This window comes from Salinibacter altiplanensis, assembly GCF_002894645.1.
Taxonomy (GTDB): domain Bacteria; phylum Bacteroidota; class Rhodothermia; order Rhodothermales; family Salinibacteraceae; genus Salinibacter; species Salinibacter altiplanensis.
In genome coordinates this window covers 88,901-319,586 of sequence record NZ_NCQY01000002.1, presented here as the reverse complement: position 1 = coordinate 319,586, position 230,686 = coordinate 88,901, and the positions used below count along the sequence as shown (strand labels likewise).

Annotated in this window: 190 protein-coding genes and 3 tRNA genes (1 of these 193 only partly in view); 69 read left to right on the top strand and 124 right to left on the bottom strand. The window is 64.0% G+C overall.

Annotated elements, in window-relative coordinates; translation table 11 throughout:
* On the bottom strand, nucleotides 1-1,390 hold the 5' portion of the coding sequence (locus tag B7R93_RS01455) for an acyl-CoA dehydrogenase family protein (RefSeq protein WP_103019061.1). 722 nt of this gene lie to the left of the window's left edge; only the first 1,390 of its 2,112 coding nucleotides appear in the window; its start codon is at nucleotides 1,388-1,390; its stop codon lies beyond the left edge, outside the window.
* 323 nt (nucleotides 1,391-1,713) lie between these two features.
* On the opposite strand from B7R93_RS01455, the gene pyrF reads away from it, so the two are divergent.
* Nucleotides 1,714-2,535 (top strand): orotidine-5'-phosphate decarboxylase, encoded by an 822-nt coding sequence (pyrF, locus tag B7R93_RS01450; protein WP_103019060.1) that lies wholly within the window; start codon nucleotides 1,714-1,716, stop codon nucleotides 2,533-2,535.
* A 7-nt stretch (nucleotides 2,536-2,542) separates the two neighbouring features.
* Here pyrF and B7R93_RS01445 read toward each other — a convergent pair whose 3' ends face one another.
* Complete coding sequence (locus B7R93_RS01445) at nucleotides 2,543-2,929, bottom strand: hypothetical protein (RefSeq protein ID WP_103019059.1); 387 nt, start codon at nucleotides 2,927-2,929, stop codon at nucleotides 2,543-2,545.
* A gap of 395 nt (nucleotides 2,930-3,324) precedes the next feature.
* Here B7R93_RS01445 and B7R93_RS01440 point away from each other — a divergent pair, with 395 nt between their 5' ends.
* A complete protein-coding gene (locus B7R93_RS01440; RefSeq protein WP_103019058.1) occupies nucleotides 3,325-3,597 on the top strand; it encodes a hypothetical protein in 273 nt (90 codons plus the stop codon).
* 115 nt (nucleotides 3,598-3,712) lie between these two features.
* Here the strand turns inward: B7R93_RS01440 and B7R93_RS01435 are convergent, their stop codons facing one another.
* From B7R93_RS01435 to B7R93_RS01400, 8 genes are all read right to left on the bottom strand, one after another.
* Nucleotides 3,713-4,984 carry an MFS transporter gene (locus B7R93_RS01435; RefSeq protein ID WP_103019057.1) on the bottom strand — a complete coding sequence of 424 codons (1,272 nt, stop codon included), beginning with the start codon at nucleotides 4,982-4,984 and terminating at the stop codon, nucleotides 3,713-3,715.
* A 36-nt stretch (nucleotides 4,985-5,020) separates the two neighbouring features.
* Nucleotides 5,021-6,337 (bottom strand): glutamate-1-semialdehyde 2,1-aminomutase, encoded by a 1,317-nt coding sequence (gene hemL, locus B7R93_RS01430; protein WP_103019056.1) that lies wholly within the window; start codon nucleotides 6,335-6,337, stop codon nucleotides 5,021-5,023.
* An 81-nt stretch (nucleotides 6,338-6,418) separates the two neighbouring features.
* A complete protein-coding gene (locus B7R93_RS01425; protein ID WP_157942146.1) occupies nucleotides 6,419-6,991 on the bottom strand; it encodes a class I SAM-dependent methyltransferase in 573 nt (190 codons plus the stop codon).
* A 54-nt stretch (nucleotides 6,992-7,045) separates the two neighbouring features.
* Nucleotides 7,046-8,389: a ferrochelatase gene (gene hemH / locus B7R93_RS01420; protein WP_103019054.1), complete on the bottom strand. Its 1,344-nt coding sequence runs from the start codon at nucleotides 8,387-8,389 to the stop codon at nucleotides 7,046-7,048.
* Nucleotides 8,390-8,518: 129 nt separating this feature from the next.
* On the bottom strand, nucleotides 8,519-9,502 hold the full coding sequence (gene hemF, locus B7R93_RS01415) for an oxygen-dependent coproporphyrinogen oxidase (RefSeq protein ID WP_103019053.1): 984 nt from the start codon (nucleotides 9,500-9,502) through the stop codon (nucleotides 8,519-8,521).
* Nucleotides 9,503-9,598: 96 nt separating this feature from the next.
* Nucleotides 9,599-10,306: an RluA family pseudouridine synthase gene (locus B7R93_RS01410; RefSeq protein ID WP_232797899.1), complete on the bottom strand. Its 708-nt coding sequence runs from the start codon at nucleotides 10,304-10,306 to the stop codon at nucleotides 9,599-9,601.
* A 43-nt stretch (nucleotides 10,307-10,349) separates the two neighbouring features.
* A complete protein-coding gene (locus tag B7R93_RS01405) occupies nucleotides 10,350-11,378 on the bottom strand; it encodes an NAD(P)H-dependent amine dehydrogenase family protein (protein WP_103019052.1) in 1,029 nt (342 codons plus the stop codon).
* A 78-nt stretch (nucleotides 11,379-11,456) separates the two neighbouring features.
* Nucleotides 11,457-12,437 (bottom strand): aspartate kinase, encoded by a 981-nt coding sequence (locus tag B7R93_RS01400; protein ID WP_232797898.1) that lies wholly within the window; start codon nucleotides 12,435-12,437, stop codon nucleotides 11,457-11,459.
* A 184-nt stretch (nucleotides 12,438-12,621) separates the two neighbouring features.
* On the opposite strand from B7R93_RS01400, the gene B7R93_RS01395 reads away from it, so the two are divergent.
* Together B7R93_RS01395 and B7R93_RS01390 are read left to right on the top strand one after the other, a co-directional pair.
* Nucleotides 12,622-13,620: a nucleoside recognition domain-containing protein gene (locus B7R93_RS01395; protein WP_103019051.1), complete on the top strand. Its 999-nt coding sequence runs from the start codon at nucleotides 12,622-12,624 to the stop codon at nucleotides 13,618-13,620.
* Between the two features lie 57 nt (nucleotides 13,621-13,677).
* Nucleotides 13,678-14,223, top strand: a complete 546-nt coding sequence (locus B7R93_RS01390; RefSeq protein WP_103019050.1) for a spore maturation protein — start codon at nucleotides 13,678-13,680, stop codon at nucleotides 14,221-14,223.
* 48 nt (nucleotides 14,224-14,271) lie between these two features.
* Here B7R93_RS01390 and dacB read toward each other — a convergent pair whose 3' ends face one another.
* The 3 genes from dacB to B7R93_RS01375 form a co-directional block, all read right to left on the bottom strand.
* On the bottom strand, nucleotides 14,272-15,822 hold the full coding sequence (dacB, locus tag B7R93_RS01385; RefSeq protein ID WP_232797897.1) for a D-alanyl-D-alanine carboxypeptidase/D-alanyl-D-alanine endopeptidase: 1,551 nt from the start codon (nucleotides 15,820-15,822) through the stop codon (nucleotides 14,272-14,274).
* A gap of 46 nt (nucleotides 15,823-15,868) precedes the next feature.
* Complete coding sequence (locus B7R93_RS01380; protein ID WP_232797896.1) at nucleotides 15,869-17,377, bottom strand: M20 family peptidase; 1,509 nt, start codon at nucleotides 17,375-17,377, stop codon at nucleotides 15,869-15,871.
* A gap of 141 nt (nucleotides 17,378-17,518) precedes the next feature.
* Nucleotides 17,519-18,025 (bottom strand): hypothetical protein, encoded by a 507-nt coding sequence (locus B7R93_RS01375; RefSeq protein ID WP_232797895.1) that lies wholly within the window; start codon nucleotides 18,023-18,025, stop codon nucleotides 17,519-17,521.
* Nucleotides 18,026-18,265: 240 nt separating this feature from the next.
* On the opposite strand from B7R93_RS01375, the gene B7R93_RS01370 reads away from it, so the two are divergent.
* Nucleotides 18,266-18,499, top strand: coding sequence for a hypothetical protein (locus tag B7R93_RS01370; RefSeq protein WP_103019047.1), 234 nt, complete (start codon nucleotides 18,266-18,268; stop codon nucleotides 18,497-18,499).
* Nucleotides 18,500-18,618: 119 nt separating this feature from the next.
* On the top strand, nucleotides 18,619-19,107 hold the full coding sequence (locus B7R93_RS01365; protein WP_103019046.1) for a hypothetical protein: 489 nt from the start codon (nucleotides 18,619-18,621) through the stop codon (nucleotides 19,105-19,107).
* A gap of 17 nt (nucleotides 19,108-19,124) precedes the next feature.
* Here the strand turns inward: B7R93_RS01365 and B7R93_RS01360 are convergent, their stop codons facing one another.
* The 23 genes from B7R93_RS01360 to B7R93_RS01250 all read right to left on the bottom strand — a co-directional run bounded on the left by B7R93_RS01360 (nucleotide 19,125) and on the right by B7R93_RS01250 (nucleotide 48,354).
* Nucleotides 19,125-19,346, bottom strand: a complete 222-nt coding sequence (locus B7R93_RS01360) for a hypothetical protein (protein WP_103019045.1) — start codon at nucleotides 19,344-19,346, stop codon at nucleotides 19,125-19,127.
* A gap of 17 nt (nucleotides 19,347-19,363) precedes the next feature.
* Nucleotides 19,364-20,752: a deoxyribodipyrimidine photo-lyase gene (locus tag B7R93_RS01355; RefSeq protein ID WP_103019044.1), complete on the bottom strand. Its 1,389-nt coding sequence runs from the start codon at nucleotides 20,750-20,752 to the stop codon at nucleotides 19,364-19,366.
* 111 nt (nucleotides 20,753-20,863) lie between these two features.
* Nucleotides 20,864-22,216: a dicarboxylate/amino acid:cation symporter gene (locus B7R93_RS01350; RefSeq protein WP_103019043.1), complete on the bottom strand. Its 1,353-nt coding sequence runs from the start codon at nucleotides 22,214-22,216 to the stop codon at nucleotides 20,864-20,866.
* Between the two features lie 156 nt (nucleotides 22,217-22,372).
* Nucleotides 22,373-22,624 (bottom strand): DUF92 domain-containing protein, encoded by a 252-nt coding sequence (locus B7R93_RS01345; RefSeq protein ID WP_158666464.1) that lies wholly within the window; start codon nucleotides 22,622-22,624, stop codon nucleotides 22,373-22,375.
* Between the two features lie 447 nt (nucleotides 22,625-23,071).
* The gene (rpoC, locus tag B7R93_RS01340; protein ID WP_103019041.1) at nucleotides 23,072-27,418 is read right to left on the bottom strand and encodes a DNA-directed RNA polymerase subunit beta'; all 4,347 of its coding nucleotides are present in this window, start codon (nucleotides 27,416-27,418) and stop codon (nucleotides 23,072-23,074) included.
* Between the two features lie 111 nt (nucleotides 27,419-27,529).
* Nucleotides 27,530-31,393 carry a DNA-directed RNA polymerase subunit beta gene (rpoB, locus tag B7R93_RS01335; RefSeq protein WP_232797893.1) on the bottom strand — a complete coding sequence of 1,288 codons (3,864 nt, stop codon included), beginning with the start codon at nucleotides 31,391-31,393 and terminating at the stop codon, nucleotides 27,530-27,532.
* A gap of 578 nt (nucleotides 31,394-31,971) precedes the next feature.
* The gene (gene rplL, locus B7R93_RS01330) at nucleotides 31,972-32,355 is read right to left on the bottom strand and encodes a 50S ribosomal protein L7/L12 (RefSeq protein WP_103019040.1); all 384 of its coding nucleotides are present in this window, start codon (nucleotides 32,353-32,355) and stop codon (nucleotides 31,972-31,974) included.
* Nucleotides 32,356-32,491: 136 nt separating this feature from the next.
* On the bottom strand, nucleotides 32,492-33,025 hold the full coding sequence (gene rplJ / locus B7R93_RS01325) for a 50S ribosomal protein L10 (RefSeq protein ID WP_103019039.1): 534 nt from the start codon (nucleotides 33,023-33,025) through the stop codon (nucleotides 32,492-32,494).
* Between the two features lie 51 nt (nucleotides 33,026-33,076).
* Nucleotides 33,077-33,790, bottom strand: a complete 714-nt coding sequence (gene rplA / locus B7R93_RS01320) for a 50S ribosomal protein L1 (RefSeq protein WP_103019038.1) — start codon at nucleotides 33,788-33,790, stop codon at nucleotides 33,077-33,079.
* Between the two features lie 120 nt (nucleotides 33,791-33,910).
* Nucleotides 33,911-34,351 (bottom strand): 50S ribosomal protein L11, encoded by a 441-nt coding sequence (rplK, locus tag B7R93_RS01315; protein WP_103019037.1) that lies wholly within the window; start codon nucleotides 34,349-34,351, stop codon nucleotides 33,911-33,913.
* 117 nt (nucleotides 34,352-34,468) lie between these two features.
* The gene (nusG, locus tag B7R93_RS01310) at nucleotides 34,469-35,026 is read right to left on the bottom strand and encodes a transcription termination/antitermination protein NusG (protein WP_103019036.1); all 558 of its coding nucleotides are present in this window, start codon (nucleotides 35,024-35,026) and stop codon (nucleotides 34,469-34,471) included.
* Nucleotides 35,027-35,076: 50 nt separating this feature from the next.
* Complete coding sequence (secE, locus tag B7R93_RS01305; protein WP_103019035.1) at nucleotides 35,077-35,262, bottom strand: preprotein translocase subunit SecE; 186 nt, start codon at nucleotides 35,260-35,262, stop codon at nucleotides 35,077-35,079.
* 111 nt (nucleotides 35,263-35,373) lie between these two features.
* A tRNA-Trp gene (locus tag B7R93_RS01300) sits at nucleotides 35,374-35,449 on the bottom strand.
* 83 nt (nucleotides 35,450-35,532) lie between these two features.
* On the bottom strand, nucleotides 35,533-36,723 hold the full coding sequence (gene tuf, locus B7R93_RS01295) for an elongation factor Tu (RefSeq protein WP_103019034.1): 1,191 nt from the start codon (nucleotides 36,721-36,723) through the stop codon (nucleotides 35,533-35,535).
* An 88-nt stretch (nucleotides 36,724-36,811) separates the two neighbouring features.
* On the bottom strand, nucleotides 36,812-38,932 hold the full coding sequence (fusA, locus tag B7R93_RS01290; protein ID WP_103019033.1) for an elongation factor G: 2,121 nt from the start codon (nucleotides 38,930-38,932) through the stop codon (nucleotides 36,812-36,814).
* A gap of 73 nt (nucleotides 38,933-39,005) precedes the next feature.
* Entirely contained in the window at nucleotides 39,006-39,479 is a 474-nt protein-coding gene (gene rpsG, locus B7R93_RS01285; protein WP_103019032.1) for a 30S ribosomal protein S7, read from the bottom strand.
* 47 nt (nucleotides 39,480-39,526) lie between these two features.
* Nucleotides 39,527-39,901, bottom strand: coding sequence for a 30S ribosomal protein S12 (gene rpsL, locus B7R93_RS01280; RefSeq protein WP_103019201.1), 375 nt, complete (start codon nucleotides 39,899-39,901; stop codon nucleotides 39,527-39,529).
* Between the two features lie 401 nt (nucleotides 39,902-40,302).
* On the bottom strand, nucleotides 40,303-43,167 hold the full coding sequence (gene porW, locus B7R93_RS01275) for a type IX secretion system periplasmic lipoprotein PorW/SprE (RefSeq protein WP_103019031.1): 2,865 nt from the start codon (nucleotides 43,165-43,167) through the stop codon (nucleotides 40,303-40,305).
* A gap of 108 nt (nucleotides 43,168-43,275) precedes the next feature.
* On the bottom strand, nucleotides 43,276-44,706 hold the full coding sequence (gene pyk, locus B7R93_RS01270; protein ID WP_103019030.1) for a pyruvate kinase: 1,431 nt from the start codon (nucleotides 44,704-44,706) through the stop codon (nucleotides 43,276-43,278).
* 148 nt (nucleotides 44,707-44,854) lie between these two features.
* The gene (locus B7R93_RS01265; protein ID WP_103019029.1) at nucleotides 44,855-46,033 is read right to left on the bottom strand and encodes a site-2 protease family protein; all 1,179 of its coding nucleotides are present in this window, start codon (nucleotides 46,031-46,033) and stop codon (nucleotides 44,855-44,857) included.
* 393 nt (nucleotides 46,034-46,426) lie between these two features.
* A complete protein-coding gene (locus B7R93_RS01260) occupies nucleotides 46,427-47,356 on the bottom strand; it encodes a DUF3108 domain-containing protein (RefSeq protein WP_103019028.1) in 930 nt (309 codons plus the stop codon).
* A gap of 69 nt (nucleotides 47,357-47,425) precedes the next feature.
* Nucleotides 47,426-47,851 (bottom strand): hypothetical protein, encoded by a 426-nt coding sequence (locus B7R93_RS01255; protein WP_232797892.1) that lies wholly within the window; start codon nucleotides 47,849-47,851, stop codon nucleotides 47,426-47,428.
* A 299-nt stretch (nucleotides 47,852-48,150) separates the two neighbouring features.
* The gene (locus B7R93_RS01250; protein ID WP_103019027.1) at nucleotides 48,151-48,354 is read right to left on the bottom strand and encodes a hypothetical protein; all 204 of its coding nucleotides are present in this window, start codon (nucleotides 48,352-48,354) and stop codon (nucleotides 48,151-48,153) included.
* Nucleotides 48,355-48,583: 229 nt separating this feature from the next.
* Here B7R93_RS01250 and B7R93_RS01245 point away from each other — a divergent pair, with 229 nt between their 5' ends.
* Complete coding sequence (locus B7R93_RS01245) at nucleotides 48,584-50,113, top strand: SDR family oxidoreductase (RefSeq protein ID WP_103019026.1); 1,530 nt, start codon at nucleotides 48,584-48,586, stop codon at nucleotides 50,111-50,113.
* 34 nt (nucleotides 50,114-50,147) lie between these two features.
* Here the strand turns inward: B7R93_RS01245 and B7R93_RS01240 are convergent, their stop codons facing one another.
* A complete protein-coding gene (locus tag B7R93_RS01240) occupies nucleotides 50,148-50,642 on the bottom strand; it encodes a TspO/MBR family protein (protein ID WP_103019025.1) in 495 nt (164 codons plus the stop codon).
* A gap of 269 nt (nucleotides 50,643-50,911) precedes the next feature.
* Here B7R93_RS01240 and B7R93_RS01235 point away from each other — a divergent pair, with 269 nt between their 5' ends.
* The 4 genes from B7R93_RS01235 (at nucleotide 50,912) to B7R93_RS15625 (ending at nucleotide 53,471) form a co-directional block, all read left to right on the top strand.
* A complete protein-coding gene (locus B7R93_RS01235) occupies nucleotides 50,912-52,255 on the top strand; it encodes an APC family permease (RefSeq protein WP_103019024.1) in 1,344 nt (447 codons plus the stop codon).
* Between the two features lie 61 nt (nucleotides 52,256-52,316).
* On the top strand, nucleotides 52,317-52,937 hold the full coding sequence (locus B7R93_RS01230; RefSeq protein ID WP_103019023.1) for an SAM-dependent methyltransferase: 621 nt from the start codon (nucleotides 52,317-52,319) through the stop codon (nucleotides 52,935-52,937).
* A 43-nt stretch (nucleotides 52,938-52,980) separates the two neighbouring features.
* A complete protein-coding gene (locus tag B7R93_RS15420) occupies nucleotides 52,981-53,130 on the top strand; it encodes a hypothetical protein (RefSeq protein ID WP_198598552.1) in 150 nt (49 codons plus the stop codon).
* 152 nt (nucleotides 53,131-53,282) lie between these two features.
* A complete protein-coding gene (locus B7R93_RS15625; protein ID WP_232797891.1) occupies nucleotides 53,283-53,471 on the top strand; it encodes a hypothetical protein in 189 nt (62 codons plus the stop codon).
* 137 nt (nucleotides 53,472-53,608) lie between these two features.
* Here the strand turns inward: B7R93_RS15625 and hisI are convergent, their stop codons facing one another.
* Nucleotides 53,609-53,998 (bottom strand): phosphoribosyl-AMP cyclohydrolase, encoded by a 390-nt coding sequence (gene hisI, locus B7R93_RS01220; protein WP_103019022.1) that lies wholly within the window; start codon nucleotides 53,996-53,998, stop codon nucleotides 53,609-53,611.
* Between the two features lie 100 nt (nucleotides 53,999-54,098).
* On the opposite strand from hisI, the gene yidD reads away from it, so the two are divergent.
* From yidD to B7R93_RS01190, 6 genes are all read left to right on the top strand, one after another.
* Nucleotides 54,099-54,416: a membrane protein insertion efficiency factor YidD gene (gene yidD / locus B7R93_RS01215; protein WP_103019021.1), complete on the top strand. Its 318-nt coding sequence runs from the start codon at nucleotides 54,099-54,101 to the stop codon at nucleotides 54,414-54,416.
* Between the two features lie 162 nt (nucleotides 54,417-54,578).
* Nucleotides 54,579-55,259: a hypothetical protein gene (locus B7R93_RS01210; protein ID WP_232797890.1), complete on the top strand. Its 681-nt coding sequence runs from the start codon at nucleotides 54,579-54,581 to the stop codon at nucleotides 55,257-55,259.
* Complete coding sequence (locus B7R93_RS01205) at nucleotides 55,252-55,608, top strand: transcriptional regulator (RefSeq protein ID WP_103019020.1); 357 nt, start codon at nucleotides 55,252-55,254, stop codon at nucleotides 55,606-55,608. Before B7R93_RS01210 ends, B7R93_RS01205 begins: the two co-directional genes overlap by 8 nt.
* A gap of 166 nt (nucleotides 55,609-55,774) precedes the next feature.
* On the top strand, nucleotides 55,775-57,325 hold the full coding sequence (cysS, locus tag B7R93_RS01200) for a cysteine--tRNA ligase (RefSeq protein ID WP_232797889.1): 1,551 nt from the start codon (nucleotides 55,775-55,777) through the stop codon (nucleotides 57,323-57,325).
* A 118-nt stretch (nucleotides 57,326-57,443) separates the two neighbouring features.
* Nucleotides 57,444-58,469, top strand: coding sequence for a porphobilinogen synthase (gene hemB, locus B7R93_RS01195; protein ID WP_103019018.1), 1,026 nt, complete (start codon nucleotides 57,444-57,446; stop codon nucleotides 58,467-58,469).
* Nucleotides 58,470-58,563: 94 nt separating this feature from the next.
* Nucleotides 58,564-59,082 (top strand): HhH-GDP family DNA glycosylase, encoded by a 519-nt coding sequence (locus B7R93_RS01190; RefSeq protein ID WP_103019017.1) that lies wholly within the window; start codon nucleotides 58,564-58,566, stop codon nucleotides 59,080-59,082.
* A gap of 325 nt (nucleotides 59,083-59,407) precedes the next feature.
* Here B7R93_RS01190 and B7R93_RS01185 read toward each other — a convergent pair whose 3' ends face one another.
* Nucleotides 59,408-60,964: a S8 family serine peptidase gene (locus tag B7R93_RS01185; RefSeq protein ID WP_232797888.1), complete on the bottom strand. Its 1,557-nt coding sequence runs from the start codon at nucleotides 60,962-60,964 to the stop codon at nucleotides 59,408-59,410.
* A gap of 63 nt (nucleotides 60,965-61,027) precedes the next feature.
* Nucleotides 61,028-61,405 carry a hypothetical protein gene (locus B7R93_RS01180; protein ID WP_103019016.1) on the bottom strand — a complete coding sequence of 126 codons (378 nt, stop codon included), beginning with the start codon at nucleotides 61,403-61,405 and terminating at the stop codon, nucleotides 61,028-61,030.
* Between the two features lie 824 nt (nucleotides 61,406-62,229).
* On the opposite strand from B7R93_RS01180, the gene B7R93_RS01175 reads away from it, so the two are divergent.
* The gene (locus B7R93_RS01175; RefSeq protein WP_232797887.1) at nucleotides 62,230-62,709 is read left to right on the top strand and encodes a hypothetical protein; all 480 of its coding nucleotides are present in this window, start codon (nucleotides 62,230-62,232) and stop codon (nucleotides 62,707-62,709) included.
* Between the two features lie 187 nt (nucleotides 62,710-62,896).
* On the opposite strand, the gene B7R93_RS01170 is transcribed toward B7R93_RS01175, so the two are convergent.
* The 7 genes from B7R93_RS01170 to B7R93_RS01140 all read right to left on the bottom strand — a co-directional run bounded on the left by B7R93_RS01170 (nucleotide 62,897) and on the right by B7R93_RS01140 (nucleotide 70,458).
* Complete coding sequence (locus B7R93_RS01170) at nucleotides 62,897-63,883, bottom strand: hypothetical protein (protein WP_232797886.1); 987 nt, start codon at nucleotides 63,881-63,883, stop codon at nucleotides 62,897-62,899.
* A 145-nt stretch (nucleotides 63,884-64,028) separates the two neighbouring features.
* Nucleotides 64,029-64,712, bottom strand: a complete 684-nt coding sequence (locus B7R93_RS01165; RefSeq protein ID WP_103019198.1) for a cell division ATP-binding protein FtsE — start codon at nucleotides 64,710-64,712, stop codon at nucleotides 64,029-64,031.
* Between the two features lie 166 nt (nucleotides 64,713-64,878).
* Nucleotides 64,879-65,949, bottom strand: a complete 1,071-nt coding sequence (pdxA, locus tag B7R93_RS01160; RefSeq protein WP_232797885.1) for a 4-hydroxythreonine-4-phosphate dehydrogenase PdxA — start codon at nucleotides 65,947-65,949, stop codon at nucleotides 64,879-64,881.
* 215 nt (nucleotides 65,950-66,164) lie between these two features.
* Nucleotides 66,165-67,238 carry a DHH family phosphoesterase gene (locus B7R93_RS01155; RefSeq protein ID WP_103019015.1) on the bottom strand — a complete coding sequence of 358 codons (1,074 nt, stop codon included), beginning with the start codon at nucleotides 67,236-67,238 and terminating at the stop codon, nucleotides 66,165-66,167.
* A gap of 206 nt (nucleotides 67,239-67,444) precedes the next feature.
* Complete coding sequence (locus tag B7R93_RS01150) at nucleotides 67,445-68,434, bottom strand: sulfotransferase family protein (protein WP_103019014.1); 990 nt, start codon at nucleotides 68,432-68,434, stop codon at nucleotides 67,445-67,447.
* Nucleotides 68,427-69,527 carry a glycosyltransferase family 4 protein gene (locus tag B7R93_RS01145; protein ID WP_103019013.1) on the bottom strand — a complete coding sequence of 367 codons (1,101 nt, stop codon included), beginning with the start codon at nucleotides 69,525-69,527 and terminating at the stop codon, nucleotides 68,427-68,429. Before B7R93_RS01145 ends, B7R93_RS01150 begins: the two co-directional genes overlap by 8 nt.
* Nucleotides 69,517-70,458, bottom strand: a complete 942-nt coding sequence (locus B7R93_RS01140) for a sulfotransferase family protein (RefSeq protein ID WP_103019012.1) — start codon at nucleotides 70,456-70,458, stop codon at nucleotides 69,517-69,519. Before B7R93_RS01140 ends, B7R93_RS01145 begins: the two co-directional genes overlap by 11 nt.
* Nucleotides 70,459-70,945: 487 nt before the next feature.
* On the opposite strand from B7R93_RS01140, the gene B7R93_RS01135 reads away from it, so the two are divergent.
* From B7R93_RS01135 to B7R93_RS01125, 3 genes are all read left to right on the top strand, one after another.
* Complete coding sequence (locus B7R93_RS01135; RefSeq protein ID WP_103019011.1) at nucleotides 70,946-72,502, top strand: flippase; 1,557 nt, start codon at nucleotides 70,946-70,948, stop codon at nucleotides 72,500-72,502.
* A gap of 68 nt (nucleotides 72,503-72,570) precedes the next feature.
* Nucleotides 72,571-73,368 (top strand): sulfotransferase family protein, encoded by a 798-nt coding sequence (locus tag B7R93_RS01130; protein WP_103019010.1) that lies wholly within the window; start codon nucleotides 72,571-72,573, stop codon nucleotides 73,366-73,368.
* A 760-nt stretch (nucleotides 73,369-74,128) separates the two neighbouring features.
* Complete coding sequence (locus B7R93_RS01125; protein ID WP_103019009.1) at nucleotides 74,129-75,058, top strand: sulfotransferase family protein; 930 nt, start codon at nucleotides 74,129-74,131, stop codon at nucleotides 75,056-75,058.
* Between the two features lie 22 nt (nucleotides 75,059-75,080).
* On the opposite strand, the gene B7R93_RS01120 is transcribed toward B7R93_RS01125, so the two are convergent.
* The gene (locus B7R93_RS01120) at nucleotides 75,081-77,621 is read right to left on the bottom strand and encodes a DUF2339 domain-containing protein (RefSeq protein ID WP_198598551.1); all 2,541 of its coding nucleotides are present in this window, start codon (nucleotides 77,619-77,621) and stop codon (nucleotides 75,081-75,083) included.
* 230 nt (nucleotides 77,622-77,851) lie between these two features.
* Here B7R93_RS01120 and B7R93_RS01115 point away from each other — a divergent pair, with 230 nt between their 5' ends.
* Together B7R93_RS01115 and B7R93_RS01110 are read left to right on the top strand one after the other, a co-directional pair.
* A complete protein-coding gene (locus B7R93_RS01115) occupies nucleotides 77,852-78,745 on the top strand; it encodes a class I SAM-dependent methyltransferase (protein ID WP_103019008.1) in 894 nt (297 codons plus the stop codon).
* A gap of 48 nt (nucleotides 78,746-78,793) precedes the next feature.
* Complete coding sequence (locus B7R93_RS01110) at nucleotides 78,794-79,666, top strand: sulfotransferase family protein (RefSeq protein WP_103019007.1); 873 nt, start codon at nucleotides 78,794-78,796, stop codon at nucleotides 79,664-79,666.
* A gap of 46 nt (nucleotides 79,667-79,712) precedes the next feature.
* Here the strand turns inward: B7R93_RS01110 and B7R93_RS01105 are convergent, their stop codons facing one another.
* The 11 genes from B7R93_RS01105 to B7R93_RS01050 all read right to left on the bottom strand — a co-directional run bounded on the left by B7R93_RS01105 (nucleotide 79,713) and on the right by B7R93_RS01050 (nucleotide 99,938).
* The gene (locus B7R93_RS01105) at nucleotides 79,713-80,561 is read right to left on the bottom strand and encodes a sulfotransferase domain-containing protein (RefSeq protein ID WP_103019006.1); all 849 of its coding nucleotides are present in this window, start codon (nucleotides 80,559-80,561) and stop codon (nucleotides 79,713-79,715) included.
* Nucleotides 80,562-80,741: 180 nt separating this feature from the next.
* On the bottom strand, nucleotides 80,742-81,386 hold the full coding sequence (locus B7R93_RS01100; RefSeq protein WP_103019005.1) for an SDR family oxidoreductase: 645 nt from the start codon (nucleotides 81,384-81,386) through the stop codon (nucleotides 80,742-80,744).
* Nucleotides 81,387-81,741: 355 nt separating this feature from the next.
* On the bottom strand, nucleotides 81,742-82,104 hold the full coding sequence (locus B7R93_RS01090; protein ID WP_103019003.1) for a hypothetical protein: 363 nt from the start codon (nucleotides 82,102-82,104) through the stop codon (nucleotides 81,742-81,744).
* 286 nt (nucleotides 82,105-82,390) lie between these two features.
* A complete protein-coding gene (locus B7R93_RS01085; protein WP_158666532.1) occupies nucleotides 82,391-83,500 on the bottom strand; it encodes a hypothetical protein in 1,110 nt (369 codons plus the stop codon).
* A gap of 1,429 nt (nucleotides 83,501-84,929) precedes the next feature.
* Nucleotides 84,930-90,743 (bottom strand): S8 family serine peptidase, encoded by a 5,814-nt coding sequence (locus B7R93_RS01080; protein ID WP_198598550.1) that lies wholly within the window; start codon nucleotides 90,741-90,743, stop codon nucleotides 84,930-84,932.
* Nucleotides 90,744-90,849: 106 nt separating this feature from the next.
* On the bottom strand, nucleotides 90,850-91,236 hold the full coding sequence (locus B7R93_RS01075) for a hypothetical protein (RefSeq protein WP_103019000.1): 387 nt from the start codon (nucleotides 91,234-91,236) through the stop codon (nucleotides 90,850-90,852).
* A gap of 261 nt (nucleotides 91,237-91,497) precedes the next feature.
* Entirely contained in the window at nucleotides 91,498-93,792 is a 2,295-nt protein-coding gene (locus B7R93_RS01070; protein ID WP_103018999.1) for a VCBS repeat-containing protein, read from the bottom strand.
* 249 nt (nucleotides 93,793-94,041) lie between these two features.
* On the bottom strand, nucleotides 94,042-94,935 hold the full coding sequence (locus tag B7R93_RS01065; RefSeq protein WP_103018998.1) for a hypothetical protein: 894 nt from the start codon (nucleotides 94,933-94,935) through the stop codon (nucleotides 94,042-94,044).
* A 299-nt stretch (nucleotides 94,936-95,234) separates the two neighbouring features.
* Complete coding sequence (locus B7R93_RS15110) at nucleotides 95,235-95,768, bottom strand: hypothetical protein (RefSeq protein WP_103028902.1); 534 nt, start codon at nucleotides 95,766-95,768, stop codon at nucleotides 95,235-95,237.
* 1,176 nt (nucleotides 95,769-96,944) lie between these two features.
* The gene (locus tag B7R93_RS01055; RefSeq protein WP_103018996.1) at nucleotides 96,945-97,298 is read right to left on the bottom strand and encodes a TRL-like family protein; all 354 of its coding nucleotides are present in this window, start codon (nucleotides 97,296-97,298) and stop codon (nucleotides 96,945-96,947) included.
* 222 nt (nucleotides 97,299-97,520) lie between these two features.
* Nucleotides 97,521-99,938: a hybrid sensor histidine kinase/response regulator transcription factor gene (locus B7R93_RS01050; protein ID WP_232797884.1), complete on the bottom strand. Its 2,418-nt coding sequence runs from the start codon at nucleotides 99,936-99,938 to the stop codon at nucleotides 97,521-97,523.
* Between the two features lie 776 nt (nucleotides 99,939-100,714).
* On the opposite strand from B7R93_RS01050, the gene B7R93_RS01045 reads away from it, so the two are divergent.
* Nucleotides 100,715-102,355, top strand: coding sequence for a hypothetical protein (locus tag B7R93_RS01045; protein ID WP_198598549.1), 1,641 nt, complete (start codon nucleotides 100,715-100,717; stop codon nucleotides 102,353-102,355).
* A 19-nt stretch (nucleotides 102,356-102,374) separates the two neighbouring features.
* Here the strand turns inward: B7R93_RS01045 and B7R93_RS01040 are convergent, their stop codons facing one another.
* The 7 genes from B7R93_RS01040 to B7R93_RS01010 form a co-directional block, all read right to left on the bottom strand.
* A complete protein-coding gene (locus tag B7R93_RS01040) occupies nucleotides 102,375-103,721 on the bottom strand; it encodes a TRAP transporter large permease (protein WP_103018994.1) in 1,347 nt (448 codons plus the stop codon).
* A gap of 206 nt (nucleotides 103,722-103,927) precedes the next feature.
* Entirely contained in the window at nucleotides 103,928-104,491 is a 564-nt protein-coding gene (locus B7R93_RS01035; RefSeq protein WP_103018993.1) for a TRAP transporter small permease subunit, read from the bottom strand.
* Nucleotides 104,492-104,675: 184 nt separating this feature from the next.
* Nucleotides 104,676-105,536 carry a sulfurtransferase gene (locus B7R93_RS01030; RefSeq protein WP_103018992.1) on the bottom strand — a complete coding sequence of 287 codons (861 nt, stop codon included), beginning with the start codon at nucleotides 105,534-105,536 and terminating at the stop codon, nucleotides 104,676-104,678.
* Between the two features lie 548 nt (nucleotides 105,537-106,084).
* On the bottom strand, nucleotides 106,085-107,455 hold the full coding sequence (locus B7R93_RS01025; RefSeq protein WP_103018991.1) for an AAA family ATPase: 1,371 nt from the start codon (nucleotides 107,453-107,455) through the stop codon (nucleotides 106,085-106,087).
* A gap of 82 nt (nucleotides 107,456-107,537) precedes the next feature.
* The gene (locus B7R93_RS01020) at nucleotides 107,538-107,888 is read right to left on the bottom strand and encodes a cupin domain-containing protein (protein ID WP_232797883.1); all 351 of its coding nucleotides are present in this window, start codon (nucleotides 107,886-107,888) and stop codon (nucleotides 107,538-107,540) included.
* A 217-nt stretch (nucleotides 107,889-108,105) separates the two neighbouring features.
* On the bottom strand, nucleotides 108,106-108,735 hold the full coding sequence (locus B7R93_RS01015; RefSeq protein ID WP_103018990.1) for an outer membrane beta-barrel protein: 630 nt from the start codon (nucleotides 108,733-108,735) through the stop codon (nucleotides 108,106-108,108).
* A 104-nt stretch (nucleotides 108,736-108,839) separates the two neighbouring features.
* Complete coding sequence (locus tag B7R93_RS01010; protein ID WP_157942143.1) at nucleotides 108,840-109,619, bottom strand: hypothetical protein; 780 nt, start codon at nucleotides 109,617-109,619, stop codon at nucleotides 108,840-108,842.
* 356 nt (nucleotides 109,620-109,975) lie between these two features.
* Between B7R93_RS01010 and argS the strand changes: the two genes are divergently transcribed.
* The gene (gene argS / locus B7R93_RS01005; protein ID WP_103018988.1) at nucleotides 109,976-111,664 is read left to right on the top strand and encodes an arginine--tRNA ligase; all 1,689 of its coding nucleotides are present in this window, start codon (nucleotides 109,976-109,978) and stop codon (nucleotides 111,662-111,664) included.
* Between the two features lie 57 nt (nucleotides 111,665-111,721).
* Here argS and B7R93_RS01000 read toward each other — a convergent pair whose 3' ends face one another.
* Complete coding sequence (locus tag B7R93_RS01000) at nucleotides 111,722-111,967, bottom strand: hypothetical protein (protein ID WP_232797881.1); 246 nt, start codon at nucleotides 111,965-111,967, stop codon at nucleotides 111,722-111,724.
* Nucleotides 111,968-112,239: 272 nt separating this feature from the next.
* On the opposite strand from B7R93_RS01000, the gene lgt reads away from it, so the two are divergent.
* Nucleotides 112,240-113,067: a prolipoprotein diacylglyceryl transferase gene (gene lgt, locus B7R93_RS00995; protein ID WP_103018986.1), complete on the top strand. Its 828-nt coding sequence runs from the start codon at nucleotides 112,240-112,242 to the stop codon at nucleotides 113,065-113,067.
* Nucleotides 113,068-113,652: 585 nt separating this feature from the next.
* On the opposite strand, the gene B7R93_RS00985 is transcribed toward lgt, so the two are convergent.
* The gene (locus tag B7R93_RS00985; RefSeq protein WP_103018984.1) at nucleotides 113,653-113,919 is read right to left on the bottom strand and encodes a hypothetical protein; all 267 of its coding nucleotides are present in this window, start codon (nucleotides 113,917-113,919) and stop codon (nucleotides 113,653-113,655) included.
* A 97-nt stretch (nucleotides 113,920-114,016) separates the two neighbouring features.
* On the opposite strand from B7R93_RS00985, the gene B7R93_RS00980 reads away from it, so the two are divergent.
* The gene (locus B7R93_RS00980) at nucleotides 114,017-115,201 is read left to right on the top strand and encodes a DUF819 family protein (protein ID WP_232797879.1); all 1,185 of its coding nucleotides are present in this window, start codon (nucleotides 114,017-114,019) and stop codon (nucleotides 115,199-115,201) included.
* Nucleotides 115,202-115,957: 756 nt separating this feature from the next.
* Nucleotides 115,958-119,458 carry a DNA polymerase III subunit alpha gene (dnaE, locus tag B7R93_RS00970; protein WP_103018982.1) on the top strand — a complete coding sequence of 1,167 codons (3,501 nt, stop codon included), beginning with the start codon at nucleotides 115,958-115,960 and terminating at the stop codon, nucleotides 119,456-119,458.
* 134 nt (nucleotides 119,459-119,592) lie between these two features.
* Here dnaE and B7R93_RS00965 read toward each other — a convergent pair whose 3' ends face one another.
* The 3 genes from B7R93_RS00965 to B7R93_RS00955 form a co-directional block, all read right to left on the bottom strand.
* A complete protein-coding gene (locus tag B7R93_RS00965) occupies nucleotides 119,593-119,904 on the bottom strand; it encodes a hypothetical protein (RefSeq protein WP_232797878.1) in 312 nt (103 codons plus the stop codon).
* Between the two features lie 123 nt (nucleotides 119,905-120,027).
* A complete protein-coding gene (locus B7R93_RS00960) occupies nucleotides 120,028-121,698 on the bottom strand; it encodes a hypothetical protein (protein WP_103018980.1) in 1,671 nt (556 codons plus the stop codon).
* A 5-nt stretch (nucleotides 121,699-121,703) separates the two neighbouring features.
* Complete coding sequence (locus tag B7R93_RS00955; protein ID WP_103019195.1) at nucleotides 121,704-123,101, bottom strand: BamA/TamA family outer membrane protein; 1,398 nt, start codon at nucleotides 123,099-123,101, stop codon at nucleotides 121,704-121,706.
* A gap of 350 nt (nucleotides 123,102-123,451) precedes the next feature.
* On the opposite strand from B7R93_RS00955, the gene B7R93_RS00950 reads away from it, so the two are divergent.
* The 5 genes from B7R93_RS00950 (at nucleotide 123,452) to B7R93_RS00930 (ending at nucleotide 128,114) form a co-directional block, all read left to right on the top strand.
* Nucleotides 123,452-124,192: a type 1 glutamine amidotransferase gene (locus tag B7R93_RS00950; RefSeq protein WP_103018979.1), complete on the top strand. Its 741-nt coding sequence runs from the start codon at nucleotides 123,452-123,454 to the stop codon at nucleotides 124,190-124,192.
* A gap of 19 nt (nucleotides 124,193-124,211) precedes the next feature.
* Nucleotides 124,212-124,676, top strand: a complete 465-nt coding sequence (locus B7R93_RS00945; protein ID WP_103018978.1) for an SWIM zinc finger family protein — start codon at nucleotides 124,212-124,214, stop codon at nucleotides 124,674-124,676.
* A 424-nt stretch (nucleotides 124,677-125,100) separates the two neighbouring features.
* Nucleotides 125,101-125,430 (top strand): Smr/MutS family protein, encoded by a 330-nt coding sequence (locus B7R93_RS00940; protein WP_103018977.1) that lies wholly within the window; start codon nucleotides 125,101-125,103, stop codon nucleotides 125,428-125,430.
* 101 nt (nucleotides 125,431-125,531) lie between these two features.
* On the top strand, nucleotides 125,532-126,230 hold the full coding sequence (locus tag B7R93_RS00935) for a gamma-glutamyl-gamma-aminobutyrate hydrolase family protein (protein ID WP_103018976.1): 699 nt from the start codon (nucleotides 125,532-125,534) through the stop codon (nucleotides 126,228-126,230).
* A gap of 45 nt (nucleotides 126,231-126,275) precedes the next feature.
* The gene (locus tag B7R93_RS00930; RefSeq protein WP_103018975.1) at nucleotides 126,276-128,114 is read left to right on the top strand and encodes a hypothetical protein; all 1,839 of its coding nucleotides are present in this window, start codon (nucleotides 126,276-126,278) and stop codon (nucleotides 128,112-128,114) included.
* Nucleotides 128,115-128,152: 38 nt separating this feature from the next.
* Here the strand turns inward: B7R93_RS00930 and dnaG are convergent, their stop codons facing one another.
* Both dnaG and B7R93_RS15105 read right to left on the bottom strand, forming a co-directional pair.
* Nucleotides 128,153-130,114 (bottom strand): DNA primase, encoded by a 1,962-nt coding sequence (gene dnaG / locus B7R93_RS00925; protein WP_103018974.1) that lies wholly within the window; start codon nucleotides 130,112-130,114, stop codon nucleotides 128,153-128,155.
* A 68-nt stretch (nucleotides 130,115-130,182) separates the two neighbouring features.
* Complete coding sequence (locus B7R93_RS15105; RefSeq protein WP_157942142.1) at nucleotides 130,183-130,341, bottom strand: hypothetical protein; 159 nt, start codon at nucleotides 130,339-130,341, stop codon at nucleotides 130,183-130,185.
* Between the two features lie 184 nt (nucleotides 130,342-130,525).
* On the opposite strand from B7R93_RS15105, the gene B7R93_RS00920 reads away from it, so the two are divergent.
* Nucleotides 130,526-131,368 (top strand): 2,3,4,5-tetrahydropyridine-2,6-dicarboxylate N-succinyltransferase, encoded by an 843-nt coding sequence (locus B7R93_RS00920; RefSeq protein WP_103018973.1) that lies wholly within the window; start codon nucleotides 130,526-130,528, stop codon nucleotides 131,366-131,368.
* Nucleotides 131,369-131,505: 137 nt separating this feature from the next.
* On the opposite strand, the gene B7R93_RS00915 is transcribed toward B7R93_RS00920, so the two are convergent.
* Nucleotides 131,506-131,706, bottom strand: a complete 201-nt coding sequence (locus B7R93_RS00915) for a hypothetical protein (RefSeq protein ID WP_103018972.1) — start codon at nucleotides 131,704-131,706, stop codon at nucleotides 131,506-131,508.
* A gap of 1,045 nt (nucleotides 131,707-132,751) precedes the next feature.
* The gene (locus B7R93_RS00905; RefSeq protein WP_103018970.1) at nucleotides 132,752-132,961 is read right to left on the bottom strand and encodes a cold-shock protein; all 210 of its coding nucleotides are present in this window, start codon (nucleotides 132,959-132,961) and stop codon (nucleotides 132,752-132,754) included.
* 268 nt (nucleotides 132,962-133,229) lie between these two features.
* Between B7R93_RS00905 and B7R93_RS00900 the strand changes: the two genes are divergently transcribed.
* A complete protein-coding gene (locus B7R93_RS00900; RefSeq protein WP_103018969.1) occupies nucleotides 133,230-134,432 on the top strand; it encodes a TolB-like translocation protein in 1,203 nt (400 codons plus the stop codon).
* Between the two features lie 16 nt (nucleotides 134,433-134,448).
* On the opposite strand, the gene B7R93_RS00895 is transcribed toward B7R93_RS00900, so the two are convergent.
* The 7 genes from B7R93_RS00895 to carA form a co-directional block, all read right to left on the bottom strand.
* Nucleotides 134,449-134,787: an ATP-dependent Clp protease adaptor ClpS gene (locus tag B7R93_RS00895; RefSeq protein WP_103018968.1), complete on the bottom strand. Its 339-nt coding sequence runs from the start codon at nucleotides 134,785-134,787 to the stop codon at nucleotides 134,449-134,451.
* An 83-nt stretch (nucleotides 134,788-134,870) separates the two neighbouring features.
* Nucleotides 134,871-135,149, bottom strand: a complete 279-nt coding sequence (gene purS, locus B7R93_RS00890) for a phosphoribosylformylglycinamidine synthase subunit PurS (RefSeq protein ID WP_103018967.1) — start codon at nucleotides 135,147-135,149, stop codon at nucleotides 134,871-134,873.
* A gap of 55 nt (nucleotides 135,150-135,204) precedes the next feature.
* Nucleotides 135,205-136,080 (bottom strand): CDP-diacylglycerol--serine O-phosphatidyltransferase, encoded by an 876-nt coding sequence (gene pssA / locus B7R93_RS00885; protein ID WP_103018966.1) that lies wholly within the window; start codon nucleotides 136,078-136,080, stop codon nucleotides 135,205-135,207.
* 16 nt (nucleotides 136,081-136,096) lie between these two features.
* Nucleotides 136,097-136,834 (bottom strand): phosphatidylserine decarboxylase family protein, encoded by a 738-nt coding sequence (locus B7R93_RS00880; protein WP_198598548.1) that lies wholly within the window; start codon nucleotides 136,832-136,834, stop codon nucleotides 136,097-136,099.
* Between the two features lie 130 nt (nucleotides 136,835-136,964).
* Nucleotides 136,965-137,444, bottom strand: a complete 480-nt coding sequence (locus tag B7R93_RS00875; protein WP_103018964.1) for a hypothetical protein — start codon at nucleotides 137,442-137,444, stop codon at nucleotides 136,965-136,967.
* A gap of 602 nt (nucleotides 137,445-138,046) precedes the next feature.
* Nucleotides 138,047-140,875 carry a carbamoyl-phosphate synthase large subunit gene (gene carB / locus B7R93_RS00870; protein WP_103018963.1) on the bottom strand — a complete coding sequence of 943 codons (2,829 nt, stop codon included), beginning with the start codon at nucleotides 140,873-140,875 and terminating at the stop codon, nucleotides 138,047-138,049.
* 119 nt (nucleotides 140,876-140,994) lie between these two features.
* A complete protein-coding gene (gene carA / locus B7R93_RS00865; protein WP_103018962.1) occupies nucleotides 140,995-142,155 on the bottom strand; it encodes a glutamine-hydrolyzing carbamoyl-phosphate synthase small subunit in 1,161 nt (386 codons plus the stop codon).
* A gap of 361 nt (nucleotides 142,156-142,516) precedes the next feature.
* Here carA and B7R93_RS00860 point away from each other — a divergent pair, with 361 nt between their 5' ends.
* Nucleotides 142,517-143,200, top strand: coding sequence for an energy transducer TonB (locus B7R93_RS00860; protein ID WP_232797877.1), 684 nt, complete (start codon nucleotides 142,517-142,519; stop codon nucleotides 143,198-143,200).
* A gap of 13 nt (nucleotides 143,201-143,213) precedes the next feature.
* Here the strand turns inward: B7R93_RS00860 and B7R93_RS00855 are convergent, their stop codons facing one another.
* From B7R93_RS00855 to folK, 3 genes are all read right to left on the bottom strand, one after another.
* Nucleotides 143,214-143,483: a hypothetical protein gene (locus B7R93_RS00855; RefSeq protein ID WP_103018961.1), complete on the bottom strand. Its 270-nt coding sequence runs from the start codon at nucleotides 143,481-143,483 to the stop codon at nucleotides 143,214-143,216.
* Nucleotides 143,484-143,528: 45 nt separating this feature from the next.
* Nucleotides 143,529-144,182, bottom strand: a complete 654-nt coding sequence (locus B7R93_RS00850) for a deoxynucleoside kinase (RefSeq protein ID WP_103018960.1) — start codon at nucleotides 144,180-144,182, stop codon at nucleotides 143,529-143,531.
* A gap of 87 nt (nucleotides 144,183-144,269) precedes the next feature.
* Nucleotides 144,270-144,818, bottom strand: a complete 549-nt coding sequence (gene folK / locus B7R93_RS00845) for a 2-amino-4-hydroxy-6-hydroxymethyldihydropteridine diphosphokinase (RefSeq protein WP_103018959.1) — start codon at nucleotides 144,816-144,818, stop codon at nucleotides 144,270-144,272.
* Nucleotides 144,819-145,421: 603 nt separating this feature from the next.
* Here folK and B7R93_RS00840 point away from each other — a divergent pair.
* From B7R93_RS00840 to B7R93_RS00830, 3 genes are all read left to right on the top strand, one after another.
* Entirely contained in the window at nucleotides 145,422-146,261 is an 840-nt protein-coding gene (locus B7R93_RS00840; protein ID WP_103019194.1) for a ParA family protein, read from the top strand.
* A gap of 24 nt (nucleotides 146,262-146,285) precedes the next feature.
* Nucleotides 146,286-146,756 carry a hypothetical protein gene (locus B7R93_RS00835; protein WP_103018958.1) on the top strand — a complete coding sequence of 157 codons (471 nt, stop codon included), beginning with the start codon at nucleotides 146,286-146,288 and terminating at the stop codon, nucleotides 146,754-146,756.
* Nucleotides 146,757-146,846: 90 nt separating this feature from the next.
* Nucleotides 146,847-147,596, top strand: a complete 750-nt coding sequence (locus B7R93_RS00830; RefSeq protein ID WP_103018957.1) for a 3'-5' exonuclease — start codon at nucleotides 146,847-146,849, stop codon at nucleotides 147,594-147,596.
* 47 nt (nucleotides 147,597-147,643) lie between these two features.
* Here B7R93_RS00830 and B7R93_RS00825 read toward each other — a convergent pair whose 3' ends face one another.
* Together B7R93_RS00825 and B7R93_RS00820 are read right to left on the bottom strand one after the other, a co-directional pair.
* Nucleotides 147,644-147,856 carry a hypothetical protein gene (locus tag B7R93_RS00825; protein ID WP_103018956.1) on the bottom strand — a complete coding sequence of 71 codons (213 nt, stop codon included), beginning with the start codon at nucleotides 147,854-147,856 and terminating at the stop codon, nucleotides 147,644-147,646.
* A gap of 31 nt (nucleotides 147,857-147,887) precedes the next feature.
* Nucleotides 147,888-147,960 (bottom strand) — tRNA-Arg (locus B7R93_RS00820).
* A gap of 112 nt (nucleotides 147,961-148,072) precedes the next feature.
* Here B7R93_RS00820 and B7R93_RS00815 point away from each other — a divergent pair.
* Nucleotides 148,073-149,071 carry an alpha/beta hydrolase gene (locus B7R93_RS00815; RefSeq protein ID WP_103018955.1) on the top strand — a complete coding sequence of 333 codons (999 nt, stop codon included), beginning with the start codon at nucleotides 148,073-148,075 and terminating at the stop codon, nucleotides 149,069-149,071.
* Between the two features lie 252 nt (nucleotides 149,072-149,323).
* Here B7R93_RS00815 and B7R93_RS00810 read toward each other — a convergent pair whose 3' ends face one another.
* Nucleotides 149,324-150,127, bottom strand: a complete 804-nt coding sequence (locus B7R93_RS00810; RefSeq protein WP_103018954.1) for an SDR family oxidoreductase — start codon at nucleotides 150,125-150,127, stop codon at nucleotides 149,324-149,326.
* Between the two features lie 75 nt (nucleotides 150,128-150,202).
* Nucleotides 150,203-150,979, bottom strand: coding sequence for an alpha/beta fold hydrolase (locus tag B7R93_RS00805; RefSeq protein WP_103018953.1), 777 nt, complete (start codon nucleotides 150,977-150,979; stop codon nucleotides 150,203-150,205).
* 121 nt (nucleotides 150,980-151,100) lie between these two features.
* On the opposite strand from B7R93_RS00805, the gene B7R93_RS00800 reads away from it, so the two are divergent.
* The 3 genes from B7R93_RS00800 to B7R93_RS00790 all read left to right on the top strand — a co-directional run bounded on the left by B7R93_RS00800 (nucleotide 151,101) and on the right by B7R93_RS00790 (nucleotide 155,261).
* Nucleotides 151,101-151,757: an acyloxyacyl hydrolase gene (locus B7R93_RS00800; protein ID WP_157942141.1), complete on the top strand. Its 657-nt coding sequence runs from the start codon at nucleotides 151,101-151,103 to the stop codon at nucleotides 151,755-151,757.
* Nucleotides 151,758-151,818: 61 nt separating this feature from the next.
* A complete protein-coding gene (locus B7R93_RS00795) occupies nucleotides 151,819-154,398 on the top strand; it encodes a S9 family peptidase (RefSeq protein ID WP_232797875.1) in 2,580 nt (859 codons plus the stop codon).
* A gap of 65 nt (nucleotides 154,399-154,463) precedes the next feature.
* Entirely contained in the window at nucleotides 154,464-155,261 is a 798-nt protein-coding gene (locus tag B7R93_RS00790) for a CPBP family intramembrane glutamic endopeptidase (protein ID WP_103018950.1), read from the top strand.
* Nucleotides 155,262-155,283: 22 nt separating this feature from the next.
* On the opposite strand, the gene B7R93_RS00785 is transcribed toward B7R93_RS00790, so the two are convergent.
* The 10 genes from B7R93_RS00785 to leuS form a co-directional block, all read right to left on the bottom strand.
* Nucleotides 155,284-156,351, bottom strand: a complete 1,068-nt coding sequence (locus B7R93_RS00785) for a PorV/PorQ family protein (protein ID WP_232797873.1) — start codon at nucleotides 156,349-156,351, stop codon at nucleotides 155,284-155,286.
* Nucleotides 156,352-156,388: 37 nt separating this feature from the next.
* Entirely contained in the window at nucleotides 156,389-158,005 is a 1,617-nt protein-coding gene (locus B7R93_RS00780) for a FlgD immunoglobulin-like domain containing protein (RefSeq protein WP_232797872.1), read from the bottom strand.
* Nucleotides 158,002-158,541 carry a hypothetical protein gene (locus B7R93_RS00775; protein WP_103018949.1) on the bottom strand — a complete coding sequence of 180 codons (540 nt, stop codon included), beginning with the start codon at nucleotides 158,539-158,541 and terminating at the stop codon, nucleotides 158,002-158,004. Before B7R93_RS00775 ends, B7R93_RS00780 begins: the two co-directional genes overlap by 4 nt.
* Nucleotides 158,542-158,625: 84 nt before the next feature.
* Nucleotides 158,626-159,867, bottom strand: coding sequence for a site-2 protease family protein (locus tag B7R93_RS00770; protein WP_103018948.1), 1,242 nt, complete (start codon nucleotides 159,865-159,867; stop codon nucleotides 158,626-158,628).
* 63 nt (nucleotides 159,868-159,930) lie between these two features.
* Nucleotides 159,931-161,145 carry a pyridoxal phosphate-dependent aminotransferase gene (locus tag B7R93_RS00765; RefSeq protein WP_103018947.1) on the bottom strand — a complete coding sequence of 405 codons (1,215 nt, stop codon included), beginning with the start codon at nucleotides 161,143-161,145 and terminating at the stop codon, nucleotides 159,931-159,933.
* Nucleotides 161,146-161,276: 131 nt separating this feature from the next.
* On the bottom strand, nucleotides 161,277-162,644 hold the full coding sequence (gene accC / locus B7R93_RS00760) for an acetyl-CoA carboxylase biotin carboxylase subunit (protein ID WP_103018946.1): 1,368 nt from the start codon (nucleotides 162,642-162,644) through the stop codon (nucleotides 161,277-161,279).
* 261 nt (nucleotides 162,645-162,905) lie between these two features.
* Entirely contained in the window at nucleotides 162,906-163,520 is a 615-nt protein-coding gene (gene accB / locus B7R93_RS00755; protein WP_103018945.1) for an acetyl-CoA carboxylase biotin carboxyl carrier protein, read from the bottom strand.
* A 47-nt stretch (nucleotides 163,521-163,567) separates the two neighbouring features.
* Entirely contained in the window at nucleotides 163,568-164,146 is a 579-nt protein-coding gene (gene efp, locus B7R93_RS00750; RefSeq protein WP_103018944.1) for an elongation factor P, read from the bottom strand.
* A 171-nt stretch (nucleotides 164,147-164,317) separates the two neighbouring features.
* Nucleotides 164,318-165,076 carry a bacillithiol biosynthesis deacetylase BshB1 gene (bshB1, locus tag B7R93_RS00745; protein WP_103018943.1) on the bottom strand — a complete coding sequence of 253 codons (759 nt, stop codon included), beginning with the start codon at nucleotides 165,074-165,076 and terminating at the stop codon, nucleotides 164,318-164,320.
* Nucleotides 165,077-165,258: 182 nt separating this feature from the next.
* Nucleotides 165,259-167,850 (bottom strand): leucine--tRNA ligase, encoded by a 2,592-nt coding sequence (leuS, locus tag B7R93_RS00740; protein WP_103018942.1) that lies wholly within the window; start codon nucleotides 167,848-167,850, stop codon nucleotides 165,259-165,261.
* A gap of 188 nt (nucleotides 167,851-168,038) precedes the next feature.
* Here leuS and B7R93_RS00735 point away from each other — a divergent pair, with 188 nt between their 5' ends.
* Nucleotides 168,039-168,473, top strand: a complete 435-nt coding sequence (locus B7R93_RS00735; RefSeq protein WP_103018941.1) for a CoA-binding protein — start codon at nucleotides 168,039-168,041, stop codon at nucleotides 168,471-168,473.
* Between the two features lie 608 nt (nucleotides 168,474-169,081).
* Here the strand turns inward: B7R93_RS00735 and B7R93_RS15990 are convergent.
* On the bottom strand, nucleotides 169,082-169,207 hold the full coding sequence (locus tag B7R93_RS15990; RefSeq protein WP_262507543.1) for a hypothetical protein: 126 nt from the start codon (nucleotides 169,205-169,207) through the stop codon (nucleotides 169,082-169,084).
* Here B7R93_RS15990 and B7R93_RS16185 point away from each other — a divergent pair.
* The 3 genes from B7R93_RS16185 (at nucleotide 169,163) to B7R93_RS00725 (ending at nucleotide 170,062) form a co-directional block, all read left to right on the top strand.
* Nucleotides 169,163-169,312, top strand: a complete 150-nt coding sequence (locus B7R93_RS16185; RefSeq protein ID WP_232797920.1) for a DUF542 domain-containing protein — start codon at nucleotides 169,163-169,165, stop codon at nucleotides 169,310-169,312. The genes B7R93_RS15990 and B7R93_RS16185 overlap by 45 nt on opposite strands.
* A gap of 21 nt (nucleotides 169,313-169,333) precedes the next feature.
* Entirely contained in the window at nucleotides 169,334-169,702 is a 369-nt protein-coding gene (locus tag B7R93_RS15615) for a hemerythrin domain-containing protein (RefSeq protein WP_232797871.1), read from the top strand.
* A 141-nt stretch (nucleotides 169,703-169,843) separates the two neighbouring features.
* Nucleotides 169,844-170,062: an FAD-dependent oxidoreductase gene (locus B7R93_RS00725; RefSeq protein ID WP_157942154.1), complete on the top strand. Its 219-nt coding sequence runs from the start codon at nucleotides 169,844-169,846 to the stop codon at nucleotides 170,060-170,062.
* Between the two features lie 697 nt (nucleotides 170,063-170,759).
* Here the strand turns inward: B7R93_RS00725 and B7R93_RS00720 are convergent.
* The 3 genes from B7R93_RS00720 to B7R93_RS00710 all read right to left on the bottom strand — a co-directional run bounded on the left by B7R93_RS00720 (nucleotide 170,760) and on the right by B7R93_RS00710 (nucleotide 174,011).
* Nucleotides 170,760-171,605 (bottom strand): phosphosulfolactate synthase, encoded by an 846-nt coding sequence (locus B7R93_RS00720; RefSeq protein WP_103018939.1) that lies wholly within the window; start codon nucleotides 171,603-171,605, stop codon nucleotides 170,760-170,762.
* Nucleotides 171,606-171,677: 72 nt separating this feature from the next.
* Nucleotides 171,678-173,048 (bottom strand): MmgE/PrpD family protein, encoded by a 1,371-nt coding sequence (locus B7R93_RS00715; protein ID WP_103018938.1) that lies wholly within the window; start codon nucleotides 173,046-173,048, stop codon nucleotides 171,678-171,680.
* 555 nt (nucleotides 173,049-173,603) lie between these two features.
* Entirely contained in the window at nucleotides 173,604-174,011 is a 408-nt protein-coding gene (locus B7R93_RS00710; RefSeq protein WP_103018937.1) for a hypothetical protein, read from the bottom strand.
* A 1,186-nt stretch (nucleotides 174,012-175,197) separates the two neighbouring features.
* On the opposite strand from B7R93_RS00710, the gene B7R93_RS00705 reads away from it, so the two are divergent.
* The 9 genes from B7R93_RS00705 to B7R93_RS00665 all read left to right on the top strand — a co-directional run bounded on the left by B7R93_RS00705 (nucleotide 175,198) and on the right by B7R93_RS00665 (nucleotide 189,558).
* Complete coding sequence (locus B7R93_RS00705) at nucleotides 175,198-176,502, top strand: rhodanese-like domain-containing protein (RefSeq protein WP_103018936.1); 1,305 nt, start codon at nucleotides 175,198-175,200, stop codon at nucleotides 176,500-176,502.
* Between the two features lie 87 nt (nucleotides 176,503-176,589).
* Nucleotides 176,590-177,315: a hypothetical protein gene (locus B7R93_RS00700; protein ID WP_232797870.1), complete on the top strand. Its 726-nt coding sequence runs from the start codon at nucleotides 176,590-176,592 to the stop codon at nucleotides 177,313-177,315.
* A gap of 130 nt (nucleotides 177,316-177,445) precedes the next feature.
* The gene (locus B7R93_RS00695) at nucleotides 177,446-178,801 is read left to right on the top strand and encodes an ABC1 kinase family protein (RefSeq protein WP_103018935.1); all 1,356 of its coding nucleotides are present in this window, start codon (nucleotides 177,446-177,448) and stop codon (nucleotides 178,799-178,801) included.
* A gap of 232 nt (nucleotides 178,802-179,033) precedes the next feature.
* The gene (locus B7R93_RS00690; RefSeq protein ID WP_103018934.1) at nucleotides 179,034-179,753 is read left to right on the top strand and encodes a TetR/AcrR family transcriptional regulator; all 720 of its coding nucleotides are present in this window, start codon (nucleotides 179,034-179,036) and stop codon (nucleotides 179,751-179,753) included.
* A gap of 13 nt (nucleotides 179,754-179,766) precedes the next feature.
* Nucleotides 179,767-181,398 carry a TolC family protein gene (locus B7R93_RS00685; RefSeq protein WP_232797869.1) on the top strand — a complete coding sequence of 544 codons (1,632 nt, stop codon included), beginning with the start codon at nucleotides 179,767-179,769 and terminating at the stop codon, nucleotides 181,396-181,398.
* A gap of 51 nt (nucleotides 181,399-181,449) precedes the next feature.
* Nucleotides 181,450-182,649 carry an efflux RND transporter periplasmic adaptor subunit gene (locus tag B7R93_RS00680; RefSeq protein ID WP_157942140.1) on the top strand — a complete coding sequence of 400 codons (1,200 nt, stop codon included), beginning with the start codon at nucleotides 181,450-181,452 and terminating at the stop codon, nucleotides 182,647-182,649.
* Nucleotides 182,650-182,703: 54 nt separating this feature from the next.
* A complete protein-coding gene (locus B7R93_RS00675; protein WP_103018931.1) occupies nucleotides 182,704-186,654 on the top strand; it encodes an efflux RND transporter permease subunit in 3,951 nt (1,316 codons plus the stop codon).
* Nucleotides 186,655-186,865: 211 nt separating this feature from the next.
* Nucleotides 186,866-188,053, top strand: coding sequence for a CNNM domain-containing protein (locus B7R93_RS00670; RefSeq protein WP_103018930.1), 1,188 nt, complete (start codon nucleotides 186,866-186,868; stop codon nucleotides 188,051-188,053).
* Between the two features lie 29 nt (nucleotides 188,054-188,082).
* Complete coding sequence (locus tag B7R93_RS00665) at nucleotides 188,083-189,558, top strand: UDP-N-acetylmuramate--L-alanine ligase (protein ID WP_103018929.1); 1,476 nt, start codon at nucleotides 188,083-188,085, stop codon at nucleotides 189,556-189,558.
* Nucleotides 189,559-189,562: 4 nt separating this feature from the next.
* Here B7R93_RS00665 and B7R93_RS00660 read toward each other — a convergent pair whose 3' ends face one another.
* Complete coding sequence (locus tag B7R93_RS00660; protein ID WP_103018928.1) at nucleotides 189,563-190,630, bottom strand: cobalamin-independent methionine synthase II family protein; 1,068 nt, start codon at nucleotides 190,628-190,630, stop codon at nucleotides 189,563-189,565.
* 134 nt (nucleotides 190,631-190,764) lie between these two features.
* On the opposite strand from B7R93_RS00660, the gene B7R93_RS00655 reads away from it, so the two are divergent.
* Nucleotides 190,765-191,571 carry a helical backbone metal receptor gene (locus tag B7R93_RS00655; protein WP_103018927.1) on the top strand — a complete coding sequence of 269 codons (807 nt, stop codon included), beginning with the start codon at nucleotides 190,765-190,767 and terminating at the stop codon, nucleotides 191,569-191,571.
* Between the two features lie 82 nt (nucleotides 191,572-191,653).
* The gene (locus B7R93_RS00650) at nucleotides 191,654-192,865 is read left to right on the top strand and encodes a dipeptidase (RefSeq protein ID WP_232797868.1); all 1,212 of its coding nucleotides are present in this window, start codon (nucleotides 191,654-191,656) and stop codon (nucleotides 192,863-192,865) included.
* 42 nt (nucleotides 192,866-192,907) lie between these two features.
* On the opposite strand, the gene B7R93_RS00645 is transcribed toward B7R93_RS00650, so the two are convergent.
* From B7R93_RS00645 to B7R93_RS00575, 15 genes are all read right to left on the bottom strand, one after another.
* Nucleotides 192,908-194,104: a PepSY-associated TM helix domain-containing protein gene (locus B7R93_RS00645; protein WP_103018925.1), complete on the bottom strand. Its 1,197-nt coding sequence runs from the start codon at nucleotides 194,102-194,104 to the stop codon at nucleotides 192,908-192,910.
* A 48-nt stretch (nucleotides 194,105-194,152) separates the two neighbouring features.
* Nucleotides 194,153-196,510: a TonB-dependent receptor gene (locus B7R93_RS15985; RefSeq protein ID WP_103018924.1), complete on the bottom strand. Its 2,358-nt coding sequence runs from the start codon at nucleotides 196,508-196,510 to the stop codon at nucleotides 194,153-194,155.
* Between the two features lie 133 nt (nucleotides 196,511-196,643).
* Nucleotides 196,644-197,909 carry an ATP-dependent DNA helicase gene (locus B7R93_RS00635; RefSeq protein WP_103018923.1) on the bottom strand — a complete coding sequence of 422 codons (1,266 nt, stop codon included), beginning with the start codon at nucleotides 197,907-197,909 and terminating at the stop codon, nucleotides 196,644-196,646.
* Nucleotides 197,910-197,972: 63 nt separating this feature from the next.
* The gene (locus B7R93_RS00630) at nucleotides 197,973-199,433 is read right to left on the bottom strand and encodes an NAD(P)H-binding protein (RefSeq protein ID WP_232797867.1); all 1,461 of its coding nucleotides are present in this window, start codon (nucleotides 199,431-199,433) and stop codon (nucleotides 197,973-197,975) included.
* Between the two features lie 106 nt (nucleotides 199,434-199,539).
* Nucleotides 199,540-199,629 (bottom strand) — tRNA-Ser (locus B7R93_RS00625).
* A 99-nt stretch (nucleotides 199,630-199,728) separates the two neighbouring features.
* Nucleotides 199,729-200,652 carry an ATP synthase F1 subunit gamma gene (atpG, locus tag B7R93_RS00620; RefSeq protein ID WP_103018921.1) on the bottom strand — a complete coding sequence of 308 codons (924 nt, stop codon included), beginning with the start codon at nucleotides 200,650-200,652 and terminating at the stop codon, nucleotides 199,729-199,731.
* A gap of 58 nt (nucleotides 200,653-200,710) precedes the next feature.
* Entirely contained in the window at nucleotides 200,711-202,366 is a 1,656-nt protein-coding gene (atpA, locus tag B7R93_RS00615) for a F0F1 ATP synthase subunit alpha (RefSeq protein WP_103018920.1), read from the bottom strand.
* 59 nt (nucleotides 202,367-202,425) lie between these two features.
* On the bottom strand, nucleotides 202,426-202,998 hold the full coding sequence (gene atpH, locus B7R93_RS00610) for an ATP synthase F1 subunit delta (RefSeq protein ID WP_103018919.1): 573 nt from the start codon (nucleotides 202,996-202,998) through the stop codon (nucleotides 202,426-202,428).
* 57 nt (nucleotides 202,999-203,055) lie between these two features.
* Complete coding sequence (atpF, locus tag B7R93_RS00605) at nucleotides 203,056-203,565, bottom strand: F0F1 ATP synthase subunit B (protein WP_103018918.1); 510 nt, start codon at nucleotides 203,563-203,565, stop codon at nucleotides 203,056-203,058.
* Between the two features lie 242 nt (nucleotides 203,566-203,807).
* Nucleotides 203,808-204,038, bottom strand: coding sequence for an ATP synthase F0 subunit C (gene atpE, locus B7R93_RS00600; protein ID WP_011403674.1), 231 nt, complete (start codon nucleotides 204,036-204,038; stop codon nucleotides 203,808-203,810).
* 101 nt (nucleotides 204,039-204,139) lie between these two features.
* A complete protein-coding gene (gene atpB, locus B7R93_RS00595) occupies nucleotides 204,140-205,396 on the bottom strand; it encodes a F0F1 ATP synthase subunit A (protein ID WP_103018917.1) in 1,257 nt (418 codons plus the stop codon).
* Nucleotides 205,397-205,453: 57 nt separating this feature from the next.
* On the bottom strand, nucleotides 205,454-205,690 hold the full coding sequence (locus B7R93_RS15600; protein WP_232797866.1) for a hypothetical protein: 237 nt from the start codon (nucleotides 205,688-205,690) through the stop codon (nucleotides 205,454-205,456).
* 268 nt (nucleotides 205,691-205,958) lie between these two features.
* Nucleotides 205,959-206,189 (bottom strand): hypothetical protein, encoded by a 231-nt coding sequence (locus tag B7R93_RS00585; protein WP_103018915.1) that lies wholly within the window; start codon nucleotides 206,187-206,189, stop codon nucleotides 205,959-205,961.
* A gap of 66 nt (nucleotides 206,190-206,255) precedes the next feature.
* Complete coding sequence (locus tag B7R93_RS00580) at nucleotides 206,256-206,714, bottom strand: bactofilin family protein (protein WP_232797865.1); 459 nt, start codon at nucleotides 206,712-206,714, stop codon at nucleotides 206,256-206,258.
* A gap of 94 nt (nucleotides 206,715-206,808) precedes the next feature.
* A complete protein-coding gene (locus tag B7R93_RS00575) occupies nucleotides 206,809-207,708 on the bottom strand; it encodes a M23 family metallopeptidase (RefSeq protein ID WP_103018913.1) in 900 nt (299 codons plus the stop codon).
* Nucleotides 207,709-208,017: 309 nt separating this feature from the next.
* On the opposite strand from B7R93_RS00575, the gene rpsT reads away from it, so the two are divergent.
* Together rpsT and B7R93_RS00565 are read left to right on the top strand one after the other, a co-directional pair.
* Nucleotides 208,018-208,272, top strand: coding sequence for a 30S ribosomal protein S20 (gene rpsT, locus B7R93_RS00570; RefSeq protein ID WP_103018912.1), 255 nt, complete (start codon nucleotides 208,018-208,020; stop codon nucleotides 208,270-208,272).
* Nucleotides 208,273-208,613: 341 nt separating this feature from the next.
* Nucleotides 208,614-209,585, top strand: a complete 972-nt coding sequence (locus tag B7R93_RS00565; RefSeq protein ID WP_103018911.1) for a PKD domain-containing protein — start codon at nucleotides 208,614-208,616, stop codon at nucleotides 209,583-209,585.
* Nucleotides 209,586-209,875: 290 nt separating this feature from the next.
* Here the strand turns inward: B7R93_RS00565 and lysS are convergent, their stop codons facing one another.
* The 3 genes from lysS to B7R93_RS00550 all read right to left on the bottom strand — a co-directional run bounded on the left by lysS (nucleotide 209,876) and on the right by B7R93_RS00550 (nucleotide 213,290).
* Nucleotides 209,876-211,420, bottom strand: coding sequence for a lysine--tRNA ligase (gene lysS, locus B7R93_RS00560; protein WP_103018910.1), 1,545 nt, complete (start codon nucleotides 211,418-211,420; stop codon nucleotides 209,876-209,878).
* A gap of 160 nt (nucleotides 211,421-211,580) precedes the next feature.
* Nucleotides 211,581-212,186 (bottom strand): hypothetical protein, encoded by a 606-nt coding sequence (locus B7R93_RS00555; RefSeq protein ID WP_232797864.1) that lies wholly within the window; start codon nucleotides 212,184-212,186, stop codon nucleotides 211,581-211,583.
* 171 nt (nucleotides 212,187-212,357) lie between these two features.
* Nucleotides 212,358-213,290: a Rossmann-like and DUF2520 domain-containing protein gene (locus B7R93_RS00550; RefSeq protein ID WP_103018909.1), complete on the bottom strand. Its 933-nt coding sequence runs from the start codon at nucleotides 213,288-213,290 to the stop codon at nucleotides 212,358-212,360.
* A gap of 292 nt (nucleotides 213,291-213,582) precedes the next feature.
* Between B7R93_RS00550 and B7R93_RS00545 the strand changes: the two genes are divergently transcribed.
* The 5 genes from B7R93_RS00545 to purF all read left to right on the top strand — a co-directional run bounded on the left by B7R93_RS00545 (nucleotide 213,583) and on the right by purF (nucleotide 220,214).
* A complete protein-coding gene (locus B7R93_RS00545) occupies nucleotides 213,583-214,806 on the top strand; it encodes an alanine dehydrogenase (RefSeq protein WP_103018908.1) in 1,224 nt (407 codons plus the stop codon).
* A gap of 29 nt (nucleotides 214,807-214,835) precedes the next feature.
* A complete protein-coding gene (locus B7R93_RS00540) occupies nucleotides 214,836-215,084 on the top strand; it encodes a hypothetical protein (RefSeq protein WP_103018907.1) in 249 nt (82 codons plus the stop codon).
* A 184-nt stretch (nucleotides 215,085-215,268) separates the two neighbouring features.
* The gene (locus B7R93_RS00535; RefSeq protein WP_103018906.1) at nucleotides 215,269-216,651 is read left to right on the top strand and encodes a sodium-dependent transporter; all 1,383 of its coding nucleotides are present in this window, start codon (nucleotides 215,269-215,271) and stop codon (nucleotides 216,649-216,651) included.
* A gap of 146 nt (nucleotides 216,652-216,797) precedes the next feature.
* The gene (locus B7R93_RS00530) at nucleotides 216,798-218,168 is read left to right on the top strand and encodes a sodium-dependent transporter (protein WP_103018905.1); all 1,371 of its coding nucleotides are present in this window, start codon (nucleotides 216,798-216,800) and stop codon (nucleotides 218,166-218,168) included.
* 516 nt (nucleotides 218,169-218,684) lie between these two features.
* Complete coding sequence (purF, locus tag B7R93_RS00525) at nucleotides 218,685-220,214, top strand: amidophosphoribosyltransferase (protein WP_103018904.1); 1,530 nt, start codon at nucleotides 218,685-218,687, stop codon at nucleotides 220,212-220,214.
* A gap of 194 nt (nucleotides 220,215-220,408) precedes the next feature.
* Here the strand turns inward: purF and ggt are convergent, their stop codons facing one another.
* Entirely contained in the window at nucleotides 220,409-222,214 is a 1,806-nt protein-coding gene (gene ggt / locus B7R93_RS00520) for a gamma-glutamyltransferase (protein WP_103018903.1), read from the bottom strand.
* A gap of 463 nt (nucleotides 222,215-222,677) precedes the next feature.
* Here ggt and B7R93_RS00515 point away from each other — a divergent pair, with 463 nt between their 5' ends.
* Nucleotides 222,678-223,823: a serine hydrolase domain-containing protein gene (locus tag B7R93_RS00515; protein ID WP_103018902.1), complete on the top strand. Its 1,146-nt coding sequence runs from the start codon at nucleotides 222,678-222,680 to the stop codon at nucleotides 223,821-223,823.
* 33 nt (nucleotides 223,824-223,856) lie between these two features.
* On the opposite strand, the gene B7R93_RS00510 is transcribed toward B7R93_RS00515, so the two are convergent.
* On the bottom strand, nucleotides 223,857-226,853 hold the full coding sequence (locus tag B7R93_RS00510; protein WP_103018901.1) for a DUF748 domain-containing protein: 2,997 nt from the start codon (nucleotides 226,851-226,853) through the stop codon (nucleotides 223,857-223,859).
* A 1,036-nt stretch (nucleotides 226,854-227,889) separates the two neighbouring features.
* Between B7R93_RS00510 and B7R93_RS00505 the strand changes: the two genes are divergently transcribed.
* The 3 genes from B7R93_RS00505 to B7R93_RS15595 all read left to right on the top strand — a co-directional run.
* Nucleotides 227,890-229,062, top strand: coding sequence for a hypothetical protein (locus B7R93_RS00505; protein ID WP_103018900.1), 1,173 nt, complete (start codon nucleotides 227,890-227,892; stop codon nucleotides 229,060-229,062).
* Between the two features lie 146 nt (nucleotides 229,063-229,208).
* A complete protein-coding gene (locus B7R93_RS00500; protein WP_103018899.1) occupies nucleotides 229,209-229,628 on the top strand; it encodes a type 2 periplasmic-binding domain-containing protein in 420 nt (139 codons plus the stop codon).
* Between the two features lie 51 nt (nucleotides 229,629-229,679).
* Nucleotides 229,680-230,686: HAMP domain-containing protein (locus B7R93_RS15595; RefSeq protein ID WP_232797863.1), on the top strand; the 1,007-nt coding region annotated here is incomplete at its 3' end.

Below are 230,686 nucleotides of genomic sequence, written 5' to 3'. Positions count from 1 at the left end.
TGTCCCCGATCGACTCGTCCGAGTCCCACAGCAGGGCCTCTTGGATCGACACCATCTTCTCGGCGAGCTGCTTGCCGCCGTAGGCGAAGATGAAAGACTGCATGACCTCGTTGGAGCCTTCCACAATGCTGTGGATGCGGTTGTCGCGCCAGGCCCGCTCCAGTTCGTGCTCGGTCATGTAGCCCTCTCCCCCCATAACCTGCATCGCTTCGTCAATCACCTCCCAGCCGAGCTCGGAACAGAACACCTTGGTGATGGCCGTCTCCACCATGATGTCGGTCTCTCCCCGGTCCAGAAGCCCAGTCATCATGTAGAGCATGGCGTCCATCGCGTAGGTGACCGCCGACATGCGAGCAATCTTCTGCTTCACAAGCTCAAAATCCGCCAGGGGCCGCTCGAACTGATGGCGCGTCTGGGCCCACTTGATTCCCTGATCCCGAGCCGCCTTGGCGGCGCCGGTGACGCCTGCACTAAGCGTGCACCGCCCGTAGTTGAGGCACGAGAGGGCCACCTTCAGGCCCGAGCCCTCTTCGTGAAGGACATTCTCCTCCGACACGCGCACGTCGTTGAATCGGAATCGGGCCTGCCACGTCCCACGGATGCCGGTCTTCGCGCGGTTCTTTTCAAAAACCTCGACCCCGTCCATGTCCGGCGTTACGATGAGCGCATTTACCCCTTGCTGTTCCAGTTCGCCGGTCTCGGGATTGGGCACCATGTTCTTGCACATGACGGTGCACACCCCGCTCATGGCCCCCGAGGTGGACCACTTCTTCTCTCCATTCAGGATGTACTCGCCGTCTTCGGTTTTCACGGAAAAGGACTCTTGCGCCGCGGCGTCGGACCCCACATTCGGCTCCGATAGGCAGAAGGCACTCAGCTCCTCCCGGGCGACGAGCGGGAGATACTTCTCCTTTTGCTCTTCTGTGCCGAACATCACGATTGCCTTGCAGCCGATCGACTGGTGCGCCGACACCATCACGGCCGTGGACGCGCAGTAGCGTCCGATCATCTCCAGTGCCCGGTTGTAGCTCGTAACCCCGAGCCCAAGGCCCCCATACTCTTCCGGAATGATCATTCCCATCACGCCCATGTCGAACAGCCGGTCGACCACCCACTCGGGGATGTACTGCTCCCGGTCAATTTCCACCCGCGGGTGCTCGTTCTCCAGATATTCTTCGAGCTCTTCGAGAAGGGCGTCACACCGCTCTCGCTCGTCGTCCCCTTCTTCCGGGTAAGGAAACAGCAGGTCGTCGCGGAGGCGTCCCCAGAAGGCATTCTTAATGAACCCCATGTCTTCCGGCTCAGGGCCCATCATCGTCTCGATGTTCTGGATCATTTTCTGATCCTCATCGGAGACCCCTTTGATGTCGCTGAGTCCTTGGTCTGCCATGGCGGGTCGGAGTGGTTTGTGTACGGGACGTGAGGGGGACCGGCGTTCAAGAAGTCATACATCCAACAGAAGTTGGAGATGATCTTTCCCCAAGACTCGGGCTTCCTGCGGGTTTTTTGAAAGGGCTTCCACCAAAAGCCAACCTTAATAACAGTTTGCTTGCATTCAGTTCCTTTCGCGGCTCTTTTCCCGACCGAACTCCTCAGGACCGTTCCGACTGCACGGGTCGCCCCGCAAGTGAAGTGTGCGTACGGGGAGTTGCGTGCGCTCGGCCGAACCGCTACGTTGGAACGGCGCTCTCTTCCGATCAGTTTTGTCCGATCATGTCGACTTCCTTCTCCACCCGCCTTCGCCGTCTCCAGTCCCAGAAGGACACGGCGGTCTGCGTGGGACTCGACCCCGACCCCGCGCGGTTTCCGCCGGCTCTCCAGGACGGCCGACTCCGTACGGACGCCGTGCGCGCCTTCTGCACAACCATTGTGGAGGCGACCGCCCCGTACGCGTGTGCCTTCAAGCCCAACTTTGCCTTCTTCGAAGCCCTTGGGCCGGCGGGCCTGACTGTCCTGGACCAGGTCGTGGCGACAATCCCCGACGACTGTTTGGTGCTGGGGGACGCCAAGCGCGGTGACATCGGTCATTCGGCCCGCTTCTACGCTGCGTCGATCTACGAAGAGCTCGGGCTCGACGCCTGCACAGTCTCCCCCTACCTGGGCCGGGACAGTGCAACGCCTTTCCTCGAGCACGAGAACACCTGCACGTTCGTGCTCGCTCGCACCTCGAACGACGGGGCCGAAGACCTGCAGGAGGCCTGCACGTGCAACGGTCTTCCCCTCTATCGGCACGTGGCACAGCGGGTGAAGGACTGGGGCACAGGCGCCGCCGGAGAGGCCGGCCTCGTGGTCGGCGCAACGGCCCCGGCGGCCCTGCACGACCTCCGGTCGCTGTGTCCATCCCTCCCATTTTTGATTCCGGGCGTCGGAGCACAGGGCGGCCGCCCGTCCGCCGTGATGGAGGCCGCGGCCACCGAGGAGGGGCCTGTGCTGGTCAACTCCAGCCGCAGCATCCTCTACGCCTCCGAGGGCCCCGACTACGCCGCCGCCGCCGCAGAGGCGGCACGGACGCTCCGGGACGCCCTCAACGGATAGGCGCCCACTACTCGAGGTGCTCCGTCGCCGCCTGTGTGAGGAGCATGCCCTCCGCCCCCGTCAGATCCAGGGGAAACGGCTGGTCCGCCCCCTCCACATCCGTCCCAGGAATTCCGCAGCGCGCGTTCGAGGCATCCACGCCGTGGTTCGTTTGGAGGAGCAGTGCGGTGGTGGCGGGGTCAGCGGCGCCCGCCGCCTCAACCGTAGACATGAACCGCTCCTGAGCGGTCCGCCAGTCGGCAAGCGCTCGTCCCACGGGCTCCAGCGCCGCCGAATCGGCCCGTGCGTCATCCGCGGGGGCGGCGTCGTTCAGGGCGTCTACGAGTGCCGACCGTGCGTCATCGCACGCCTGCACGGCCGCTGTTAGGTCGTCGAGAGACTCGTCGGGAAGCATCTGCGAAAAGGGTTGAGGAACGAGACGGTTGGACTCTCCTGTCGGTCGTGGCTCCAGCCTTGGGCGGAAGGAAGGATCCGAAACGAGGAATGCATGTCTTTGCCAACCGATCCACAGCCAAAACAGGTTCCTGGCCCCCAGTTTCTTCGTTCCCGGAAACGGGGGCGGCCAGGGCCAGGGGGGATTTGCAGACCCTTACTGCCGCTCGGAGTCCCAAGACAAAAATTGAAACAGGGTCTTAAAATGTGAACTCCACCGATGACGGCGAACTGGCCTTGACAAGTTCTTCCGCAGAGCCGCTCGCCCCCATCAAGAAGAGAAACGTTTCACCGGACAATCAATTTACTCTGAAAACAAAAGGCTAGCCGTGCCGACCACCAACCCCGTCAGCCCTCATGCGTGGAGTTAGCTTCAAGCCGCAGGACGCCGAAGATTTTTCGACCGGCGAGATCAAATCGTACGGTGGCATCTACGCCGCTACGGCCGAAGACTTCGCCGGGGCCTTCGAGATGGAGTCGGAGGACTTCATCGAGGTGGTTCGGTCGTCGGGCATAGAGCCCCTCACCGAGGTGGGCGAGGACAAAGCCCCTGGAAAGTACAGTCTCTCGTTCCAACGGGACGAGTTTGAGAAGCTAAAAGACCTTCTTCTGGAACGGAAGGGCGAGTGATTGCTCCCCGAACCGTGCCCGGCTGTCCCCGCTTCGAGCGTGCCCCCCCGCTCGGGGCGGGCTTCTTTGTTGGGACGATTTGTCGGGACGTGCCCGGGCCGGAACGCCCGCCTGCCTACGCCGCGGACGGGGTCCGGTCGGCCTCGTCGACCTGTGTGCCCACCAGTGCGGCAGCGCCCGCCGCGAGCAGGCTGCCAATCCCAAACGGCACGACGAATCCAAACGAGACAAAGAACCCGGCCATCAGTTGGCCGGAGGAGATCCCGAGCCCAAATGCCACGGTCAGAACGGCCAGCTGTGCGCCCGACTGTCCCTGTTCGGTGTGGTCCCCCGCCAGGGCCAGCGCCGGGGCAAACACCAGTGCCCCAGCCCCGCCCTGCAGCATTCGCACCACGACCATCTGCCAGGGCAGGCCGACCATTCCTTGTAGGAGGGTAGTCGGGACGAGTCCCATCAGCCCGATTACGATGAAGCGCTTGCGGCCCACCCGATCGCTGGCCCGGCCCACCACCGGCTGCAGGGCTGCGAGGGCTGCGATGAGCGCCACGAACTCGACCGCGAAGAGGAACGGGCCCTGTCCCAAGCGGGCATTTACCTCCGGCTCGATGGCAGACAGCAGCGCCATGCAGCTTGCCATGATGAGCGTTGCGATCCCCAGCGCGAATATGGTATCGAGCCGCCATCCCGTTCCCGACCGATCCCAGACGCGAAGAGCCAGCCGGCGTTCTGTGGGGGCCGTGCCCTCCGGGTCCTGCACGAGTGCCGCTACGAGCCCCGTGCCCAAAAACGCGGTGGCCGCGGCAACCCCGAACGTCGCCTCAAACCCCGTCACCTCCGTTCCGCCCGGCAGTACAAACGGCCCCATCTCGAGCAGCACACTCGCCAGAAGAGGCCCGGCCCCGAAACCGATCAGGCGGAAAGAGTTGTACACGCCCATGTTGCCCCCTCGGCTGCCCGGATCGCTCAGTTCATTGACGATGGCCAAGCTCGCCGTGATGGTGAAGGCCGCTGCGAGGCCCTGGATCACCCGAAGTGCGAAGAGGTGCCAGTAGACCGTCGCCGCCGCGAACGACAGGTTAATCCCTCCGAGGACCACGAGCCCCCCGATGACGAACACCTTCCGGCGTCCCACCCGATCAGACAGGCGCCCCGCCAGGGGCTGTGCGGTGCTGCTTGCGATGCCAAATAGCGCCAGAACAACCCCCGTAACCATCGAGGCAGGCAGGCCAAAGATGCACCCCCCCACCGCCTCGCTGGCTACGTAAAGCGGGAGCACAATGATGAGGAACGAGTTGCCGACGGCGTCTGCCATCCGCGCGAGGGCCAGCGCGAGCACGCGCCGGTCGACCCCGAAAAGCTGCCCCCTAGAAGGTGTACGGTCGTCCATGTTCGATTCGAAAGCACAAAGGGAACGGGCCGCCTGCTACGAGTGGACTCGCTTCAGGGCACGACGCTGGGTCTGCAGGGTCGTCTCGAGCTCCTCTTCGCCGTGGCAGGTGCCGTAGAACATTGCTTCAAACTGAGACGGGGGGAGGTAGATGCCCTCCTCCAGCATGGCGTGGAAGTAGGCGGCGTAGGCCTCCGTGTCCGCAGTCTGGGCCGTGTCCTGGTCCACGACCTCCGTGTCCGTGAAAAAGAGGCTGCCCATCGCCCCCACCTGGTGCGTCGTATAGTCCACCCCCAGCGCGTCGAGGTTGTGCTCCGTGCCCTCCTGCAGCGCCTCCGCGTAGTTCTCCAGCTGGTCATAGATGCGGTCCTTCTCCGCGGCAATCTTGGAGAGGATGGCGTGCCCTGCCCGCATCGCGAGCGGGTTGCCGCTGAGGGTGCCGGCCTGGTAGACCGGCCCCGTGGGCGCAACGTAGTCCATGATCTCCTCCTTCCCACCGTACGCCCCCACCGGCAGCCCCCCGCCGATAATTTTGCCCAGGCAGGTCAGGTCCGGAATCACGCCGAAGCGCTCCTGGGCCCCGCCCGGCGCCACCCGAAAGCCCGTCATCACCTCGTCAAAGACGAGCACGATGTCGTGGGCATCACACAGCTTCCGCAGCCCCTCCAGGAAGCCGGGCTCCGGCGGAATGCAGCCCATGTTGCCAGCAATCGGCTCCACGATGATGCAGGCAACCTCTCCCTGATTGGCGTCCACGAGCCGCTGGACGTGGTCCAGATCGTTGTACTGGGCCAGGAGCGTGTCTTTTGCGTTGCCGTCGGTCACGCCGGGCGAGTCGGGCTTTCCGAGGGTCATGGCCCCGCTCCCGGCGGAGATGAGGAAGAAGTCGCCGTGGCCGTGGTAGTTGCCCTCAAACTTGATGATCTTGTCGCGGTCCGTGTACCCTCGGGCCAGCCGGGCAGCGCTCATGGTCGCCTCGGTGCCCGAGTTCACCATCCGCACCTTCTCCACGGACGGAACGAGGTCGCACACCAGGTCGGCCACGTCGATCTCGATCTCTGTAGGGGCGCCGAAGGAGGTAGACGCTTCGGCCTGGTCTTTCACGGCCTCGACCACGTCCGGGTGGGCATGCCCAAAGATCATCGGGCCCCAGGAGCCGACGTAGTCGAGATACTCATTCGCGTCGGCATCCTCCAGGTACGCGCCCTTGGCTTGTTCGATGAAAAGCGGGGTCCCCCCTACGCTGTCAAAGGCACGGGCGGGAGAGTTTACGCCGCCCGGGATGGAGTGCTGGGCACGCTCGTAAAACCGCCGGCTGTTCCGCAGGTCAACATCGGAGGGGGCAACTTCCATGGGATCAGTGGCGCGATCGGTCAGGCAGTGACGAGCAGGGGGAAGCCTTTGCGGGCTCAAGGCACGGCGTCTCGGGGGCCGTCATTCGGGCGTCGGCCGTTTCACATGTCGGTAAAGGGCATGGACCCGAGCCTCTCCGTTCTCTTCGACGCGCGAGGGCGACTGGGACTCCACCAGTGCTATATTCAAAGCATCGGTGTCGAGGTCCGCCGGTGCGAAACGAGTTACAGTGTCGTCGTGGGGCGCCTTGCCAGGGGCGTCCGTGGTCGCCGGAACGGTGAGGTACACCCACCCACCGGGCGCCAGCAGGCTCTGGCTCTTGTTGAGGAGAGTTGCAAGGTCGGCCGGCGAATCGACCAGGGCCTCCGTCCGGTCGGCAATGACCCAGTCAAAGGTCGCCTCCAGTTCGTCGAGCCCCTGTAGGGAGAGTTGCTGGACACACGTCTCCGCGGTCTCCTCGTCGACCAGATCGCGGACGACGGCCTGCGTATCCTCAACCGCTTCCGGCCGGGGGTCGCAGGCGTGGACGGGAAACCCGAGGCGCAGCAGGGCTCCGGTGTGGTCTCCCGCCCCGCATCCCAGGTCCAGGACGGGACTGGAGACGGGAACGGCCGCCAGGGTACGCAATAGCTGATCGGACAGAGAAAGACTCATCGTCGGCGATGAGGTAAATGCAGAAAGCATGCGGGACCGCCCCGAAGACACTCCCTACGAGTCTTCCTTCGGCCGCGATTCCGCGGCGGGGCTCGAGCGGTCGTCGGGGGGCGACGCGGGTCGATCGGTGGACGGCTCCGGCTGGGTCGAACGGTCCGGACCCGTCCATCGGCGCGCGCCCCCCTGCCGTCCACAGGACGGACAGGCCGCGTCGTGGGTCACTTTATGCCGGGGAAGCTGCTGGAGGGGCCGGAGCGGATAGGCCCCGGAGTGTCCGTCGCCCTCGTGGCGGAGCTGGTTGACATCGACGGGCAGGTCCAGCTGAGACACAGTGGCCTCCCCAAGGGCCTCGATCAACAGTGGATGGGTATTCAGCCCGGCCGTCACCTCGAAATGATCAATTCCGCCTGCCTCCGCCATCTCGCGCACCCGCACATCAAGGTCGTAGCGGACGTTGACGTGATCGGTGACGAAGGTAATCGGGACGACCAGGACCGCGCGATGCCCCCGATCCGCGAGCGCAGTGATGGCATCCGAGGGAGAGGGAGTGGGCCAGTGACTCGGCCCAATTACGCTTTGGAAGGCCGTCCGGAAGGGACGGTGCTGTTCCCGGTGCCGCATCACCTGCTCCACGGTCGAGTGCACGTGGCAGCAGTAGGGGGGCTCGGGCCGCCTCTGGGCACTGAAGACCGCATTATGCGCGCTAAAAACGAGTGCAACGTCGTCCCGCTCATGCCGCGGGAAGCGTTGCAGGGCTTCGTCGATTCGCTCCGAGAGCGCCTGTACAAACTTCGGATTGGCAGCGTACTCGGGCACGACGGTCGTCGGCCAGGGCGGACGCTCTTCCTCCGCCTCCAAGGCCTTCCAGTATGCGAGGGCCGACCCTGTCGTGGCAGCCGAGTACTGCGGATACGACGGCACCAGGATGACCTTGTCAATCTCATCCTCCTCCATGTCGGCCGCAACCGTCTCCGGAAACGGGCGTCCGTAGCGCATCGCCGGGTACGTGCGAAAGTCCACGCCGGTCGCCCCCCCGTAGCGGGCGTGGAGGTGACGCTGAAGCACTGCGGCCTGCTCCTGGGCCAGCCGGGGCACGGGGGAGTCGCCACCGATGAGCTCGTAGCGTTTGCGCAAAGACCCGGCTCGGACGTAGGCCATCGATGCCGACAGCCACTGACGCATCCGTCCCCCGACCGGTACGTCGAGAAGCAGTGGGTCCATCAGCAGGCGGTACAGAAACGGCTCAACCTCGTCCAGGGCCGATGGCCCACCCAGGTTGAACAACACTACGCCAACTCGATCTCCCTCCTCAATCGGAAGAGGGGTCTGAGAAACACAATCCTCGGGACGCGTCCACTGACCGGGCTCGTGGGCATGAAGAATGTCGAGGGGAGTCATACGGACCGAGCGTACACTCAGAAGCCGAATTTGAACGCGTGACACCAGCGGTAGATTGAGCGCTAGCCCTTCCGTGCCGTTCCTAAACCGCGTTGAAATTCGCCCTAAAACGCCTTCTCAGCAGGGCCTTCACGTGGTGCTGTCTGGGGCCTCGGCCTCCGTCACAGACAGCCAATCCCGGGCCGCAAAGTACCACTGCGCGTCCGCCTCCGGCGTGCCTGGCTCCGGCGTGTGGTCGTACGGCCACTGCACCTGTGGCGGCATGCTCATGAGAATGCTCTCCGTGCGGCCGTCGGACTCCAGCCCAAATTTGGTGCCTCGATCGTACACCAGGTTAAACTCCACATACCGCCCCCGACGGATGCGCTGATGCGCTTTCTCCCGCGTCCCGTAGGACTCGTTCCGGCGGCGCTTCACGATTGGGAGGTACGACTCGAGAAAGGCCCGGCCGGCCTCCCGCGTGAAGAAAAACAGCCCCTCCGGGTCCTCGCGAAGGTAGTCGTAGAAGATGCCGCCCACACCGCGCGCCTCGTCTCGGTGATCCAGGTAAAAATAGTCGTCGCATTTGTCCTTAAAGGCGGCGTAGTCGGCCACCTCGTGACGGTCGCACACGTCCTTCCAGACCCGATGAAAGTGCTGAGTGTCGTCGAGTCGAGGGTAGTACGGGGTAAGGTCGGCCCCGCCGCCAAACCACTGGTCCACCGGGTCCATGAGGTCGTCGCCCAGGGCGAAATAGCGGAAATTGGCGTGGACGGTAGGGACGTACGGGGAGCGGGGATGCACCACCAGAGAGAGGCCCGTCGCGTAGAACGGCGCCTCCTCGACGCCGAACTCTTGGGCCATCCGGTCCGGCAGCGCGCCGTGGACCGCAGAGGTATTTACGCCTCCCTTTTCAAACACATCGCCCCCCTCAATCACCGCCGTGATGCCGCCTCCCCCTTCCTCCCGCGACCAACGATCCACCTCGAATGAGGTCCCCGGGTCGAGGTCGTCGAGCGCCCGCGTAATCCGAAGCTGCAGGGCCTCCACGAACCGCTTCATGCGGTGCGCCATTGGAAGGTCATCGCGCGGGTCCTCACGAAGGGTTTCGAGACGGTCAAAATCATCGCCCATGGTCGCAGACTGCAGTTCGTTCGAGAGATTTGAGAGCGCCTGAACGTGACTCGCCGGGGCCCCGATACCTTTCCTGCCCCCATCTTCCCGTGGATTTTAGGACGGCTGCTCGCGGTCGAGCATCCGGTGGATGGCCGCGTCCATCGCGTCGGTAAGCACATCCGACCAGCACGCTGGGAGCGGCGCCCGGATGGTCTTGCGACGCGGGCGAGCGGGGTGGTCGGCCCGCAGGAGAACGTGGTGGAGCGCGATGGCACGGTCCGTGAGGGACGCCGATGCGCCGTACCGGTCGTCCCCCACCACCGGGTGTCCCCGGCTCGCGGCCTGAAGGCGAATCTGATGCGAGCGCCCCGTCTGGAGCGTCACCTGCAGGAGCGTTCGGGCACTGTTCGACTCGAGCACCTGCCAGTCGAGCTCGGCCCGCTTGCCCTCAGGATGGTCGGCGTCGACGAGGCGGGCCCGTCGATCGGACTTTGCGATGTAGTCCACCCACGATCCGATTCCGTTGAGCGTGCCCTCCACGACCACGACGTACCGCTTTTCGACCACCCGCTCCCGAAACTGACGGGACAGGTGCCGGGCCGCCTCCGACGATCGCGCCAGTGCCATGACGCCCGACGCGGGCCGGTCGAGCCGGTGCACCAGCCCAAGAAACGGCGCCTCCCCCGTCCCATCGGACAGCATCTCTTTGCCCCGTGACACAACGTCCGGGGCCCCGGAGTGGTCGGGCTGGGAGAGCAGTCCGGGCGGCTTATTGACGACGAGGAGGCACTCATCGCGATACAGAATGGTCACGAGACCCATCGCGTGTCTAACATTAAAAACTCGTAGGCGTCCCTTTCCCTTCTCAGGCACTCGCCGCGGGGCTCGTCGCAAACGCGCGAGGGACGGGCAGGTCGGTCATGGTGTGCAGCCCGGGCGCAGCATCGGCGACCAGCGGGGCCGTGTTTGCCAGCATGCCTACGGTGGCGGTGTCTCCAAAGATGCCCCCACGGAACTGTAGGTCGATGGGCGGCTCTCCGTCCACCGTCACGGCGTCGTAGGACGGATCGGCCCCGACGAACATCTTGAGGTCAAGGGTCAGCCGCGACTCGCCACCGACCTGCCCCACGGCGGTATGGTGAATGCCTGCCACCTCGCCGGCCGCCACCTGCCGAACCCCTGTGTCAACCGGCGCGTCGGCATGGACCGGCTCAAGCATCTCTTCAACACCATCCAGCGACCATCCGAGCCCGTCCGCCACCATCCGCAGGGACTCGCGAAGACCGATGTGCCCGAAGGTTCCCCCGGCCTTTTTCGTCTCGAACGCCCGGGGCGACAATCCGGCCCCCACCTTCGCCTGCAGTGGCGCGCGCCGCTTGCCCGCGTCAACGACCCGCTCCGCCCGCACGGCCCAGACGTCGGTACACCCCGCCGTCGCCATGAGGGGCACCGTGTCCATGGCGTACCCGGGATTCACTCCCGTGCCAACGAGCGAAACTCCGTGCTCTCGGGCAACGTGATCGAGCTGATCGGCCACGTCGGACGACTGGTGATACGGAAAGGAGAGTTCTTCGGTGGAGGACACGACGTGGGCCCCGGCCCGGGCGCACTGCATCAGTTGCTCCGTCACGCCCTCCAGGAAGGAGGTGGTCGTGTGAAGCACAACGTCGGGCGAACCATTGGCCAACGCTGCTTCGGCGTCGTCCGACACGTGAACGCCGGTGGGCGAGAGATCTCCATCGATCAGCTCGGTGACCTCCCGTCCCACCTTGTCCGGATCGATGTCCACGGCTCCAACCAGGGTGAACGGCTCTTTCTTGAGAACAGTCCGGGCAACCTCCTGCCCGATGGGCCCGAGGCCGTACTGTAGGACACGAAGGGAATCAGAGGACACGAAACGAAACGGGGTTGGGCGGGAGAAACGAACTGTACGCCGGCGCCGACGCCACAGCCGGGGCGGGACGTTGGCTCCTCACGGCGCCGGCCAGAGCGCGTCGGCGGTGCCATCGGCCGGCACGATCGGGGTTCCCGGACGGTCCGGCGCGACGATGGACCGCACCTGCATCGGAATGCCGGCGTCGGCAAGTGGGCGCAGCGTTTTGGGGTGCATGCCTAGCCCCCCCGACGCACTGCGATCGACCGCTTCTTCCATGGACAAGTGGTCGATCCGCTCGGCGTCTTCGTGGGCGTCCGGATCCTCGGTGTAGATTCCGTCCACGTCGGTGAACCGGGTAAGCCCCTGCGCCCGGAGAATCTGTGCAAAGAGGGCAGCCGAGTAGTCGCTGCCCTCAAAGCCGAGCGTCGTCGTGGCGCCGGCCTCTGTGGCCCCGATAAACCCCGCGACGACGGGCACGGCCGTGGGGGCCAGCGCCCGGTACCAGGAGCGCACCCGCTCGGTCGTGGGCGTCCGCTGCACATGGGCCGCGCCGAACGTATCGTCGGTGACGACGAGCTCTGTCGCGTCGCACCGCGGGGCACACAGTCCGGCGTCGCGCAGGGCCAGGGTCACCAGGGGCACCGAGAGCTGCTCGCCGACGGCCAGGACCGCGTCCCGAGCCGCCGGGGCTTCCTTCTCCGGCCCGATGCGCCCGAAGGTGCGTCGGAGGGCTGCCAACCGCTCGTCGAGGATCGCCTCGTACGCGGACTGGCAGTCTGTACTCAGCACCGCCCTGGCCTGCTCGGCGTGACGGGCCCGGAGTGTGTCCGCCAGATCCTCTGCGACCGTCGGCCCGTCGGTCCGTGACGACGCCGCCTCCAGGGCACTCGCCAGTTGGCGCGACACGCCCGAAAGGGCCGACACGATGGCGACGACGCGCCCCTCGGCGGCCGCCTCCCGGATCAGTCGCACGACAGTCCGGAATCGGTCCGGCGTCCCCACCGAGGTCCCCCCAAATTTGAACACCACGAGGGGCGACTTCAGGGAACTGGACCGCGGGGAGGAGGGGACAGACACGAGTTTGCAGTGGGCTCCACACAACGAAGCGTCGCGCTCTGCAACCACCGATTTTCGGGCAGTGTTCCTCCCGTCGCCCACGGCGCTCTCCCCCGACGAACTACGTCTCCGCGATTTCTCTTCCGACCGGCAGTCCGTATGATGAGGAGCGATTCGCGCCTGTGCTCGACGACGCCCAATGCCCATGCTCAACTACATCTGGAGTGGGCTCATTATCGGGAGCCTGCTGTTCGCCCTGACCATAGACACCCAGGAGCTGGCCGAGAATCGGTTTCGGAACGACGCCCCCCTCCCCGTCACCCTCGAGTTTCCCGACGGGTACACGCCAGACGCGCGCCGACAGCCGGTCGAGATCCGAATCGACTCGTCGACCTACCAAGACTTGTACGATGTCGACCCGGTTCCGGACCCGGTCTACGCCGGCACCCTCGTGCAGACCCAGGAGGGCCAAAAGGTGGAATTCGACCCGGACGCCGCTCTTCCCGAGCCGCTCGCCACCGTTCAGTCGTTTCACGCGACGGATGACAATCCAGCCCTCCGCGGCACCCTCCAGAACACGTCTCAGGCGTCCGTCGGCGCGGGCCGGATCGAAACGGCCCTTCAGTTTGAGCCGGTGCGCTTCCGCAAGCTGAACGACATCGCACAGGCGGCCCTCAACTTTGCCGAAACGGCCGCCTCGCTTGCCCTCAGCCTCATCGGCGTCCTCGGGCTCATGCTGGGGCTCGTGAAAATCGGCGAGGAGGCGGGCCTCATCGAATCCCTGACCGGCCTCGTACAGCCGATTCTGAGCCCCCTCTTTCCCAACGTTCCAGACGACCACCCGGCCCTCGCCAACATCAGCCTCAACCTCTTGGCAAATGTGTTCGGCCTGGGCAACGCCGCCACCCCCCTCGGCATCAAGGCCATGGAGGACCTTCAGGAGTTGAACCCGTCGGACGAGAAGGCGAGCGACGACATGGTGATGCTCCTGGCGCTCAACACGTCGAGCGTACAGCTCGTCCCCCCCTCGCTCCTGGTCGCCATCATGGGCCTGCAGATCAACCAGCTCTTCTTCTCCATCACGCTGGCAACCCTCTGCTCAACCATCGCCGGCATCCTCGGCACCCTGGCCCTCCACCGGCTGCCCTACTTCCGGGCCACGGCCCCACACCGCACCGCCGACGCTGAGGACCCGGACGAGTAATTCTCGACTCGCCCTTCTGCCCCTGTATACCGCCCCATACCGCCCCCTTCTACCGCCATGCTTGAAACCATTCGCTCCGTCGTTAGCGCGCTCTCGGCCTTCGTGCTGCCGGCCCTCCTCGTCGGCTTTCCGCTCTACGGCCTCCTCAAGGGCGTGCGGGTCTACGAGGTCTTCGTGGAAGGCGCGAAGGAGGGCTTCGACGTGGCCGTCACCATCATTCCCTACCTGATCGCCATTCTCTTCGCCATCGGGATGTTCCGGGCCTCCGGCGCCATGGACTACCTCGTGAACGTGCTCGATCCGGTGCTGGGCGTCATCGGGGTGCCCGCCGAGGTCCTTCCCATGGGCCTCGTGCGCCCCCTCACGGGCTCCGGCTCCGCGGGCCTCGTGGCCGACATGATTAACCAGTACGGCGAGGATTCCCTCGTGGTGAAAATGGCCGCAACCATGTTCGGCTCCACGGAGACCACCTTCTACGTCATTGCGGTCTACTTTGGCGCCGTCAACATCCGCGACACCCGACACGCCGTGCCGGCCGGCCTCTTCGCCGACTTCGTCGGCTTTCTCGCGTCGGTGTACATGGTGCAGCTGCTCTTCGGGTAGTGTGGCGCCTCGCGGTCGGCAGTCCGGAAGAGACGGCCGGGGGGTGGCTCATAGGGACAGTTCGGCCAGCGCGTTCACGATCGCGTCCTGCGCGGCCCGCACCTCGTCCGTATCGGCCAGGTGGTGATTGCAAAACACCACAAAGGCGAGCGGTGTGCCGCGGGGCGTGTTCACGTACCCACTAAGGGCACTGGCCCCGGTGAGCGTGCCCGTCTTGGCCCGCGCCTCGCCGGCCGCAGCGCCCCCCCGGAACCGGTACTCGAGGGTCCCCTCGCGTCCCCCCATCGGCAACGAGTCGTAAAACGCCGTACTGCGGTCGGGCGGCGCCTCGCCCCACATGTGCGTCAGCAGGCGGCTCATGGCACGGGGGCGGACGTAGTTCTTGCGCGAGAGGCCCGAGCCGTCCACGACCCGCACCCGACTGGTGTCGATCCCCACCTCCGACAGCTCCGTGCGGACGGCCAGGGCGCCAAGCGCCGCCGAGCCCTCCGTGAGATCGTCGGCCGTGGTGTCCGGCGGCCCCACCACGGCGAGCGTGCGGAGCAGCTGCTCGGCGTAAAGGTTTTGGCTCTCGTGGTTCATCGTCTGCACAATATCCCGCAGCGGGGGCGACCGGTACGTCCCAACCCGCCGTACCGAGTCGGCCTCGTAGCGCGGCTTGAGGGGCGTCTCGTCCACGTCTCGCCCTCGTCCCGCTACCGAGATGCCCTCTCGGAGCAGCACGGACCGGAGCGTGTGGGTGAAATACTTCGTCGGCTCGGTGATGGTAAGGGGCTCCTCCTGGACCTCGTTCGGGTGGATCCGGGAGTGAACCGTGAAGGCATTTTCCGAAAAGGGGCGGTCGTACTCCTCGTCGGACGTGGTGTCGCGCGGCACGGTTCGGCTTTGATTGCGGACCCGAACGAAATCGGTCTCGAAAGGCGACCAGGTGACACGACCGGGCGCCCCCACCTGGCGGCCCCGCACCTCCAGGTCAATCGAGTTGCCGTTGAAGACAAGTCCGTTGATCTCCGCGGCGTACGAGGAGGGCACGTCGTTCCAGCTCCACCCGTTCCCGAGCGGCACGTCGCTGAACGGGTCGTCGTCCCCGAGAATATCGCCCTCGATGTGCGTGATGCCGGCTGCCTTCAGCGAATCCGCCCAGTCCCGAAAAGCCGACGTGGGATCGTCTCGTTGCTCGTATCCCCCCACGGTGGGGTCCCCACTCCCCCGCACAATTAGGTTGCCGCGCAGGACGCCATTCTGCACCGGCCCGTCCACGTACAGCCTCGTTTCGTAGCGGTACGAGGGGCCCAGCCGGCGGAGGGCCGCGGCCGCGGTCAAGAGCTTGGCGTTGGACGCAGGCGTGAACAGATGCTCCGGGTTGTGCTGAAACAGCCGCTCATCCGTTTCCAAATTGATCACCTCAATGCCCCAGAGCGCCCCCGTGTACGGGGCAGCGTCGATCGTGTCGGTGACGACAGACTGGATGTATTCCTGGGGCGTCTCGGTCGCGGGCGACGACTGGGCCTGAACCGTCGCCGCTCCTCCCACCACGAGCATCAACAGTGCGAGAACGAGCCCCAGTCCTCCCCCACTTCGAGAAACGGATCGTGACATGGACGTGGTGTTGGTACGGTGGGTGACACAAGCCGTGAGAGTGCCGTCAGCCGTTCGGCCCAGCCTCGGCCCCCGATGCCGTCGGAAGACGATCGGCGTTGCGGAGGAGCTGGGTATAAAACTGGACGACAGTCCGGTAATCGTCGACCGCGATGCGTTCGTTGGGCCCGTGGATGCGGCTCCGGTCATCGGGGCCGAGCTGGTACGGCACGAACCGGTACACGGCGTCGCTGTGGTCGGCGTAGTAGCCGCTGTCCGTGCGCCCGGGCAGGAGGTACGGGGCCACCACGACCGAGTCGGCCGTGACCTGCCCGATGGTGCGCTGCATCATCCGGAACGCCGGCGTCTCGATCTTGGAGACCGACGGGGGGGAGGTCGACCGGATCGGCTCGGCCTGAACGGACAGTCCGTCGAGGACCGCTCGGACGTGCGCGATGACCTCATCGACCGACTGGCCCGGCAGGATCCGAAAATTGACGACGGCGCGGGCCTGCGTCGGGATCACGTTGTCCTTCACGCCGGCATCGAGCCGTGTCGGGACGGTCGTCGTCCGGATCGTGGCCCGGGTCGCCGGGCGGCGGTTCAGCACGGCCCGGAGGACCGGGGCCGTGAGCCACCGGTTTGCCAGGAGCGTGCGCATCGGAAGCGTCAGTTCCGGCGCGAGGTACTCGAACATAGCGTCCGCCACGCCCGTGAGGCGGGACGGCAACGGGTTGGCGCGCAGCCGAGTCATCGCCTCATTGAGAACCTCAATGCTGGTTCGAAACGGCGGCACAGACGAGTGTCCCCCAGGCCCATCGGCCGTGAGGGACAGACTCAAAAATCCTTTTCCCGCCACTCCCACGGCGGCGAGCGGGTCCGTCAGGCCCGGAAGGGCCCCCCGCGCGATCGCTCCTCCTTCGTCGACCACCAGCGCCGGCGAGACGCCCTTGGCAGTGATCCGTTCGGCCAGGGCACGTCCGCCCCGCCGCCCCCCCACCTCTTCGTCGTGTCCCAGCGCCACATGCACCGTTCGCCGCGGCGTCACGTCCCGGTTCAGCAAGGCCTCCATGGCCTCCAGAATCCCAAGGGCACTTGCCTTGTCGTCGAGGGCGCCGCGTCCCCACACGTGTCCGTCCGAAATTCGTCCCTCGAACGGCAGGTGCGTCCAGGCCGAAGAATCTTCGATCGGCACCACGTCGACGTGGGCCATGAGCACGATGGGCGCAAGGGAGGGGACGCGCCCCCTCCAGGTGTAGAGGCGGCTCAGCCCGTTGACGTGGGTCGTGTCGAGGGCCGAATGGACGGCCGGAAAAGACCGCGCCGCGTACTCATAGAACTGTCGGAACGCCGCCGAGTCGAGTTCAGCAGGATCCCGCTCGGTAATCGTGCGAATCGTCAGGGCCTCAGCAAGCCGCCGCGGAGCCCCTGGCGAAACCGTCGGCTCCACCGGCTCCGTCTGCACTTGGCGCGACTCTACCTGCCCGGTCCGAACCGCCACAATGGCAAGTACACCGCCCAGCACCAGTCCGGTGCCGATCAAGAGACGCCGTCCGGAAAGCCAATCGGGAAGCATGGAGGACACATTGGGACGACCGAGCTGGGAGTCCGGCGTCCGCCACGCTCCATCCCGATGAAGGTTCCGAGCAGGAGCATCTCTCCGTGCCTCCGCAGCACGATCGTCCGTTCGTCTTCCTCTTCCTCCGTATGTCCATCACTAGTTCAGGCACAGCGATCCGAACCGGGTGGCGTGGACGGGCATGAAGGGCGCCGGGGGCGGTGCTGGGCCCTCGGCCTCGTCTTCCGGGGCGGGATCGGGCGGCAGGTCCTCTCCACTTGGCCCAAAGAACGTCAGCGCCTCGGCAAGCTCTTTTCCGTCCTCCCCAAACAGGGTCGCTCGGACGTGGTAGCGAGGCGGCTCCGCCAGAACCACTTCTGCGCTGGCCCGAACCGAACCTCGATAGTCGGGCTGGTTGACACTCAGGTTGAACTGCTCCAGTGCAAGCTGCCCCTCCTTCTCCACCGAGCCCGCCGCGAGGGACGCGACATCGGCCAGGAGGTGCTGGTGGGGCACGCGGGTCACCACGGGGCGGTCCGCTCCCTCTTCGATCACGCCCACCACTTCGGCGTATCCGTAGGAGATGTCCACAGGCCCGGTGGCCTGCTCCGCCGAGGCGGCCGTGTAGAGGTGCTTCAAACGCTGGTAGTGCTGCTGGGCAACCATGCTAGGAAGGGGCTTGTAGAAACAAACGGGGCGAAAATATTCAAACATCTTCGGCGGTCGGGCAACGTCCCGGCGCACGCAATGGTATTTCCCTCCAAAAGAAGTGCCAGGCAGAACATCCTGCCCGATTGGCAGAAGCCCGGCGAAGAGCCTGCAAACCCACTCGCCATCCGTCCGTCGCCCACGGGCGGTCTTCTGAAAGCCTGTCATCTTTCCCCAGCCTTTCCCGTTTCTCTCAGTATGCCTCTGACGTTAGACCAGCAGCGTGCCGTGGCCAATCACCTCAAGGCGCGTGCACAGCCGCCGCAATGTCCCGTCTGTGGGGCCGCCAACATGACCGTGCAGGAGGAAATTACGCTTCTCCCCACAGATGAAAATGATTCCTCGACGGAGCCCCGGATCAATGTCGTCTGTAAATACTGCGGATACGTGCTGCATTTCTCCCCGTCTGCACTCGGACTTTCGCTCCAGTAGGGGGCCGATGGCGAACTTCACGGGTGCGTAACGGAGCGCGGTGCTTCCTACCCAAGAGTGTGCAGAGTCATCCTCCGCACAGGTTTTCGCGCTCTCGCTTACAGTCCATTCTCCATCCCATGAAGTGGCTCAAGTCCATTCTTATCGGCGTGCTTGGAAGCCTCGTCATGTTCCTGCTCATGATGCTCGGCATTCACGGCACGGGCGTTGCTCCCTTCAATCTTCCGCCCTCCGCCGCCTTTTTGGAGCAACTCGGCCTGAACGTAGGGCCCCTCCCTCTTCTCACCCACTTCGGCTACGGAGCCACCTGGTCCTTCGTCCTGGTGGGCCTGTACGGATCTGCCACCAACGTTCGGCGAGGCCTTTCTCTGGCCGCGGGCTTGTGGCTCTTCATGATGCTCGTCTACTCGCCACTCATCGGATGGGGCGTCTTCGGGGTCGGTGGCGCGGGCCACGACCTCGCCCCGAGCAATCCGCTGCACCTCGGCTCAACGGCCAAGTACGTCGCCGCCACTCTCGTGCTCCACCTCGTCTACGGGGCTATCATTGGCGGCCTCAATCCAGCCTGGATCCAGTTTGAGACATCGTCGGCACGGACCCAGGCATAGAAGCGGAACGGGGCGTTTCAGTTTGCCGAGTCTCCATCCTGAAGCTCCAGGTGAAGCGCAAGAGCCATGACTGTACTGGTCACGCCCAGGAAGGCAGGGATCACCCCGAGGACCAGGTACCAATCGCCCGTCAAGCCGCGGTCGGGCCCCACCCAAAGAGAAATGATCGCCCACGCGTAGAAGAACACCGCGCTGGCGTACGTGATGGGAAAGAGGGTTTCCTTCGTGTCGTTGGTCATGTCGGTTGCTCCAATGGCTACGCAGAGTGCGCGACCGTGGCCAAGCGGTCTACCTTTTCGACGTACGCGTCCGGATCCGCCTTCCGATTCAGCCCCCCCTGGCTCATGTACCGCACCTTTCCGTACACGGGCCGTTCCTTCCAGCCACGGTCGTGAAGCCCAAACACCCACGCCACGTTGGCAAAGGAATTCGGGTCGCGCCCGTCGAGAAAGTACGTGTTGTTGAGGTGGAGCGTGCGGTCGTAGGCCGTTTTCGGATTCGGGGACCACTCCAGAATTTTCTTTCCCCAGTACATGCGCATGTAGTTGTGCATGTAGCCCGTCTCCCGCATCTCCTTCATCGCTGCGTTCCAGTAGGGGTCGTGCGTGGTGCCTTCCTCTAGCTCATCCAGGCTGTAGACGTGCTCGCGCTCATCATCGGCGTGCTCGGCCAGGCTTTCACGGGCCCACTCCGGCAGACACGTATACGAGTCGTAGGTATCGGGACGAAAGTGGACATGGTTCATCGTCAGCTCGCGCCGAACCACGAGCTCTTCGATGTAGGACTCAACGTCCGACGTCGGCCCCTCGGCCCGGCGCACCTGCTGGGCCAGCCACACGGGCGAAATTTGCCCGTAGTGAAGATACTTGCTCATGTGAGAGACCGCGTGGGAGTGAATCTGATTGCGATTCTCGTCGTACCCGTCGAGATGCTCCGCGAGAAAGTCATCGAGAATCGCTTCGGCCTCGGAGGCGCCCCCCGGATACAGGTCAGAAACCGGTGCGACGCTCTGGTCGAGCTCCAGCGGGTCGGTAAGGCCTTCAATGTCGTCAAGAGAGAGGCCGGATTCGACCTCCAGGTCGAGCGAGGGGATCTCCACGGACACAGGATCTGGCAGCTGCAGGCACCGCTCCAGGTGCTCATGGATCTTCGGCCGGATGGTTCGTGCGGCGTACTCGGCCTTGTCGGTAACCGTCTCTACCGGCACGACCACATCCCCTTCCACCTGCTCCACCCGGCAGGGCGCCTCCTCCGCCACACGGGCGCGCCATTGCTTCTGGTGCCGAAGGTACCCACGGTCGGTAACGAGGACCGCGGCTTCTCCGGCGTACTGCAGCGCCACGTCGTCCGGCGCCCCGTGGCGCGCCACCATCTTCAGTCCCCGCTCGGCGAGGCGCTGTTGCGTCTCACGAAGGCCCTCCAGCATAAAGGTATGATGTCGGAGGGTCGCCTCCGAGTGGGCATCCGTGATGCCAACCACAACCAGCAGAGGAAGTCCTGTCTCTCGGGCATGGTGAAGGGCGCGCTCCAACGCCGGGTTGTGCTGGGCCCGCTGCGACTGTTCCATCCAGTACAGGACGTAGCGCCCCTCCTCCTGCACTTCCTGCTCGTTCAATGGCTGGACGCGGTCGGGAAGAATGCTCATGTACAGGAGGGGTGGTGACCAAGACTGTTCGCACGGCTAAAACGGAACGGACAACGGCCGTTTCCCAGATGCTCGCCCCGAGGCCCCGAACGTGACCCGATTGTTTCGTCCCTACCGGGCCGGCTCTTCGCGGACGCTGCCCTGTACGTCGGTCGTCGCAACACTGACGCCGTCTGTGGGGAAGTTGAGTTGGTTCTCCGTGGCCGCCACGACGGATGCGACCATCGTGTCGCCCGTCACGTTGTTCGTCGTTCGCAGCATGTCGAGCGGACGGTCCACACCAAGAATGAGTGCGAGGCCGGCACTTGGCACCCCAATCGATTCCAGAATGACGACGAGCATCACAATGCCCGCACTCGGCACCGCCGCGGTTCCGATGGAGGCCAGCACCGCGATTAAAACGATGTTGAGCTGTTGGGTAAAGGCCAGGCTGATGCCGAGCACCTGCGCGATAAAGACCGCCGAGACGGCTTGGTAGAGGGCCGTTCCGTCCATGTTGACCGTGGCGCCGAGGGGCAACACGAAGGACGACACCTGCTCTGAGACCCCAAGATTTTTCTCCGAGACCTCCATCGTGACCGGCAGTGTGGCCCCGCTCGACGAGGTGGAGAAGGCAACCAGTTGCGCCGGGGCGATGGCCCGGAAGTAGTCCGGAACCGAGATGGAGGTAAAGAGCCTCATGAAAATGGGATAGACCACGAACACCATAATGGCGAGCCCGATCACGACCGTCACACAATAAAACCCCAGGGCGCCGAGGAGACTGGCAAGGTCCGTGGGACTGCCGGCGGCGATGGAGGTGATCGCATCGGCGAGGAGCCCAAACACGCCCACTGGTGCCGTGAGCATGATGACCTCCACCGCCTTAATAATTGCCTCAAACAAGCTGTCGAAAACCGTCAACAACGGCTCTGCCTTCTTGCCGGGAAGCAGAAGCAGCACCCCCCCCAGAAAGATGGCCACAAAGACGACCTGGAGCATATTTCCGTTGTCCGAGGCCGACTCGAAGAAGTTGGACGGGACCATGTCGACGAGCGGCTGCAAAGGGCCGCGTCCTTCTGCCTGCTCGGCGACCTCCATGCTCTCCTCAATGTCCCCCTGATAGGTCTGCTCCAGCTGCGTGCGCATTTCCTGCGGCACCGTCCGGCCGGGCTGCAGGGTGTTGACCAGGACCAGGCCAATCACGAGCGCAAGGGTCGTGGTCAACACGTAGATCCCCAACGTCTTTCCGCCAATCCGCGACAGCTGTTCAAGGTCGCCGAGCGAGGCCACCCCTACAATCAGCGACGACAGGATGAGCGGCACCGCAATGAGCTGGAGGAGGTTCAGGAAGATGGTTCCAAACGGCGCGACCCAGTTGCTGGTGAACTGTCCCCATCCGGCAGACGCGGCGATGACCCCGTAGATGAGGCCCAGCACAAGCCCGATGATAATTTGCCAGTGAAGCTTCTTGTACCAGGGCATAGGCACTCTCTATTTGACGCGGAGGAGACAACGGGGACTGCACTGCTTTTGCCACCCCTAAAGTAAAGGCTCATCTCTTTCCTCTACAACCCCGGGGAACCGGGTAGGGTCGGAAGTGGGGGGCCAACCTCGGAACGTTTCTTGACCGCAGAACGACTACGCCAACAGGAGGAAGCCCGTGAGGGCAGCCCCGCCGCCCACCGTCGTGCCCACGACATTGACGGCATTGTTTGTCACGCACGCCCAGCCCCGTACGGAAGAGATCCCTCGGGTCGAGGGCGTATCCCTCCAGTCACTCGTGTCGGTTTGGTAGTGGAACTGCACATAGGCCCCGGTGGGGCTGTCGGCAACCATGCCCAGCAGGTACGCCCCTAAAACACAAACACCCGATCCGGTGAAATCGACCACGTCGTCCCCGAAGCCAGCAGCACGGACGGTTGAAGCACCGCCGTGCCCCGGCTCTGCGAACGAGCTGCGTGCATCCCTCCCACCAGTGCTACGAGCAGGCGGTTGCACTCACACCCCCGTGACGACAGCAGCGAGCGCATAGGCCGGCAGGAGTCGCCCAAACAGAACAGGGATGCCGACCACGAACAGACGCCCCCATGTGAACGATGCGACGTGTGGTCGGCGCTGCCATGCCCCACGCCCGAAGTCTTTCTCCAAGCCCAACGAGGGCCGCGAGTGCCACCAACGTCCCCAGGGTCGTCAGGCCTTCTGTCACGAGAAGGGAAAGGCCAAGCATGCGAACGACCCGGGCTCTGTTTGACGACGATGCCCCCCAACAACAAAACCGCCCCGGCACGCCTGGAAGCGCCGCCGGGGCGGAAAGGAGTTCAGCTATGTCGGCGTGGGTTAGCTTTCAGAGCCGGACGCCTCAATCTGCTCGACGTCCTCCTCACTCGGCGCGCCGTCGCCCGCAGCTCCGTCGCCGCCGGGACTCTCTCCGTCGCCGCCGATCGCTGCCTGCAGCTCTTCGAGTTCGGACTTCGACCCCACGACCAGGTCACGGTACTCGTGCTGGCCCGTGCCTGCGGGGATGGAGTGGCCCGCAACAACGTTTTCCTTCAGTCCCTCCAGGGGATCTGTCCGGGAGCGAATGGAGGAGTTTGTGAGCACCTTCGTCGTCTCCTGGAACGAAGCCGCAGAGATCATTGAGTCGGTGGCGAGGGACGCCTTCGTGATGCCCAAGAGGACCGGCTCCCCGACCGCGGGACGGGCCTCACGGACCTCAATCTCAGGCTTGTCCTCGCGCTTCAGCTCTGAGTTGAGCTCGCGCAGACGCCGGCGGCCGATGACCTCCCCGATCTCAAGGTCCGCGTCGCTCGGGTCCTTGACGACAAACTTGTCGTAGAGGTCATCGTTGATGCTCGCCATCTTCTGACGATCCACCTGGTCTTCCTCCAGGAAGTTGGTGTCGCCCGGCTCGGTGATCTTCACTCGCTTCATCATCTGCCGGATCACGACCTCGAAGTGCTTGTCGTCGATGTCAACCCCCTGCAGGCGATAGACCTCTTGCACCTCGTTGAGGAGGTGCTCCTGCACGGCACGGGGCCCCTTGATCGACAGGATGTCGTGTGGAGCAATCTGACCATCACAGAGCCGGTCGCCCGCCTCCACGTAGTCGCCCTCGTGGACCAACATGTGCTTGGAAAGGGAGACCATGTAGCTCTTCTCCATGTCTCCGTCCCGGCTGGTGACAATGACCTCCTGCGAGCCTCGCTTCTGATCGCCGAAGCTAATGATGCCGTCAATCTCACTGACCACGGCCGGCTCGTCCGGCGTGCGGGCTTCGAAGACCTCCTCCACACGCGGCAGACCACCGGTGATGTCACTGGTTTGGGCTGCCTGGCGCGGCATCTTCGCGAGGGTCTGACCCGCCTGTACCTCCTCTCCCTCGTCGATCTGGATGCGAGCGTCAACGGGCATGTTGTACTCCCGCTGCTCTCCATCCTCGGTCTCCACGATGACTGCGGGCGTGAGGGTCCGCTCGCGGCTTTCGACGATGACCTTCTCCTTGTGTCCGGTCTGCTCGTCGGTCTCTTCGCGGTAGGTGGTGTCCTCGATGATGTCCTCAAACCGCACCGTGCCGTTGGCCTCCGTGAGGATGAGGCTGTTGTAGGGATCCCAGCTCGCCAGCACGTCTCCGTCCTCAACGTCCATGCCTTCCTCGACCAGGAGCTCGGCGCCGTACGGCACGACGTAACTGGTCAGCTCGCGCCGATCGCCATCCGGGTCCATGACCCGGACCTCGCCCTGCCGGGAAAGAACAACCTCCTTCGGCCCGTCGGTGTCCTCGTACGTGGCCGTACGGAGGTTTTCGAACTCGAGCGTGCCGGAGAACTTCGCCTGGATGGTCGACTCCCCAACCTCGCGTGTCGCGGTACCACCGGTGTGAAAGGTACGGAGCGTGAGCTGCGTACCCGGCTCTCCAATCGACTGGGCGGCCACCACGCCAACCGACTCGCCAACCTCGACCATGCGGCCGGTGGCGAGGTTCTGGCCGTAGCACAGCGTACAGACGCCCCGCTCGGCTTCACAGGTGAGCACCGACCGGATCTCGATCTCTTCGATGGAGGTCTGCGCAATGTCGTCCGCAATTTCTTCGGTAATGAGCTCGTTCGCCTCCACGACGAGCTCGTCGGTGTGGGGGTCGTACACGTCCCGGACCGACACCCGGCCCGTAATCCGATCGGAGAGCGGCGCGACGACCTCTTCGTTGTCCTTCAGTGCCCCAACGTTGATGCCGCGCAGGGTGCCGCAATCGTGCTCGGTGACCGTCACGCTCTGCGACACATCGACAAGGCGCCGCGTAAGGTACCCGGCATCGGCGGTCTTCAGCGCCGTGTCGGCCAGGCCCTTCCGCGACCCGTGGGTACTGATGAAGTACTCCTGCACCGTCAGGCCCTCCTTGAAGTTGGAGAGGATCGGGTTCTCGAGAATCTCGCCCCCACCGCCTCCTTCCCCGATGTTCTTCTGGGGCTTGGCCATCAGGCCACGCATGCCGCCGAGCTGACGGATCTGCTCCTGCGAGCCTCGGGCTCCGGAGTCGGCCATCGTGAAGATCGGGTTGAAGCCCTCCTTGTGTTCCTTCAAGGCATCGAAGAGAACCTCCGAAACCTGGTTGTTCGTCTTCGTCCAGACGTCGATGACCTGATTGTAGCGCTCGTTGTCGGTGATGAAGCCCATCGAGTAGTTCTGCTCCGCTTCCTCCACCGTCTCGTTGGCCTCCTTGATGAGCTCCTCCTTCTCGTCCGGAACGATGATGTCCGAGAGGGAAAAGGTCATGCCCGAGGTCGTGGAGCGACGGAAGCCCATGTCCTTGATCGCGTCGAGGAAGTCCGCCGTCTCCTCAAAGCCGGTCTGCTTCAGCACGCGGGCGATCACCGGCCGCACGTTCTTTGTGCTCAGGACCTCGTTGACGAAGTCGAGCTCATCGGGCAGCGTTTCGTTGAAGACGACACGGCCCACTGTCGTGTCGATCATCTCGGCGGACCCTTCGGGGTCGCGGAGCTGAATCTTGGCGTGAAGCGCCACCTGATCCTGATCGAAGGCCTGCCGCACCTCCTGGACGTTGGCAAAGCGCATGCCCTCCCCCTTCTGGTTCGACTTTGCCTTCGTGATGTAGTAGAGGCCCAGGATCATGTCTTGGCTCGGCACGGCGAGCGGGCCGCCGTCCGCCGGACTCCGGACGTTGTGGCTCGACAGCATCAGAACCATGCTCTCGAGGCACGCCTCGTGCGAGAGGGGGACGTGGACGGCCATCTGGTCACCGTCAAAGTCGGCGTTGTACGCCGGACAGACAAGTGGGTGAATCTCGATCGCCTTGTTCTCGGTGAGAACGGGCTGGAAGGCCTGAATGCCGAGCCGGTGAAGCGTGGGGGCACGGTTGAGTAAGACCGGCCGTCCCTGAATCACCTTCTCCAGAATGTCCCAAACGTCCTCGGTCTTCTTGTCGACGTACTTCTTTGCGCTCTTGACCGTCTTGACGATGCCACGCTCGATGAGGCGGCGAATCACGAACGGCTTAAAGAGCTCGACGGCCATCTCCTTCGGCAGTCCGCACTGGTGCAGCTCCAGGTGCGGCCCAGAGACGATCACCGAGCGGCCCGAGTAGTCGACGCGCTTCCCGAGTAGGTTTTGGCGAAAGCGCCCCTGCTTGCCCTTCAGCATGTCCGAAAGGCTCTTGAGGGGCCGGTTCGACGAACCGCGTACCGAGTTGGACTTGCGGCTGTTGTCGAAGAGCGAGTCGACCGCCTCCTGCAGCATCCGCTTTTCGTTCCGCAGAATAACCTCCGGCGCCTTAATGTCGATGAGGCGCTTGAGGCGGTTGTTGCGGATAATGACCCGGCGGTAGAGGTCGTTCAGGTCGCTGGTGGCAAATCGCCCACCGTCCAGGGGAACGAGCGGACGCAGCTCCGGAGGAATCACCGGAATCACGCGCATCACCATCCACTCCGGCTTGTTGATGCCGTCCTCATTGGCGTGACGGAAGGCTTCCACCACGTCGAGCCGCTTCAGCGCCTTCGATTTGCGCTGCTGGCTCGTTTCGGTCCGCACCTGATAGCGGAGCTCTTGGGCGAGCTTGTCAAGCTCAAGACGTTCGAGCATTGTCTCGACCGCTTCCCCACCGATCTTGGCAATAAACTTCTCCTGGTTGTCGTCCTGGAGGCGGTTGTTGTCGTCCCGGATCTGGTAGAGGATCTCGTAGTACTCCTCCTCTGTCAGAAGCTGGTTCTCTTCAACCCCGAGCCGCTTGGCCGTGCCCGGCTGAATAACAATGTAGTTCTCGTAGTAGATGACCTTCTCCAGGTCCTTCGACTTCAGGCCAAGCAGGTGCCCAATCTTGTTGGGCAGGGTCTTGAAGTACCAGATGTGGACCACCGGGACGCTCAGGGAGATATGGCCCATGCGCTCTCGGCGGACGGCTTTCCGGGTCACCTCCACGCCACACCGGTCACAAATGATGCCCTTGTACCGAATGCGCTTGTACTTTCCACAGTGGCATTCGTAGTCCTTGACCGGCCCGAAGATTTTCTCACAGAAAAGCCCCCCCATCTCGGGCTTGAAGGATCGGTAGTTGATCGTCTCGGGCTTCATCACCTCGCCGTAGGACCGTTCCAGAATGTCTTCCGGAGAGGCCAGGCTGATGGTAATGCTGTCAAAGTCAGTTTCGATCTCCTTGGAATTACCGTACGGCATGTGCGGTTTGTAAATCTGGAATGGATCGTGCGGAGTGGGAGGGTGGGAGCGAACGAAGTGACGAACACGGCCCGCAGACCGAGTCGCCGGTTCGCACTTCGCACTCCGCAATTAGTCGAGCGTTACCTCGAGGCCAAGTCCCTGGAGCTCCCGGACGAGCACGTTGAAGCTCTCGGGGACGCCGGGCGAGGGCAGATTCTCTCCCTTTACGATCGACTCGTAGGCCTCGGAGCGGCCTTCGACGTCGTCGGACTTGAAGGTGAGCATCTCCTGCAGGGTGTTGGAGGCCCCGTAGGCGTAGAGGGCCCAGACCTCCATCTCCCCAAGGCGCTGTCCACCGAACTGAGCCTTTCCGCCCAGCGGCTGCTGCGTAATCAGGCTGTACGGACCGATGGACCGGGCGTGCATCTTGTCCTCGACGAGGTGCTCCAGCTTCATCATGTAGATCTGGCCCACCGTCGTTTTCTCGTCGAACGGCTCGCCGGTGCGTCCGTCGTAGAGCTGCACCTTTCCGTCACGGGGGAGGCCGGCCTTCTCCAACTCGTCGCCCACGTCCTCAAGCGAGGCGCCGTCGAAGATTGGGGTGGCGTATTTCACCCCAAGCTTGTCGCCCGCCCAGCCGAGGAGGGTTTCGTAAATCTGTCCCAGGTTCATTCGGGACGGCACCCCAAGTGGGTTGAGAACCAGGTCCACGGGCGTGCCGTCGTCGAGGAACGGCATGTCCTCCACCGGCGCGATCTTCGCGATCACGCCCTTGTTGCCGTGGCGGCCGGCCATCTTGTCGCCCACCTCAATCTTCTTCTTCCGGGCCACGTAGACCTTCGCCATTTGTACAACACCGGAGGGAAGTTCGTCCCCCATCTCCACCTGGTGCTTCTGGCGCTTGGTCGTGCCCTCGATGTCGCGACGGCGCGACTTGTAGTTGCGGAGGAGGGTACTGATCTGGTCGTTCAGCTCCTCATCGTCGGTATACTGGGCACGGGTGCTCAGGTCGGACGGGTCGACCTCCTCAAAGGCGTCCTCGTCGAAGCCTGCGCCCTCGGTGAGGATCACGTCGCCCTCACGGTCTTCGAGCCCGGCACTCGTCTCATCCTCGACCAGGGCGAAGAATTTCCCCCAGAGGCGCTCGTTGAGGTCTTCAAGCTTTCGCTCGTGGTCGTTCTCGATGTTCTCAAGGCGCTTCTCCTCCATCTTCTTGGAGGCCGGATCAAGCTCGCGGCGGCTGAAGAGCCTCGTGTCGATCACAACGCCTCCCTCCATGCCTGGCTTGGCATTCAGGGACGCATCCTTCACGTCGCCCGCCTTGTCGCCAAAGATGGCACGGAGGAGCTTCTCTTCCGGCGTCGGATCGGTCTCGCCCTTCGGCGTAATTTTGCCGACGATAATGTCCCCCGGGGTAATCTCGGCCCCCACGCGGACAATCCCTCGCTCGTCAAGGTCCTTCGTCGCCTCTTCGCTGACGTTCGGGATTTCGCGGGTCAGCTCCTCTTCGCCACGCTTCGTATCGCGTACCTCGTGCTCAAACTCCTCGATGTGAACCGAAGTGTATACGTCGTCGGCCACCAGGCGCTCGCTGATGACGATGGCATCCTCGTAGTTGTATCCGTGCCAGGGCATGAAGGCACAAAGCACGTTCTTGCCGAGGGCCAGCTCCCCCTTTTCCATCGCGAAGCCGTCGGTAAGCACTTCCCCCTCTTCGACCCGGTCGCCCTCCTGGACGATGGGCTTCTGGTTCATGCATGTGCCCTGGTTCGTCCGGCGGAACTTGGTCAGCTCGTACTCTTGAACCGGTTCGCCAAAGGCGAGGTCAGTTTCGTCCTGCTCCTTGTCGTAGCGCACCACGAGGCGCTCGGCGTCTACGTACTCGACGACGCCCTCGCCCTCGGCCACTACACAGGAGCGGGAGTCCTTCGCAACACGGCCCTCGAGGCCGGTCCCCACGATCGGGGAGTCGCTCCGTAGCAGCGGCACGCCCTGGCGCTGCATGTTGGCCCCCATGAGCGCCCGGTTCGCGTCGTCGTGGGAGAGAAAGGGCACCAGGCTGGCCGACGGCGAGATAATTTGGTTCGGGGCCACGTCCATGTAGTCGACCTTCTCCGGCTCCACGATGGGAAAGTCCCCCTGGTCCCGGCAGCGCACCTCATCACGCTCGAAGACTCCGTCGTCATTGATCGGCGCGTTGGCCTGGGCCACCGTGGCCTGGTCTTCCTCTTCGGCCGAAAGGTATTCGACCCGCTCGGTCACCTGGCCGTCTTCTACCACACGGTAGGGGGTTTCGAGGAAACCGAAGTCGTTGATCGTAGAGTGGACGCAAAGGGACAGCATCAGGCCAATGTTCGGGCCCTCGGGCGTCTCGATGGGACAGAGCCGCCCGTAGTGCGTGTGGTGGACATCCCGGACCTCAAACCCGGCCCGCTCTCGGGTGAGTCCGCCCGGCCCCAGCGCCGACATCCGGCGCTTGTGCGTCATCTCCGCCAGTGCGTTGGTCTGATCCATGAACTGGCTGAGCTGGTTGGTCCCGAAGAACGTGTTGATCACGCTCTCAATGGTCCGGGCGTTCACCAGGTCCTTCGGCGTAAACTTGTCGGCATCCCGAAGATTCATACGCTCCTTGATGGTGCGCGCCATGCGCGCCAGGCCCAGGGAAAACTGCGACCCGAGCTGCTCGCCGACAGACTTCACGCGGCGGTTGCTGAGGTGGTCAATGTCGTCGGCCGTGCTCTCCCCGTTCTGGAGCCGAATGAGCTCGCGGACGATGCCGACCACATCCTCCTTCGTGAGCACCTTCTCATCAGTATCCACATCAACGCCCAACCGGGCGTTCATGCGGTGACGCCCCACGTCGCCCAGGTCGTACCGGTCCTCATTGAAGAAGAGCCGTTCAAGGGCCTCACGGGCAGAATCGAGATCGGGGGCCTCGCTCCCCCGGAGCTTCTCGTAGATGATCTCAAGGGCCTCCTCTTCCGTGTGGGAGGCATCCTTCTGGAGAGTCTCCACGAGCGTGCTTTTGTCAAGCGCCTCATCGTCTACGTCTTCTCGCACGAGGTAGAGGCGACTCACGTCGTACTCGTCGAGGTCCTCCCAGTCGTCCTCCTCCAGCTCATGCTCGGCGGGAAGCAGCACCTCACGCTCCATCTCTTCGTTGACCACCTCACCGGTGTCCTCGTCGACGATCTCGATCGTCTTCTCGATCGTGACACTCGTCGCAAGCTCACGGCCGAGATACTCCTCAAACTCTTCGCCGTCATCAATGTCCACCGCATCGGCGAGATCAAACATCCTCACGATCTCTTCGTCACTGGAGAAGCCCAGTGCGCGGAGCAGTGTGGTGACGGGCACCTTTTTCTTTCGGTCGACGTACGACCAGAGCACGTCACGGACATCTGTGGAAAACTCCATCCACGAGCCACGGAACGGGATGACGCGGGCGCTGAAGAGCTCAGTGCCGTTGGAGTGAATCTCCTTGTCGAAAAAGGCACCCGGGCTGCGGTGGAGCTGGGAGACGATTACCCGTTCGGCCCCGTTCACGATGAAGGTCCCGCGATCGGTCATGAACGGAAGCGTCCCAAGGTAGACCTCTTGCTCGATCGCTTCGATCACCTCTTCTCCCCCCTCCTCCTCTCTGCTCGTCAGCCGGAGTGTAGCCTTCAGGGGAATCGAGTACGTGAGGCCCTGCGCAATGCACTCTTCAACCGTGTGCTTCGGGGCGTCAAGCTCGTATTCGACGAACTCAAGAGTGTACCGGTCCCGGTTGTCTTCGATCGGAAAGTGCTCATTAAAGACGGCCTGGAGACCCACGTTTTCTCGATCGGCAGGCGGCACGTCGTCCTGCACGAAGTCGTGGAATGTCTTCAGCTGAACGTCTAGGAAGTCCGGGTAATCACACACCGCCGGAATGTCCGCGAAGCTCTCGCGCGGGTCCGGTTCCGCAATATGACCGGGCGTGGTGATGTCTCCGTTTAAAAAGGTCGGCATAGACTGTAGGAATCGCTCGCGTGAGTATACTGCGTTCGCACAACACCTGGCACGCCGGACGGCACGGGCGTGGATGCTGTGCGCGGGGCTTCGGGGTATAGAGGGGAGGTCGCGTCCAACCTCAGGTGGCCAAAACCACCAGACCGCCGATGAAGGCCTCGCTAGCGTCTCTCCCGAGACGTTGGAGAAGCGCAGTTTCCTTCCGCGCTGAAACCAACAGGCTCATGTGCAAGAAACCACCGGTCCGGGATAGGGGTGGAGAGAGCGACCGCCGGAATTACGGCCTCCGGCATGAGATACAGCCTCCTGCTGAGCAGGAGACCCTGTTGAAGGAGGCTTTGTCTATTAGACCCAGGGTCAACAGGATAATGCCAACGGTCGTCAGTACATAGTTGTTTCGGAAGCACCTCCTCAACGGTCTGGAGAACGGGCTCCCCTGAGAAACCAAAGGCCAATCCCGGATACGTTCGGGACAGGCCCCGAATCGTTCAGGATCGGCCTTCATGGGCGAGGGCTTCTCGCCAGTGAGACGAGGCTAATCTTTGCCCCGTCCCGGCACATCCGTGTGGAAGGGTTGCCTACTGGAGCTCAACCTCGCCCCCGGCATCTTCAACCTGTGCCTTCAGGTCGTCGGCCTCTTCACGAGAGACGCCCTCGCTGACCGGATTGGGCGCTTCGTCCACGAGCGACTTGGCTTCCTTCAGGCCCATGCCCGTGATGGAGCGCACCTCCTTGATAACCTGAATCTTGTTGCCCCCAATGCCGGTGAGCACAACATCGAACTCCGTTTGCTCGTCCTCCTCGGCTTCTCCGTCGGCGCCGCCTCCGCCGTCGGCCGCCACGGCAACGCCCGCCGAGGCCGGTTGAATGTCATACTCCTCCTCAAGATGATTCGCAAGCTCATTGGCTTCCTGGATGGTAAGCCCGACGAGCTGTTCCGCAAGTTCCTCGATGTCAGCCATAGGTTCGGTAGTGGGTTTGTCCTGCGGCGGTCTGGGCACCGACCACAACCGGCGCTGCGCCGCGAATTAAGGTGAATGTGGATGGTCGGGGGGCCGGCAGTCCAAGCCCCGTCGCGGGGTCGGGATGCCACCTCCGCTACTCTTCCTCTTCTTCGGCAAGGGACTGGAGAAGACCAGACAGTCGCTGGCCCGGGCCCTGGAGGCCTCCCACCAGGTTTTGCGCCGGTGCCTGCAGTCGTCCGATAATTTCTCCGATGAGTTCCTCGCGCGACTTGAGCTCCGCAAGGGTGTCGAGGGCCTCCGGATCGTCGTACAGGTCGCCCTCAATCCAGGCAACCTTCAGCTCCGGGCGATCCAACTCTTCCTCTTCCAAGAAGTCTTGGAGCACCCGAGCGGGCTTGGCCGGATCCTCGCTAAAGGCAATGGCCGTAGGCCCCGAAAAAAACTCGTCGAGGGCGTCTTTGCCCTCAACACGATCGAGGGCAAGGCGAGCGAGGGTGTTCTTCGTAACCTGATAGTCGACGCCTGCCTCGCGGAAGCGCCCCCGGAGGTCGTTGGACTGGGCGACAGTGAGGCCCTCAAAGTTGGTCAGGTAGATGATCGGGAACTCGTTGAGCTTCTCCCCAATCTGTTCAATAATTTCGGCTTTCTCGGCTCGGTTCTTCGACATGGGATGGGCAGGTTGATCGGTATGCAGCGACGACGGCCAGGGACAGTTGGGCTACCGGGCTTCACTGAGTACAGAGCTCCGCTCCACGCGCACCGGCGGTCCCATCGTGGCCGACAGCGTGATCGAGCGCAAGTAGAGCCCGCCCGCTGAGGCCGGCCGGAGACGGATGACCTCGCGGAGAAGTGCCTGAGCATTTTCGTACAGCTCATCGGGGGAAAAGGACGCCTTCCCGATGGGTGTGTGCAGGTTTCCGCTCTGATCGACACGGAACTCAATCTTCCCGGCCTTGATCTCTTCGACCACGTCGGCCACATCCATCGTGACGGTTCCGCTTTTCGGGTTCGGCATGAGACCGCGCGGGCCAAGAATGCGGCCGAGCTGCCCCACCTGCCCCATGACGTCCGGCGTGGCAACTGCCACATCGAAGTCGAGCCAGTTTTCCTCCTCAATGCGCTCAATATATTCGTCAAGTCCCACATGGTCGGCCCCGGCCTCTTCTGCCTCCTCCTGCTTGCCTTCGCTGGCCAGGACGAGAACCGTGACTTCACGGCCAGTCCCATTGGGAAGGGTAATAGACCCGCGGACCATCTGGTCGGCGTGCTGCGGGTCCACCCCTAGTCGAAGATCAAGATCAATCGACTCGTCAAAGTTAGCGGTGGCGGTTCCTTTCGCCAGCTCCGCGGCTTTTTCGAGCCTCACAGGCTCATTCTGGTCCTCCACGAGCTCACTGGCGTCTTGGTATCGCTTGCCTTCAATATTTGCCATAACGGGTGCGGTTGTGTGGTGCAGACGTCTTCTCGATCGGTGCCGAGACGACTCCCACGTGAAGTACGAATGCGACGAGAGTACAGGGGTGGGAACTTGAGCCTCTAAAAACGAGGGGGACTACTCGTGGGCCGGCTTGCCCTCAACAGTGATGCCCATGGACCGGGCCGTACCGGCCACCATGCTGGCCCCCTTTTCCACAGTGTGTGCATTCAGGTCCTGGAGCTTCTGATCGGCAATGTCGAGGCAATCGTCCCAGGTGACCGTCCCGGCATCGTCTCGGAGCGGGTCGCCCGCCGCGGTCTCAATGTCGGCCTTCTGCTTCAGGAGAATGGACGCCGGAGGGCTCTTGACGATGAAGTCAAAGGAGCGATCGGCGTAAATCGTAATCTCAACCGGAAGGAGCGTCCCCATCCGGTCTTCCGTGCGGGAGTTGAATGCCTTGCAAAACTCCATGATATTTACGCCGTGCTGCCCGAGGGCTGGCCCAATGGGCGGAGCAGGGTTGGCTTGTCCACCCTTGATTTGGAGCTTAATCGTTTGTTCGACTGGTGCTGCCATGTGCGTATGGGCGGTGCAGGCGTTGCCCGATGCGAGTCGGGACAACTTCCGCCGGTTTGTTCAGGAAAAACGAGAACGTGCGACGGCCCCAGTGGCACCGTCGCGAGGGATGAACTCTTACTCTTCGTGCTCAACCTGCAGGTAGTCAAGCTCAACAGGGGTCTTCCGCCCGAAGATCGACACCATCACCTTCACCTTCATCTGGTCGGGATAGACGTCTTCCACAATGCCATTAAAGCTGTCGAAGGGACCGTCGACCACCTTAACCGGATCGCCCACCTTGAACGGCATCTCGGGCTGTTCTCCCATCTCCTCCGCCCGATCCATCTTCCCAAGAATGCGCTTGATCTCTTCTTCTCGGAGCTGGGTAGGCTCGTCCCCTGTCCCTGTCCTCAAGAATCCAATAACAGAGGGGAGATCCTCCGCGAGATCTTGGAGGCTGGACGTAAGTGTGCAGTTGAGAAGGATGTACCCGGGAAAAAACGTTTTCTCCTTCGTCTTCTTTTCCCCCCCCTTCATTTCGAACACCGTCTCCGTGGGAATCAGAACCTCTTCGACCTGGTCCTCAAGCCCAAGTCGATCAATCTCACTTTCGAGGTACCGACGCACCTTCTTCTCATGGTTCGAGAACGTGCGGAGCACGTACCATGTGTCTGTGTCTGTATCTTCAGCCATAACAGATATCAAATGCCTACAGCAGTCGATGCGCGGCCCACTGTGCCAAACTACGCCCGATAGAGAACCTCCAGGGTCCTCTGGATAACTTGATCGGCCAGAAAGATGAAGCCGGAGACAATCAGCGTGGCAACAATTGTGATCAGTGTGCTGCTGATCAGTTCATCGCGGCCGGGCCAGTTCACCTTCTCCATTTCCGCGACGACGTTTTTCAGGTACTCACGTATCCAGGTCATGGGCAAAGAGTCAGATGATCAGACCGTAGCCTGCGGAAGCACTCGCTGGTCGGGGTAGCTCATCAACACAAAAGGAGCCAGTCCAAACGGGCAAAGGCGTAGCCCGCAGTATGGCACGGACGGGAGGACTTGAACCCCCAACCGGCGGATTTGGAGTCCGCTGCTCTCCCAGTTGAGCTACGTCCGCAAGTGCGGCACGGGGCAACAGATTCAGGCAGGTCGTTTCGAACCCACCGGAGACGGCCCAGAAGCCCCGACGCCGGATAAATCCTAGTCCAGGATATCGGTCACCACCCCGGCCCCCACCGTGTGTCCTCCCTCCCGGATCGCAAACCGAAGGCCCTCCTCCAGGGCCACCGGCTCGATCAAGCTCCCCTCAAACGTCGCGTTGTCCCCCGGCATCACCATCTCTACCCCCTCCTTCAGCTCAATACTCCCCGTCACATCGGTCGTCCGAAAGTAAAACTGCGGCTGGTACCCGTCGAAAAACGGCGTGTGGCGCCCTCCCTCCTCCTTGCTAAGCACGTACACCTCACACTCAAACTCCCGGTGCGGCGTCACCGTCCCCGGCTCGGACAGCACCATCCCTCGCTTGACCTCCTCCTTCTCTATCCCCCGAAGCAGTATCCCGGCGTTGTCCCCTGCCTCCCCCTCCTCCAACCTCTTGTTGAACATCTCTATGCCGGTCACCACCGAGTCCATCTTCTCCTCCTGCATCCCGACAATCTCAATCTCGTCCTGCAGCTCCACCCGGCCCCGCTCAATCCGACCAGTCACCACCGTCCCCCGACCCGTGATCGAAAAAATATCCTCCACCGGCATCAAAAACGGCTTCTGCACGTCCCGCTCCGGCGTCGGGATGTACTCGTCAACCGCCGCCATCAGCTCCATCACGTTCTCCTCGTGCTCCTCGTCGCTCTCGAGGGCCCGAAGCGCGCTTCCCCGCACCACCGGCACCTCGTCGCCGGGAAACTCGTACTCGGTCAGCAGCTCCCGCACCTCCATCTCCACCAGCTCCAACAGCTCCGCGTCGTCGACCAGATCGGTCTTGTTCATGAACACCACCAGGTACGGCACCCCCACCTGACGCGCCAGCAAAATGTGCTCCCGCGTCTGCGGCATCGGCCCGTCGTCGCTCCCGACCACCAAAATCGCCCCGTCCATCTGCGCCGCCCCCGTCACCATGTTCTTCACGTAGTCCGCGTGCCCCGGACAGTCGACGTGGGCGTAGTGCCGGTTCTCCGTCTCGTACTCGACGTGGCTCGTCGCAATCGTAATGCCGCGCTCCCGCTCCTCCGGCGCGTTGTCGATCGCCTCAAAGGTCTGCTCCGCCGCCCCGCCAACGCGCTCGGCCAGTACCTTCGTGATCGCCGCCGTAAGCGTCGTCTTCCCGTGGTCAACGTGCCCGATCGTTCCTACGTTTACATGCGGCTTCTCCCGCGCAAACTCTTCCTTGGCCATGGTGGTGTGTGGTCGGTGTGTGCGTGTGGATTCGAGTGTAGCAGAAAAGAATGCAGACGCGGACCCGGCGTCCCGCGGCGCGGGCGGACTAGGCCGCCGCACCCATGGTCTGCTCGTCCATGATGTCGGAGGCAATTTCGTCAGGAACCGGCTCGTAGCTTCCAAACTGCATTGTGTAAATGGCCCGCCCCTGAGACAGCGAGCGGAGGTCCGTCGAGTACCCGAACATCTCCGAGAGCGGCACCTTCGCGTTGATCACCTGCGCGTCGTTGCGCTGGCCCATCTGGCCAATCTGACCGCGGCGGCCATTGAGGTCTCCGATGATGTCCCCCATGTAATCGTCGGGGGTGATCACCTCCACCTCCATCACCGGCTCCATAAGGACCGGGTTGGCGTGACGGGCAGCTTCGCGGAAGCCAAGCCGACCGGCAATCTCGAACGCGTTCTGGTCGGAGTCGACCTCGTGGTGATCCCCGTCGTAAAGACGCACCCAAACCCCTTCGATCGGATACCCAGCGAGCGGCCCATCTTCCAGGGCGCTCTCGATGCCACGCTCAACGGACGGAATAAACTCTTTCGGAATAACCCCGCCCTTGATTTCATTCTTGAAAACAAGACCCGCCTCTTCCTCCTCTTCTTCCGGAATCGGACCCACGTCCATGTAGACCTCCGCGAACTGCCCGCGGCCCCCGGTCTGCTTCTTCAGGACATAATGCTCATTGATCGTCTCAGTGAGCGCCTCGCGGTATGCCACCTGGGGCTGTCCCACGTTGGCCTCCACCTTGAACTCTTGCTTGAGCCGATCAATGATGATCTCAAGGTGCAACTCCCCCATCCCCGCAATAATGGTCTGCCCGGTCTCCTCGTCGGTGCGGACATTGAACGTCGGGTCTTCCTCGGCGAGCTTTGTAAGACCGTTGGTCAGCTTGTCCCGGTCCGCCTTCGTCTTCGGCTCCACCGCAATCCGGATCACCGGCTCCGGAAAGTCCATGGACTCAAGCACGACCGGGTCGTCCGCGTCACAGATTGTGTCCCCGGTCTTCAGGTTTTTCGGGCCCACCACGGCAGCGATGTCGCCGGCACGGATCATGTCCACATCCTCTCGGCTGTCGGCATGCATGAACATCATGCGCCCGATGCGCTCGTCCTCGTCCCGAGTGGGACTGTAGACGCGGGAGCCAGACTCCAGCGTGCCGCTGTAAACGCGGACGAACGTCAGCTTTCCTACATACGGGTCCGTCGTAATCTTGAACGCGACCGCACTGAAGGGCTCATCTTCCTTCGAACGACGAGTGATCTCCTCCTCCTTGTCTTGCGGATGGTGCCCCGTGATGGCCGGGACATCGTTTGGGCTCGGAAGGTAGTTCGTGACGCCGTCGAGCACACGCTGTACACCGGTGTTCTGGAGGGCAGACCCGCAGAACATTGGCGTCATGTCGCGATTGAGAGTGGCCTTTCGGATCACCGCGTCCAGCTCATCCGGCTCCACCTCCTGGTCTTCATCAAGGTACTTCATGAGCAGCTCGTCGTCGTACTCCGCGACGCTCTCCAGAAGATTGATGCGCCAGTGCTCCGCCTCCGACTTCAGGTCATCCGGAATGTCGACGACATCCCACTGCATGCCCTGGGACTCATCGTCGTAGATGACGGCCTTGCCTTCGATGAGGTCGATGATCCCCCGAAACATGTCCCCCGAGCCAATGGGATACTGCACCGGCACCGGGTTGGCACTGAGGCGGTCTTCCATCATTTCCAGCACGTTCTCGAAGTCCGCGCCGGTCCGGTCCATCTTGTTCACGAACCCGATCCGCGGCACATCATACTTTTCGGCCTGGCGCCAAACCGTCTCCGACTGCGGCTCCACACCCCCAACGGCGCAGAACAGGGCGATTGCACCGTCGAGCACGCGGAGAGAGCGTTCCACCTCCACCGTAAAGTCCACGTGGCCCGGCGTGTCAATGATGTTCACCCGGTGGTCATCCCAGTAGCAGGTGGTTGCCGCCGAGGTAATGGTGATCCCCCGCTCCTTCTCCTGCTCCATGAAGTCCATGGTCGCTGCCCCGTCGTGCACCTCTCCCATGCGGTGCAGGCGACCGGTGTAGAAAAGAACCCGCTCCGTAAGGGTGGTCTTCCCGGCATCGATGTGCGCCATGATGCCGATATTTCGGGTCTTTTCCAGCGGGAAGCTCTCGTTTTTCTGCGTAGCCATGGGTATAAATCTCAAAGTGAGGTACTTGAACGCTCAGCACAGACCGGGAGACGGCCCCGTCCGTCCAGAAAGTCTAGAACTGGAAGTGAGCAAAGGCCTTGTTGGACTCGGCCATGCGGTGCGTATCGTCTTTCTTCTTCACAGCACCGCCTTCACCGCGAGCAGCATCAACCAGCTCGCTCGCGAGACGATTCACCATGCTCTTCTCATTCCGGGCCCGGGCATACTGGATGATCCAGCGAAAGGCCAGCGTGATGCGCCGCTCGGGACGCACCTCAGCGGGCACCTGATAGGTCGCCCCTCCCACGCGGCGGCTCCGCACCTCCACGAGAGGCGCGGCGTTATTGACCGCTTTCTTAAACACTTCCAGCCCTTCCTCTTCTCCCGTACGCTCCTCGATTACGTCAAACGTATCGTACACGATGCGGCGGGCAAGGCTCTTCTTGCCGTCTCGCATGATCGCGTTGACGAACCGGGAGACCATGTCATCCCGGTACACGGGATCCGGCTGGGTTGTGCGCTGCTCGGGGGCCTCATTTCGTGACATAGGAAAAACTGGCTGTCGTCAAGAACAGGGTTCAGTGGAGCGGCGCGCTAGTCACGCGGCTTCTTCGTGCCGTACTTCGAGCGGCCCTGCCGACGCTCCTCTACGCCAGCCGTATCGAGGGCCCCTCGCACGACGTGATACTTCACACCCGGAAGGTCCTTCACACGCCCCCCGCGAACGAGCACGATGGAGTGCTCCTGAAGGTTGTGCCCCTCCCCCGGTATGTACGCGGTGACCTCATTCCCGTTGGTCAGCCGCACACGCGTCACCTTCCGAAGAGCCGAGTTCGGCTTCTTCGGGGTGGTTGTGTACACTCTCATGCACACCCCACGGCGCTGCGGACTTCCCTCCAACGCAGGGGCATCGCTTGTTTCCTCTTCAGACTTTCGCCCTTTTCGGATCAACTGCTGGGTCGTCGGCACGTCGGTGTCGGTCGTTTGTCGGGACGATGTCGAAGGGACGTCGTTGTCTGCACGTACCCGTGTGCTTTCTGGCACATACACTCACCGAATACTGGTCGCTCTCCGGCCAGGGTCCCAAATGGGGAGCAAAGAAGAAATGAAAACAGTTTCTCCCGGCCGTTGCCACTGCCAAGGGCATCAGCCTCACCCCGCACACCGATACAATGTTCTGTATCGGTTGACCAGTCTTTCCTGTGAGCCCGGCGCTAAGAAAAAGGCAAGCAGACGTACTGCTTGCCTCGATGGTCTGGCCGCGCCGGGCACTCTTTCTTCTTTGCAGGAGGTATCTACAGGCACATATTTACCAGGGTTTCCCTGATCGGCGACACTTCGTCGGATTCAGACGAACTTCCATCTCTTCCCTACAGCGGTACGGATGGATCGCGTCGCTGGAAGGAAGGAGTCCCCTCCCGCTCGGATCGGGTCGTGTCGGTGGCCCCTCGCCGCGGACGTGCGAGAGAATCTGCGTCCCGATTCCGGGGCCGAGAGCGATTGTCCCTCGCCAGGCTGTCCACCTTCGGGACGACGGTCTGCGCATCGTTGCTCCGTCTGCGGGGGGGCGATGTCTCCCTCCCGGACGCCCCCTTCGTGCTGTCTCTCTGAACAGCGCGCTGCTCTCGCAGCTGGGCAAGAAGGGCGCGGGCCCGTTTCCCCTCGGGCGTTTCGGGATAGCGGTCCGTGAGGTGGACCAGGAGGGTCGCAAGGGGACCGACCGGTGCGTCCTGTGCCTGGAGCGCGGCCTGGACCGACTCCGTTCTTGTCTCTTCTCCAGTCGCATCCGGGGGGGCAGGAGCCGACGTCACAGCACTGTCCGATGGCGAGCCCGAGAGTCGCCGACGCGTCGCGGCGGTCGAGTCAGTCAGTCGACGCGGGGGCCCCTCGGGGCCGTCCGCGTCCGCTGTGTCGAGGGCCGACGGAGGGGCACCAGAACCCGGCGGCTGGCGTGGAGAGGCCGCCGGGTTCCGAGACGCCTCCGTGGTATCACGCAACGGATCGGGATCGGCGACCCGCGCCAAGGAATCCACGTGGCGTTCAAACCGGACCCGCCCGTGACCGCTGGAATCGTGCTGGGCAGTTCGGTAGTACACCACTCCGGCGGCCAACAGGGCGCGGGGCGCCACACGGGTTTCACGGTGCGCATCGGCCGCCGTCAAGAATGCCTTCAGGGCAACCTTGTACGCTCCATCGCGCCACGCCTCGTAGGCCCGACCGTACGCCGAGTCCGCCGGGCTTGTCCTCCGCTCGGGGCCCTCATCGGCTACTCGCAATCCAAGCTGCTCTCGGGCGCGCCTCGCAGTGGGCGTCTCAGGATGCGTTTCAATGAGGCGCCGGTACGCGTCATTTCCGGCGGCCGTATCGCCCTGGGCCTGATGCGCCTGGGCCAATCCGTAGAGAGCTTGGGGGGCGACCGAGTGCTCTGGCGTCTCCCTCAACACCCGACGGAACCAGGTCTGTGCCGAGTCCGGACGGCCCGCAGCCCGGAAAAGCGCGTTGGCCAACTCGTACCGCGCAACAGCCCGTCGGTCTTCCATCTCGCCCCGACTCGCCGAGTCTCGCGGCACGGCAGAAACGTCCACGATCCCAGCCGCTACGGACGGGTCCGCGGACGATTCCGGAGCCACGTTCTCTTCGGTCTGGTCAGCACTCGGGCGGGCATTCTGTTGTCCCCGGATGGCCTCCGCGCGACGCCAGTCGTCCATGAGGGGGCGATCTCCCCACGTCTGCTCAAACTGACGGCGTCCCTGCTGCACAAGGGCGGGGTCGCGGTGAAACAGAAACCCAGCGTCGGTCCCTTGCGTCTGCACGGCGGACTGTTCGGACGACGGCGCAGGGGCTTCCTGCACTCCGGTGCGCCTCTCGTCCCGGAACTGCGGTTGCTGGCGCGTGCGCTGAGCCTGCGCCTCCTGCGCCTCCAACCGGCGCTGGCGCACCTCCTCCACGACGGACTGAAACTCGGCGGGCCCCATGCGGCCGAGGCGCAGGAGGGAATCCATCCGGGCCACCGATTGGGACCGCTCCGCCAGTCGGCGAAACCGATTCGCCTGGGCAGCCGCGTCCGATGGCGCTCGCGGAAGCGCCTGGGCCTCTTCTCCCTCGCCCGTGCTCCGGCCCCGCCCGGAGGAGAGGGTCGTCGCCGCCGTGTCGAAATGGGCGGCGGCCCGAGTGAAGTCCTCGTACGTATCTCGGTAGAGCGTCCCCAGCTCGTAATGAATTTGCCCTTTTCCAGCTCCCCGTGGCGCCTCATCTCCCCACAAAGCCTCTCTCAGCACCCGTTTCGCCCGGTCGGGTCGTCCCTGCACCCGAATCAGGCGGGCGCGAGCCCGAGCGATGTCCGCCCGCATCTCGCGTGTGTTGTCGTCCCGTTCCAAATCACTGAGCCGCCTCAGGGCCTGTTTGGGAGCGCCACTCATCCCCTCCATTTCGATTTCTCCCAACGCCGCGGCGAACGCCAAGGGGTACGGAGGATCGTACTCCAGTGCCTGTCGGTAGGCCGCCCGGGCCCTCTCGGGACGTTCGAGCGTCTCGCGCACCTGCCCCAGCAGAAACGCCGCCCGTGCCCCGGTGTCGCCAGGCAGGTCTCCTTCCAGTCCCCGGGCGAGGGCCTGCTCTGCCTCTGTCCATCGTTCCTGCCGTACGAAGAGCTCCCCCCGCACCACTCGCATTCGGGCCGTCCAGCTGCCGTGGTCTTGCGCCCGGTCCAGTCCCGCCCGAAGGGCCTCAGCGGCCTCCGAGTACCGGTCGGCCGCCACCAGTGTCTGCGTGAGTCGGAAGCGGGCCTCGCCTTCCCGCTCGGCATCGAGGGCGGTCACCTCCCGAAATTTCTGGGCGGCCCCCACGTAGTTCTGTTGGTGATATCGAGCCCGCCCGATCAGGAGCAGCGCGTCGTCGACCCACTCCGAGTTGGGATGCTCTCGCAGAACGTCCGCGCTCTTCTGAATTGCGTTCTCGAAAGACGACTGGCCGGCGTCGCCCTGTGGCGCCGGGAATACGGAGAGGTAATGGGCCCGATCAATGTCTTCCTCGGACTCATTCACCGATTCGAGCCCGTTCTCAAAGGCTTGGTTGGCGTTGTAAAAGGCATTGTAGTAGGCCGTAAGGTCGTCGTACTGGCGCCCGACAAATGAGCCTCGCCCGCAGCTCATCATCAGTCCGGTACCGACGAGAAGAAGAGCAAGGCCGCACACCATACGGACTGGTGCCCGCCCCGGAAGAGAGAAGCGACCCATGTCGACACGTCAGTCGCGTCGGAAAGGAGGAAGAGTCTGTGCCGATCCTACAATGGAAGCGGGGCGCTATGAGATCCTCTTGCGACGGCTCAGCGCACCGGACGCTCTCTACTGTACAGAATTGACGTGGATGGTATTGGTGCGCCCGCGGGCCGGCAGCGGCATCCCCACGGTCAACACCACCTTGCCGCCCGGCTTCACCAGGTCGTACTCATGAAGAACGCTGTGGACGCGCGCAATGCCCTGATCGGTGTCTTGCTGAAAGGGAATGTAAAAGGCCTCGGTGCCCCAGAGGCTTCCAAGCTGGGCAACCACCCGCTTGTTGTCGGTGAAGGCATAAATGGGCATGCTGGGCCGGTGTCGGGCGATGGATCGGGCGGTCGAGCCCGAGTTGGTCAGGCAACAGATGGCCTCCGCCCCCACCTGCTCAGCAAGACGACACGCCGTAAAACTGACGCTGTCCGTCACGCTCGCTCCCTGCTCAAAGTGATCGGGAATCATGGTGAGGGCCTGGTGCTGCTCCTGCCAGTAGGACTCGGCCTGGCGAATGATCTGGTGCATCGCCTCCACGACCCGAACCGGGTGCTCGCCCACTGCCGTCTCCGCGGAGAGCATCACCGCGTCGCTGCCGTCGAGCACCGCGTTGGCCACATCGCTCGCCTCGGCGCGGGTCGGGCGCGGATCCTCCACCATGCTCTCGAGCATCTGGGTGGCCGTAATGACAGGCTTGGCCGCCTCCATGCTCTTGCGGATAAGGCGCTTTTGCGTGCCGGGCACCTCCTCCATCGGCATCTCAATGCCCAGGTCGCCGCGCGCCACCATGATGCCGTCCACGATTTCCAGGATCTCGTCGATGTTGCGGACGGCCTGGGGCTTCTCGATCTTGGCAATGACGCTGGTGTTCTTCCCGGTCTCCTCGATGCGGTGAACCAGGGCCTCCACGTCGGAGCGCTCCTGCACGAACGACAGGGCCACGACGTCGACCTCCAGTTCGAGGCCAAGCTCAAGGTCTTTCAGGTCTTTCTCCGTCATCGGGGGGGTGGCAGCCTGCAGGTCGGGCAGGTTGACGCCCTTCCGGGATCGCAACGGGCCGCCCTCCACAACCGTCGCCCGAAGCTGCGAGGCTCCGGTCTCGAGGACTCGCAGTTCAAGCAGGCCGTCGTCGATTAGGATGCGCTCGTCTTCCCGCGCGTCTCGGGCAAGGGCGTCGTAGTCGATGAAGATGTGATCGCTCGTGCTCTCCCGCGGCGTGTCGGTGGACACCACCACCTCATCGCCCTCCACCAGCATTGCCGACTCGTTTTGTACCGGCCCGACCCGAATTTTGGGCCCCTGCAGGTCCTGCAACACCGTTATTCCCGTCCCTTCCGCCTCGGCCACCTCCCGGACCGTCTCCACGCGCTGCCGATGCTCTTCGTGGGTGCCGTGTGAGAAGTTCATGCGGGCAACGTCCATCCCTGCCGCCACCAGGCGGCGAAGGGTGTCCGGGTCCGTGGTTGCCGGTCCCAGCGTGCATACGATTTTTGTTCGGCGGTCCATGCTTCGAAGAGGATTGGGAAACAGCTCGTGCAATGAGGGCTTCAGGTCCCTCGACGGTGACTTCGAGATATAATTGGCTTCAAGTTTAGAAGAGGCCACACGGAAATGCACGGCGAGCGCCGGAGCCGCCCCATTTCCCCGGAAGTCTTCACGGGACGGGGGACGTGCCGGGCGAGGACGCCGCTCCATTCGGGCGCTCCCGCAGCGGGACGTCGGAGGGCCGGTCGGGCGACACCTGCAAGTGGGGCCGTGTCTTCAGGGCATTCGATACCAGGAGAAGCTCTCTGACGGTCTCAAGGGTCAGCAGACCGACGAGCTGTTCGTCTTCCACGACGGGCACAGTCGAGCAGCCCCGCGCCTTCATCTGCCTGAATGCCTCGTCGAGCGGGGCGCTCGGGGCCGTGGTGAAGCAGCCTCTGTCAGCCACCTCTCCGGCCGGGGTGTCGCGGCTGTGCTCGGACAGGGCCTGGAGGAGCTGCTCGCGGCCCAGCAGGCCCACGACGGCCTCCTCCTTCAGTACCGGAAAGGCGTGGTCGGTGCCCGCCAGGAGGGCGTCCACCGCATCGTCGAGGGTGTGGTCAACGGTCAGGGTCGCGAATTGCGTCACCATCGCTTCCCGGACCGGCGTGTCTTCGGTGAAGACGCGGTGGAGGGCCTGCTTCGACTCGTGCTGGGCCCCGACGTACACGAACAGGGCGACAAACAGCAGAACAGGATTCCATGTCGTACCCCCAACCAGCCCAAAGAGGACCGCCATGCCCTTCCCCACAGCTGCGGCCGTCCGGGTGGCCCGGGGGTAATTCCAGCGGAGCGCGAGGAGCGCCCGCAACACGCGCCCCCCATCCATCGGGAAGGCAGGGAGCATGTTGAAGATTGCCAGGACGGCGTTGACCCACATCAGGGACGCTAGGGGAGAGCTGCTCGGAGCCCCCACCGCCGTCGGGGCCATGGTGCCCCCGGTCACCAGCAGCGGAACCGCGAGCCCGATGGCAATCGCGACGTTCACGGCTGGCCCCCCGACGGCAATCCAAAACTCTTTCATCGGCTCGGACGGAATGCGCTCCAGCCGCGCCAGTCCGCCAACCGGATAGAGAGTGATGCTTCGCGTAGGAATCCCGAAGCGGCGAGCGGTCAACGCGTGCCCCAGCTCGTGGAGAACCACGCACGCAAACACACCAAGGGTGAGCCCCACCCCCCAGAGGACCGCGCCCAGGCTCTGTCCCTGAACGTAGTAGTAGGCACCGACGGCGGCAAAAAGCAGCAGAAAAGTCCAGTGCAGGAAAATCCCTATCCCCGCCACGGACCCGACGCGGAGTGATCGCTTCATGCGGCTGGATCAGTTGCTCTCGGAACTCGGATCGCACGAACGGCCCCGCGTCGGCCCCTGGTTCCGTTGGCCCCGTCCGCGCAGGTGTAGTGTCGCGCAGCCCTCAACGGGACGCCCAACGCGTGGAAATCGTTGTACCGAGCCGGATGGAAGGGCGAGGCAGATTCTCCAACTCCCACGAGCGAAGAGGGTGGGATGGGACACTCCGAGCGGTGGCTTCGGGCTGTACACGCCTCCTTGCTCGACCGGGAGCACGCCGACGAACACATTCTGCGCTGTCCCCCCGGCACACCGCTGCGACACTCGCTCAGGGAGGAACTGCCAACCCGTCAATTCTCGCTCTTGCGATTCGTCCCGGCCTTCAACGCAGACCTCGGGGGCAAAGCCATCTGCTCAGGGACGTTCTTCGATGCGGTCCAGTTGGGGCCACAGGTTTTCTTTCCAGTACGGGGTGCGAAGGTGCTCGACGAGTGCCATCCTGTATCGCCCGTCCCCCGCCTCCATGCGGATGAGGCGACGCTCCGGCCCCGTGCCGCGCCAGTAGATCTCGGTCGTGTCGCTCTCCTCCCCGATCGGAGACGGCACCGGGGCCTCATAGCGGACGACGATGCGGTCGGCATCGTAGGTGCCCGCCTCGGTCTCCACGGTCTCGCTCCCGGTCCGGACTGCCCGGACCGACACGTGTTCACTGCTGTCCGCAACGGGCACAGAAAAAGACCGCGTGTCGGTGGTCTCGAAGTCGAGCCCCCGAATTAATAAGGGAAGCTGGGCGGACGGATACGCATTCGGGCGTCGGGCAAAGGAGGAACGACGGTTGCCGTAATCGTCACTCCGTGTGCGTACCTCCACGGGCCCGTCGGGCGGAAAGGCCAGCTCGCGGTACTGGTTCGAGCACCAGTCGAAGCTCGTGAACGACTGCTTGAAGGGCCGAAGGTCTTCCTGCCGTGCATTGACGACCCAGTTGCGCTTGTACTGATACGATCCGCTCTTGAGCTCGTAGAACAGGGCGTACTTGAACGACGACACCCCTGTGCCGTCCGTCATCTTCGTCATCTCGGCCGGGCTGAACCGGTGCTTAACGAGGTACGTCCCCACCACGAACTGCTGCTGGTGTGCGCGACCGTACTGATCCTGGGTGCGCTCGACTCGGTAGAACGCAACCTCCGCCTGGCCATCGTTCCAGACCTCTCCCGTGAGGTACGCGGCGTCCGTGATCGGGAGCGACTCGGTCTCGGAGGAGGTGGACGAGCGAGTGCACCCGGCGAGAAGACCAGCCGAGAGGGCCAGGCCCATCGCAGCGACTACAGAGAGACGGCACGGCATGGGCTGGGGGCAGGCGGGTCGACGATCAACACGGATTCAGTTGTGTTTGTCGAGGCCGTCCGGGGGCCGTTACGGTTCTCTCCGCCGGAAGAACCACCATCCCAGTCCGACGAGCAGCCCCCCTATCACCACGGCCGCGAGCACGGGCCGGCGTCGGAGGGCCGCCCGCAGTGGGCGTACGGGCTGCAGCTCAACGCCGTCCAGGTTCAGGAAGCGTCCCACGGCCCCCGGCTGTGCGTCGGCGCCGAGGCGGGCCACCGGATCGCCCCGAAGTCGCACTTCCACGGTCAGCCCCGAGATGTGAAGGGCCTCGTGGACGCGACCGGTCGTTCGGGCCCGCTGCCCAGAGGCGAACGGCCCCGAGGCCAGGAGACGACGCCCGGCTCGGAGGCTTGGGAGATCAACGACAATCCGGTCGCCCGTGCCCCGAATGTCGATGTCTTCTCCATCGACGGCAAGCTGGAGATCGGCGAGAACTTCGAGGGGAAGTGCCATATCGGACACGGAGATTGGGCGGCCCCTGGTCCGGATGGGCCAGATCGATTGCCAGACGAGGGACGGGCCGGAGGTGAAGAAGATAGGAGACGCCTTGTGCACACGGCACCGTGGGCTCAGTGCCCGTTCAGGGGCTCAGTGCACTCGTGGAGTCAGGGCACCTCGAACCGCCCAGAACGGAATTCGGAGCGCGGTGGCCTGGGCACGTGAAGCCGGCGCTGGCGGGGGCTCATGGCAGCAACAGAGGCGTAGCCCCCCGCCGCACCGACCTGAGAGAAGACATACGCTGAAGGACTGATTTACGATTCGTTGTCTTTCGTCCGAATCTTTAGGGTCCCGTCCATATTCCAGTGTGCATGTCGGGCATCGTCCCCGACCTTGCTGGGCACATGGAGGTCGAAGTCATCAAACTCGTAGGTAATTTCGGCGCCGCGGCCGGTGAGCTTGTCGTATAGACCGATGGCAAGTTCCGGCCACGTTTTGGTGTCATCTACTTCAGCCATAGCTGAATGTGATTTTGTTTCGGGATGTGATAAGCGATTAACCCCAACACTCGTACGTTTTTGAGGTTCACCCACATGGAAGTCCGGAGGGGATCTCTGGTTTCCCCCTCAGGGTGAAACGTTTTCGTAATGGGCAGCTCGTTGCCACGACCTCTCGCGAGCTCGCAATCTATTTCTTTCCGGGTCCGTACGAGCTACCGTTCGGTGGACACCACATTTCCCTTCTTCTATGTCTCCTTCCTCCTCAACCATATTGGTCACTGGCGCCACCGGCTACGTGGGCGGCCGCCTCGTTCCCTGTCTGCTCCGCGAAGGATATTCGGTCCGGTGCTTCGTGCGAAGTGCCAAGCGCCTCAAAGCGCAGCCCTGGAGCGACGACGTCGAGGTGGCGGTGGGCGATGCCCTGGAGGGCGACACGGTGCCGCCCGCCATGCAGGACGTGGATGCCGTCTATTACCTCATCCACTCCCTCGGGGCCGGGGAGGACGCATTTGAGGACCGGGACCGGCGCGCCGCCACCAACGTCCGGCGCGCCGCCGAAGGGGCCGGCGTGCAGCGGATCGTCTACCTGGGCGGCATGCGGCCGAAGGGAGAGCGGCAGTCCAAACACCTCCAGAGTCGCATCGAAACGGGCAAGGTGCTGCGGGACGGATCCGTGCCCGTTACGGAATTTCGGGCCGCCCAGATTGTCGGATCCGGAAGCCTGTCGTTCGAGCTGGTCCGGTACCTGACCGAACGGGTGCCCCTCATGATCTGCCCCCGGTGGGTCTACACCCCAACGCAGCCGATCGCCATCCGGAACGTCCTCCAGTACCTGGTCTCGGCGCTCCAGCAGCCGGACAGTGCCGGAGAAATCGTCGAGATTGGGGGGTCCGACGTCTTTACCTACGCCGAGATGTTCGAGATCTACGCCGCCGTCCGAGGGCTCACCCGGTGGGTGGTGAACGTGCCGTTTCTCACCCCTCGGCTCTCGTCGCACTGGATCGGGTTCGTCACCCCCGTCTCGAACAGCATCGCTCGTCCACTCATCGAGGGACTCGACAACGAAGTGGTCGTTGAGGACCCCGAGAAGGCGCACTCCCTCTTCCCGGACATCGAGCCCATCTCGTTCGAGGCGGCGTTGCGGCTTGCCCTGCGGCGGGCGGAAACGGGAACCATCCCGACCGTCTGGAACAGCGCCGTCTCCTCGGTGCCCAACGAGGCCCCCTCGACGCAGCTGGAGATCAGCGAGGGCCTGTACCGGGAGGAGCGCGCCGTGGACGTGGACGCTCGGCCCGCCCTCGTCTTCGATACCCTCGAACAGCTGGGAGGCGACACGGGCTGGCTCTACGGGGACGCCCTGTGGCGCCTGCGCGGGTGGATCGACCAACTGGTCGGCGGCGTCGGGTTTCGCTACGGACGGCGGGACCCGGACACCCTTCGCGTCGGCGACACGGTCGACTTTTGGCGCGTGGAGGCCCGCGAGGAGAATCAGCTGCTGCGCCTGCGGGCGGAGACACGGCTCCCGGGGCGCGCCTGGCTCCAGTTCAAGGTCTCTCCCCACACCGAAGATGACGGCCGCAGTCGCATCACGCAGACGATCTTCTTCGAACCCAAGGGACTGACCGGGACGCTGTACTGGTCGCTCGCCCGGTGGGTGCACCGCCCTCTGTTTGCGGGCCAGCTTCGTGCCCTCGCCGACTGGGCCGAGGACCGCGCCGACGACGAGGACGGTTCCTTCGAGGCCTCGACGGCAACGAGCGTGCCCACCTCCGCGTAGGCGTCGTGGCCGCGCCTCGCCAGTTCATTCCTTATCAGTTCATCCCCCAGATCGCCGCGTTGAGCGCGAGGGCGTACGTCACCCACGCAAGATACGGCACGAGCAACCATCCGGCGGTGGGCCGCACACGGAAGAAGCGGTCCATCGTCCAGGCCAGAAGTCCCCACAGCCCGAAAATGACGACGAGTCCAAGGGTGGGCGACCGGGCGCCGAAGAACGCAAACGACCACCCGGCATTGGCGGCAAGTTGAAGGCCAAACGCCGTGAGGGCCGTCTGAACCGGGCGTCGATCCGGGCCGCAGCGCCACACCAGGAACGCGGCGACCCCCATGAGGGCATACAGGGTGGTCCAGGCCGGGGCGAACACCCAGTTGGGCGGGGTAAAGCTCGGTTTGGCGAGGGTTGGGTACCAGGTGGTGACGGAGGTCTGGGTGATCCAGGCGGCCAAAAGCCCCACGCCCTCACAGAACAGAATCGCTCCGAGGGCCTGTCCGAGCAGCGCAAGTACTTGGTGCCGATCGTTGAACATTGCTCGACTCCACTGGCGCGAAAGACAACTGGCACACAAGATAGAGCCTCCGGCGAACTTTTTCACGGCCGGCCCTCCATTCCCGGACGCCCGGTGGGGTAGCCGTCGCACAGCGAACGTCCCTCGACTGCATCCGTAGGGGTCGCAGATTTTGCTTCGACACTCCTCTGGCCTGGGTGGGCGCCCGTTTTCCACCGACCTGCGTCGATGACCCGACGGTGGTCTCCCGAGGCGCACCGGCTTTCTCGGTTCCCGATCGAGATTCCCGCATGGACGACTCTCCCCAAACGCAACTGGCGTCCAGCCTTTCAACCGTTGATGTCGTCGCCCTCACGGTCGGGGTCGTGATCGGGGCCAGTGTCTTTGAGACCCCTGCCCTCGTGGCTGGAAATACCGGCAGTGGCTGGATCATGCTGCTTGCCTGGGTGCTGGGGGGCGGCGTGTCGATCGTAGGGGCTCTCTGTTACGCCGAACTGACCACGGCCTACCCCCACGCCGGCGGCGACTATTTTTACTTTCAGCGGGCCTTCGGGGACTGGCTGTCATTTCTGTTTGCGTGGGCCCGTCTGGTGGTGATTCAGACCGGCTCCATCGCCCTGCTGGCCTTCGTGTTCGGCGACTACGCCACCGAACTGTGGTCCCTGGGCGCATACTCGCCCTCCATCTACGCTGCCCTGGCCGTCGTCGGCCTTACGCTGCTCAACGTGAGAGGCGTGCGGCAGGGTAAACACGTGCAGCGGGGCCTCACCGTCGCCACGATCATTGGCCTGCTCGTCATCATCGGGGCAGGCCTTTTCCTCGTTCCGGCGTCGGCCGTGTCCTCCGCAGGCCCGGGAGCGTCGGGGGGCGGAACTGGCAGCTTCGGGATGGCCATGGTCTTCGTGCTTTTGACCTACGGGGGGTGGAACGAGGCGGCCTACCTCTCGGCCGAGGTCCGCAACCTTCGCCACAACATGACGCGGGGGCTGTTTGCAAGCCTCGGCCTCATTGCCGGGCTCTACCTGCTCGTGAACTGGGCCTACCTCCAGGGACTCGGGCTCGCCGGCATGGCCGACTCGCAGGTCGTCGCGGCCGACCTGATGCGGGCCGCCTTCGGGACCCCAGGGGCCCAGCTCATCAGCCTGCTGGTCGTGGCGGCCGCCCTTAGCTCCACGAACGCGACCATCTTCACTGGGGCGCGGACCAGCTTCGCGCTCGGGCGGGACTTTCGCCTCTTCCGCTTCTTAGGCCACTGGGACGAGGACGCCGAGACCCCCGCCACGGCCCTCCTCGCCCAGGGCGGCATCGCGCTCATGCTGGTGGGCGTGGGCGCCGCCACCCGGCAGGGCTTCGAGGCGATGGTGGATTACACCGCCCCCGTGTTCTGGCTGTTTTTCGGGCTGGCCGGCGCGGCCCTCTTCGTTCTGCGCCGGACCGAGCCCGAGGTATCTCGTCCCTTCCAGGTTCCCTTGTATCCCGTGACCCCACTTCTCTTCTGTGCAGCCTGCGTGTACATGCTCTGGTCCAGTGTGGTCTACGCCGGCACCGGTGCCCTGCTGGGCATCGGGGTGCTGCTGGCCGGCGTTCCGCTGCTGACCCTACGGGAATCTCACTCCTTAGACGCCTCCCCCTGACGCTTTCTCAATGCCGACTCGTCTCAACGCCGGATCGTCTCTCCCTGATCAACACCCCCCCATGCCCCTTCTCCGGTCGCTTCCGCCTCTCCTACTCGCACTCGGCCTTCTGCTGGCCAGTGGGCCACGGTCCGGACACGCCCAGCAGGAGGACACCACCGAGAGCACGACACTGCCGGAACTGACGCCGCCCGAACAAGAGTCGGACGTGCCCTACGTGCCGACCCCAGAGCCCGTCGTCGACCGCATGTTGGAGCTGGCCAACGTAGACGAGACGGACATCGTGTACGACCTCGGGAGCGGGGACGGACGCATCGTCATCCGCGCGGCCCGCACGTACGGGGCGCGCGGCGTCGGCATTGAGATCGACCCCGCCCGCGTCGAAGAAGCCCGCAAGAATGCCCAGAAGGCTGGTGTGTCGGATCTCGTTGAGTTCCGGCAGGGCGACCTGTTTGCATCCAACATCAGCGACGCGACGGTGGTGACCTTGTATCTGCTGCCGTCGGTCAACCAGAAGCTCCGTCCCATCTTGTTCGAGCAGCTGTCCCCCGGCACGCCGGTGGTGTCTCATGACTTTGACATGGGCCAATGGTCGCCGGACCGGACGGTGGACCTGAAGGGCGATACCGTGTACCGCTGGACCATTCCGGAAGAGATTCCTGAGGACCTGCAGGACCGGTAGCCCCTGTTCGCTCTTGCTTGCACACCCAGGGATTGATCGTCGCATGACCCTGCTCGGCCTTCCGTTCGGCACGGCCACGGCCCTTGCGGTCGTGGGGGCCCTCTCTCTTCCTGCCTACGCTCTGTACCGCGTGGATACGGACCGAGCCAGCGAGCACGGGACAGTTTTCGGCCGTCGCCCGTCCGCGTCGTAGTCGCCCATGTCGATCGGCCTCTCACCGACAGTCGGGCTGCATCTCTTCGTCCTCGTGGGCATCGGGGGCTATTTCTTTCTCCGAAGCGAGACCCAACGGCTCGCAGATTACATGCTCGCCGGCCGCGGTGTGGGCACCCGGCCACTGTGAGCATGATGGCCCTGCTCGGGGTCGCCCTGGCCTACTCGCGGCCCAGGACGATCTTCGACATCATCGACTTTGCCTTCGTCGGGCTCGGGGCGACGCTCGGGCTGCCCCTCACTTTTCTGGTCCTATGGCTTTCTGGTCCTATGGCCCCGCACGACGGGACCCGGCGTGTTTGCGGGTGGCCGCGGGGCTGATGAGCGCCACCGGCAACTTGTACCTTTCGCCCGCCATGTTTCCCGTCCTGGTGTGGCCTGTGGCCCTGGTGGTCTTCCCAGGCACATGTTACGCCTCCCTCCCAGTCGTCCCCCACGCCGACATCGACGTCGTAGTCCTACTCGTACACCGCGTCCGGGTCGAATACCTTCTCACCATCGACCGTCCAGCCGTCGCCGTCACCCCGGCGGTGAAAGCACGACCGGAAGCCGGTGTGGCACGCCCCGCCATCCTGCTGTACCTTGAAGAGCAGCGTGTCGCCGTCGCAGTCGAGCCGAACCTCCTCTACGTCCTGGGCGTGGCCACTCGTCTGTCCCTTCACCCATCGCTCTTGTCGCGAGCGGCTCCAGTAGACCATCCGGCCTGTATCTAGGGTCTCCTGCAGCGTGTCGGCCGTCATGTACGCCATCATGAGCACCTGGTCGGTCTCGGCATCCTGGGCGATGGCGGGGACGAGGCCGTCGTCGTCGAACGCGACGGCGTCAAGGAGAGCATTCGGACTGGGCATGGGGCGTTGATCTTAGGAAGAATAGGGCAAGCTGCACCGTCGAACTTCTTCTCCATGCGTGCTGTTCTGTAGACCCTGTCAATCACTGTTCGCCCTCCCGATGCACCGCGTTCTCTCGTTTCTACTTCGGGTCCCGCGTCTTCTCCTCATCGGACTGGTGCAGGCGTACCAGCTCCTGCTGTCTCCCCACCTAGGCCGCACGTGCCGGTTCCATCCCACCTGCTCCACCTACGCGATCCAGGCGTTTCGGGAATACGGCGTGCTCAAGGGCTTGGTGCTCACCATTCATCGGCTGCTTCGATGCCACCCGTGGGGCGGGCACGGCTACGACCCGCCCCGGTGGTTTGGAGAAGAGCATTTTGGAGAAGAGCATCCGGCCTCGGACTATCGACCGCAGGCCACAGAAGAACGGCGATGAAGCTGCTTGCCCTCCTGTCGGGTCGACTCCCTCGGGTAGACGTGTTGGGTTTGTGGCACAAACAGGTTTGCCTGGAACATCGACCCACCCGAGCGAATTTGTCTTCGACGGATGTTTGTAGCGCAAACAAGTCGTCTTCTTCAACAGGTCTCTCTTCGTCCGATGTCTTCTGCGGAAGCACGCGCGTCGGACCCGCCTCGCTCTCCAGACCAGGTCTGGTTCTTCACTCAATACTATCATCAACTGAAGGGGCTCTGCTACGCGCCTGCAGGGGGATTGCTTCTTCTCGGCGTGCTCGGGGGTCTGCTCGTGCGTCCCCAGATGCTGATTTATGGGGCGCCCCTCGGGGCGTTTGCCCTCCTCGTTCTCACGTCTCCGTGGGTGTGGTACATGCACCGACGCTACGAGAGCACATACGGGCGGGTCCGAAACCGAGAGGGACCCGGGAGTCCCCTCGGAACCCCGAATGTATTCTCGGCATGGACCTTCGTCCCCCTCTTGACAGGGGCCTTCTGCTGGATTGCACTCATTACGTTTTACATTCCGCAGCACACTCCCCTCGGCGACAACCATTTCCTCGTGTTCTTCCCAGGGTGGTTGCTGATTGTTGCGAGCCTGCCGGCACCACTTCCTCATCTTCGCTGGACGTACGCGACGACGGGCGCTCTTCTCTTCCTAGCCCCCCTTCTCCCTCTGATCACGACCAACATGGTCCTGGTGCAGGCCGTGAACTACGGGCTCCTGGGAGCCGTCCTCCTCGGCGTTGGTCTTTACAATCATCGCCTCCTCGTCAGCACCCTCGGCCCGATACACGACACGAGGGAGGTGAGCGCCGATGAGTGATTCGGACTCCGACGTGCCTTTTGAGCATCTCGCCGAACTGGATAAGCTGATCCACGAGCCCGCGCGGCTGTCAATCCTCACGGCCCTCTCGTCGTGCGGACAGGCCGACTTCACATTCCTACAGCGCCTGACGGGCCTCACGCGGGGCAACCTCTCGAGCCACCTGTCGCGGCTCGAAGAGGCGAGCCTGGTGGACGTGGACAAGTCATTTGAGGACAAGACGCCCGTGACAACCGTGTCGCTGAGCGAGAACGGCCGTCGCACGATCGCCCGCTACTGGGACGACCTACAGGCCCTCCGCGACGAGGCCGATCGGTGGGACGCCGACGACGTGGAGTCGACGGGATAATTGCAATGACTCTGTCCCGCCCATTCCCTTCCCAGCCTCACGATTTTCCACTCGTCTCTTCTTCGGTCCACGTGGAAGTCATGGCACAATCCACGGGGCACGAGGTACAGCCGAGCGGGTCCTTCAGTCACAACCTCTTCTCATCCCGCCGCCCGTCCACCCGCACATGCCATCGCCCACATTCCGCCTTTACAACACGCTGACGCACGAGACCGAGCCGGTCGAGCCGATCGAGGAGGAGCACCTCCGCTTCTACAGCTGTGGGCCGACGGTGTACATGTACGCCCACATCGGCAACTTCCGGTCGTTTCTCACGGCCGACCTCATCCGGCGCACGGCCGAGGCGATCGGGTGGGACGTGACCAACGTGAGCAACATCACGGACGTGGGGCACCTCACGCAGGACGACCTCGTGGACCCGGGGGGCGAGGACAAGATGCAACGGGCCCTGGAGCGGGAGGGGGAGCGGTTCGCCAACATCTACGACCTCGCCCGCCACTACACGGAGGCGTTCCTGGAGGACTGGGGGGCCCTCAACCTGCGCGAGCCGGAGGTGCGGCCCCGTGCTACGGAGCACGTCACGGACCAACTGGAGGCTGTCATTGAGCTCGTCGAGACGGGCCACGCCTATACGACGGAGCAGGGCGTCTATTTCTCCGTCGAGAGCGTCGACGACTACGGCCACCTCAGCGGCAACACGGAGGCGCAACAGCTGGAGGCCACGGACCGCGACGTGGTGGAGGACCCCGAGAAGCACGATCCGCGCGACTTCGCGCTCTGGAAGCACGACCCCGATCACCTTATGCACTGGCACAGCCCCTGGGGCTGGGGCTACCCCGGATGGCACATCGAGTGCTCGGTGATGGGCATGCAGTACCTCGGCGACCGATTTGACCTCCACACTGGGGGGGAAGACTTGATTTTTCCCCACCACGAGTGTGAGATCGCGCAGAATCAGTCCCTCGCCGGGCACCCCGTCGTCAACTACTGGGTACACACCCGCTTCTTGCAGGTGGAGGGCGAGAAGATGTCGAAGTCGACGGGCAACTTCTACACCGTCCGTGACCTCATCGCGCCGGGCCCGAATGACAAGCACGTGCCGGACTCGGTTCGGGAACAGGGGGGCATCGATCCGCTTGCCCTCCGCTACACCCTGATGCAGGGCCAGTACCGGAAGCCGTTCAACTTCACGCTCGATGCCCTCCACACCGCCGCCCGCCACGTCCGCCGGTATCAGGACGCGGCCGAACGGGTCGAAGAGGCGTTGGAGGCCGACGCCGCCGGCCCCGACCACCTGGGCGACCGTCTCGGGGCCATTCACGAGCGGACCCTGGAGGCCATGTGCGACGACCTCAACACCCCCGCCGCCACGGCCGCCGCCCTGGAGGGTGTGAAGGCCATCGAACAGACGGACCGCCTTAGTGGGGACGCGGCCCGGAGCGCCCGCAACTGGCTCGACCGCACGAACGCCCTGCTCGGCATCGTCGAGTCCGAGCACGACGCAGAGCCGGCCACCGACGATGGCTCCCAGGACGGCCTATCGGCCGGCCACCTGTCCAGCTCCATCAACACGCTTCTGGAGGACCGAGAGGCCGCCCGCACCGAGGGCGAGTACGCCCGCGCCGACGCCATCCGCGACACGCTGGAGGCCCTAGGCATCGAGGTGATGGACACCCCCGACGGCACCGAGTGGCGGCGGACGATAGAAGTGGGCTGAATGAGTGATGCCCCGTGATGGGTGAAGAAGGCAATGTTCACTGATGTTACGCATCACGGGGCACGCATCACGGCCCCCCTTCGTAGTTCTTGCGTTGCACATTACTCTTGATTCGCTCATGGCCGTCTCGTCTGACTACGACATTTCCTCCCGTCCCCGCCGACTGCGCAGGACCGCGAACATCCGCCGCATGGCCCGGGAGACACGGCTGTCGACGGACCACTTGATTGCTCCGCAGTTCGTGATGGACGGCGAGAACAATCGAGAGGAAGTCCCGTCGATGCCGGACACGTACCGCCACACGGTCGACCGGCTCGTCGACCATGCGGAGACACTAGATGCCCTCGGGATTCCAGCCATTGCCCTCTTCCCCGCCATTCCCGACGGCCTGAAGACCCCGGACGCCGGGCACGCCCTCGACCCCGATCATCTCTATCCGAACGCCATTCGGGCCCTCAAGAAGGCCGTGCCGGAGCTGATGGTGATTACCGACACCGCCCTCGACCCCTACAACAGCGACGGCCACGACGGGATCGTGCGAGACGGCATCATCGACAACGACGCGACCATTCAGGTGATGTGTCAGATGGCGGTGCTCCACGCCGAGGCCGGGGCCGACGTCATTGCTCCGTCCGACATGATGGATGGGCGCGTGGGCGCCCTCCGCGACGCGCTCGACTCCGCCGGGCACACCGATGTTGCCCTCCTGTCCTACACCGCCAAGTACTCGTCGAACTACTACGGCCCGTTCCGCGACGCGCTCGACTCCGCCCCCGAAGACGCGGCGAACGCGCCGGCCAAGGACATCCCCGAGAACAAGGACACCTACCAGATGGACCCGGCAAACGGCGAGGAGGCCGTCCGCGAGCTCATGCTCGACCTCGACGAAGGGGCCGACATGGTGATGGTCAAGCCGGCCCTTCCCTACCTCGACGTCATCCACCGCGTCCAGCAGCACAGCGATGTGCCGGTCGCTGCCTACAACGTGAGCGGCGAGTACGCCATGATCAAGGCCGCCGCCCAGAATGGCTGGCTCGACGAAAAGGCCTGTGCCTTGGAGGCACTCACCGGCATCCGCCGCGCCGGGGCCGATGTCATCCTTACCTACTTCGCAGAGGACGCGGCCCGCTGGCTGGAGCAGTGACGAGTTTCAGGGGATGCGTTTCGAATTCGTCGCCTCCCTAGGTACGTTCAACCTGCACCCTCATCCCCCATCCACAAAAATCCGCACTTTCAAGATGGCAGTTGAGATCACCCACATCGACTACAGCGACCTCGCCGGCGGCCTCGTCCGCATGATGGACCGGTTTAAGGAAGAGGGCACCCTGACCGGCGAGATCGAGGACGACGACCGGCTCCGAGACGACCCGAACGCCGCCCTCCTCGGCCTGCTCTACGACCAGCGCGTCCGGGCCGAGTCGGCCTTTACCGGCCCGCTTCGCCTCAAGGACCGCCTCGGGCACCTCGACATGGAAAAGATCGCCGCGATGGACTTCGAGCCGTTCCAGGAGCACTTCGCCGAGTCCCCCGCCGTCCACCGCTTCGTCAACAAGATGGCGGAGAACACCCAGACTGTGGCCGCCCACATTGCGGACGAGTATGACGGCCGCGCGGCGAACATGTGGAACGACGGCGCCGACCTGGACACCATCGAAAAGCGCCTCCAGGACCTGCCCGGCTTCGGCCCGGCCAAGGCCTCGAAGATCAAATACGTCCTCCACTACTTCGGGCACCGCGACTTCTCGAACGCGGCGTAGGGCTCCGGCCTGGAGACCGGTCCGCACAATCTGCAGGAAACGATGCGGGCCGCCTACTCCCAGGCCCCGTCCCCGTGGCAAGCGCCCCGTTTCGGAACGGGCTCCCGTCCGGGTACGACGGGCACGGGCACGCAGATGCTGGCCACCACGCTCAGACACACCGGAGGGGATCCCTAGCACAGGGACAGCCAACCAGCTCTCATCGGCGCTCTGTGCGATACAGGATCCCCTCTTGGCCAGTGCACACGCACTGCGAGTCGCTCTCAAGCCCAGCATGCCCCTCCAAGCGCAGTAGCGGCCGGCAGCCCGCCCCCGAAGTGGGCCGTTACGACCGCGAACGAAGCGTCTGCATCATGTCTTCTACAAACTCCCCGTCAATCTCCGGGACGGCGTCTTCCTCGATCAACTGTTCCCGCTTCTCGGGCGTGGCCTCGAAGAAGCGGGCCATCGTGTCGCCCATGGACACGACCCAGGCCCATTTGGCGTCCACCATTCCCGCACCGGTCGCCGCGTCGTCCCCCGGACCCGCCGAATCGCCCATTGCACTCTGGCCCTTCGTCACGTCCTTGGCGGCCTGGTTGACAAGCTTTTTCTTCACCTCAGATGGGCTCAGAGAGCTGTTCTTCTCCAACATCAGGGCCACAACGCCCGCCACCTGTGGGGCCGCCGCCGATGTCCCACTGAAGAGGCCCCAGCTGTCATCCCCGGTCCCGGTCGACGAGGTGTCGAGCCGGCTTCCGGGCGGAACGGGAAGCATCAGGAGCGGCGCAGGAAGAGACGATGAGTCATTGCCCACCATTCCGCAGAGGTCCGGGACCTGCCGCCCGGAGTACAGGCTGCTGTCGAAGCTGGCCGCGTAGCTGGAAGCTTCGAGGTCCAGGTCGGGGTAGCTCACGTGTACCCCCCCGACGGCAATAACATCGGGGTGGCTGGCCGGGAAGCCGTATCCGTTCGGCCCATTCCCCGCGGAGAAGCACACGACAATGCCGTTGTTCACGGCGTTGGCAATCGCAGCCTCCATCGCCTTCAGCGTGTTGTACAGGGAGCGACTGCGGTTGCGAATGTCCCTCCAGGACGTGCCGGGTTGGTCCACCGACCAGCCCCAGCTGTTGGTGATGATGTCTGGATTCTGATTCCGGGCCTTGTTGAATGCTCCAACCGCGTCGTTTCCCATTTTTACCGGAATTAGCTGGGCATCAGGGGCGGCCGAGAAGATGTTGGCCGCTTCTCCGGTGCCGTGTCCATAGCTGTCCTGGGACGGGTTTCTGGCACCGGGGCCAAGGATTGTCGAGCGCGTGCGGTAGCCACGCCGTTCGTAAAACTCGTGTTCGTAAAACCCCGTGTCCGGCATGGCCACCTTTATCTTCGAACCGGTAATCGCGTTGCGGTGCACACGGGTGGCCCGGAGGATCGTGGCGACCTCGTCGGGGACTGTGAAGTAGTGGTACGCATCCGAGTGAGGCTCCGCAATGGGAGAAATGGGGCTCTCGGCATGGAATTCAGGAGGGACAACTGGTGTGGCCCCTTCCGCCCAGTCCCCCAGCGCTCCGGCCATTTCTTGTTCGTCCTCTTCCACGTCGAAGTACTCTGCCTCCGCGCCATCAAACACTTCTTTCGTCTTGCCCTTCAGAGCCACCCCAAACACGTCTTGGCACAGGTCGGCCGAGCCCCCGACCGAGATGGTGGCTGGATTCACGTCGAGGACGCGGAACCCCAGCTCTCGGAGCTCACGCTCGGCCTCCTCAGTAACCCCCGGATCCGAATTGTACTCGTCGACATTCCCTCCGGTAATGGGCTCCTCGGTGTCGAATAGGGAGACTCCGCCCTTGGATTTGGTCGAGATAATGGTGACGATTTCTGGGTTTTCCTCAGCGTCAGACATGGTTTCTCTGGTCTATTATGAGGGAGTTCATGAAGGATAAACGTCGAGTGGCCATCGAACGAACTAGTGAAACTCGGGGGAAACCGGAAACGCAACATCGTCCACGAGGGACGACAGCTCTTCAGGAATCTGGACCGGCGCTGTCGCCTCGTACACCTGTCCTCGGCTTGTGTCCGCATCGGTAGACCCCGGGCGCGCTTTCAGCGTGGTGTCGAACACTTCCTCGAACCGTTCCTTGTCCCCCGAAATCGAGAGCCCCACCTCGCTGGCCTGAACCACCTCGAACCCAAGATCACGGAGGGCCTCTTTCGCGCGTTCGATTACGTGGCTCTCGACTCGATGCGAGTCTACGGTTTCCGACGTAATGGGCTCATCCGGATCTAACACCGAAGACCCATCCGCAGAACGGAGAATCACTTGGGCAACCACGTCGTCGGACATGCTCGAGTCTATCATCTTGCCAATTGTTTGCAGCGATGATAAGTGTATGAGGAGATGGGACGCACCTCACGGGGACGAGTGACGTATACGGGCCCTCCCACTCTGGAGAACACGGCTCCCTTCCCACCCGCGGACGTGTGAAACGAACGTCTTTATGGATTCCTGCGTTGCACGGACGTTAAAGCCCAAGCGTCGGCCAATCGCCTGCACAAGAAGTTCCGCCGGGGAACCCCGTCTCGGGAAGACAAGAACGGCGGAAAGAGGGAGTCTCCCCCATCGCATCTCCGGGCCCTGGAAGACTGCGGCATCCGTCAGGAGCCGCCGTCTCGGCTAGGAGCTTACCGTCTTTACTGGGTCGTCAGAACAAGCGATGCCTAAACAGCAACATGCACGTTTTAAATCTAGACGGCGGGGGGACTGCCGTCAACACTTTTATGTTCTGTCACACTTAGTTCACTAAATATTAAAATTTTCAGCGAATATATACACGTCCCTCGGAAAAACACTACCCCGGGTTTCCCCACTGAGTCGCACTCTCCCATGCACTTACAGCGGGTTCTGTGCTCTCCCCTCCAGTGATTGGAAGTTGGGGCTCTGCTGATCGTGCTCCGGATCGCTCTTTCTCTGTGGAATAGTCCTTGTTACGGATTTACCCCCGTCCTGGGGCGAAAGAGAAGGAGACTCCTCTCCCCCCGGCATTGAGGCCTTCTTGAGCCCCGATCCAGGCGAGAGTTCGTGCGCCTCCACGGACGGGATCTCAGACCGGTCGAGGTCCCCTGAAACGCAAGTGTGCCCTCCGATCAACGAAACAGACATGCACCTACATGAAAACCTTCAGTACTCCAACGGCGCGGGATTGGCTCCGCGGCTGGACGTTGACGTACATTCCGAACCAGGATGAGGCGGAGCGTTTGGCCACGCAACTTCACACCCACCTAGAAGTGAACGGGCTCGATGGCCTCCGTTTGTCCGATGGGGTTCGCTCGGAACTGGAGAACGTAATGGGGACCGCACAGGACGAGAATGCCCGCTCTCCAGCGACGGTCGTAGAAACGATTTTGTCCGATCACCTGCCCCCCGAGATCGCCGAGGCAGCCGCGGCCCCGCTCGCGTTTCACAACTTGAATCAGGGCAAACGGACCCTTGAGGTCGACGTCGAACAGGCGATGCCGCCTGCACTGGCGGCGACCATTGAGAAGATTATTCGTGCCAAGATCACCGAAGACGGTGCGGCCCGGATTCAAACCATGTACGAAGAGGTAGGGCCCGAGGGACTCCGACGGTGGCTTCTGAGTTCAAACTGACGGTCGTTTCAGGGCCCTGGTCTACGCCGCCTCCACTCTTCCCCTCAACGGGGCTGCTGCGTTCGAAAAATCGGGCGTCTCTCCCACGCCCCCCATGTCCGACACTCCGATCGCACGGGGTCGACGACCGGGTTCCCAGGACGTTGCCGGCCACCATGGCATCTCAGAAGAGGCGGAGGACCCGTTCCTATCCCCCCGGCGTGGACTGGGCCTCGGTGGAGTCCTCCGCGGCGGACCGGTCGTCGGCCTCAGCCGGCTCCGTCGGTGCCTCCTCAAATTTCTTCCGCTCGCGGTTGCGCTGCGTCGAGGCCTGCGCCGCCGGCGCTACGTAGTAGTACGCCGCTGCGACCCCCAGATTAAAGAGGGCCGCGCCCACGCCCAGTGCAGCCCCCAGGTATCGCGGCCCCGACAGGGCAAGGCGAATCATCACCGTCGCCGCGGCGAACCCGGAGTTCCGAAAGACCACGTGATACGTCACACTGTGGCGAAGCGACATCAGAACCACAAGAATGTCGCTGAAGATGAGCACCGTGTAGAAGGTGTTGAAGAAGGGAATGCCTTCTTCGCCGACAAGCGGCCCCAGCACAGCGTACGCGGCAAGGCCGGACAGGACGAGAAGCAGACCGTTCGCCACCAGCTTTTTCTGTCGGACGAAGAACTGCTGTTCCCCTTCCGACTCGGTAATGGGCTGGTGCAGTTGCAGTTTGTAGAACAGACCGAGGATGACAAAGATGAGCAGGGCCGCCGTGGCGTCTACCACGAGGTGCTGCACCGCCTCCCGCCCCGTCTCCATTCCCCACTGGATGGGCTCTTCTTCAAACTCCACGAGCTCCTTGAAGGAGCGACGGAGCAGGATGAGCGAAAACACTTCAAACTGCTTGCCTGCCGTGTCGGCCACACTCGTGGCGAGGCCCACAACCAGCCCGACAAGCTCCACCACGAGGAAAAGCGTGAAGGCAACGTCGATGGCCTTGAAGTGATTGGTCGAGACGGCCCTCCCCATCGGCTCGGGCAGCCAGCCCATCCGGCTGAGCTCAATCGCGACAAGGGCCCCCAAAAAGCCCCCAACGAGCCCCCCCGCCACCATACGACGAGCCTCCTCGCCCTCCCACCATTCTTCGAAGACATCGAAGACACGGCCACTGAAGCGAAGGATCGCAAGAGCAGCACTCATGGGGACGCACGAAACACCGTGAGGGCAAAGATCGGATGGAGCACGCCACACGCACGCCGGAACAGGCGGTTTTCGGGGGGCGAACGCCCTTTCAATACAGTCACATGCACAGCTCCCTACGACCGAGGGGGGTCTTGAGATCGAGCTAGAGCGTCTCCGGGGCAATCTCCACCACCTGCCGGTTCATCATCGCGAGGGTGCGGGCCGAATACGACTTGACGAGGCGGTGGTCGTGGGTCGCCACGAAGAGCGTCATTCCCTGCTTGTGCAGCTCCAGCAGCAATTCATGAATCTCGTCGGCCACGGACGGGTCCAGGTTGCCCGTAGGCTCATCGGCCAGGAGCACCCACGGGTCGTTGGCAATTGCCCGCGCGACGACAACGCGCTGCTGCTCGCCCCCCGACAGTTCGTGGGGGTAGCTGCGGTGCTTGTGGCTAAGGCCCACGCGCCCTAGCACCTTGGTAACCCGGCTCTTCACCTCCGAGGCAGATGTACCGGTGGCGTGCAGGGCAAAGGCCACATTCTCGTACGCCGTCCGGTCTGGAAGGAGCTGAAAGTCCTGAAAGACGACCCCAATCGAGCGCCGGAGATGCGGAATGTCGTCCCGCCCAATCTCGTCGGATCGGTAGTCTCCAATTTGAACGACCCCCGAGTCGGGAAGCAGATCCATGTACAGCAGGCGCAGAATCGTGCTCTTGCCACTGCCCGTGGGCCCCACCAGATACGTCTTCTGCGACTGGTCGATGTGGAAGGAGACGTCGTCCAACACCGAACGCTGGGTGCCGTTCGGCAGGGAGAACGAAATGGAGACGTCGCGAAAGTCGATCACGGACAGAAAGATCAAGCCGGGCAGAGAGGCCTACATGATCGCGGTCCGGACAGGAAGGATCAACCCTTTTCGTCCCGTCCGGGACAGAAGCGTTCTCCAACAGAGATGCGCCGGACACGCGACCGCCGCGAGTCACCCACAAGCTGACCCCGTACGGGCCAGAGACCTACGTGGCGGGCCGGGCCTGCTGGTGGCGGTGACGGGCGATGGCCACGGCCAGCTCCATTGAGCTTCGCATGCTGCCCGGCAGGGCCATGCCTTTGCCCGCAATGCCGAAGGCCGTCCCGTGGTCCGGCGACGTGCGCACGATGGGCAGCCCCGCCGTGTAGTTGACGCCGTGGTCGAACGCGAGGGCCTTGAAGGGCACGAGCCCCTGGTCGTGGTACATTGCCAAAGCGGCGTCGTGATCGGCATCGAGTTGGGTCCCGAAGAACCCGTCCGCCGCAATCGGCCCCTCCACCCGAAAGCCTTCCTGCTGCGCGGCCCGCAGGGCCGGCGCAATGACCTCCTCTTCTTCTTCGCCGAAGGCGCCGGCCTCTCCTGCGTGTGGATTCAGTCCAAACACCACAATCTTGGGCTGCTCGATCGCGAAATCATCACGCAGGGATGCATCGAGGACACGCAGCTTTTCGAGAATGGCCTCCTTCGTCACCGCCGACGGGACCTTCGACAGCGCAACGTGACTCGTCACGAGCCCCACCCGTAGTCCCCCGGCCACCATCATCATCGTCGGTTGCACGCTGCCCGTCTTCTCCGCGAGGAATTCGGTGTGGCCCGGCACGTCGTACCCCGCTTGCTGAACCGCGTCCTTCGAGATCGGCGCAGTGACCATCGCGTCGACGGTCCCGGCCCGACACGCCTCCACGGCCCGTTCGACCGCCCGCATCGCCAGCCCGCCCCCCTCCGCCGTGATGGATCCAAACAGAACGGGCGGCTCCGGATCCTCGGCCACATCGAGCACCGCCACGTCGCCATGCGGCACCTCCTCCGGCACCTCGTCCACAACATGGATGTCGAGGTCCGAGAAGCCAAGCACGTCGGCGTGCACCCGCAGCACGTGGGCCGACCCGATGAGAACCGGGGTCATGGACGGCATCAGGCTGGGATCATGCAGGCTCTTCAGCACCACCTCGGGCCCGATCCCATTCGGGTCGCCCAGGGTAATGGCCAGGCGGGTGGGCGCGCCGTCCGGCGCCGGCGGTTCAGGTCGCTGGAAGGTGGGTCGCTGAATTTGCATGAAGGCGTCGAATCGATTCGGAAAAGCACATTGAAGACGGCGACAGCCCAGGTCGACTGGGCCAGGGACGCCGCACCGCGCCCGAACACCAGCCGGTCGGGCGCCTCCGCACAGAGGCTTCTCGGCATCGAGGCGGGGGGCGTCGCCCGCGGGCACCGTCGCCCCTGGAGAAACAGAGGATCCACGGGATTCAACGAGCCAGATGCTCCGGCACGTCAGGCGGAATCGGAGGGGCCGTCAAGGAGGGTTTCCAGGTAGGAATGGTCTTCCGGGGACAGGTCGTCGCCCGGGGCATGGCGCGCGTCGAAGGCAATGTAGTCCGACGCCGCGTCAACGACGGCCTCGATGGTCTTCTCGAAGGTTGGGCGTTTGACGTACGCCCCGGCCGCGTTCCGATGGCCCCCGCCGCCGAAGTGACGAGCCCACTGGTCAACGCGCACGTCCGCTTCCGAGCGGAAGCTGATCTTGGATCCATCGTCGGTTTCCGAAAAGAGCAGCGCGGTCTTCACGCCCTCGATCGACAGGACGTAGTTCACGAAGCCCTGCTTGTCGTCCCAGCTCGCCCCCGTGTCTTCCACCATCCGCTGCGTGACCACGGAGTAGCCGAGCTGTCCGTTGTAGCGGAGCCGAATGCGGTTCAGCATGCGCCCGAGGAGGCGAAGCCCAGGCATCGACTTGCGGTCGTAGATGGTTTCGTGGATCGGTGCGGGCCCGATCCCCCCCCGCTCCAGAATGTCCGCCACGCTCCGGTGCAGCTCCGGGGTCACGCTGCTGTAGCGGAAGGAGCCGGTGTCCGTCATGATGGCCGTGTAGAGGGCCGTGGCAATCGTCTCGTCAATCAAGCCTGGAGAGAGCCCCTCGATGATCTCATAGACCAGTGCGCCGGTGGCGGCGGCCTCCTCCCGGACGAACTGGACGTCGAACCAGTGCTCGGGCTCCAGGTGATGGTCGACCAAGACCGTCGTCGCGGCGGCGTTTCGGACGAGCGAGCCCACCTTGCCGAGGCGCTCTTCGTCGTTGGTGTCGAGCACAAAGGCAACCTCCGCCTCCGCCAGGGCCTCATGCTGCTCCAGCGAGCCGTTGAAGACGGCAATGTCCCCGGCCCCGGGCATCCAGTCGAGGTTGTAGTCCACCTCATCGGCGTTGACCATCGCGACCGACTTCCCCATTTCCTCTAGGAACCGCCCGAGGGCCAATTGCGACCCGACGGCGTCCCCGTCCGGGCCGAGATGGGTCGTGATGAAAAACCGATCGTGCTCTCGGATCAGCGCAAGTACGTCGTCGAGCATGCGGCGCCTCCAGGGCTCCCGTGGTCGAGATGGCGTGAATAGCTTGTTCTTAACGGAAGGCCTCCGTGTAGGGTTCGGGGCAATCGTAGGGATTTTCGTTTCCGCCCCACCTCTTTGCCGCGTCCCACCTCGTCTTCGTTCCGGCAGGGAGGGGTAGCGCGGTGACGGAGAGTTCTCGCCTCATCGAACCGCTTTGGGCACTCCTCTCACTCTTCTGTCCACCGCGGCGCCGCACTGCGGCTGAAAGCCCGTCCCGAACGGAGTTTGTGGAAGGTGCGACGTGCCCGCTGCAGCGCCGCCGTGCCGAGGCGCTGCAGGACCTTTCCGATGAGGGCAGGCCGCCACCTGATATGGGATCGGGGGTATCTGTGGACGGAGAGCCATCGGCCCACGATAAGTTCTACAATTCCCCGCTCCGCCTCCGGCATTTGCGAGCGCCACTTCTCCCGGTTGGACGAATCGATCTGCCGGGCACTTTTTCGCTTCCAGGGTTCCCGGTCGGGGTCGAAGTGATGGGAGGCTTGCTGTGGGGGGCGCAGCATCGCTTCCTGGAACGGCATTTCTAGAAAGGCGCATACGTCGCGGAGACAGGCCTCGGGGTCGACGATCAGGTCTTCGTACCGCAGCGCGAAAAATCGCCCCTCATAGTCGGTCCGATAGCGGTCCACGAGGGCCGCGTAGGTACGCCATGTCCACGCCTGTTCCGGGATTGTGCGCCGGCTCCACGGCAGGTTCCGCAGTGAGAGAACCACGTCCCGCGGATCGCGAATGATGGTGACGAAGACGGCGTTGGGGAATTGGCGGGCCATCGCGGGGACCTTCGCGAGGTGGTCCGGGGTTTTTTCCCCCCAGGCTGGGGCCCCTGAACGGGCAGCGTATGTGTCGAGCAGCGCACGAAAAACATCTCCGTGCGTGGGGGCCTGCAGGGCACGGAGCCGACCGCGAATGGTGGCCCACTCGTCATCGGAGAGCGCCATGTCGTGCACGCCGGGCTGCTGGTCGAGCCGGGCGAGCATTCGCTCAACGTCGGCCCAGTCCTCAATCGCCCCCCCTCTCCAGCACCGCGTGAAGTAGTGCGTCTCCGGGGCAACCACGAGGGCAGGATGCGCATCGAGCAGGCTGCTGAGGAGCGTGGTGCCGGAGCGCGGCATGCCAACCACAAACACCGGATGTCGGGGAATGCACGACTCAATCATGGGCTGTGAGCGCGCGGCGATAGAGCGCAACGGTCTGCCGGGCCAGACGGGACCAGTCAAGGTCCTCCACCGGCGCCCGGCCTGCTCGGTCGGTCGTCCGGGCCCACCTCATGCCCTCAGCCAGCACCGGCGGGGTAAGCTCGCCCGTGTAGGTACGCATCCACCCGGGGCCCACTCGCTCTTGCAACTCCGTCATGGCGCCGCGGTCGGGCACAAGGACCGGCCGGTCGAACGACAGGGCAAGCAGGGCCGATCCCGAGTGCATGATGGTCTCGTAGGGAAGCACCACGAGGTCGGCGGTCGCGATGAGAGCCGGCATGGTCTCTTCTTCGATGAACCGGAGGTCTGTGCAGACCCGGGGGTCCCTCTCGGCAGCCCCCCGGATGCGTTCGGCCAAATCATCAGAGACGGGGTTTCCGGCGACCACGAGGCGCGCCTCCGGGGACTCCCACTGTCGGAATGTCTGGATGAGTGGAACGACATTCTTGTACGGGCGGATGCGCCCCACGAACAGCGCGACGGGGGCTTCTGGATCAAGATTGAACCGACGGCGGGCCTCCGCTTTGGGCACGGGCGCCGGATAGGCCGTGCGGTAGTGGCCGTGCGGGACAACCGCGCTTGGCACCGACCGGAGCACGGGAAACCGCTCGCAGGCCTCGTCGCGGGCCGTCTCGCTCAGGCTGATGATCCCGTCCACCATCGGGAGAAAGAGCAGCCAGAACAGCCGCTCCAACCGCGGATGGTAGGACTCGTGCGGGCCCAGATCGTGGACCGTCCACACCAGCTTCGTGCCGCAGAGCCGCGCCCATGCGAAGAGCAGCAGCTCCGCCATGACGTAGAAGTAGGCCGCCGTCGGCGACGGATAACTCAGGAAGTCCTCCGGCCAGTGCACGTGCCATACGTCGTAGCGTTGTCGGAGGGGCTCGAACCTCGCAAACCCGTCCACCTCCACGTTCGCCTCCGCCTCCATTCCCTCGTACAGGAGCCGGGTGTACGGATTCCCGTTCTCGCTCGAAAATCCCGGCCAGCCGAGCACGTTCAGCGGTCGGCCAGGATCGGGGCCGGGACATTCCGCCGGTCGATCATCCGTCATTGGCGATTCGATTTTCGTCTGTGGTCAACCAATCGGAGAAGGAACGATCGAGCAGTGTTTCCAGCCGGTGCACATCGCCGGCGTATGCCTCTGCCAGGCGGGCCCGGGCCGCACGCGGCAGCGGCGGCTTCCGCAGGTTTGCGTTTCGCACCCTCATCAGGATCCGGTCGCGGAGGGCCTCTGGAAGCACCAGGCGTGCCCACCGCCGGAGGACATGATCCGGCGTTCCAATGAACCGGTGCAACCAGTCGAAGGTGGGAACCCCCGTGGCACGGCGGCGAACCCCAGTGTCGGGCGTGAAGGACGGGTCCACCCCGAGCGCCCGGTACACGGTTTGGGCAAAGCCTGCTGGGTCCGCCGTCAGCTCTTCGAAGCGGTAGACGTGCAGTTGCTCCCGATCGAAGTACTCCAGGTACCGCGCCAGTTGCCGGCCGTAGAGCCCCATGCGCCGGTAGTGCCACGACCACTCCCATCCCGCGTCCACCCGCTCGTCTTCGGCGTCGAGGGCCGCCTCGAAGTCGTCCAGCGGCTCGCGGCCGCTCTGGATCAGCTGCAGGTAGTGCGAGTGAGCCCGCACGACGGGATTTCGAAGGATCGCGATCAGCGAGGCCTCGGGGCACTGCTCGTGCAAGAGACGCGGCGCATCCTTGTCGTAGAGGTACACGGGAGAGGCCTCTCCCACAATGGCCTCACTCGTTGCCTCTGAAAACAGTGATTCATACTCGGGGGTCGTGTAGACAACCCCAGACTCCCGGTTTGCCTCTTCGTCCCCTGGCCCAGCCATCACGGGGGGATTCTCCGCGTAGGCAAAATAACAGGGCTCCTTTACCGGACTCATGAACACATCCGGGTGCTGGCGCAGATAGTCGTAGAGCGAGGTCGTCCCGGACTTGGCCGCCCCAATGACGAATGTATTCGGCATCGTCGCCATCGGTACAGTTCAGAGTTGAAAAGGTCGAGTAGGCGGCTCGGCGCGCGGGTCGCCCCTCCGCCCCTCCTCAATGCGTAGAGGCACCGGGCGGATCAACGGGGAATCAGTCCCGCACGACGGCGACCGGCCGGGAACGTGGCGGCGGCGCTGGAGCCCCCGACCCGGCAGTCGGTGTCGGCCTTTTTGTGCCCGTTTGTGCCCAGAAAAGAGTGCCTCAACAGGCAACTTGGGCAGGGATCAGATGATCCCTGCATGGCCTACACTGAGAACGCCCCTAAGCCCTGACCCTGGCCGACCGGGCAGACGGGGCCGGCATCGTGTCCTGCGTCAACACCGTGCCCCGCGTCAATCCTCAACCAAAACCGGGCCCGTTCCTCGATGCCGTCAGGGTTTCCTGATTTCTTGCGAGGGTCTACTGTCCACTCGACAGCGACAAAATCGGGCGCCTGCTCCGATCCGTTAATGCTTTTGTGTTTCCCATCCCCGCATGAACCATTCGTCGACGCACGACGCCTCGTCCCCCGACGCCAGTTCGGATGAGGGGGGCGGGACGCCTGACTACACCCGTCGCATTTTGAAGGGAGGGGGCTCGGTCTTTTCCGGATCCCTCATCGCGAAGGCCGTCGGGTTTGCCCTACAGGTTGTTCTCGGCCGGGGATTCGGCAAGGGGCTTTACGGCATTTACAGCTATGGGCTTTCTCTTCTTCGGATCGTCCGGGAATTGAGTACAATCGGGCTTCAAAACGGCGTGGTCCGGTTCGGCGCCGAGCACAGCGAGAACGAGGATACGGCTGCACTGAAGGGAACGTTCTTGGCCGTTGGGGGACTCGGGACGGGAGCCGGAGTTCTCATGGGCGCGGCGCTCTACCTGGCGGCCCCGTGGCTGACCGAGGTTGCGCTCAGCAATACGAACGATCCGCTGGTCTTCCAGCTTTTTGCGGTCGGACTCCCCTTCTACGTCCTCACCTACCTCGGCTCCCGCATGGCTCGTGCCCTCGGCAAAATGCGGGTGGACGTGCTTCTCGACTCGATTCTTCAACCGGCCCTCTTCCTGCTGCTCACGGGCATCATTCTGCTGTTCGGATGGGGGTTCACGGCGGCCCTGTACGCCTTCGTGGCCTCCACCGCACTGGCCGCCGGGGCATCGGTGTACGCGGTTTACCGGCTGTTTCCACCGCTTTTCTCATCCCTGGCCCCAACGGTCGACCTTCGACGCCTCTTGCGCTTTTCCCTGCCCATCGTCGGAGTGAGTCTCGCCAGCATGGGCCTCGCCCGGGCCGACCGGATCATGCTCGGGCCCCTCGCCGGCGAAGAGGCCGTGGGCCTCTACACCGCCGCCTCCAAAATGTCGGTCCAGCTCCGGTTTGTCCTGTTTGCGCTCACGGCTGCGTTTTCCCCGGTCATCTCTGAGCTGTACCACAGCGACCGGACTGACGAGTTGGCTCGGCTCTACGCCGACACGGTCCGGTGGATCGCCCTGGGCACGCTTCCGCTGGCCGTGGTTCTGATTGTGTTCGCTCCGGACATCATGGCGATTTTCGGGCCCGAGTTCCGAGAGGGGGCCATTCTGCTTCGGGTGCTGGCAGGGGCCTACATCGTGGTCGCTGGGTCCGGATCCGTGGGCCACATGCTACAGATGTCCGACCATCAGGATTTCACTTTTTGGGTGAACGCCAGCATGGCCGTGTTGAACGTGGGCCTCAACTGGATTCTTATTCAGTGGTATGGCGTTGTGGGTGCGGCCATTGCGACGGGCACGACACATATTCTAGGAAATCTCTTCCAGTTGTGGGGGCTCTACCATTTTACTCACATCCAGCCATTCCGGTGGAACCTGTGGAAACCCCTCGTGGCGGCGGGCGCGTCGGGGGGCACAGCGTGGATGCTCTTCGTCCAGCTCGCCTCCTCAGGCCGTTGGCTGATTGGCATCCCGGCGGCCCTACTCGTCTATGGCAGTGTCCTGCTCGCCCTGGGTCTGTCTCCCCGCGACCAGGCCATTGCGGACAACCTGTGGTCGGAACTGCGAGCACGACTGGACACGTAGATCAATGGCACCACGGGCCCGAGCGCTCGTCGGTGCGCTGCACAACCTTTCCCGAGCGTTCTCTCTCTATGCCGGTTCTCGATGAGGCGACGACCTTCCTGCGGCAACAGTATCTGTTTGTCCGCCAGCAATTCCGACACCTTCAGGCCGGACTGAACTATCTCTCCGGCCGACCACTCCCCGACACACGGTTCGTCTTGTTCGGACGAGGACGCTCGGGAACCACAGCACTCGTGAGCATGCTTGACGACGTGCCGGGACTGCGGTGCGAAGGAGAAGTGCTCCACGACTACGTTCCGTTTCCCCGCCGGCACGTCCTGGGCCGCGCCGCACGGTGCTCGGCGGAGGCGTACGGGTGCAAAATTCTTAGCTACCAGATCGAAGACGTACAGCACCCGCCGGGACGGCATGAGGATTTTCTGCACACCCTTCACCACGACCACGGCTTCCACATCCTGTATCTCCGTCGCACGCACCTGCTGCGCCACGCGCTCTCGAACATTTGGGCCCGGCAGGACACTTTCCATCGAAAAAAGTCGGCGCCGGACACTGAGCCAACAGCCCCACGCGTCGCTCCCGAGCATGTCATCGAGTGGATGGAGAGGGCCGAGGCCCTTCGCGAGTACGAGGCAACGCTTCTGAAGGGCGTACCGCATCTCTCCTTGACCTACGAAGAGCACATCCGCCACGACAAAGCTCATCAGCCGACCGTTGATATGATTTGTGACTTTCTAAACATCGACTCCGTCCCGGTGGAAAGCAGCTACCGCAAGACGGCCCCCTCCGCGCTGCGAGAGCGAGTGGCCAACTACGAGGCGCTTGCCCGCCGGCTTCGGGGCACCCCGTACGCTGAATACCTCGACTGAACAGACAGGGGATGATCTAGGACGGTTCTCCTGCGATTGACGCAAAACGTTGAGGCCCTGCACACGAACACGATATCTTTCCGAGGTACTGGACGAACCCGGGAGAAGCACCAACGAGCGGCAGGTCCTCTCGCCGCGCCAGTCCCTGCACGAAATGGGGCTCGGCTGCTGAGTGGCCGATGCCTCCGACCCTGCACGCAAGCTCGTTCCCCCAGCACATTGGAACACCTCAACGGATCAGATTGCGGCCCCACTGGCCCACAGTCAGGTTGATGGAGTGCCGGCGCCTCTTACGCGTCGAGGCGTGGATCCGAACGGCTTCTCAGGGGGCGTCGTTTGCACTCGTGGGCTCATCAGCAAAAAGGACGAGGGTGCTCTCCAGTGGCGAGGATGGACAGACGAATACGCACAGCCGTCTCTGATCTCTGCAAACGTCAGCCGGCAAGTGTCTCTCCTCCTCATGTTCAGTCCGGGCCGTCCGGGACCACAGCCTCACTCCCCAACGTTCGGCGCTAGGCCAGAATCCCCAGCCGTCACTTCTCCATCGAATACCAGTGGAGCGTCGTACAGAACTTCACGAACGACGTCGGAGCTGGTCAGCCGGCGGACAACCCGCTATGGATAAAACGGCAGATCGAGGGCTTCGGGGCCGCCGTGCGCACATGGCCCGCGTGCGCCAATTCGGCGTCGCCCCCACTCCCGGTTTTCTAGGGGCGTCTCCACTGTTCGGCGTTCTCCCGCAATTTCACCGCGTCATTCTATGAATCGCCCGATCTTTATTGTCGGATGCCCCCGCTCCGGGACGGGCATATTTCACCAGCTGGTCCGACTCCACCCCCAGGTGGCCTGGATCACCCCCTTTACCAACGCAGTGTGCGGCAAGCCCTGGTTTCGACGCATTTCTCCCCCGGCTGCATGGCCCGTCGAATGGGTCTTGCACCGCCTTCCCAATGCGGCCTTGCCGCCTCTGTTGCGCGGTCCGTACGACGGCTCTCTCGGGTTGTCCTCCGTCTTTGAAACCCACGAAGGGCACGCCATCTGGGACCAAGCCCTCCCGCCGGCGGAGGACCACCGGGCCACCGCGGAGGACGTGACCGAGGACGTTCGCACCTACCTCCGGGACGTCGTGCAGTGGCACCGCAGGTATCACGATCGCCCCCGGCTCGTGTGGAAAACCCCCAAAAATGCCTTTCGGCTCCGGTTCCTTCGTGCCCTGTTCCCGCAGGCCCGCATCGTTCACCTAATTCGGGACGGCCGGGCCGTGGCGGCCTCCATTTTGAAACGGCGCCGGGCGAGCGGTAGGCTCCACCAGTGGTGGGGCGTGCGCCCCCCCGGCTGGCAGTCCGTCCAGTCAGCGCCTCCCATCGAACAGGCCGCGTGGACCTGGCAGCAGTGCATCGGACAAATTCGGACCGACATCGCTCGTTTTCCTGATGAGCACTGCTTAGAGGTTCACTACGAGTCCTTTCTCGACGCCCCGGGCCGAGTGCTCCGCCGCGTGTTTTCCATCGCCGCCCTGTCCCCAGAGGGCTTCTTCACGGAGCAAAACCGGCGACACCTAACGAAGGTGCGCCCGCCTCAAACAACGTGGCGGACGCGGCTCCGAGCGGAACAAATCGAGCATCTCGAAGAGGCGATTGCTCCAACACTTCGGGAGTGCGGCTATGACGATCTCGCAACACCGAGATAGCCATCCGGTCCCTCCGCTCTCCTCACGCCACCTCTTCGTCTTCGGGGCCCGCGCCCCTCTGCCGACGCACCCGAATGCCCGCCAGCATCAGAACCGCCCCGTAGACAAGGATCGTGCTCGTCCACGCAATCCAGGTGCCGTACCGGTCCGCCTTGGGCTCGAAGCGCATCTCGAGGGTATGTTCTCCCGCCGGCACGTGCACACCGCGGAGCAGATAATCAGTGCGGTGGATCGGGATCGGCTCCCCGTCCAGGTACGCGTTCCAGCCGGCCGGGTAGTACACCTCGCTCGCCACGAAGAAGCGGGGCGCGTCCGTATTCACAGTCCACCGGATCTCTTCCGGCTCGTAGTGCTCCATGGTGACCTCGGCCGTGCTGCCGCTGTCGATGGGCGTGACCGGCTGGTCGAGGGGGGCAGGGAGGAGGGCAGTCTGACGAGGTTCGAAGGATGCAGACCGAAGTCGCGACCACATCTGTGTTGGGTCCTCAACGACCTCCGTCGTCCCCACGAGGAAGCCGCGCGGAACAGCGTCCGTGTTCTCGAGCACCAGTACACCCGACTCCTGACTACGGTAGGCCACCTCGGTGCCCGGCAACTGCTGACGGGCGGCGACATAGCGGGTGTTCAGAAGATCGAGCGCGTTTTCGTTCGGGGGGCCCGAGCCGGTCACCTGCAGAATGTGGTCGAGGTAGTCCTGGTAGCGCTGTAGCTTCGCCCCGTGGTATCCCCCTACGTTCTCGTAGTGGTAGGAGGGGCGGGCTTTGCTCGTCGGGTCGCCCTCCGCCAGCGAAAGCACGCGAAAGCGGCCCAGCCCCCCAGCCTTCTTCTGCCGCTCCTTGATGAACTGGTCAAACGAGTACGTGGGAATGGACTGCTCCACGTCTTGGGCCGAGTAGCGCTCATCCCCCATGTAGCGCGTGTCGACGCCCCACAGGTCAACGCCCACGATGGCCACGACCGCGAGGCCTGCTCCCCACGCCGGAAGGGTCTTCCGGCGGTACAACACGAGCACCCCGGCGGCCAGAACGAGAAAGAGCATCGTCCGCTGCGCATCAGTCGTGAAGGCACCACGCCGCTGCTGCTTCTGCTTCTGCATCTGCTGTCGCACCGCCTGCTGCACCCGCGGGTTTTTTGGGGAGACGTTCGGGTTCTGGCGCAGCAGCGCCTGCCGGATGCGCTGCTGCTCGTTGGGCTTCTCAAAGTCGAGGACCGTGTTGGGGGCCAGCCACATCAGAGCCACAATTCCGAACACGGCCCCGAATGCGATGAGAAGGGGGCGCTGCCGAGGATCGGGGGACTGCGTCCGTCGCCCTTGTCGCTCCTTTCGTCGCAGCGCGTAGTCCAGGCCAATGCCGGCCAGGAGGACAAGAGCAAGGGCGGTGACGCTCAGCCACATTTCCGGCCCCCGGAAGGCATCGAAAAACGGGACGTACTGAAACATCGGCCAGTTGAGCCACGCCGCGTACTTGCCCAGTGCAAAAAGAGCCGTGCCGAGCACGCCGAGGCCGAGGCCCCAGACCAACCAGGTGCGCACCCGCCACACCGCCAGGCCGGCCAGGGCCATGATGACACCGCCCACGTAGTGCGGCCCCTCCGTGAAGGTTTTGGGCCCCCAGTACGTTTGTCCCCCGCCGCCGAACGCATCCGCGACAATGAAGGTGAACAGTTCCCCCGGCCCGTGACTCCACCGCATGGCCGCCGTCCAGCCCATGCCCCCACCACCTGCTCCGCCGCCGTTTACGGCCGCCGCGGCCCCCCGCACCGAGTACTGTTTGTACTGATACCGGGCCAGGTACGGCTCCGCGGCCATGGCGAGGCTCAGCACCGTCCCCAGGGCGAGCCAGCCGGTGGATGTGGCCAACTCCGGCACGCGATCCTCTCGCCAGGCCCCAATGGCCTCCACGATCCACCACAGCAGGAGAAGCATTCCCGTGTAGAACACAATCTGCGGATGATTGGCCCGCAGCTGGAGTGCCAGTGCCCCTGCGAACAAGAGCCCTCCCAGCAGGGAGGAATTCCGCAGGGTGTAGGCAAAGGCCAGCACAACGTACGGCGCGTAGGCCAGTGCGACGAACTTGGTCCCGTGTCCCACCCCGATGATGATGGGGATGTACGTCGTAAACCCGAAGGCAAGCCCCGATACGAGTCCCGAGAAATGATCCCGCGTCAGGTAGAAGACAAGCAGGTAGACGCCCGCCATGAGCACGAACAAGAGCGACACCGGCCAGGCGGCACCACGGACCAGGTTCACCACGTCGTCGAGCTGCAGGACGGAGATCTTTTCGTTGACGTAGGGCATCCCACCGAATACATTCGGGGCCCAGCGGGCCCACTCGCCCGTCTTCTGGTGATGCTCCACCGTCACCTGCGCGTTGGCGCGGAAGGTGACGGTGTCGGTCCCCTGGATGGTTTTTCCCTCGAAGACGGCGGGGGCGTAAAAGGCGAGGGCCACCACCAACAGGATCCCGAGGCAGCCCGCGTGGCGTGTCGTCGGTGAGAGCCGCGTCCAGAACGTGTCGGCCTGTGCGGTGCGCGGAGTGGGCGTCTGGGCGGAGGAAGCCATGTGGAGGGGGCGCTGACGCAGTCGAGACGAGACCGCGGGCCGGAGGGCCCGCTTAATTTGACAAGCCGTCTCAAAACGGTCGGTCTATTTCGCTGTTCCAGAGACGCCGGACACATGAAAGGAAATGTAGAGGGTCTGGGGCCTCTCTTCGTCCCGGAACCTGATCGGCCTCAGTCTGCTAGTGTCCCAGCCTGCAGCCTTTCCCTCTACACCCGTCTTCCGCAGCCCCAGTGGACAACCTCGACCACTGTCCTCTCTGTCACGGTACTCCCCATCGGCCCTTCGAGACGTGCCGGGACCACACCGTTTCGAGAGAAACATTCACCATTGTCGAGTGCGATCGCTGCGGCTTTCGCTTCACCAACCCGCGCCCCTCCGCGGACGAACTCGGGCGATACTACCAGAGTGAGGACTACACTCCTCACCAGGATACCGGCCAGAACCTGATCGACACGCTGTACCGGTGGGTGCGCCACTACACCCTCTGGTCAAAACGTCGGCTCATCGCCTCTCTCGTCGATCGCCCGCCCGGTCGCCTGCTCGACTTCGGGTGCGGAACGGGGGAGTTTTTGGCCCACTGCCGCTCGCACGGGTGGGAGGCCTGCGGGCTCGAGCCCGACGCAGGGGCGCAGGAGGTAGCGTCCGCAACGCACGGACTGACGGTAGAGCCCCCCGAGCACATCCGCGACCTGCCGTCCAACCACTTCGACGTGATCACGCTCTGGCACGTGCTGGAGCACGTTCCAAAACTGTCCGACACGATCAGGCAGCTGAGGCGAGTTCTCGCCTCCACCGGTACCCTGATCGTGGCCGTTCCCAACTGCGCGTCCCTTGACGCCCAGTACTACGGCGCAGACTGGGCCGGGTACGACGTGCCCCGCCACTTGTCCCATTTCCGCCCGCGGGATCTCCGCCGTCTGTTCGACCAACACGGCCTGACGGTGGACGAGGTACGTCCGATGCGACTCGACGCCTTCTACGTGTCGCTGCTCAGCGAACGGTACCGGGACGGATGGCTCCTCCGGGCCCCAATCGTGGCAGCGCTCTCCGTCCTTTGGAACGCCGCGCACGGACACCAATCCTCCGCACAGTTGTACCTGATCCAGAACGGTTCGTCCCACTGAGCCCGGTTTCCCGGGCCCTCTCCGCCGCACGCCTCAGATTTTACGTCCATGAACCAGGTCAACCTTTTTGTCATCGGCGTGAACAAGGCCGGGACGAGCTGGCTCTACTACCTGCTCGACCACCACCCCGATGTGTTCATGGCGGACGCGAAGGAGCTGTATTACTTCGGCAGCGACGGGCCCGACGAAGAGCGGCCCCGAACCCGTGACGCCTACCACCGCCACTTCCCCTTCGACCAGAGCTACCAGTACTTCGGCGACGCTACAGTGATATACTACAAAAGCGCGGCGACGGCCGACGAGATCCGGGCCTACAACCCGGACGCCAAGCTGCTGGCAATCGTCCGCGATCCGATCCAACGCCTGCTGTCTCAGTTTCAATACAACAAGCAGCTCGGCCTCATCGACGAGGCGACCTCTCTATCGGAGGCGCTCCCTGATCGCAGGTACCTGGTCCGCACCAGTCACTACGAGGAGACCCTTCCGGCGTACACCGATCGGTTCGGCACAGATCAGTTCAGGGTCGTGAGCCTGGAGGCGGGACGAGCCAAGCCGGGGGCATTCTGGGGCGACCTGCTGGACTTCCTCGATCTGCCGAACGTCCCTCGCCCAAAAGCGGGCAATCAGCCCGAGAACCCGACGGGCAGCCCGGCCTTTCGCGCCGTGTACCGCTCCACGGTTCGGCCCCTGCGCCGCCACTTTCCGCAGGCCTATCGCTGGCTGTTGGGAACCCCCATGGCCCGACACGCCAAACTGGCGCTCCTTCGTCTTCTCGGGACGGCCGGTGCGAAAACGGAGGTCTTGGCGCCCGAGGTGAAGGAGCAGCTCCAGGAGGAGTTTGCCCCGACCTACGCCTATTTGCGCGACCTTGGATTTGAGGTCTACACCAGACCCCAACCCGGAGCAGGGGCCGACAGGTAGCCCCATCTGCCCCACACCCCATCCGGGGGGAGACGGAGTCCCCCCGCTACCAGTCGCTGCTCTCCTCGTAGCCTAGCCGGACAACCGCGTCGCCGGCCATCTCCTTGAAGCGGGCCTTCAGTTCGTCGTCGAAGTGCGCCTCCCACTGACTCGTCCGCCCCGACCGGAGGTGCGACTCTTCTTCGACCTCACCAAAATCGCGACCGGAAAGATTCTGGAAGCTGTAGTATCGAGCGGCCTCCAGCCCCACCTCTACAGCCTCGTCGTGGAAGCCGTAGTGCTCGAACAACGCCTCGAAATGGGACGCCTCGTCGGCAATGACCTCCTCGTACGTTAGCTCCAAAAACGCCGGGTCATCGTAATTCCACCGGAGCATGTCCTGAAGGTCTTCCTCGCAGAACCGCTCCATCTCAAGCATCATCCCTTGTTTCTTCCCCACGCTATTGAGGGCCTCCCGGAAGCTCTTTCCATCGTACGTTTCACGGGGGCGGTGTGCCCACTCCTCCTCCGTCCACAGGTGATAGTGGTACCCGGACACGACCATGTCTCGGGGATCGCGAATCATGTGGGACCCGCGGTACGGCGAGAGGGCCGCCCGGTCGATGCGACTGTGATCTTGCAAGAACACCTCTGTGGACGATGTCAGGGCGTCCTGGCTCGCCCCTTGAAAGTGAAGGCCGTACTGCCGGGCCACCGTTGACAGCACCCGGGTGAACCACACGGTGCCGCTTCGGTGGTGACAGCAGTGCACGAGCAGGGCCGGTCCATCTTCCCCAAATGGACTTTCAGTTGCCAGCCGGTTGAACTCGACGACCCCTCTGTTCAGCAATGCAAGCGTGCGGTCCGGCACTGTGCTCTTGGCCACACTTCGTAGAGCGTCGTACACCTTGTCCATCGTGCAAAGACGATTCGGGATGACAATACCAATGACTGTCCCTCTCCAAGGAAAGGTTTGAGCATGAACGGCCCCTTTGTGACGCCCCAGCCGGCCCCATCGGGGAGACCTCTTCCTTTCCCCCGCTGCGAAGGGGTTTGCCTGCGCGACAGGAGACCTTTCGCGACTTCTCCGTCCGGCTCACGAGGCTTCTTGCATTGCCTCCTCGATCGGGGTGTCGCCGCCGTACAGCGTGACGGCGTGGCCGACCGTGTCCTTGTTTTCGAGACACGCGACGACAGCCTGGGCCACATCGTCTCGGGGGATGGGGGGACCTGTTTCGGGATCGGTGCCAAAGTGGGCAGCGACCCGTCCCGTTCCCTCTTCGTCCGTGAGACGGGTGGGACGGAGGATGGTCTCTTCGAGCGGCGACCGCTGGAGGCTCCGGTCGGCGACGTGCTTCGCCACGATGTACGGCTTGATCGGGCCCTGGCGCGACTCCGGATCGCCCGCTCCCCGTGAGCTGACCATCACGAACCGGTCGATGCCGCACTCCGCACAGGCCGTCACCGCCCGCTCCGCCCCCCACAGGTCCACCAAGATCGTCTTGTCCCATCCCGTGGATCCGCCGGCCCCCGCAGTGAAGACGACCGCGTCTGCCTCCTCCAAAGCCGGGGCCACCTCCTCCTCGAGGTCGCCGAGCCGCGGCTCGCCGCCACGTTCACGAATCGCGTCGAACTGCTCGTCGGAGCGGACGACGCCGATGGGATCGTGCCCTGCCTGGTCGAGACGCGGGAGGAGACGACGACCAATGCCCCCGTTCGCGCCAATGACTGCGACATTCATGTGTGGATTTGGAACCAGTTTGTGAAAAAGATGAAGCGCGGTCGTTCGCCATCTGGGGCCTCCCCCCACGATCTGCCGACGGGCCTGGGCCCTACGACGAAGGAGACAGCGAGAAGATCCGGGACGTCGCTCCCCTCGGCCCCGCCCCGACCGGTGGTCGCACCCTGCCGGTGGTAATGAAGGCCCTCAAGAAGCGCCACTCGGAGCCAAGCCGACATTCCTTCGGCCCTCTCATCCACAAAAACCAGCACGTGGTAGAAATTTGGGAAGACCGTCCCAGCTTTCTTTTGGGCCTGGAGCCAGGATGCCCTGCGGGTCTGCTCCCGAAGAGGATGCGACCGCGACGTGCCCAGGGCTAGAAGTGAACGCTAAGAATGAGGAGCGCCGTCTCGTCGATTTCGATCGAGAACACACGGGAAGAGGCGCGGCTGGAGCTGCCTCCCTGGGTGTGTGCATACGTCGCGACGAGGCGGGGCTCCAAGGCGAGGGACACATGACGCCCGATGAAGAAGAGTGCCCCGAACAGCGGAGACACGCCGCCGCGGTACGACTCTCGCCCATTTGCAAACCGCCTGTATCCGATGAGTACGTCCCCGCCCCCGTAAAACCGCCACTGTCCTTCACGCTGGAAGACCCACGCAGCCCCTCCGCGAAGCCCAACGTCAACTTCCACATCCTCGCCCACGACCTGACGGTACCGGAGTGCCGCTCGGCCCATTCGTCGGGGGGTTGTCCAGTAGCGTCCGTAAATCTGATACTGGTGAGTAGGACGTCCCTCCTCTAGAAGTTTGAAGAGAGAGGGCGCCGAGACACCAATCTGGCGGGACTGGTGCCGGGCTGAATCCGCCGACGGTTCTTGCCCTTTCGCCACGGAGGCCGTTGCCCACCCTGTAAGTAGCAGGCATATTCCAAAACAAGAGGTTCTTAGTTTCCGGCATACGAAGGAGATCCGTAGGGGTGAACCGGATGCATAGATGACCATGGAATGCAATTGCGCCCAGGCATCAGTCAAGAACAATGTCATCGAGAACGGTCCCGAAGTCATCCCGCCCAAGGTACTCAGACCAGATCGCCTCCATCTCACTAACGAAGTCTTCGAAGAACATCGAAGCCGGATCGACGGACCCGTCTGAGTAGACGACCTCAAAGCGTTCCGATCCGTCGTCGTACTGCAACGTAGCGAGTTCTTGCCCCTGGAACTGCACAGTCGCGTCAATGCGATTATTGACCTGTTCTTCTGTCGGATCGTCGAAAGCAGCTATCTCTCCGGCCTCCACCGTGTACGGGACCGTCAGGTCGGGGCCGATCCGGAGTTCGCCCGAAAGCTCTTCTACGTCGGTACTCTCCAGCTCGTCGTAGTTGTCTGTCGCCAACTGTGCCCCCACCGAAAATCCCGCGACAAGCTGGTCCCTGTTTTCAAGATCGAAGGAGAAATCATAGTCCGTACTTGAGTTCTCACTCAAGTTGAACGTATGAGTATGAGGCGCTGTAAAGATCTCAAGTGAAAACGACTGTGGAATGGGGACTTCGAATCCTTCTTCCGTAGCGTAGTCGACACCATTCAAATCTACGGAGAAGACCTCGGATTCATCCACCGAGATTGCCCCCGCTCCTGACGTGGGCAGATACACCGTTTCCCCATTCACCGTCAGCGGCGTGTCTGAATACCGGCTCAGTTCAAGCATTGTGTTATTGCCCGCCGCTCCCTCAGTCGCGGGAAATTCCAGGACTATGCTGTTTGAGGATCCCTCCCGTACCCACTCCTCGGTGTCAGCACTCCAGACGTATACGCCGGTGCTTGCGTCGAACTGAAATCGTTCGTCGGAAGTCTTAATCACCGCGTCGAGTCTCTCAATCAGCGGTTCGGCCCAGTCCTCCGACGTTGCTTCTCCATTCTCTAGCCCCAAAAAGCCTTTCAGGGAATTGGAAAACTCGCCGCCCTCCAAAGTCCCCGCACTCTCGCTGAGGCCTTCCACAGCGGAGCTGATCCGGGTTTCGGCCTCCTCCGGAGGGAGTGCTTCGTCCATTCCTTCGCCCTGGTCACAGCCCGAAAGAGGAAGCCCAAGGCCAACAACACAGAGGAAAAGGAGCAGTCGTCGTCTGAGTGTGTACATGACTGAGCGCGATAATTTGTATCATCAACAACTAGCGAGAGAGGGCATTCTCCAGTGCACTACAAACTCCAGTGCACTACAAAGGCACTACAAAGTGAGTGGCCGACAACGCGGTCCTTCAGAAAAATATTTCGGATTCACCTACGCCAGGTACGCGACATTGAGAAACTCCAGCGTGCCTGAGTCTTCTCGCCTGCCGACCACGAGGTACTGCCAGCCGCCAGTGGCAGAAAAGAGTGAACGCAAATGGCTCGTGTTGTACTCCCCACGGCAGTGGATTACTGCTGAAAAGCCAAGCCTACCTTGGAAAAAGAAACAACAAAAGACACCGTACCACCACTGCCCCACTGAGCACCCCTGCAGCATTCCACCTGACATCGTTCTCTACTGGTTGCTGAGCGCCGTCCGACAGTAAAAGATGCACACCCTGTATCCTAGTTCATGCCTGTGGGGCTTGTGCGGGAAATCTTTTGCCAGGTTGAACTTGAGGACCGGCCGCCGAGGTGTCCAACGAGCCATTCCGCCGGCGGTCGGGCAAGTGTCACAGGGCGATTGTCTTCACCGATCTGATGAGGCCCCGGTGTCCCGAGTCCCGAAATCGGCTTCGTAGGGCCCCCTGTAGCGAGTCCTCAGGTCAAGCCTGCAGCGCAAGTTAGGGGGACGTCGAGATCGACGCTTCTCGCTCGACCTCGACGGCAGACAGGTCGTCCTCAATCCGCTCCGACCAGAAGATCAAATGCCACCAAGCGCCGCGCCGTCCCCTCAAGGGGCGTCGACAATCAGTCATGCGGCATGGGACCAACCACTGCGGGGCGTGGATGCTCTGGCCGCCGTCTAAGAATTCCTAGCTCGACACTCTTCAGTAGGTCAGCAGTCCTCAGACAGTGCGTCCCACTTTCTGATCATCTACTGCGGCCGTTCTGGGGATTCTGGGAATGGCATTTGAATCTCTGCTTCAGGAGTAGGATCGCTTTCCCCAGCGTCATTCTCTGCGGTCACGCGATAGAAGTAGGCCGTCGCATTTTCAGCATTCTCATCTAGAAAGGACGTCCCCTGAACCGAAGATCCCTCAGTGACGCGCCTAGCGCTTGAGAGATCTTCCTCTGGAATGGATGCCTCAGAACGATACACGTTATACTCGCTCGCATCTGAACGTGACTGCCAGGATACGTCGACTCCGCTCTGACTGGCAGAAAGTTCTAGGCTAGAAGGAGCTGGAGGGGGATCGCTGTCTCCTCCCCCAAAGAGCCCGCACCCCGAGACCGCGGCGAAGAGCAGGACGGAGGCAGAGATGGTTGACAGCGAGAGGCCCCGGTGTACATTCAAAAACATGGCGTCACACGGTTCAAAGTTTGAGAGATCAAGAACGATACAGGGGAGTGGATTGCGCACGGTTTCGGGCCTGGGACAACGGGAGCCCCCCTGAGGCCTATCGAACCACGGTCATCTTCTTCACCCGTGTGGCCTGCTCTGCTTCGAGGCGCACGAAGTACACTCCACTGGCAACCGTCTGTCCGCTCCACTGAACACGATGGACACCAGCCCGCTCTGATCCATCTGACAGCACGGTAACTCGCCGCCCCATGATGTCATACACCTCAAGGCGGTGATGCTGCTGCTCCGGCAGTGCGTAGGTAATGGTGGTCCGTTGTGAGAAAGGATTTGGGTAGTTCCCCTCCAGCCTCACCTCGTTCGGGGTCACTGCCTCCTTCTCGGCATCAACAAACTGGGCATCCCCAACCAGCAAGCGCAGGGGAGCCACCTCCGTGGCCGGGGTCAACCGGATACTTCTCTCACTCCGGAGGTCATAGGACCGTCCCGTGGAGGGGTTCAGGAGCACAACCTCCTGGTCCTGGAAGGCATCAAGCCCAGAGGCCTTGACCTCAACCGGCTCGTCAGGGGCAGCAGAGAGGCGCAGGTCGAAGGCGTGACCGCCCGGATCTGCAGTCCCGTCCTCAGGGGCCGACCGATACTCATGCGCTAACAGTTCTCGACGAGACGCATCTGCGCCCTCTGCGTTCTCCTCGACCGCAAACCGCAGGGAGGCCGCTTCGAAGCGGGCCGGCGGGGCATACTGATCATGTTGATCGAGTGCATCCTCGGCCGAAGTGCGGAGCCCCGCCTTCGCGGTGGACGTTTTCCGTCCGTCCTGGAAGGTCTCAAGCACTAGTGCGGGCCCCTCTTGCTGAGAGGAGGCGCTTGAGCTAGAGGGAGTGCTCGGATACGGTATCACGAGGTCGTCGAGTCCCTGGTCATTGAGGAAGTAGAATGCGTCCCCCTCGACCGCCGGCGTGAATACAGCGGTATCGCTGTAGCGTCCATCGAACGCCCACAGCGCATTGATCGTCCCTCCATTCACGTCTTCTACCGCACTCCAGTCCACAGCACGATCCAACGGATTGGAAATGATATTCCACCCTTCGTGCAGGGGGATCGTCGTCTGGAAGTCTCCCTCGTCACTGCCGATACTGAGGGTCGGATTCGTGCCCGAAACGTTCACCTCGTCCTTGCTGAGCACCCAGTAGCCCCCCCCGGGCTCGAAGGCAAAGTTGGACGGTTGCCCGTCGGCATACGAGATCAGATTGTCCCCATCGTCCCGGTAGGCCTGCCAGGTCTCCTCATTGGCCCCCCCCACGGTGGACTCGAGTTCCGTCTTTTGGTCCCCGGGCAGCGCCATGAGGCGATAGCTCGTAGACTGTGAGGGATCTCCGAAAGACCGTGAGACCGCAGACTCAACTTGATCGGGATAGGTTTCAAACTGGGTCGTATCCGAGAACGGACCTTCCTGGTCACGAATCGGGCGGACACGCCAGTGGTAGGTCGTCCCTGAGCTCAGCCCCGCCAGCGTCGCAGTAGTGTCCGTGACCGTCATCGTATCGGTCTCCGCCTCGGGGAAGCTTGCGTCCGGGGCCCACTGCACCTCATACTCGAACGCTCGGAAGACGCTGTTGAAGGCAATGTCTACGTCATTGGGCAGACCAAGCGTCCGGTTGCTCGGGGCCGGGGCCACGATGCGTCCCTCAGAGAGCTCGACCAACGGATCGTCGGCGATCCCTTCTGAATTCGTGATGCCAACGTCATCTTCGGCCTCGATGTAATACTCGATTCCAGCCGTCGTAATCTCGTCGCCTGGCACCGTGGCTTCGTACGTCGTGCCACTGGTGTTCGTCATCGAAAGCTGCGAGTACGCCAGGTCGCCCTGCGTCCGGTAGAACAGCGTGACTTGGTCGACCTGCCCATCGTCGTCGGCCTCCGCCGTTATCACCCGGTCCCGTCCCGGCGTCGTCCCGTCAATCAGGTCGTGAGAGACCGTCGGCGGATCCTGGTCGACGGCCGTCTTGAGTGGATCGTTCGCCGCATTCGACCCCGGAAGGGTGACCCGGTCTCCGTCACCGTCGGTGGCTTGGATGTAAAAATCCATTCCGGGACGTTCCACGTCAGACGCCGGGATTGCTCCCTCAAACGTCCTACCAGTCGTCTCCGACATTGACACCGACGAGTAGGAGTCGCCGGACCCGGCCGTTCGGTAGAAGAGTTCAGCGGCCACGTTCTGCTTCGCAAATGCGCTCCCCCCTCCACCGCCGCCAAAGGTTCGAACGGTTGTCTGAATCTCAATGTCTTGATCCGACGGCTGCTGCGTGGACGCCACCTGCCTGACCTGGGTCGAAGGGGTGATAAATGGTCGGCTGGCAATGTCAAAGGTATCCGTGGCGGTGTCGGTAACGCCACTTGTACTGGCCTGCACCTCCACCTCCCGCTTTGTTTTTGACGTGGACGCCCCGTCAAAGTCCGACGGCGACAAGCAGGTGATCACGTATGTGCTCGACGTTTGGCCGGTAATTGCGTCGGCCACAGTTGTCGCAAACGGATCGAAGATGTCGAAGATCTGCCCGCCCGTTGCGTCGGTGAGGGGCTGAAAATCCCCATCCAGGTCCGACGTCGTTGCGGCATACAGGGTCGCTCCCTCATTGATGACCGCCTGGCGCGCGTCGTCAACGTCAGCGAGGCCCGTCCGTTGTGCAGGCGTCTCGTCGGTTGCGACAACGAATACCTTCTCCGCCCCACTCCGGAACGTAAAATTACTCACGGATTGCTCGGTGGCAAAGTACCCGGGCTCGGTTCCTCCCCCCGTCACATTGCGGGGAAGAATCGTGGTCTTGAAGAACTGATCATCCGTCGTTAGATTCCCCTGGTTCTCAAAAATGGGACCGCCGCGCGTCTGTCCCAAGTCTCCGGTCGCACCTTGCCCGTAGCGCGTAAGGCCCAGGGCTGAGTTCACACCTCGCGCCCGGAGTTCGTCGACGAAGTCCTCAATGTTTTGCACGACATCGTCCTGCTCGAACCCCATGCTCCCACTGTTGTCGACGATGAAGACAATATCCGCCAGGCGTCGGTTGAGGCCCTGCCCGGGAGGGGTAATCGCACAACTTTGCTGACTGGACGCCCCGATGGAGATGTTCGCCCCGTCTTCGGCGAGGGCAAAGTCATTGGCTGTCAGGTTCTTGACCGGTTCGCCGTTGTTCTCCACGCTCACAGTCGTGACGGTCTGCACGGGCGTCGGCAGCCTCGGATAGTCGAGCAGTTTGAAGTCCAGCGAGGAAATGTCTACGGCCAGGTCGGTGGGCTGAGTCGAACTCACGAAGCCCCGCACGGCCAGATCTTTTCCACTTAACGGACCCCACGAACCCTGCGTCGCCCCCGACTTTGGCGCCACCACTTCGTCCGGGTCGTCCGCCGCTTGGTGCCGCAAGCGGTTCGAGGAGCCGCCGGTCATAATCGAGGATCGCCCGTCCACCGACTGTGTCTCAGCGTAGACCTCAAGGGTCCCGGACGGATCATCGGGGTAGATGACCAGGTGGTAGTCCGTGTTCTCTGCGACGGATGCCCCCGTACCGGACAGCGGGATGTAATTCCAGGCGTGCTCCGCCAGGGTCGACGGCACGACCTTCACCGTGTTTCCCTGCTTCGTCCCCGGACGTCCGTTGCCATCATCGTCCCACACCTCCACATTCAGCGAATCAGTAAGCTGATTGGCATTCCCACGTCCGAGATGCACAAGAGCGCCGGTCATTGACCCGCCAATGCTCGGCGTAATCCGAACGGCCAGCTTCTCGGCGTTGCTTCCCCCGAGGATTTCACTACTCCGGCTGCTGGTAGGAGCATTTTCGTCGTAGGCCAGCAACTCTCGCTCCGGCACCTTGCTCCCTGTGAGTTCAGCCATGGCCCGAAACACGTCCAGCTTGCCGTGGCCCCACGTATTGTTCGGGGTCGCCCCAGTGAAATCATCCCTCGTCGCCTGGTTGGTGAAGAGACTCTTGATTTGAGCACCAGACAAGGACCCGTCTTCCTGAAAAAGAAGGGCGGCCGCCCCCGCGGTCGCCGGCGAAGCCATGCTCGTTCCATTCTTTAACACGTGCTCTCCGCCGGGAAGCGTGAGTTGAGACGCCGCAGATTGATCATCGGAAGACAGCGCCGAAGCGGTCGCTCGGCCGGGCGCCGCAACTTCAGGCTTCAGAGTTCCGTCTCGGCGAGGCCCCACGCTGCTGAAGACGGCAATGTTGTCGGTGCGATCGAAGTTGTTGTTCCACAGAAGGTTGTTTCCATTTATGTCGCGCCAGCGCCACCGGTGTGTCCAGGCCCCCACGGTGAGCGCACTCGTCGCCGTCCCGGGCGTCCCGATGGTGTACCGCCCGTCGCCTCCCTGGACGTAGTCGGCCGCAAACTCCTGCGGAGACGCTGACACTTCATTTCCCTCCACAAGGACTGGCGACTGGGCAGCGTTGGTTCCAAGATTTCGGTCGTAGAACCAGGCGTGAAACCCGTTCCCATTCCCGGAATTGTCAGCAATCGAGACCGTCCAGGTGCCCTGTACGGGGGGCGTGCTGGCATCTTGATCGAACACCCGGACTTGAACCCGTCGATCCCCGTTTAGGCCACTCACCTGATTGCTGATCGAAATTGCGCCGTCGGGGGTGTCCGCAACAGACGAACTATCCGAGGGAACCGTGTGACTTGCCCCATTCGGACCCGCCACCGTAACTTCGAGGCTATCGGCCGTATCGAACCAGATGTCAAACTGAGCGTCGTCGTTGCCCGATCCGGACTGAGGCGTGAAGCTGCCGACCTCAAAGTTGAACGACGTACTGGCACCTGCCTGCACGCTCTGCCGAAGGTGCATGCCACTGTTCCCATCATTCCCGGCCGAGACGACGGGTAGCTGTCCACTTCCGGCAAACGCATCCACCGCCCGTGCCACGTTACTCGTTCCATCGTGTGGGCCTGCAGGGCTTCCGAGGCTCATGTTCACGACGACCGGCTTCCCCTGATCGTCGGCCACCTCCCCGCAGTAATTCATTCCGTCGATGACATTGTTGAAAGAAAACCTTTCATTCCCCGCCTTCACGACGATCAGGTCAGCCCCCGGTGCCATGCCCTTGTATTTCTCATCGGGGTGTGCATTTCCGGTCGACACAGCAGTTCCCGCCACGTGCGTCCCGTGTCCGGTCGTATCTTCACTTCGCACATCGGGGGCGCTCGCACCTATGGAGCTTTCAATGTCGCTCTTGCTATACTCGACGCCATAGCTGAACCCGGAAAAGTCTCCCCCCCGGTTCGAGGGATCCTGCTCGCCTGACTGAGGGCTCAGGGTCTGATCCCAAATGTACTCAATCTTGCTGTTCGCAAGGCTGCTCCCGGTTCGAAAGTCTTCGTGTTCCCAGTCAACACCACTGTCAATGACGCAAACCATTGTTCCACTTCCTGTGTAGCTGGTGCCATTGAGGAACCCATCCCGCAGTGTCTCAGCCCCCGTTTCGCCCCCCGTTATGTCATTGGTGGGCTGCAACTGAGTCCCGGCATCTACCCACCGCACCGCATCCAGTCTCGCCAGTGTCAGCAGGTCGGAGGACGACACCTGGGCCGTGACGAAGTCGGGCTGGACCGAGTTAATGGAGACCCCAGCTGCACGCACTGCCTGCACATCACTGGTGTAGATGGCTGCCCCATACCGCGTCTGGCCGCGCTTCGCGCGCCCCTGGTTCCTCAAGGGCTCTGGAGTTACGCCCGCGGCCGTCAGGCCAGCGTCGGGATTCTCTTTCGCAATGACCGACCGGAAGCGCGTGTCCAGCCGTGACTTTTCCGCGTCCGTTAGCGCCTGCCCCACCGCCGATGTCGCTGAAAGGAGCAATCCGGCGAAGAGAACGGAAAACGCATATGCTTGCAGTCGACGTGACCCGAAAGACATGGTAGAGTTGAAAATAACTGAGGCAGAGAACGAAAATAGGAGACACTGGAATTGACGTCCCATCTCTTTCAGCCCCTCGGGCTTTCGGCTCTCCGGATCTCAAATGCTACTGATGCGCTTCTGCCTGTCCCGAAGACTCAATCATGCGCACGGACTCCTGCTGGGCCGCCCTGCGGATCTCTTCCACTGTCCAGCGTGCCGTCGCAACTGTTCCAGAAACGCTGTTGATGGAGAAGCCCGCTTTCACAAGCGATTCCGGGTCATCAGACCGCACAAGCACACTGTGCACCGCCGATCCGTCGTCGCGTGCAGGTCCCTGATGCCCTGGGTTCGCCCCATCCAGGACAATCCGTTGCAATTGAGCATCAAGTTTTTGCTTCTGCTCAGCCGTAAGCTCCGCCTCTCCGGAACACCCGAGGAGGACCAAGCTGCAGAATGCAAGACAGAAAGCAGTAGAACCAGCATGAAATAGACGAGTCGTGTCGAAAGGCATCAGTCCGAAGTATCTTCGGTCTTCCCGAGAAGAGCTGAACTGTGGTGTGCAATAACCAACCCACTGTTTCTATGCATTAATTCCTTTCGTCCCGGGCTGGCCGCTGAACGCCTTCTCCATCCCAAATGTAAATATCGCGTTAATCGACACGAGAAAATCACGCAGCAGCAAGGGGGCCCCGAATATTTTGGCCAGAATGCTTCTATGTTCGATAGGAGACGGTTTGCCCACTTCCGTCCAGAAACTCTTTCAGGAAAGCAGTCACCGCTTGTTTTCGGCCTGCCACTTCCCCCCTGTCCAGTACCGTAGGTGCCCCTGGTAGGACTCGAAGTAGTCCGCGTCGGGAACCTCACCGATCGTGCCCCGCTGGGCAAGGGTGTCGGCGAGGCGATCGTACTGGGATGATGTGCCCACCGACTCGGGACGGAGGGATCGATCGAAGCAAACAAGGATGTATGCTTCCCCTCTCTGTTCGGAACTTCCAACGTATCCCTCCCGGACCTGGACCTCGATCCGCCCCCCCTCCCGAACCCGAATCCTCCGCACCATTGAAATTCCATTGCCCTGCGCGGCTCCCACCTTCGTTCGGGGGAACCGGAGGTAGGCCCGCTCGGTGGCACGATCGTGACTAGACACAGCGTACTCCGGCGTAACCGGACCATGGCCCTCGACACGGTCCGGGTCAAGCACCGCGAGGGCGGCCTGGTCGTAGGCATTCGTGTGCCCGCCGATCAAAAGCTCTTCGGGTCCGTCCCCGTCTAGGTCGACCGGGACCGGTCCAACCTTGAAGTGACCAGGGTGCAGGTACCGCCCCATCTCCTCGCCCGTCCGTGCGTCGAGCTGAAGGAACAGAGAGGGAAAGTAGGGCTGATGCGCAGTTGTAACGTACACCTCCGGCCGGTCGTCCCCTGTGAAGTCCCCGATGGTCATGCCGGAGGCCGTGTATTGCCCAGCCCGCACGGCCGGCTTGTTCGGAAACGGTGCCGCAAGGCTGTCCAGCGAAAAGTGCCAGAGCGGCTCATTGGCTCCCACTTCCTTGCAGGCCACAAAATCCCGATCATCGGACTGGGGCGTGTTCTGGCCCCAGCAAATTTCCTTTCGACCGTCGCCGGTGACGTCGTGAAAGGCAAACGCACGGTACCGGCGGGTCGGATCGTTGGCTCGCCGGACCACCTTGGCCCCGACCGAAATCCGCTCAATTGCCGACCCACCGGCGTTTTTGACGATCATCTGCTCGCCCTCGAAGTCGGCCGTTGCGGGCGTTTTGTCGAGGGGCCCATACAGGAGGACCCCGAGTGTCAGCACGAGAACGGCGATCACGGCTCCGGCAAACACCGGTCCGCGCCGTGCCCGGAGGCACCGCGCCGCATGACGCAGCCAACCGGTTTCGATCCGCGTCGTCAGTCGTCGGTGGTTCATAACGTTCCGGAGCTCCGAGACCCCAACGACGTCTAGGGCCCCGTGGGGATGGCGGTCTCGGAGGCGATCCAGAATCCGACGGGCCTGCGCCTCCTGCGCCGCCGGTACCGCCAAGGTCTCCTGCGGGGAGAAGAAGGCCGTCCGTACCTTGATGGATAGTCCTTGCTCGCTGACGGGGCGGACGGCCTCTCCCTCGCGATTCGGTGATTTCTGCCGGGGAGGGCCGGGCCCACTGCCCGAAGAAACAGCCCCAGTGAACGCCGCGTCCGGCCGTAGGACCAGTCGTTGCCGGTGCCCAGCCTCCTCCAGGGCAGACGTGTAGAAGAGCGAGGCGATCGGAAGGCCGGCCGACCGTCCCTCCCGTCGGAGGCAGGCCCAATCGAAGGCGAGGCGTCCCTCCAGGTATCGTCCGCGAAGGGTGGGATGCTCACGGTCGATCCATGCGCGGGCCGCAGCCAGCGGTTCCTCAACCACGCTCTTTGAATTGGCATGGAGCGCGCCTCCTGTCCACAGACGGTCTTCGTCTGCAGACACCGAGGCGTCCCCACCCGGCGACGTGGCGACAGCCCCTCGAAGGTCAACAAGCACGCGCCGCAGGGCGCCGACCTCGTGCGAACATGGATCGGACCTTTCACGAGTCCCCCGAGCCCAGGCAGGAAGCCGCTCGACGACCGGCACCCAGGCCCCATGCCCCCTCTCTTCCTCCGGGGGCGTTAGCGCCCAGTGATCCAGAAGCCACTCCAGTTCGAGCTCCAGACCCTCCCTCTTTTCCTCTTGCCGCATCTTCTGGAGACGCCGCTGGGGAGACACCCGCCCGGACGACTCCCCTCCGTTCTTGGGGCCTCGTGCGGCGCGGACGCTTTCGGAGAGATCATCAGGGACTCCATCGCACTTCACGAGCTGCCGGAGGGCTTTCTTCATCGACCCGGCGTAAGCGTACAGCAGGGCCGCCCGCCGGCGAAGTGCTACTTCGGTTCGCCGCAAGGGGGGAAGCCCCGCAAGCGCTCCTCCTGCCGTTCGCGCCTCAGCGAGTTGGTCCGCAAGCTGAACCGGGGGCCCCAGTGGCAGACCGACCGGGTCGAGGGCCTCAGTTAGTGCCGAGAGCGGCTCCATCAGCGACAGGAGATAGGACTCCATCTCGGGCCCTTTGGGATCCAGACGGGCCAGAAACAACTGCGCTTCCACAACAGCCCATCGGCCGGATACCGGGCCATCGATCATCTCGCGGAGACGACGGAAATGGGCCTCTCGGCCCGTCGGCTCGGGCGGTCTCACGGGGCTAGGAAGGCGTTCAAATGCACAGGCACAAGGCTCGTCTCTTCCGCGCCCTATCTTTCAGTCTTCGGTCCGCGCGGAGATATCCCCGAGACCGGCTGGGCGCCACGTTCATTCGTAGAGCCGGAGCACCAGACGCTTCCCAGACGGGATCGGGGCCGGCTCCGGCGCCCCCGATCGAAGGGACACGAGAAACGAGTCCGCCCCTGGACTCGACACCCCAAGCAAGACGGGCTCATCGGTCTCTGCAGGTCCGAGACTGAGACTGAGCCGGGCTCCGTGGTGCCGACAGATCAGCCGGGCGCCTGCTCCATGACGGGGCGCATCCTCCGACTCAGAATTCTCTTCCGGCGGAGGACCCGACGCCGGAAGCATCGCCGTTCCCTTCGGCCGAACCTCCGCCGAGGCGACGGGACGACGCACCACAGCGGAGATCCCTGTCCATTTCTCAAGGCTGCTCCGCCTCAGGTTCTCCACCTCGGGGCCGATTCGAAGCTCAAACGACGCCCGTCCCTCTTCATCGGTCAAGATGTCGCGGCCAAGTTCGGGGAACGACACCACTGCGTACGCCTCCCCGCGCTGCGTCTTGTCCCCCGATGCAGACAGTACGTAGAGTCGACCGTGTCCGGTCTGCCGGTCCCCAACCACACGAACGAGCACCCCTTCGCCGTCGGACGAAAGGGAGGCAAGGTCTACAAATCGGTTTCCCGCACTGTCCGCCACTGCCGGACTTCTGGGCGGCGGAGCATCGGCGGCGAGCACTGTGGGACGGGCCTGCAGGCCAGAATTGTGGGACGAAACGGGAATCACCGTAGCCGTCTCATTCTCCGGTGCCTCGGCAACCTCTTCCTGAAAGAGGGCATCCACGAACGCATCCACACGAGGGTCGGTCGGACGCTCTTCGCCAAACCGATCGTAGAAGTCCCGAAGAAACTCGGCGTACAGGGCCGCTCCCCGATCTTCATTCACCAACTGCTTTGCCCGCTGCCGTTCGTCTTCCACCATATCCTCTGGCCGGCGAACAAAGCACTCGATACGTCGCTCATCATCAGAGGTCACGGTCGCACCGGTCCGATTCGAGGGACATTGGGACTCCTCAGGGGCATGATCCGCTGCTCTCAGAAGGTCTGCTTATCCAGTAGCAGAGTGGTACTACATGTTTCCTTCCGACTGGAATCACTTGCTGAAAACGTCTCCAATCTCCTTGAGGATCCCCTTCTTCCAGGATCCACCTACACCCGCGACCTCCAAAAGCACCCCCCAAAGAACTCCTCACGTGCGGGTCTCCGCAAGCAGAAACGTCTTCACACGACTTCTTTGAGGCGTTCGATCAAGGCCTCACGAGCCTGCCGCTCCAGGTATTCAAACCGGGCGCGATGCTCCATCCGGTACTCGTCCTTCGTGAGCGGAAGGTGCTCCGAGAGTGCCTCAAAATGGGTCATCTCTGGATCTCCGGGCGGAACGAAGCGGGCCTCGAGCCGGTCGCAGAGCGCCTGGAAATAGGCGGCATAGGCCTGTTCCGTAAGCTTGTTCTGCCTCACGTAGGTGGCCCGCTTTTCGGACCGCAGCGCCTTCAGAGTGCGATCGATGTATCGCTTCGTCTCATCGGGACGCAAGAGGGGACGCTCCGGGCTCACATTCATCCCGGGATGTTCTGTCACTGCCTGCACGCGAACGCGGGCCGCCCGCATGGCCTGGGCAAGACGGGTCAGCGGGTAGGCAGCCTCGTAGTCGAAATGACCCCTAAGTGCATCAAGGGCCGCGTCCAGGAGGTCTTCCGTTGAGTGGGCCGCCGCGACTGCACTCGTCAGGTGGGCTTCCAGAGTCTGTAGCGGCATCGGACGCCCTGTGCGAGCGGCCGTTCCGGACGCCCTACCCACTGCCTCTGTCTCCGTAGGTCCCTCCACAATTTCGACCCACTGGACCGATCCTCTACGATGTAAGCGAACATCCTCTCGCTGGCCGATCGCTCGTTTTAGGGCCCGGATTTGGTTAGAAAGCGATCGATCCGCAGTTCGGTATGCCTCAAACAGCCAGTCGGTGACAGCACTCTGAACAAGGCGTCGGAGGTCCTCCATCAGCTGCTTCTCCGGACAGTCCGAAGAGACCTGTCCCTCGAAATAGCGTCGCAGCTCAGGAAATCGGCCTTGGTCATCCCGCTCAAACAGGCCAGCAACCGCGTCCATCGCCAAATCCCCCACATCCTCCCCCAGCACATCTTCGCGGAGGGACTTCGTTCTTTTTTGCTGGCAAAGGGTAGCACGAGCAATCCGATGACACTTCTGCACAATGTGTTGGGTGGCCCGGCGCGTCGGGGCCTCTCCAGTCACAATCTGCAGAGCACTTCGAAGCGTGTGCTGGTCTCGTGCCAAAGGAGTGGGAATGCCCATAACTTTGTAGCTTTACGTTGTCTATTTATTTTTCGTCGATGCATTTTTTCGTCCTATCCTTCATACCATATTTTATTCTTATAAATTTTAGTTTTGTGTGTTTTTTGTACTCTCTCGTACTTATATCTATATTTCATTTTATTTGTGTTATTTGCGTCATACACCTTGATTTCCAAAGTGTTATGTTTGTTTTCATCGGTTAAGCCGTATTCGAGGTGGCGTCCTCTTCTAGACCGGTCTCCTGCCCAGCTCCACAACAGAAACTTCACCAGTACGAGGTCCCCCCTTCCCGCTCTACAATCGGCGATTCTGGTGTGGCCTGCGACCGAAAGTGCTGGGGACGAAGTGACCGAGTGCTTCGGCAGAAAATCTCTTCGGGGGCGGCAAAAAGCGGAACCCTCCGGCAGTCCGCGTCGAGAAGGCGTCCACTTTGTTCAGAAAGATCCTCCGCCGGCGCTCAGGAGGACCTGCAATGAGAGTTCTGTCGTGTGGCGTGGTCTGCCACAGTCATTGGGGCTCTCTCAATCGTCCGAAAATGTACTGCTGTGTGTCCCACGGACCAGCTCATCCCACCAGTTCAGATCATGTGCTTCCCTCATCTAGAAGGGCCCCACCTCGAAAACGTCACCGGCCGTACACGACGGTCGTGTGCTTCACGTACAGGCCCAGAATGCTCCTCGTCTTGAAGTCTACGTGGTGGATGTCTGAGATTTCGGCATCCCTCGCGGCGGCCTGGATGCTGGCATCCCCCTGTGCGACGAGGCCAAGGTACCCCTCCGCGGTAGAGGTGCCCTTCTTGAGTTCACCGGCCTGGACAGACATTTCGAAGCTCTGGGTCGACTGGGGCCCCTGTACATCCGTGAGAATCGTTCCGCGGGGGACCCCCCGTACGCCAGTGATTGCCGCACATCCGCTCGTCAACAGAAAGAGCGCAAGCATCAGAGGAGCGAGAAAGAACGTGTCTTTTTTGGCCTTCATGGTTCTGAAAGCGAATCGGTTATGGGGATTGACCAAACCTTCGCGTACAGGATGTCTTCTCTCCCTCCTTAGATACGCGTCAGTCTGCCCCGACTCATTCGTCACGACGGATTTCCGAGGGGTTTTGAAGCCCCTGCGCGGACACCACGTGATTCCCGACTCACGTCACCACAGTGCCTCCCAACAGAACCAGAGACAAGGGGCAGAACAGGCCGGCTGTTTCTACTCGGGGTACTTCGACGGAGAAGCGTCAAACTGATCGCGGAAGAGCCGAGAGAAGTGATCCGGACTCTCGTATCCGACGGCATCGGCCACCTGATAGACCCGCAGGTGCGCGTCCTCTCGTAGCAACTGGGCCGCTCGCTTCAGGCGGAGGTGTCGGACAAATTCAGCGGGGGTCTGCCCCGTGGCCTCTTTCAGTCGGCGACGCAACGTGCTGCGGCTCACCGACATTTCGCTCGCAAATTGCTCGACGGTGAATCCGGACTCGTCGATGTGCGCCTCCACCACGGCCCGCGCCTCCTCGTAGAACGCTTCTTGCTCCGGCGTCACGGAAATGTCGGTGGGGCGCATCACCACCTCCTGGCCGTACTGCCCGCGCAGGGCCTCTCGACGGTCAAGGACCGACCGGATGCGAGCACGGAGCGTTTCCATTGAGAACGGCTTCTCGACGTATGCGTCGGCTCCGGCGTCGAGGCCTTCCACCTCGGCGTCCTCCCCGGCCTTGGCCGTGAGCAGCAGGACCGGCACGTCGCACAGCGCATCGTCGCTCTTGACGCGGCGGCACAGCTCCACACCGTCCATCCCGGGCATCATCACATCGCTGAGGACAAGATCGGGGGACGCCGCCTGAACCCAGTCGAGGGCCTCCGCGCCGTCTTGGGCCTCCAGGACGTGGTAGACGTCAGAGAGTTGGCCTCGAAGGTACGTGCCTGTCTCCGCGTTGTCCTCCACGACGAGAAGGGTCGGGGACGATTCTGCAGGCGCGGCGCCGTTGCTCGCGGCGTCGCGTCTGGTCTCGGGACGTGCGCGCCCCCACTCCAACTCGCCGTTCTCGTCCGGTGTCACCGAGGCGTCTGCTCGGGCTTCCACACTGTCCTCGTCCCTCACCCGGTCCACCGGCTCGGCCTCGGGGGCCTGGACCGGAAGGCGAACGCTGAAGGTGCTTCCCATCCCCAGTTCACTCTCGACCTCAATCGAGCCCCCATGCAACTCTGCCAGCTTGTTGGCCAGCGACAGGCCCAGGCCGGATCCGTCTGCCTGATGGTCATGGGCTTCCGTCCCCCGGCAGAACCGATCAAAGAGGTCGGGGATCTCGTCTTCGGGGATGCCGGGGCCGGTGTCGGAGACACGAAGCACAGCGGTCTGCTCCGACGGGTGCTTTACATGAAGCAGGACCTTTCCACCTCCAGGGGTGTATTTGAGGGCATTTTCGAGCAGATTGCCCAGCACAGAGCGCAGCTTTTCGGAATCGAACACACTGGGTACCTGCTCCGGGTCGGTGCGAAAGCGAAGCTGAACGTCGTTTCGCTCAGCCATCGGCTCAAACGAACGCGTCGTTTCGCGAGCGAACGCCACCAGATCCCCTGGGCTCGGATCGAGGGAGAGACGACCAGTCTCGGCACACGAAAGCTTCAGCACCTGATCCACCAGATCCTCCAACCGATTGGCGTTGCGGAGAGCCGCGGTCAGCAGTTCTTGCCTCTCATCGGGAGGCGTCTCGTCCCCATCGGCCAGTACGGTGCGGAGGGGCATGCTAATCATCGTCAGGGGGGTTCGCAGCTCATGGGAAAGATCCTCAAACAGTCGCCGGCGCGCCTCGTCTAGTTCTTTGAGGCGCCGGGCCTGCTTCTCCGTCCGTTCCTTCTCCTTCCGGAGCGCCGCGGTACGCCGCTGGATCTTCTGCTCAAGCTCCTTCTCACGGACATGCTTCACCCGAAGCCGGTGAAGCCCCAGTCCGCCCACGATGATCAGGCCCACAAGTCCCACATAAAACCACGTCGTCTGATAAAACGGCTGCGCAGCCACAGTGAAAAACGTCGGGGACGAGGTCCCGCCCCCCGGTGGAGGTGTGTGCACCGTAATCGCATTTTGGCCCGGGCCCTCAACCCTACCCGGTGGCACGGTGGCCTCCAGCCCAATGGTGATCGCGTTGGGTTTCGGGCTGGACTTGATGGGGGTGGTGGGAAGGTCGTTCCCGTTCCACCGCACCGTCGAGGAGGGGGTCATTGTAGCCCCCTGGACGGTTACCTTGAATGAGGTCCCGTCCTGAGTCCGCCGAAGGGGCCGCACGACATCGATTTTCGGCGGCGGCGCTTCCACCCTGAATGTGTCAACGTTCGAAGAGACGCCGTCCGGGTGGAGGACCTGCACCGTCCACGTGCTGGCCGCAGTCCCAAAAACAGCTCGCACCCGCACGGTCTGGGCATCGACGTACGTCAACCGGTCCTCTGCTTCGATTACCGTATCCACCACGTCTTCCGCGTGGAGCCGCACGGCAAAGTCTTCGTCGAACCCACCGCCCTGTATGGTCAGCTCCCTCCAGTCGATACTACCAACAATCGGATCGGGCTGGACCGCGGAAATGCGTGGTCCAGTTTTCTGCGCGTGGAGGGCCCTGGCGAGGATCGCAGCGGCCAAGAAGACCAACCCCACGATCATCGTCCGGCAGGAATAGGCTGCTCCAAATCGACCCATGATGTTTTTCAATAGCTCACTTCAAAAAAGCCGTAAGAGGCACTTAGGACCACCTGGTCCTGAACAATCGTCTTGCACATAGCGCCTTGTGTCCCGTGGTACTCCAACAGCGGGAGACGCAGGAACTGAAGATGCCTGCCGTGGAAATGGGAATCTGCGAAGACAAGGCTCTCAGACGCGGCAGCCCTCCGTCAACCCTTCTCTGAACGGCTTTCAATTATCTTCTTCAAACAGGCCAGCACGAGCATCCACCGCCACGCCTTCAGCACCGCCTTTCCGGTGTATCCCCATTGCCATGGGACATTGCCAGGCGCGCATCATGCTTCTGTTGCGGACGTGGAGTCGTCCCAGAACCGGACACGCCCCCCAGAGTGGAAGCGGGCAAGTGAAGGAACGGCCAGATTGCCCTGAGAACCATGGACAAGCCCACGACGCGAACGTACGTTAGAAGACGGCAAATTTGCGTGCACAAAAAGAGAGTTGGGGGAGCAAGATTTGGATTCATCGTTCCAGAAACCCTCGTAGAATGGAGTCATTGGCAGAGCCAATGTCCCGGATCAACCAAGGTGTACTACCCTCCCTCCCATCGGAAATTCGTGGGCCCGTTGTCTTTCACTCTCTAGCATAGGAACCCGGTCAACCGGTCCCGTTCTGCCGCTTCACACATGAATTTTCTCGTCCCCACATCCTCTTCCGTTTTTTCTTTTTCTCTCCTCTTGATGGGCGTGCTCCTTGGCCTCGTCCCCTCGTCGTCGGCACCTGCCCCTCCGCCGCCATCCGCGCTCTCTTCGTCGTCGTCCTCCGCCGCGCCCACACTCGGCATCGTCTGGACGCCGCCGTCTCCACCGGACTCGGCCCTCTCCGCCCTGGACCGCATCGCAGCCACCGGGGCCACGGCCGTCCGGCTCACACGCCTCCCCCCCGACACGATCGCGGGCCGGGCCGATTCGCTGGGCCTGCGTCTGTACGTCGACCTGCCGATCCGTCACGCCTCGGCCGCCTCCCTGGCGGACACACTCTCTCGGGTCGGTCCCACGCTGACCCGGCTTCTCGCTCTCGCCGATCGACATCCTTCGATTACCCACGTCGGCCTTGCTCAGGGCGTCGATACGACAGTCCCCCAGACCTGTGAGCACCTGCGTCGCTGGGCGAGTCGTGTCCACGGCCGGTCTCCGTCGCTCCAGACCTACTACGTAACTCCATTCGCTTCCACCGCCGATCGATGCCAAGACGCCGTGGATCGGCCCCTGCTCGACCTCCGGGGCCGTCCGCGTCCCGCAGAGCAGTGGCGGGCGTGGCCTGCCCACACGAATGGAGTCGGCATTGGAGCTTTGGGGACGTGGACGCGTCCGTCCGCCTCGTCTGGACTGCAGGTGCCCCACTCTGCGGAGCGCCAGGCCCGGTATTTAGAGACCAGCTTGTCTCGGCTCCTCAACTCCTCCCGCACGGCGCCCCCTGTCGTTTTCGTCGCCCGGTGGCAGGACGCGGCGACGCCTCCCCTGTCCGCGCGGCACTACGGACTGCACGACGCGGCCGGAATCCCCCGTCCCGCGGCGCGGGTCGTTCAGGGCATCTACGCAGATGCCCAGCGCACCTTCGCGTTTCCCGACGGTTCCCCCCCGGCGAGCTCGTACGGCCTCGTCCTCGTGGGCTGGGGGCTCGTGGCCGCACTCGGGCTTTTGTACGCCAGAAGCCTCTTTGTGCGAGAGACCGTGGTCCGGTATTTTGCGGCGCCGGGGTTTTACCGGGATGCCCTTCGCAACGGACGCGACGCCTCCTTCGGCGCCAACGGCCTGCTGCTGGGCCTCGTGGGAGGAAGCCTCGGCCTCACGGCCACCCGTATGGCCCAACTGGCAGCGGCCGCGCCCGTCACCGAACATGTGCTCGCTGCCCTGCCTCCCGTCGTGCGAACCGCGCTGGCACCGGGCATCAGATACCCGGTGCTGGCCGGCCTCGTTGTGGGCGGGGGCGCGATCGTCGGGCTCCTACTCTGGATGGGGATCTTGGTAGCAACGGCTCGACTCGGGATGCGCTTTTCGGGGGCGCAGGGGCTCATGCTCATTGCGTGGCCGTGCTGGCCCGTCCTGCTGGTCCCCCCCATCGCCCTCGCCGCGGGCCCGGGCGCTCCGCTGTCACCGTCGCTCTTTTCCCTCATGCTGCTTGGGGGCGGTGCCCTTGCCCTCCTCTCTGTTTCCTTCCGCGTGCTCTTCGATCACTGGCGAGTGTGTGATCCCCCCGCGTGGACCCTCCTGCCCCTCGTGGCTCTGAGCCCGCTCGTGCTCGTGGGCACGTCTCTCCTGGGGGCGGCGCAGTACGGAGTGCCCTTCCTCTTCCTCTGGCGCCTGGCCGTCTACGCCTAGCGGCCCGGTCGGGCCGTGCTCACAGCGCCCAGGTCACCATCTCGGGAAACAGCATCAGCGCCACCAGCCCGAGCACCTGAATTACGATAAAGGGCACCGCGCCTCGGTAGATCTGCGTGGTATTTACCTCATCGGGCGCCACGCCGCGGAGGTAGAAGAGCGCGAACCCGAAGGGCGGCGTCAGGAACGAGGTCTGCAGATTCATCCCCACCATCACGCCGAACCACACGAGCGCGGCGTCCGCCGTGGCCCCAAACTCCGGCGGCAACAGCCGAGCGGCCGGGGCCTGCAGCAACGGAATGATGATGAACGCGATCTCGAAGAAGTCGATGAAGAACCCGAGCAGGAAGATGACCAGGTTGGCCACCACCAGAAAGCCGATGACCCCACCCGGCAGGTTCGTCAAGAGCCCCTCCACCCAGAAGTCCCCGCCCAGTCCCCGAAACACGAGCGAGAAGGCCGTGGAGCCCACCAGCAGGAACATGACCATGGAGGTCAGCCGCAGGGTCTCGTCCATCGTCTCGTGGAGGGCCGTCATCGACAGGCGCCCGTTGGCCGCGGCAAGCGCCATCGCCCCCACGGCCCCGAGCGCCCCGGCCTCGGTGGGGGTCGCCACCCCGGCGAAGATGCTGCCCAGGACGAGCAGGATGAGCACCAGGGGCGGCAGCATCACCAGAAGCACGCGCTTCAGCAGGCGCATCGGCGCGATGTCGCGCGTTTCTTCAGGGAGGGCGGGTGCCACATCGGGCCAGAGGAGCGCCACCCCGCCTGCGTACAGGGCGTAGAGGCTCGCCAGGGCGACGCCCGGCACCAGCGCGCCGATGAAAAGGTCCCCCACGCTGATGCCGAGTTGGTCGGCCAGCACGATGAGCACAATGCTCGGCGGAATGATCTGTCCGAGGGTCCCCGCCGCCGTGATGACGCCGGACGACAGCTCCTCGGAGTAGCCGTAGCGCAGCATCACCGGCATCGAGATAAGGCCCATCGCCACGACCGACGCCCCCACGACGCCCGTGGCCGCGGCCAGCAAGGCCCCCACGAACACGACCGCGATCGCGAGCCCCCCTCGCATCCCCCCAAACAGCTGCCCGATCGTCGTGAGCAGGTCCGCCGCCAGGCGCGATTTCTCCAGCATGGTGCCCATGAAGATGAAGAAGGGCACCGCGAGGAGGATAAAGTTCGACATCACCCCAAAGATGCGGGACGGCATCGCCTGGAGGAGGCCCCAGCTGAGCAGGCCCGCCTGCTCGCCGATGAACATGAACACGAGGGCCGTCCCGCCGAGGGAAAACGCGACGGGGTACCCGGAAAAGATCAACAGGAGGGCCCCCGCAAACATCAGCGGGGCGAGGAGATCGGCACCCATGGGCAGTGGTCGTCTGCGTCTCGAAAATTTACGTGAGTATGTCGTGTGAGGCGTGGTTCGTGACGCGTGAACCCGGACCTGTATTTCGAGTACTCACAACTCTTCACACATCACTGCATCACTCATCACGCATCCCCTCGGAGACCGCCGTTGACACCCGGAAATGGCATCGGGGAGGGGCCCTTGCGAGGACTGAGGGGATCCCGTCACCCCATTCGGGGCCGGGACTCGCGGTCCGTCGGATCGGTGACCTCGTGGCCCCGAAGCACGGCCACCTTCCGGATGATGAGGGCCCCTCCCTGCGCCATCACCAACAGGAGGGCCAGCGGAATGACGGTTTTGATGGGGTAGCGGGGCAGGCCGCCGGGGTCGGGCGACCCCTCGAGGATCACCCACGAGTTGCTCACAAACGGGATCGACATCCACAACACCAGCCCGCAGAACGGCAGGAGAAAGCACACCGTGCCCAGGATGTCGATCCACGCCCGTCCCCGACGCGAGAGCCGGTTGTACAGCACGTCGACCCGCACGTGGTCGTCGTACTCCAGCGTGTAGGCCGCCCCCAGTAGGAACACGAGGCTGAAGAGGTACCACTGCATCTCAATCCAGAGGTTGGAGCTCAGCCCCAGGCCCGTGTACTTGTCGAGGTAGCGGGCCAGGGCGTTGAACGCCCCCACCCCCACCATCGCCAGGGTCAGCCAGTAGAGCAGGCGGCCGAGCCGGTCGTTTAGGCGGTCGATGCGGCGGGCCCACCGAAGCCAGCGGTCCATGTGCCGGGGGCATTGGTCGTTCGCGGAGTGCGTGGGTCACAGCAAGGGTACCGGTTGACGCCCGCATCCTCAAACGAAGGCCCCCACGTCCACCGTCCCAATGCAAAAAGGCCGCCCCCTCTCCCGACGGCTGTCGGGAGCGGAGCGGCCCTTGGGACCGTTCTCAAGGATATGGAGCGGGGCCCTACGCCGCCACGGGATCGGCCCCCGTCTCGATGGGAACCCCCACGAGGTTGCCCCACTCGGTCCACGAGCCGTCGTAGTTTCGAACGCGCGGGTGGCCGAGGAGCTGCGAGAGCACGAACCAGCTGTGGCTCGACCGCTCGCCGATGCGGCAGTAGGCAATGGTCTCCTTCTCCGGCGTGATGCCCCGCTTCTCGTAGATTTCTTTCAGCTCTTCGGCGCTCTTGAAGGTGCCGTCCTCATTCACGGCCTCGCTCCAGCTGATGTTGTGGGCGCCGGGGATGTGACCGCCGCGCTGCGCGCCCTCGTTCAGGCCCTCGGGTCCCAGCTTCTCGCCACTAAACTCTTCCGGGGAGCGCACATCGACCAGCTCCACGTCGTCGCGGTCGAGCGTCTGCTGCACGTAGCCGGAAAAGGCACGGATCGAGTTGTCGGGGGCCGAAGCAGACCAGTTGCCCGCCTCGTGGTCCGGCGCCTCGGTACTCAGAGGGTAGTCCTCGGCGAGCCACTTCTTGCGGCCGCCGTCCAGGACTTTCGTGTCCTCGTGGCCGTAGTACGTAAGCTGCCAGAAGGCCCAGGCAGCAAACCAGTTGTCGTTGTCGCCATAGAGGACGATCGTCGTGTCGTCGTCGATGCCCGAGTCGCGCAGGAGATCCTGGAAATTCTCTTTCGAGGCCAGATCGCGCGTCTGCGTGTCGGCCAGTTGTGTTTCCCAGTTCCAGCCAACGGCGCCGGGCACGTGGCCCTCCTCGTAGGCGGAGGTGTCCACGTCCACCTCGACAAACCGCACATCGGGATTGTCGAGGCGATCGGCGGCCCAGTCGGTGGAGACAAGTACGTCGGGATTTGCGTAGGTACTCATGGTTGAGGGGTGTGTTGGGGTGTTGAACGAAAACGAGGGGGGGCGGACGTCGGACTGAGCACGAGGGCGACGGAAATACACGGACCCCATCGTCCTTGGAAGCCCAACTGTAGGAGAGAGCAACGGATACCCTCTCTGCTCAAGTGGGACGCAAGAGCGTTGCGTTCTCGCCAGTTCAATCCCACAGTTCAGTCCATACGAGACGCAGTCTGGTCTCGCCAGGGAGAGAGTGCCCGGTGCGAGACGCCCGCATCAGGGCCGGAAAAAAGACTCCGGGGGACTGGCGTTATCCGCGACAGGACGCAATCATGCTACGCAAACACGAACAGAGACACACCGGCGCAGTGAGGGTCCGGACAGAGGACGAGAGGTGAGAACTGCGCACGTCGGCGTGACGCATGTGCATGAACGCGGATGATTCGAAAGACGGCCAGCATCGCCACGTGGGACGATCACTGGCTAATCCTGAATAGCACAATTCAAATCTGCACGACGGGTTCCAGCATCTCGGATCCACTCCCGGCCTCCCCGCCGGATCCACGAAGACGTTACGCTTCGTCGTCGGCGTATTGGTGTGCCCGTTTCACCACGTCCTCGTCGAAGTCGCGCTCCCGCCACTGCGCCAGCCGGTCGGCGACCTGTTCCTCGTATCCCTCTGTGCTCGGATCGTAGAAGTAGGTGCCCTGCATCTCGTTGGGGAGATACTGCTGCGGCGTGTAGTGCTCGCGGTACGCGTGGGGGTACTTGTAGCCCTCGCCGTGGCCCAGGCCGTCTTTGTCGCGAGACGGGTCCTTGAGGTGCTGCGGGACGCCCTCGGTCTGCTCCTCACGGACATGTTCGAGCGCGTCGAAGTAGGCAAACGTGGTGTTGCTTTTTGGGGCCGTGGCCAGGTAGAGGCAGCACTCGGCGATTAGAAACTGCCCCTCCGGCATGCCCACGTAGTCGAACCCCTCCGCCGCACTCTGGGCCACCTGCAGGGCCCGCGGGTCGGCGATCCCCACGTCCTCAGCCGCGAAGATGAGCATCCGCCGCAGAATGAAGCGCGGCTCCTCCCCCGCGTACAACATCCGGGCAAGCCAGTAGAGCGCCGCGTCGGGATCGGACCCGCGCAGGCTTTTGATGAAGGCGCTGATCGTGTCGAAGTGGGCATCGCCCTCCTTGTCGTAGAGCACCGCCCGCTGCTGGATCGAGTCTTCCGCCACGTCCAGGTCGATGTAGACGGTCCCGTCGGCGTCGGGCGCGGTGGTCTCCACGGCCAGCTCCAGCGCGTTGAGGACCGAGCGGGCATCCCCATTGGCCGTGTCGATGAGGTGATCGAGTGCGTCCTCCGTGATCTGCACGTCGCGGTCGCCGTAGCCACGCTCCGCGTCGGTCAGTACCATGGCCGCCACCTGCCGCAGGTGTGTCTCCGCCAGCGGCTCCAGCTCGAAGAGGCGCGACCGGCTTACGAGCGCGTCGTTCACCTCGAAGTAGGGGTTCTCCGTCGTGGCCCCCACGAACGTCACCGTGCCGTCCTCCACGTGCGGCAGCAGGGCGTCCTGCTGGGCCGTGTTGAAGCGGTGCACCTCGTCGATGAAGAGAATGGTCCGCGTCTGGTGGTGCCGGAGGCGGTTCTTGGCCTTCTGGATCGCCTCGCGGAGGTCGTTCACCCCGCTCAAGACTGCATTCAGGGAGGCAAAGTGCGCCTCGGTCGTGTGGGCAATAATGCGGGCGAGGGTGGTCTTGCCCGTGCCGGGCGGGCCGTAGAAGAGGACGGAGGTGACGCGATCCGCCTCGATGGCGCGGCGGAGCAGCTTCCCCTCGCCGATGAAGTGCTCCTGCCCCACGAATTCATCGAGCGTACGGGGGCGCATGCGGTCGGCGAGCGGCGCGCGGTCCTGACGGGCCTGCTCCGCCTGCTCATCAAAGAGGTCGGCCATCGGTGCGGCAAGTGGTCATGTCGATCCGGGCAATGCGCGGTCGTGCTGAACCCATCGGGGCGGACTGAGTGTTCCGGGAAGGCTACTGGTAGTCCTGCCGGACGGGACTGAACACGTCGATGAGTTCGCACGCGGTCACGGCTTCTCCCGAATGCGGAGTGTCGGGGGGGATGACGGCGATTCGACCCGACTCCAGAACCTCGGTTTCCCCATCAAGGGTGAGCTCGAACGTCCCCTCCACCACGATCGAGATTTGCTCGTGGGGGTGGCTGTGCTCGGGAAACGACGCGCCGGCCTCTACCTCCCAGTTCGTCACGGTCATGTTCTCGCCGTGCAGAAACGCGCCCAGGTAGCCGGGCATCTCTTCGGAGCGGTCGAGGGCGTCGAACGAGTGGACGGGCATCGATGGATACGCGAAGACGATTGGAGACATTTTGGACTCGGTCAACCATCGCCTACCGAAATCGTTGCGGCCGGTCAGGGCTCCGCAGACTGCATCCCACCCGGCTCCACACTCGCCCGCCGAGTGGGGCTCGGCTGGGGATGAGTCCTCAAGGTTCCCTCTCCTGTGCCGGTGCGCGACCCGCTGCGGCCGCAGTCGGACGATCTTCGTCTTCGCAGAGCACAGCTGCACGCCGCTCGTGGAGCGACTATTGCTCAACCCCCACAGAGAACGTAAACCCCTGACTTCCGAGGTTCTGGCCCGTATGCGGCTCGAACTGGTACCGGGCCTCTATCGTGAATGTCCGGGAGTTCACGTCGACGCTCAGTCCCGTCCCAATCATGGCGCCCAACCCCTCCACGCTCGGAGGGACGGACGCAGCAAGGTTAGAAGGACGGGAGCCGTCCGCCTCTATCGTACTCGAACTTTGCACGACCTGGCTAACGACCGGACCTGCAAACAACGTGGGCGATACAGTCTCCAACGGGGCATGGACCCGAACCAGGAGGGGCACCGCAATGACCCCCAGCTTGTCAACCTCCGTTACGGTCGTTCCTCTGGCCCGAAATTCATTCGATGCTCCCTTCTGGACGTATAGAAGCTCCGGCTGGAAGGACACCCATCCGGGTGCCCCGAGCCGCACGTATCCTCCCCCCACGAGGCCGGCCCGCCGCCCTCGATTGCTCTGGGCCCCACCGTCGATCGTCATGGAGGCCACCCCAAGCCGAAGTCCAAGCCTGGTGTCGATCTGACCAGTGGCGGGGCGAGGCGAAAGCAGAACACCCGCGAGAAGCAAGACGGGAACAACCAACCTGTAGAAAAACCTCGAACGTTGCATGGGCTGAAAGGGGTTGTGTACGAGAAATAATTTCACCGGGACAGAATTGTCCTGTCCGTGGTCGCCAAGCCTTCTTCTGGGCCTTCTACGGCACGTGTCCGGAGTCAGAAATCCGGATTCAGCCTCGCATACTCCAGGCCGATGTGTTTGATCTTTCGGCGAGCGTTGAATCCGCCCGTGTTCGTGGCCCGGAGGGCGAGACCCGTGAGTACTCTGTCGCCCGGGGCTACGACGGCCACATCGTCGAAGTCTCTTCGCTGCCTCCGCAGGCCAAATGTCGTGTCGTCGGCCGCACCCCGCAGCCGCAAGGCTCCATCCTGCTTCCCGATCGACCTGGAGCTGAGATCGATCGACTGGACGTGAGGCGAGTTTTCCATGTGCACCGCCACTCCGGCTGCGACGTGTCCGTCGGGAACCTGTGGAAACGGATCGTCAAGATCGGGGGGTGCCTCGCAGTTCTCGGCCGTCCGGATCGCAAAGATGATTCGCGCTCGAGGCCCCAAGCTTCCGTCCCTGAATACTTCTCGGTGCTGGAGGTGAAGGGCCTGAATTTCCACCCCGCCATCCTTATCCGCGGCACTCGCGCTAAGTCCGGTCACCACATGCCCGTCCGGTACACTTCCGCCTATCTCCATCTGGGCAGGGACAATCTCTGAGACCGACGTCACGAGGGAGTCGGAGTAGTCAAATTGAGACGCTGCTGCTCCGAAGGGCTCCACGACGGTGCAGGAGATGTCTCCGGCCGCTACTTTCGGCACACTATCCCCCTGTTCTTCAGAAATGGGCCCTCTTGAATCACACCCAGAGGCAAGAACAACAGCTAAGAGAACTAGGGGCAGAGAGCCTACGCCTCTCGGTACAAAGAGGAACGAGGGAACGGACATCGGACAACGTGGGACTATGGCGCAACAGTGGCCACCTTCACGTCCAGACGGACTTGGGGCAGCCCAGGACACATGCAGGCAGTGGAGTCGGACTGAATACAGTTCTAAAGTATTACTTTCTTAGGTATGTATCAAACCAAATACACAGAGCCTATTTTAGGATGTTACACTTCCGCAATCTGTTCGGGAATTGACGTGCCTCGCCTCAGAGGGAGACGCAGCGGAGATGCGATGACGGACGCGCTCATCAATTCCCCAAAAAACCCTCCGAAACGCATCCTTCCCCCTTTCAGAACGTCCCCCAAGTCCATAGCTTAGCAATCTGTCACCGGGATTGTCTACCCACCCCATTTTCCATGAAGGATCCCCTCCGAACGCAGATCCGCCACGTGCTCGACGCCCTGGGCGACGTGCCGGACGACTTCGAAATCGAGCTCGAAGAACCGGACCGCCCGGAGCACGGCGACCTGGCCACAAACACGGCCCTCCGCCTCGCCAGCGTGCTCGGGGACAACCCGCGGTCCATCGCCGAAACCCTGGCCGCACAGCTGCGGGAGCGCGTCGACCCGAGTCGCATCCAGAGCGTGGAGGTGGCCGGGCCCGGCTTTGTCAATTTCCGCTTTGCCCAGGACTATCTCTTTGAGGGCCTCGCCGATCTGCTGGCAGAAGGCGACACGTTCGGGAAGACGGACAATGGGACCGGGCAAACGGCCCTCGTCGAGTACGTGAGCGCCAACCCCACCGGCCCCCTCAACGTGGGCCATGGCCGCAACGCAGTCCTTGGCGACACCATCGCGAATCTGCTGGAGTGGACCGGCTACGACGTCACGCGCGAGTACTACTACAACAACGCCGGACGCCAGATGCGCGTCCTTGCCCAGTCGGTGCGGGCCCGCTACGAGGCACTCGCGGGAGACGTCTCCACCACGTCCCTCACGCTCGACGACGGCACCACCGTGGAAGTGCCGGCGGGCTTTCCGGAGGACGGCTACCTGGGCCAGTACATCACGGAGATCGCCGACGACCTGTACGACGAGCACGGCGACGCCCTCCTCGCCACCGACGACCTGGCGCCGTTCCGGGAAGCCGCGGAGCAGGCCATTTTCGCCGACATCGAGGACACCCTCCGCGCCCTCACCATTGACATGGACGGCTACGCCAACGAGCAGGCCCTGCACGACGAGGGACGGGTGCAGGAGGTGCTCAACGGCCTCGACGACGCCGGCTATACCTACGAGGAGAACGGGGCGCTCTGGTTCAAGACCACCGAGTTTGGCAAAGAGGACGACACGGTGCTCGTGAAGCAAACCGGCGAGCCCACGTACCGCACGCCCGACATCGCCTACCACACCGCAAAGTTCGGGCGCGGCTTCGACCTGATGGTCGACGTCTTCGGGGCCGACCACCACGCTGCCTATCCGGATGTGCTGAGCGCCCTCGACGTGCTCGGCCACGATACGGACCGGGTCGACGTGGTCCTCTACCAGTTCGTCACGCTCGTGCGGGGCGACGAGCCCGTCAAGATGAGCACGCGCCGCGCCAACTACGTCACCCTCGACGACCTCATCGACCAGGTCGGCGCCGACGTGACCCGCTTTTTCTTCCTCATGCGCTCCCCCGACACGCACCTAAACTTCGACCTGGAGCTAGCGGAGGAAGAGAGCGAAAAAAACCCTGTCTTCTACCTCCAATACGCCCACGCCCGCATCTGCTCGGTCCTCGACAAGGCCGAGGAGGTGGGCTTTTCCCACGACGCAGACGCCGACCTGTCCCTGCTCACACACGAGGACGAGATTGCCCTGATCAAAGAGCTGCTCCGCTTTCCCCAGGAACTACAGAATGCCGCGGAGGCTCGCGCTCCCCACTTCGTTCCCAACTACCTGCGCGACGTTGCCACCGCGTTCTCCCAGTTCTACGACCACTGCCAGATTATCGGCGAGGAGAATGAGCGGGCGTCCGCCCGCATGCAGCTCGCACGGGCCGCGAAGACCGTACTCAAGAACGGCCTCACCGTGCTCGGAATCTCTGCCCCTCGACAAATGTGAGCGGGGCGAACAATGAAAAGAGTTGGATTGCCCCTGTCGCTCCCCCGCAGCCTCTTTCTACGCCGCAACCGGCCGGGAAATGGACGCATCCTCGAGAATGGCATCGAGCTCGAGCATCGTCAGCGCCCCGTCGAGCAGCGCGTCGAGCCGAAGCACCTCGTCGGAGTCAAGCACGACTGTGGGATGGCCGTCCACCCGAAGCTGCCACCGACAGTCACGCTCACAGTGGTACACCTCACTCGCCAGCGATCGCGTCGTGTCACGCAACACCGGAACCTCCGATGCCGCCAAGGTCCAACGCATACCGCCGAACTGAAGGCGGACGCGACCTCGCGTGGTGCGCCTCACAGAGCCATGGTCGGTCGCGAAAAGAGCAGAGGGGCTGGAGGGAACAGAAGAAGCCATGGGGGACGAACCAAAGGTGCCGAGGATACTACTGGCTATTTAGATCGGATCTAAATGACCGAGGTTTCTCACTGCGAGCTTTTGGGATGTGAAGGTTGCGAAAAGCCCTGAACGCAACGAGGCAGAATCGCTTGGTACAATGCCGATTTTTCACTTTTCCCATCGCCTCCATGCTCTTGCAGATCCATTGGGACGTCGACCCGACAATTTTTCAATGGGGCATTTTGGCCCCGCGCTGGTACGGCCTGCTGTTCGCGCTGGGCTTCCTGATCGGGTTTTACCTGATGCGTCACGTGTTCGAGCGCGAGGGCAGGCCGGAAGAGGACCTCGACTATCTGCTGTTTTACCTGCTTGGGGGGACCATCATCGGCGCCCGACTCGGGCATATCCTGTTCTACGCGCCCGGCTACTACTTTAGCAATCCCCTCGAAATTCCCATGATCCAGCGGGGCGGGCTCGCCAGCCACGGGGGCCTCATCGGGGTCGTGCTGGCGATTTGGCTCTACTGTCAGCGTCGGGACGACCAGCCGTTCTTGTGGCTGCTCGACCGCCTGGCCGCTCCCGTCGCTCTTACCGGCAGTCTCATCCGGCTCGGCAACGTCTTCAACTCTGAAATTCTGGGCGTTCCCACCGATCTGCCTTGGGGCGTCGTGTTTGAACGTGCAGCCCGAGTGCGACAGGGCATCGAGGCCGTTCCTCTCCATCCCGTACAGCTTTACGAGTCGATCTGCTACTTCATTGTCTTTGGGCTGTTGTGGCGACTGTATCAGCGACAGGGCCCCGACACGCCGCGGGGCCAGCTGGTGGGACTGTTCTTCACACTCATCTTCGGGGCCCGGATCGTGCTCGAATTCTTCAAGATGCGGCAGATCCACTTCGAGGCCACGCTGCCGATGGGCCTAAGCATGGGCCAGTTGCTCAGCGTGCCCGCCGTGGCGGTGGGCCTGTGGCTGTGGCAGCGGGCAACCGTTCCGTCTTCCTCTCCGGCCCGCCACTGAGTTCCGCTCGGCGGCCGTGGTGCGCACCGCAGCCATGTGCTCCGCAAAGACGGACCGGCGGGGCGACAGCGCTTCGGCCTGCTGAACGGCCCACTGCACGCCGTCCTAGACGTCCATGCCGACGTAGGTTTTGGCGAGCAGGGCGTAGCTCTCATCCTTCAGCGGCTCGCACCGTCCCCACAGAACGTCCCACGCCTCGGCGTAGCGGGCCTGTCCCTGGCGGCTCCGAGCTCTCCCGCCCCCCGGTGCGACCGGGCTTCCTTCGCGAGCCTGACGGCACGCTCCGACACGTCCTCCGGGGGAAGCTCACTGGCCAGTCGCCACTGCTGCATGTCATTGAGCAAAGCCAGATCCGTCACTTTTTCCAGGGCGCGCCCCACGCGCCCGAGAACCGCGCCTGATCGCTTGTGAGCACCGCGTTCATGGCCGCGACAATCTCGTAGTAGGACTGATGGGCTGCGGCGAAGGCTCTCCATAATCTCTTCTCCAAAGACCTCTTGGTCCTCGTGAATGTTTTCGTTCATGAGTTGGAGAACCTCTCGGGATTCGCTGTCCCAGCCTTCCGCGTCCAGCCGTTTCTGTAGCTCAGAATGGCGGGGCCGACGGAGGAGCGACGGACGAAGGCGATCGAATCCGGTTGAGCACGTTCGCACTGGCGGCATCGAGCAGGGCCCGGGCCTCCGTCACGAACGAGAAGGTCGGCTCAACGGCGTCGTGGAAGGGCCGGAGGGCATCGATGGCCTGGAGCGGTGCGCCGTCGCGCAAAAGGCGCCGCCCCGTCGTGCTCCGCAGGACAGCCCCTGCGCGGTGCTGATCATTTTCCCCTGTCGCCGCCGGAGTTTTCGCGCACATTCCACCCAGGCGGCCCATTGGACACATTGACCCTTTCCCCACGCTGTGGCAGGTTGTGGGCAGTTTCATCGAGGCTCCTCCAAGAAACGTGTCCCTCGTGTTTGCCTCTCCCCTGGTGTCCGACCCGATGGCCATCATCGCGCTCTTCAGCGCTGTTCTCGGGCTTGTGTTCTGGCTGGAATCCTTTGAACGCTTCGCCCCCCTCTTCAAATACCTCCCGCCGGTCATTTGGGCGTACTTCGTGCCGATGCTCTTGACCACCGCCGGCCTAACCCCGGCCGAGAGTCCAGTGTACGACTGGATGTCCACCTACCTCCTGCCCTTCTCGCTCTTCCTGCTCATGATTACGGCCGACGTGAAGGCCATTCTCCGCCTGGGCCCGATGGCACTGTTCATGATGTGCGCCGGGACACTCGGCATCATCGTGGGCGGGCCGGTCGTGTTCGCCATCTTTGGGCCGTTCTTCGAGGATCCCGTGGCCTGGAAAGGATTCGCCGCCCTCTCGGGAAGCTGGATCGGCGGCACGGCCAACATGGTGGCCATGAAGCAAAGCTTTAGCACGCCCGACAGCACGCTGGGCCCGCTCCTGGTGGTGGACGTGGTGGCCGGGTACGGCTGGATGGGGGTACTCATCTTCTTGAGCGCCTACCAGGACCGCTTCGACGACTGGATTGACGCCGACACCACGGCGATGGACCGGCTCAACAAAACGATGGAAGAGGCCACGGACACGCACCGACCCGTAACGCTATCGGACCTGGCGGTGATGGTGGGACTGGCCCTGGCGGCCACCGTGGTGGCGCGGGCCGTGGGCGGCTGGTTTCCGACCGTGGGGGGCATCATCTCGGCGAGCACCTGGGCCATCCTGCTGGTGGTAACGGCGGGGCTGGCCTTCTCGTTTACACCGCTGCAGAAGATGGAGGACGCTGGTGCCTCGCGGATGGGCTACTTCGCACTCTACCTCCTGCTTACCTCCATCGGCGCCAAGGCCGACCTCGCTGCGGTGCTCGACGTGCCGCTCTACCTGCTGGCCGGCGTCGTATGGATCGCCATCCACATCGCGTTCCTGCTGGCGGCAGCACGCATCATGAATGCGCCCCTCTTTTTTGTGGCCACGGGCAGCATGGCGAACGTAGGAGGGGCCGCCAGTGCCCCCATCGTCGCGGGCGTTTACCTGCCGGCACTGGCGCCGGTGGGGCTGCTCATGGGCGTGGCCGGCTACATCCTCGGCATCTACGCGGCCTGGGGCTGTGGCCTACTCATCAGCATGGTGGCGGTGTGAGAGCTGTGTGGCGAACGGTCCGTGCCTCTCGAGCGTCCTCGGATGTTTCCCAATGTTTCGGGGAAGGTGCCCCTATCACGAGGGAAAATCAACATACCAGCTTCTTACTACGGATCCTCCTGAACACCAGCGAAGGGGCTCTCCGAACGAGGCGGAGGCCTCCTCAAAGCATACGGCCGAAAGGCTCGACGCTTCGCCGGACCCGAAGAGGTCCCCCACAGGAGCATTCGGGCGCTTCGTTTCCATCACTCGGGCGTAGGCTCTCTCAGAATAGCCGATTGCGGAGCGGTCAGGCTGGATCTCACACCAATAGTTCTTGTCGTGTAGAGAGGATGCAGGGGGTCGTTTGGGCGCCCTTGTTCGGCTTCGCCCACTGGGTGTACTCGGCTGCACCTCGCCAGTCGCGACACTCGTGCCGGCCGGTTTGACCTCGACCAGGCGGCCCGCATCAACGGAATGAACATCGCCATAGCCCGCCTCATGCAGGACGCCGGCTTCGACCGCTGGAAGGGCGATGACGTGCAGGCCCGCCCGCCAGCTCGACACCGACACGTATGGGAATTTTCTCGCTCTCGAAGCTGTCTGTGGCCTCGTGCCCGCCCCTCCTGCCGGCCCGTAGGACGAGAGGGGGTTAGCGCGAACCTTGACTGGAAACCGACAGGAATCCATTGATTCCCGAACGGGCATCATTTTAGTTGGGCGTTGGAGTCCGTACTTCTCCGTTCCGGAACCGTCCCTCTGACGCCTCGCGCTCGTATGCCCAATTTTTCCCACCTCCACTGCCACACGCAGTACTCTCTGCTCGACGGTGCCGCCGGCATCGACAATCTCATCGAAAGCGCCGAGCGCCGCGACATTCCGGCCGTCGCCATCACCGACCACGGCAATCTCTACGGCGTTCCCGAGTTCTACACCACAGCGAAGAACTCCGACGTCCAGCCGATCATCGGGTGCGAGTTCTACCTGACGCCGAGCGGCATCCAGGACCAGTCCGACCCCACCCGGTACCACCAGGTGCTTCTGGCAAAAAGCCAGACCGGCTACGAGAACCTGATGCAGCTCTCCTCTACCTCCTTCCTGGAGGGCTTCTACTACAAGCCGCGCATCGACCTCTCCCTGCTGCGCGAGCACCACGAGGGCCTCGTGGCCACCACCTGCTGTCTGCAGGGCCAGGTGCCGCAGATGATCCTGAACGAGGGCGAGGCGGCGGCCCGCCAGAAATTCGAGGAGTACCTCGACATCTTCGGGGACGACTACTACATCGAGATCCAGGACCACGACATCGACGACCAGCACACCGTCAACGAGGTGCTGCTGCGGTGGGCCAAGGAATACGACGTGGAGGTGCTGGCCACCAACGACGTCCACTACGTCAACCAGCAGGACCACGAGGCGCAGGACATCCTGCTCTGCCTGCAGACGGGGGACGACTACAACGACCCCAACCGGATGCGCTTCAGCAACGACCAGTTTTACCTGAAGGACTCGGAGGGCATGACGGAGGCCCTCACGGGCATCCCCGAGGAGTTTCAGCGCGAGGCGCTCGTCAACACCAACAAGGTGGCCGACAAGTGCTCATTCGACCTTCCGATGGGGGACCTGTTGATGCCCCACTACCCCATTCCGGACGGGTTTGAAGGCATGGACGCGTACCTTCGCCACCTCGCGTTCGAGCGGGCGAAGGAGCGCTACGGGGATCCGCTGCCGCAAACGGTCGTCGACCGGCTCAACCACGAGCTCGGCATTATCGCCGATGAAGGATACTCCGGCTACTTCCTCATCGTCCAGGACTTCACGGACGCGGCCCGCGAGCTCGACGTCCGTGTGGGGCCGGGGCGCGGCTCCGCCGCCGGAAGCTGCGTGAGCTACTGCCTCGGCATCACCAACGTGGACCCGCTCGAGTACGACCTGCTCTTCGAGCGCTTCCTGAACCCGGAGCGCGTATCGATGCCGGACATCGACATCGACTTCGACGACCGGGGCCGCGAGAAGGTGATCGACTACGTGGTGGAGAAGTACGGGCAGGAAAACGTGTGCCAGATCGTCACCTTCGGCACCATGGGCGCGAAGACCGCGGTGCGCGACGTGTCGCGCGTGCTGGACATTCCGCTGGACCGCGCCGACGAAATCGCCAAGATGATCCCCGACGGGCCGGGCGTGGACCTTGACCAGGCCCTTGACCAGAACCCCGACTTCCGCGCGCTCAAGGACGCGGACAACCCTGAGGTCCGCGAGATGATGCAGTACGCCGAGGTACTGGAGGGATCGGTGCGGCACACCGGGGTCCACGCCGCCGGGGTCATCATCGCGCCCGGCGAGATCAGCGACTACGTGCCCGTCTCCGTCGCCAAGAGCAAGGGCGAGGAGGTCGTCACGACCCAGTACGACGGCGACTGGGTGGAGGAGTTTGGGCTGCTGAAGATGGACTTCCTCGGCCTCAAGACACTCACGCTCATCGAGGACGCCGTCGAGCTCGTCGAGGACACCCGCGACGTGGACCTCAACATCGACGACATTCCGCTCGACGACGAGGACACGTTCGAGCTCTTCCAGCGCGGCGATACGGTCTCGATTTTCCAGTTCGAGTCGACCGGCATGCGGGAGCACCTCCGCACCCTGAAGCCGACGGAGATCGGCGACCTGATCGCCATGAACGCGCTCTACCGGCCGGGGCCGATGGAAAACATTCCCACCTACGTGGCCCGCAAGCACGGGCGGGAGGAGGTGGAGTACCCGCATCCGCTACTGGAGGACATTCTGGAGCCGACCTACGGCATCGCCGTCTTTCAGGAACAGGTGATGCAGATGGCCCGCGAGCTGGCCGGCTTCTCCCTCGGTGAGGCGGACATCCTGCGCCGCGCGATGGGCAAGAAGAAGGAAAAGCTCATGCGCAAGCAGCGGGAGAAGTTCATCCAGGGATGCAAGGCGGAGAACGACATCCCGGAGGACGAGGCGGACGAGCTCTTCGACATCATCAACGAATTCGCCGGGTACGGCTTCAACAAATCACACTCGGCCGCCTACTCGCTGGTCGCCTACCGCACGGCCTACCTGAAGGCCCACTACCCGCCGGAGTTTATGGCGGCGGCGATGACCAACGAGATGGACAACACCGACAAGTTGTCCAAGGTGTTGGAGGAGGCCCGGAGCATGGGCCTGGAGGTCCTCCCTCCCTCCATCAACCGCAGCCAGTCGCGCTTCACCGTGGAGCAGGGCCCGGACGGCGCGTACCGCGTCCGCTTCGGCCTCGCGGCCATCAAGAACGCGGGCGAGAAGGCGATCCATGCCCTGATTGAGGCCCGGGCGGAACACGGGCCCTTCGACTCGATCTTCGACCTCACGAAGAACGTGGACCTGGGCACGGTCAACAAGCGCACGCTGGAGGCGCTCACCCAGGCCGGGGCGCTCGACGACCTGGAGGGCCACCGCGCGCAGCTCATGGAGATCATGGACAAGGCCGTGCGCTATGGCCAAAAGGTGCAGCACGACCGCATGGCTGGCCAGAACTCGCTCTTCGGCAACGGCGACGCGGGCACCGAAGCGATGCAGCCCGGCCTGCCGGACGCGGAAACCTGGGCGAAGTCGCAGCGCCTGAAAGAGGAGCACGAGGTGCTGGGCTTTTACGTCTCCGGCCATCCGCTCGACGAATACCGCGCGGAGGCCGACGCCTTCGCGACCGCCCACTTCGGCGAGCCGGACCAGCTCGAGCAGGTGATCGAGCAGGCCGCCGGGGGCGACGGCCGCAACCGGGGACCCGTCCGCACCTTCTGCGGCATCGTCACCGACGTGGACCGCAACACCACGAAGTCCGGCAAGCCCATCGCGTTCGCTACGATCGAGGACTTTACGGGCCAGGGCGAAATGGTGATTTTCTCCAGCATCCTCGACCGCGTGCAGCCCTACCTGGAGGTCGACAACGTCATCCTCGCAAAAGGCAACGTGGAGGTGCGCGGCGGCACCGTAAAAGTGCTCGCCAAGGACATCACCCCCATGTGGAAGGTCCGCGAGCAGATGGTGAGCGAAGTGATCCTCACCGTGGACCTCGACCAGGTGATGCCCGACGACCTTCAGACCTTTCAGCGGCTCTGCGAGCGAACCGAGGGGAGCTGCACCCTTTATTTCGACGTGGACGCCCCTGAGCTTCGGGGCCAGGAGCGCCTCCGCAGCCGCGCCTACGTCGTGGAGCCAACCGCCGAGTTCATGCGCGGGGCCCAGCGCATCTTTGGCCCCGACAACATCGCATTAAAGGGAAACTGAGCCCCCGTTCGCCCTGCACACGGCGTTCGTCCGGGCCATCAGAAAAGGCACCCCGCGCCCCTTCGATACAGAGGACGCCGGGGTTGTTGGGCGAGGGCATCACATGCCATCACATCTCGGCACCAGGCGGTGGCTTACTCCAAGAGGGTAACCGACGTCGGGATCGGCTGCTCCCCAGCCTCCGTGACCTCCACGCGCACCTTCCGGTCGGCGTTCAGAGAGTCGAAGGGCATCTCCAGAAAGTTCTTTAGCACCTGTGTCGTGTCCGTGAAGGCAAGCTCCATGGTTCCCTCGTCCGGCACCTCAACGTGCACTTCGCGCTCTTCGGCGTCTATCTCAGTAATGGTTCCATTGTAAGCATCCGTCTCCATTGGGGAATCCTCCGCACTTCCACACCCCACGACGATAAGCAAAATAGGTACGACCCAGGCCTTTGCAAGCGACATAACGTTTTTCCTTTTTATTCGGAGAGAAAAACTGTCGTTCATTATTGTGTATTGTTAGGAGAAATTCAATTTTTGTGCCCATTTAGGGGCTTTGTCTTCCCCTTCCACGTCACGCGGGCCCGGTTAAGGCACCTGCACCGCGGCGGTGTCCGCACGTTCAACCCCGACCACGCGTCGACGCAGTCGCCCCCCGGGCGACGCCCGGCCCTGCTTGGTCTGGCGCACAAAGACCTGGGTTGTGCCCGCCCGGGGCGTCACCAGGGTGGCGCGGAGGTAGGGCGGAGAGTAGTTGGGAATGGGCAGCGATGCCCGGGCTGAAGACGTACGCGTCAGGACCGACCCCACCTTCTTCGCTCGGTTGTCGTACGCTCGCCATTCGACAGTCCGCTGCAGGGTATCGGGGACCTGCCCGTGTGCCGCCCGAAGGTCCTCAAAGGTGAGGCGTCCGGACTGGACGGCAAATCGGTCGAGGCCGTCCCCCCAGTCCAGAAACACCCGCCCGATGGCATTTCGTCGTGCACGGAGCGTTTGAACCATGTGGTGGGCGACATCCTGCGAAGAGTAGTTCGCCGTTCTCACGATGGTACGCAATTCCTCCCGCGAGAAATTCTGAATCTTCTTCGCGGCCCAGAATGCGTCGGCAGGGGTGGCGCTCTGGAACGCAAGGTTGGGCCATTCGGGACGCCACGTGCGTGGATCAAACCCGTTCGCGCCGTACCGACCAACGGTCGAGTCGCTGAGGAGCCCTGTCTCTGCCCATTCTCCACCACTCAGCCCGAGCGTCCCGATGCGCTCGAACACACGGCCCAGTTCCAGCACGTGCTCGTGTCCCGACCACGCCGGTTTCGGGGCGGCCCCGCCACTGCCGAGCGTAAGGTGCAGGTCCGTCAAATAGTGCCGCACAAACCGACGTCCTTCCACCGTCACCCCGACATCGAGCGTATGGCGGGAACGGAGCGCGCTGTGGTGAATCCACGCCGCAACGACCCGAAGGCCCCGGAGCTCACGTCGGTCTTCGTGCGGGAACACATCGTTCCCGTCGTCCGCCCGGGTTCCGTTGAACTGAAACGGACCGATGCGACGTTCGACGTCTGGAATTCGGGTCACGAGGGCCCGATACGTACCGTCCGGGCGTTGGGCGGCCGATGCGAGAAGGCTGTCCACTCGGGACTGCGTGACCCCACGGTCCGGTGCCGGCACCAAGCGCCCGGCCCGCGTGCGACGCAGCCAATGCTGGGGCACGTTGTAGCCGAGCGCATGCAGCAGACGGCTGCTGATCATGGCGGCGCCCGTTGCCATCTCCGGATGGGCCGGCGCGTCAAAGAGAATGCGATATGTCCGGCCGGTGGTGTCCCGGATGACGGCACGCGGAAGCTCCCCCGTCGTCAACAGGTCTACCACGCGCCATGTCGATTGGCGCGACGGCCCAGGCTCTTGGTTCGGCCCCCGTTGAAGGGCCGCCGACGACATGGACGACCGGTAGTGCCGGTTGGTATACCAGGAGGAGTTCGGGACCCCTCCCACGGTGTTGATGTTTTGCGCCGGCCCGGCGTCGTCGCCCGGCCCCCCGAAGCTGCGCTTAAAAAATTCCAAGGGCCCAATCCCGTGCGCCGACGGCGTTGGCGTCGGGAAGGGCATGTCCATGCGATCGGGGTCGTGCCACAGCGGATCATCCGACAGAAACCGCTGCGCGACCGCGGGCGACAGTCCCCCCATGAAGACCAACAGACCCAGCAGAGCACCTGCACACCGGCCCTGCACCCCTCGTGTCAACCCGGAGAGCGTGCCGTGCATGGTGGCTAAAAGAGAGAGCCCAAGTCAAGGTGCAGTTCCCATCCTTCTTGTCCCCGGGCCACGTCGACGCGCCCCAGCGTTTTGCCTTCGTTCTTGATTCGAAATCCAAGCCCGTACCCGACCCGCGGATCCGCAAAATGTACCTCCCGAAAGGTGCGAAACACGTGCCCCGCGTCGGCAAAGACCGCCATGTCGATCCAGTGCCAGATCTGGCATCGCACCTCTGCGTTTGCCAGGAGCACGTTCCGGTCGCGGAATCGCCCCGACGGATATCCCCGGAGCGACCGTGCCCCCCCCACCGATTGCAACCGATAGAACGGCACGCGTCCATCCCCCGAGTGGGTTACCGACGCGAACTGGCGAAAGGAAAAGCCGTGGAGCAATCCTTCGCTGATCGGCATAAACTCCCGAACGTCGAGCGTGAAGCGGGTGAAGTCAACGTCTTGTCCCCGCATGCTCACGTTGTGTGTCACCTCGGAGGCCAGGTAGAACCCACGGGACGCGTCGAGCGACACCCCTCGCAGTCGCGGCTTTGTTGGGGCAAAGCGGTGTCCAAACGCGCGAGTATACGGGGCGTCCCGGACATCAAGCTCGAAGAACGCCCCGAGCATCAGATAGTCCATGTCGGTTCCCACGCCCGGAAGCGTCGCCCCAAACTGCTCCGCCACCGTCGGCCGGTCGCCCCGCCCGGTTCCGTAGCGGTTCGCCTGATACGAAAGGTGTCCCCCAAGAAGCACGCTGGACCGAGGCGCCCATCCCAGCAGCCCCCCCACTACACCCTGATTCAGGCGGAAGCCGGCCTCCGTATCGACTCGGCTATCGGCCCCAACCCCGTAGAAGCCCTCCCGGGGGCGATGGTGGTACCGAGCGTACGCGTACCCCATGTAGGGTTCAGAAACCGTGCCGAAGCGCGCCCCCGCCCCATAGTAGCCACGGAGACTTCCGAGGACCTCTGCCTCGGCGAGGCGCCCCTCTCCCGTCCAAAACGCCGGTGCGTAGAGCACCCCGGCCGTCGTCCCGGCATCTCCGTCGAGTCCTCCGAAGACGGGGTGGAAGTCAGCGACCTCCAACTGGGGCACATCAAGAATCAGGCGATGAGGCACGACGGCGCCCCCAATGTTGGTCACGAACGACGTTGCCCGCTGGACAAAGGTCGGGCCGTGCTCCTCCATCGACTGGGCCTTTCGACGACGCACCTCACGCCACCGGCCCGCGCGACTGGTATCGCGCCCCTCTCTCCGGCCCGAAGTCGAGTCGGCAACCGCCCCCCTCCGCTCCGGCTGGGTGGTTGTCTGACCACGCGCCTTCTGTTCCGCGGGAAAAGGCCCGAGAACTGCACTCACCGCAAGTGCCCCCCCAAGAACAACGACGCGACCGATGATTCCGTAGTCTGCAATGGGCATGCGGAGGAGAAAGGCGAAAACCATCGACGCAGCAGCCTCAAAATGCAGGGACTGACACGAGCAGTCCTATAGAAAGTTTTCACGACCGAACAGGACCGAAGGTTGGGGGCTCGGGCCTCTCCGGGCTCTACAATCTCTCTTCGGCGGGGAGGCGAGACACAGTCTCCCGCCCGCGCTTTTCTGGGTAATAACTCTATGACTCCCCTGGGGAAAAGACGCTACGGACGAGCCCGCTTTTAATCAAGGCGTCTCTCGTCCAATTCGGGCCCCTCTGGCGTTGGTGGACGGAACGCACTTCGTTCTCGGCGGTGATCTGCATGAGGATCCGTTGAACAAACGAGCCTTCCCGGATGCACCTTGCCTTGATCGACGCGTCACTCGGCACCCCCCATGCCCAGCGCAACTTTGACCGGGAAGTAGACGCCTCCCTGACCGTCTACAACGCCAACGAAGGAGAGATGCCTCCGCCCATCGGTGCCCCCGCGCCGGATCACACGGACAGCGAGGCCGCCCGGTCGTTTGACGGAGCCATTATTAGTGGCTCACAGTCGTCCGTCTACGACAGCCATCGTCCCTGGATACAAGAGTTGAGCCGGTGGGTGGAAGGAGCCATTTCCGATGGCCTGCCCATTCTCGGGGTCTGCTGGGGCCACCAGCTTCTTGCTCAGATTTTGGGGGGGACCGTGCGGGGCGGCAGCTATGAGTTGGGCTACGTCGAGGTCCAGCAGGAGAAGGACGACCCGATCTGGAATGGGCTCCCGGCTCCCTTCACCGCCTTCGCCACCCACTCCGACCACGTGGTGAAGATGCCGTCCGACGCCCACCTCCTGGCCTCCAACGAGACGGGCGTGCAGGCGCTTCGCTACGAGCAGGTGTACGGCGTGCAGTTCCACCCGGAGTACGACCTGGAGACCGCCAAGGCCATGATCCGCTCGAAGGATCTGCCGGAGCGCACGGTCCAGCGCGCCCTCGACACCTGTACAGACGCCAACGTGGACGCCACCGGGGCTACCACACACATTTTTGACAACTTCCTCCGTCACGTGGCCGCCACCGCCTCCACGGCGCCCTCCTCTGCCCCAAACGCCTAACTTCGGTCTCCTTTTTGCCATGGCTACTTTTTCCCTCACGGAAGACCAGCTTCGGGAGCACACCACCGGCGGGTCCTTCGAGCGCGGCCAACAGTATCTGCAGGACGGGGCCGTGCGGGCTGTAGAGCTGATCGACGATCACACCCTGAAGGCGAAGGTGCAGGGCAGTGACGTGCATCCCTACGTGGTGACCGTCCAGGTCGATGCCGACACGGTCACGGCCGTTGAGTGCACGTGCCCGTACCACGAAGGCTCCTGGTGCAAACACGTCGTCGCCACGTTGCTGAAGGTGCTTGAGGAGGACGAACCGCTACCAAAGTCAACCCCCGCCGCAGTCGCCGATCTCGTGGAGAGCCTCCCCCAAGAGGACCTTGTCTCTCTCATAAAGCACCTGGTCGAGCACAATCCGCGTCTCCTGAGCCAGGTCGAACGAGAACACGCCCGTCTGACTGGAGAGCCCGTACAATCCGACAGGCCTGTGTAGCGGGCTGTCAGCCCTCAATCCCCACCTTCCCAGTACCAACCTCAAAATTCAGAGGCGGGCCGCTCGGGGCAACGCGGCAGACATCGAATGCCGAGGACACATGTACTCGTGCATTTGCGCTTGGCACTGCAGGCCTTCCTCCGGTCGGAGCCCCGAGACACAAATTGAAACAGGTTCCTCCCCTCAACGACACAGGGACGCACAGTGGGGCCCGTCTTTCACTCTGGGCCTCCCCACTGGACAGAGACAGGCGATAGGATCGCAGGACGCCTTCCCACCACGCCCCAACTGGTTTCTCGACGGCTCCGGGTGACGTCCTGGTCTCTTGCCTCCAGCACGCATCGGGCCCCCACCCTTTCACGGAATCTCTTTCCGGCCCGGAAGGTATTACACATGCATTGCATCGCCCCCCACCCTGAGGCCCATGGCGACGCCCACGCTCGACGACGACGGTTCCACAGTCACGCTCGACCTGCACGGCCTGTCGGTCGACGAGGCCCTCGACGTCACCTACAGCACACTCCGCCTCGCCGAGGACCGTGGGCGGAACCGACTCAAGGTGATCCACGGCTCGTCCACCACGCAGGGCCAGCGCCGCACCATCAAGAGCGCCCTGCACGACCAGCTCGACCGCGGGCCCCTCGGCTCCCACGCGACGAACGTCATTCGCTCCCGCGACACCCTGACGCTGGCCCTCGACCTGACCACGCGCTCCGATCCAACCCCCATCACGCGTCGCGACGTGCGGCCCTGAGCCCTGGCTCAACCGGCCTTCTCGGTCCTTCGCCCGGATGCCTTCGACGTTTCCCCCACAGACCCGCCCCTGCCGTTTCCACTGCCTACCTCAAGACGCCCATGGCTGCTCACATTGGCATCACGACCTCCCATGCGGACGGGGCTCAACGTCTCGATCGTCGGTACACGACGGCCATTGAAGACGCCGGCGGCGTTCCTATGCCAGTTCCCCTCACCGAGTCGGACCGGACGGTCGAAGCGACGCTGGGCTGCATCGACGGGCTCGTGGTGCCGGGCGGCCCGGCGGTCACCGAGGGCCTCACCGGCCCGCTCCCCGAAGAGCTTGATGCCCTTTCCCCGTTGCGGGCCACGTCGGACCGCCGCTGGATCGAGGCCTGTGCACAGGCCGGACGGCCCATCCTCGGGATCTGCTACGGCATGCAGCGCCTCAACGCCCTGGCAGGCGGCACCATCTACGGGGACGTGGAGGCCGAGCGCGACGGCGCACAGACGCACAGCCAAAAACGAGGCGGCACAACGCACTCGGTGTCCCTGCAGCCCTCTTCCCACCTGCGCCGGTGGCTCGGCACCGAGACGCTGACCGTCAATACCCGTCACCTCCAGGCCATCGCAACGGTTGGAAAGGGATTTTCGGTAGCGGCCACGGCCCCAGACGGCGTGGTCGAGGCAATCGAACACGAGAACGGCCGTCTGTTTGGGGTTCAGTTTCACCCCGAACGCATGGGCTCCGTAACACATTCCCTCTTCCAATCATTTCTGGATCGGGTCCGAAGGGCATCTGTCCCTTCCTCCGCCTGACTCTCCACGCCCTCGCGGCTCATCGGTTTTTACGAGTGTACTACCATGCAGCTCTCCTTTTGGCCGGACCCCTCCAGCAACGGCAGCGAGCCTTCTCCCTCGGGGGCCGACCAGCTGATCCGTCGTCTGTCGGCAGTCATGCTGGGCGGCGCGACACTGCTCGTCGTTCTGAGTGCGATCGCCCCGCCCTCGCCCGGACAGTCCTCTCTGTTCTCCGACATTCCACTTCTCTCCCCCACGCCCCCTCAGGACTCCTCCTCTTCGGACACAGGCGCCTCCTCGGCCTTGACGGACCGGTTCTCTCATCCGTCGACAAAGCTGGCCCCCTACTTCACCCCGTCTGCCTCCCTCTCAACGACCCGCAATCCGGAGCTCCTCCGGCAGTTTCACACCCTTCTTGACCAGTACGTCCACCGGCAGGCCCACGACGACAACTTTTCCATTCGGGTCATCGACCGCCGGACGGACGACGTACTGGAGCGGTTTGCGCTGACGGAGCTCCGGGCAGCGTACGACGACGGAGCGTCTGTGGACTGGGCGACTGTCGACGAGCAGCGCCGCACGGCCATGGACCGGCTCGTGGACAAGTACGAACGCCGCGGCGTGCCCCTCGACGACATCATCGTCCGCTGGGGGCGGGCCAATCAGGTGCGGGCCGCCCACGAGCGCGATCGGGGGGCTCGGGCCTACGAGCGCCGGCTCGCCGAGCACCTCGGGCTGAGCCTACTCGCCACGGAGATCGGAACCGTCGAAACCTTCAATCAGGACCACCTTGTGTCGACGGCAGGGGCCGTCAGCCGCTATCAGATGCTGCCCTGGATTCTGCGCCGAGGCGGCGTGACCGACTACACGCTCCCGACCGAGGCCGCCCCCTGGGTCCGGGTTCGAGAGGAACGCAATCCCCTGCTCGTGCTGGAGCCTGCGTTTTTGTTGCTTCGTGGCTACGTCAACGCCGTGGGGCACGAGCTTCCCGGCCTCTCGGCCTACCACGCCGGGCCCGGCAACATCTTCAAACTGTATCGCAGGTTTTACACCTCGGACCGCTTCACCGCCTCCTCCACTGTGGCGGACGCCTATGCCTGGGCCGTTACGGAGGGCTTCGAGACCGTGCGGGAGGGCTCCACCTTTGGGGGCGACTCACGAGGGTATGTGCCCGCCGCGTACGGGGCCCTCATGGCCCGTGACGACCGGGCGGTGGAGCAGCCGTCCCTCCGCGCGGTCCGCGTACAGGTACGCCCGGGCACCTCAGTGACACTTCGACAACTGCTCGCCCCCCTCGACTCGACGGCTCGGCCGCTCGATTGGGGACCGGCCGCCGACACGGCCCGGACGACATATGATCGTTTTCGTGCGCTGAATCCCCACATCGACCTGCCGCCCGCCCCCAGCGGCTCTGTTCCGGAGGCCGGCAACGTCCGCTTCGTTTCCGCCGTCGATGGCAAGGCCGTGCGCTTCTTCCTTCCGCTCGGAGCACCCGATGTCCTCCGTGCCGCAGGGATCAGTGCCCTCGACTCGACCGCCACGTTCCGCTACGACGACTCCGCCTACGCAGGGCCGGGTCCGGATCAGGTAACTCGTTGGGACCAGCAGTACGAGGCGCTCGTCGATGACATTGCCCACTTCGGCTTCACTGAGGACGCCCGCGCCCGGCTGCTTCGCCTCCACGACCGCTTCGAGACCCTAGCCGAGCAGCGACCGACGCGATACCGCCGCCGCCAACTTCGGATCATTAGCACCCATCGGCGGCTCTGGATGTCCAATCCCTGGCAGGAGCTGGCCGACGCGACGGCCCGGGCCACGGGCCAGATGAAGATCAAGGGGCGTCCTCCCGACCTCTCTCCCACGGTCCCAGCAGTCCCCGACACGCTCCGGCCACGTCCGTAGCCTCTCGGGGCGGCGGTCACCTCGCCCCATGGCGACGGTCAGTCGTCGAGAAACGCCCCACGCTTGATGCCCTTCCGAAGCTCTTGTAGCGACATCATTTTCTGCTGAAGGCGCTGCACCTGTTCGTCCGCCCCCTGTTGACTGGCCTGGTACATCCGCTCGCGAACCGCCTCGATCGCCTCGTCGGCGCGGTCCATCTTCAAAAATTTCATTGCGCTTCGGGCCGCATCGTAGGGGCGGTCGTTCAGGTGGGGAACCGGGATGTCTTCTTTCTGGGCCCAGTGCTCGGAGGCTTCATGCTCGTCCATCATCACCGACGCGCCGAGTTGTTGAAGCGTCTCCCCGCACTCGCCGTTCAGAATCTGTTGGGGCTGCACGTTGCCCTCCTCGTACATCTTGGCGAGGGCTCGGGCGAGCGCACGAGGCCCCCCCTCCGAAAACTCGTCCAGTGACATGTGGCCCAGTACGAGCTCCACCATGCGGCGTCCATTTTCGAGCATGAGGCGAAACAGCACCCGCTCCTCCGGAAGCAGCGCAGGGCCGGACGTCGTCTCGTTTGCGGTGTCCGGGGACGGGGACGATGCGTCGCCGCGGGTCGGTGGGGCCGCCTCGTTCTCGGCGGAGGGAGCCTCCTCAGACTGCTTCTGCTGACGCTTTTGCTCCCGCGTTCGCCGCCGCTGGGCCCGGCGCTCCAGCTGCTCTCGCTCCTCCTCCAGCATGCGAAACAGATCCGAGTCCGGCACGCCTGTCACCTCGCTCGTATGGGCGACGTATTCCCGCCGTAGGTTCGCGTCCGGAATCTGGGCAACCGACTCGATGATGCCACGCTGCACGTCGACCCGGTCTTCCGGGGCGTCGAGACTCCCGTTGCGACGGGCGCGCTGATAGGCAAACGACGGGAGGTCCTGCCGGTGCTCCTGCACGTGCTCGGAAAAGACATCGCCTCCATGCTCCTGCACGTACTCGTCCGGGTCGTCCCCCTCGGGCAACTCCACGGCATAGGCCCCCAGGCCCGCCGCCAGCACGCGCTCCATGCCCCGCAGGGCCGCCCGCTCTCCCGCCTCGTCGGCGTCGTAGAGCATCACCGCCCGCTTGGCGTACCGGTCGAGCACGCCAATCTGCTGTTCGGTAAGGGCCGTGCCGCTGGAGGCCACGACATTGTCCACCCCGGCCTGTGACAGGCTGATCACGTCCGTGTACCCCTCCACGAGCAACACCTCGTCGGTCGTGCGGATCGCCTGCTTGGCCTGGTTCAGCCCGTAGAGCACCTCCTTCTTGTGGTAGACCTCCGTCTCCGGCGAGTTGATGTACTTCGGCTGGTCGCGCTCGTCGTCGGGATCGAGGATGCGCCCGGCGAAGGCCAGCACCTTGCCGATGTGGGAGAAGATGGGAAAGATGATGCGGCCCCGGTAGCGGTCGTAGTACCCACTCCCGTCGTTGCGCTCGATGATGAGCCCCGCCTTTTCGAGCGTCTCCAGGGCGATCTGCTCCTCCTCCGCAGTCGTCAACAGGGCATCCCACTCGTCGGGGGCGTAGCCGAGCCCGAACTGCTTGATGGTCTCTGGGGCGAAGCCCCGACGGCGAAGATAGTCGAGCGCGGGACGTCCCCGGTCGGACTGTGTGAGCTGACGGTAAAAGAAGCGGGCCGCAAAGCGCAGGGCGTGCAGAATGGATTCGCGCTCGCTGGCCGCATCGGGATCGGTCTCTTCCTCCGGCAGCGGAATGCCGTACCGGTCGGCCAACATCCGCACACTTTCCAAAAAGCCAACCCCCTCGATTTCTTGAATGAATTTGAAGGCATCCCCCCCGTTTTGGCAACCAAAGCAGTAGTAGAGGTTCTGGTCCGGATCGACCCCGAAGGAGGGGGTGTCCTCGTTGTGGAATGGACACAGCCCCATGTACCGCGACCCGCTTTGCTTCAACTGGACGTAGTCTTCCGCCACCTCCACGAGGTCAGTCGCGGTGCGGACCTCCTCAATTTTTTCGTCCGGGATGGGCATGGCTAGGGAAGCGCCTTGCAGCAGACACGACGCATATGTGTATCAGATGTGCGCCCCAGAGTTCATTCCTACGCATATCGCCCTCCCCCTCCCACGGCTTCATTCTGCACGCGATGGGCCTGCTCCTGCTCCCCCTCGACCGGTCCCACGTCAGGCTGATCGGCACACTGGCACGAGGTGAGGCTGGCACAGAGGAGGAGGGTCACAAATACGAGCGGTCGTTTCATGGACAGCGGGAAAGTTGGAACAACATGAGCACACGATGCCCTCGTCCCAGAAGGAGCGAGGATACTCTGCACGAAAAATGCTACGGGGGACGGGTTTACAATGTGTCCGCCGCTTCGGAGCTTCACGGTGGCTGTCTGCGTTGTTTCCTCCTCCCTTGTTTCCGCACACACTGGTTTTCGACCCATGACCGACCTACCGGACCGCATCGAATCGTTGGTGGCACAATCCAAGGAGCCGTCGGGCGTAGATCGCGGCGCAGCCGGCGACGCCGTGGCCGATCTCGTACAGGCCCTGAATGCCGGCGAAGTCCGTGCCGCCACCCCCACCGAGGATGGCACATGGCACGCCAACGAATGGGTCAAAAAAGGCATTCTTTTGGGCTTCCGCATCGGACAGACGGTCGACCATTCGAGCGACCGGTTCCCGTTTTATGACAAACACACGTTCCCGGTCAAGCCACTCCGAAAGGCCGACGATGTACGACTCGTTCCGGGCGGCTCGGCAATCCGGACCGGGGCGTACGTGGCCCCTGGCGTGGTCTGCATGCCCCCAATGTACGTGAACGTGGGGGCGTACGTTGACGCGGAGACCATGATTGACTCCCACGCCCTGGTGGGAAGCTGTGCCCAGATCGGAAAGCGCGTGCATCTCTCCGCCTCGGCGCAGGTCGGCGGCGTGCTGGAGCCCGTGCACGCAACCCCAGTCATCGTGGAGGACGATGTCTTCGTGGGGGGCAACGCGGGGATCTACGAGGGCTGCATCGTGCGGACGGGAGCCGTCCTGGCCGCGGGGGCCACACTCACCTCTTCTACCCGACTGTACGACCTCGTGGAGGAGACGGTGCACACTGCCTCCGATGAGAACCCGCTGGAGGTGCCCGAGAATGCCGTGGTCGTGCCGGGCTCCCGGTCCGTCGACTCCGCCTTCGGGGACGAGCACGGCCTTTCCCTCTCGACCCCCGTTATCGTCAAGTACCGCGACGCCGACACCGACGCCGCCACGGCCCTGGAGGACACGCTCCGGTAGCCTCACGGGACCCTTCCTTCCGCCGACGGGGCCCTGCATCTCAAAGTCCTGCGTGCACAATGAATGGGTCTGCCCCCACCGGCCCTTGTCGTTCTCCCAGGCAGATGAGCAGTCGGATGCCCCCCGTCCCTGCAATCTCACTGGCGCGCAAGCGAAAACCCGGCGTGGGTCATCACCTCGCCCAGCTTTTGCTCCAGCTTGTCGCTCTCTACGATCGTAAGCTCGGTGCCACGCCGAACCTTCGAGAGGAGCGTATGCTTGTTGATGCCTTCAATCTCGTCGGCCAACGCCGAAATCTTCAGATAGGGCTTCAAGGCCTGCAGTTCGTTGATCGTCATGTTGGACGGAGCGGGTGAGCTATCTTTCACTCAAAATGGGCAATACATAGTCGTTTGAGTTTTTCATGTTTCAATTTGAACACGATAAGGGCGCTGGAAACTTCAAAGTTCGGTGAGGAACATAATTCACCCCATCGGATAAGTTATTGTGCAGACGGACACAATATATGTCACCGTAGCACCGACAAGCGCTCTTTATGAAAAACGCTTCTTCTCCTCTTCGATCTTCCTTCCGGCGCGACACAAATGCTCGACGCTCCAGCCCGCCTGTTCATGCGCACCACGTGCACGACCTGGAGGCAGCCCTCGGCGCGTCAATCGGACACAATTTTGATTTCTTGAGTCGTCGGTTCCGAGACGTACAGTCGCTCTCGCCGTCCCAATCGTCCTCAACGTAGGTTCGCAGGTAGGGGCACATCCCCAAACAGCCCCCCTCGGAATGGGGCTGCGCGGAGCGAGGTACTCACCGGACGATGTGCGGCGCCGGAGGCCCGCGACGAAGCTCCTGTACTTACATCGCTCCACGACGCTCAACGCCCAGGTGTTCATCTCCCACGATAATCTATGATTGGGCGAGCTACGTAGGTCCGCCGTGCGCCGACCAGGGCTCCACAGATTCGTGACGTACAGCCCGCCGGTTCCGGCCCGCGAGGAGCAGGTGGGTGGGGAAAAACTACTCGCCTGTCAGGTCCCGCGGACGCGGCTGTGCTCCATCGGGAAGTAATTGATGCACAGAGCCTCTGTGCCCCCGCAGAAGAATGCGCGGTCGGGGTCGCCGCAGCGGTGCGCAGTAGGATGCTCCATGGCCGCTGTCCTACGGAGCCCCCAACAGGACTTCTGGGGGGTTTGGGGCAGACCCACGTGCTCTCCCTCCTCCAATCCGCATTTTCTCTTCGTCGCGCCCCAGGCCTCCCGCCTCTCCGTTACACGTGTCTCCCTGAGCCTTTTCGCACTGAGCCTTTTTGCACAACGCTCCACTCGGGTCTACAAACAAAAATGCCCCTGAGCAAAACGCTCAGGGGCATCCGAATGGACCGGGCCGAGCTTACCACTCGGGCTCGGTAAGGGGCTCGATGTCGACGGCGTTTAGCCCTTTCTCCGTCTCCTCAATCTCAAACTCAAGACGATCGCCTTCTTCCAGGTCTTCGTCGGGCACCTCGCTGTGGTGGAGGAAGACATCATCCTCCCCATTGTCGGGCTCAACGAATCCATATCCTTCGGCGGGGCTAAACCACTTGACGGTTCCTGTCTCCATAACTCAGTTGGGATCTTCTCATGTTCGCGTTCAGCGGACCTCCGATTCCCTCTCCACAGGGGAAAAGGACCCGGAATTTTATTCACAATGGTCTTCTATGCGACCTCTCCCCACTTGTTCTGCGGCCATGTGGAACGCTTTTGGAACGCCCCCGCGATCCGGGAACCAATCCGGCAGGGATCGAGCCCCCGAGGATTTGTCTGTCCTTCACGGGTCGCCCTCCTAGGTTTTTGTGCAGCCGCGGTTTTTCCCAAGCAGTCTCTTGTTCATGCACGACTCGTCAGTCGCATCTCGGGGCCTCGTTCTGCTCGTACTCATGGGCGTGTTGGGCGTCGGGGCCGGATGCTCATCCTCGCAGTCGCCCGGCCCGACAACCAAGACGGACGAACCAGCGTCTCGCTCCGGCCCAGCCCTCTCCCTGCTGTACACGACTCCAACCGACAGCCTGATGCTCCACGATGCGCGGGATGAGCGAAGACGGCTCCTGGTCGCCGGGGCCACGGCCAAGCCTCCCCGGGCAGTGTCGCCGTCTGGCCGCTACCTTGCCTTCAGCTACGCCACGGCCGACTCGTCTCATCTTGCGCTGCTGGATCTGACGACGCAACAAATGCAGCGCGTGCACGCTGTGGCCGGAAGGGCCGTCACCTATTCTCTGGCTTGGCACCCCGACCAGGATCGCCTCGCCGTCGGTCACTACCGCCCCACCGACAATGGCGGACGGGGGCCCGGCGGTGTTCGAATCGCTTCCCCCGACGGCACGACCCGAGACGTGGGCTGTAGCAGCGTCCGCGAGGTGCTCCACTGGCTCCCGGATGGGTCTCTGTCCGCTCGCACCGACGACACGTTGTACGCGGTGGACCCGGCGGACTGTGCCACCCAGATGTCCCTCGATATTCGCCGCATGCACTTCATCCGCCACGCCTCTACCGGCCAACAGATGGCCTACATCCACCGGGAACTTGAGTACGATCGGGACCGCGGGGAGTATGTGCCCGACTCATCGTTCGTCCTGAGCGACCCCGGGGGCGGCGATGCCGAAACACTGTTTGGGGACGAGCGCCGGGCCCGCCACCACCGGTGGGCGCCGGCCGCACACGACGTGGCCCTTGACGTACGGGTCGAAGCGTCCGGCCATCGACAGGTGGTCGTCTACGACGGCTCACGGCCCACCTTCCTCGTCGCCCCCGACCAGACGACGGGCGATCAGGTGCATCCCCGATGGTCGCCGTCCGGCAACCGCCTCGCCTTCACCCTACGGACTGGCTCCACTCAACAAGCCGCCGTGCGCATGCAGGGACAGACCCGACGCCTCGGCAAGGTGGACGGAGCAGTATGGGGCTGGCTTGACGATCGCTCGGTGGTGGTGCCGGGCCCAGACTCTGTGCGCGTCCAGTCCTTGGATGGCACGACCCGCTACACACATCCCGCGCCCGAGACACTTCTCCACGCATGGCGCCGTCCTGCCTCGTAGGGCCCACGGGGACGATTCACCCCTGAATTTCCGTCACGAGTTGGATCTCCTTCAGCACACTCTGCACCTCAAAGCACTCCTCAAAGGTGCCCTCGTAGACGGTCGCCTTGCCTTCGTTGTGAACCGTCCAGGCCATGTCTTCTGCCTCGCTGCGGCTGCAGCCGGTCGCCTTTACCAGTTGCCCAATGACTTCTTCGAAGGTGTGCACCTCGTCGTTGAAGAGAACGACGAACCAGGGCTCGTCGGTGCCCCTGCTTTCCTCCTCTTGTTCGACCTCTTCCACTTCCGGGGGCGCCGGCTGAACATCCGGCTCGGCCGGTGCGCCAAGCGTGCGTTGCGGGAAACCCTCAGTCATAGCAAACAAACGAATGGCTTTCGTGAACGGATCGTCGCAGGCAAGCACATCGAACCACCAATGAAGTGAGGACGGCTGCGTTGTCAAGCCGTTCCCTGTTTCGCCGCCTCACGGGGCACGGATTCGATTTGAACGTCAAAGTTTTCGGTCACGGGGTTCGCAAGCAGCTCTTCGCAGGTCTCGGTGGCCACCCTCCGGGCTTCTGCTTCGCTTTCGGCATCGATCCACACTTCGGCCTGCTTGCCCATGCGGACCTGATCCACCTCGTCGTACCCGAGGTTCGTCAGGGCGTGCTGAAGGGTCTTGCCCTCGGGATCGAGGATGGAGGGTCGGAGGGTGATCGCGATCGTGGCTTTGTACATGAGAGGAGGTGGGTACGGAAAGCGACACAGGATGACGAAGCGACCGGCAGGACCCTCAAGAACCCAGTGGCCCGTCCGGCACCGGGGCAAGGAGCACCCGGGCAAGCTTGTAGATGGACCGTCCCATGCCGTGCAACAAGTACACTGCCAGGACAATCAAAAGCCCCCGTTCCTGGAGGCCCACAATGAGCAGTCCCGCAAGCCCGTACGCGGACATCTTCCGAGGGTGCCTGCGCAGGGCCTTCAGGGAAGGCATCGGAATCGCGTCAAACCGGATGCTCGACACCATCAGCCCGGACAGAACAACGACGACCGGCAGCACGACACGGAGGCTGTCGAGGGCGAACCGACCGTCCCAGGTCGAGTTCTCGGCGGCCAGAACGAGCGCCACCACGGCAATGGCCTGCCCCGGAATGGGGAGTCCCTCAAAGCCCTCCTTATCGCTCTCGTCGGCGGTCATGTTGTAGCGGGCCAGTCGCACCGCCCCGCAGAGCGCGGGCAGGGCCGCGACGATCACTCCGAGTGGATTGAAGGCGTCCAGCACGTAGCCGTACAGCAGAAAGGACGGCGCTACCCCGAACGAGACCATGTCGCTAAGGGAATCGAGCTGAACGCCGAAGGAGCTATCGGCCCCCGTGAGGCGTGCCATCATGCCGTCGAGCAGATCGAAAAAGCCGGCCAGCACGATGAGCCAGCAGGCCATGACGAACGAGGTGTTCGCCACCTGCGTGAGGGCCAAGAACCCACACAGCAGGTTCATCAGCGTGAAAAAGGACGGCACGGCCACCCGTGGGGGCGGCCGGTCGCCCCGCTGCTCGCGACGGGCGCTCCGGTAGGCGCGGAGCCGGCGCCGGACGCTCGCCGGGCGGGCGGAGCGGTCGTCTGTCCGTGCCGGACGGCCCGCACGATCGGCCCCAAAAAGGTCGATCATTCCACTCAGTCAGCAATCAGGAAGCAGACGAACGGCGGACGGGCGAGGCGGTAGATGCGGATGGTGCCCCAGGAGGCCGCGCACGGTCGGCGCCAGGCGTTCGGATGTGGCCCAAGACCGTCGTGCCCGCCCGCACCGCCTGGCCCTCCTTCACACAAAGCTCTACCGACGACGGCACGAGCAGGTCCATCCGGGACCCAAACTTGACGATGCCGAAGCGCTGCCCGGTCTCTACAGTATCCCCCTCTTGGAGATCGTACTCGATCCGACGGGCCACGGCCCCGGCGATTTGCTTGAACAAGAGCTTCGTGCCACTGGGGTGCCGCAGCCCAAACTCGGACCGCTCATTCTTCTCACTGGCCTTCGGGTGCCAGGCCACGAGGTAGTCCCCAGGACGGTACGTCGCGTGTTCGATGACGCCCCGTGCCGGCACCCGGTTTACGTGCACGTCCAGCGGCGAGAGAAAGATGGAAATCCGCCGGGCTGGGCCGTCGAGGTACAGGGGGGCGTCCTCATTCACAATCTCCACGACCCGGCCGTCGGCGGGGGCCACGATGCCGGCCTCCAGCGCGTCTGACGGCGGAGTGCGCTCTGGATCTCGGAAGAAGTACAGGGTAAACGCCAGCCCGCCGGCCGCAAGGACGAGCATCGGTCCCCGCCAGAGCCACGACTCTACCCAGAACGCCCCCACGGCCAGCACGAGCGCCAGGCCCGCCGCAACGGCAATAATCGTATATCCTTCGCGTGCGACCACGACCGGAAGAACTTGGGGGACTGAGTCACTGAATGCGGAAGCGGTGCGTTCCGCCAACGGTTCGCTGTACCTTCGGGGCACAGAGAAGTTCATCCGTCTCCATGAACGTTGTCCGGAAACGACTGTCGCCCTAAAGGCGGGCCGTGACGAGAGGGACACGCGCCCCCACGGGCAGGTCACGGTGCGGGGTGGGACGGATTGTGATGTCTGGGACCCCGACAGACCATCTTCCGTCTCGGAAAGACAGGGCACCGTGCTCGTCTCGAGCAGAGAGCGTGGCCCCGAGGGCAGCCCCGACCGCCGCTCCCATCCCCGCCCCTACACCTGCCCCCACCTGTTGTGCCTGCGGCCCACCGCCCACGAGGGCCGTTCCCCCGATGCCGACCAAGGCTCCCATTCCACCAACGATCAGCTCTCCGAGCCCCGCGGCGAGGAGGGCCTCGCCCGGAAGCCCATCGTCGGCAAGCCCGGCCCCAATCACAGCCCCAATCGGCGCACTTCCCACAATCAGCAGCAACGCGGCGCCCTGAACCCGCCGCTCTTCGGTGTCTCCGTACTGCGTTCGGTCGTGACGGTCGGCGAGATCGGTGTCCGACAGCAGCGCAAGCATCCCAACGCTGACCGAAATTCCCACCGCACCGCCCAGGAGGGCGTATCGGAACCGGGGGAGAGACTCGGGGGCGCCCGGCGGGGAGGCGGGGGCCAGTCCTCGCAGGGGCGAGCGCCCAGACGAGCTCTCTCTCACGAAAGGCCTCCCCGCACGCGGTCCCCAGGGCCCATCTGTGGCTATGGCACGGCGGGCGAGCTCGCTCACGGACGGGACGGCACGAGGCAGCGGGGCGTGTACTGCCTGCCCCGACACCGGAACGGCCCCCCACGCCCAGGCAATGAGCAACAGGAGATACGGACGCGTTATGGACGTGGGCACTCTCCCCCAGCGCTTTTGGCGACGGGGCCGACGGACAAGGAAAAGAACCATTTTCTGCAGGGCTCAAAGATCCAAAAACCATGGGATCTTTTGGGCCGCAGGTCCCCCTCCGTGGGTAACAGAAGCCCGACGTCACCGACCGTTCGGAAGGGGGGCCTCGATAGGTCCCGATCCGGACAAGAAGACGTTCGTCGAGGGCACCGCTTCGCTCCGCGAATTCCCAAACGGCCTTCCACGTTCATCCGCAGTGCCAGCACGAATGTGGGTGCCTACAATGTGGGTGCCTACCGGGACAGGTACAGGTCCTTCATTTCGTAGGGCTGCTCGAACTGGTCGGCGTCCAACGACTCCACGAACGCAATCGACTCGCCGGTCGACTTCATCTCGGGCCCCAGCTCCTTGGGCACCTCTGGGAACTTGTCCCAGGAGAAGACCGGCTCCTTGATCGCGTAGTCCTCCAGGTCCGACTCCAGATCGCCGCGCCTGCGGAAGGTCTCCAGCTTTTCGCCCAGCATCACCTTGGTAGCGATGGCGGGAATCGGAATGTCGGCCGCCTTGGCGATGAAGGGAATCGTGCGGGAGGCACGGGGGTTGGCTTCGATGACGTACACCGTTCCGTCTTTGACGATAAGCTGTACATTCACGAGGCCAAGGACATCCAGTTCGAACGCGAGGGCACGCACGTAGTCCCGGATTGTCTCGAGCACCTCATCGGACAGGCTAAACGGCGGCAGGACGGCGGTCGAGTCGCCGGAGTGAACCCCTGCCGGCTCGATGTGCTGCATCATGCCCGCGATCCACACCTCGTCCCCATCGCAGATCGCGTCCACATCCAGCTCCACCGCGTCTTCCAGGAAACGGTCGAGCAGGATTTCATTGTCGGGGTACATGTCCAGCACATTCTGAACGTACTCGGCCACCTCGTCCTCATTGATCGCGATGCGCATGCCCTCACCGCCGAGCACGTAGCTGGGCCGGATGAGCGTGGGATAGCCGAGCCGGTCGGCGGTCTCGAGGGCCTCGTCGACCGAGTGGGCCACGCCGTAGGGCGGAAACGGGATCTCCAGCTTTTGGAGAATGTCCGTAAACTTGCCGCGGTCTTCCACGAGGTCCATTTTCGAATATGAGGTTCCAAAAATTTGGAAGCCATCCTCCTCGAACCGCTCGCCCAGCTTGATCGCCGTCTGCCCGCCGAGCTGCAGGATGACGCCCTCCGGCTGCTCCAAGTCGATCACGTCCTGCACCCGCTCCCAGAACACGGGCTCGAAGTAGAGCTTGTCCGCCACGTCGAAGTCCGTGGACACCGTCTCGGGGTTGCAGTTCAGCATGAGCGCCTCGTAGCCCATCTCCTGCGCGGCCTTCACCCCGTGGACGCAGCAGTAGTCGAACTCGATGCCCTGCCCGATGCGGTTCGGGCCGGAGCCCAGGATGAGCACCTTCGGCTTGTCGGTAACCTCGCTTTCGTTGACGGTCTCGTAGCTGGAGTAGTAGTAGGGCGTCTCGGCCGGAAACTCGCCGGCACAGGTGTCGACGAGCTGGTAGGCCGGGGTCACGTCCTCTTCCGTCCGGTGGGCACGCACCTCGCGGTCGGACACATCCTCGGGGACGAGAAAGGCAATCTGCTCATCGGAGAAGCCCGCGCGCTTGGCCTCCCGGAGAAAGCGGGTGTCCATCTCGCGGAGGGGCGTGGAGCGGATCTCGTCCTCCAGCGCCACGAGGTCCTGAATTTGGTAGAGGAACCACTTGTCGATCTGGGTGATGTCGTACACCTCTTCTACGCTCGCCCCGTAGCGAAAGGCATGACGGACGTGCAGCAGGTTGTCCCAGTGCGGACTCTTCAGCCGCTCACGAACGGTCTCGCGGGCGGCGTCCGGGCGGTCGGCGCCAAGCCCCGCGTACCCAATCTCGAGACTCTGCCAGGCCTTCTGCAGACTCTCGTTGAACGTGCGCCCAATCGACATCACCTCGCCGACGGCCTTCATTTGGGTGGTCAGCTCTTCGTCTACCCCTTCGAACTTGTCGAAGTTGAAGCGCGGGACCTTGGTGACGACGTAGTCGAGCGACGGCTCGAAGCAGGCGCTCGTGTCGCCGGTCACCTCGTTGGGCAGTTCGTCGAGCGTGTAGCCGATCGCCAGCTTCGAGGCCACCTTCGCAATGGGATAGCCGGTGGCCTTCGAGGCGAGGGCGGAGGAGCGGCTCACCCGCGGGTTGATCTCGATGACGATCATGCGCCCAGTGCCCGGCTCGAAGGCGAACTGGATGTTGCAGCCCCCCGCGAAGGTGCCGATCGAGTTCATCGCCTTGATCGCCGCGTCCCGCATCCGCTGGAACTGCTTGTCGGTGAGCGTCTGCTGCGGCGCGACGGTCACCGAGTCGCCGGTGTGCACGCCCATCGGCGTTACGTTCTCGATGGAGGCGATGATGATGACGTTGTCGTTGGGGTCGCGCAGCAGCTCCAACTCGTACTCCTTCCACCCGAAGAGGCACTCGTCGATCAGCACCTGGTGGGCCGGGGAGAGCTCCAGGCCGCGGGTCACCATCTCCTCGAACTCCTCCTCCTTCCAGACGATGCCCCCGCCCGCTCCCCCAAGCGTGTACGACGGGCGGATGACGACCGGTAGCCCCCCAAGCTCCTGGGTGATTTCTTTGGCCTCCAGCAGGCTCTTGGCCGTGTCACTGCGCGACTGATCGAGCCCGATGTCATCCATCAGCGTCCGGAACTTCTGGCGGTCCTCCGTAATCTGGACCGTGTCGATGTCGACGCCGATTACCTCGATGTCCTGCTCGTCCCAAAATCCATTTTTCTTCAGGTCCTGTGCCACGTTGAGCCCAGTCTGCCCCCCCATCGTGGGGAGCACCGCGTCCGGCGCCTCCTCGCGGGCAATCTGCGCGATGGACGACGGCGTGAGCGGCCGGAGATACACCTTGTCGGCCATCAGCGGGTCGGTCATAATGGTGGCCGGGTTGGAATTCACCAGAACCACCCGGTAGCCCTCGTCCATCAGGGCCCGGGCCGACTGGCTGCCGCTGTAGTCAAACTCGCAGGCCTGCCCGATCACAATCGGGCCGGACCCAATGAGTAGAATGGTCTCGATATCGGTGCGCTTGGGCATTGGGGACGTGCGTGGTGCGTGATACGTGATGGGGAGTAACATCGGGGCCCTTTCAGCCCCCGACGGATCTCAGGCCTCTGTCTTTGCCGTGCCGCCGTTGCCAACCAACCGTTCCTCGCTCACGTCGTCGCGACCGCGGGCTCGGTCGCTTTCTCCGGCAGCGTCACGTCTCGCGTCTCGGCCACCAGCTCCATGAACCGGTTGAAGTGGTAATGGCTGTCGTGCGGGCCGGGGGAGGCCTCCGGGTGGTACTGCAAGGACATGCCGGCAAACGTCTTGAACTCAAGCCCCTCGACCGTGTCGTCGTTCAGGTTGACGTGCGTCACGCGGGCGACCTCCGGCGCAATCGACTCGGGGTCGACCGCAAAGCCGTGGTTTTGCGTTGTCACTTCCACCCGTTCGGTATCCAGGTTCTTAACCGGGTGGTTCGCCCCGCGGTGGCCCACGTGCATCTTGTAGACCTCAATGCCTTCCGCCAGTGACATCAGCTGGTGGCCGAGGCAGATTCCAAAGAGGGGTAGCCCCGTGTCGATGGCCTCGCTCACGGTTTCGATGGCGTCGTCCATCGGGCGCGGATCGCCCGGGCCATTCGAGAAAAAGATCCCGTCGGGGGTCCAGGCGAGCACGTCACTCAGGTCCGTGTCGCCCGGCACCACCTTCACCGTACAGCCGCGCCGGCGGAACGAGCGCAAGATGTTCTGCTTCACCCCGAAGTCGTACACCGCGATGCGCGGCCCAGTGCCCTCGCAGAAGACATGGGGGCCCTCAGTGCTTACCTCCGAGGCCAGCTCACGCCCCGCCATGCTGGGCCAGTCTTTCGCTTTTTGCCTGAGCGCCTCCGTCTCCAGGTTCTCGGACGAGATGACGGCGTTCATGACGCCCTCGTCCCGCACGTGCCGCACGAGGGCCCGGGTGTCGACCCCCGCGATGCCCACGAGGCCGTGGCGCCGCATGAACGCCTCGAGGGGCTCATCGGCCTGGGTGTTGGAGTGCCGAGGGGAGTCGCGGACGATAAAGCCCGCCACCATCGGCGCGTCGGCCTCCATGTCTTCGGCCGAGGCGCCATAGTTGCCGATGTGGGGCTGGGTCATCATCATGAGTTGACCGTAGTACGACGGATCCGTCATGATCTCCTGGTACCCCGTCATGCTCGTATTGAAGCACAGCTCCCCGCCGGTGAGCCCCCGCTGTCCGAGCGCAACGCCGCAGACGACAGTGCCGTCGGACAGAACAAGTTTGGCCGGGTCATGGGCGGTGGAGGACGACGAAGTGTGGGACATGGTATGGGTAGAGGATCGGTGACGGACGGCGGCGCCTGAGGCCATAAAAAAACCTCCCCAAATGGGGAGGACAGAAGGTCTAATCCAATGAGGCCAGTGCCGGTGAGCAAGGCTCGGGGTCGGGGGGAATGTCAGGGAGCATGACACCCAGTGTTGATTGAGGACCGTAAATTCTGCCGATCAAAGTACAAGCTGCCCGAAAAGTTTCGCAACCAGCGTTCTTGATCAAAGTCTCGTTTCGGAAGCCCTCAATGTTTCGCGTGTGTCGACACTGGGGAATGGTGGCGTCTACTGCCTAGAAACAGATGTTCGCCCCCGTTTTTAAAGATACGGTGCCGAAGCCTCACATCCCATCCGTCCGATGCGTCGTTCTACCTTCTCCACGTCCGATCAGGCGTACCGGCGACGCCTTCTCGGGGCGCTGGCGGTCGTGCTGGCGCTCGGCGTTGCACTCGTACGCTGGTGGCCTGCTCCCGCCCCACAGGCTCCAGAGGGCCCATTCGGGAAGCGGGGCCCGGACCGCATCCAGATCAATGAGGTGCAGCCGACGGCCCAGTCTCGAGAGCAGACGCCGCCCCCGCCGGCCCCGGTGCCTCCGAACGTCGTTCCCAACAATGTTGTGATCGAAGAAGAGCTTGAGTTTGGCACGTCCGCCCTGGCCGTCGACGCCCCCGAGGACGACGACCAATTGCGGGAGGGCACGACCGACACGCCCCGCGCGGCCCGCACGCCCGACACCAACGCTCGCCTGTTCCGGGCCGTGCAGCCTAACTATCCGGCCGCCGCCCGTGAGGAGAGCATACAGGCCCGAATCCGCGTCGCCGTGCAGGTATCGGAGGCGGGACGGGTCACAGAGGCGACCGTCCTCAAACGCTGGCGGCTTGCGGAGGAGGGACGTGTCCACGCCGTCGCACAGTTGGACCATGGCCTAGAGGCGGCGGCCCTGGTCGCGGCCCAACGGTCCCGCTTCCGTCCCGCCCAGCAGAACGGCCAGCCGGTTTCAAGCCAGACGACCCTCACCTTCGAGTTCGGCACGCCCGAGTGACGTCGACCGGGCGTCAGCGAGACGCGTCGGGGGAGCCGGCCTCTCCGTTGAGGTCCTGCCAGCGCGCGTCCTCAACGTCCTCGCCCCAGAACGTCGGCCCGTCACGCGCCGTCCCCGTCCGCTGCCGGGGCGAGGGGCCCTCCCACTTCGTCTGCCGGGGCGAGGACTCGTGCACCGGTCCTGCCTGCGAAGACGTGCCCTGCTCGCCCCCCATCAGGCGGACGAGGTTCCCGGACGTCCGCAGAATAAAGTACAGAATGATGCCGAGAGCGAGATACTCCATCGTGCGCGTCGTCGAAAGGCCGTGCTGTCGGAACGAGCCGGGCCACTACGACGGGTGGACGTAGCGGGTGCGCTCGTCGGACGGGGCGACAATGTGCTGCACCAGTGCCCGAAAATCCGCCGGACGCTCCACAAAGTCCATCTCCGCAACATTCACCACGAGGAGCGGGGTGCGCCCGTACTGCCGAAAGTACTGGTCGTAGGCCGCGTGGAGGTCCGCAATGTAGTCCGGGTCCATGTCACGCTCATAGGGCCGGTCACGCTTCTCAATGTTTTGCAGAAGCCGCTCGGGAGAGGAGCGCAGGTACACCACGAGATCGGGCGACGGGATGGTCGGCTCCATGAGACGGAAGAGCGACTCGTAGAGCTGCAGCTCATCGCCGCCCAGCGTCTGGCGGGCGAAGATGCGGTCCTTGTCGAACGTGTAGTCGCTGACCGCGAAATCGCGGAAGAGGTCACGTTCGGACAGCTCCTTCTGCTGCCGAAACCGACTTGCCAGGAAGGCGAGCTGCGTCTGGAAGGCCCACCGCTCCCGATCCTCGTAGAAGCGCTCTAGAAACGGGTTTTCCTCAAACCGCTCAAGCACCGGGTCGGCCTCGAAGCGGTCAGTCAGAAGTTCGGTGAGGGCGGTGGTGCCGGCCCCGATTGCCCCTTCGATGGCCACGTAGTCGAGAGCATCCGGCGGGGTCATCGAGGGCATTGGGCGCAGCGAGTTCAAGAAGAATGTCGTACGGCAGGTTCGACCGGGCCCGCCGGCGCGGAGCGTCTGCCCCCGGAGGACCGCAACTCACACGCTGGGAGCTCCGGAGGAAAATGTCCCTTCCCCGGGCGTGTGCTCGGTCCGTCGAATGGCGGCCGGGTCCGTACACCGGTCGAGCAGCGACTGAACAGATCGGTCAAACGGCGGTGGAACGACGAAGTTTGGCGCGAGATCGGTCCACGGCCGGAGCACGAACCGGCGATCCGCGAGGCGGGGATGGGGGAGCGTGAGGGTCTCGGTGTCTCGCGTGAGGGCCCCCACCGCCAGCAGGTCGACGTCCAGCGGGCGTGGCCCCCACCGCTGTTCGGTGGCCCGAGCGCGTCCCTCTGCCCGCTCTACCACGTGTGCGGTCCGGAGGAGAACGTCCGGGGTGGCCTCGGCGGCCAAGCGAAGCACAGCGTTCAAGAATGGGGGCTGGGTTTCGTCCGGCGAGGGCGTGTGGGCCTCGGTCTCGTACACGGGCGAAACGCCCGTCACGCGAAGGCCATCGCGCTGGTGCAGGCGCTCGGCGGCCCCGTGTAGATGCTTCAGGCGATCCCCTTTGTTGGACCCGAGCCCCAGGTACGCAGAAGGCATTGTGCGGCAGGGTTGCGGAAAGAGACAGGGTGCGAAGCTGCTTGGCGGACTGTCTGATGGTTTTCTCGGAGGAACCTCGGGCGCTCCACTTCCGGCACTGTGGGGTCGCAGATTTTGGCCAAAATGGGCTCTGTACCCCTCCGGCAGGGCCGCCATGGGAAGCACTCGGGCCCCTTCGTGCCGGTCGCCCACGGTGTCTCGGTGTGGGATTAATCTTCGAACAACACATTGAGTTGTAAACGTCGTGCCCCACGATGGTCCGCCCGGCCCCCACATTTTTGCCCACTGCGCCACGGGGTGAATTCGCCTCGTGCCGACTCGGGGACCGTGCCCCCTCTCCCTACTTCCTGTGTACCTCGTCCGTGCGCAGCACCGAAGGGTCGGACAAGACCTGTGCGGGCCATCGCTACGCCCAACGTCTCGGAGTCCGGACCGGACACCTCCAGTGACGTACATATACACCCATCGACACGGGTACTTTTTCCCATTTCTTCCGCCCATCCCCCCGCGGTGTCGCGTTCTCCCTGCTCCGGAACGCTCTTTGTGGCCTTCCAAAGTGTTCGCTGCCACAGTTCTCGTTCTTCGCCGATGCCCCACAGTGCCATGTACACCATTGCCGTCATCAATCAGAAAGGCGGAGTCGGGAAGACCGTTACGAGTGTCAATCTGGCCACGGCCCTCAAGCACAAGGGCCACGACCCCTTGGTCATTGACTACGACCCCCAAATGAACGCCACCGACTGGCTCATGGGGCGGGAGGCGACCGAAGACGACGCTACCATTTTCGACTCCCTCGCCACCTGGGACGGGGACGAATCCGACGACTGGGCGTTCGCCAACGTGCTCCGGTCCTCTTCGTCCGTGGGGGTCGACTTCATTCCCTCCGACCGGCGCATGGCGGCGGCAAGCTTCGACTCGGTAATCGGGCGGAGCCCCATCTTTCCCCAACAATTCCGGTGTCGCGTGCAGGAATTTCGGACGGCCGAGGTGCAGCGCAATTCCAGCTCCTCGATGCAACACGACTACTGCCTGGTGGACTGCCCGCCGTCGCTCGGCCGCAGCATCGCGACGGCCCTGGCCGGGGCCGACGGCATCATCGTTCCCATCCACGCCGACCGGTTCAGCATGCGGGGCGTCAGCCAGCTTCAGAACACCATCAAGCAGATCCGAAAGGTACACAACGACAGCCTCCGGATCTTGGGCCTTTTGCCCAACGACCTTGATCTGCGCTCCGGCCTCGTAAGCGACATGCAAGAGAAGTTCGAGGAGGTCTACTCCGACGTTCTCTTTGAGACCGCCATTCCGTGGCGCTCCAAGGTCAACGAGGTGGCCACCCACGGCACGAATATCATGGAGTACGAAGGCGCCTCCGACGCAGCCTCTTACTACCTCGCCCTCGCCGACGAAGTCGTGGAACGCTCCCGCGTTGCGACTGCCGCGTGATTTCTGCCTGATTCCGACGTTCCCATGAGCAAGTCGTCCTCCCCCAACTCGTTCAACGGCGACGGCACTGTCCCGGGCTGGATGAAAGCGGTGGACCGGGACATGGTGTACAGCGCCTCTCCCACCGATGCCACCGAACAGGCGACGACGCCTCCTCCCCCCTCCCCCGGGCGTGAAGAAGCCCTGTCCCGCGGGTCCGCCGCCCCCACGGAGGCGTCGTCCCTGGACCAGAAGCTCGCCCTTTCCATGGCAGATCCGTCGGAACTTCCCGAACCGAATCCCGCCCTACAACCCGTCCCCGCGGGGTCTGTGCGGGCAGACCTCTTTCGCCAGCTCGAGAAGGCTGTGTCGGTTCTCGGTTCCCGGTACACAGCGACCGTGTCGAAGAGCCTCCTCCTGGAATTTGCGCTCCAGCGGACGCTTCTGGAGCTGCGCACGCAGGACAACGAAAGCGCGCTCGTGCAGTGGCTCGACTCGGTGCTCCCCCAGCACTAACCTTCCCCGGTCAAGGGAACGGCGATCTTTCGTCCGAGTCGTGCATATGAGGACGTGTGTGCCGCTCGTTCCATCCGTGACTGTCTTCTCGTGCTCCACCTCGAACGCCCCCTCGTCTTTTTCGATCTCGAAGCCACCGGCACGGACCCTCAAACGGCCCGCATCATCCAGATTGGGATGCAACGCTTCGTGCCGAGCGACGAGGGAGCTGCGCTGGGCGAGACCCTCGACGTGCTCGTCGACCCGCAAGAGGAAATCCCGACCGCCGTCACCGACCTGACAGGCCTTGCGCCCGACGCTGTCCGGCAGGCGCCCCCATTGCCGGACCACCTCGACCGCCTTGCCCGACTGCTCGCCGACGCGGACCTAGCCGGCTATAACGCCCTCGCATACGACGTTCCCCTTCTCCAGGCTGAATTTGAACGGCACGGCCGGACGCTTCCGGGCCCCGACGACCGCGTCGTCCTCGACCCGTACCGCCTGGAGCAGATCCTGCGCCCGCGCACCCTGTCGGCGCTCTACGAGCGGTACACCGACCGCACACTCGACGAGGCCCACGACGCCCTCCGAGACGTGGAGGCGACCGGGATGGTTCTGCAGCGACAACTCGCCGAGCACGACATCGACGGCACGCCGGCCGGCCTCGCCCAACGAATTCGGGGCGACTATCTCGACGACCAGCGCCGCCTCAAGCAGGACGGGGACGCGGTGGTGGTGTGCTTTGGCAAGCACGACGGGAAGACCCTCCGCGAAATCCAGGCCGAACACGCCGACTACTTCGAGTGGATGTACGAGACGATCGATGACCTCCGTCCCCACATCGACGATGCCCTGGAGTGATCTCTGCCCCTTCCGCAAAAGGAGGCGCCTCTCGGGGCCAGTCGCCCTCACAGGGCCAGGACAAACTGGAGGAGAAAGTGGACCGCGAGAATCACAGCGAGGGCGCTCCCCAGCATGGGCCAGAACCCATGTTCGTCTTTCGATTGGAGGGCAGGAGGCGTCCCCGACGACTTCTGGTGCACATGACAGTAGTCGCTGCCGTCCATCGCGTCGTTGCTGCAGGACGATCCGTCCTGGTTCGTGGCTGTACAGGTGCCCATGCTCCCGCGAGTGGATGACTGAAGAATACAGTACCCCTGCCCGGACTTGAACCAGGACTTGCGGCTTAGGAGGCCACCGCTCTCTCCAGTTGAGCTACAGGGGCATGTGGGCTCCGATTGTCGGAATAGAACTGGGACGATGGGAGCGGATTCGTCCCAAACGCCGATGGCGGCACGGCGTTCGGACGCATCGTCTCTTTCCTCTCTTTTCTCTCGATGACTGATTCCTCCTCGTCTCTCGGTCGCACTATCCTTCCCGCCGGTGCAGCCCTGATGGGGACCTACGCTGGACTCACCGCTGCCCGGTGGGCCTACCGACGCACCCTGCCGTCCCCCCTGTCTCTTCCTCCGGCGCTCGACCTGGAGCCACGCCCGGTCGAGGGCCCGGACGGCCGTGCGCAGTGCTACGTTCGCCCCGGCACCGGCCCGCCGGTCGTACTGCTCCACAGCTTCAACGCCGTCGCCTCAAGCCGCGAGATGCAGCCCATTGCCGAGCATCTCATAACGAGCACCACCCGGCCGGTGTACGCGCTCGACTGGCTCGGCTTCGGGCGGTCGGATCGGGGCTCGCGGACCTACTCCCCAGCGCTGTACAAACGACAGCTCTACCAGGTCCTCAACGACGTGCTCGACGCGCCGGCCGATGTCATCGCGCTGTCACTGGGGGGCGAGTACGCTGCCCGGGTGGCCCTGCAGGCTGCCCCCCTCGTGCGCCGACTTGTGCTCGTTTCCCCGACCGGCCTCGCCCCGACTCAGGGCCCCTCCACGCCCGGCCGTCTGGGGCTTGCGCTGGCCGACCGCACCGGCACATTCGAACTGCTCTACCACCGCCTCACCCGGCGGGCATCGCTCCGCGACTACTACGCCCGACAGGTCTTTCTGGCCCCCGACGCCATTCCCGACGCGCTGCTTGACTACGCCGCGCAGACGGCCCAGGTCCGTGGGGCTCACCGGGCCCCCCTCCGATTCGTGGACGGCACGCTCTCGATTGCGGACGTCGCGGACGACGTCTATGCTCGTCTGTACCGCCCTACCCTTCTCCTTACCCCGTCCAATCCCGGCCCCACCGTGCAGTCGTTTGAGCAGCTCTCCACGACCCTTTCCTCGAACACCCGCGACCTGTCCCACGAGACCCTTCCCGGAGGGCTGCTTCCGCATTGGGAAGCTCCGGGGCCTTTTTTCGACACCGTAGATGCCTTCCTTGATCTTCAGTGAGCCCCTTGAACAGACGCTTTTCGGATGCTTCTTTGGGAAAACCGTAAGTCGCGTCGAATCACGACGGTTCATCGAAAGTTGGCGGAGCAAAAAAGTCCGTGCACGCTTACGATGTAGTGATTTATCACAGGATGGTGACAACAAGTCGTCTCCCATTCTTCCCTTTTGCCCTGGGCCGCGCCCTCCCCTCCCCGCCCCGCGGTCCAGGGCTTTTTTATGTTCTGTCGGGTCGGGCTTGGGGCGCACCGCCCTTCACAGGAGGTGCTTGCTGCGTCCCCCATCGACGGGAAACGCCACGCCGGTCACGTAGCCGGCACGCGCACTGGCAAGGAAGGCCACCGTCGCGGCAAACTCGTCCGGCTCCCCGATGCGTGGAAGCGCGTTGTCGTCCGCCCAGCCCGCCTCGATCTCCGTCCGCGACTGGCCCGTGCGCTCCTGGATCTCATCGGCCAGGTCTTCGAGCCGCTGCGTGCGGGTGTAGCCCGGGAGCACGGTGTTGACCGTAATGCCGGTGGGCCCCAGGTCATCGGCCAGGCTCTTGGCGTAGCCCTGCACGCCGGCCCGGGCCGTGTTGGACAGCGCAAGGGTGGGGATGGGCTGCTTCGACGACACGCTCGTCACCATGATGATGCGGGCGTGGTCGTCCTCCGCCGCGGCTGTGCGAAGGTGCGGAAGGGCGGCGTCGCAGAGCGAGATGGTGCTCATCAGATTGAGCTCCACCGCGTCGCGGTAGTCAGACAGGTTCAGCTCCGTGGCCGCACCGGAGGGAGGGCCGCCGGCGTTGGTTACGAGCACATGAAGGTCGCCAAACGCGCTGGTGGTCTGCGCGATGGCACTCTCGACCTGCTCCGCATCGGTCACGTCGCAGACCAGGGGCAGCACGTCGGCGTTCGTATCGTCACGAATGGCCTCCGCCGCCGCCCGAATGCGGTCCCCGCTCCGCGAGCACACAGCAACATTGCATCCTTCCCCGGCAAGTTCGTGGGCGGTCGCCCGCCCCAGTCCTTTGCTGGCGCCGGCCACAAAGGCGGTACGGTTCGAAAGTCCTAGGTCCATAAGTACACGTAGGGGGTTGTGCAAGAGCGATGCACCCGCAATCTACGAACTGGCGCCCCCCATGTCGACCCCTGCTCACGGTGTCTTTGCAGAGAGGAAGTCCGTCACCACCGCGGCCAGGGCATCGGGGGCGTCGGCGTGGACCCAGTGCCCCGCCCCGTCGATGGTCACGAGCTCGGCGTTGGGAAAGCGCGCCCGAATGCCCTCCCGGTCCTCGTCGGTCACGTAGTCCGAGGCGCCGCCCCGGACGAAGAGGGCCGGCCCCTCAAAGGGAGACGTTGTCGGCAGGGCCGCCGTAATGTCGTCGTAGTGCGCACGAATGGCGTCCAAGTTCATCCGCCAGGCATAGGTTTCGCCATCGTAGTCCAGGTTTTTGAGCAGAAACTGGCGGATGGGCCAGGACGACACGTCCTCGGCCAGCGCCTCATCGATCGCGTCTCGGCTCTCATACCCTTCGGGATCGATCCGGGCCAGGGCATCCAGAAGCTCCGTGTGGTGGGGCGGGTACGCCCTCGGGGCCATGTCCACGACAATGAGGCGGTCGACCCGGTCGGGGTACTCGAGCGCCGTCTGCATGGCGGTCTTTCCGCCCATTGAGTGCCCCAGCACGGCGGCCGGGCCCAGATCGTGGTGATCGGTAAACCGGCGCAGGTCCGCCGCGAGGGTCGAGTAGTCCATCCTGTCGGCGTGGGGCGACCGTCCGTGGTTGCGCTGGTCTACCGCGTACACACGAGCCGCGTCTTGGAACGCCGTCCGGCTGAGGGTGTGCCAGTTGCCGTGTGCGCCCAGGAGCCCGTGGAGAATGATGAGCGGGGACCCGGAGTCGCCGTACTGGTTGTAGAAGAGCTCCATCTGAGATGAGGTGCGTATGAGAAAGAATCCTTCGCACGGCCACGGGGACCCGGGCCGTGTGTTGCCAAAATGACTGCGGCCCCGCCCCTGCGCATTGTCACGGACGAACCTGCCCTCGATTTTGCACGCTCGCCTCGCTGCCGTCACCGTGCTCGTCAGCCTAAGTGTCGTTGCACCCTGTGTGGGCCAGCCGACGGACAGTTCCGCCCCGGGACCCGCTCCTGCTACAAATGCCGTCGGCGCGTGGGTCGGCGGCTCGTTCGCAACCGGGCGCCTCATCGGAAACATCCAGGGGGCCCACCTGGGACTACTCGGGCTGCGCTACCATCGCCTTCTCGTGCCGTCTTCCCCCTCCCCAACGCCCGACGGCCCGACCCTTACATACACGGCGGACCTGCTTCCCGTTCTCTTCCTGTCCGTCCCGTCCAGCGCTCCCCGAAGCCTTTCGTCCGACGGCTTCCCGTCCGAACGGACCACCGTCGGCGTTGGGGTGCGCCCCGCGGGCCTGCGACTCACCTATCGAGTTGGCAGGCGCGTACAACCATTCATCGCGGGAAGTACGGGCCTGGCGTTCTTCGATCGCTCCGTTCCGAATGCACTGGGGCGGTCGCTGAACTTTACGTTCGATGTGGGGGCGGGCGTCCGCGTGGTCTTGACCCCCACTCTGCTCCTCTCTCTTGGCTACCGCTACCACCACCTCTCAAATGGCTTTCGTGGACAGATTAACCCCGGCGTTGATGCAAATCTTCTACAACTCGGCGTCACCGTCTCCCCCTAGCGTCGGACGAGCGCACCTCTCTGTCCTCCTGATTGGCCTCTTCACCGGCCTCGCTCTCCCCATGCCGGCCCCTGCACAAATCCCCTCGGGGACGGAGCGGGCCATTCAGGCCCAGGACCTCTACCAAATGCAGGAGGTGACGGAGGTCGCCCTGTCCCCCCGCGGCCGCTCCGTCGCCTACACGGTGCGTCACCTCGCGTCCACCGGGTCCGCCGCGCCGCGTACGCAGCTGTACGTTGCCCGAACGAGTGGACGAGACGCCCCACGCCTGTTGTCGCAGGCCAGCACGGTCCGGGCGCCCGCGTGGCACCCCGAGGGGACGCATCTCGCCTTCGTCCGTCCCGTCAACGGCACACCGCAGGTGTTCGTCGTTCCCCTCGATCGGAGCGTTCCCTATCAGCTGACCGACACCCCGCACGGGGCCGGGACACCGCAGTGGGGCCCCGAGGGGAACCGCCTGCTCTTCGCGAGCCACGTCCCCGAATCGACGGTCCAGCACAAAACAGGGCGTCCCCCGCCCACTGAACGCCCCGGGCGGGCGGCGCTGGACACCGTTCGTGCCCCCGCTCCCGACACCCTCCTCGTCCTCCGACACACCCACACGCTCGATCCCCTCGACACCCTCGCCGTGGACGCAGAGGGTCGGCTCCGCACGCCCACAGATTCGACCGACACCCTGCGGACCCCGCAGCTTTCCTCCGTTCCGGACACCCTTGCGGCCCCAGCCGTGGATCGCCTCGCAGCGCTCTCTTCCGATAGCCTGCGCGCCACGTTGGACCGGTTCGGACTCCGCCCCGACACGACGACGGTCGCCGTTCGCCCCGATACCGCCGCCGCTCCGGACGGCAACCTCGCGCAGGTCCGACGGTGGATGCACCAGAATCGCCGTTCCGGCACAGCCCTCGTCTCTTCTCGCCTCGAGATACACGGAGAGCGGCAACTCCAGCCCACCCCGACCTACCGGCATCACTATGTCGTGGACGTTCCCGCCGGCCTCCGCTCCGGCCGGCCGGCGCGCCCCGTTCCCCAACCGGTCACGGGCGGCTATCGCTCGTACGGGCAGGCCGACTGGCTGCCCGGGGGCGGGCAGGTCGTCGTGAGCGGCATGCCCGCCACGGATCGCCCGCCCGACCGCGTCCGCCGGCGCAACCTGTATGTGGCCGACCTCGACCGAGACCGGCCCCGGCGCCTGCTTCGCCTTGAGCAATACGCCCTCAGCGCCCCCTCCGTCACAACCGACGGCAACACGGTCGCCTTCCAACTCAAGCCCCTGTCTGCCCTCAGCGACGCGCCCACCGAGGTCGGGCTCTTTGCCCTGAACGGCCGGTCCCAGCCCCGCATAGTCACGAGTGCCCTCGACCGTGACATTGCATCGATCGAGTGGGGACCCGACGGCTGGTACCTGTACGCGACGGCCCCCTCAGAGGGCGGACGTCCCCTCTTCCGCTTCTCCCCCTTCGCCCAAGACACGACCGACGAAGATCCGCGGGCCCAACGCCCAAGTATGTCCGCCGATCGGCCCACGTCGCGCGACACCTTCACGGTTGACTCCACGATGGTCCGTCCCGCCGAGGCCAACCAAATGACGACGGCTGCGCGGGCCGTGCATGCATTCGACGTCACCGACGCCACGGCCGTTTACACCTCGACGGACCCTACCACGCCCTCCGCCCTCTACGCCAACACCGTCAGCTTCAACGACGAACGCCCCCTCGCGAGGCCCAATGCCGACTGGCTGGCCCAACGACAGGTCGCGACCCCCGAGCGCATCACCGCGTCACACGACAGCCTCACCGTCACGGGATGGGTCACACGTCCGGGTGCCGCTGCCGATTCGACCCGACATCCTTTGCTCGTGCAGGCCCGGGGGGGACCGCTGACATTGAGCGCCCCGTACACGCCAGAGACCTGGTTTGAACGGCAGTACCTCGCGGGCCGAGGGCTGGGACTCGCCGAGGTGTTTCCGCAGGGATCGGCCGGCTTCGGAACGGCCTTCCGCCACGCGAACGACCAAAACTGGGGCCCCGGCCCGGCCCAGGACGTGCTTGCCCTGACCGACTCCGTCGCGGCACGGTCCTGGATTGATTCCACCCAGGTGGCCCTCGCCGGCACCGGCTACGGGGGCACCCTCACCGCCTGGCTCCTCGGTCAGACCGACCGGTTCACGGCCGGCGTTGCCCTGAATGGCGTGTACGACCTTCCCGCGCTGCTGGACGGCGGCCGTGCCTGGCGTCTCGTGTCGCAGGAGTTTGGCGAATTCCCCAAGGAGGACGTCCCGCCGGATTCGCTCGCTGATTCCGTGTCTGCCCCCGACGCGTCCCCCCCCGACTCGACGGCCCCGAGGTCCTGGACCCCGCTTCATCGCAGCTCCCCACTCGCATACGCCCACCTGATCCGCACGCCGCTCTTGCTGATGCAGGGCGGCGCCGACCGGCGCGTTGGGCCGTCTCAGGGCGAGCGCCTCTACAAACGCCTGAAGATCCTGGATCGACCCGTCGAGTACGTGCGGTACCCCGGGGTGGGCCATGACGTGTCCGACTCGGCCTCTTCGCGTCAGCGCTTGGACCGCCTCGTGCGGACCTACGAGTTCCTCGCGCGGTTTCTGGACGTTCCTGCATCCCCGCCCGCCAACCGCCCTTGAGGGCACCCCTCCCATTGCCGGGGACTGTCCTTCTCCGATCTCATGATCGCTGACTCTCGTTTCCCATGTTGCGCGCCCTATCTGCCCGCGTCCGCCGTGAGTGGAATCGCCTCTACCGGGCGGCCGCCTCCCTCGACGGGCAGACGACCTTCGTCCTTACGGCCGCGGCGGGGCTCGTCGTCCTCCAGTTCGTTCTGGGCAACCGCGGGCTCTTTCGCACCCATCTCGCCTCGTTCCTTCCCCCGGACTGGCAAGAGCTCGCGGGTTGGGGCTGGTGGTTCGGGATGCAGGGACTGCTCGGCTTCGTGGTGCCGGCGGTCGCCCTCCGCGCCTTCTTCGCAACCGACCGTGCCGAAATGGGCCTGGGCCTCGGCAACTGGCGCGTCGCGAGTGTCGTGGCGGCCCTCTACCTGCCGGTGGTGGCGGTGGGCACCTGGGTCCTCTCCGACGGAACGGCCTTTCAGGAGCAATACCCACACCACCAACCGGCAACCCGGGACTGGGGCGTCTTCCTGATCTACGAGGCCTTGTTCTTGTTTTACTGGATCGGCTGGGAGTACCTGTGGCGCGGGTTTGTGCTCTTCGGCACCGCACCGGCCTTCGGGCTGTCGGCCATCTTCGTGCAGGCGCTCCCCTTCGCCGCCCTCCATGTTGCGAAGCCGTGGCCGGAGGCATTGCTCTCCATCGTGGGCGGCATCGCACTGGGGGCCCTCGTCTGGCGCTGCCGGTCCTTCTGGATCGCCGTTCCCATCCACGCCGCACAGATGATGCTGCTCGACCTGTGGTGCACCCTGCGGGCCCGGACGGGGGTATCGGGGGTGGGGCCTGACGCTGTGGTCGACCTCCTGTCCCGACTCGGGTGAGTAGTGCCCCCTCCTTTCCTCCTCACAGGAAGAGCTCCACCGTTCCCGTATTCACGACGGATCGGACGTAGGGCTCAAGTGTGGCCGCGTAGCTGACGCGGAGGTCCAGGTCCCCGATGGACTGGCGCACGCCAAACCCGACGCTGGGACGAAGCCCGCTCACGTCGTCCACCCCGAGGCGGTCGATCCCTCCCCGAATTCGAAGGACCTCAAGGGGACGGTAGGACGCCCCCACCCGCCCCCGCAGGTCGTGCAGCAGAAACGACTCGGTGCGGGTCCGTGCCTGCGGGCCGCCGGAGGTCACGAGCGTCTGCCGGCCGCGTCGATTCCGCGTGGTGTACCGGGACTCCACCTCCGCCAGAAGTTGGAGACGCTCGTTGAGGAGCGCATAGCTGCCCCCCACCTGCACACGCACCGGAAACCGATCCGTGTGGCTTCCGCCTCCCACCGGGGCGGCGTCCCATTCGTAGCGCGCCAGCAGGTCTTTCACGGCGGCGGCCACGGAGAGCCGGTCGGTCGCCTGCACACGCACCCCCAGGTCGACGCCGAGGCCCCGGACGGGGTCGACCTCGGGCAACAGGTCGGACTGGTACAGCGTGAGGGTCGTGCCCACCGCAAGCCACTCTGCGAAGCGGTTGCCAAACGCAAGCGAGAGCGCAAACTCGTCGGTCGACAGCGTCTCGGTACGAACGCCGTCCGCGTTGCGGCCGTCGATGTCATTGACGCCGGCGTGGGTGAGGCTCAGCCCAATCCCCGCAGTGGGGCCGAGGGGAGCCGCGAACTCAAGGAACTGCAATTCGCGATCGAATGACAGCAGTGCGGCGGACGCGGAGACCCGTTGGCCGGAGGCCGACGGGAGGAGGGCAGGGTTGTAGTGAGGACTCACGTCCGCCGACGGGTCGGCCACGAGCGCATTGCCCAGTGCCATGCCCCGCGCCCCAAACCCGAGTCGTGAAAACGCTCCTGTTCCGGCGTCCTGGCCGTTTGCCGGGGCCGTCCCCCCCGCCACGAGCCCGATCCCAAGCAGAAGGCTCAGGACCACCCGCCGCTCCGAGCCACCAAACAGCGATGTGAGGAGCCAACTGTGCATGGACGAACGAAGACGTGAAAGAGGAGCGACGGAGCGTTCAGTTTGCTAGCAGAATTTTGCCCCGTACCGTTGTGCCGCCCACCTCCACCGTGTACAGGTAGGTGCCGGTGGGCAGGCGGAGGCCCGAAGCATCGGTCCCGTCCCAGACGATTTCTTGCTGGCCGGCCGGCTCTTGCTCTTTGAGCGTGCGCACACGGTTCATTCCGAAGTCGTAGATCGAAACTTTTACCGTTTGCGGCTGCGGGACGTCGTACACGATCCGCACCGCGTCGTCGCGCGACGGGGCAAAGGGATTTGGATAGGCGTACGTCTCCACGTCGGGCACCTGCTCGGTCGGCGCGTCGGGGCTGACGGGCACCTCGGTCCGGAACAGCTGCCACTCGGGCGGGGGCGCCTCCCGCCCCTCGGCGAGCAGCCGCGGCTCGTCGGCCCGATTGAGGCGCAGCAGCCCCTCTGTGGTGCCGACCCAGAGGGCCGTGGGGGTGACCTCTACCGCTCGCGCCGTTATCGTGCCTGGGAAGGCCTGATCCGCCTCCGCAAGCACCACCTCCTCCACGGTGCGCCACGTCTCCCCCTGCGTGCCGGAGACGAAAAGCCCGTCTTCCGTGGCGGCGTAGACGCGCGTCCGCCGGGCCGCCACGTCATTCACCTGCGCCCCGATGAGGGGCTGTCGAAAGGTCTCGCCCCCATCCGGCGTTACCGCAAGCCCACTGCGCTGGAGCACGCTCCCGCCATCGGCCCGCAGGGTGGCGACCCAGACGGGATTGCGTGCATTGGGCCGGGGCTGCTCGGTGAGCCCAAACACCACCTGTCCCGGCAAACTGTTCGGCGTTCCGTCCGGCCGAAAAAGGCGCCAGGCCCGGTCCCCTGAGGGGGCAACCTCGTCCGGCCTGGAGCGGTTGAGCCCAGCGGCGGTGCCGGCCCAAACCGTCCCCGTCTCGTCGACCAACACGCTTAGGGCCCGGTGGTTTTGGGAGCCGCGCCCGTCGTCGAGGGGCGGAGCGACGAGAAAGTCGGTGGGCGTAGACGGATCGATCCGGGTGCTCGTGTCCGGCGGCAACACGCTTCGCGTCCAGGTCGAGTTTTGCGCCGTCCAGCGCCGGAGGCCGCTGCGCCCCCCGGCAGCCCACACCGTATCGGCCTGGGGCTCAATCGCAAGATCCCGAGGTGGACTGCCCGCCTCCTGCGTAATCGGCACCGCCGGGAGCGTCGAGGTTCCGTAGGTCACCGTTGAGTCCGACGGGTCATCGAGCGGGGCCGGACGCTCGGTGAACGACGCTCCGCCGTTGGTCGAGACCAAAAACCCACCGGCCCCAGTGGTGTTGCCTCCCGCATCGAACGCAAGCCCCGCCCAGAGGGCCGGCGCCCCGCGCCGCTTCCCCCCAGCGGCTAGCGAGAGCACAACATTGCTCCCCTCCTCAAGTCGACGCTGCACCACCGGGTCGTCCGGCGCAAACAGGCGCTCGTCTTCTTCCGTGTACACCGTGAGCAGGGGCCCTGCCCAGAGCGAATCGCCCGCCGACGCCAACTCTTGGACCGTGTTGCTCGCCAGGCCCATCGTCGGTTGCAACTCCTGCAGGCGCGGCGAGTCTTGGCCCCACGCCGGCGCGGCTCCCAGCCCCACCACACAAAGCCAGATGAGAATGCGTTTCACGAGTCGTCTGGGCGGCCGTTTACCTGCATGCGAAGAGCGTCAGCATCCCCCGTGGCCCCCGACGCATCCGTCGGCACAAACCGAAATTGCCCCGTCACCTGGTTGCTCGACAAGCTGTCGTCGTCCACGGCGAAGACGCGAATCGTGTAGATCTCATCAGAGAGCGGAAGCGACAGCCCCAGGCGCGCCCCGTAACGCATTTCGTTGCTCGACGGAGGAAGGGATCCAGAGAACGTACCCCGCGGGTTGGACGACGGTTCGACGACGAACACGACCCGCTCGACGGTCCCGTCCGGGTCTTCCGCGCGCGCCGACACATCGACCGCCACCTGGGCCAGCGCATCCACGATCTGTTCGTCGTCCAACTCCGACTCGTGCACGCTGTCCGGAGTCACCTGAAGGTCCGCGACCGACGGCCCTCGCTGAGTACGCTCCGGGGCCGGCACCGTGTCGCACCCGCCCCACAAAGCAAGCCCGCCCCCAATTAGCACAGCCCCCAGCAGGCGTCCCCAGATGGACAAAAATGGGCCCGGCATGGAGAACACCGTTTAGTCAAACAAAGTGTCGGTCTCGATCCCTTGCTCCAGAATCTGTGCCTTCCTCCGCTTCACCCCAAAACGTCAGAGTGTGCTCAGCGGCTGCAGGCTAAAGCAGAGAATAAAAATGGCGATGGCCAGGTACCCCAGGATCCGCCGGCCGGGCGTCAGTCGCTGCGGCTGCAGAACCGGGGGGTGCTCCACCCGGACAAGGAAGATAATGAGAAGACTCCAGACGAGCCAACCGGTCCATCCGAGGCCCGTCCACCCGAGCGCCATGGCCGCACTCACCCCCGCCAGAAGCCCCCCCAGTCCTCCCCAGGTGCGCCGGTCGGTTCCCCCAAAGATTTTGTACAGGTAGCCGTAATAGATCGCCGCGAGGATGATCCACGACGCTCTCCCCAACCATGGGCTTGCGTTCTGAAGCGACTGCCGCATCCCGTCCATGAATCCAATGCCCCCCGAGAACAACAGCACGAAGACGAAGGCCTGCGCGAAGCGACGGTGCCATTTGTCGCCCAGCAGGGCGTATAGCACATGGCCGCCATCGAGCTGTCCCACCGGAAGCAGATTGAGCGCCGTAAAGAACAGCCCGAGCCACCCGGCGAAGAGCACCGGATAGTGGTACATTTCGTACATTGGCGGGACGTTCGCGAAGACCTGGGACAAGGCCCAGTAGAGCGGCGTGTATCCGACCATCAGGACCGGCATTCCGTTGTCTCCGGCCGGGGGCGTGTCCGGAAACGTTCCGTGCTGTCGGATGTGCGCCTTCAGCGCCTCGTGTCCCGGCAGGTCGAGCAGGTACTCGGGGGGCGGGAGTGTGGCAAAGCCATAGATCAGGGCTCCGAGCGCGACCACAAAACCCGCCAGCGGCCCGGCCACGCCAATGTCGAAGAGCGAGCGCGTGCTCGGGATGCGCTGCCGAATGCTGATGACGGCCCCGAAGTTGCCGATGCCGTTGAACGGAAACGGGATGTAGTAGGGCAGCGACGTGCGCACGTCGTGGTACCGCGCCGCGAAGTAATGCCCAAACTCGTGCACCGTGAGGAAGCCGACGAGCGGGATCGCGTAGCGCAGCCCGTCGACGAGCCAGGCCTGATTGAGGGTCAGGACGAAGAGGGAGATTGTCTGGTCGTGCGCCTCGTAGTGGAGCAGGCGGTTGGCCCACCACGAGGCCCCCACGTACACCGTGGACGCCAGCGTGAGTACGAAGAGGAGGAGGTGCAGCCAGTAGCGGTCGGCCGTCGATTGGGACGCGGCCGCCGTCGAGGCCGAGTCAGTATTTACCTCGATTCGGACGTCACCGGAGGGCTGGTTCGGTTCCACGAGCGTAGACGTGCGTCAGTGACAATCGTGATCGCGCCCCGGTGCCGCTCGGCATCGCCCCCGTCAGCGGAGCGCAGCGAGCCCCGCCTCAATCCGATCCAGGCCCGTTTTGAGGTCCTCCATCGACGAGGCGTAGGACAGGCGAAGCCCATCGGGCTCTCCGAACGCCGGCCCCGGGACGAGAGCGACGTTCTGCTCTTCCAACAAGTAGAAGCACAGGTCGCCGCCGTCCTCAATCGTCGAGCCGTCGGGCGTCGTGGATCCGAAGAAAGCCGACACGTCCGGGTACGCATAGAAGGCTCCTTCGGGGGTGGGGCACTGCACCCCGTCGATGGCGCGGAGGCGCTCCAGGACCACGTCGCGCCGACGCCGAAAGGCCGCCACCATCTCGTCCACCGGGCCCTTGTCCATTTCCAGAGCCGCCACGCCCGCTTTCTGCGTGATGCTGCTGGGCGCCGAGGTAAACTGTCCCTGAATCTTGCCCGCAGCCTCGGCAATCGGCGCCGGCGCGGCCATGTAGCCAAGCCGCCACCCTGTCATTGCGAAGCCCTTGGAGAATCCGTTCACCGTGACGGTCCGATCCTTCATGCTGGGAAGCGACGCGAACGCACGGTGTTCGGCGTCGTAGAGCACGTATTCGTAAATTTCGTCGGACACCACGTGGATCTGCTCGTGACCGCGGAGCACGTCGGCGAGCGCTGCCAACTCTTCGGGCGAATACACGGTCCCAGTGGGGTTGGACGGGGTACACAGAATGAGCAGTCGCGTCCGCTCGGTAATGGCGTCCTCCAGGGCCTCGGGCGTCAGGCGATACCCGTCGTCCACGTCCGTGGGCACCGTCACGGGCTCCGCCCCGCTGAAGCGCGCCATCTCCGGGTAGCTCACCCAGTACGGCGCCGGGATGAGCACCTCATCGCCCGCGTCGCAGAGGGCGTGGATGGCCAGCGCGAGGGACTGCTTGGCCCCGTTCGAGCACACGACCTGCTCCGGCGTGTACGAGAGGCCGTTGTCCCGGTCGAGCTTGTCGCAGATGGCCTCCCGGAGCTCCAGCATGCCCGGGTTTTCCGTGTAGTTCGTGAACCCGTTCCGGATGGCCTCAACCCCCGCATCCGCGACCGGCTCCGGCGTGTCGAAGTCCGGCTCTCCGGCGCTGAGGGCGACGACCGGGTGTCCCTGCCGCCGCCGCTCCTCGGCACGCGCCTTCATGGCGAGCGTGGCCGACGGCTGCATCGCAGCCACACGGTCGTTGAGTTGAACGGACTGGGTTGGGGACGACATAAGGCACCTGCAAACCGACTAGAAGAAAACTGTAGGCGCGCCCGGACGTCAAGGAGCGGGCACGATTTCCTTCATCGCATGGCGAGCGTGGCCAACATGCCTTCTCGCGTGCCACGCGCACTCGCTCCCCGCTACGCAACCTCCGCGGGGGCGTCGTGCATCTCGAAGTCGTCGAGGAACCGGGTGTCAAAGTTGCCCTCTTTGAACCGCTGGTCCTCCATCAACTGCCGATGGAACGGAATCGTGGTATCGACCCCCTCCACGACAAATTCAGCGAGCGCCCGCCGCATCTTCCGGATTGCCTGCTCGCGGGTTTTTCCATAGGCGATGAGCTTCGCAATCATCGAATCGTAGGTCGGCGGAATTCGATAGCCTGAGTAGGCCGCCGTGTCGACCCGAATGCCGTGCCCCCCCGGCTGATGGAACGCCGTGATGTCGCCCGGTACAGGACTGAAGTTCTGGAAGGGATTCTCGGCATTGATCCGGCACTCGATGGCATGGCCCTCCATCGACGGTCGCTCCACCCCATCCAGGGTCTCTCCCATCGACACGCGAATCTGATGCTCCACCAAGTCACAGTCCGTCACTTCCTCGGTGACCGGGTGCTCCACCTGAATGCGCGTGTTCATTTCCATGAAGTAAAAGCTGCGGTCAGCCCCCACGAGAAACTCGACCGTCCCGGCCCCTTCGTAGTTGACGGCCTCTGCCCCTCGGATGGCCGCCGTGCCCATCTCTTCGCGGAGCTCCTGGTCGACCACCGGCGAGGGGCACTCTTCGAGCAGCTTCTGGTGACGGCGCTGAATAGAGCACTCCCGCTCGCCGAAATGCATCACGTTGCCATGCCCGTCGCCCAGCACCTGAATCTCGACGTGGCGCGGCTTTTCAACGAACTTTTCGATGTACACCTCGGGGTTGCCAAAGGCCGCCTCGGCCTCGGAGCGAGCCCCGTTGAAGGCCCGCTCAAACCCACTGGCCTCCCGCACCAGCCGCATGCCAGTGCCGCCCCCGCCCGCAACGGCCTTTACCATGACGGGAAATCCGATGTCGGAGGCGACCTCGTAGGCAGTATCGAGGTCGTTGATCGTGCCGTCCGACCCCTCCACAATGGGCACCCCCGCCTTGTGCATCTCCTCCTTTGCCTTCGACTTTTCCCCCATCAGGGCAATCGTCTCGGCCGAAGGACCGATAAACTCGATGTCGTTGTCGGCACAGATCTGACTGAACTCGGCATTCTCGGCGAGGAAGCCATAGCCGGGATGGATGGCATCGGCCCCCGTCACCTCCGCGGCGGCGATGAGACGGTCGGGCCGCAGATAGCTCTCCCCGGAAGCCGGCGGCCCGATGCACACGGCCTCGTCGGCAAAGCGGACGTGCAGGGCGTCGCGGTCGATCGTCGAGTACACCGCCACGGTGTTGATGCCCATCTCGTGGCAGGTGCGGATCACGCGCAGCGCAATCTCGCCGCGGTTGGCGATCAAAACTTTTTGGAGGTCACTCATGCGGGGTCAGCAGTATCCTGTGGGACATGCGGGCGTTCGGGAGAAAGGGGCACGGCGTGCGGCACGTGACGAGCACAGCACAATCGTTGAGAAGGAGTCGTCTGGGGGAGGGGCCTTCCGCGACACGACGCATACACTACGGGGCATCAGGAGACCATGAGTCAGACTGAGCCCGCTCCTCCAGGCCAGCACGAGCAGGAGCCTCGAGCAGGGTCCACACGCAAGCCGCCCCGGGGCCGTCGACGCCACGGACGACCAGCGTTACGCCTCCTCAAGCACGAAGAGCGGCTGGTCAAACTCGACCGGTTCGGCGTCCTCGACCAGAATTTCTTGGACGGTTCCCGCGGTCTCACACTCGATCTCGTTCATCAACTTCATCGCCTCGATGATGCAGAGCACATCGCCTTCCTGCACCTCGTCGCCCACCTCTATGAAGGGGTCGTCGTCGGGCGACGGGGCGCGGTAGAAGGTCCCCACGATCGGGGCCTTCACCACGTGCTCCTCCGCGGCACCCTCCGTCTCCTCCGCCTCCGCCGTTCCGTTCTCGGTCGGCACCGCGGACGTGCCCTCCTCGGTCGGCTCGGGGGCCGCCTGTGTCCCACTCGGGGCTGCCGACGAAGCGGGGGCGTTTGACGGCTGCTGTTGAGGGGGGCGAGCGGCCTGTTGCGGCGGGGCTTGCTGCGGGGGCACCTGCTGGGGAGGCGCCTGCTGGGGCGGGCCGTACTGCAGCTGGGCCGGCTGAGCCGCCGGCTGCATGAGCACCTGCGGGCTGTCTTGCCGAACGGTGAGCTTGAAGTCGTCTTCCTCAATCTCGACCTCCGACACCCCGCTCTCGGCGACAAGTCGAAGTAGTTCTTGGATCTTCGAGAGCTCCATGCGTCTGAGTAGGTGTGTGCGAAAGAGTGGCGGGCGCACGCCGAGGACTACACGGTGGAGGCGGCCGAGACACGAGTCTTATACTCCTCGGTCTCGGTGCTAAGACGGACGACGTCTCCTTCGTTGATGAACAGCGGCACGTCGATGGTGGCCCCGCTCTCCAACGTCGCGGGCTTGTCGCCCCCCTGCGCGGTGTTGCCCTTCACCCCAGGCGTGGTCTCGACGACCTCAAGCTCCACCTTCTGTGGGACCTCAGTGCGGAGCGGCTCCTCGGTGTCTCTCCGAAAGAGAATATCGACGCTGCCCCCTTCTTTTAGAAACTCGCGCCCCTCCACCTGCCCCGGCGGCATCGAGAATTGCTCGTAGGACTCCTCGTCCATAAAGTGGAGCCCGTAATCGTCCTCGTAAAGATACTGGTGCTCTCGACGCTCCACCCGTACCTCGTCGACCTTCGCCCCCGCTCGGAAGGTCTCCTCCACCTCATGGCCGTCCTTCACATGCTTTAGGGTAGTCCGGACAAACGCGCCGCCCTTGCCAGGCTTGACGTGGAGGAAGTCGACGATCTCCCAGAGATCGTCTTTCCAGAGAAAGGTCATGCCGTTTCGGAAGTCACTCGTGTCCGCCATGGAAGGGGGAAGGTCGCTTCGTAGCAGTTATAGTGGGGCAATATACCGCGCCGCAGACGATGGTGTCAACTCATGGACGATCAGTGCAGCGCTATTTTGCTTCAAAGACCTGAACCTTTCGGTTGTTGCGAGTTGAGCCTTCTGCCCCAACTAATTCACGTAGGATCTAGCTCAGCGAAACTCTTTCTCCTTGCGGAGGACATCGGGCAGGTCCGTCACGCCGAAGGGACCGTGTCGGTACTTGAACGGCTCGCCGTACGTGGCCCCCACCGTGTAGCCGTAGGTGCGCGCCCGGGCCTTCACCCACTCGAAAAATTCAGGGTTGGACACGAAGGTCTCCGGCTCGTCTGGGTCCGGCTCGTAGTCCGGGTTGTGGAACTGCGACTCGAAGGCCTGCAGGGCTTCAATGCGCTGGTCCCATACGTCCGTCACGTCCACCACCATCGTGGGCTCGAAGGAGACGGCCTGCATGTAGTGGAGCACGTGGTGGGGCCGCCAGGGATCCTGAGAAGATCCGTCCGGCCCTGTCGTCTCTACCTCTTGCAATCCGCTGTAATAGAGCGCGTCGGTCGAAAGGTCGGCGGCGTCGCTGTGATCGGGATGTCGGGCCTCCGGCGGGTTGATGAGGACGATGTCCGGGCGGTACCGGCGCACCGCCTCAATCACCCTCCGCTGATTGGCCTTCGTGTTGCGGATGTCCCCATCCATCAGCCCGAGATTCTCACGGGCGCGGAGGCCCAGGATCTCTGAGGCCCGCTCGGCCTCCACCATGCGCTGCTCGGGCGTGCCCCGCGAGCCGAGTTGCCCCTTCGTGAAGTCGACGATGCCGACCTCATACCCCTGTTGGGCAAGCAGGCACATCGTTCCTCCCGCGCAGAGCTCTACGTCGTCGGGGTGGGCAGCGAGGGCGAGAAGATCAAGTTTGGGCATGGGACGCACGTTTCTGAAGAAATGCTAAGCGGACGGGCGACGGCCCGAATCGGATTGGGTCAGGGGTGAAACGTCATTCGTGGTGCGTGACCCGAGGAACGTGATACAGGCTCTTTTCCTCACGCATCACGATGCCAACAGTACAACGCCGAGCCTAATACGCCCCCACCGCGCATACGACGTTATCCAGTTACAAAGTTCACGATCTGCCCCGGCACATAAATCTCGCGCTGGATGTCCACGTCGCTGAGGTAGCGGGCCACATTGTCCGCGGCCTTCGCGGCGGCGAGCACATCGTCCTCGTCCGCGTCGGCGTCCACCTCAATGGTGGCACGGACCGTGCCGTCCACCTGTACGGGCATCTCCACGACCTCCCGCCGGATGTGCTCATCGTCGTACGCCGGCCAGTCCACGTAGGCCAGCGACGCATCGTGTCCGAGGCGTGCCCACAGCTCTTCGGCGAGGTGCGGCGCGAACGGGCTCAGGAGGAGGACGAACGGCTCGGCAATCTCGCGGGGCATCGCGTCCCATTTGTTGGCCGCGTTCACGAACTCCATCATCGCCGCGATGGCGGTGTTGAAGGCCCGGGCCTCAATGTCCTCCGTGACCCTTTTGATGGTGCGGTGCAGCGTGCGAAGCTGCTCACCGTCCGGCGCCTCGTCACGCACGGCCTGCTCCTCCCTGTCCGCGCCAGCGAGTAGGCGCCAGGCACGGTTGAGAAACCGGTGGACGCCCTCCATGTCGTCGGTGCTCCAGGGCTTGTCCTGCTCCAACGGCCCCATAAACATCTCGTAGAGGCGGAGCGTGTCGGCCCCGTACTCGTCGACCACGTCGTCGGGGTTGATGACGTTGCCGCGGCTCTTGCTCATCTTGTGGCTGCGGGCGTCGACCTGCACCTCCGGCCGTTCCTCAAGCACAAACACGTCTCCCTCTTTTGCGATGGCGTCTTCGTCGACCTGCACGGGCGTGAGTTCAGTGTCGTCCGCAACGTCCTCGGCGGACACGAAAGTGCCGTCTTCGTCCCGGTACGCTGTGTATTCCGTCTCGCCCAGGATCATGCCCTGGTGCACCAGCGTCTGGAACGGCTCTGTCGTAGAGACGACCCCCGCGTCGTAGAGCACCTTGTGCCAGAAGCGGGCGTAGAGCAGGTGAAGCACCGCGTGCTCCGATCCGCCGACGTAGAGGTCGACCGGCATCCAGTACTCTTCCTTCTCCGGGTCGACGAGCTGCTCGTCGTTGTCGGGATCGAGAAAGCGAAGGTAGTACCAGCAGGAGCCGGCCCACTGCGGCATCGTATTCGTCTCGCGGGTGGCCGCCCCCCCCGTCTCCGGGTCGGTGGTCTCCACCCAGTCCTCGATGGTCGTCAGCGGCCCCTCGGGGGTGCCGCTCGGCTCGAACGTGTCGACGTCGGGCAGCGTGACGGGCAGCTCCTCCTCGGGCACCGGCTTGTCCTCACCGTCCTCGGTGAACACGATGGGGAACGGCTCGCCCCAGTAGCGCTGGCGGCTGAAGAGCCAGTCCTGCAGCTGGTAGTTGACGGTGTGCTCCCCCGTGCCCTCCGCTTCCAGCCACTCGATGATTTTTTCCTTCGCCTCCTTGTTGTGCAGGCCGTTGAGGCTCACGTTCTCGTTGGCGGAGTTCACGTGCGGCCCGTCGCCGACGTAGGCCTCCTGGTCCACGTCGCCGCCCTCCACGACCGTCCGGATCGGCAGGTCGTACCTCTCAGCGAAGGCATGGTCGCGCTCGTCGTGGGCCGGGACGGCCATGATGGCACCGGTGCCGTAGGAGACAAGCACGTAGTCGGCCACCCAAATCGGGATGTCCTCGCCGGTGACCGGGTTCACCGCGTATCCCCCGGTAAAGACGCCGGTTTTGTCCCCCTGCTGCTGGCGCTCGCGCTCGCTTTTGCGGAGGGCCTGCGTGCAGTATTCCTCCACCTTCTCGCGGTGCGGCTCGGTCGTGACCTCGTCGAGCAGCTCGTGCTCGGGCGCCAACACCATGTAGGTGGCCCCGAAGAGGGTATCAGGCCGCGTGGTGTAGACCTCCAACGAATCGTCCACGCCCGCAAGGTCGAAGTAGACGTTCGCGCCCTCCGAGCGGCCGATCCAGTTGCGCTGCATCTCCTTCGTGCTCTCCGGCCAGTCGAGGTCTTCCAGCCCCTCCAGCAGCCGATCGGCGTACTCGGTGATCTTGAGCACCCACTGCCGCATCGGCACCCGCTCGCAGGGATGCCCGCCCCGCTCGCTCTTGCCGTCGATCACCTCCTCATTGGCCAGGACGGTGCCCAGCTCGTCACACCACCACACCGGCTCTTCGGACTGGTAGGCGAGCCCTTTTTCGTAGAGCTGCAGGAAGATCCACTGCGTCCACTTGTAGTAGTCTGGGTCGGTGGTGTTGATCTCCCGCTGCCAGTCGTACGAGAAGCCGAGGCGCTTGAGCTGACGTTTGAACTGCGCAATGTTTTCCTCTGTGGTCTCCCGCGGATGGGTGTTTGTCTTCAGCGCGTACTGCTCGGCGGGCAGGCCGAACGCGTCCCATCCCATCGGGTGCAGCACGTTGAATCCCTGCTTGCGCTTGTAGCGGGCCACGATGTCGGTGGCCGTGTATCCCTCCGGGTGGCCCACGTGGAGGCCCGCGCCGCTGGGGTACGGAAACATGTCGAGCACGTAGAACTCGTCCGTGTCGTCCGGCACCTCATCGGGGGTGCGGAAGGTCTGGTGCTCCTCCCAGTGCTTTTGCCACTTCGTCTCAATGTCGTGGAACGGATAGGCCATGGCGGATGGCGATTGAACAATCTAGTGGGTTGTGGTGGGGAGGGCGCCCGCTGCGTCTCGCTCTCGCTACGGGTCGTAACGACCCTTGCGGGGTACGAGACCAACAAAGGAGAAGACTTTGCGTGCCGACACAGGGTAAGTACCGACTCGCCACCTCTCCACTGCCTGCACACGAATTCAATCGTTCTATGCCCGACGACGGTCTCTCCCCCGACCTTCACAGTGTACTCGAAACCGCCGACACGATCGCGGTGGTCGGCTGCTCAGCCACACCGACACGCACGAGCCACAAGATTGGCCGGTACTTGCAGGCACGCGGCTACCGCATCGTGCCGGTGAACCCAAACCACGACCGGGTGCTTGGCGAATCATGCTATCCGGATCTTCCGAGCATCCCAACGGACGTAGAGCTCGACATCGTTGACATCTTCCGGGCCCCCGCCCACACGGCCGACATGGTCCGCTCGGCAATTGCACGCGTCCAACAAACGGACGAGCAGCCGGTGATTTGGACTCAGCTCGGGGTGTCGAGCTCGGAGGCGAACACACTGGCCGAGGAGGCGGAGCTGCCCTACGTACGCAACCGATGCATCAAGATTGAGTACGACCGGCTGTTTGCATAGCGGCGGTGCGTCAGAAGAAGCAACACATAGCCTCCTTCCCAGCGCTCCAACCAAGAGAGCGCCCGTGAGAAAAGGTGCCGTAAACATCGCCCCGTGAACGCCACGGCGTTGCACGCCCGACCTCACAGTCCCCGTCGTCCGCGCCGTCAAACCACCGTGGGGGCGCGCGACTCATCCCTCGGTGCTCCCCCTCGGAGTCGGTCCCGGCGGGGTGCCCGACGGCCCAGGAGCCGGCCAAAACCCATACCCGCTGAGTAGTTAATACAAAAGCATCTGAAATAGTTTTATACTCCACCATGTCCCTCAATGCTTTAGCCGCAAGTGGCGGTCCGGAGGGCGCACGCAGGCAGACGCAACGGTCCACAACGCCCGTCGCCCAAGCGGCCGCTCTGCCGTGCCCGACTGGACACGATTTCCTCACCGTACTTCGGACAAGGGGTTCTGAAAATTGAACACTGAGACGCTGCTGGGGGGCTTTTTCAGACAGGGCCCGCGAAGGCACAGCGCTGGGGGCAAAACGACCAAGTACTCATCGGGGGGCCACAGAACGTCCGCCCAACAGCTTCTGAATCGCTTCCTCCCTTTCGCTCCACTTTCGGAACGTTTCCTCACCAGTCCCGACGTCCCATGAGCATCTCCCCCACTCCCCCGTCGCCCAACTCGTGATCGACCGGCCCGGCCGGGCCCACATTTTCGAACACCTCGGCCTCGATTACTGCTGTGGAGGCGATCACTCCCTGGCCACTGCGTGCCGCGAGAAGAACCTCGACCCGGCCACCGTCACCGAGATGTTGGACGTGACCGTCAGGGCCTCTCCTTCCTGCCGAGCCGTCGATTGAACGGAGAAGTCTCTCGCCGCCTTGATCGACCACATCGTTTCCCCCCATCCCTCCTGCCTGTGCCGTGAGCTCCCTCGGCTCGAGGACCTGTTGATCCAGGTAGTGGAGGCACACGGCGACGGGCACTCCTGGCTCGCCCCCACACTGGAGGTCTTCCAAACCCTTAAGCTGGACCTCAGCACGCACATGGTGAGCGAGGAGGAGCGCATTTTTCCCTCAATTCGGGCCCTCAAAGAAGAAGCCTCGGGCGCTTTCCTAGACGAGAACGGCGTCGACAAAATGATCCGCGAGCACGACGACTCCCGAGTCGCCCTGGACCGTCTTCGAGAGCCGACGAACGACTATGTCCCCTCCCAGAGAGCGCATGCCCCAAACTTCGTTCGGCCCTGAAAGGCCTCCACGAACTGGAGGCCGACATGCACCAGCACGTGCACAAGGAAAACAACATTCTTTTTCCTCACGCCCGCACGAGGGCCTGAGGGCCCGGGGTCTGCGGCGGGCCTCCGCGAGCTTGCCGTCCACACCAGCGACCTGGGCCTGCGGCCCGACACCCGCGACTATGCTCCGTTGCTGGGTCCCAGTGGCGCCCCCGGCGTGCTCTTCGCCACGGGCCATTACCGCCACGGGATCTTGTTGACGCCGGTAACGGCCCAGGAAATTGCGGAGCAGATCCCGACCGGGGACAGCTCCGACCGGCTCACGCCCTTCCTGCCGTCCCGCTTCGCCAAGACGTCTCCGGTCGCCTCGTAGCCGCTTCTGGCTGTTCTCTCTTATCCTTTAGGAGGACACGAGCCGCCTCCTGGGCCACTGTCCCGCCGAGCTGATCGACCACTGCGTGCGAAAGAGCGGTGTAGGGACGGAGGAACGGCCGTGGCCCTGCCACACACTCGCGAGCAACATCGGGCTCGCTCCTGGTGCCGGGACGAGTACACCGAACGTCTGCCCTACCCAGCCCGGCGTCTGTCACGCTGAGGCCTTCGTTCGGTCGGTTGCGGAGCGCACATGGACTGGCCTCCTTCCCACACTCAAACTCTAGTGAACCTTCGTGCTCCACGCCTGGTGGCCCGCGGCACAGCGAAAGTGTGAGAAGCCCTCCCCGTCGTTGCCTCTCTCTTTCTGGTCGTGGTCGTAACGACCGAGGAGAGAGATGGGCGGCGTCAACGGGCCCCTTTTCCTTCGTCAGTCACTTCCGAGTGAGGCCTCTTCCTGCCCCAAGATTCAAGGAGGGGCTCTGCGGTGCACAGCGTGAGCAGCTTCGGCGAGAGTTGCCGGTGCAGCCCCGTGCGACGCTGAATCCCATCTTTGTCCACTGCACCCGGGGCGTCGCATCCAGGCCGGAGAAGACACAGAAAGGGCGGGAGGATAGAACATTCCTCCCGCCCTCATTTCCTGCTCACGTCTTTCAACGGCGGACATCAACCCGCCATCGCCGATGTGGGTGAAAGCCCTAGCCTTTGAACGTCTGAACGCGGCCAAAGAGGTCGTGCGGGCCCCAGATGCCGCTGCGCAGGCATTCGAGCTGCACAATCTGGCTGTGGTCCACGAAGAGGTTCACCTCCGGGCCGTAGTTCTGGGTGTACCACGGAAAGACATGCGGGTCGGCCGCCTCGAACATCAGGTTCTCCAGGCCAAGCTCGTCGATAAACTGCGCCGGGATTTCGGTCCGCATCTCCGGCACGTTTTCGGTGATGCCCTCGCTCTCCATCATGATCTGGTAGGCGCCCGCCTCCAGAAAGCGCTTGGCCCGGGTGATGGCCTGCGACGGGTCCTGCTGGCCAATTTGCTCCAGCTCCTCAGTCGTGGTGGCCCCGCCGCCGGCACCGTGCTGCACGCCCACCTCCGGCTTGGCCTTCAGGCCGGCCTCCTGCACGAGCTCGATCAGGCGCACCCAGTCGTCCGTGGGGAGCGTGATGAAGCCCGCAGAGATCTCGATGATGTCAAAGCCGAGGCGGGCACATTCGTCGATGTACTGGTGCACCGCATCGTCTCCCTGCGTGAGCACGTACTCCATGAAGCCGCCCGTGGAGACCAGTACGTCGTGGTCGTGGGCCTTGTCGAGCAGAGCCTGCACCTCCGCCTCCGGCATCAGGCTGAAGGAGCCGCCCGCAAACTTGAGGCTGTCGACATAGTGCCCCATTGTAGAAAGGACATCGTCCAAGTAGTTGGGGCCCATTGGGCTGTAGTAGGGGCCGCGGATCTCGGTAATGCCCACGTCGCGGGGCTTCTCGCCGCGGTCGTTGAGGTCGAGAAATTGAAAAGCACGTCGGGGATCGCCGGTCGTTTGGTCACTCATGGTACGGTTGCTTGGTTGTGAGCATTGAGACGCGGCGGCGCCGCGTCTTTGCGTGAGGATGAGAGGTCTTCGCTACATTTCGGGCGTTTGCACGCGGGACAGGAGATCGAAGAGGTCGCCGGCGGGAAATGTCTCCAGCTCCTGCACAGCGTCGATCAGGTCTTGTCGGAGCGCAGCATCGGTGTAGGGCTCGGCCAGCCGTGCAAACTTCTCTGACACCGTGTCCCACGTCATCGGCTTCGTGTGGAAGCCTTCGTAGTCCTCTTTGTGCATCTCGTAGACCTGCCCGTCGGCATGGATGCGCACGTCGCACACCATGTGATCGGGGAAGCGGTCGCTGTACTGAGGATTCTCCGTGACATGCACCTTCCGGAGAAGCGACTGCACGTCGCCCGCCTCGATGCGGTCCTGTTCGTACTGGGCAGGCAGCACCTGGTCGTCCAGAAGCGCCACCGCCGTCATGTAGTGCAGACTGTGGTCGGCCTCCTCCTTGCGGCGGACGATCGTCTTGTCTCCCTCCTCGCCCCCGCCGATGATGTGGAAGGCCACGTCGAAGGTATCGACCTCAATCTCGTCGATGGTCGACGGGTCGATGCCGTGGGTGCGCTTCAGCTCCAGTGCCCCCTCCAGGGTGGCCTGCGAGTGGATCTCGGCGTTGTACTTCTTGATGATCGTGCCGGTGACCCGCTCCAGATCCTCCTCGCTCCAGTCGAGCGCGAAGTCGCCCGCAATCGAGTGCTTGAAGCCCTTGTTGCCCTCGAACACCTCGGGCGGGCCGGTAATGCCGCGCATCGCGAGGAAGGCCGAGTGGGTGGCGGTGAACCCGGTCTCCGGGTAGGCCAATCCCTTCCAGTTCGAAATCTCCCCGGTCCGGGTCACGCGCAAGGCGTTGTGGGCGGTGCCGCTAATGGCGATGGCATTGGCAATCTGTTCGGGATCGAGGCCGAGGGCCTTCGCCGCCCCGGCCGCCGCGGCGTACTGCCCCTGCACCGTGTGGTCGAAGCCCTTGGCCCGCACCGGCGCCTCGTCACTGAGGCGGCACTGCACCTGGTACGCGACCGCGAGGGCCGTGAGGAGGTCTTCGCCGGAGCCGCCCGCGTACTCGGTCGCGGCCAGTACCGAGCCGAGGTTGTCCGAGGGGTGACCCGTCTCGCCCTCCGCAAGGTAGCTATCGTTGTAGTCGAGGTAGCGAACGAGCGCGCTGTTGTAAAGGGCCGCGCGGTCGGGCGCTGTTCGCCCGCCACCGACGAGGGTGGCGTGCTCGGCCCCACCAAAGTCAGCGAGGTGCTCGCGGAGCGCACGGATCGGCCCGCCATCGAGGGCACCGATGGCACACCCGAGGGAATCGAGGACGCGCACTTTCAGTTGCTTCTTGGCCTCGTCGGAGAGGTCGTCGTACGTGGCGGTGTCGACGAAATTGGCGAGGTCATGGACGATGGGCATGGCGTCGAAGATTGATTCGAAAACGCGATTCGGTGATGTCTGCTCACTAAAGTCATATCGGAGGCACTGGAGTTGTCGTGCGGATCGGCTCGTTACACGAGAGCATCACGAGTTCCCAGCACTTGTGTCGCTTCTGGTGTGTCGCTTCTGGTCTGGGCTCAAGATGGTGTCGTAGTTGAGGTGCTTTCGGGGTCCGTGCAAAATGTCAATGCAGGGGACACAAATCGGCCATGCCGATCCGTGAATACGTTCGGTTGTGCTCATGACTGAGCACGGCTCAGGCGATCTAGGATCTCCAGAATCTGGGATTCCCAGCATCTTGCCGGACGGGTTCGGCTGATCTCCACCAGGCTGAAGAAAATCGTTTGCGTACGTTCTCACGGATCGGTAGGTCGTCCTGAAGGAGGGTTTCCGTCACGCATTTCTCAAGTGCGCAAGCCGCTCTCAGAAGCCTGAAAGGTCGGTTTCGCCTCTCATTTCGGTCCCTCTTTTTTGGACAGTGGACGTACGTTCACAAATTGCATGTATCCCGAAAAGCCCCCTGGACGCGCAAATTTACCGCGAGCTGGGGCGGGGAAGATGGTCCCGGAGCACGTCCTCGGGATTTCCATCTTCTTCTGAGGACAGGGCAGCCACCCGCTCCCGAAGCACATACATTGACCAGGCGCCCTGGAGCAATGTATTCAGGGCACAGAGCGACGGCTCAGTCAGCGTAATCGCGACGGGGCCAGCGTCAGTTTCGGCCTGAAGGGTCCAACGGTCCTGACTTTCAGTGCTGCGCACCTGCTTCAAAGCGTGTTTAACTGTGTCAGCGAGCACCTCCAGTTCGTCCTCATACATTAGCAGGGTGTGCTCGCGGAAGATGATCTGGATGCGCCCGCAACACTCACATTGCAGAACATACCCGTAGCGGGTTTCGGACAGGCGGTCAGGTCCATGGAGGTTGTGCGTGGTTTGGGACATGAGTGTGGAGGGCGTAGGGGAGGTATCTAGAGATAAGCGGTCGTGTCGGTGGGAACCTGGGCGAGGGACGGCGGCGTCACCACTTAAGCTCTATCCTTATTTAGATCAGTTCTAAATCAATGCCGCAATTCTACCTTACCGATCTAGGGTCACACTTGCAAGGCCGTCTCCCGCTCTACCGCAATGAAGATTCCGTGGACGTTAGGGGACCGGCGGAGCGCCCCTCAGGCGGGCACACCCGGGGCCCCTTAAGCAGGATCAATCCGGTCCTTCTTGCCTCTTCCAGAGGCGCCGTTCGAATCCTCCCGGTTTCGAGTGCAGCGTTGAAGGAGAGCGAAGAGGAAGGGCGGCGCGCGGTCGCACCGCCCGTCGATGAGGTCCCGTGCCCGGCGGCTCGTCGGGGAGGGCAGCACTGCTCAAAATCAAGCGCATGGCATCGAAAGATGGAGGATCGTAGACGATACGGATGAGCAAGAGGCCTCACCGGACGAGCCCCCAATCCGGACCCGCTCTCCTGCAGGGTCATCAACGTGCCCCCCGAGACCAGCAGGTGGTGGCTTATCAGTCCCGTCCCTGTCCCCCAAGTGTGGCTCCCGACGACGGTCCAGGCGGAGAGGGGATGGCCCGATCTTCGATCACTGAGCAGGAAGGCCGTGGGGCCGAGGCTCGGGAAGATGAACGGCGCGCCAGTGCCCCAGCACCGCCCGGGCGATGCCTGTGTTCAGCAGCCCCCAGGCCGCCCAGAACCGATAGTCATGAGAAACGCCACCCGAGGAGCATGACCTCCAGGTGTAGCGGCCGGATCGGCAAGGGGAACGCCAGCCCAGGCCCTCCTGAAGCCGCCAACCTTCACGCCCCCGCTGTTGCCCCGAGGGCGACGTGCAAGAGGACCGCTCGTACGTACCACACGCTTACTTGAGCCATGAGGCCGGAGGGCCCATTTGGGACGGACACGATGCCAGAAATATCCCACGAGCAACAGACTCGCCCCCCACTGAAGCGCCGCCGAAGCTGAGTTCTAGATCTCCATTTGAGGAGCGGCGCCGCCCCTTCGCCCCAAAGGTCGTTGCGGGTTTTTCCGCTTTCCGACGGTCAGGAATCGCTCTGGGAAGTTGCGTCTTGTCGTCGATTTCCTCAAGTTCGTGGACGCAATATTCGCCGTTCCCACGCTTCGCTCTCCATACTGATGGAAGAAACGATCTCCACCGTTTCCACCGACACCTTCGCCCTGCAGGCCGAGGACCCCGATCACACCATCCTGGACGTTCGCCCCATCGCGGCGTACAATGGATGGCCGCTCCGAGACGCGTCCCGGAGTGGACACGTGCCGGGCGCCAAGAGCCTGCCGCTCCAGTGGACGCAGTACATGGACTGGGTAGAGGTGCTCGACGAGAAGGGCCTGTCGCGGGACATGCCCGTGACGGTATACGGCTACACCGCAGACGCCGCCGCGGAGATGGCGAACAAGCTCTCGCGACTCGGCTTTGAGGCCGTCGGCGTCTACGGCGGCTTTCTGGACGAGTGGACATCCGATCCAGATCGGCCTCTTCGGCGCATGCAGCGGTACCGGCAGCTCGTTTACCCGGAGTGGGTGCAGGGCCTCATTTCCGGCACGGAGCCCCCTGAGATGAACGGCGACGAGTACGTCCTGTGTCACACCCACTTCGGGTACCGCCAGGACTATGAGGACGGCCACATCCCCGGCGCCATCCCGCTCAACACAAATGCCCTGGAGTCGCCCGAGACCTGGAATCGGCGCCCACCGGCGGAGCTGAAGCGCGCCCTCGAGGACCACGGCATTCGCCACGACACCACCGTGGTGCTCTACGGGCGCTTCTCGTACCCGACGTACGACCAAGACTACCCCGCCCAGAGCGCAGGCCACCTCGGGGCCATGCGGTGTGCGGCCCTGATGCTCTACGCCGGCGTCGAAGACGTCAGGATTCTCAACGGCGGCATCAACACGTGGGAGTCCGCCGGGTACGACGTGTCGACCACGGACGCAGAGCCGGAGCCGGTGGGGGACTTTGGGGCGGAAGTGCCGGCCCACCCGGAGTACATGCTGACCCTCGACGGGGCCCGGGAGTTCTTGGATGCCGACGACAGAGACCTCGTCAGCGTGCGGAGCTGGGCGGAGTTTATTGGCGAACGGAGCGGCTACCACTACATCGACAAGACCGGGCGCATTCCGGGGGCGGTGTTCGGCAACTGTGGAAGCGACGCCTACCACATGGAGAACTACCGCAATTTCGATTATACGACGCGGGAGTTTTCGGAAATCGCCGAGAAGTGGGCCGAAATGGGGATCACGCCGGACCGGCACATTGCCTTCTACTGCGGCACGGGCTGGCGGGGCAGCGAGGCGTTCATGAACGCGTACCTGATGGGGTGGCCGAACATTTCGGTCTACGACGGCGGCTGGTACGAGTGGAGCAACCACCCTGAGACCGAGACGGCCACCGGGGTGCCCGAGGAGGGCGTCCGGGCGTAAGAAACACCTGCGTGCCTCCCAGAGCAGACGCCCACCAGTGAGGATTGCCTGGCCAACACGTCGGCCCACGGAAAATCTCACGGCGGTGTGCGTAGGAGACACCGCTCGTTTTTTGTCCCAAGGCCTCTCAGCCCGATTTCTACCCCCGACGCGTTCGCTGAGAAAAAGCAGCTGGTCGAAGCCGCCCTTCGGCTTCGGCGAAAGCCGGACGCCTCGCCGACCATTGCGGAGGTGTGTGCCGAGGCCGGCGTGGAACAGCCCCTCTTCGAAGCCCACTTCGAGGCGGTCGAGGAACTCCCCCCGGCCTTTTACACCCTCACGCTGGAGCAGTACCGAATGCTGACGAGCGCCACGACCGGCTACGAGGACTTTTCGTTCGAAGAACGGCTGGCGTCCTTCTACTACATCCTGCTCGATGCGCTCGGGGAGCAGCGTGCCTTCGTCCAAGACACCTTTGACGGCCGGATTCGCTCCCAATCGTCGTTCCGGGCAGAGGTGCGAGCCACCCTCCGCGACCTCTTGACGGAGGATGACCTCGTGCCGGGAACGAACCAGCTCGTCACGGGACTCTGGCCGGTGCACGAAGTGCTGACTGAAGTCTCATTCGCCATCGTCCGCCACTGGATTCACGACGAAACCGAGGCCCAGGCAGCCACCACGGCCCTCGTTGACAAACTCGTCGCATTCGTGGCCGAACTGGTGACGTTCCGCGGCGTCTCCAGTGGACTGAACCTGGCCTGGCACATCGTGCGGCACGATTCCCTGGGTCTCGGGCGGCTGCCGGGGGTCGGACGGTTTTTGTCCGGGCGATAGCCCCCGTGTCCGGGCCGAGCCCCCCGCCGAGAGAGCGCATCGTACATTTCGTGCGCAGGTGCCCTGATGCAGAGCACGCACTGCACAAGCCATTTCGCTGAACGCTCCCCTGTAGTAGCTCCCCCGTGGTATGAGTGCCTCCGACGACTCTCCCGCCTCCGACGACTTCCCGGCCTCCAAGCTGGAACGGGGCGGCCTCTTTGCCAAGACGGGACTAAAGGTGGGCAAGAACTACGCGCAGTACCTGATGGACCGGGCCACAGGGGCGGACGATCCGGCGGCCCGAAAGCGGGAGCTCAACACACAGAACGCCCGCGATCTCTTCGAGGAGTTTACCCGGCTCCGCGGCACGGCCCTCAAGCTGGCCCAGTCGATGAGCATGGACACCGGCCTGCTGCCGGACGAGTTCATGGAGGTAATGGCGGAGGCGCAATACAGCGTGCCGCCGATGAACGCGGCGCTGGTGCGCAAGCGGATCCGAGACGGGCTCGGGCGCTTCCCCGAGCTGCTCTTCGATGACTTCGAGCCAGAGGCAATGGCCGCTGCGTCCCTCGGCCAGGTCCACCGGGCGCGCCTGGACGACGGCCGGGAGGTTGCGGTCAAGGTGCAGTATCCCAACGTGCGAGAGACCATCGAATCCGACCTGTCGGTGGCCCGCACCCTGTTCGAACGCCTGATCCAGGGCGACGGCATCGACGCCCATTTCAAGGAAGTGAAGGCCCGACTTCAGGAGGAGACGGACTACCTGAACGAGGCGCAGAACATTGACCACTTCGCGGATCAGTACGACGGGGAAAAACTCGTCGTCCCCCGCCCGGTCCCCGACCGAACGGCCGAGACGGTCCTGACGATGACGCATGTGGACGGCCGGCACCTCGACTCATTCCTCGACGCGGCACCGAGCCAGGGCGAGTGCAATCAGTTCGGGCAGCTGCTGTGGGACTTCCTTCACGAGCAGGTGGCGGGCAACGCCCGCACCCTCCACGCCGACACGCATCCCGGCAACTTTCTCTTCCGGGAGGACGGACGGCTCGGGGTCATCGACTTCGGGTGCGTGAAGACCTTTCCCCAGCAGTTTCGCGACGACATGCTGCGCCTGTTCCGGGCCCGCATGGCGAACGACGAGGACGCGATCAGCCGCCTCCTCTACACCCTCGACATCCTCCACGACGACCTCCCAGCAGATACCCAGGAGGAGCTGCGCCACTTCTTTGACGAGTACGGTTCGCTCATCGTAGAACCCTACCGTCGGTCCTCCTTCGATTTCGGCGACCCGGACTTTCGAAGCCGCCTGCAAGACTGCTTCGAACAGGCCTCCCACCTCCGCGCCGCCACGGGCTCTCCCCACTTTATCTTTCTCAATAAGGCCCTGGTCGGGACCCTCAACCTGCTGACCCAGCTCGGGGCCCGTGTGGACACCACCGAAAGCCTGTCGCTTCTGAATGAGGCGCTGGCGGACCTCGGGGGCTCCCCGGTGGGGCGCTGACCTCCGGGCACGTCCCTTCCCTCTGCGCCCCCGTCCTCCGCGCTTCTGGCCCCTGTGCCCGACTCTCAACCCGCCGGGTCACCTCCGCAGGGCCCAATTCGCGGGACTCCCTCCAGTCTTCATGGGGTGTTTCCCAAACAAGGCGAACGATTCGCCCGGGATCTGACTACATGGTCATCGAGTGACTCACTAGTCAGATCCTGACGCGGCGTCCATCCGGACGCGTCCGTTCATGTCCGACGCCCCCAGCTCGTCCCTGTCCCGCCGCGAACGCGAGCAAAAGCGACGGCGACAGGCCATGCTCGATGCCGCCCGGGCCGTCTTCGCGGACAAAGGGTACGCCGACGCTACGCTCAACGAAATTGCGGGGCGGGCCGAATTCGGGAAGGGCACGCTCTACAACTACTTTGAGGGCGGAAAAGAGGAGCTTTTCCTCGCGGTCTTCGACGAGGCGACCCGGGAGCTGGAAGCCCTCATCCAGACCGTTTTTCACGCGTCCGCGGACGACCGCCCGCTCCGGAGCACGGTCCACGAGTTTGTGGAGCACTACTTCGAGACGGTCCGCAACCAGCAGGATCTGTTCCTCGTCTTGGTGAAGGAAATTCACGCCATCGCGTTCAGCGAGAAGGCCGAGCGCACTCGGTTCTTTGAGAAGCAACAGGAGCGCGTGCTCGGCACGCTGGTGCCTGTACTGCGGGAGGCAATGGACCAGGAGGACATTCGCTGCCTTCCCCCTGCTCTCGTTGCAAACGTCCTGTTCACCAGTCTTCGGAGCATGGGCACACACCACATTTTGGAACGCCAGCGGGCCTCCCCCGATGCGTCCGACGGTGCGATGCGGCCCCTAGAAAACCCCGACCAGGCAGCGGACGTCCTGACGGCCCTGCTCTTCGACGGCCTCGCCCTGCCATCGTCGAGCCCTTCGCTCCCCGACACGGACTCCGATGAATAAGTACTGGTCCTTGATGCCTCATCTGCTGACTCAACTGTTCCGCTGGGGGCCCGCGGCGGCCCTGCTGATCTTGGGCCTTCTAGGGGCAGGATCCCCGGCGACCGCCCAACCCACGGGCGCCTCCGAGTCCACAACGGACTCCACACTCGTCCTGACGCTGGACGATGCCCTCCGGGTGGGCCTGGAGCGCAGCTATGGCCTTCGCGGGGCGCGTCTCGACATCCAGAACGCCGACGCACAGATTCGTGAGGCCTGGGGCCAGTTGTACCCGGAACTGAGCCTGAGTGGCAGCTACACCCGCAACGTTCAGACCGCCAACCCCTTCGCCGGCAGCGACGTAACAGGACTCTTCGGCGGCGGCAACGCCACCAGCTGGGTCGCCTTCAACGAACGCGCCCGGCAGTCGGGCGCCGAGACCATTTCGTTCGGGGAATTTCAGCGGCGGCGGCAGCAGGGGCGACAGGCGGCCGGCGTAACGCCGGGCGGCGGCGGAAACCCGTTCGGCGTTGACAACCAGTTCAGCAGTGGGCTCAGCCTACGGCAGACCCTCTTCAGCCAGAGCGCCTTCGCGGCTGTGCAGGGCGCCCGTCAGCTCCAGAATGTCAATCAGCTCGGCCTCGACCGGGAGCGACAGGCCCTCGTCGACAGCGTGCGGGGGGCCTTCTACGGGGCCCTGTTGGCCCAGGAACAGGCCCGCGTGGCTCGCCAGAGCGTCGAGCGCACGAAGAAGACGCTCGCGGACATCCGACGCCAGGTCGAGGAGGGCACCACCCCCAAATATCAGCGCCTGAGCACCGACGTGGAGCTCTCCAACCTGCAAACCCAGCGGGTGCAGGCGGAAAACCGGGCCGACCTCGCCCGGGAACAGTTGAAGCTTGCCCTCGCCCTGCCGATGGACCGTCCCATCGCCCTGGAGGGCTCCCTCGCCGTCGAAAATCCCGACCCTCGGCTCGATCTCACGGTGGCCCGGGCCACACAACAGGCCTTCCAGCACCGACCCGACCTGGAGCAGGCACGCCAAAACATAGAGCTGCGCGAGGTGGACAAAAACACCGTCCGGGCGCAGTACCTGCCCACCGTCTCGGCCGTGGCCAACTTCGACTACACAGGCGGCGTGCCCGACGACCGCTCGCAAACCCTCTCCAACCCCACCGATCCATTCGACTTCTCGGTGCGGGAGCGCGGCTTCTTCCACACTGACTTCTGGAATCCGTCCCTGAACGTGGGCCTCCAGCTGAGCTGGACCCTCTTCGACGGCTTTCAACGCGAGTCCCAAATCCAGCAGCGTGAGGTGGCCGTGCGGCGGGCTGAGCTCCAGCGCGAGCAACAGCGGGCGGCCGTGCAGCTTGGGATCGAGCAGTCCCTCCGGACCCTGCGTGCCGCGTACCAACGGCTGCAGGCCCAGGAGCAAAACGTGGAGACCGCCGAGCTCAACTACGAGTACACGCGCCGTCGCGTCGAGAACGGGGTGTCGAGCCGGCTGGAGCTCCGGGAGGCGTCAAGCCAGCTCGACGAGAGCCGCCTCAACCGCCTGCAGGCCATCCACGACTATCTCCGAGCCCGGAGCGCCCTGGAGCGTGCCATGGGCGTGCCCCTCTCCGAGGACAGTGCGTTCCAGCGCGTGGCCGGGTCCCCGCGGCCCTGACGCTCCAATAGTGCTTTGTTTTTCGTCCTTCTCATTGGGCCTCTTTTCTCGATGCGTGCTTCTCGCTTCGTCTCGCTATGGGTGTCATTGCTCGTGGGGCTGGCGGCCCTCCTTGCCGGGTGCGGGGACGAGGAGACCACGAAGGCCGCCACGGCCCAAGACCGAACCCGTACTCGGGTTGAAGCCCTCGTGCTGCAGCCCCAGTCGTTCGAGGACGTGGTGGAGGTCACCGGAAGCGTGGAGGCCCTCGACGATGCCCGCCTCTCGGCCGAGGCCGCCGGCACGCTCGTCCACGTGGCCGAGCGGGGCACCCGTGTGCCAGCGGACTCTCTGGTCGCCCGCGTCAATCCCCGCAGCGCCCGTGCCGCCGTGGAGCAGGCCCGGGCCCAGGTCGAATCCGCTCAGGCCCAGTACGAGCTCGCCCAGGACACCTACGACCGGCAGGCCCCCCTGTACCGCGACTCGATCATTAGCGCCTCCGAGTTCGAGAGCGTGCGGTCCCAGCGGACCCAGGCCTTCGCGTCCCTGAGCCAGGCCGAGGCCAACCTGAGCCAGGCCCGGGAGCAGTTGGCCAGCACGCGCATCGACGCCCCCTTTTCCGGCATCGTGGAGGAGCAGCTACAGGAGCCGGGCGAGCAGGCCTCTCCCGGGCAGGAGGTGGTGCGGCTCGTTGACACACGCCAGGTGCGCGTGGAGGCCGGCGTGCCCGAGCGGTACGCCAACGACCTGGTGCAGGGCGACTCCGTTCGCGTCCGCATCCAGTCCGCCCCCCTCGACGACCGCTGGGGGCGCCTCGCATTCGTCGGCAACACCATCGACCCGGCGAGCCGCACCTTTCCCATCGAGGTCAAAATCGCCAACCCGGAGCGTCGCCTCAAGCCCGAGATGGTGGCGACGGTGTTCGTGGTGCGGGAGCGGCTCGACGACGTGCTGGTCGCCCCCCGCTCGGCCATCAGTCGCGACGAGGGCGGGCTCGACGCCTATACGGTGGCCCGCACGGACTCGGGCGCCGTCGTCCAGTCGCGGCCCGTGACCCTCGGCCCCGCCAGTGGCAATCGGGTGGTCGTCCGCTCCGGCCTCTCGCCCGGCGACGAACTCATCACCGTCGGCCAGTCGGATGTGGCCACGGGCGACCGGGTGGAGGTCGTCGAGCGGCACGACGACGTCGACACCGCCGACCCGGCCGCCGATGCCACGCAGAACGCCGCCCCGGACGCCCCGATGTCGCCCGCCGACAGCAACGCCCCCTAGCTCGCAGCCTGCGTCCCTGCGTCTCGTTCTCTCGCCTTCCGGACCGGTCCCTCCATGACGATCACCAACCTGTCGATCAAGTACCGGACGGCCGTCTTCGTCCTCACTCTGCTCATCGTGGGCGGGGGGCTGTACAGCTACCTCACCATTCCGAAGGAGTCGGCCCCCTCCATCGAGATCCCGACGGTCGTGGTCACGACGATCTATCCCGGGGCCAGCCCGGACGACATCGAGTCGGTCGTCACCCAGCCGCTGGAGCAGGAGATTGGCAGCGTCAACGACATCGACGAGCTCCGGTCCACCTCCACGGAGGGGGTGTCCACCATCGTGGCCGAATTCGCCCCGAGCATAAACAACGACAAGGCCTACCAGGACGTCAAGGACGCCGCCGACCGCGCCCAGGCCGATCTTCCGAGCGGCATTGAGGAGGACCCCATCGTCAGCGAGATCAACACGGAGGACTTCCCCATCCTGACGGTAAACCTGGGGGCGGACTACTCGCTGGCCCGCCTCAAGGAGGTTGGCAAGGAGCTGCAGGACGAGATTGAGGGCATTCCGAGCATTCTGGAGGCCAACCTGGTGGGCGGCCTCACCCGTGAGGTCCAGGTGAACGTGGACCTGACGGCATTGAAGGGCTACGGCCTCACGTTCCAGGACCTGGTGAGCACAATCCAGAGTGAGAACCGCAACATCCCCGGCGGCTCCATCGACGTGGACCGCCTCAACTATCTGGTCCGCATCGACGGCCGGTTCGACGATCCGGAGGCGCAGATCCCCAACCTGGTGGTGGGCGCCCCCAACGGCACCCCCGTGTACGTTCGGGACGTGGCGGACGTGGTCTTCGGGTTCGAGGACCGCAGCACCTACGCGCGGCTCCGCGTCCTGCAGGAAGAAAACGAGGAGGGGCAGCTCGTCTCCGCCCCCCGGAATGACACGTCGGTGCCCGTCATCTCGCTAAACGTGACGAAGCGCGGCGGCGACAACATTTTAGAGGCCGTCGAGTCGGTGAAGCAGACCCTCAGCGGCTTCGACTTTCCGAGCGGCACGCGCGTGACGATCACGTCCGACGAGAGCGAGAACGTGCAATCGCTGGTCACGGACCTGGAAAACAACATCATCAGCGGCCTCCTCTTCGTGATCGCGGTGCTGCTCTTCTTCCTCGGCGTCCGCAACGCCACGCTGGTGGGCATCGCCATTCCGCTGTCCATGTTTACGACGTTCCTGTACTTTCAGGCGTTCGGGTACACGCTCAACTTCGTGGTGCTCTTTTCGCTCATCATCGCGCTGGGCATGCTGGTGGACAACGCGGTGGTGGTCGTGGAGAACATCTACCGCTTCATGGAGGCGGGCTACTCGCGGTGGGAGGCCGCCAAGCGCGGCACGGCCGAAGTGGGCGGGGCTGTGGTGGCGGCGACGGCGACGACGGTCGCGGCCTTCGCGCCCATGCTCTTCTGGCCCGGCGTGATTGGCGAGTTCATGAGCTTCCTGCCCCTCACGCTGATCATCACCCTCACCTGTTCCCTCTTCGTGGCGCTCGTCATCAACCCGGTGGTGTCGGGCATGTTTATCCAGGTCGACGAGGATGGGGAAGCGGGCGATGGGTCCGAGTCCGAGTCGTCTGTGGCCCGATACCTGGGCGGCGCGAGCATTCTCCTTCTGGGCCTGGTGCTCGGCCTGGCAAACTGGAAAACCCTCGTGGTGGTGGCCGTGGCGGTGCCCACCCTCTACGTCCTCCACACGTACCTGCTGAAGCCCATCGGGGACCGGTTTGCGCAGGAGGGCCTGCCCCGCATCATCGCGTGGTACCGGGACTTCCTCACCTTCATGCTGGAGCGGGACTACGCGCGCCCCTGGGCACTGCTCCGTAACGCCGGTGCCCTCGGGGCCTTCTCGGTCGGCATCGCCCTGTGCGTCCTCGGCGGCGGCGTCGCGGCCCTCGCCTCCCTCACCGCCGGAAGTGTGCTCCTGGTGCCCGGCGGGCTGCTCATCGCCCTGGGCGTGCTCGGCATCGTCGTGCATACCGTCGAGGGGATGTACCTGGCGGGCCGGGCCAGCGTGTGGATTGGAGGCCTGCTGGGCGCCCTTATGCTTCTCTTTCTAGGCATCGCCTTGGGGCTGGGACGGATTGCCCCGTCTACCGTCGCCCTCATGATGGCCGCCCCAGCCCTGATTGCACTCGTCGGGGGGGTCGGTGCATTCACCCGGGGCGGCCGCCACCACTTGCTCCTCACGGACCGGCGGGCCCTTCTCCTCAATGGCATCCTCGGCACCCTCCTCCTTATTGGCGGGCTCTATGCCCTCGCTCCCACCGGGGTCTCCTTCTTCCCGTCGACCGATCCGAACCGCGTGCAAATTATTCTCGACAACCCCGTCGGGACCAACGTCGAGACCACCAACCGAACGGCCCAGACCGCCGAGGAGCGCCTCGACGCGCTGATGAAGGAGACCTCCAGCGTCGCGGCCAACATCGAAAATATCCTCACGAACGTAGGGGTCGGGGGCGACTCCCAGTTCGGCGGCGGAGCGGACCGCGAGGAGCGCGCGCGGCTGAGCCTCAATATGGTCGACTACGACGACCGGGTCGAGTCCTCGACCCGCACCCTCGACCAACTGCGGAGCCAGCTCAGAGGCATCCCGGGCGCCGAGATTGACTTCCAGCAAGAAACGCAGGGGCCCCCGACGGGTCCGCCCGTCAACATCGAGGTGTCGGGGCCCGAGTTCGACCGGATTGTCTCCATCAGTCGCGAAATCAAGGCCCGCCTCAACGAAGCAGCCAGCGACGGCACCATTCCCGGCCTCGTCGACATTACCGACGACCTGAATGCGGGCCGGCCCGAGCTTCAGGTGGACGTGGACCGCGAGCGGGCCAATCAGTTCGGCCTGTCGACCGAGCAGGTCGCCTCCACCGTACGAGCCGCCATCCAGGGGCGGGAGGCCAGCACCTTCCGGGACGGGGAGGACGAGTACGACATCACGGTGCGGCTGCAAGAGGAAGACCGGCAGACCCTCGAGAGCCTCCGCAACCTGACCCTCACCACCCCGTCTGGCGACCAGATTCCGGTCGTGTCGGTGGCAGACCTGCGGGAGACCAGCGGGTTTGGGTCCATTACGCGACTCGACGAGCAGCGCGTGGTGACCGTCCAGGGCGGCGCCGCGCCCGGCTACAACGACAACGCGGTGCTCCAGCAGGTGCAGCAGGAGCTGAGCGACTACGAGCAGGGGCTCTCTCCGCAGTACGAGCTCACCTACACCGGGCAGAACGAAGACCAGCAGGAGAGCTTCGGCTTCCTCTTTACGGCCCTCGCCATCGGCGTGGCCCTCATTCTCCTCGTCCTGATTACCGAGTTCAACTCGGTGAGCGCTCCCTTTATTGTCATGGCCGCCGTGGGCCTCAGCCTCATCGGGGTGCTACTGGGGCTCATCCTGACCCGCACGCCGTTCAGCCTCTTCACCTTCATCGGCGTCATCAGCCTGGCCGGCATCGTGGTCAACAACAACATCGTGCTGGTCGACTACATCATGCAGCTGCGGCAGAAGGGCACCGACAAGCAGGCGGCGATCGTGGAGGGCGGGGCCACGCGCCTGCGCCCGGTGCTTCTGACGGCCTTTACCACCATCCTGGGCCTCGTGCCCCTCACGTTCGGCATCAACATCGACTTCGTGGGCCTGTTGACCGACTTTGCGCCCAACTTCCAATTCGGCAGTGAGAACACACAGTTCTGGGGCCCGATGGGCACCGCCATCATCGCCGGGCTCACGTTCGGGACGTTTCTCACCCTCGTGGTCGTCCCGGTGATGTACTCGACGTTCGACTCGGTATCCACACGGGTAGCGGCCCTCTTCGGCGCAGCCCCCAAGGCCGGCAGCATCGTAACCGACGCCGTCACGACCGAAGGGGAAACGGCCTCGGCCCCGGACCAGGCCGATGCGCCTGACCCGGACCTGCCGGGCGGAAACGGCCGGCCCGACGAGCTCTCCGCTCCGGCGGCAGACTCGCCGTCGTGATTCGCCCGCCCCGGTCGGCCGTGCCTCCCGTCGCCCTCCCTGCTCATACCAGCCGCCCCCGCTTCGTTGAAGAAACCGAACGGAACCGTCCGCATTTACGGGGCCCGCTCGCAATACGCTCCGGCAAGCACTTCGGACACGCTGCGGACACTCGGGCCCCAGGTTGTGGTCCCATCCAACTGAACGTTCTCGAGCTCCCCGCTGACCGCGAATGGGCTTACTCCTCCTCTACGTTGCACTGGCAATCGCGGTCTCCTTCCTGTGCTCCATGATGGAGGCCGTCTTGTTGAGCGTGACGCCCTCGTACGTGGCGGCGCTGGAGCGCGAAGGGGGCGCGGTCGGCGCGCAACTACATCAGTTCAAAGAAGACGTTGACCGCCCGCTGGCGGCCATCCTGAGCCTCAATACGATCGCTCACACCGTGGGGGCCGCCGGGGTTGGGGCCCAGGCCACAGTCGTCTTTGGGGAGGCCTACACCGGCATCATCGCAGGGGTCCTCACCCTTCTCATCCTCGTTTTCTCGGAAATCATCCCGAAGACGCTCGGGGCCGTCTACTGGAGAACCCTCACCCCCACGATTGTCCGCCTGCTGAGGGCAACGATTCTCGCCATGTGGCCCCTCGTCAAGCTGTCACAGGGCCTGACGTACCTGCTCTCGCGGGACGAGGACAAGGCCGCGTTTAGCCGCGAGGAATTTACGGCAATGGCGGAGCTGGGGGAGGAAGAGGGCGTCTTCGAGGAAAAAGAATCTCGCATTCTGCGAAACCTCTTCCGCTTCAACTCTCTGCGGGTGAAGGACGTGATGACGCCCCGGACCGTGATTTTCCAGCTCGCGGAGCAAAAAACAATCGGCGACGTGGTGGAGGAGCGCAGCGAGTTCCGCTTTTCCCGGATTCCGGTTTACGACGACAATCCGGACGACATCACCGGCTACGTGCTGAAGGACGAAATGCTGTTGCGGGCTGCCCAGGAGGAGTTCGACGTGTCCCTGTCGGAGATCTCACGCGACGTGCTGGTGGTGCACGAGACCCTGCCCCTTCCCGACCTGCTGGAGCGTCTGCTCGATCGCCTGGAGCACATCGCACTCGTGGTGGACGAGTACGGCGGCGTGGCGGGCGTCGTCACGATGGAAGACGTGGTCGAGACCCTTCTGGGCTTGGAGATCGTGGACGAAGCCGACTCTGTGGAGGACATGCAGGCGCTTGCCCGGAAGCAATGGTTCAAGCGGGCCCGCGAGCTGGGCATGGTGTCCGACGAGGCCCTGGAGGCCCCCACCGATGCCGACTCGGAGGCACGCAGCGAAACGGTCTTGGAAAGCGACACCACCGCTGAGGAGGAGGCCCAAGTGGCCGCCGAGATGTCTCGTCGCTCCTCGCCAGAGTCCACGACGGATGAGTAGTTGATCGACTGTCTGCCCTCTCGTTCCGTATGCCCCGTCCCCTCGACGCCCTGCCGGACGCGTCGCTCCGGCAGTTCCCACGCCCCGACGTGCCCCCGCCCGACCAGACCGAAGACGTCCACCTCATTGGCATCTGCGGCACGGGCATGGGCGCCCTGGCGGGCCTCTTCCATGAGGCCGGGCTCAACGTTCGGGGGAGCGACGACGGCGTGTACCCGCCCATGAGCACCCACCTCGCCGAGCGGGGCATTTCGGTGCAGGAGGGCTATGATCCGGCCCACCTCGACCCGGCGCCCGACCTGACGGTCGTCGGCAACACCTGTACGCCTACCCACCCGGAGGCCGCTGTCGCCCGTGAGGAGCGCCTGCCCCAGCAGTCGTTCCCGGAGGCCCTCAGCCACCACTTTCTTCGGGACCGGCGCCCCCTCGTGGTGGCCGGCACGCACGGGAAAACCACCACCACGGGCCTGCTCGTGCATCTCCTCCGACACGCGGGCGTCGATCCCGGCTTCCTCATCGGGGGCGTCATGGAAGACACGGACCAGAGCTACGCGCTGGGAACCGACGCGCCCTTCGTGGTGGAAGGCGACGAGTACGATAGTGCGTACTTCGACAAACGGCCCAAATTCTTGCACTACCGGCCCCAGTCGGCCCTCGTCACGTCGCTGGAGTTCGACCACGCGGACATTTTTGTGGATCGGAACGACTACCGCGGCGCCTTCGAGGCCTTCGTCGGCCTCCTTCCGAGCGACGGACACCTGGCGCTCTGTGGCGACGCCCCGGCCGTGCGGGCCCTCGCCGATCACACGAGCGCATCGGTGCACACCTACGGACTTGCCCCTCACAACGACGTCCACGCCGAGGGCCTGGCGCCGACCGATGGCGGCTTGTCATTCACGTTGCGAATGGGATCCCGCAGCGAAGACGTGCGGCTTCTCCTCCCGGGGCGGCACAACGTGCAAAATGCGCTGGGAGCCGCCCTGCTCGCCCGGCACGAGGGGGTGTCGCCCTCCACCATTGCGGCGGGGCTGGCGTCGTTTGGGGGCATGAAGCGACGGCAGCAGGTGCGCGGCCGCCCCAACGACGTGCTCGTGGTGGACGACTTTGCCCACCATCCCACCGCCGTGGAGGCCACCGTACAGGCCCTCAATACAGCCCACCCGGACCGGCGGCTCGTCGCCATTTTCGAGCCCCGCTCCAACACGAGCCGACGCGCGCGCTTCGAGGACGCCTACGGAGCTGCCTTTGACGCCGCCGACCGCGTGTTTTTGAAGGCGCCCCCGGTGCGCCACAACGATGACCCCGACGCGATGCTCGATGCGGCGGCCGTGGCCCGTACGATCCGTGGCCGCGGCGTCCCCACAGAGGTGTTCGAGGACGTAGACGACGTGCTTTCCGGCCTCACGGATGCGCTCCAGCCGGGGGACGTGGCGCTCCTCATGAGCAACGGCAGCTTCGGCGGCCTGCCCGAGCGCCTGCCGGAGGCCCTGGCCGAGGCGGAATAGGCGCCTATTCGAGTCCCAGCGCGTCCCGCGCCCGTCGTGTCCCCTTTATCCGCGCCTCAATCTTTTCGAACGCGGTGCGTCGGGCCGTGGAGCGGTCGTCCCCGAACGGCGAAAACCCGCAGTCGTCGGTGGTCCCGAGTCGCTCGGGCGGAAGATGCTTCGCCGCCCGCAGGACCGTGTCGCGCACGTCTTCAGCCGACTCCACCCGGGGATCGTTCACGTCGATGACCCCCAGGAAAATCGTCTGGTCGTCGTGACTGCACTGCTGGACGATGTCGAGCACACGCTCGGGGTCTTCTTCGCTCGCGAACTGCATGTAGAAGCGCCCGGCGTTCATCTCGAAAAGCAGTGGCAGGAGCTCCGCGTAGTCCACGTCGGCACTGTGGGTGGAGTCTTTGTCGCCCCCCGGACACGTATGGACCCCAATCCGTTGGCGGGCCTCGTCGGAAAAGCGATCGAGGACGCGGTTGTTGAGCGCAACACACTCGCGGAGCAGGCCCTTCGAGGGATCGAGCTTTACCGCAAGCCGCCCCTCCGTGAAGTCCATCTGGACGGCGTGTGCTCCGGCGTCGAGGCATCGACGAATGTCGGTCTCGACCTCGTCGACCAGGTCTTCGAGGAAGGCCTCCCGCGGGTACCCGTCGAGCCCGTCGTCCGGGTAGAGGAAGCTAAGGGCCGAGGCCGAAATGACGCTCTGCTTCACCGGCACGCTCGCGTAGGACTGCGCCCGCTCTAGGTACTCCACCGCGTAGGTCTCATACCGAAAGGGGCCCTCGGTGAGCCGGGGCAGAGTGCGGGTGTGCCCCGCCTCGAACGGAATCTCAACGCCGCCGGGCTCGATGTTGTCGGCCCCCTCGACCGGGTAGGTCAAGAAGCTGGGTTTGGCCTGCTCCCCGTCCGTGATGACGGGCGACCCGGTGTCCTCGAACGCGCCGATGGTGGCCCGAAGGGCTCGGTCGGCAATTTGGGCGAGGGCCTGCCGGCTCAGGTCGCCCTGTCGGTACGCTTCCAGGCCCTCAATAACCTCTTCCGGCCGGGGAATACTGCCGATGGGTTCGGTGGGAAGGGGCATGGTCAGGGCGAGTTGGACACGAAGAATGGACAGCCCACACGCCACGCAGACGGAAACGATTCCTCCGGGGAGGAATCAACCCGGTTCAACCCGTCGTTTTACAGTCCCTTTCTTTCTGACCGGTCCCCTCTCCAATGCCGACCGCCCCCGACGCCCGCGGCCACACCGTTACGCTCGACTCCCGGCCCCGCCGTATTGTGTCCCTGGTGCCCAGCCAGACGGAGCTGCTGGCGCATCTGAACCTGGGGGCAGAGGTGGTTGGCATCACCCGCTTTTGCGAGCGACCCGAGCATTGGCACTCGGAAAAGACCATCGTGGGCGGTACAAAGCAGGTTGATTTCGACATCGTTCGCGGCCTGGACCCGGATCTCATCCTCGCGAACCACGAGGAGAACACGGCCGAGGACGTGGAGGCGCTCGACGAGATCGCCCCCGTGTTCGTCACGGAGGTAAAAACCGTCGAGGAGGCACTCGGGATGATCCGCACGGTGGGCAGCCTCACGGATACGTCCGACCGGACGTCCACTCTGGTCGGCAAAATAATTTCTCGCTTCGAGGCCCTGCCCAACTTTGTGCCTCTCCGCGCCGCTTACCTCATCTGGCGCGAACCGTACATGACCGTCGGAAGCGATACGTTCATCCACGACGTGATGCGGTGGGGCGGTCTTGAGAACGTCTACGGCGACCAGACCCGGTACCCGAAGGTGACGATCGACGCACTGGCCGGGCAGGACCTGGACGTCGTTCTCTGCTCCAGCGAGCCCTTTCCCTTCCACGAAAAAGACACGTTCACGGCCGATCTCCGTGCCGCCTTTCCCGACACACCGATCGAAATCGTGGACGGACAGCCCTTTTCGTGGTATGGCCCGCGGCTCCTCGACACCCCGTCGTACCTGCGGTCCCTTCGGGAGCGCCTGCCAACCCCCGCGCCACGTGGCTGAGGGCCCGCACGGCCTGGTTCTCTTCTACCCTCGGCTCTTTGGAAGCCCCGTCCCTCGATCGCATCTCTTTTCCGCTATGGCCATGCCCACTTCCTCTCTGATGGCCCTCTCCCTCGTGCTCGTTCTTGCGGGGGTGCAGGCCGCCCAAGCACAACCCGCCTCGGTGGAGGCCCGGGCCGACAGCCTCGTCCAGGCCGTCCTCCTCGTGGACGGCCACGTCGACCTTCCCCACCGCCTGAACGACATCTACGAAAACCCGGCGGCCACCACGGTAGGGGGCGACTTTGACTACCCCCGGGCCCGGGCCGGTGGCCTCGATGCGCCCTTCATGTCCGTCTACATTCCGACGTATCTCCAAAGCAACCCCGCCGCCGCGACGAACCGGGCCGACGCGCTTATCAACCTCATGGAGAAGATCACAACAGAGCACCCGAATGCGTTCTCGGGGGCGACCTCGCCGGACGAGGTGCGGCGGATTGCCGAGACGGAGGCCGTGGCCCTTCCCCTGGGCATGGAAAACGGGGCCGGCCTGGGCGGCGAGATCGACAACGTGAAGCACTTTTACGACCGCGGCATCCGCTACATCACCCTTACGCACGGCATGCACAACCGGCTCGGCGACTCGTCCTACGACGACGCCGAGCCGCGGTGGAACGGACTGAGTCCCTTCGGGAAAAACGTCGTCGCGGAGATGAATCGCCTCGGCCTCATGGTCGACGTGTCCCACGCCACGGACCCAACCGCCATGGACGCAATCGAACAGTCCGAGGCCCCGGTCATCGCCTCTCACTCGTCGTGCCGCCACTTCACCCCCGGCTGGGAGCGCAACGTGAGCGACGAGCTCATCCAAGAGGTTGCCGACACCGGCGGCGTCGTAATGATTACGTTCGGCTCCTCCTTCCTCCAAAACGAGTACCGGGACCGGGACGCCCCCATTCGCGACGAGATGCAGGCCCACATCGACTCGATGGGCTGGGCGGAGGACTCGCGCGAGGCGGTCGTCTACGAACAAGAGACCCGTCGGGCGCACCCGATCGGGACGGTTCAGGATGTGGCCGATCACATCGACCACGCCGTGGACCTCGTGGGGGCTGAGCATGTGGGCCTCGGCTCCGACTTCGACGGCGTCTTTGCGCTGCCGGAGGGCCTGCAGGACGCGTCGGAGTACCCCACCCTCGTGGCCGAACTGCTCCGCCGCGACTACACGGAAGACGACATTGCTCAAATCCTCGGGGAGAACATCCTGCGCGTATGGGCGGCGGTCGAGGCCACCGCGGAGACGCGTCAGGAATAAAGGGCCCCATGGCGTGCCGCCGCTCCTCGCTGAGCCCCCCGGTCAGGGGCGTCGGGGAATCGGCGACGGGTCATCTTGGGACGGGCGGTCCGCCGGCAGCACAACGGGGCGTGTGTTCTCCTCCGTGGCGTTGGGGGTGGCTTCAGCGGGCGCCACCGTGCGCCAGCGCTGATACCAGATCATGGTCCCCGTGACGGAGAGAACCGCAGGTGCCAGTCCCAAGATCACGTACAGCCACTTCACGAAGAGCCCCCCCACCGCCCCGATGTGGAGCGGATAGAACGTCTGGAGCACCCGCGCGCTCCACGGGGCTGTCCGGGCGTCGTCCACCCGAAGAACCGACGCGTTGCTCGGGCGCGTGTAGACAAAGCTACTGCCGTTGGGGTGCCACTCCGGCGGTGTCCGTAGGCGGATGGTCACCGGCGCATCGGGCTCTTGGGGGACGTACAGAAACGTCGGCTCCCCCTCGGGAAGGGCCTCGGTTGCGGCACGCATCGCGACCTGGTACGAGACGGCTTCGGATTCATCACTGCCGCGCTCGGGCGTCGTGGGCGCAGGCGGCGGCCACGGGGCGGTGGCCGTCGCCGTGGCAAAGATCTGTTGGGTCGTAGGGTAGAAGATGAAGGCACTGCCCGTAAGGGCGGTGAGCAGCAGGAAAAGGGCTGTGTAGAACCCGCCTGCCCGGTGCAGGTCGTAGTTGAACCGCACTGCTCCCTGCCGCCACATCACCCGCAGTGCCTCTCCCAATGCCGTCAGGCGCCGCGGCCACCACAGGACGAGGCCCGTGACCGTGAGCAGTACGAGCAGTAGGCCGCTTGCCCCAACGACAAGACTGCCCGTGCGGCCGGCCAGCAGCTGCACGTGCAGGTCCACCGCCGTATTCACCAGCCCCTCGTCCGAGGGTCGTTCTCCGAGAATAACGGCCCGGTAGGGATCCACGTATACGCTCGGCGCCTCCGGCCCCAGCCGCACCACTGCGGGCTCGGTGGGGGCCGTCGGAAGACCGACGATCCAGGGCTTCGCCTCGGGATGGACCTCCTCGACAGCGCCGAACACCTCGTCAAGAGGCGCCCGCGTGTCGGAGGGCGTAACGTGATGCAAGCTGGGATGCAACCATGCCTCGAGCGCATCCTCGAAGACGAGTGCGCTCCCACTCACGCTGATGGCAACAAGGAGGCCCCCCAGTGCGAGGCCGCCGTACAGGTGAACCCAGGACGAGATGCGACGAAGCACCGACATGCCGCAGGGCAAGAGTTGTTCAGGACATCAGCACCGAGGGCGTGCGACCTACCACCTGACCGAGTAGGAGAGACTGAAATTGCGACCGCGAGCCGGCGTGTAGGAATCATCACCGAAGTTGCCACCGGGAATTTGCGATCGGACGGGAAAGTAGTAGTTGTCGAACAAGTTCTCAATGCCTACTTCCAGAGCTCCGGTTCCGACCTTGATTTGGCTCGTCAGGTCGAACACGACATATGGCGACACATCTCCTCGTCCGAAGGGGGCCGTATCGTCGAAGACATCCCGTTCGCCGGAATACATCATCTGAATGCGGCTTGTCCAGCCGTCGATCGGCGTCACGTCCACGTATCCGGTGGCTTTCTCGGGGGGAATGCGTTGGCCGGGAAGATGCGTGCCGAAGCTACCGTCATCATCGGCGTCGTTCTTGCCCTGGAGCCACGAGAAAGAACCGCCGACGGCGACCGGATCGCGGAGCTGCACGTCGGCCGTGAGTTCGAGGCCGTAGATGCGTTCGGGGGATCGCACAATTTCGAGGTCGTTCCCAAACGAGCTGCCGAGATCGGAGGTCGTGTAATACCCCGTGGCGGTGGCACTCACGCGGCCCGTATTCAGGCGAAGGCCCGTTTCGTAGCTGTTGACGGTCTTGGCTTCCGGGTCGAGCTGCTCAACCGACGCGGCCGCAGTGCCACGAAGTACGCGCCCAACCTCACTCACCGAAAAGCCCTGTTCGAAGGACATGAACACATCCACCGGATCCGAGACCGTAACCACGACGCCCGCGTTGAAGGCGAGGTCGCCGTAGGTAAGCGTACCGCCCTCCACATCATTTCGGGCATCGGCGGTGCCGTCCCCGTCCGTATCGAGCTCCTCCCGGAGGGTCGTAAAGTCGTCCACGTCAACCATCAGCCCTTCATACCGCGCCCCTCCGCGGAACGTGAGTCGATCCCCCACCGGCACCCGGAGCTGGACAAACGGCGCCACGCTCGACTGCGTCATCTCCGGCGCAAAGATGCGTCCGTCGACCAGGGGCTGCGCTGTTCGGTCGCGCAGCGCGTCGGTCCCCCAAAAGACTTGACTCTCCTCCGTTATTCCGAGCGGCGTTGTCGCGTCGAGGCGCAGGCCCCACTTGGTCGACTCGACGAAACTCTGCCCGCCCCCTGGGAGAAACCGGGAGAACCCAAAGTACGTCTCGAAGTCGTGGATGTACGCCTGAGCCGTCACTCGACCGTCGAGAACATCGTTGTGCTCGTAGCCGACCTGACCGACAACGTTTTCGGTCCCGGGGTCTTCCCGCGGAATGGTTCCGAGGTCCGAGGTGGGAGACGTCGGCGTTTCGTCGTACACGCCGGGCTCACGTCCGTACTCCAGCTCTTGTCGGAGCGAGTAGTACTGCACCATACCGGTAAGCTGCTGCGACTCTGCGACGGGCACCGTGGCCTTTCCGAACAGGCTCACATCATCAGCGCCGGCGAGCCCTCCCTGGCCGCGCGGATTCTGGGGAGTCAGGTTTCCGCGACCATCGTAGAACTGCCCCCACTGCCCAAATCCTCCACTGGCAACCACACCAACTCCGTCTACCTGCCCAGAAATCGTCTGGTGAAAGTGACCGGCAAAGCTTTCCTGGACGTCCGCCGAGGATCCACCGATGCCGACATCCGTCGTCGCATTGAGGCTTGACGTGGGCTCTTTGGTGATGAAGTTGATGACACCACCGGTCGCCCCGAAGCCGTAGCGGGCACTGGCCCCTCGCTTCACCTCGACGCGCTTGATGACCTCTGGGCTCGTGGTTCGAAGCGAACGGCCGCCGCCTCGCAGAGGCGTGGCTTGCGGCACCCCGTCAATCATGACGAGGGGATCTCGTCCCCGCAGGGACTGCCCGAAGTTGCTGAGGGAGCCGTTGCTGGGGGCAAGACCGGGCACCTCCTGGGCCAAAATGTCTCCAAGGTCCCCCGTAATGCTGCTCTGTGCCTCCAGGTCCTGAGCCCCCAGGACGGAAACCGACGACGCGAGATTGCCGACCGCTTCACGACTCCGAGTGGCACTCACGACCACTTCGTCGAGGTCGTATTTCTTTGTCCGGATTCGCAGAGAAATGGACAGCCGATCCTCTTCCTCCACCGTCACGTTTGTGCTGGCTTTCGTGTATCCGACGGCCGAAGCAACCAGGCGGTACGCCCCCGCGGCTACGTCCGCAAAGCGAAAGGTACCGTCTACGGCCGTGCTCGTCCCCGCCACCCGTTCTCCGTCGTCTGCCCGTTCTAGGACAACATTTACACTCGAAACGGGACGGTCCTGGGTATCGGTGACGGAGCCCCGCAGCTCAGCGGCCTGTCCGTGGACGGGGGACAACGCGCCGAGCACCGGGAACAGAATGGCGAAAAGAAGGGTCGTCGCGATGCGCATCAGTAGAATGGACGTTGATTCTGGTTTTTGCTTATTTGGACTGATTACAGATAGCGGTCCAGGCCGACGAGATCAACGCCCTCATCGATGATTCATCCCAACTCATACGCTCTTCGTACAGCTTCTTACCAACTCACACCAGCAGCGCGAGGCGGCGGGCCGGGCGCGTAACGGCCACGTACAACAGCGCCCCCTGCTCCTCGCCCCGGCACACGCGCAGATCGCGGTGGTCCACAAACACAGTGTCGTAGGTGGAGCCCTGTGCCCGGTGCACCGTCGTGGCGTACGCGTAATCGACGCGGGCGAAGCGCTCCCGAAGCTCAAAAAACCGATCCCACTTGGAGGCGTCATCCTCGGCCTTCGTGCGGCGGCGGGCCAGCGCGTTCTCGTACCGCTCACGCTCCTTCTCGTGCAGCACATGAATCGTACGCGTGAGACCCCGTCCCGGCGTGCGCACCGTCAGTTCCCAAACAGTCCATTCGCTTTGATCGTCGGCCTCAAACGTCTCCACCCCCGCCTGCTTGACACGCACCTCTTCGCTGTTGGTTAGCCGCTGCACGCCGTCGTGGTACCAGGTTTCAGTGCCCACCAGCCATTCTCCTTCCACGAAGCGGTCCGCGTCCGCCCCGTACCGTTCGGCGCGGATCTCGCGGTTATAGCGGCGGACCGTCTTGTTGCGGTAGGCCAGCACGCGGGCGTGGGTGGCGTCTTCGGCGAAGGCCTCGGCGTCGAAGGCCCGGAGGATGCTATCCAGAAACTCATCCCGGTTGCGGGTAACGGCCACCCCTTTCCCGTCCTCGAACGTGCTCCCGAAACGGCCGTCGGCACCAGTGCGAATTTTGGTCGCAAGCTCGAGGATGGGGTTGTCGGCCGCCTGACGATGGATCGTTTCCAGAGTGGGGCCGGGCACGTCAAGCGCGGGCGACGGGTCTTCGTTCACCGGGGGCAGCTGGGCCGGGTCGCCCACGAAGAGCCACTGCACCCAGAAGGGCGCCTCCTGAATGTGCGACCATTCCTCGCGCCCGATCATAGAGGCCTCATCGACGATGACCACCCCTTCGGCAAAGTCGCGCTCCTCCTCCGCCACCAATTCGTACTCCCCGTCCTCCTTCGGCGTTAGCCGGAGGCCCAGGAAGGAGTGGAGCGTTTGCATCCGCACAGGAGCGTCCCCGAGCTCTTCACTCAGCACCTGTACGGCCTTGTGGGTCGGGGCGCAGACGGTGACTGTACAGTCTTCGTCCAGCAGCTGCTCCACGAGGCGACTCACGAGGTACGTTTTCCCGGTCCCCGCGTATCCGCGAAGCCCCGTAAATCGGTCTCCCTGAGCGAGGCGGTCGTACACGTGATCGTACGCCTCCTCTTGGTCCTCGGTAAACGGCGCGTCGGCAAAGGTAGACATCGCAGGGCAATACCCCCCGACCAGATCGGGCGAGGCAGTGTTCACAGAACAAAGCGAACGGCCCTACGAGGAGGGCCCATGGAGGGCGGACGAGACGGAGCCCGTTTCGGACTGCTGTGCCGTGAGGCGCTCCAGGTGCTGCCGAAAGCCCCACATCACCACGAGGTGGGCGAGGGCCTGCGTGCTGTTGTACACGTACCATGGCAGCCGGGGCGAAAAGTCGTGGATGGCAGCCAGCACGGACGTCCCGCCCAGCACCTGCCGAAATTCGAGCCGTCCAGACCGCTCGCCTTCCCCTTTTGCCAGCATTCCCCCCGTCACGAAGAAGAGCTGCCGCCCCTCCGGACTGCGATCGGCCGCAAACCGGAGCCGGAGGAGGGTGCCCACCGGGCGCAGCTCAAAGTGCGCAACCCGTCCGTGTTCTACGTGCACCCGGAGCGCGGGCCACCCCAGACGGGGCAGCCACCGCAGGTACTCATCGGCCACGTCCCGCGCCGTAAACTCGGGGGGACACGGCATGCGCTGCACCGAGCGGACCACGCTCTGGTCGCGGATGACAGCATCTTCGCGCTCTCGCAATTCGTCCCGCGGATTGGGGAGGGGATGCCCCGTGTCGTCCACCGCGGCCTCCAGGGCCTCCTCAAACGAGAGGGCGCCGTTCTGGAGCCACTGGTGCATCTCGTTCGGCTGCACACGCGTCTGAAACCGCAGGCTGTCGACCACAGGCGTCACGAGGGCCCAGGGCACGCTCCCAAAGAGCCAGATCCAGAGCTTCGAGAGGCGGGGCGACTCCATCGGCACCGTCGTGGTCCGGCGCCGGAGCCCCAGTACGTCGGCGGTGCGAAGCAGCATCTCGCGGTAGCTCATGGCGTCCGGCCCGCCGACGTCGTAGGTGGCCTCGTATGTCGAGGGGGTGCCCAGACTTTTCTTCAGCCCCCGCACCACGTCCCGGAGCGCGATCGGTTGGGTCTCGGCCCGGGTCCAGGACGGCAGGACCATCACCGGGAGCCGCCGAACCAGGTTGAGCAGCATGCTCAGCCACGTGCCGCCCGCCCCCACGACCAGCCCCGCCCGGAGCGTCGTGAGGGGAACAGACGTGGAGGCCAGGACCTGCTCCATCTCCAGCCGACGGCGGAGCGGGGCCGGCAGAGGACTTTGGTCCTTCGGGACGAGCGCCCCCAGGTACAGAATCTGTTCGATGCCTTCCGCTTCGGCCGCACGCACAAAGTTATCGGCTTGTAGAAGGTCGAGGTCGGCCGCCTGCCCCTGTGTGAGGCGGGCCGACGGGAGCATCGAATGCACCAGGTAGATGGCATAGTCGGCCCCCTCCAGGCCCTCCCGCACCGCATAGGGGTCGAAAAGGTCGGCGTGCCGCCACTCTTCACTGGCGGTGGCGTTGGCACGCGCCCGCACCGGAGATCGCGTAAGCCCGACCACGTCGTACTCTTCTCGAAGCGCCTCCCGGAGCGCTGTTCCCACAGAGCCGGTGGCCCCGGCGACGGCGACGGTGGGACGACTAGACATAGACTCGACCATCGGAGAGCGGCGTCGTGAGGAGCAAGCCGCGCAGGGCAAGGGGGCCCGAAAAAGAAAAGGCCCGCCCCGAGAGCATCGGGACCGGCGCGGACAGCGGAGAGGGGGGGATTCGAACCCCCGAAACGGCTCATCACCGTTTACTCCCTTAGCAGGGGAGCGCCTTCGACCGCTCGGCCACCTCTCCGTCTTCTGGTCTTGTGGTATGTTGCGCCGCGGACAGTGTTGCACGGGACTCCAACCGCTCACTACTGTCTGCGAACAGCAGGCCTCTTTGCGTCCGTCATCAAGACTCTTCGAGCGCCTCCGCCCCACTGGTGATGTCCAGCAACTCGCGGGTGATGGCACTCTGCCGAGCCCGGTTGTATTCGAGGGTCAGGTCCTCAATCAGCTCCTCGGCATTGGAGGTCGCATTGTCCATGGCCACCATCCGCGCCCCCTGTTCGGCCGCATTCGACTCGAGCAGCGCCCGCCACACCTGGTAGTACAGGTAGCGCGGGACGAGTTCGTCGAGCAGGTCGCGAGCCCCCGGCTCGAAGATGTAATCGATCGCCCGGCCGTTCTCGGGCAGGTCAAGCCCGTCGGTCTCTTCTTTCATTACCGGGGTCTCGAACCGCTCCTCCGGAATGGGCAGCAGCGGCTCTACAATCTGATTCTGGACGATGGTGTTCTTGAACTCGTTGTAGACAAGGGTCACCTCGCCCCAAAGGCCACGCTCAAAGCCTTCCACGGCGTCCTCCACGATCTGCTGGGCCACCTCGAAATGAAGCCCGTCAAAGACGTCCCGGTAGTCCCCGACCAGACGATAGTCCCGCTTCTGGAAGTGCTTGTGTCCCTTCTTTCCCACACACAGCAAGAACAGATCGTCGTCCGCTTGCATCTCCGCGTGGGAGGTCTCGACCAGGTGCTCCGCAGTCTTGATGGCGTCGCTGTTGAAGGACCCACAGAGCCCACGGTCGGCCGTTATCACAATGACCAGGGCGCCGGGGGATTCCTCGGGCGCCTGAAAGAACGGATGGGCCGTGGGGTCGAGCTTCTGCTTGAGGTGGTTGGTCAGCTCCCCGATTTTGTACGCGTAGGGCCGTGCCTGAAAAATCTGCTCTTGGGCCCGCCGTAGCTTCGCCGCCGCCACCATTTTCATGGCCCGAGTCACCTGCTTGGTGTTCTCGATCGAGTCGATCCGGTTCCGAATGTCACGAAGGTTCGCCATGGATCAAGCAGGGGGTCGTACGGGGGGGAAGTCGATGCGGTCGACGGTTGAGACGGAGCTACGCCGTCGCGCCTTCGTCCGCGAGCACGTCTTCGGTCTCCTCCTCGTCCTCCTCGGCGTACACGTCGGCCATGTCCGCAGCGGCCTCCTCGAAGACCTCTTCGACCGCGTCGGTCAGCTCTTCGGTCTCGCGAATCTCGGTGAGCACATCGTCGTGGCGGAGGCGGAGGCGCTCCAGGTACTCCTCCTCAAAGTCGCCGATGTCATCGACCGGCACGTCGTCCAGGTGGCCGTTGATGGCCGCGTAGATGATGGCGACCTGCTCCTCCACCGGCACCGGCGAGAACTCGTCCTGATTCAAGATCTCAACGAGCCGCTCCCCACGATTGAGTTGTTGCTGCGTGGAGGGGTCGAGGTCGGACCCAAACTTGGCGAAGGCCTCCAGCTCGCGGTACTGCGAGAGGTCGATCCGGAGCGTGCCGGCCACGTCCTTCATCGCATCCACCTGTGCCGAGCCGCCCACGCGGGACACGGAGCCCCCCACGTCGATCGCCGGCCGGATGCCGGCGTTGAAGAGATCGGTTTCCAGATAAATCTGGCCGTCGGTGATCGAGATCACGTTCGTCGGGATGTAGGCCGACACGTCCCCGGCCTGCGTCTCAATCACCGGCAGGGCCGTGAGCGACCCGCCGCCCTGCACCTTGTCCTCGAGCGTGTCGGGGAGGCCGTTCATCTGCGCGGCCACCTCCTCGTCACTAATGATCTTGGCAGCCCGCTCAAGAAGACGACTGTGGAGGTAAAAGATGTCTCCCGGATACGCCTCCCGGCCGGGCGGGCGCCGCAGCAGAAGCGAAAGCTCACGGTAGGCCACGGCCTGCTTCGAGAGGTCATCGAAGCACACGAGCGAGTCGCGCCCCGTGTCGCGGAAGTACTCGCCGATGCAGGCCCCGGCAAACGGGGCAACGTACTGTAGGGGCGTCGGCATGGACGCCGACGCGTTTACGATGACCGTGTGCTCCAGGGCCCCGTTGCGCTCCAGGTCCCGCTGCACCTGTGCTACCGTCGAGTCTTTCTGCCCGACCGCCACGTAGACGCAGTAGACCGGGTCGCCGCTGTCCGTTCCCTCCTGGTGGGTCTGCTTCTGGTTGATGATCGTATCGGTGAGAACCGCCGTCTTGCCGGTCTGGCGGTCGCCAATGACCAGCTCGCGCTGGCCACGTCCCACCGGGATCATCGAGTCGATGGCCTTGATGCCCGTCTGCAGTGGCTCTTCGACCGGCTCCCGGTAGATGACACCAGGGGCCTTTCGCTCCAGCGGCAGCACCGTCTTTTCACCTTCAATGGGTCCCTTGCCGTCGAGCGGGCGCCCGAGCGGGTCGATCACACGACCCAGCATGTTCTCGTTCACGCCGACCGAGGCAATCTGTCCGGTGCGACGCGCCTCGTCCCCCTCGCTCACCGAATCCACGTCGCCGAAGAGAATGACCCCAACACTGTCCTCCTCAAGGTTCAGGACCATGCCCTCCACGCCCTGCTCGGGAAACTCCACGAGCTCGCTGGCCTGGGCGTTGCTCAGGCCGTAGAGCGTCGCAATGCCGTCGCCGGCCTGCAGCACGGTCCCGGCCTCGTACTCTTCCGCCTCGGTTTCAAAGTCGCCAAGCTCACGGCGGAGAATGTCAGTGACCTCGTCGGGTCGGATGCTACCGTTGGACATGAAGGGATCGAGAGATCAAATCGTGAAGAACAAGTGGGATGGTGGCGGGCCGGGATCGGCTATGCCCCCTCGTCAAGGGCGTTTTCCGAGAGGGGTGCGTCGCGGAGTCGATCGTGGAGGACGCCGAGCTGGTTGCGCACACTGGCATCGAAGACGCGGTCGCCAATTCGGACCACGAGCCCTCCGATCAGGTCCGGGTCCTCGTCCAGATGCAAGCGAATTTCGTTGCCTGTTTTTTCTTCAAGGGCGTCCACCAAGGCCGTACGGGCCTCGTCGGCCAGGGGTCGAGCCACCGTGACGTCCGCGTCGACGATGCCGCGCTGCTCGTCGCGAAGGGACTGGTACTGGGCAAGGATCTCTTGGGTCAGCGTCTCGCGGTCTTTCCGAATCAGCAGGCGAAGAAACTGTACCGTGAGGCCTTCGACCCGATCGTCCAGAAGCTCGCGGACAATCGAGTCCTTCTTGTCCTGCGGAATGACGGGGCTTTCGAAGACCCGCTCCAGCGGACGGTTGGCGTCAAGACTCTCCAGAAGCATCCGGACATCCTCGTCGATGGCCTCGAGGACCCCGGTCGCATCGGCTTCTTCGTATAGCGCGGCGGCGTACCGCCGGGTGACCGTGCGCTGGCTCATACAACTGTTCGGGATTGAGGATTGGGCGCGCGGATGGGACCCTGTTCGTCTCGCGCGTCAGTTTGTTGGGAGATCGTCGAGGGCGTCGTTCACGAGCTGGCGGTGCCGGTCCGCATCCAGGTCGTTCTCGATGATTTTCTGGGCCGCCCCAATGGCCAGGTCGGCCACCTCATCTCGAAGCTCCTGGAGCGCCGCCTGTTTCTCACGCTCAATGTCGGCCTGGGCCTGCTCCTTCATCTCTTGGATCTCCTGTCGCGTCTGGGCCTTCTGCTCTTCGCGCAGTTCCTCGGCCGAATCGCGGGCCTCTCGAAGAATCCTCTGGGCCTTCTGCTCTGCGTCACGGCGCGCCTGTTCGTTCTCGGCCTGGATCTCCTTGGCCTCTTGAAGCGCCTCTTCAGCCCGCCGGATGGACTGCTCAATGTCTTCCTCTCGCGCCTCCAGCGATTCAGTAATCGGCCCCCACCCAAACCGGTAGAGGATGTAGAGGAAGATGAGGAAGGCAACGGTTTTCCAGAAGATAAGCCCCACCGATGGCGTGACGAGGCTCTGGGCAAATAGGGCAGTCATGGGCAAGGGACAAACCGGACGACGAATCTAGCTGCGGAGAGGGCAGACACAAGCGCAGCGGGACAGGCCCAGGTGTCCTTTCGCCTCCGTTCAGGAGGCTCCAGGGCCCCGGCACCGTGACCCCTCATTACTTAAAACGGGCAGTCACGACGACGAGGCACGGCGCCACCAGGTCGTGGGCCGTTGTCGAAGGGCCCCGGGTGCGCTGCACTCATGCCCTCTCGTTCCGTTTTCGGACGGCCCTAGACGAAGAGGACCAGAAGGAGGCAAATGATGAGGGCAAACAGAGCCACACCCTCAATGAGACCGGCCGAGACAATCATCAGGCCTCGGATGTCTCCGGCGGCTTCGGGCTGTCGGGCCGCTCCGTCCATCGAGGAGCTGGCCAGTCGGCCAATCCCAATCGCGGCGCCAACGGCAGAGATGCCGGCTCCGAGACCGGCGGCGAGGTATGCAAGAGCAGCGGGGTCCATAGTGTTCTTCTCCGAGTGTAATGTGTACAGGATACGAGTGGTCGTGCAGAAGTTATGTCGTGGCAGAGCCTCAGGGCGCTTCCCGACAGTCGGTACTGGGGCTAGGCCGTCGTTGGCTGTGCGCGTCGTTCCACCTTGTCTTCCACGGCGTCGAGGCGCTCTTCGGCCCGGCCATCCAGGCCGGAACCGGACTCCACCTCCTGCTCGCCGCCAGAGTGGTGCTCTTCCACGGCCATTCCGATAAAGAGGGCCGAGAGAATTGTGAATACGTACGCTTGAATGAAGGCAACGAGCAGCTTCAGCAGCAAGATGAAGACGGTGAATCCTATGCTAATGATGGTGGTCGACCAGGCCGCCGCCTCCCCCATGATCACGTTCATCATGAACACCAGCCCAATGAGGCTGAAGATGATGAGGGACCCGCCCATCATGTTCGCGAACAAACGAATCGCGAGGGCCAGGTGCCGCATCACGAGACCGATGATCTCGATGGGCACCAGAATTATTCGGATGAGAACAGGCGCGTCTGGGGGGCCCGTCAGCAGCTCCTTGTAGTAGTCCGTCGAAGCATAGAGCAGCACGATCGCAAACGTCATGACGGCCATCACCCCCGTGACCGCGATGTTGGACGTCGCCGCCCCCGCAAACGGCACGAGGCCCAGAATATTGGCGACAAGGATGAAGAAGAACGCCGTCAGCAGGTAGGGCAAAAATGTACGCCACTTCCCGTCCGGGATGTTGGGCTTCGCAATTTCATCGCGGACGAAGACGACCAGCACCTCCATCATGTTTTGAAAGATGCCTTGGGGGGCCTCCGGCTGGTCGTGCCCCTTCTTGTAGCGCTGTGCCAGGGCGATGAAGATCCCCAGCACGATGAGCATCGCCAGCAGGCCAAAGATGAGGTGTCGCGAGATGGAGAGATCCGCCACGACCTGCCCGCTCGTCCGGACCACTGGGCTATGAAGGTGCTCTTTCGCCCCGATGGCCTCGCTGAGCTCCGCCGATGCCGTGATCGGGTCGGCGTGTCCCTCCCCCTCGTCGCCATGGGCAGTCAGCCCGTACGGTCCGCCCCGGAGAAGCCCCTTCGTGCTCCCATATGCTTCAAGCGTGAGTGCGCCGTCCGCAGTGCGGACGAGCATAATGCGCGGGAGCTCAACCTGCGCGAACGGCTTGAAGTTAAGGTAGTAGCCGTCCTCTGCGTGCCCGAGAATCGTGTTGTTGACGATGCCCTCAAGCGTTACCTCCTCTCCCGCTTCCCCCGCGGGCACAGACGCCTTCGCGGGAGCGGTGGGCAGCGCCAGGCTCACTCCCAGCACGGCGAGCGCGACAATGTAAAGGGGACGAACCCGACCGATCATAAGGCCTTTGTTTGTGCAATGGCAATCACATACACGACGAATGGGCAGCCGTCACGTTCAGGCCGTAAGGCCATCCTGCCTCATCCGCCGGATGATTATCCAGATCTCAAATGCGATGCTCACGAATAGCAACCCGAGGAGGACTCCCACATACGTCGGCACGTGCACCGGAGCATACAGGAGAACCAGGATCATCGCTACGAAGACGAGGCCCATTCGTACCCCAAGCCCGCCCAACTCGATGACCAAGAATGTTTTTCGGCTCGACGCCCGCAGGGCCGTGCGATGCGTCAAAACACGTGCCGCAGCGTGCACTCCCACCGTCGCAATCCCCAGCCACACCCCAGTTGTCATCGCGATGGTACCGGTTGCTCAGCGGAGGGAGAATGTGTGCAACACAACGTGGCACTCTGCTCCTCACGCCTTCACCTTCTCACACCAGCATTGAAGCTACGCATCGGGGCGGTGCAGGACTTATGAGAAGCGGTGAATCGTGCATGAAAGAATCTCGCAGGGACACGTCGAGGAGGAAGCGCCTCTGGGACGATGGCTCGGGGCGGCGTCAAGAAGGAAATTCTTGCTGAAGTCGCCAGAGCTGAAGCCCAGCGCCTACAAGTCCCACCGTTGCCCCCACAAACAGCCCCCATGGGGTAGACTGGAGCTGGACGTCGACGAGCGCCCCGAGGAGGGGCGGAAACGCAGCCACGCCCACGATGCGCCATCCCAGATCGAGGTATGGGGCAATGTCTCGAAGGGCACTTTTCCAGGGCCCGTCGTTCCCCTCGTGAGCCATCGTCACTGTGCACCGATGTCTGGACGGCATGAGGGTCTGAGCAACAGAGCCCTCACGGCCCGGGACCTACGCCTCAGTCGCCTCCTCGGACAGCTCTGCGTCCGCCGCCTCAGGTCGCTCAGAGCGAACAGAATTGCGGTCTCCCCCCTCTTCGCTGGCGAAGGGCGCTCTGCTTTCGGAAACCGTCGTGCCCATCTCGCACTCGCCCGTAAACTCCGCCCCTTCTTCCACGACCAGGCGATCCGTTTCGATCGTCCCGTCTACCCGAGCCGTACTTTTGAGCACAAGACGTTCGTCGACGTAAATCTCGCCTTGCACCTGCCCAGCAATTTCAACGTTGGTCGCGATAATCTCTCCCTCGACCTCCCCTTCTTCCGCGATCATCGTCTTCCCTTCCACCTTCAGGGTTCCTTCGATGCGACCGCTGGCGCGGACATCGCTGTTCGCCCGCACGGTTCCCTCAAAGACAGTGCCCTCACCGACGAGATTGACCTGGTCCTGAACAGTACCTGTCTGGCTAGCCATAGAGGATGAAGCGTCGTCCGTTTGCGAGTTTCCAAAGAGACCCATCAGAGAAGGATGGAGGTGCAAAAAGGTATGGCGGTCGTCCCGGCGCAAGCTACCAGCCTGCGATGTAGGCGTCCGGCCCTTGGGCGAGGCCATTTCGCCAAAGCTCAAAGTGCAAGTGCGGGCCGGTCGTTACCGCACCGGTGTTTCCGGTCACGGCAAGTGGCTCCTGTGTCGTTACCCGGTCGCCCAGTTGCTTAAGCAAACGCCTGCTGTGTTTGTACACGGAAAGGTATCCACCGGCGTGCTGAACTGCAATCGTGTACCCTCCGTCCTGCGCCCAATCGGCCCACACGACGTATCCCTCCCCCACTGCTCGGATGTACTCCCCCTCGGACACCGCTACATCGACCCCGTAGTGCCCAGACTCTACATCGAAGTCTCGGGTGGGAAACCCATTCGTGACCGGAGGAGAGAGGGGAAATGAAAGTCCTGTGAGGGCGGCTGGGGCATTTCCCTCCACGCCGACCGTCGGCGCGAAGGCCGGTTGCCGGTGGGCGTTTCGAGCAGAGGATTCGGTGGCTTCTCCACCCGGCGCCCCCCCTTCCTCGTTGGGCGACCGTGCCCCTCTCGCTCCCCTGGATTCCGGACGCCCCTCTTCCGAAAGAGGCGTGGAGTCGACCCGGCCGGTAATGAGCCCACGGAGGCGCTGGATGTAGTGTCGCTGTGCAGAGAGCGAGTCTTGAAGCGCCTGCACACGGAGGGTATTGAGGCGAGCATTCTCCTGCATTTCTTCTGTCCCGTAGCCAGGGACCTGCGTGCGCAGCGGGGTGAATGCAATCAATACGGCCACCGTGGCCCCGACCCCCAACAGGCTTCCGCCCCAGGTCATCATCATGCGTGACGGACGAACCTGGTATCGCCGAGTTTTGCCCATCCCATCCGCGTCCATCACGACGATGGTATGGTCGGTGCCCACATTTTGAATGAGGTCCGCGAAAAACGACCACATGACACCGTCTCTGCCTCTGTTGCATGAGGGACGCAGCACACAGTACAGGCCCCACCGGTGTGGAACTCGAGCTTTGGGGCCTGGCCTCTCCAAGTCACATTTTGCACGGGGAACGGATCGACGTATTTTCAGTTTCTGGAGTGGTTTCCAACAGGGTTCCGATCAGGCCTCCCAGAACGATTTACGCAATCTTCCTTCTGCGGGCGTGCGGAACTCGGCAACGGGTCGGGCACAGCGTTTCGGATCGCCTCGCCCCCGCTCTGCCCCCAGTCACTGCTCTCTCGCCACCGACCACCACTTCCCCAAACCATGCCCCGACACGAATCTGCAAAGAAGCGGATGCGACAGAACGAGAAGCGCCACGAGCGCAACAAGTCGCAGAAGAGCCGCGTCCGCACGAAGATCAAGAAGCTCCGCTCCTTGGACAACAAAGAAGAGGCCGAGGAACTGCTCAACGACGTGAAGGGCGATCTGGACCGTCTTGCCGCCAAGGGAACCATTCACACGAACAAGGCGGCCAACAGAAAGAGCGAGCTGGAGAAGCACGTGGACACCCTGGAGTAGTCGGGGTAGTGCCCTCTGCCTCTCCATTCTGCCTTTTTCCCTGACAGTTCTGTGCTCCCAGGTGCATCGTGAGCACTCGTTTCAGGGGGCCGTTCAGTGCCCCCCGGCGTCCTTGCCCACACGCTTCCGTCTTTGGGGTGAGAAATAAAATCGCCGGCTCCCTCCTGCAGGCTCCTTCTTCTTGAAGACCTCGGATTTATCCCTGGGGAGGGAATTGCGTGTCCGAACCACGTTCTGTACCTTATAAGGGTACAGAAAACATTCACTCTCCACGTGAGTGGCTCCGGGGAGCCATCGTCTCTTCTCTCGGCCTTTGCTTCTTCCAACACACCATCAACCCTATGATGACATCCGATATTTCTTCAAGTACACACTTCCGCTCTTCACTCTGGGTCCCCCTTCTTCTCATCGCCGGAGGACTCTTCCTTGCCGGCTGTGGATCGACGGCCCCCGTTGTACAGTCGGTCAGTGGCCCTGACACCCTTGAGACCGACGAGACCGGCACGTTCGAGGCCTCGATCAGTGAGGAGGCCGACGAACCCCTGACCTACACCTGGGAGTTCGGCGACGGCGCAACGGGATCCGGATTGTTGGCAAACCACAGTTACGGCTCGACGGGGCAGTACGCCATTCGGTTTGAGGCGAGCAACGACGGAGGCTCTGACGCGGACACCATCTCTGTGCGCGTCGTCCCGCCGCCCCAGCCCGCCTCCATTGCGTCGATCAACGCGACGCCAAACCCGGTCGATGAAGGCGAGTCGGTGCGCTTCAGCAGCAACCTGCAGGGCGACTCCCCTGTGTCACGAAGCTGGAGCTTCGGAGACGGCTCCTCATCGATGAGCCAATCGCCCACACACACCTACGAGGACCCGGGGCAGTACACCGTGCGCCTTGAGGCTTCCAATGACGTCGGGGAGGATACGCGGACAGTCACTGTCCGCGTGAACCGCGTGCTTCCGGAGGTCTGCACCACCGTGAGCGAAATGAACTCCACCTTCTTCGACCGCAACTCCAGCACGCTGACGGAGGAGGCGGAGGAGAGCCTGCAGGAGAATGCCGACATTCTCTCCGACTGCCCGAACCTGAGCGTCCAGATTGAAGGCTTCGCTGCGCCGGGTGAGCGCAACGTGCAGTCGCTCTCGGAAGACCGCGCCGAGGCGGTGTCCAACTTCTACCAGAACAACGGCGTGCCCGGCTCCCGCGTCATGACCGGGGGGCAGGGCCAGGTCGAAGGGGTGACCTCGAAGAAGGGCGGCACGCGCCAGTACCGCCGTGCGGACTCGCTTCCCCAGCGTGAAGACGACGGCATGTAGTCTTCTCTCCGTCCATGCGGACCGTCTCTTCGGGCGGGTCCCTCTTCAGGGGCCCGCCCGTTTTTTATGGGCCTCACCGTCGGTCCTACGGCGCACACACTTTTCGTGGGTCCGACACGGCCGTCGTGAGCCGAACGGACGGTGGGGACGTGACGGGGCGGCGAACGTCTGTGTCCCCCTACGGCGAACAGACGCTGTGCCGTCGGGCAAGACAAGACTCTTCCGGCAGGGGGCACGTCGCTCGCGGCCAGCGATACGGGGGCGGGCAGGCCTCCTCCCTGTGTTGCCGACTACTGCTCCGGCCGGAGCAAGGGGAAGAGGATCACGTCGCGGATCGACTCCTGCCCGGTGAGGATCATAGCAAGACGATCAATGCCGATGCCCAATCCGGCCGCGGGCGGCATGCCGTATTCCAGGGCCCGGAGGTAGTCCTCATCGATCAGCGATTCCGGATCCACATCTTCGTCCACCTCGGCGGCGCGCTGGCGTGCCTGCGCCACAAATCGCTCCCGCTGATCCTGCGGATCGTTGAGCTCGCTAAACGCATTGGCCACCTCGCGCCCCGCCACCACGAGTTCAAACCGCTCCACGAGCCCCTCCTTCTCGCGGTGCTTCTTCGCAAGGGGGCTCAGCGCAACCGGGTAGTCCGTAACGAAGGTGGGCTGGACGAGCTCCGGCTCCACCGTCTCGCTGAAGACCTCGTCCAGGAGGTCCCCGAGGCCCATGTCGGCGTCCACCTCCTCCAGCCCCAGCTCATTCGCCGCCACGTCGTAGACACGGTCGGCGTCGGCCCCGTACAGATCGATCCCGGTTTCCTTCTGAATGGCCTCGAAGAACGGAACCCGTGCCCAATTTCCGCCCAAATCAATTTTGTGCCCTTCAAACTCCACCGTGGATGTGTCGTGGAGCGTTGTGGCCACCGTGCGGAGAAGCTCTTCCGTCAGGTCCATCATCCACCGGTAGTCCTTGTAGGCCACGTAGCACTCCATCATGGTAAACTCCGGATTGTGGAACCGGCTCAGGCCCTCATTGCGGAAGTCCTTTCCGATCTCGTACACCCCCTCGAAGCCCCCCACCAGCAGCCGCTTCAGGTAAAGCTCATCCGCAATGCGGAGGTAGAGCGGCATGTCGAGCGCGTTGTGGTGCGTCTTGAACGGGGACGCCGACGCTCCCCCATAGACGGGCTGGAGGACGGGCGTCTCCACCTCCAGGCATCCCCGATCATCCAGAAAGCGACGCATGGTGGAGATAAGCTCGGACCGCTGGCGGAAGACCTCCCGCACGTCTTCGTTCACCGCGAGGTCGACGTACCGCTGGCGGTATCGAAATTCCTTGTCCGTCACCTCGTAGTAGGTCTCCTCGTCGGTCTCCTTCACCACCGGGAGTGGGCGGAGGGCCTTCGCAAGCAACTGAAAGTCGGCGGCGGCCCGGACGGTCACCTCGCCCATCCCCGTGCGGAAGACAAATCCCTCAACACCGACGATGTCTCCGATATCGAACAGCTCCGTGAAGACCTCGTCGTAAAAGTCTTCGCCCAGGTCCTGCGAGCGCACGTAGACCTGAATCGTGCCGGTCTCGTCCTGCAGGTCGAAGAACGCCGAGCCCCCCATCACTCGAAGGCCGGTAATGCGGCCGGCAATGGAGACCTTGTACTCCCCCACGTCTCCGTCCGCCGGCTGGTGGAGGTCATCGTCGAACGTATCGAGAATCTCATCGGCGTGGGCGTCCACGTCCCACGCATAGGGATAAGGGGCAACGCCACGCTGTTCCAGGGCCTCGCGCTCCTCGCGACGGCGCTGTTCTTGTTCACTGAGCTCTGAAGATGCGGGGGACATTCGAAGATTGGAATCGTCAATGGAAGAGAACAGACGTACGCAGGCAGCTGCTCAGACGGCAGCTGTCCGCAGAGGGGTCTCGCTCTGGGAAGCACGACGGACCTGTCCGTCGCCGGACTGTCCCGAACGGAGTGCTGCCCCGAGCGGAGTGCTGGAGGGCCTACGAGATCCACTCCTCGGCCTCCAGCAGCAATTCGTCGTGATGGCTCCGGAGAAGTTGCGCAATGAGCTGACTCAGCTCACGGGCAGCGCTGCCCGGCGACTGGCCCGTTGTGAGCGAGGTCATCTGATCGGTGCCTTGCTCCAGCATCTCCAGCGCGCTGGACAGCGTGAACCACCAGGGCTCTCCAGCGTCAGCCGCGCCGGCTGGGGACTTCGTGGAGCACAGGTGCATTACCTTGTGTCCCTGGGTCGTGAGCGTGTCGCGCAGCACCGACACGGCCTGCTCCGCGGTCTCCACCATGGATCTCATTTTTTCTTGCTGCCCGAGCGACAGGGCCGCACTCGCTGCCTGTCGCTCGTAGTGGAGTGCTTTTTCCAAGATCTGCACGGCGGCCACGGCCACCGACTGGTACGGGGCACACTCGCAGTCGGCCTCCTCGACGAGCGTGTGGAGGGCTTCTACGTCCGGGTTCGGCACCTCGGACAGCGTTTCTTCTTCGTCTGTCAGAAGAAGCGCCCGTCCCGAAAACTGCTCTGGGCTTCCCTCGGGGTCGTGCTCCGCCGCCGACGATCCGGCGTCGCGCTCACGTGCCGCGTCACTCATGCAGGGCGATTCGTTATGAAACTACAGTGGTGGGGGCCACAACATTCCCCATGCCGCCTCTTACGAACACGCAGGAGACGCACATGGGGAGATTCGCACTACATCACAGGGCCCGTACGAGTTCCAGATTTTGACCTGCGTGCATCAGGGAGAACGGAGAATTCGGCATGTTCAACGTAAAGGATGGGATGAACTTTCCGAGTTGGTGTCCATGGCCGTCCGCAGAGAAGACAGGATTGTCTCTGCCCGGTCGGCGGACAGGTCCCCCCCTTGGACCGCCACGCGCACCATTTCCGTGGAGAGGGCCGCATAGACGGGCACGAGGTGAGGCGCTCCGTGCTCCAGGGCGTCAAGATGGGCCTGAACGGTGCCACTGTCTCCCCGCACGACAGGACCGGTGAGCACCTCCGGCGGGCGTCCTCCCTTGAGATTGGACCAGGTGTGCTCCACGAGTGGCCCCATGAGATCGGCGCCCGAGGCCGACGCCTCTTTTCCTTTCAGGTCCCCAAGCACCTCCTCCACGACGGCCAGGAGCGCGACGAGGCCGTTCGAGGCGAGGACGGCGGCGCAGTGGTAGCGGGCCTTCTCGTCGGGCGTCAGCCGGAGGGGCTGTGCCCCGAGCGCTCTGGCCAGTGCCTCCCCCGTAGCAAGGGCCGGCGCGTCGCCCTCAAGCCCCACGACGATGCCCTCAAGGGCCTCAGGAGGCGTCATTTCCGTAAAGGTTTGCAACGGGTGGAAGCTCATTGTGGCAGCACCCTGCTGGTCGAGCGGAGCGAGGGCCGCCGCCGTCCGCGCCCCAGACGTGTGTGCCACGACGGTGGCGGCCCACGGATGATCGCAGCGCCCCAGGGCCTCCGCGACGTCTTCAATCGCGTGGTCCGGCACGCAGATGAGCACAATTCGAACGGTGTCCGGCAGCGTCTCCCCCGTCGTGCCCACCACCGGGGCCCCGACTCGGTCGGCCAGGGCACGGGCCGCTTCTTCCCGTCGGCTCACCACGGCTTCGATCCGCCGCCCATTCGCAGAAAGGCCACGCGCGAGGGTCGTCCCCACGGCCCCGGCCCCAACAATGGCAATCGGCCCTGTGGGGGATGCAGTAGGCATTTTTTACATAGGAAAATTCGCTGACCGATGAGAGCGCCCCCGGGGCACGGTGGAAGTCCAAATGTAGGTGCCAAGGCGGAAAAGGTCCACCGCCCCATTGCCGGCGCCCCAATGCCCAAGGGCGCGCTTGCCGCGGAGGAGAGAAAGGACCTCTTTGTCCTGTGTCGCATCCGGCCTCCGAGTGTGCAAAAGCAAGATTGCTTTCATAAATTATGGTATTTGAACGCCCCAACCCCGAGTTTCTAAGTGCTTGGGTTCCAAACGAACTACACCTTGCCGCCCACCCGTTCGTATGGAGATTCCTTCTCTACAGCAGGGCTTTGAGCGTGAGCATGGCCTCATGACCCAGGAGAAGCCCCTCACGCAGGAGGATGAGCAAGAGTCCCTTCGCATTGGCGTTCCCCGCGAGGTGGGGAACGAGGAACAGCGCGTGGCCCTGGCCCCAAGTGGGACCGGGGCCCTCGTCGCCAATGGGCATGAGGTGTACGTGGAAGAGGGGGCCGGGATCGAGGCGCATTTCCAAAACGATGAGTACGCCGACGCCGGGGCCGAGCTCGTATCCGCCCCCGACGACCTCTACGAACGGAGTGACCTCATCGTGAAGGTGGGGCCGCCGGTGGAGGACGAAATGGATCTTCTCCAAGAGGGCCAAATTCTCCTCTCGGCGCTCAACCTCGGGGGCACGACTCCCGAGTTTCTTCATCACCTGATGCGAATGAAGGTGACGGGCATCGGGTTTGAGTTCATCCGCGACCCGGACGGCACCTTTCCCCTCGTGCGCATGATGCACGAGATCACCGGATCGGTATCGATCCAGATCGCCGGGCGCTACCTGGAGAGCAATGAAGGGGGAAAAGGGGTCATGCTCGGCGGCATCTCGGGCGTCCCGCCCGCAACGGTGGTCATTCTGGGGGCCGACGTAATTGGCCAGTGGGCCGCCCGCACCGCCCTCGGCTACGGGGCACACGTCATCGTGCTCGATACCGAGCTTGGCTCCCTTCGCACCCTCGAAAACACACTGGATCGCAGCGTCACCACCGCCGTTGCCAGCGAGCACTACCTCCGCCAGGCCGTCCGCTCGGCCGACGTGGTGGTAGGGGCCATGGTAACCGGGGGCGAGCGCTCGCCCCTCCTCGTGACGGAGGACATGGTACAGTCCATGGCCCCGGGCGGTGTCGTGGTGGACGCGGTGATGGATCAGGGCGGCTGCGTCGAAACGAGCCGCCCCACCACCCACTCCGCTCCGACCTATCGCCGGCACGACATTGTCCACTACTGTGTGCCCAACATGCCGTCCAACGCGGCCCGGACCGCCTCCTACGCCCTTACCCACGTGCTCGTCCCCTACCTCCTCCGCATCGGCGAGGCCGGCTCCATCAACGAGGCCCTGTGGCACGACGAGGGGCTCCGCAACGGGACGTACGTGTACCGGCAGCACCTCACGAAGCAAAACCTAGCGTCGATGTTCGGCATGAGCCATCGCGACATCGAACTGCTCATCGCCTCGGGCATCTAGTCCAGTCCCCCCACAGTTCAGTCCCGCCGATGGCCCTTCCCGTCACCCTTCGGAAGGTGGACGAAACGCCCCGCTACTGCCTGTACGACCTCGGCGGCGAAGACGCAGCGGCCGGCCGCGTCAAGCTGTACAAGGCCTCTGCGGACATTGAAGTGGTGCGCCTCTCGGGCGAAGAGGTGCCGGCCCGTCCACCCTTTTACCTTGCGCAGGGCGTTTCCCGCCTGCGGACGTACTGCGAGCGCGATCAGTATCCGGACACAGACACGTGGACCGCGTAGGCAGTCTCGGTTGGTTTCTGTTTTCCGTGATTTTCCGGGGACAGGCGCTCGCCCCCCGCCGGTCATCGTTGTGTTCAGGGGAAGTGCCTCTTATCTTCGCGTTCTGATTGCCCTCGTTCTCCAGCCTTCCGGCACGTCGGGCCGCAGGCCCGGTCTGCCCCTTTGCCCAACCGCCTGTTCTGAAATGGCCTTTCCTTCTCCGGAGCGGGAGCAGTGGAGCTCTCGGCTCGGCTTCGTCCTCGCGGCGGCGGGGTCAGCCGTCGGTCTGGGCAACATCTGGCGGTTTCCCTTCAAGGCAGGTGACAACGGGGGCGGGGCCTTTGTGCTGATCTACCTCGCCTGCCTCCTCCTTCTTTGCGTCCCGTACCTATTTGCCGAACTGGCCCTCGGGCGCAACGGCAAGCGAAATCCGGTGGGGGCCATTCGGGCCGTTCGGGGCCGCTCCCCCTGGTCTCTCGTGGGGGGACTCTGCGTGGCGACGGGCCTCGCCATTCTGAGCTACTACGCGGTGGTGGCCGGCTGGGCCGTGGGCTACGTGTTTCGGGACCTCGCCACTGCCGAGGCCTCAGACGTCGCCTTTGCCCGCTTTACCGCCGACCCGCTGTGGGTCGTTCCCCTATTCGGCGGCTTTCTTTTCGCGACGGTGGGGGTGGTCGCCAGGGGCGTGCGCCAGGGCATCGAGCGGTGGGCCAAGATCCTGATGCCGATGCTGTTCGTTCTCCTTTGCCTCGTCACCTTTCGGGCCGTTACGCTGCCCGGTGCGGGCGCCGGACTTGCGTTTTACCTGACGCCCGACTTTTCGGAGGTGTCGGGCCTGATGGTCGTGGAAGCCCTCGGGCAGGCCTTCTTTTCCCTCAGCCTCGGCGTCGGGACGATGGTCACGTACGGCTCGTACCTGCCCGACGACGAAAACCTGGTCGTTGCCGGCGGGTACGTGGCCGTCTTCGACACGCTCATCGCCCTTATGGCGGGCCTGATGATCTTTCCCGCCGTGTTCGCGATGGGCCAGGACCCGGCGGAGGGCCCCTCGCTCGTGTTCGTGGTTCTGGCCGATGTGTTCGGGGCCATGCCGCTCGGGTCGTTCGTCGGGACGCTCTTTTTCCTCCTCCTCGCGATTGCTGCCTTTACCTCAAGCATTCCACTGCTGGAAGTATTCGTCTCGTATCTCGTCGATGAGACGACGTGGTCTCGCCGCACGGCCGCCCTGAGCGCCGGCGGGGTTGCGTTTGTTCTCGGCCTGCCGTCAGCCCTGTCCCAGGGCGCCGTGCCAGCCCTCAGCGACCTGTCCTGGCTCGTGGGGAACCAGATTCTTGGGCCGAGCCCCGGCGTGCTCGACCTCGTAGACTTCCTCTGGGGAAGCGTGGCCCTCGTCCTTGGCGCCGTCTTGCTAAGTGTATTCGTGGGGTGGGTGTGGGGCGCCGACGAGGCCCTGGAAGAAGTGCGCCCCGGCAACGGCCACGCGATGGGACGGTGGGCCGGGCCCCTCTGGCGCGCCGCAATTCGGTACGCCTTTCCCGTCACGATTCTGGCCGTGCTGGTCGTTGACCTTCTCTACGACGTGCTGTAGCGGGGCTGCCCGCTCACCTCTCGGCCGTTCTCCGGCGCGCGATTGCGATCACGTTCGTTACCCTTTAACTTCGAGCGATGTTCACTCTGGCACGCCCATCGGGCGCGCCGTTCTTTTCTGTTCCACCAGCCCCCCCGACGATTCTCATGAGCACATCCTCGACTGACCGAGAGCAGTGGTCGTCCCGGATCGGCTTCGTCCTCGCCGCCGCCGGGTCGGCCATCGGGCTGGGCAACATTTGGCGCTTTCCCTACCTGGCCGGCGAGGGGGGCGGCGGGGCCTTCGTGCTCATCTATCTGCTGTGCATCCTCTTCATCGGGATGCCCTACCTGTTCGCCGAGCTCTCGCTGGGGCGCAATAGCCAGAAAAACCCGGTCGGCGCGATCAAGTCCATCACGGGCGGGGGCTCCGCCTGGATCGTGGTGGGGGGCTTTTGTGTGCTCGCCGGCTTCATTATTCTGAGCTACTACAGCGTTGTGGCCGGATGGGCCGTGGGGTACGCAGTGAAGGATGTCCTGGCCCCCACCATGGGCTTCGAGGCGTTCGCGGCCGCCCCGTGGCTCAACGTCGGGCTGGTGCTCTTCTTTCTGTCGCTCACGCTCCTCGTGGTGCTCGGGGGCGTGGAGAAGGGCATCGAACGGTGGGCCAAAATTTTGCTGCCCGTCCTGTTCGTGCTGATTCTCCTCGTCATCGTCCGCGCCGTCACGCTCGACGGGGCCGCGGAGGGGCTGCGCTTTTACCTCGTGCCCGACTTTTCCCAGATTACCTTCGACCTCGTGATCGCCGCCCTCGGGCAGGCGTTCTTCACTCTCAGCCTCGGCATGGGGGCCATGATCACCTACGGCTCGTACCTGCCGAAGCAGGAGGACATCGCCGTATCCGGTGGCTACGTGGTTCTGTTCAACACGATGATCGCCCTGATGGCCGGGTTCATGATCTTCCCCGCTCTGTTCGCGATGGACGCCGATCCGGCCACGGGGCCCGCCCTCGTGTTCGTCGTGCTGCCCCAGGTCTTCGCCCAAATGCCCCTCGGGGGAATCGTCGGGTTCTTGTTCTTCCTCCTGCTGTCGATCGCGGCACTCACCTCCAGCATCTCTTTGCTGGAGGTCGTGGTGGCCTACTTCGTCGACGAGACGGACTGGTCGCGCCGCAAGTCGGTGGCCGTCATCGGCGTCATTACGTTTCTCATGGCGCTCCCCTCCGCCCTCTCCTTCGGGGCAGTGGACGCGTTCAGTGACCTGAGCTACCTGTTCGGCGAGGGCGGCCTGTTCGGCCAGAACAACGTGCTCGGCATCCTCGATTACCTCATCGGAAGCGCGGGGCTGGCGATGGGCGCCTTCTTCCTGAGCATCTTCATCGGGTGGGTGTGGGGGGCCGATCAGGCGGCCGAGGCGCTCCGCAGGGGCAGCACGACACTGAGCGATGGCTTCCTGCGGGTCTGGATGTTCGGCATGCGATACATCATCCCGGTGGTCGTCTTCGGCATCGTCGTGGGCTACCTGACCGGCACGATCTAGAGGCTCCTGGTCCGGCGATGCGTCTGGGGCACCGTGTGTTCAGGATCGGCCGTAGCAGTGGGCATTCTCCACGCAGTGCGCGTCCGTGCAAAAGGGCAAAAGGCGAACTGCCCAGACGGTCGCGTTCGTGGGTCAGGGGGGAGACGACCCGCTCGGCTACGAAGTCCCCCCGTCGGCCCCATGGCTTGGAGCCGGAACTCGGGGAGGGTGACGATCTCTGTCCCCGGCCTGTGCAGGTAGAACCTCGGCGGGACCCGCGATCCGGGCGCCATCGTCGACGTGGCGGATACGGTGGGCACGGATCACGATCATCCCCACGCGGGCACGTCGGGAAACCGATCCGGTGTCTTCCGCTATGCGATAATTTTACGAAGGCAGTGCCGACGGACCCACGTGGGGTGGGATCATCCATTGCCCCCCCCAGTTTCTTCAATTGTGATCGGGGCTTCTGCATTGTCAGGATGCCCCGCTGCATCTCCGTCCCACCAGCCTGCGGCCCGCCTTCGCCGTTGTCCCATGAGCGACGCCGTCCAAGAGCACTGCGGCATCTTCGGCATCTGCAATCACCCTCAGGCCGCCCGGCACACCTACTACGGCCTGCACGCCCTGCAGCACCGGGGCCAGGAGGCCGCGGGCATCGTCACGTCCACCTACGACGAGCAGCAGGAGCAGCCCACGATGCCGGCCCACAAGGACTTCGGGCTCGTGCTGGACGTGTTCGACGACCCAAGCCTCTTCAACGAGCAGCTGCTGGGGGATGTGAGCATCGGGCACAACCGCTACTCCACCAGCGGGGCGTCTTCGAACCGGGACAACATCCAGCCCCTGGTGGTGCATCACCGGCGGGGAAACCTGGCCTTGTCGCACAACGGCAACCTCTCAAACGCGAAGGAGCTCCGCGATAGCTTCCGCGAACAGGGAACCCTCTTCCAGACCACCAGCGACAGCGAGCTCATCCTGCACCTCACGGCGCAGAGCCGACGACAGAACCATCTCGACCAGATTGTCGACGCCCTCATGCAGATTGAGGGCGCCTACTCGCTGCTCCTGATGACGGACGAGCACATGATCGCCGTCCGCGACCCAAATGGGTTCCGGCCGCTCGCCCTGGGCCGCCTGGAGACGCCGCAGCACCACGAGGGCCCGGCCTACTGCGTAGCCAGTGAGACGTGCGCCTTCGACATGATCAACGCGGAGTACGTGCGGGACATCGAGCCGGGCGAGATCCTAGTGATCGACCGCGAGGACTGCGTCGACGACGGCGACTTCGAAAGCCACGAGATCCCCACGAAGTACGGGGTCAGCCAGTGCGTCTTCGAGTACGTCTACTTCTCGCGGCCCGACTCGCAAATCTTCGGGGAGATGGTCGACAAGGTGCGGCGCCAGCTCGGCATCCAGCTGGCCCAGGAGGCCCCCATTCCCGAGGAGGCGGAGGACGACGAGAAGACCCCCATCGTCGTGCCGGTGCCGGACTCGGCCAACACCTCCACGCTCGGCTTCGCGGAGGAGTGTCAGGACATGGGACGGCGCTGCCGGTTCGACCTCGGCCTCATCCGCAATCACTACGTGGGCCGCACCTTCATCGCCCCCGGCCAGGACCGCCGCGAGATGAAGGTGCGCTGCAAGTTTAACACCGTCCAGGGCCTCTTGAAGGACCGGACCGTCGTGGTCCTCGACGACTCGATCGTGCGGGGGACCACGGCGCGCTACCTTGTGGAGATGCTGCGTGACTCCGGCGCCAAGAGCGTTCACTTCCGGGTGTCGTCCCCGCCGGTTATCAGCCCGTGCTTCTACGGCATGGACTTCCCCGACGCCGACGAGCTGCTGGCCAACAAATTTGACAGCATTGAGGAGATGCGCGACTATCTCGGCGTCGACTCGCTGGCGTACCTGTCGGTGGAGGGCCTCATGACGGCCGTGAAGCGGGCGAACCACAGCGACCTCAGCTACTGCAACGCCTGCTTCACCGGCGACTACCCGGTGCCGGTCGACACGGACATGACCAAGGAGGAGTTCGACTGGCAAGCGCCGGCGCCGCGGGCTTGAGTGTAGGACCCCTCTCCAGTGGAACGTGTGTCCTGAGAGTATACCCGCTTCGTTTTCGGATCGTGAAACGTGATGCGTAAAGCGTGATTAGCAAGAGCGACCGTCCTCATGCATCACGCATCACAATTCATTGTAGACGGGCGCCTATCTCGAGGCCGAGCATAGATCTCTCCTGAAGGCTCGGCCCCTGAAGATCACAGCCCCACCGCTGCTCCGTTGGCCCGCGGATCCGATCCGCCGTAGAATACCCGCCCCTCGTCGCCCGACCGCGTCACACGAAGGCCCTGCGCGCGTCCCCACCGCGGGATGCCCCCGAAGACGCCCTCTGTTACCTCCCATCCGCGCGCCCGGAGATTCTGGACCGCATCCCTCGAAAGGGCGAACTCCTCGTAGCTCAGGTGACGCGGTTTCCACTGGTGGTGCAGGCGTCCAGCCGTCACCGCCTGCTCGATGTCCATCCCGTGGTCGATCACGTTCATGATGACCTGGAACGTGGTCGTGATGATGGTCGACCCGCCCGGCGCCCCAATTACTAGGGAGAGCTCGCCGTCCGGATTCTCGACGATCGTCGGCGACATCGAGGACACCATGCGGCGGTCCGGCGCCACCAGGTTGCGCTTCGTTCCCGAGAGGCCGAACTGATTGGGCACGCCCGGCTTCAGCACGAAGTCGTTCATCTCGTTGTTCATAAAGAAGCCGGCCTCGTCGACCATGACCTTCGACCCATACCCGCTGTTGAGCGTGGTGGTCACGCTTACGGCCATGCCGCTGCTGTCGGCCACCGAGTAGTGGCTCGTCTCCATCGACTCGCCCGCCAGCATGGGCTCGCCGGCCCGCACCGAGTCGGTGGGCGTGATCCGGCTGGAGTCGAACGAAGCCATCCGGTCCCGCATGTAGTCCTTCTGCACGAGCCCCTCCGTGGGCACCTGTACGTGATCGGGGTCCCCGAGCCACTTGGCGCGATCAGCAAAGACGCGGCGCATGGCCTCGCCGAGGTAGTGGGCCGTGGCGCTGGAGTTGAAGCCCATCCGGCCGATGTCTTTCATCTCGGCCGCGTTCAGGAGCTGGGCGATGGCGACACCGCCGGAGGAAGGCGGCCCCATCGAGTGGACCTCGTACCCTCGGTACGACGCGGTCACCGGCGCCCGCTCCACCGCCTCGTACTCGGCCAGGTCCTGCTCGTCGATCAGCCCCCCGTTGGCCTGGAACTGCTCGGCGATGAGGGAGGCCGTCTCGCCTTCGTAGAACTCGGACTTGCCCTCGTCGCGAATGCGCTTGAGGGTGCGGGCCAAGTCCGCCTGCACGAACCGTTCCCCCGGTCGGTATTCCGCCGACGCACGGCCCTTGGTAAAGTACTCTTTCGTCGCCGGAAACTCGGCGAAGGCCTCGTAGCGGTCGTTCAAGCCTTCGGCCATCGTGTGGGGGAGCGAAAAACCTTCTTCCGCAAGCCGAATGGCCGGGGCCATCACCGTCGCGCGGTCGAGCGTGCCGTGCTCGTCGAGGGCCTTCAGCAGCCCCGCGACGGTGCCGGGGACCCCCGAGGCCAGATGGCCGCGCCGGCTGCGCTGGCGCACGGCGGTGCCGTCGTCGTCGAGATACACCTCCTGCGTGGCCCCGCTAGGCGCGTCCTCGCGGTGGTCGATCGTCGTGACTGAGCCGTCGGACCGGCGGATGACCATAAAGCCTCCTCCTCCAATGTTGCCGGCGTAGGGGTGCACCACGGCCAGCGCGAAGCCCGTCGCCACGGCGGCGTCGACCGCGTTGCCGCCCTTCTCCAGCATCGACACCCCGGCCCGGGACGCCCGTTTCTTTGCGGACACCACCATTCCGTTCTTCGCGTATTCGGGGACGGGAGCGGGGACAGGAGCAGGGCCGGCCGCCCCGGACGACACGGCGGAGCGGGGGGCACTCGGGGCCGGTGTCCAGGCCGAGCCCCCGAAGACACCGATCAAGAGCAGAAGCGCGCAGCCAAGGAGGCGAGCCGTCGAGCGGGCAGACATGGTGCGGGGGAGTGACCGGGAGAGAACGGGGATTTCAAAACGTAGGCGTCCCCTACTCGAATGGCAACCCGTCCCCGCTCCGACTCAGCACAGTTTCCCGATCGTCACGGCGGGGGAGAGCAAGAGGACCACTGTGACAGCCATGGCAACTGAGGGTCCATGGATCCGGCACAATTGCGGTCATCCCCCCTTGCCGTGAGATGGACGATGGGCCCCCGCGTCGGTGACGAAGAACATCTCGCCCAACAGAGCAGGGGCCTCACGGTCCTTCTGGACCGGCTCTGCAACCAGGGGAACAACGTGCCCTGGGGCCTCACATGCATGGATGGCCCGTTTCGTGGCGACTGGGTCGCGGCGTTCGGGGGGAATCTACACTGCGGATATGCCTTTTGGGGACACAGGTGCAGCGTTGCCGTTGGAATATGCACAGGGGGTTCATGACGTTCTCAAATCACTCGTAGGTGTGTCTTTCCCTCCCTCCACACTTCGCAGCGCCTTCCGCCGGGTCACCAGTCACACGGCCCTGGGCGGCTTGCTCCTGATGTGCCTCCTCGGGATGCCCGCACACGCCCAGCCCAACACGACGACGGAGACATGGAGGGCACACCCCTCCGAGTCGTACGGCTTTGACGTCTTCGCGCTCGCCGCGGCCGTCGACCGCGCCGCCGACCTTGCGCCCCTCAGCAGCCTGCTCGTGGCGCGTGGCGACACGACGGTGGCGGAGGTCTACTTCAATGGACGAGGGCCCGATCAGGCCGCCAACCTCAAGTCCGCCAGCAAGAGCGTGCTCGGCGCCCTCACTGGCATTGCCCTCGCGGAGGGGTCCTTAGACGGCGTCGACCAACCCATCGGCCCGTTTTTCCCCAACCTCCTCGGCGACGCCCCCCGCAAGCAGCGCATCACGGTCGATCATTTGCTCACGCAACAGGCGGGCCTCGAATCGACGAGCTTCGGCAACTACGGTGCTTGGGTCTCCAGTCCCAACTGGGTGGCCGACGCCCTGCGACGCCCCATGATCGACCGCCCCGGCGGCGAGATGATCTACAGCACTGGCACTACGCACGTCTTGGGAGCTGTCCTCGCCGAGGCCACCGGCCGCTCGCTCCGGGCCTTCGCGCAGGCGCACCTCTTTGACCCGCTCGGGGTGCGCATCCGAAGCTGGCAACAGTCCCCCACGGGCCGCTATTTCGGCGGCAACAACCTGGCCCTGACGCCCCGCGGACTGCTTCGGTTCGGGCAATTGTACCTGAACGGGGGGCGCTTTCGGGGACGACAGGTTCTCCCGGCGGGCTGGGTTGATCGGTCGTGGCGGACCTACGTACGCTCCACCTACCACGGCCACCAGTACGGGTATCTTTGGTTCATGCACGAGCTCGGAGGGGAGCGCGTGGCCTTTGCCTGGGGATACGGCGGACAATACGTCTTCGTGGTTCCCCGGCTTCGTCTCGTCGTGGCCTGCACCTCGTCGCTTCGGAACCGCCCATCCGGCAGTAGCAACCACAACGAGCAGATCTTGCGCCTGCTAGCGGAGCACATCCTTCCGGCCGCGCAGGGCCCGCCCGGCCCTGCCCCATGGCCCTCACGTCCCCACCCCGTGTTTGGCTGGTGACCGTCCCGATCAGGGGCGACCTTGAGCCCCAGGCTACTTCTTGCCTCCGCCCCCTTCAAACAGATTTCGGAGGCGGTTGAGGCCCTCCTCCTTCGCCAAGGATCGGATCTTCGACGTGATGGCGTCCTTGTTTAGAATCTCGACGGAGGGGTTGCGCATCGTGCCGCCCAGCTGGACCGTCACCGGCACGGCCTCGGCACCGGCGTCTTCACCCACGAGCGTGTCGAGAAGCGATCCAAGCTGCCCGTCTCCGCTTCCCAGACGCCCGGTCACCCCCGAATCGTCGAGGACCGAGAGGGGGAGCTGCAGCGTCATTTCGAGATCCATGCCGCCCGTCAGGCCCAGCGCCCCGTCCACCTGGCCATTGAACCGCCCCCCTCCGAAGTCCCACGTCTTCAGCCGGAACTGTCCTTCCTTAATGACAAACGGACCGCCGAGGCGTTTGAATTGCTTTAGCGAGGCCGACGGCAGGTTCAGCGCGTCGGCGAGGGCCTGGGCCGGCCCTGCATCGAGCGACAGCCCGCCGTTTGCGACGAGCGACTGACCGATGGCGGTAAAGGCCTCCGTCCGCGGCAGAAGGCCCTCCGTCAGGGCCGTTTCCCCGTCGGCGTTAAGGGTGAGCGTGCCGGTCACCAGACGCCCCAGGGTGGTCCAGTCGTCGAGCACCGCCCCGGCCTGCGCGTCTTGCAGTTCAAGGTCGTACGTGAGCGCCGATGCGGGTGCAGCCGCGTGTGCTGAAGGAATCCGCCCCGGAGCCGCCGCGGCGAGCCACACGGAGCCGGACGCCGGCACAGTAGAGGCGGACGTCGATGTCCGCTGGTCAAGCGTCAGCGAGCCGGCAAGGGTGCCCTCGTAGGTCGTTCCCGTCAGGTTCTGCACCCGCAGCCGCCGGTCGTCCATTTCGACATCGAACGCCAGGTCGTCGACACGCTGGGGATCATTGCGGAACGTAGCAATCTCGACACGTCCGTCCACCGTGTAGGCCGGGAGCTCGAGGCCGCCGTACGCCTCTTCGGCGATCGCGTCCGGCGGCTCTCCCCCCACCGCCGCCCCAGACAGGTGCGCGGCAAAGAGCTGCGAGTAGGATACGTCCGACGTGTCGGCCTCCGGGTAGAGGGACGCGAGGTCGAGGCGGTCGGACGTGAGCGTGAAGGTCGCGGACAGTGCCGGGTCGGCCTCCGCCATGCCTTCCGAAAGGGGAAAGAGATCTTGTGCGCTGGCCCGCAGCGACACGGCCTGCTCGCCCGACCGAATCGGAAATAGATCCATCGCAAGGCCCGTGCCGGTGAGCTGTACAGTCGCATCGGGAATTTCGACGGGATTCCGGAACGACTCGTAGGGCACCTGTACCCCGGTGAGGCGCACCGAGCCCCGAGGGCGAATCGCGTCGGGCGCGTCGAGCGGCCCTTCGAACTGCACGTCGTAGTCCGCCCGTCCCTCCAGGGACTCTGCGATGGCCTCGGCGCCGGTGATCGACGCGAGACGGGGAAGATCCGCCGTTCCGGCCAATTGCCCCGTGACCTGCGGGCGGTCGAACACGTCGCGCACGCTGACTGCCCCCGAGACCGGGCGCCCCAGAAGCTGTCCATCGAGGTCCTGGACCGAGGCCGCCGTGCCCGAAAACCCAAGCCCCGCCTGGAGCCCGCGGAGGAGCGCCGCCCCGTTGTAGTCCACGCCTGCCTCGGCGAGCCGCCCGGACCCGTTGATGCTGAGTTGCTGGACCGATGCCGCGTCTGATGGCAACGGGCCCTGTGCCGTCGCATCCAGGCGGAGCGTGCCCTGCGGGTTGTATTCGCCAGCCTGCTCGGGCGGGGCCAAGGCAGCGAGGTCGGCCAGGTTCATCGCGCCCGTCTCCAGCTGGAGGGCGAGGCGCGGATCGCCCCACAGGTCGCGCACCGACACGTCGCCGGTGAGCGAAGCGCCCAGCAGGCGCCCGTCCACGGAGGTGGCGGCCACCGAGTCGAGCGCGAGCGACAGGTCGGCACTCAGGTCACGGAGGAGGGCTGTGCCCTTGTAGTCCACGCCCGCCTCGGCGAGCTGGCCCGTGGCCGACAGGGCAAGGGCCTCTGTCGTATCGGAGAGGGGCCCCGCGACCGTCCCCTCAAGGGCGAGCGTCCCCTGTGGATTGACGCCCGCCACCGCCGCGGCCGGCGCGAACGCCGCAATTTCGGCGAGGTCCGTCCGTCCCGTCTCAAACGTGAGGTCAAGCGCGGGCCGCTCGTTCAGCCCAGAGATCGTGCCGTCCACCGAGACCGTAATCGGGGCCGTGTCGAGCTGAACGGTCCGGAGGTCGATTCGTCCTCCGGATGGCGCCACGCGGACGTCGTACGTGGCCTGGGCATCCTGCACCGCGAGGGTGTCGGGGCCCACGCTGGGCAACAGTGCCCGCACGGACCGCAGGTCAACCGTTCCCGCACTCGTTACGGCGGGCCCCTCAGGACGAGCGCTGAGCTGGGCGTCGAAGTCCAGCTGGAAGGCCTGCCCGGCGGACCGGTCGGTGTAGTGCACCTGCGCTTCCGACACGCGGAAGTCCGACACCGGAATGCCGGCGAGCGGGGCCCCGCTGGAGGTCGCCGCGGTCGTATCGGTCGTGCCCACGTCGTCGAAATTGGTCGCTCCGTTCTCAGCCACCTCGTAGCGCACGACCGGCGCCTCCAGGGCCACGGCCGTCGGCCGGAGGGTCAGCCGGAGCAACGGCCAGAGGGCCACGTTCACGGTTAGCGCCCGGGCCTCCAGGGCGGGCGCCGGCCCGTAGCCCTCGGCGTTGGCGAGCCGGACGCCAGAAACGCGAACGGCAGGGGTCGGCAGTGTACGCAGCTCAATCGCGTCGATGTCCACGTCTCGTCCGGTGGCCTCCTCCAAGGGCGGGACGACGTATCCCTTCAGCTGCTCGGACGTGAAGAGGCGGGGCAGCACGAGCGCGGCCCCCAAAACGAAAACGGCAAGGCCCCCGACCAGACCGCCGCCCCACTTCAGCAAGCGGTACGTGCGGGGCGCGTCCGGAGCGGCATCAGGAGGTGTTTCAGACATGACGGCGAAGACGAGGACGAAGAGAAGCGAGAGACGAGAGCGCAGGTCCTTTTTTCGATTGTGAACCCCTAAAACTTGTCGTAGGGGCAACCGATCCGGGTCGTCCCCCGCGACGGGCGCTACCGCTGTTGCCCTCCCCCGGAGGAACCGCAGGCCTGGCCTGGCACAAGTGACCGTAGCGAGGCTGCCCAGAGGGACGTACCCGGTTGGCACCTGAACGACCAACTGGCCGAGCGTCAAGGAGGGCACGAAGGCGGCAATGAACAACAGGGGCCCTCGTCCGCAGCCTGGGCGGTCACGCTCGCCAGAAGGGCCGCTGTTCACTAGAAGAAATGCTTGATCGTCTTACCCGAAGGCAAGCCGGTACGCGGGAAAGACTCTTTTGTCTGCTTTCCTTGGAGGGCACCTATAGGCCAATCAAAAAACACACCCGAGGACAAAACCACCGAAGAGCCAATGAGACTCTGCAAAACTCAAACCATCGGGGCCATCGGCAGGCCTCCTTCGATTCTCTTCGCACCACGAGTGAAGCCTCCCGATAGGGGCGTGTAATTCAGCAAAAGAGACAGTGGCTCCGAGCCACACTACACGACAAAAATCTCACTACAGGTCCTCCTGAGCGCCAGCAAAGGATCTCTCCGAACGAGGCGGAGGCCTCTTCGACGCGCACTGCCGAAGGGCCCCGCCTTTCGCCGGCCCCGCAGAGATTCCCCCAAGAGCGTTCGGGCACTTCGTTCCCGGCCCTTCGGGCGCAGGCTTCCTCAGGATAACCAACTGCGGAGCGGTCGAGACGGATCTCACACCGACAAAACTTTTGGCGTGTCAGGACCCCAAGTGGAAAAAGGGGGAGCGTACCGCCAGGACATTCTCCAAAAGTTTTCGTTGCTTTATTACGTTGGTTTCTTGTGGATGTTGTCAAATGAATTTTTTCTAGAGTAAGAATTATACCTTAAAGCCATGTCCCCCTCGCCGATAAGTGAAGTAGTGCTCCAGCAGATTCGTCCCTTGTTTTTCTCGATAAGACCAGACAATTGTCATGTCGACTGGTAGGATTTCTTCTCTGTACATCAGTCTTCTCGTATTCGGACTGACATTTGCGTTCGTTCCCGAGCCGGCACTCGGCCAATCCGATGACCTCAACATCTACGGCTTTTTTCAGGCACAAGGTAGATACGTTGACTCGGAAGACGCAAGCGGCGATGGCGGCTACAGTTCGTTCCGACTTCCCCAGCTCAACCTGTTTTTTGCGAAGGAGTTTGGAGATGACTTCGGGGCGTTCGTTAGTACTGAATTTCTTAACAGTTACAACTCCGGCGAAGACTTCGGGATCGCTCGTCTGGGGGAAGGATGGGTTCAGTACGAATACGGGCGGGCCCTGAAGGTCAAGGGCGGGCTCCTAATTCCAAAGTTCAACAACCTGAACGAGATCAAAAATCGGACGCCCTTGCTGCCGTACATTACCCGGCCCTTCGTCTATGAGCAGTCCTACAAAAACCTCTTCGAGAACGGCGACTACGTGCCACAACGGGCCTACGGGCAGGTCTACGGCACGCTCCCTGTCGGGGACGTGGAGGTCGACTATGCGGCCTACGTAGGCAACAGCGACCCAGGGTTCCTCGTCTCCGGGGACGCAAACTATCCCGTGTCCGGAACCGACACGACCTACTCGAAGCTCTTCGGGGGACGGGTTGGCGTCAACTACAAGGGGGTAAAGGCTGGGGTGTCGGGCACCGTGGACGAGGCCAACATGCGCGAGGTCAATCTCTCCATCGCCGATGTCTCCGTGCCCGCTGGGCTTGGGGATGTAGACCGGTACCGCATTGGGGCCGACTTGTCGTTCGACGTCAACGACTTCTTTGCCGAAGGGGAAGTCATCTCTGTCGTATACGACCTGAGCGACAAGCAGGAGGCCCAGTGGGACGGACTGCGAGCACAGCCGACCTTTGCAGGCGTCCTCGGAGAAGATCTGGACCAGCTGTTCTACTACGGCGTGGCGGGGTACCAGATCACCGACAAGTTCGATGTCCACGTGCTCTACAACGCGGTCGAAGAGAGCCGGTCAGACACCGATCTTGATTCGTACGGAGCAGGCGTCTCGTACCGTCCCGTCTTCCCTATACGGTTGAAAGCAGGCTACCGGTACACGACGATTCGGGACGGGGCCTTCAACAGCGACTTCTTCAGTCTCGCCGCCAGCGTCACCTTCTAGGCGCACGACCGTGACCGGGCGGGGCGTGGCCGAGCAATCAGGGCTTCCTTTTTCCTGGCTGCACCCTTCTCCAAGCTACATCGAGACTCATGTCTCGAGCCTTCCGCTTCGCCATTCCCACCACTGCAAATTCCATCGATAGAGTCATGAAGCACCTATTTTTTCTGTGTACTGCCCTGTTGTTTGCGAGCTTGGCCGGGACAAGCCACGCTCAGGTCGCCGTCATCGCACACGAGGACGTCCCCGTGGAGCAGACGGATGCCGAAACCCTGGAAGACGTGTACCTTCTCGAGCAGAACAAGTGGGACAACGGGTCGAAGATCGTACGCTTTGACCTGAACGCTGAAAACGACACCAAGACTGCCTTTTACGATCATCTCGGGCAGTCGGTGAGTGACGCAAAGAAGGTGTGGCTGCGGAAAAAGCTTTCGGGAGAAGCTCAGCCTCCGGAGAAGGCGTCGCCGGGGCAAGTTGTCGATAAGGTGAGCACCACCTCGGCGGCCATCGGGTACGTATCGGCCGACGCGGTAACGGATGCCGTCAAGGTGATCGCGACCATTGAGTAGCCCGCCGTACCTCCCTCTCCGTCTCATCGCCGCAACAACGCTCTTCAGGTTATGCTCAACCGCCTAAGCGAATCTCTGCGGGCCAAGCTGATCGTTGGCTTTGCCGTTCCGTTCGTCGTCCTCGTTTTGTTCGTGTCGATCTACTACCCGCTCAGCCAGCGCACGGACAGTCTGGATGCGGCCCGGAATCAGGTCGGCGAGCTCAGCGAGATGGTTGCCCTATCGGTTGGGACCGGCCTGGCCGACTCGAACTACGACCTGGTCAAGAAGGCCTTCGACTGGGCCACCGCCGATTCGAAGGTGCGGTACGTGGCGATTCTCGACGAGGACGAGGAGACCCTGTTCGACCACAATCCCGACGAGATTCAGGTCGAGACATCGCGATTGCTTCAGACCGAGTCCACGATCCGTGAGGGGGGGCTGTTGCGCACCTCACACCCGATCGAGTACGGCGGGGAGAGCTACGGAAACGTGGTTTTGGCGTATTCGCTGGAGGAGGCCATGTCGGAAATTTGGTCGGAGACGCTGCTGACCATTTTCATCAATCTCCTGATTCTGGGGCTCGGCATCGGGGTCGTCCTCTGGCTCTCTGGGCGCATCTCCGGACGCATTCGGCGGGTTCGGGACGGGGCCCAGGCCATCAGCGAGGGGAACCTGGACGTGGAGATTCCGATGGAGACCGACGATGAGATCGGAGAGCTGGCCGGGGGCTTCAACGAGATGGTCCGGGACATTCGCACCACTCAAGAGGCGCTGGAGGAGGAGAAGGCCTCCGTCGAACGGCGCGTGGAGGAGGCAGTCCGCGAGTCCGAGCAGCAGCGCGAGCGCCTCGAGGAAAGCGTCGACACAATGCTGGAGGCAATCGGCCGCTTCTCCGACGGAGACCTCACCGTGCGCCTCCCCCCCGGCCGGGAGGGCGCGATTGGGCGCCTCTTTGAGGGCTTCAACGACGCGGTCGCCGGCCTCCGCTCCATCGTCGGCCAGGTGCGGGAGGCAGCCACCTCCACCGCCTCGGCCACCGGGCAGATCAGCGCCTCCAGCGAGCAGATGGCCGCCTC

What these genes read in the sequence shown, in the direction of transcription:
- B7R93_RS00580 (WP_232797865.1), bottom strand. Translation starts at nt 206,714, where the DNA reads ATGGCTAGCCAGACAGGTACTGTTCAGGACCAGGTCAATCTCGTCGGT.
- B7R93_RS01150 (WP_103019014.1), bottom strand. Translation starts at nt 68,434, where the DNA reads ATGATTGAGTCGTGCATTCCCCGACATCCGGTGTTTGTGGTTGGCATG.
- atpH (WP_103018919.1), bottom strand. Translation starts at nt 202,998, where the DNA reads ATGAGCCAGCGCACGGTCACCCGGCGGTACGCCGCCGCGCTATACGAA.
- B7R93_RS01265 (WP_103019029.1), bottom strand. Translation starts at nt 46,033, where the DNA reads ATGAAGCGATCACTCCGCGTCGGGTCCGTGGCGGGGATAGGGATTTTC.
- hemF (WP_103019053.1), bottom strand. Translation starts at nt 9,502, where the DNA reads ATGGGCGATGATTTTGACCGTCTCGAAACCCTTCGTGAGGACCCGCGC.
- B7R93_RS00940 (WP_103018977.1), top strand. Translation starts at nt 125,101, where the DNA reads ATGGCGACGCCCACGCTCGACGACGACGGTTCCACAGTCACGCTCGAC.
- B7R93_RS01135 (WP_103019011.1), top strand. Translation starts at nt 70,946, where the DNA reads ATGAACCATTCGTCGACGCACGACGCCTCGTCCCCCGACGCCAGTTCG.
- B7R93_RS01390 (WP_103019050.1), top strand. Translation starts at nt 13,678, where the DNA reads ATGCTTGAAACCATTCGCTCCGTCGTTAGCGCGCTCTCGGCCTTCGTG.
- B7R93_RS00850 (WP_103018960.1), bottom strand. Translation starts at nt 144,182, where the DNA reads ATGCCCTCGATGACCCCGCCGGATGCTCTCGACTACGTGGCCATCGAA.
- atpA (WP_103018920.1), bottom strand. Translation starts at nt 202,366, where the DNA reads ATGTCCAACGGTAGCATCCGACCCGACGAGGTCACTGACATTCTCCGC.
- lysS (WP_103018910.1), bottom strand. Translation starts at nt 211,420, where the DNA reads ATGTCCCCCGCATCTTCAGAGCTCAGTGAACAAGAACAGCGCCGTCGC.
- B7R93_RS01360 (WP_103019045.1), bottom strand. Translation starts at nt 19,346, where the DNA reads ATGACCAACGACACGAAGGAAACCCTCTTTCCCATCACGTACGCCAGC.
- B7R93_RS00550 (WP_103018909.1), bottom strand. Translation starts at nt 213,290, where the DNA reads ATGCCTACTGCATCCCCCACAGGGCCGATTGCCATTGTTGGGGCCGGG.
- B7R93_RS01180 (WP_103019016.1), bottom strand. Translation starts at nt 61,405, where the DNA reads ATGTCCGACGACGTGGTTGCCCAAGTGATTCTCCGTTCTGCGGATGGG.
- rplK (WP_103019037.1), bottom strand. Translation starts at nt 34,351, where the DNA reads ATGGCAGCACCAGTCGAACAAACGATTAAGCTCCAAATCAAGGGTGGA.
- B7R93_RS00815 (WP_103018955.1), top strand. Translation starts at nt 148,073, where the DNA reads ATGACTGATTCCTCCTCGTCTCTCGGTCGCACTATCCTTCCCGCCGGT.
- B7R93_RS00955 (WP_103019195.1), bottom strand. Translation starts at nt 123,101, where the DNA reads ATGCCCATTGCAGACTACGGAATCATCGGTCGCGTCGTTGTTCTTGGG.
- B7R93_RS01070 (WP_103018999.1), bottom strand. Translation starts at nt 93,792, where the DNA reads ATGGAGTCCTATCTCCTGTCGCTGATGGAGCCGCTCTCGGCACTAACT.
- B7R93_RS01045 (WP_198598549.1), top strand. Translation starts at nt 100,715, where the DNA reads ATGGGCGTGCTCCTTGGCCTCGTCCCCTCGTCGTCGGCACCTGCCCCT.
- B7R93_RS00790 (WP_103018950.1), top strand. Translation starts at nt 154,464, where the DNA reads ATGTTGCGCGCCCTATCTGCCCGCGTCCGCCGTGAGTGGAATCGCCTC.
- B7R93_RS01365 (WP_103019046.1), top strand. Translation starts at nt 18,619, where the DNA reads ATGAAGTGGCTCAAGTCCATTCTTATCGGCGTGCTTGGAAGCCTCGTC.
- B7R93_RS00930 (WP_103018975.1), top strand. Translation starts at nt 126,276, where the DNA reads ATGCAGCTCTCCTTTTGGCCGGACCCCTCCAGCAACGGCAGCGAGCCT.
- B7R93_RS01105 (WP_103019006.1), bottom strand. Translation starts at nt 80,561, where the DNA reads ATGGACAAGGTGTACGACGCTCTACGAAGTGTGGCCAAGAGCACAGTG.
- B7R93_RS00920 (WP_103018973.1), top strand. Translation starts at nt 130,526, where the DNA reads ATGACCGACCTACCGGACCGCATCGAATCGTTGGTGGCACAATCCAAG.
- B7R93_RS00575 (WP_103018913.1), bottom strand. Translation starts at nt 207,708, where the DNA reads ATGTGGTCGTTTTTCGCGGACCTCATTCAAAATGTGGGCACCGACCAT.
- rplA (WP_103019038.1), bottom strand. Translation starts at nt 33,790, where the DNA reads ATGGCAAATATTGAAGGCAAGCGATACCAAGACGCCAGTGAGCTCGTG.
- B7R93_RS00960 (WP_103018980.1), bottom strand. Translation starts at nt 121,698, where the DNA reads ATGCACGGCACGCTCTCCGGGTTGACACGAGGGGTGCAGGGCCGGTGT.
- B7R93_RS01260 (WP_103019028.1), bottom strand. Translation starts at nt 47,356, where the DNA reads ATGCCGTGCCGTCTCTCTGTAGTCGCTGCGATGGGCCTGGCCCTCTCG.
- B7R93_RS01170 (WP_232797886.1), bottom strand. Translation starts at nt 63,883, where the DNA reads ATGAGTGCTGCTCTTGCGATCCTTCGCTTCAGTGGCCGTGTCTTCGAT.
- B7R93_RS00855 (WP_103018961.1), bottom strand. Translation starts at nt 143,483, where the DNA reads ATGGAGTATCTCGCTCTCGGCATCATTCTGTACTTTATTCTGCGGACG.
- B7R93_RS01075 (WP_103019000.1), bottom strand. Translation starts at nt 91,236, where the DNA reads ATGCCTTTCGACACGACTCGTCTATTTCATGCTGGTTCTACTGCTTTC.
- B7R93_RS00805 (WP_103018953.1), bottom strand. Translation starts at nt 150,979, where the DNA reads ATGGAGCTCTTCTACAACCAGTACGGCGACTCCGGGTCCCCGCTCATC.
- B7R93_RS00985 (WP_103018984.1), bottom strand. Translation starts at nt 113,919, where the DNA reads ATGTGCGCGAAAACTCCGGCGGCGACAGGGGAAAATGATCAGCACCGC.
- secE (WP_103019035.1), bottom strand. Translation starts at nt 35,262, where the DNA reads ATGACCTGGATACGTGAGTACCTGAAAAACGTCGTCGCGGAAATGGAG.
- B7R93_RS00540 (WP_103018907.1), top strand. Translation starts at nt 214,836, where the DNA reads ATGGCCCTTCCCGTCACCCTTCGGAAGGTGGACGAAACGCCCCGCTAC.
- hemH (WP_103019054.1), bottom strand. Translation starts at nt 8,389, where the DNA reads ATGACTCCCCTCGACATTCTTCATGCCCACGAGCCCGGTCAGTGGACG.
- leuS (WP_103018942.1), bottom strand. Translation starts at nt 167,850, where the DNA reads ATGGCCTATCCGTTCCACGACATTGAGACGAAGTGGCAAAAGCACTGG.
- B7R93_RS00685 (WP_232797869.1), top strand. Translation starts at nt 179,767, where the DNA reads ATGCCTCATCTGCTGACTCAACTGTTCCGCTGGGGGCCCGCGGCGGCC.
- B7R93_RS01410 (WP_232797899.1), bottom strand. Translation starts at nt 10,306, where the DNA reads ATGGGTCTCGTGACCATTCTGTATCGCGATGAGTGCCTCCTCGTCGTC.
- B7R93_RS01090 (WP_103019003.1), bottom strand. Translation starts at nt 82,104, where the DNA reads ATGGGCCGAGCGGCACTCCGGTACCGTCAGGTCGTGGGCGAGGATGTG.
- B7R93_RS00915 (WP_103018972.1), bottom strand. Translation starts at nt 131,706, where the DNA reads ATGACGATCAACGAACTGCAGGCCTTGAAGCCCTATCTGAAGATTTCG.
- B7R93_RS01435 (WP_103019057.1), bottom strand. Translation starts at nt 4,984, where the DNA reads ATGGACGACCGTACACCTTCTAGGGGGCAGCTTTTCGGGGTCGACCGG.
- B7R93_RS00840 (WP_103019194.1), top strand. Translation starts at nt 145,422, where the DNA reads ATGTACACCATTGCCGTCATCAATCAGAAAGGCGGAGTCGGGAAGACC.
- B7R93_RS00635 (WP_103018923.1), bottom strand. Translation starts at nt 197,909, where the DNA reads ATGTCTACCTTTGCCGACGCGCCGTTTACCGAGGACCAAGAGGAGGCG.
- nusG (WP_103019036.1), bottom strand. Translation starts at nt 35,026, where the DNA reads ATGGCTGAAGATACAGACACAGACACATGGTACGTGCTCCGCACGTTC.
- B7R93_RS01040 (WP_103018994.1), bottom strand. Translation starts at nt 103,721, where the DNA reads ATGGGTGCCGATCTCCTCGCCCCGCTGATGTTTGCGGGGGCCCTCCTG.
- B7R93_RS01235 (WP_103019024.1), top strand. Translation starts at nt 50,912, where the DNA reads ATGGACGACTCTCCCCAAACGCAACTGGCGTCCAGCCTTTCAACCGTT.
- B7R93_RS00530 (WP_103018905.1), top strand. Translation starts at nt 216,798, where the DNA reads ATGAGCACATCCTCGACTGACCGAGAGCAGTGGTCGTCCCGGATCGGC.
- B7R93_RS00645 (WP_103018925.1), bottom strand. Translation starts at nt 194,104, where the DNA reads ATGTCGGTGCTTCGTCGCATCTCGTCCTGGGTTCACCTGTACGGCGGC.
- atpF (WP_103018918.1), bottom strand. Translation starts at nt 203,565, where the DNA reads ATGACTGCCCTATTTGCCCAGAGCCTCGTCACGCCATCGGTGGGGCTT.
- B7R93_RS01205 (WP_103019020.1), top strand. Translation starts at nt 55,252, where the DNA reads ATGAGTGATTCGGACTCCGACGTGCCTTTTGAGCATCTCGCCGAACTG.
- B7R93_RS00565 (WP_103018911.1), top strand. Translation starts at nt 208,614, where the DNA reads ATGATGACATCCGATATTTCTTCAAGTACACACTTCCGCTCTTCACTC.
- atpE (WP_011403674.1), bottom strand. Translation starts at nt 204,038, where the DNA reads ATGGACCCCGCTGCTCTTGCATACCTCGCCGCCGGTCTCGGAGCCGGC.
- atpG (WP_103018921.1), bottom strand. Translation starts at nt 200,652, where the DNA reads ATGGCGAACCTTCGTGACATTCGGAACCGGATCGACTCGATCGAGAAC.
- B7R93_RS00935 (WP_103018976.1), top strand. Translation starts at nt 125,532, where the DNA reads ATGGCTGCTCACATTGGCATCACGACCTCCCATGCGGACGGGGCTCAA.
- accB (WP_103018945.1), bottom strand. Translation starts at nt 163,520, where the DNA reads ATGGAGCTCTCGAAGATCCAAGAACTACTTCGACTTGTCGCCGAGAGC.
- B7R93_RS01210 (WP_232797890.1), top strand. Translation starts at nt 54,579, where the DNA reads ATGTCTTCTGCGGAAGCACGCGCGTCGGACCCGCCTCGCTCTCCAGAC.
- rplJ (WP_103019039.1), bottom strand. Translation starts at nt 33,025, where the DNA reads ATGTCGAAGAACCGAGCCGAGAAAGCCGAAATTATTGAACAGATTGGG.
- B7R93_RS01395 (WP_103019051.1), top strand. Translation starts at nt 12,622, where the DNA reads ATGCTCAACTACATCTGGAGTGGGCTCATTATCGGGAGCCTGCTGTTC.
- hisI (WP_103019022.1), bottom strand. Translation starts at nt 53,998, where the DNA reads ATGCCCAGTCCGAATGCTCTCCTTGACGCCGTCGCGTTCGACGACGAC.
- B7R93_RS00680 (WP_157942140.1), top strand. Translation starts at nt 181,450, where the DNA reads ATGCGTGCTTCTCGCTTCGTCTCGCTATGGGTGTCATTGCTCGTGGGG.
- B7R93_RS00810 (WP_103018954.1), bottom strand. Translation starts at nt 150,127, where the DNA reads ATGGACCTAGGACTTTCGAACCGTACCGCCTTTGTGGCCGGCGCCAGC.
- B7R93_RS01190 (WP_103019017.1), top strand. Translation starts at nt 58,564, where the DNA reads ATGGCAGTTGAGATCACCCACATCGACTACAGCGACCTCGCCGGCGGC.
- B7R93_RS15985 (WP_103018924.1), bottom strand. Translation starts at nt 196,510, where the DNA reads ATGCGCATCGCGACGACCCTTCTTTTCGCCATTCTGTTCCCGGTGCTC.
- B7R93_RS00735 (WP_103018941.1), top strand. Translation starts at nt 168,039, where the DNA reads ATGCCCGACGACGGTCTCTCCCCCGACCTTCACAGTGTACTCGAAACC.
- B7R93_RS00965 (WP_232797878.1), bottom strand. Translation starts at nt 119,904, where the DNA reads ATGTCGCTTGCAAAGGCCTGGGTCGTACCTATTTTGCTTATCGTCGTG.
- B7R93_RS01120 (WP_198598551.1), bottom strand. Translation starts at nt 77,621, where the DNA reads ATGGCTTCCTCCGCCCAGACGCCCACTCCGCGCACCGCACAGGCCGAC.
- B7R93_RS01240 (WP_103019025.1), bottom strand. Translation starts at nt 50,642, where the DNA reads ATGTTCAACGATCGGCACCAAGTACTTGCGCTGCTCGGACAGGCCCTC.
- rpsG (WP_103019032.1), bottom strand. Translation starts at nt 39,479, where the DNA reads ATGTCACGAAATGAGGCCCCCGAGCAGCGCACAACCCAGCCGGATCCC.
- B7R93_RS01140 (WP_103019012.1), bottom strand. Translation starts at nt 70,458, where the DNA reads ATGGCGACGATGCCGAATACATTCGTCATTGGGGCGGCCAAGTCCGGG.
- B7R93_RS15420 (WP_198598552.1), top strand. Translation starts at nt 52,981, where the DNA reads ATGACCCTGCTCGGCCTTCCGTTCGGCACGGCCACGGCCCTTGCGGTC.
- B7R93_RS00675 (WP_103018931.1), top strand. Translation starts at nt 182,704, where the DNA reads ATGACGATCACCAACCTGTCGATCAAGTACCGGACGGCCGTCTTCGTC.
- ggt (WP_103018903.1), bottom strand. Translation starts at nt 222,214, where the DNA reads ATGTCTGCCCGCTCGACGGCTCGCCTCCTTGGCTGCGCGCTTCTGCTC.
- argS (WP_103018988.1), top strand. Translation starts at nt 109,976, where the DNA reads ATGAAGGATCCCCTCCGAACGCAGATCCGCCACGTGCTCGACGCCCTG.
- B7R93_RS00510 (WP_103018901.1), bottom strand. Translation starts at nt 226,853, where the DNA reads ATGTCTGAAACACCTCCTGATGCCGCTCCGGACGCGCCCCGCACGTAC.
- B7R93_RS01020 (WP_232797883.1), bottom strand. Translation starts at nt 107,888, where the DNA reads ATGTCTCCAATCGTCTTCGCGTATCCATCGATGCCCGTCCACTCGTTC.
- B7R93_RS00705 (WP_103018936.1), top strand. Translation starts at nt 175,198, where the DNA reads ATGGAAGAAACGATCTCCACCGTTTCCACCGACACCTTCGCCCTGCAG.
- B7R93_RS15105 (WP_157942142.1), bottom strand. Translation starts at nt 130,341, where the DNA reads ATGAAACGACCGCTCGTATTTGTGACCCTCCTCCTCTGTGCCAGCCTC.
- B7R93_RS00905 (WP_103018970.1), bottom strand. Translation starts at nt 132,961, where the DNA reads ATGGAGACAGGAACCGTCAAGTGGTTTAGCCCCGCCGAAGGATATGGA.
- B7R93_RS01065 (WP_103018998.1), bottom strand. Translation starts at nt 94,935, where the DNA reads ATGGTGGAAGACGAACGGCAGCGGGCAAAGCAGTTGGTGAATGAAGAT.
- B7R93_RS00710 (WP_103018937.1), bottom strand. Translation starts at nt 174,011, where the DNA reads ATGTCCCAAACCACGCACAACCTCCATGGACCTGACCGCCTGTCCGAA.
- B7R93_RS01175 (WP_232797887.1), top strand. Translation starts at nt 62,230, where the DNA reads ATGAAAACCTTCAGTACTCCAACGGCGCGGGATTGGCTCCGCGGCTGG.
- folK (WP_103018959.1), bottom strand. Translation starts at nt 144,818, where the DNA reads ATGCCTTCTGCGTACCTGGGGCTCGGGTCCAACAAAGGGGATCGCCTG.
- B7R93_RS01015 (WP_103018990.1), bottom strand. Translation starts at nt 108,735, where the DNA reads ATGCAACGTTCGAGGTTTTTCTACAGGTTGGTTGTTCCCGTCTTGCTT.
- fusA (WP_103019033.1), bottom strand. Translation starts at nt 38,932, where the DNA reads ATGGCTACGCAGAAAAACGAGAGCTTCCCGCTGGAAAAGACCCGAAAT.
- B7R93_RS01010 (WP_157942143.1), bottom strand. Translation starts at nt 109,619, where the DNA reads ATGTCCGTTCCCTCGTTCCTCTTTGTACCGAGAGGCGTAGGCTCTCTG.
- B7R93_RS01085 (WP_158666532.1), bottom strand. Translation starts at nt 83,500, where the DNA reads ATGTACACACTCAGACGACGACTGCTCCTTTTCCTCTGTGTTGTTGGC.
- B7R93_RS01425 (WP_157942146.1), bottom strand. Translation starts at nt 6,991, where the DNA reads ATGAGTCTTTCTCTGTCCGATCAGCTATTGCGTACCCTGGCGGCCGTT.
- B7R93_RS01375 (WP_232797895.1), bottom strand. Translation starts at nt 18,025, where the DNA reads ATGGTTGCCCAGCAGCACTACCAGCGTTTGAAGCACCTCTACACGGCC.
- B7R93_RS01355 (WP_103019044.1), bottom strand. Translation starts at nt 20,752, where the DNA reads ATGAGCATTCTTCCCGACCGCGTCCAGCCATTGAACGAGCAGGAAGTG.
- B7R93_RS00500 (WP_103018899.1), top strand. Translation starts at nt 229,209, where the DNA reads ATGAAGCACCTATTTTTTCTGTGTACTGCCCTGTTGTTTGCGAGCTTG.
- B7R93_RS01245 (WP_103019026.1), top strand. Translation starts at nt 48,584, where the DNA reads ATGTCTCCTTCCTCCTCAACCATATTGGTCACTGGCGCCACCGGCTAC.
- B7R93_RS00835 (WP_103018958.1), top strand. Translation starts at nt 146,286, where the DNA reads ATGAGCAAGTCGTCCTCCCCCAACTCGTTCAACGGCGACGGCACTGTC.
- B7R93_RS00860 (WP_232797877.1), top strand. Translation starts at nt 142,517, where the DNA reads ATGCGTCGTTCTACCTTCTCCACGTCCGATCAGGCGTACCGGCGACGC.
- B7R93_RS00665 (WP_103018929.1), top strand. Translation starts at nt 188,083, where the DNA reads ATGCCCCGTCCCCTCGACGCCCTGCCGGACGCGTCGCTCCGGCAGTTC.
- B7R93_RS00715 (WP_103018938.1), bottom strand. Translation starts at nt 173,048, where the DNA reads ATGCCCATCGTCCATGACCTCGCCAATTTCGTCGACACCGCCACGTAC.
- B7R93_RS01130 (WP_103019010.1), top strand. Translation starts at nt 72,571, where the DNA reads ATGCCGGTTCTCGATGAGGCGACGACCTTCCTGCGGCAACAGTATCTG.
- B7R93_RS01380 (WP_232797896.1), bottom strand. Translation starts at nt 17,377, where the DNA reads ATGCTTCCCGATTGGCTTTCCGGACGGCGTCTCTTGATCGGCACCGGA.
- B7R93_RS00900 (WP_103018969.1), top strand. Translation starts at nt 133,230, where the DNA reads ATGCACGACTCGTCAGTCGCATCTCGGGGCCTCGTTCTGCTCGTACTC.
- B7R93_RS01440 (WP_103019058.1), top strand. Translation starts at nt 3,325, where the DNA reads ATGCGTGGAGTTAGCTTCAAGCCGCAGGACGCCGAAGATTTTTCGACC.
- B7R93_RS01080 (WP_198598550.1), bottom strand. Translation starts at nt 90,743, where the DNA reads ATGTCTTTCGGGTCACGTCGACTGCAAGCATATGCGTTTTCCGTTCTC.
- B7R93_RS00695 (WP_103018935.1), top strand. Translation starts at nt 177,446, where the DNA reads ATGAGTGCCTCCGACGACTCTCCCGCCTCCGACGACTTCCCGGCCTCC.
- B7R93_RS01100 (WP_103019005.1), bottom strand. Translation starts at nt 81,386, where the DNA reads ATGAATGTCGCAGTCATTGGCGCGAACGGGGGCATTGGTCGTCGTCTC.
- B7R93_RS00630 (WP_232797867.1), bottom strand. Translation starts at nt 199,433, where the DNA reads ATGTCTAGTCGTCCCACCGTCGCCGTCGCCGGGGCCACCGGCTCTGTG.
- B7R93_RS01255 (WP_232797892.1), bottom strand. Translation starts at nt 47,851, where the DNA reads ATGGCACTTCCCCTCGAAGTTCTCGCCGATCTCCAGCTTGCCGTCGAT.
- accC (WP_103018946.1), bottom strand. Translation starts at nt 162,644, where the DNA reads ATGAGTGACCTCCAAAAAGTTTTGATCGCCAACCGCGGCGAGATTGCG.
- dnaG (WP_103018974.1), bottom strand. Translation starts at nt 130,114, where the DNA reads ATGCCCATCCCGGACGAAAAAATTGAGGAGGTCCGCACCGCGACTGAC.
- B7R93_RS00720 (WP_103018939.1), bottom strand. Translation starts at nt 171,605, where the DNA reads ATGAGTGACCAAACGACCGGCGATCCCCGACGTGCTTTTCAATTTCTC.
- rpsT (WP_103018912.1), top strand. Translation starts at nt 208,018, where the DNA reads ATGCCCCGACACGAATCTGCAAAGAAGCGGATGCGACAGAACGAGAAG.
- pssA (WP_103018966.1), bottom strand. Translation starts at nt 136,080, where the DNA reads ATGATCGACCTTTTTGGGGCCGATCGTGCGGGCCGTCCGGCACGGACA.
- carB (WP_103018963.1), bottom strand. Translation starts at nt 140,875, where the DNA reads ATGCCCAAGCGCACCGATATCGAGACCATTCTACTCATTGGGTCCGGC.
- B7R93_RS00875 (WP_103018964.1), bottom strand. Translation starts at nt 137,444, where the DNA reads ATGCTTGCGCTGCTGTCGGACACCGATCTCGCCGACCGTCACGACCGA.
- B7R93_RS01055 (WP_103018996.1), bottom strand. Translation starts at nt 97,298, where the DNA reads ATGAAGGCCAAAAAAGACACGTTCTTTCTCGCTCCTCTGATGCTTGCG.
- B7R93_RS15625 (WP_232797891.1), top strand. Translation starts at nt 53,283, where the DNA reads ATGATGGCCCTGCTCGGGGTCGCCCTGGCCTACTCGCGGCCCAGGACG.
- B7R93_RS00950 (WP_103018979.1), top strand. Translation starts at nt 123,452, where the DNA reads ATGCACCTTGCCTTGATCGACGCGTCACTCGGCACCCCCCATGCCCAG.
- B7R93_RS01370 (WP_103019047.1), top strand. Translation starts at nt 18,266, where the DNA reads ATGCCTCTGACGTTAGACCAGCAGCGTGCCGTGGCCAATCACCTCAAG.
- B7R93_RS00585 (WP_103018915.1), bottom strand. Translation starts at nt 206,189, where the DNA reads ATGGCTCACGAGGGGAACGACGGGCCCTGGAAAAGTGCCCTTCGAGAC.
- B7R93_RS00945 (WP_103018978.1), top strand. Translation starts at nt 124,212, where the DNA reads ATGGCTACTTTTTCCCTCACGGAAGACCAGCTTCGGGAGCACACCACC.
- yidD (WP_103019021.1), top strand. Translation starts at nt 54,099, where the DNA reads ATGCACCGCGTTCTCTCGTTTCTACTTCGGGTCCCGCGTCTTCTCCTC.
- B7R93_RS00545 (WP_103018908.1), top strand. Translation starts at nt 213,583, where the DNA reads ATGGAGATTCCTTCTCTACAGCAGGGCTTTGAGCGTGAGCATGGCCTC.
- B7R93_RS00535 (WP_103018906.1), top strand. Translation starts at nt 215,269, where the DNA reads ATGGCCTTTCCTTCTCCGGAGCGGGAGCAGTGGAGCTCTCGGCTCGGC.
- B7R93_RS15110 (WP_103028902.1), bottom strand. Translation starts at nt 95,768, where the DNA reads ATGCCGCTACAGACTCTGGAAGCCCACCTGACGAGTGCAGTCGCGGCG.
- B7R93_RS00505 (WP_103018900.1), top strand. Translation starts at nt 227,890, where the DNA reads ATGTCGACTGGTAGGATTTCTTCTCTGTACATCAGTCTTCTCGTATTC.
- B7R93_RS01110 (WP_103019007.1), top strand. Translation starts at nt 78,794, where the DNA reads ATGAACCAGGTCAACCTTTTTGTCATCGGCGTGAACAAGGCCGGGACG.
- tuf (WP_103019034.1), bottom strand. Translation starts at nt 36,723, where the DNA reads ATGGCCAAGGAAGAGTTTGCGCGGGAGAAGCCGCATGTAAACGTAGGA.
- B7R93_RS00765 (WP_103018947.1), bottom strand. Translation starts at nt 161,145, where the DNA reads ATGTCGTCCCCAACCCAGTCCGTTCAACTCAACGACCGTGTGGCTGCG.
- B7R93_RS00895 (WP_103018968.1), bottom strand. Translation starts at nt 134,787, where the DNA reads ATGACTGAGGGTTTCCCGCAACGCACGCTTGGCGCACCGGCCGAGCCG.
- pyrF (WP_103019060.1), top strand. Translation starts at nt 1,714, where the DNA reads ATGTCGACTTCCTTCTCCACCCGCCTTCGCCGTCTCCAGTCCCAGAAG.
- rplL (WP_103019040.1), bottom strand. Translation starts at nt 32,355, where the DNA reads ATGGCTGACATCGAGGAACTTGCGGAACAGCTCGTCGGGCTTACCATC.
- B7R93_RS00825 (WP_103018956.1), bottom strand. Translation starts at nt 147,856, where the DNA reads ATGGGCACCTGTACAGCCACGAACCAGGACGGATCGTCCTGCAGCAAC.
- bshB1 (WP_103018943.1), bottom strand. Translation starts at nt 165,076, where the DNA reads ATGCCCAAACTTGATCTTCTCGCCCTCGCTGCCCACCCCGACGACGTA.
- B7R93_RS00650 (WP_232797868.1), top strand. Translation starts at nt 191,654, where the DNA reads ATGCCCACTTCCTCTCTGATGGCCCTCTCCCTCGTGCTCGTTCTTGCG.
- B7R93_RS00785 (WP_232797873.1), bottom strand. Translation starts at nt 156,351, where the DNA reads ATGCACAGTTGGCTCCTCACATCGCTGTTTGGTGGCTCGGAGCGGCGG.
- B7R93_RS00655 (WP_103018927.1), top strand. Translation starts at nt 190,765, where the DNA reads ATGCCGACCGCCCCCGACGCCCGCGGCCACACCGTTACGCTCGACTCC.
- lgt (WP_103018986.1), top strand. Translation starts at nt 112,240, where the DNA reads ATGCTCTTGCAGATCCATTGGGACGTCGACCCGACAATTTTTCAATGG.
- atpB (WP_103018917.1), bottom strand. Translation starts at nt 205,396, where the DNA reads ATGATCGGTCGGGTTCGTCCCCTTTACATTGTCGCGCTCGCCGTGCTG.
- hemL (WP_103019056.1), bottom strand. Translation starts at nt 6,337, where the DNA reads ATGGAAGTTGCCCCCTCCGATGTTGACCTGCGGAACAGCCGGCGGTTT.
- B7R93_RS00795 (WP_232797875.1), top strand. Translation starts at nt 151,819, where the DNA reads ATGCCGGCCCCTGCACAAATCCCCTCGGGGACGGAGCGGGCCATTCAG.
- cysS (WP_232797889.1), top strand. Translation starts at nt 55,775, where the DNA reads ATGCCATCGCCCACATTCCGCCTTTACAACACGCTGACGCACGAGACC.
- B7R93_RS01035 (WP_103018993.1), bottom strand. Translation starts at nt 104,491, where the DNA reads ATGGACCGCTGGCTTCGGTGGGCCCGCCGCATCGACCGCCTAAACGAC.
- B7R93_RS00690 (WP_103018934.1), top strand. Translation starts at nt 179,034, where the DNA reads ATGTCCGACGCCCCCAGCTCGTCCCTGTCCCGCCGCGAACGCGAGCAA.
- rpoB (WP_232797893.1), bottom strand. Translation starts at nt 31,393, where the DNA reads ATGCCGACCTTTTTAAACGGAGACATCACCACGCCCGGTCATATTGCG.
- dacB (WP_232797897.1), bottom strand. Translation starts at nt 15,822, where the DNA reads ATGTCACGATCCGTTTCTCGAAGTGGGGGAGGACTGGGGCTCGTTCTC.
- B7R93_RS00555 (WP_232797864.1), bottom strand. Translation starts at nt 212,186, where the DNA reads ATGAGTGACGCGGCACGTGAGCGCGACGCCGGATCGTCGGCGGCGGAG.
- B7R93_RS00775 (WP_103018949.1), bottom strand. Translation starts at nt 158,541, where the DNA reads ATGCCGGGCCCATTTTTGTCCATCTGGGGACGCCTGCTGGGGGCTGTG.
- B7R93_RS00670 (WP_103018930.1), top strand. Translation starts at nt 186,866, where the DNA reads ATGGGCTTACTCCTCCTCTACGTTGCACTGGCAATCGCGGTCTCCTTC.
- B7R93_RS01230 (WP_103019023.1), top strand. Translation starts at nt 52,317, where the DNA reads ATGCCCCTTCTCCGGTCGCTTCCGCCTCTCCTACTCGCACTCGGCCTT.
- rpoC (WP_103019041.1), bottom strand. Translation starts at nt 27,418, where the DNA reads ATGCCGTACGGTAATTCCAAGGAGATCGAAACTGACTTTGACAGCATT.
- pdxA (WP_232797885.1), bottom strand. Translation starts at nt 65,949, where the DNA reads ATGCAAATTCAGCGACCCACCTTCCAGCGACCTGAACCGCCGGCGCCG.
- pyk (WP_103019030.1), bottom strand. Translation starts at nt 44,706, where the DNA reads ATGGACCGCCGAACAAAAATCGTATGCACGCTGGGACCGGCAACCACG.
- purS (WP_103018967.1), bottom strand. Translation starts at nt 135,149, where the DNA reads ATGTACAAAGCCACGATCGCGATCACCCTCCGACCCTCCATCCTCGAT.
- B7R93_RS01185 (WP_232797888.1), bottom strand. Translation starts at nt 60,964, where the DNA reads ATGTCTGACGCTGAGGAAAACCCAGAAATCGTCACCATTATCTCGACC.
- B7R93_RS01250 (WP_103019027.1), bottom strand. Translation starts at nt 48,354, where the DNA reads ATGGCTGAAGTAGATGACACCAAAACGTGGCCGGAACTTGCCATCGGT.
- carA (WP_103018962.1), bottom strand. Translation starts at nt 142,155, where the DNA reads ATGTCCCACACTTCGTCGTCCTCCACCGCCCATGACCCGGCCAAACTT.
- purF (WP_103018904.1), top strand. Translation starts at nt 218,685, where the DNA reads ATGAGCGACGCCGTCCAAGAGCACTGCGGCATCTTCGGCATCTGCAAT.
- B7R93_RS01350 (WP_103019043.1), bottom strand. Translation starts at nt 22,216, where the DNA reads ATGCCCTGGTACAAGAAGCTTCACTGGCAAATTATCATCGGGCTTGTG.
- hemB (WP_103019018.1), top strand. Translation starts at nt 57,444, where the DNA reads ATGGCCGTCTCGTCTGACTACGACATTTCCTCCCGTCCCCGCCGACTG.
- B7R93_RS01030 (WP_103018992.1), bottom strand. Translation starts at nt 105,536, where the DNA reads ATGAGTACCTACGCAAATCCCGACGTACTTGTCTCCACCGACTGGGCC.
- B7R93_RS00660 (WP_103018928.1), bottom strand. Translation starts at nt 190,630, where the DNA reads ATGCCCCTTCCCACCGAACCCATCGGCAGTATTCCCCGGCCGGAAGAG.
- B7R93_RS01025 (WP_103018991.1), bottom strand. Translation starts at nt 107,455, where the DNA reads ATGGCCGACCTCTTTGATGAGCAGGCGGAGCAGGCCCGTCAGGACCGC.
- B7R93_RS01155 (WP_103019015.1), bottom strand. Translation starts at nt 67,238, where the DNA reads ATGCTCGACGACGTACTTGCGCTGATCCGAGAGCACGATCGGTTTTTC.
- porW (WP_103019031.1), bottom strand. Translation starts at nt 43,167, where the DNA reads ATGGGTCGCTTCTCTCTTCCGGGGCGGGCACCAGTCCGTATGGTGTGC.
- B7R93_RS01125 (WP_103019009.1), top strand. Translation starts at nt 74,129, where the DNA reads ATGAATCGCCCGATCTTTATTGTCGGATGCCCCCGCTCCGGGACGGGC.
- B7R93_RS01145 (WP_103019013.1), bottom strand. Translation starts at nt 69,527, where the DNA reads ATGACGGATGATCGACCGGCGGAATGTCCCGGCCCCGATCCTGGCCGA.
- B7R93_RS01445 (WP_103019059.1), bottom strand. Translation starts at nt 2,929, where the DNA reads ATGCTTCCCGACGAGTCTCTCGACGACCTAACAGCGGCCGTGCAGGCG.
- B7R93_RS01000 (WP_232797881.1), bottom strand. Translation starts at nt 111,967, where the DNA reads ATGCGTTGGACCTTGGCGGCATCGGAGGTTCCGGTGTTGCGTGACACG.
- dnaE (WP_103018982.1), top strand. Translation starts at nt 115,958, where the DNA reads ATGCCCAATTTTTCCCACCTCCACTGCCACACGCAGTACTCTCTGCTC.
- efp (WP_103018944.1), bottom strand. Translation starts at nt 164,146, where the DNA reads ATGGCGGACACGAGTGACTTCCGAAACGGCATGACCTTTCTCTGGAAA.